This is a genomic window from Enterobacter sichuanensis (genome assembly GCF_009036245.1).
GTDB classification, from domain to species: domain Bacteria; phylum Pseudomonadota; class Gammaproteobacteria; order Enterobacterales; family Enterobacteriaceae; genus Enterobacter; species Enterobacter sichuanensis.
Window position 1 is genome coordinate 1260644 of record NZ_CP027986.1, and the last position, 230686, is coordinate 1491329.

Consider the following 230686-nt stretch of genomic DNA (forward strand, 5'->3'; position numbering starts at 1 on the left):
GGCGTCCTGGGCGGTAAAGGTACGGTATTGCGACATTGCCTGCTCCTCACTGATTTTGCGAATAAAGACATGTAGACGTCTATACATCTGGATTTCATCCTGACACAATGTGCTACAACAACGCAACAGGGAATTAACGACATGCAGACAATACAGACGACCAGCCTGCGGGTGACGGATAATCAGCTCTTTATTCTCGACCAGCAGGCGCTTCCGCAGGAGAAACGCTGGCTGGACGCGACAGCGGTAGAGGCGCTGGTGGGGCATATTCATGCCCTTCGCGTGCGCGGCGCGCCGCTGATTGGTCTCTCTGCAAGCCTGCTGCTGGCGCTGTTGGCCGAAAACGGCAAAAGCCGTGATGAACTGGCGCTGGCGCTGGAAACGCTGCGCGCCTCCCGGCCGACGGCGGTTAACCTGATGAACAACCTCGACCGCATGAAGCTGGCGCTCTGGCAGGAAGATTTTGTGCCGGCGCTGACGGCGGAAGCGTTGCGTCTGATTGATGAGGATAAACAGCTCTGCGACGCCATCGCGCGTGCGGGCAGTGCGCTGGTGAAGCCCGGTAGCCGTCTGCTGACCCACTGCAACACTGGCGGTCTCGCAACCGCGGGCGTGGGAACCGCGCTCGGCGTTATTGCCCGTGCGCATCAGGAAGGCAACGTCAGCAACGTCTGGGTGGATGAAACCCGGCCGCTGCTGCAGGGCGGCAGGCTGACCGCATGGGAGCTTGGCGAGCTGGGTGTGCCGTATCAGCTTATCACCGATTCCATGGCCGCCAGCCTGATGGCGAAAGGGCAGGTCGACGCCGTGTGGGTAGGGGCCGACCGCATTGCCGCCAACGGTGATGTGGCGAATAAAATTGGCACCTACTCTCTGGCGGTGCTGGCGAAATTCCACGGTATTCCGTTCTACGTTGCTGCGCCGCAGACCACGCTCGACCCAGACTGCCCGAACGGGGACGCGATTCCCATCGAGCAGCGTGCCGCCAGCGAAGTGACGGGCGTGGCGGGAAGCTTTGGCGCGGTGCAGTGGGCGCCGGAAAATGCACGGGTCTATAACCCGGCCTTTGACGTTACGCCTGCCTCGTTGATTAGCGGCTGGGTACTGGATACGGGCGTGGTCACGCCGGAAGCGGTGGCAAACGGGAAATTCGCCTGACTCCGGCTATCCTTTAAGGGGTTCCCCTGAGAGGACAACATCGTGACGCTCGACCCTGAGACAGATTTAAAACTGGAGCGCGTGGTGGATGCACCGCGCGACCTGCTATGGCTGTGCTGGACTACGCCCGAGCACATCAAAAACTTCTTCATTCCTGCACCCCATAAGGTGACCGAATGCGATCTCGATCTCCGCGTGGGCGGGCGGTTCAACACCGTGTTTGAGGTGGACGGTCAGCGGATGGATAACCGCGGCGTCTTTCTGGAAATCGATCCTGGCAAAAAGCTGGTCTTTACCGACGGTTATACCGAGGGCTGGAAACCGGCCGAAAAGCCGTTTATGACGGCGATCCTGTTGCTGGAAGATGTCGGGGAGGGCAAAACCCGCTACACGGCCATTGCGCGTCATCCAACGAAGGCGATCCGCGAGCAGCATGAGCAGATGGGCTTCCACGAAGGGTGGGGGATTGTGCTGGATCAACTGGTGGGGTATGTGAAGGGGCTTAACGCGTAGGGTGCGCTGGTGCCCTCACCCCGGCCCTCTCCCACAGGGAGAGGGAGCAAACACTAAAAACGGCAGCTATAGCTGCCGTTTTGCTTTCACCTATGCCAGACGAGGATACGCATCCGCAATCGCATCCCCGGTAAACTGCGCCACCCAGCCTTCCGGGTTGTCGAAAATACGGATCGCGGTAAAGTTCGGCTCTGAACCCATATCAAACCAGTGCGGCGTGCCCGCCGGCACGGAAATCAGGTCGTTTTTCTCGCACAGCACCTGATACACCTCATCACCAATGTGCAGGCAGAACAGCCCGGCACCTTCTACAAAGAAGCGCACTTCATCTTCGCCGTGGGTGTGCTCGTTCAGGAACTTCGCGCGCAGCGCCTCTTTCTGCGGGTTGTCGGCGCGCAGGCTGATCACATCCCAGCTCTGGTAACCCTTCTCCGCCACCAGCTTATCGATCGCATGCTGATAAGCTTCGATCACGGCTTCAGGCGCGGGGTCCTGTCCTAAATCCCGATCGGCCGCCCAGCGTTCAAAGCGCACGCCTTTGGCGTTGAGCTGTTGGGCAATTTCGTCCGCGTTGGTGCTGTGCCACTGATGCTTACTGGCGTCTTTATCAGAGTAAATCGTTAATGCGCTCATGAAGGGATCTGCTCCGGGTTAATCTCGTCAAACTGGTGAACCTGATGATGGTGGCTTGCGCCGTCATCATCACCGCGAATCAGCTGCAGGGTGCGAAAACCTGCCTGTTCAGCCGCGTCCAGCTCCTGATGAATATCTGACAGGAACAGGATCTGCGATGGCGAGACGCCCGTTTGCGCCGCAATGTTCTGATAAGACTGCACTTCACGCTTGGCGCCGATATGGGTATCAAAATAGCCGCTGAACAGATGAGTAATATCACCTTCGTCGCTGTAGCCAAATAACAGTTTTTGCGCTGCGACGGAGCCAGAGGAATAAACATAGAGATCAATCCCTTGCGCTTTCCATTTTTCCAGCGCAGGGAGCACGTCCGGGTAGAGATGGCCGGTAAAGTCGCCATTGACGTATCCGTCGTGCCAGATAATCCCCTGCAGTGCCTTCAGCGCCGTCGATTTGCGGTCTTCATCCATAAAGGTAAACAGGGTGTCGATAAGCGTGCTGACGCTGGCGTGCGGCGCGTCAATTTCATCGCGCAGGTTGTCCAGAATGGATTTGACCGGCTCGGCGTACTGCTGAGCGGTGACGAAGGCCGCCAGACGCTCACGCGCGTAGGGGAACAAAACATCATGGACAAAACGGATATCGCTGGTGGTGCCTTCAATATCCGTCACAATTGCGCGAATCATACCTTCTCCAGTTGTCGTGAACGCATTTCGCATTCAAATAAGAATTCTAACCCTTCAAGATGACGGCGGGCCTCGGCCACATCGCGTCCCCAGCAGGTTAAGCCATGACCGCGCAGAAGAAAACCATAATTAAGCGGGCGTTCCTGTGCGTAATGGGCGATTCGCGAGGCGAGGGCGTCGATATCCTGATCGTTGTCAAACACCGGAATGGCCACCGTATCCAGATGGCTGGTTTGCCCGGTGAGGGATTTTTGCATCTCGAAGCCGCTGATGTTGAGCTCAGCTTCTTTCACCAGACGCGACAACACCGTGGCGTTAACCGTGTGAACGTGCAGCACGGCGTTGGCTTCCGGGAACAGACGATAGATCAGGGTGTGCAGCCCGGTCTCCGCCGAGGGCTTGCGGCCAGATGGCGCGCGGTTGGTGGCGATCTCCACCTGCAAAAAATCCTCTGTTGTGAGGCTGCCTTTGTCTTTTCCGGATTCGCTGAGCCAGCACAGATGTTCGTCCTGACGCACCGACATATTGCCGCCGGTGGCAGGCGCCCAGCCTTTGGCCCCGATCCAGCGGCAGGCGTCGACCAGAGAGGTGAGTTGCGGGTTGTCTGTCATTGCCTTGTATCCTCCCGGACAGGAATATGAATAGCATATAGACGTCTAAGCGTCTTGATTGCCAAAGACTAACATCGTGTTATAGTGGCGGCAACATAAGTATTACAAGCAGGCACAACACAATGAGCACTAACGCATTGATTCCGCAGAGTAAGCTTCCTCAACTGGGGACAACCATCTTTACGCAGATGAGCGCCCTGGCGCAGCAGCACAATGCGATTAACCTTTCGCAGGGGTTCCCGGATTTTGACGGACCGTCATATTTGCAGTCGCGCCTGGCGTACCACGTCGCACAGGGGGCGAATCAGTACGCGCCGATGACCGGCGTGCAGGCGCTGCGGGAGGCCATTGCGGACAAAACGGCTGAGCTATATGGCCATAAGCCTGATGCAAATACTGACATCACGGTGACGGCAGGGGCTACCGAAGCGCTGTATGCGGCGATCACGGCGCTGGTCCGCACCGGCGATGAGGTGATCTGCTTTGACCCAAGCTACGACAGCTACGCGCCGGCGGTTGAACTCTCTGGCGGCGTGGTAAAACGGGTGGCGTTACAGCCACCGCATTTCCGTCCTGACTGGCAGGCGTTCGCTGCGCTGTTGAGTGACAAAACCCGCCTGGTGATCCTGAATACGCCGCATAATCCCTCGGCGACCGTGTGGCAGAAGGCCGATTTCGCCGCGCTGTGGCAGGCTATCGCCGAACGCGAGATTTATGTTCTGAGCGATGAAGTGTACGAGCACATCTGCTTTGCAGAGGAAGGGCACGCCAGCGTGCTGGCCCATCCGCAGCTTCGCGAGCGGGCTATCGCCGTGTCGTCATTCGGTAAAACCTATCATATGACCGGCTGGAAAGTGGGCTACTGCATCGCGCCGGCCGCCATTAGCGCGGAGCTGCGCAAAGTGCACCAGTACCTGACGTTTGCCGTGAATACGCCAGCCCAGCTGGCGCTGGCCGATATGCTGCGCGCTGAACCTGGACATTATCGCGAATTACCGCATTTTTACCGCGAACGTCGGGATCTGTTTGTCTCTGCGCTCGGTAAAAGCCGTCTGGAGATTTTGCCTTCGGAAGGGACTTATTTCCTGCTGGCTGACTACAGCGAGGTTTCCGATCTGGATGACGTCAGCTTCTGCCAGTGGCTGACCAAAGAGGTGGGCGTGGCGGCGATCCCGTTATCGGTATTTTGCGCCGATCCCTTCCCGCATAAGCTGATCCGTCTCTGCTTTGCGAAACAGGAATCGACGCTGCTGGCGGCGGCAGAACGTCTAAACGCGCTCTGATTATTTTACCGTCCAGGCTTCGGAGTATCGACGGTCTGCAAAGAGTTCCAGCAGGCCGTTGATTTGCCTGAGGCGCAGGACCTCGTCGTTGTCCATCCCCAGTTCCTGACTGATTTTCTCGTCATCCCAGCCAAGCTGGGCCAGCTCGCGGACGATGTCGGACATCGCATTAATCTGGTGACGACCCCGGGCACGATTATGGCGAATGGTGGCCGCCATCCGGTCGAACTTTTTCTGCCGTTCTTTACGCAGAAAGGTGACGGGCAGGTAGCCTTTAAGCTGGCGCTTTAACACCGCCCGGTTCGAACCAATTTCGTGACGGTGAAAGCCGTCGACGATTTCATAATGTTGAGTATCGCTTTCCGTTACCACAATGGGCTGGGTGAAACCATCCAGCTCGAGTGATTTGCAGAGCAGTCGTTTTTCCGGCGGCGCGACGTTATTGGGGTTGTAATCGTTCGCGGTGATATCGTCCTGTTTAATCCACAGCACACAGTCGACAGGCTGCTCTCGGAAAGGGCTATTTTCATGAATGGCCTGACGAAAGGCGTTGATGGCTTCAATGCGTTGGTCTTCGGGAAGTGACTGAAGATAACGTTTAATTTCCTGAATCAATCGTTGCTGCATAGTATTCCCCACTCCTTGCGTTTTGACTTTATCCGTTCGCTGTAACGCTGATAATGCTTTGGTTTATTGGGACTGAATGAAAGCGCCCGACACCAGTAGTCATTGTTGAGTAATACCTTGCACACGCGTCGCCAGGACGGAATATCTTTCGCCCCGATATCGCCTTCCTGCGTGTCGGGAATATCGGCCATGCCTCTCTTCTGATACCAGTGTAAATAAACCGCGATTTTATTGCGGTAATGTTCCGCCGTCATTTGCGGCATGCTGTCGAGCAGCAGCATGGCGTATTCCCGCCAGCTGAGCGCGTCGGGTTTCAGAATTTTGCGGTGGCCATAAAAATGATTGTTCTGCCCGGCATAGATGCCACCGCAGTGAACGCCCGCCACCCGCTCGCACATGGCCGCCCAGCGCTCGGGCTCCACGACGTGATAGAGCCACAACCCCTGGCGCTGCTCGGGGCCAAAGGGTTCACAGATGCGCATATAGCGCGGGGGGACGCCCGCCTGGAACATCAGGTCGTAAAGCGGGTTATAGCATTCGCCCGTTTTGGCAAACCATGTCCAGATATCGGCGGTTTTCCAGTCATAAAGCGGATAGATATACCAGGCGTGGCCGCCAGGGGCGACGGTGGTCCAGGGTTTGTCATCGGCAAAACGCTGCTTTCGCGCATTGGCGATGGTCAAAAAACGGTTGTAGGATTCATCGGCGCGAATACCGACCATCATTGCCGCCGGGCGTCGTTGGGCATACCAGTCGGAAAAGGTGCGGACAAAGGCTTCAAACGTCATGCCAGGCTGGTAGAAATCGAAGTAAGCCGGATCGGTAATCGCCTCCGCAGGCGGCTGGCGCACCCACTGTTTCCCTGGCTCCCAGCATTGCCATTCTGGCTCGAATTGTGTCAGGGCATTTTGCGTGGTGAGGGGGAGCGCAACCCACCAGTATTGTTCAATCACGTCGGCGTATTGCGCGAGCATATTATTTACATGCTGAATGGTATAGGTAAACTGCGCTTCCCAGTCGATAAAAAGCAGATGAATTTTTCTCCCCATTTTGCGGGCCTGGCGGGCCGTTAAATGCAGCATAATGGTGGAATCTTTCCCACCTGAAAATGAAACACAAACCCTGGGTAGATTCTCAAGCGTCCATGTAATGCGGTCTTGCGCAGCCTCCAGGACATTTTGATTGAGCGGATACTTATACATTGACATAACCAATCTTCTCCCTGGATATAAATACCGGATGGGTGTCAATTAAGGTGTGAGGATAATAGTAGTGAAAAACAGGAGCAGGTAAATGAAAAAGAGAAAAGTTTTTATTATCTATAAATGAGGATTATCTGTTTATAAAAGAAAAGGGCTGTGTTAACCCCAGCCCGAGGTGTTTAAATTTCCGCAACTTGTTCAATAAAGGTCGAGAAAACCGAGCTGTTTAGGGCAGAGCGGTTATAAATCATGAACACCTCCAGAGGGGGAAGGGTGAAGGGGGTGTCCAGTTTTTTGAGCCGCATCACCTCTTTGTATTTTTCATATAAGGCTTCGGGTATATTGCCGATGAGATGTGAGGCGCTGATCATGGCGAGGATCGTGTATACGGAATCGCAACGGAAACCAATGTTTTTCTCAGCGTGCAACTTATCAATTTGTGACTGGTAGTGCTTCATGCCGGGTTCATCGCTCAGGAATACCGTAAATTTTTCTTCCTGAAGCGCTTCCATCGTGACAACGTCTTTCAGCCGCGGGTGATCCTGACTGCAGGCCATAATGACTGGATAGCTTGCATAAGGGACGCATACCATTGAACGGTTGTTAACCGGCGCCATAGAAAAAATAAGATCCGCTTTACGGTACGCCAGCAGGTCTTCTGCGGAATCAGCAGTCAGCAGCATATCGTGAAGCTCTATCTCGTAATTATGATGTCTCATCAAGAGCTTAAGCGGGGTAATCAGGTTTTCCGTCGTCAGGATTTGCGGACTGTAGACGATAAAATTCTTTTTAAGTGCAGACGCATTCATAATGTTGATTGTCTGCTCAAGCTGATTGAGGTTTTGCTCAAGATGATGGTGAAGATTGACACCCACCGTGGTGGGCGTAATTCCTTTCCCCGAACGGATAAACAGAGGATCGTTGAGCTGGTTACGCAGACGCTGCAGCGATTGACTGACTGCTGACGGAGTTATGTACAGCGTTTCTGCTGCCTTGCTGATGCTCAGGTGCTGGTAGATACATTCGAAAATGACCAGCAGGTTGAGATCGAATTTTTTAAGGTCGTAAAGGTTTGCCATGTTTCATCCTGAGTGAGCTGCGTTGCGTTATCACATCACTGATAACTATAGAACTAAGTTAACTATTTACCATCCGTGATAGTTAACTAACTTAATTGTTATTGAATGCGAACTTAATATATCACGAACGTAGATTAATGAAATAGAGCTTCAATTATGATGAAGATATTTTTATCTTTAAAAACGCAGATAAAATTGAATAAAAATGGTGTCGTTTATATATCGACAAGTAAATATCACTCATTTCTATTTTTCACGCCGGATAAGCGGGGGCGTGCGTGAAGAGGACAGTTTGGTAAAACCTATCACAGCCATAGATACGATTACCCCTTTCGCACATTGCTCTGGATCAGTACGGGTGCTGTAATCAGGAGGCTGTTACGATCCTGATATAAAGGTAAGTAGAGCGCAACGCAACGCCAGTGTTACTGGCACTGAAAGTTCCTGTGGAAAGTTCAGGTATCAGGGCCGCCCACCAGGGCGGCCTTTTTACTTTCGGGCTTTAGTTTATTCAGTTCTTAACGTTGTCTTGATTGGGTTGTTAGGTTTGGCTGATTGATTTGATAAAGCATACGCATTAGCCCCGATGGATAAAGTTGGTTACCTTACATCTCAACGAAAACACGGAGGAAGTACAGATGTCTTTGATTAATACCAAAATTAAACCTTTCAAAAACCAGGCGTTCAAAAACGGTGAGTTCATTGAAGTCACTGAGAAAGATACCGAAGGCCGCTGGAGCGTGTTCTTCTTCTATCCTGCTGACTTCACCTTCGTTTGCCCGACTGAACTGGGTGACGTGGCAGATCACTACGACGAACTGCAGAAGCTGGGCGTAGACGTTTACTCTGTGTCTACCGACACCCACTTCACCCACAAAGCATGGCACAGCAGCTCTGAAACCATCGCCAAAATCAAATACGCGATGATCGGTGACCCGACTGGCGCCCTGACCCGTAACTTCGACAACATGCGTGAAGATGAAGGCCTGGCTGACCGCGCGACCTTCGTTGTTGACCCGCAGGGCATTATCCAGGCTATCGAAGTTACCGCTGAAGGTATCGGCCGTGATGCTTCTGACCTGCTGCGTAAAGTGAAAGCGGCTCAGTATGTTGCTTCTCACCCAGGCGAAGTTTGCCCGGCGAAATGGAAAGAAGGCGAAGCGACTCTGGCGCCCTCTCTGGACCTGGTCGGTAAGATCTAAGTCTGTAAAGCCTGGCGGCGCTGCGCTTGCACAGGCCTGCAGTATCGTAGGCCGGGTAAACGAAGTGCCACCCGGCAATCAATGGGCGCACCCGCGCCCATTTCATTCCAGCACCATGATGCAAGTTGCATTCAGGCCGCCCGCAGAAAGGCTGCTTGCATGATGACGTTTTAAGAGAGGGAAGAATAATGCTCGACACTACGATGAAAACCCAGCTCAAGGCCTACCTTGAGAAACTGACCAAACCTGTTGAGCTGATTGCCACGCTGGACGACAGCGCGAAATCGGCAGAAATCAAGGAACTGCTGGCAGAGATCGCTGAACTGTCGCCAAAAGTGACGTTCAAAGAAGACAATACCCTGGCAGTCCGTAAGCCTTCTTTCCTGATAACCAACCCAGGCTCTGATCGGGGGCCGCGCTTTGCCGGTTCTCCGCTGGGGCATGAATTTACCTCGCTGGTGCTGGCCCTGCTGTGGACCGGCGGCCATCCGTCGAAAGAAGCACAGGCGCTGCTGGAGCAGATCCGCGATATCGACGGCGATTTTGAGTTTGAGACCTATTACTCACTCTCCTGCCACAACTGCCCGGACGTGGTGCAGGCGCTGAACCTGATGTCGGTTCTGAACCCGCGCATCAAACACACGGCTATTGACGGGGGTACTTTCCAAAACGAAATCACCGATCGCAACGTGATGGGCGTTCCGGCAGTGTTCCTGAATGGGCAGGAGTTTGGCCAGGGCCGTATGACCCTGACGGAAATTGTTGCCAAAGTGGATACCGGTGCCGAAAAACGGGCTGCCGAAGAGCTGAACACGCGTGATGCGTATGATGTCCTGATTGTCGGTTCTGGCCCGGCGGGCGCGGCGGCGGCGGTGTACTCCGCACGTAAAGGGATCCGTACCGGCCTGATGGGCGAACGTTTTGGTGGTCAGGTACTGGATACCGTGGACATTGAAAACTATATCTCTGTACCGAAAACCGAAGGTCAGAAACTGGCCGGGGCACTGAAGGCGCACGTCAGTGATTACGCCGTGGATGTGATCGACAGCCAGAGCGCCAGCAAGCTGGTTCCGGCCGCGGTTGAAGGTGGCTTGCATCAGATTGAAACCGCCTCCGGCGCTGTGCTGAAAGCGCGCAGCATTATCATTGCTACCGGCGCGAAATGGCGCAACATGAACGTCCCGGGCGAAGATCAGTATCGCACTAAGGGCGTGACCTACTGCCCGCACTGCGATGGTCCGCTGTTCAAAGGGAAACGCGTGGCGGTGATCGGCGGCGGTAACTCCGGCGTGGAAGCGGCTATCGACCTGGCGGGTATTGTGGAACACGTTACCCTGCTGGAGTTTGCCCCAGAGATGAAAGCCGACCAGGTTCTGCAGGACAAAGTACGCAGCCTGAAAAACGTCGACATCATCCTGAACGCGCAGACCACGGAAGTGAAGGGCGACGGCAGCAAGGTGACCGGTCTGGAATACCGCGACCGCGTGAGTGGCGATGTCCACAGCGTAGCGCTTTCGGGGATCTTCGTGCAGATTGGCCTGCTGCCAAACACCACCTGGCTGGAAGGGGCGATTGAGCGCAACCGTATGGGCGAAATCATCATTGATGCGAAGTGTGAGACCAGCGTGAAGGGCGTATTTGCGGCCGGCGACTGCACCACCGTGCCTTACAAACAGATCATCATCGCCACTGGCGAAGGTGCGAAGGCGTCCCTGAGTTCATTCGACTACCTGATTCGCACCAAAACCGCATAAAAAAAAGTAAGACGACACCTGCAATAGCAAGAGGCCACCGGAAGGTGGCCTCTTTTTTTATCTGACGACCATCACCGGAATGTGCGTGTGGCGGATCACGCTGGAGGCGTTCGACCCGAGCAGATGCGTGGTGATGGACGGGTTACGCGAACCGATGACCACCACGTCAGCTTTTAGTTCGTTTGCCAGTTCGTTTACCGCATCACGCACGCTGCCAAACCGGACGTGCGTTTTGATGCGTGAAGGGTCGATGCTGAAATGGCCAACCATGGTTTGCAGGCGAGTTTCCGCCTCGTGCTGCAAGTGCTCCTCGAAGCGACGCACATCGGCGGCGAAGCGGTGAAGGCTCAGGCTGGCGGAGCCTGGCAGCACGTGCAACAGATGGATGACACCGTCCTGCTGCGCCAGGAACTCGGCATGGCGTACGGCCTTGTCGCTCAGCTCCATCTCAAAAACATCAACCGGCATAATGATTCTCTGATACATACCCGTTTCTCCTTGTTTATAAACGCTGAACTCATTCAACCACAAAATAGACATGGTTTCTGTAAGCGCCCCGGCAGTTTTCTCATCTCGCCAGGATAAATCTCAAAAGGCCCGTATTCCCGGGCAGACCTTCAGGGGTAGCTACCCTTATACACTTACCTGGAACCTTTCGGAGGTCGCATGAAAGCACTTACGTATCACGGTCCGCACCATGTTCGCGTCGAGAATGTCCCTGACCCCATCATTGAACAGCCCGACGATATCATTCTGCGCGTTACGGCCACGGCGATCTGCGGCTCCGATTTGCATCTCTACCGCGGAAAAATCCCGAAGGTGCAGCACGGCGATATTTTTGGTCACGAATTCATGGGCGAAATTGTTGAGTGCGGCTCAGAGGTGAAGCAGCTGCAGAAGGGCGATCGCGTGGTCATCCCTTTTGTTATCGCCTGCGGGGACTGTTTCTTTTGTCGTCTGCAGCAGTACGCGGCCTGTGAGAATACCAATGCCGGACAGGGTGCGGCCCTGAACAAAAAGCAAATCCCCGCGCCGGCGGCGCTGTTTGGCTATAGCCATCTCTACGGCGGCGTGCCGGGGGGACAGGCGGAATACGTGCGCGTGCCGAAAGGTAACGTCGGGCCGTTTAAAGTCCCGCAGCTTCTTTCTGATGATAAGGCGCTGTTCCTGTCGGATATTTTGCCCACGGCCTGGCAGGCGGCAAAAAATGCGCAGATTGAAAAAGGCTCAAGCGTGGCGGTTTACGGTGCCGGGCCGGTGGGGCTACTGACCATTGCCTGCGCGCGGCTGTTAGGGGCCGAGCAGATCTTTGTTATCGATCACCACCCGTATCGGTTGCGATTTGCCGAGGCGCGTTACGGTGCCATCCCAATCAACTTTGATGAAGATAATGACGCCGCGGAAAAAATCATCGAGCAGACCGCCGGCCAGCGTGGGGTTGATGCCGTGATTGATGCGGTAGGATTCGAAGCGAAAGGCAGCACCACGGAAACGATCCTCAGCAATCTTAAAATTGAAGGCAGCAGCGGGAAAGCGTTGCGTCAGTGTATTGCGGCCGTTCGCCGTGGCGGGGTGGTCAGCGTACCCGGCGTGTACGCCGGGTTTATTCATGGCTTCCTGTTTGGTGACGCCTTCGATAAGGGGCTGACGTTTAAGATGGGCCAGACGCACGTTCACGCCTGGCTGGGCGAACTGTTACCGCTGATCGAAAAAGGGCTGCTTACGCCGGAAGAGATTGTCACCCATTATCTCCCCCTTGCGGATGCGGAACGCGCCTATAAGATTTTCGAAAAACGGGAGGAGGAGTGCCGGAAGGTGATCCTGGTTCCTGGCGCCGAAACGCCCGAGGCGGCGGAACAGCAGGTTAAAGGGCTGGTAAATGCCTTTCCGGGTGGGGTGGTGTGAGGTGGCTCATCTACCAGTGGCGCTCCAGATAAAGCACCGCCGTGACAATAATCGCCACAAAAATGAGAAAAATAAGCGTGATAACCCCTATCTCACTCATGACCGTCCCCGCGGCACCAAAACAGATTAAGCGTGGATTAAGGCCATTTTGCGCGATATAGGAAATTAGGGTGAATTGGCGGAAAGAGGATGCGACAGCATCCTCTGTGCAACGCGGGGCGCGCTTGTTCAGAAGGGGTTAACGCAGATAATCGCCCGCCGCTTCTGGCTGGTAGAGTAACGCAAGGACTTCCAGATGGGTTGAGGCGCCGCCCGGTAATTCCCAGTGGATGGTATCCCCCGCGCGCAGCCCCAGCAGAGCAGCCCCTACAGGTGCAAGGACAGAAAGCTGAGTGCTGCTGTCCGTCATCTGCGCCGGGTAAACCAGCGTGCGGGTCAGCTCTTCACCGGTGGTCAGGTTGCGGAATTTTACCTGGCTGTTCATGGTGACCACGTCATGGGGCATTGACTCAGGCGTGCACATTTGTGCCCGGTCGAGCTCCTCATTCAGGGCGTCTGCCACCGGCAGTGAGGCAAATTCTGCTTTTTCCAGCAGTCTGTCGATACGTTCTGCGTCGAGCTCGTTAATGATAATGGTTGGTCTGGACATTTTTACTCCATGTCGTTAATGCTGCGTGTTACGCAGAAACTGATCCAAAAGAAAACCCTCGCCGTCTGGCAGCGAGGGTTTAACTCTCCCGATGATACTGGCTGAGCGCGTAAGTTTGAAGTGATGAAGGTCACATTCATGGTCCATATGAATTTTCGTTGAAATTTATTCAGTCTTCCTTTCCGCTGGATTGCGTTACGCTGAGCGTTCTGAACCGGGGTCTGGTGCGAAGCGCCATGCCCACCAACGAGAGAGCACTATGTACTTCTATCAACCGTCTCAGGGGCACGGCCTGCCGCATGACCCTCTGAATGCCATTATTGGCCCACGTCCGATCGGCTGGATCTCCTCATGCGATAAGGCCGGTCAGTTGAACCTCGCACCGTACAGCTTCTTTAACTGCTTTAACTATCGTCCGCCCATCATTGGTTTTTCCAGCAACGGCTGGAAGGACAGCGTGCGTAATATTACCGAAACGGGGGAGTTTGTCTGGAACCTGGCAACGCGCGATCTGGCTGAAGCGATGAACCAAACGTCCGCGATGCTTCCGCACGATAGGGATGAGTTTACCTTTTCCGGATTGACGCCGGCGGCGAGCCAGCTTGTTAAGGCGCCGCGCGTGGCGGAGAGCCCGGTGAACTTTGAGTGCCGCCTGTCGCAGTGCATTCAGCTGACCGGCGCCGACGGTACGCCGGTTGATACCTGGCTGGTGCTGGGGGAAGTGGTCGGTATCCATATTGCCGAATCGCTGCTGGAAGAGGGGATCTACCAGACGGCGAAAGCGCAGCCCATCCTGCGTGCGGGTGGGCCGACGGCGTACTATGGCATCAGTGATGAAAACCGGTTTGATATGGTTCGCCCGGGTGCGGGTCAGTAACCGGCCTTATCTACCACGAATTGTTTACCGCAGTTACCCGGATGTGGCTGCGGGGCAAATGACGTCGCAGACAGCGGGTTATTGATGGTGTCTGCCTTGAGTGAAATCTGCATTTCGGTCAGATACGCCGGATTGCCATTGCAGGTGAGCTTGAACGCTTTGACGTTTTCCTTGCCCCAGCTTTTGGCAACGGCGCGGTCAAAGTCGCTACGGTTGACGGTTTTCCCGTAGTTATCGGCGAGGAATTGACCGACAGCACTGCTTTTTACTTCCTGATTCATCCGCACCATCGTGCCGAAATAGGCATCGGGATCAAAACCAAAGCAGACGCCATGTTTGGCATACTCGTAACGCTCCAGGCAGGAATTACCGCCCGCGCCCGGCATCACGCTGTTAAGCTTTGCGGCACCGGACAGCGACAGTCCGGTTTCGGCGGCGGCACATTTGCGGCTGGCCTTCGCTTCCGGCAGGTTCGGGATCGGGCGCGTGGCGCAGCCAAAGCGCATCCACCGACGTTCATCCACGCCGCGGGCGGCAATCGATTTCGGCAGGCCTGGCCAGAGTCCGTGAACGGTCAGAAAATCGACTTTATTGTCGGTCTCTTTTTGCAGGCGACACTCGTCTGGTTCATTACGGTTGCGCTCGACCATGCTCTGACAAAACCCGGTTTGCCAGGACAGCGCCAGCACATAGCGATCGAAATCGCCATACTGCGTTGCCTTGAGCGGTTCGGCCTGTGCGGAGAAAACACAAAGAGCAAGCGCGATTGCGCCAGACGGGATAACGATATCCTTCCTGAACATATGATTTCCTGATCGAATGAGCACAATAAATTTCTGGAAGTTATTAAAGCACAAAAAGCGCCCGCAGGCGCTTTCTGGATAGCCGTAATTTAGCTTAGGCCGCGCCGGGAACCAGCACTTCGGTGGCGATAATCACAATAATCAGCCCAACAATCACGGGCACTGAGGTGCGTTTAACCACTTCGAATGGCGAAATTTTTGCCATCCCGGCTACGGCGACGACCACGCCCGACACCGGAGAGATAGTACGGCCCAGGTTTGACGCTTGCAGCATGGGAATGGAGAGATACGCCGGGTTAATACCGGAGGAGTGAGCCAGTTTGGGGATCATCTCCACAAAAGCGTAGAAGGGCGCGTTACCGGAGCCGGTGGTCATGGCCGCCAGCATGGTGAGCACCACCAGAACCAGCATCAGGATAATACTGGCCGAGCCGAACGAGGTGGCAATGGAGATCAGGCTCTGGATAAAGCCAATGGTACTCAGGCCCTGGGCAAAGACGCCTGCCGCAACCAGCAGCATCACCACCCCGGCAAAGGCATCCGCCATACCGCGATACGCCACTTCCAGACCGGAGAAGACGTTTTGCGTGTTAAAACCGCGCACAAATTCCAGCATGGCGGCCAGCAGCATACAGATCACCAGAATGGTGATGATGTGCAGCTGCGGACCCCATTTGCCGTCAAAAATCAGTACCCCGATAATCGGCGTGAAGGGCAGAATGGCATAAAACGCGGGTGCGGTGGTGGTGATTTCACTCACATCCATCATTTCGTGGCTGATGTTCTCTTTCTTATCCAGATAGCGCTGCCAGAAGAAATGCGCGATACCCATTCCCACAATGGCGACAATAGAGATCGGCAACGTGGTTTTAAAAGCGAAGTCGATGAGTGACATTTCCGCTGCCTTTGCTGCCAGCACAACATCACCTGAAGTCGGGGAGAGAATTATCGCTGCCGGTGACGCGCAAATTGCCGCTGCCGCGCCACGGCTGATACCGACGTTGACCATGACCGGGAACAGTGTGGCCATGAGCAGTACGCCAAGTCCGGTAGCTGACGACACGGCCAGCGACATCAGGCAGGCGAGGAAATAGGCGGCGACCATCAGCAGATAGGGCGAGTTGATATACTGCAGGGGTTTTGAGGCAAGTTTAACGACCATGTCGTTGGCACCGATATGGGTCATGTAGGAGGCAAAGCCGCACAGCATCATGATCATCATACCCAGGTCGCCGCCGCGGCTCATGAGTAATATCTTAATGTATTCAACAATATCAGTGGCGGTGTAACCCGTACTGGTTGCACTGGCTGGTAATACCTGATGCCCCATTATGGCGCTGATAATCAGCAGTGTTAAACCGCCAACAAATAATACGCCCGTGGCCGAGTAGCCTTTAATGATGTAGCGTGCGACACCGACAATGACGACGACCCCAATAAGGAGTTCGATAAACGTAAGCATGATTTCCCCTGTATCTTTGCTGCACTGGAGCACAAAAAATCAATAAAATAAGAAGGATGAAAATGTGCCGAATAAATGGCCCGTTCTTGCTGATTAAAATCAATAAACAGACGACTAGAGAACGGAACAACCGCATTTTTGCCATGGCCCATACATTTATGTCATGAGAGGCTTGACCGTCAGACATCGCGCAGGATGTCTTTATAATGATAACAAAATGTTAATAATCTGTGTAGTTTAGTATGTTATTGATTAAGAAGTTAAAGAGGTAAAAAGCCTACGTAATATGGGCTTATTCGAACGTCCCGACAGGTTTAATTAAGAATATTCCCGAAAAAAGGCCGGATAATTAGGAATAACAGCGATGCCGTTAAGTTCTTGTTCAACTATTTTATGGTAAACTTTGCCTCGAATACTAAGAATGGTAATTGCATTGTGATCGTACGTAATACTTTTTTCTCTATTTTGTTGTTTATTTTTGGGCAGTTAACGTTTTCTTCTGTTGCACAGGCAGCGGACAACGCGACGGATAAAGGCTGGTTCTCAACCTTTACAGATAATGTTTCCCAGACATGGTCGGCACCAGAACATTATGATCTCTATGTTCCGGCAATAACGTGGCATGCGCGCTTTGCTTATGACAAAGAGAAAACCGATAAATACAACGAGCGTCCCTGGGGGGCGGGTTTTGGTCAGTCGCGCTGGGATGAAAAGGGCAACTGGCACGGCATCTACCTGATGGCCTTTAAGGACTCGTTTAATAAATGGGAACCGATTGGCGGTTATGGCTGGGAGAAAACCTGGCGCCCGTTAGCAGACGAGAACTTCCACGTCGGTTTGGGCTATACCGCCGGGGTCACTGCGCGTGACAACTGGAACTACATTCCGATCCCGGTGCTGCTGCCTCTGGCCTCTATTGGCTATGGGCCGGCAACGTTCCAGATGACCTACATTCCCGGTACGTACAACAACGGTAACGTTTACTTCGCCTGGATGCGTTTTCAGTTTTAACTGAAAAAACTTTACATGTTGGTGAAAAAACGCGCAGGCGTTGATTCATAAACGATAAAAATCTGCCAGTGAAAATTAACGCGACTTTAGTCACTTTTTATCAAAGATCCGCTGGACAAAAGGTCCCACAATTGATGTACTGGTAACCGACACAGCATTTGTGTCGTTTTTTAATGTAAAGGTAATTTTGATGTCTAAGATTAAAGGTAACGTTAAGTGGTTTAATGAGTCCAAAGGATTCGGTTTCATTACTCCTGAAGATGGCAGCAAAGACGTGTTCGTACACTTCTCTGCAATCCAGTCTAATGGTTTCAAAACTCTGGCTGAAGGTCAGCGTGTAGAGTTCGAAATCACTAACGGTGCCAAAGGCCCTTCTGCTGCTAACGTAATCGCTCTGTAATTCAGACGCGTCAGCAAGAATTTCAAAACCCGCTCACTGAGCGGGTTTTTTTCGTTTTGAATCAGCCAAGCAGATACATTTTCAGGAAGCTGGCCACGATCAGCACGCTCAACAACACCATTCCTGCGCTCATCAGACTCTGTTTCATTCTGTCACCCTCGTTCAGTATTGCACTCAGAGTGACAGAGAAAAATTAAGCCAACATTAACGCGCTGACTGTTAGTGCTGACTTGCAGTGGAAAATAGCCAAAATGCGATCCCCGTCATCGCAAAGGAGCCCAGCATGTTAATGGCGATATTCACCAGCGCCCAGCCGATACGACCTTCCTGAAAGAGAAACACCACTTCTGCAGAGAAGGTGGAGAAGGTGGTTAAGCCGCCGCAGAAACCTGTCGTAATCAATACCTTCCACATTGGGTCGATGTGCGTCATGCGGTTAAACCAGGCCAGTCCCATGCCTATGATAAAGGCGCCAATCAGGTTCGCGGCAAGCGTCCCCATAGGAATCGCCTGATGCAGCGGGTTAAACCGCATACTCAGAAACCATCGCGCAACGCTACCCGTTCCCCCACCAATAAAAACGGCTAAAAGTAGTTGTAACACGCTTAATACCTGCTATTTGATGTGTAAGAGAAGCGAGTTTAACGCCGTTTATGATGAGGGGACAAATATGTATGTTGCGGTAGGACAATTTGCGGTCACGCCTGACTGGCAGGCGAACGCGAAAAAATGCGTCGACCTGATGTTGCAGGCCCAACAGAAAGGCGCGTCGCTGCTGGTGCTTCCTGAGGCGCTGCTGGCCAGGGATGATAATGACCCGGATTTATCCGTGAAGTCCGCGCAGCCGCTGGACGGTGAATTCTTACAGCAATTGCTCGCTCAGAGCGTGGGCAATACGATGACGACGATCTTAACAATCCATGTTCCCTCTATGCCGGGTCGGGCGGTGAATACGCTGGTGGCGATTCGCGGCGGAGCCATTGTCGCACGTTACGCCAAGCTGCATCTCTATGATGCCTTCAGCGTTCAGGAGTCCCGGCGGGTTGACCCGGGAGACCGTATTCCCCCGCTGCTGGAGATTGACGGAGTAAAGATTGGGTTGATGACCTGCTACGACCTGCGTTTTCCGGAGCTGGCGCTCCATCTGGCGTTACAGGGCGCGGACGTTCTGGTATTGCCTGCCGCGTGGGTCAAAGGGCCGTTGAAGGAGCATCACTGGGCGACGCTGCTTGCGGCGCGCGCGCTGGATACGACCTGCTATGTGGTTGCAGCAGGCGAATGCGGCACGAAAAATATCGGGCAAAGCAGGGTGGTGGATCCGCTTGGGGTGACGATCGCCGCCGCCGCTGAAACCCCCGAGTTGCTGGTGGCGGAGATAAACGTAGACAGAATCGCGCTTGCACGTCAGCAATTACCTGTTCTTCGCAATCGTCGGTTTGCGCCACCGCAATTATTGTGATGTTTTTTTCAACAACGCTTGATTCACCTTGTTACAGATTGCTATTGTGTGCACGCGCTAAATGACCGTTAATAGATTCAGGTTTTGGCGCTGTATGCAGCCTGTTTTAAGTAAAGAAGGTATCTATGGGTGAGATTAGTATTACCAAACTGCTGGTGGTTGCCGCACTGGTCGTCCTGCTGTTTGGTACCAAGAAGTTACGCACGCTGGGTGGTGACCTGGGGGCTGCCATCAAAGGCTTTAAGAAAGCGATGAACGACGATGACGCGGCTGCGAAGAAAAGCGCCGAGGACGACATCCCGGCAGACAAGCTTTCTCACAAAGAGTGACAGCCATGCCTGAGGGCATGCGAAAAAAAACCGGCTCATGAGGCCGGTTTTTTTGTATTACTGTAAATGAATATTACAGCATTATTTTACTTCTTCGCCTTTCGCCTGCATGTCCGCATGGTAAGAGGAGCGAACAAACGGGCCGCACGCCGCGTGGGTAAAGCCCATCGCCATCGCTTCGGCTTTCATCTCATCAAACTCGTCCGGGCTGACGTAGCGCTGTACCGGCAGGTGGTGACGGCTTGGCTGCAGATACTGGCCCAGGGTGAGCATGGTTACACCGTGGCGGCGAAGATCGCGCATTACCTCGATGATTTCCTCATTGGTTTCACCCAGACCTACCATCAGACCTGATTTGGTCGGAATGTGCGGATGCGCTTCTTTGAAACGCTCCAGCAGCTTCAGGGACCAGTTATAATCCGCACCCGGACGAACCTGGCGGTAAAGACGCGGCACGTTCTCCAGGTTGTGGTTAAACACGTCTGGCGGCGTGGCGGTCAGAATATCCAGCGCACGATCCATACGGCCGCGGAAGTCAGGCACCAGCGTCTCGATTTTGATGTTCGGGCTTTTCTCGCGAATGGCCGTAATACAATCAGCGAAGTGCTGTGCACCACCATCGCGCAGATCGTCACGGTCTACGGAAGTGATGACCACATAACGCAGCGCCATGTCAGCGATGGTCTGCGCCAGTTTTTGGGGTTCGTTAGCATCAGGTGCAACTGGACGGCCATGTGCTACGTCGCAGAACGGGCAGCGGCGGGTACAGATAGCACCCAGAATCATAAACGTCGCGGTACCGTGATTGAAACATTCAGCAAGGTTCGGGCAAGAGGCTTCTTCACAGACGGAGTGAAGGCCATTTTTGCGCATCGCCGCTTTGATCCCCTGGATACGCGAAGAGTCGGCCGGAAGTTTGATTTTCATCCATTCCGGTTTTCTTAACAGCGCCTCGCGCTCTGTAGCCACGTTTTTAACCGGGATAAGGGCCATTTTATCGGCATCGCGGTATTTAACACCGCGTTCCATCACAATGGGTTTACTCATAGCGTGCGTGTTCCAGTTGCGAATATCGAAGGAAAGCGTTTCAATTCAAGGGAATGTTGTATTTATCAACTATTTTTGAACGAACGACAGGCAGTATATCATTGAAAGGGGCGTTAAAGCAGCCTGCCAGGTCGCCAATTTGTAAAATAGTTGTTGTTTTGTGCCTTTTGCCCTGCCTGCAGCAGGGACTTGTGCTGTATGAAGCGGTCAGAAGGCCTGACGGATAATGCGGATAACGTTTTCCAGGACCGGATCGCGCAAACTCAGTTTGTTGTAATGCAGTGAAATCTCGACAGATTCCGCATTAAGCTGGCTGAGTGGGATACTTTCCAGCGGCCAGCATTTGCGCAGCAGGTTGTACAGACGTGCCGGCATAATGCATAGCATATCGCTGCTGCCGATCAGGGATGCGGTAGTGAACATATTGTAACTGCTGAAACTGATCTGGCGTTCCGGGAAAATTTCATCAATACGCTGGCGCAGAGCATGATTCGCCTGTCCTTCGGTCATGAAAGACGAGTGGTCATAGTTGCGCAGGTTTTCAAGGGTCAGCGGTTCGCTGAGCGCGGGATGCTGCTGGCGACACACCAGAACCAGATTATCCGCATAAAGCACATTTTGCCCCAGCGCTCTGGCACTGAAACTGCCGCTTTCAATAATCAGGTCCGTCTGGAACTGGGCAAGCTGAATATCAGGCTCACTAAGAGGCACATTGCGCAGCAGAAGCTGCGGAGCATGCTCTTTCACGGCCTGATAAATTGCAGGCATCACCAGAACGCCCACGGAAGGGGAACAGCCGATGGTAATGGTGCGCTGCTTATCGTAGCTGCCGGTTAAATCCAGCGCGCCCAGAATGGATTCCAGCCCCTGGCTGATGAACTCATGGAGGTGCGTGGCGTAGGCCGTCGGCGTTACCCCCTGGCCCTTACGGATAAATAACGGGTCGGGAAATATAGCGCGCAGCTTTTGAATGGACTGGCTTATTGCTGATGGCGTGAGATTAAGAATTTTCGCAGCGTTAACGATACCCTTATGGACATATACTGCCTCAAAAATAGTCAGTAAATTGAGATCAATATTACGTAAAGTCCGAAAAATTTGCGGCTTGTCTTCGCCACCAGGGTCATTCAGGCGTTTGGCTGGTAAATTATTATACTCCACGCTTTTACTCCGTATACATTCACAATATGAATGATAGTTGAATTTATTTATTATGCTTGTAGAGATTCGTAAAGTGTTGGTTTTGTTTCACTTCTTTATCAAAAATCAAACAGTTGTGTGATTATCACTCACGTTACTTAGACCCTGTTTGTCACGTTTGAGGGAAGCTAAATAATATGTAACGGCAATATTCGGGCGCTTCGAAAATATAGAATCTGTGGTTTATTGTAAAGCGCAAAAGCGGTAAATAAACAGTGGCCCGTCAAATTAGCGAGCCATGTTGTATGATATATTAAGCAGGGATATATTCGTGCGGGGGATTGTTAAGTAGTGCTAACACGTTCTTCAAAAGCACAGGACGAATAGTGTCTGGCGTAGCGGTATCGATCCACTGGCGCATTTGCGTCATCTCCATGCCGGCGTAGCCGCAGGGGTTTATGCGCTGGAAAGGGGTGAGATCCATATTAATATTCAATGCCAGGCCGTGGAAGGAGCAGCCTTTACGAATTCGCAGCCCCAGAGAGCAGATCTTCATTTCCCCGACGTAAACGCCTGGTGCATCGGCGCGTGGATGCGCATCGATACCATATTCCGCCAGCGTATTGACGACAGTTTGTTCCAGTAGAGTAACCAGTTCACGCACGCCCAGTTTTCTGCGCTTCAGATTAAGCAGGACGTACATTACCTGCTGTCCGGGTCCGTGGTAAGTGACCTGCCCGCCGCGATCGCTCTGAATTACCGGGATGTCTCCCGTCATCAATAAATGTTCCGCTTTTCCCGCCTGACCCTGCGTAAAGACTGGCAGGTGTTCGACCAGCCAGATCTCGTCCGGGGTGCTCTCATCGCGTGAATCGGTGAAGTCATGCATAGCCTGGGAGACAGGCTCATAAGGTTGCAGCCCGAGGTGTCGGACCAGAATTTTATCCTGATACAAAACAGCGTCTCCGAAGACGAGGGACAAAAGATGCGGGGGAGTATATCACAGCGGGGAGAGGGGTTACCCGGCAAACCGGGTAACCGCAAAGGGACTACAGCACCATACGAACAATTTCGATATTGCCGAGCTCTTCGTACAGCGTCTCAACCTGCTCAATGTGTGTAGCGGTGATGGTAATAGAAACCGAGTGGTAGTTGCCCTTGCTGCTTGGTTTTACTGACGGAGAGTAGTCACCCGGCGCATGGCGCTGTACCACTTCAACCACCTGATCAACCAGCTCAGGCTTCGCCAGACCCATTACTTTGTAGGTAAATGGGGTAGGGAATTCAAGCAGTTCGTTAAGTTTGGTTTTCATGTCAGCTCCGGCGTAACGTCAAAAAGAATAACTCCCACGTCAGGTGGGAGTTATCAGGATACTTAGTATATGGGGATCAAAATCACACTTTCAAGTGTTCAATTTTTAACCAAACCAGTGATGGAACATCAATTTAATGTAATCAATGATTTTGCCGAAGAAATTACCTTCAGGAATTTCTTGCAGGACAACCAGCGGACGCTGATCGATCGTCTTGCCATCCAGCTGGAAGTTGATGGTGCCTACAACCTGGTTTTTCTGCAGTGGCGCATGCAGCTCGGTGCTGTTCAGGACGTAGCTGGCTTTGAGATCCTTCATACGACCGCGTGGAATGGTCAGGTACAGATCTTTATCCACGCCAAGGGAGGCACGGTCGTTGTCGCCGAACCAGACGGGTTCGGAAGCAAACTCTTTACCTGCTTTCAGCGGGTTCACGGTTTCGAAGAAACGGAAGCCCCAGGTCAGCAGTTTCTTGCTTTCTGTTTCACGACCTTTAAAGGTACGGCCGCCCATCACGGCTGAGATCAGGCGCATCTGACCTTCAGTGGCAGAGGCCACCAGGTTGTAACCCGCTTTGTCAGTATGGCCCGTTTTGATGCCATCAACGTTCAGGCTGTTATCCCACAGCAGGCCGTTACGGTTGGTCTGACGAATACCGTTGAAGGTGAACTCTTTCTCTTTATAGATGGCATATTCGTTAGGTACGTCGCGGATCAGCGCCTGACCAATGAGCGCCATATCACGCGCGGAGCTGTACTGACCGTCGGCGTCCAGACCGTGTACGGTCTGGAAATGGCTGTTTTTCAGACCCAGCGCGTTCACGTAGCTGTTCATCAGGCCCACGAAGGCGTCCTGGCTACCGGCAGCAAAATCGGCCATCGCCACACAGGCATCGTTACCCGATTGCAGGTTAATCCCGCGAATGAGCTGAGAAACGGGAACCTGCATACCCGGTTTCAGGAACATCAGAGACGACCCTTTGAACACCGGGTTTCCGGTTGCCCACGCATCGTTACCGATGGTGACCAGGTCAGTTTCCTTGAATTTCCCGGCTTTCATCGCCTGGCCGATAACATAGCTGGTCATCATTTTGGTCAGGCTGGCCGGGTCGCGGCGGGCATCAGCATTCTGTTCTGCCAGCACTTTGCCAGAGTTGTAATCGATCAGGATGTAGGATTCCGCGTCGATTTGCGGAACGCCAGGGATCATGGTCTTGATATTCAGGTCATCGGCGTGAGCTGCAGAAAGTGCAGCAGCGCAAAGGGCCGTGGTCAGCGCCATGCGCTGCACAAAACGAGCAGAAAAAGTGGTCTTCATGGTCAGAACTACGACATCCGTGATGGAATTAAAAAAAGTGCCTTACTATAGCAAATGCTATTCAGGCAGGCATCCGACTTTAAGCATGAGTTTGTGAATGTGTTTTACACAAACTGACATTTCGGACACCGCCGATTAATTACTTTGCAACAGCGATAAATGACTGAAGCTGAGCTTCATTTTGCAAACGTTGCTGCAGGGACGCTGCCTGCGATTTGCTGGCAAACGGCCCCATCTGAATACGCCAGACCGCACCGTTTTGCTCAACGCGTCCCGGGACGCCAAACTGCTGGCTCAGACGCTGTTGATACTGCTGGGCACGAGCCTGATCGCTCACTGCGCCTACCTGCACCACATAGCTGCCGCTGGCCGCTGCCGGAGCTGCCATCGCCGTACTTTGCGTGGCCGCTGGCGCCGTTACGGGCGCCGGTTGAGCTGCTGGCGCACTCACAGGTGCAGGGGCGGGTGTCGGCTCACTGCCTTCAAGTACGCCCGGGGCTAAGGTCGTTGGTGCACCAAGAAAGCCGCTACTCTTTACCGGTGCGCCCGTTGAATCATCACTTTGTAGCGTGTCATTGCTGATTGGACGGATTTCTCCCCCCGGCTGAGCCGGTTCGGCCGGAGAAGAGACGCTACCCATTCCGCCGTCAAGATTTGGACGGTCGGGCAGGGCATAGGTCTGTTTCGCTACTGTCGTACAGGCGGTACCCGGTCCGGAGAGCGAACCATCCTGCGCCACGATAATCGGGTCGATACGGACTTTGGTGTTATTCGACGTGTTCAGGCGATCGGCGGACGCGCGAGACAGGGAGATCACCCGGTCATTGCCGTACGGGCCGCGGTCGTTGATGCGCACAACGATCATACGGCCGTTCGCCAGGTTGGTGATACGGGCATAGCTCGGGATCGGCAGCGTCGGGTGTGCTGCTGTCAGCTGCATTGGGTCGAAGGCCTCCCCGGACGCCGTCAGGTTACTGCCGGGTTCGGCATCATAAATGGCGGCAAAGCCAGCCTGGCTGAAGCGGGAAGGATCCTGAACAATTTTGTAGCTTTTGCCGTCGCGCTCGTAATCCTGATTCGCACTGGCATTCAGCGGTTCATAAACGGGATCGGCACCGCTGATTTCAACGATCGGGCCATTACACACCGCAGGCTGCGGCGGCGCGACGGTTGCCTGTTGCTGACCATCATCACTTGTACAGGCCGCAAGTAAACTTGCCGCAATGCAGATCCCCAGCCACTGCTTACGCATTCCGATCCCCTTATTTTTATACGCTTTTTGACAACATTTTTCTGTGGGTATGGATCGACATCACGATACCAAACCCGGCCATCAACACAATCAGTGCCGAGCCTCCGTAACTCACCAGCGGTAGCGGTACGCCAACCACCGGCAGAATACCACTCACCATACCAATATTTACGAAGACATAAACGAATAAAATCAGCATCAACCCGCCAGCCATAACGCGACCAAAGGTGGTTTGCGCGCGTGCTGCAATCCACAATCCGCGCATGATCAGCAGGACGTATAGCGCCAGCAAAATTAAGATGCCCACCAGCCCCAGCTCTTCAGCCAGTACGGCGAAAATAAAGTCGGTGTGGCGTTCCGGTAAAAACTCCAGCTGCGACTGTGTACCGTGCAGCCAGCCTTTACCGCGCAGGCCACCGGAGCCAATCGCAATTTTTGACTGAATAATATGATAGCCCGCGCCCAGCGGATCGGTTTCCGGATCGAGCAGCATCATGACGCGCTGGCGCTGGTAATCATGCATCAGGAAGAACCAGAGAATCGGAATAAACGCGGCAACCAGCACCACCGAGATGCCAATCAGACGCCAGCTCAGGCCCGACAGGAAAAGAACGAACAGGCCGGAGAGGGCGATGAGGATTGAGGTTCCCAGGTCAGGCTGCGCCGCGACCAGCAGCGTTGGCAGGAAAATCAGCACCAGCGCGATGGCGGTATTTTTCAGAGACGGCGGACAGACGTCGCGGTTGATAAAGCGTGCCACCATCAGGGGTACGGCGATTTTGGCGATTTCCGAGGGCTGGAAGCGGACAACACCCAGATCCAGCCAGCGCTGCGCCCCTTTTGAGATGGCGCCAAACGCGTCTACCGCAACCAGCAAAATAATACAGAAGATGTAAAGATAGGGCGCCCAGCCTTCATAGACGCGCGGTGGGATCTGCGCCATCACCACCATAATGACCAGACCCATCGCGATCTGGCCAATTTTACGCTCCATCATGCCGATGTCCTGGCCGCTGGCGCTCCAGATAACCAGGGCACTGTAAACCAGCAGAGCCAGCAGGATCAGCAGCATGGCTGGGTCGATGTGGATTTTATCCCACAGCGATTTTTTATTTGGATTATCCGTCATGATTATTGGTCCTCCGCCGCAGCGGCGGCCGGGTTTTCAGCCGGCAGTTCGGTGTTGTTATCACCCAGCATAATGTGGTCAAGGATCTGGCGCATGATGGTCCCGACCGCGGGGCCAGCACCGCCGTTTTCCAGAATCATCGCCACCGCGACCTGCGGGTTATCATAAGGGGCAAACGCCGTCATCAGCTTATGGTCACGCAGACGTTCGGCAATGCGGTGGGCGTTATAGGTTTCGTTGGCTTTCAGACCAAATACCTGCGCCGTACCGGATTTCGCGGCCACTTTATAAGGCGTACCGGCGAAATACTTATGCGCGGTACCGTTCGGACGGTTTGCCACGCCGTACATCCCGTCTTTCGCGATTTCCCAGAAGCCAGAATGGATGTCACCCACAGGCGCTTCGTGCGGCTGGTTCCAGGGCACTTTTTTGCCGTCTTCAACGGTACTTTGCAGCAGATGAGGGACTTTCACCACGCCGTCATTGATGAGGATCATCATGGCTTTGTTCATCTGAAGCGGCGTAGCCGTCCAGTAGCCCTGACCGATACCCACCGGAATAGTGTCACCCTGATACCATGGTTTCTTAAAGCGCTTCAGTTTCCACTCACGGGTTGGCATGTTGCCAGAGCGTTCCTCGGCAAGGTCAACACCGGTGTAATGTCCGTAGCCAAACTTACTCATCCACTCTGACAGACGGTCGATACCCATATCGTACGCCACCTGGTAGAAGAAGGTATCCGCGGACTCTTCCAGCGATTTCGTCACGTTCAGATGGCCGTGGCCCCATTTTTTCCAGTCGCGATAGCGTTTTTCAGAACCCGGCAGTTGCCACCAGCCGGGGTCAAACAGGCTGGTATTACGGTTGATGACACCAGCACTCAGGGCAGAGACCGCCACGTAAGGTTTAACCGTTGACGCTGGCGGGTAAACCCCTTGCGTAGCGCGGTTCACCAGCGGTGTGTTCGGGTCATTCAGCAGGCCGGAATAGTCTTTACTGGAGATGCCGTCAACAAAGAGGTTCGGGTCATAGCTTGGCATTGACACCATCGCCAGGATGCCACCGGTACGAGGATCGGTGACCACCACGGCCGCACGGCTGCCCGCCAGTAAGGTTTCAATATACTGCTGCAGTTTAAGGTCGAGGGTCAGATATACGTCATGTCCCGCCTGAGGCGGCACCTCTTTCAGCTGACGAATGACGCGGCCGCGGTTGTTCACCTCAACCTCTTCATAGCCGGTCTGCCCATGCAGAACATCTTCGTAGTAGCGTTCAATGCCCAGCTTGCCGATATCGTGCGTTGCTGCGTAGTTCGCCAGCTTGCCGTCTTTATCGAGGCGCTCGACGTCTTTATCGTTAATCTTGGAGACGTAGCCAATGACATGCGTCAGCGCGGAGCCATAAGGGTAGTAGCGACGCTTGTAACCTTTCACTTCCACGCCGGGGAAACGGTACTGATTCACCGCAAAGCGGGCTACCTGGACTTCCGTCAGATTGGTTTTAACCGGAATGGAGGTGAAACGGTGGGAACGGGCGCGCTCTTTTTTGAAGGCCGCGATATCGTCATCGTTAAGATCGACCACGCTTCGCAATGCTTCCAGCGTGTCCTGAACGTTATCGACCTTTTCCGGCATCATCTCGATTTGATAGATGGTGCGGTTTAACGCCAGCGGGGTGCCGTTACGATCGTAAATAATGCCGCGGCTGGGCGCGATGGGCACCAGCTTGATCCGGTTTTCGTTTGAACGCGTCTGGTAATCGGTAAAGCGGACAATTTGCAGATTATAAAGGTTGGCGATCAGCACGCCGGTAAGCAGCAAAATCCCGGTAAAGGCGACCAGCGCCCGGCGCACAAACAGCGCGGACTCAGCCGTATAGTCGCGAAAAGAATTCTGTAGTTTCATCCGCTGCTTAATCTACCCTGGTCAGTCATTACTCGCGGTGATAGGGGTGGTTGGTAGTAATGCTCCACGCGCGATACAGGCTTTCTGCCACCAGTACCCGAACGAGCGGGTGGGGAAGCGTCAGCGCGGAGAGAGACCAACTTTGTTCTGCTGCCGCTTTGCAGGCAGGGGACAACCCTTCAGGCCCGCCAATCAACAGACTGACGTCACGACCATCCTGCTTCCAGCGCTCCAGTTCGTGCGCCAGCTGCGGCGTATCCCAGGGCTTCCCTGGAATATCGAGAGTGACGATGCGGTTTTTGCCTGCGGCTGCCAGCATCAGTTCACCCTCTTTATCGAGAATACGTTTGATATCGGCGTTCTTGCCGCGTTTTCCGGCGGGGATCTCCACCAGTTCGAACGGCATGTCTTTTGGAAAACGACGCAGATATTCAGTAAAACCGGTTTGTACCCAGTCCGGCATTTTGGTGCCGACGGCGACCAGCTGCAACTTCACGCATTAACCCCAGAGTTTTTCCAGCTCATACAGGCGACGGCTCTCTTCCTGCATGACGTGGACAATCACATCGCCGAGATCGACAACCACCCAGTCAGCGGTCGCTTCACCTTCAACGCCGAGGGGCAACAGCCCTGCAGCACGCGATTCCTGCACCACGTGATCGGCAATTGAAACAACATGACGCGTAGAGGTACCGGTGCAGATGATCATGCAGTCGGTAATACTGGATTTACCCTTAACGTCGATAGCGATGATGTCCTGACCTTTCAGGTCATCAATTTTGTCAATAACAAAATCCTGGAGTGCTTTACCCTGCAAGTTTTCCCCCTGGGGTGAATGAGATTGTATAACGTTGAATTCGTAGCCAGACAGTATACCTGAACTCAGGCCTGTAACGGGACAAATGTCTCCTGCCCGGCTTTTGAAGGCGGGTATCATCCCACCCTCCGCCTGAGATTGCATCGCCATTTTTGTAAAACAATTTCTGTAAAGCAATGATCGGCGGGAAAGTCTGGCAGCGGAGGATAACAGTATGGCTTACCCTGTCAAGGCAGGAAAAACAATAAGCCACTTAATTATGCCCTTCGGCTATTCATCTGCGCTTTTCTGATACAAACCGTGCGTATGGATATACGCCAGCACCGGGGCCGGTAGCAAATCGTCACAGGCTAAACCGTGCTGTAAACGCTCGCGAATGAGGGTCGCAGAGATATCGAACCACGGCGTCTCCGCCAGATAAATCTTCCCGGCCGGCTGTGTGTGAAGATCTTCTATATAGTCGGTGAGATGATCTTCCAGCCACTGCTGATACTGTGCTTCGCGCATGGTCAGCGGATAGCCCGGACGACGGCAGACGAGCAGGTGGCTGTTCTCCAGAATGGTTTCGTACTGATGCCAGGTGGGGAGATTCAGCAGAGAGTCCTGACCGATGATAAAGGCCAGCGGCTGGTCTGGCCCGTGTTCAGTGCGCCACTCCTGCAGCGTTTGCGACGTCCAGGAGGGCGTGTCGCGGCGCAACTCGCGCTCATCAAGGCTGAAAAGCGGTTTATCCGCGATGGCCAGGGCGAGCATCGCTTTTCGCTGCTCGCTGGTTGCTTCGGGCTGCGGACGATGAGGCGGGACATTATTGGGCATAATGATAACGCGCTGAAGACCAATCAGATTCGCCAGAATCTCAACCGGCTTCAGATGCCCGTAATGTACCGGGTCGAAGGTGCCACCATACAGGGCCTGGAGAGAGTGCATACTATCCATCAATAAAAACGTCAGCCAGCGCCTTGTGGCAAAGCAGCAGAGAAAGACTTTCCAGCTCCGCCCAGACCGACTGACCGTAATCTTGTTTTAACGTGAGCTCAGCGCGCATCAGAAGCTGTACTGCCTGACGCAGCTGTTCATGGCTCAGGCGGTTGACGGCCTCGGTGGTTAACGCCCTGCGATTTTGCCACACCCGATGTTTATCAAACAGCGCGCGCAAGGGCGTATGGGCAGACTGTCGCTTGAGCGCGATCAGCAACAGCAGTTCGCGCTGGAGCGTGCGCAGCAAAATGACCGGCTCGCTGCCTTCAAGGCGCAGCTGCTGCAGAATATGCAGGGCGCGTTTGCTCTTCGCCGACAGCAAGGCATCAACCCAGTGGAACGGCGTGAAGTGCGCCGCGTCGTTAACGGCCTGCTCGACGCGCGGCAGGGTCAGCTTGCCATCCGGCCAGAGCAGGGCGAGCCGGTCCAGCGCCTGCGCGAGGGCCAGCAGGTTGCCTTCGTAGCAGTAGCAGAGCAGTTGATTTGCCGCGTCATCCAGCTGAAGGTTGTTCTGCTTCGCGCGCGCGGCCACCCATTTTGGCAGATGCGCCTGCTCAGGCGTCTGACAGGTGACCTGCACCGCATGGGTCGCGAGTTGGGTAAACCACGCCGCGTTTTCCTGCGCTTTCGTCAGCTTATTGCCACGCACGATCAATAGCAGATCGCTGTGTAACAGACTGACCAGCGTGGCCAGTTGTTCATTAATGGCCGCGTTCGGACCATTCTCTGGCAGCAGGATCTGGATCGTCTGACGCGAGGCAAACAGGCTCATCGCCTGGCAAAGTGAGAAGAGGGCATTCCAGTCGGTATTGTTATCCAGCTGGACGGTGTGGTGTTCATCGAAGCCCTGAGCGGCCGCCGCGTGTCGCACGGCATCCAGGCTTTCCTGTAGTAATAGCGGATCGTTACCGAGGAGCAGATACGCCGCGCGCAGCCCTTCATTGAGCTGCGCGCGGAGTTGTTCAGGATACAGCCTGATCATCAGTTACCCATTGAGGTAGAAACAGGAGACGCGTCGGCATCCGGTTTTTCAACAATGTCAGATCCTTGTTTTTTTGACGCTGCAATAGCTGGCAGTTTACGGATCAGCTGTTCCGCTGCCTTGTCGTACATTTCGTTGATGATAATCTGCTGTTCGGCATCTTTTGCCAGCGCCGTCTGCGGGTTATCGAAGAACGAACGGTACACTTTCGTGCTGATCGGGTAGATGTCTTTACCCGGGATCAGAACTGCCGCGTTAACCGCCATGACCATCTGATACTCTGCGGTATGGCCGTCCTGGAAGATAGAGGCCGTATCTTTGCTGAGCGTCATCCCCAGCACACGCAGAGACGGTACATCCTGGCGCAGGGTGCCTTTTTCGATCAGCTCAACGCCGTTCAGACGCAACTGATTACGAATTGCGCGGCTGAGTGGACCGTTAGGATCCGATGAGTCGAAAATCATCGTTTTCATCTCAGCAGGCACCGCCGTAGTATTGCGCAGGTGCCAGCCACAGCCAGCGGTGACAAGCACCGCCAGAGATAAGAGTATTGTTGCCAGTTGTCGCACGTTTCCTCCCGCGCTTAGCCAACGACCAGATTCAGCAATTTACCTGGTACGTAGATCACTTTACGTACGGTAACGCCCTCAAGATATTTTGCGACCAGCGGTTCCTGGCCCGCACGCTCGCGAACCTGTTCTTCGGTTGCGTCGACCGCCACGGTAATTTTACCGCGGACTTTACCGTTTACCTGGACTACAACCAGCGTGGTGTTTTCCACCATCGCGGCTTCGTCAGCCTCTGGCCACGGCGCGTTGTCGATATCGCCTTCGCCTTTCAGCTCCTGCCACAGGGTGAAGCTGACGTGAGGCGTGAACGGGTTCAGCATGCGAACGACGGCCAGCAGTGCTTCACGCATTAAGGCACGATCCTGCTCGCCCTCTTGCGGCGCCTTCGCCAGTTTGTTCATCAGTTCCATAATAGCCGCAATTGCGGTATTGAAGGTCTGACGACGACCAATATCATCGGTCACTTTCGCAATCGTTTTATGAACATCACGGCGCAGCGCCTGCTGATCTTCCGTCAGGGCGGTGGCGTTCAGGGCCGGAGCATCGCCCAGAGAGGTATGTTCGTAAACCAGTTTCCAGACGCGCTTCAGGAAGCGGTTCGCCCCTTCAACGCCTGACTCCTGCCATTCCAGGGTCATGTCTGCCGGAGAGGCAAACATCATAAACAGACGCACGGTATCCGCACCGTAACGCTCAACCATTACCTGCGGGTCGATGCCGTTGTTTTTAGACTTGGACATCTTGCTCATGCCGGTATAAACCAGCTCATGACCTTCGGCGTCTTTGGCCTTCACAATACGGCCTTTCTCGTCGCGCTCAACGATCGCATCTACCGGAGAAACCCAGTTACGCTCGCCGTTTGCACCCACGTAGTAGAACGCATCTGCCAGCACCATGCCCTGGCACAGCAGCTGTTTAGCAGGCTCGTCAGAGTTCACCATGCCCGCGTCGCGCATCAGCTTATGGAAGAAGCGGAAGTAGAGCAGGTGCATGATGGCGTGTTCAATACCGCCGATGTAAATATCAACCGGCAGCCAGTAGTTTGCCGCGTTGGAGTCCAGCATGCCGTCCTGATACTGCGGGCAGGTGTAACGCGCGTAATACCAGGATGATTCCATAAAGGTGTCGAAGGTATCGGTTTCACGCAGCGCAGGCTGGCCGTTGACGGTGGTTTTTGCCCACTCGGGATCGGCTTTGATCGGGCTGGTGATACCGTCCATGACCACGTCTTCCGGCAGGATCACCGGGAGCTGATCGTCTGGTGTTGGCATCACGGTGCCATCTTCCAGAGTCACCATTGGGATTGGCGCACCCCAGTAACGCTGACGGGAGACGCCCCAGTCGCGCAGACGGTAGTTCACCTTACGCTCACCTACACCCAGAGAAGCCAGTTTGTCGGCAATGGCGTTAAAACCCTCTTCGAAGCTCAGGCCGCTGAACTCGCCGGAGTTGAACAGGGTGCCTTTTTCGGTCAGTGCTTGTTCGGACAGGTCTGGTTCAGAACCGTCAGCCGCCAGGATAACAGGCTTGATGGTCAGGCCGTATTTGGTGGCAAATTCGTAGTCGCGCTGGTCGTGACCCGGAACGGCCATTACGGCACCCGTGCCGTATTCCATCAGCACGAAGTTGGCGGCCCAGACAGGGATGGCTTCGCCGGTCAGTGGATGAATGGCTTTGAAGCCAGTATCCACGCCTTTTTTCTCCATCGTTGCCATATCGGCTTCAGCCACTTTGGTGTTGCGGCATTCGTCGATGAAGGTGGCCAGTTCCGGATTATTTTCTGCCGCTTTCTGCGCCAGCGGGTGACCTGCGGCCACGGCCAGGTAGGTCGCGCCCATGAAGGTGTCCGGACGGGTGGTGTAGACGGTCAGGGTCTGGTCGTAGTTCTCAACGTTGAAGGTAATTTCCACGCCTTCAGAACGGCCGATCCAGTTACGCTGCATGGTCTTAACGGTATCTGGCCAGTGGTCCAGATTATCCAGATCGTTCAGCAGTTCGTCAGCGTAAGCGGTGATTTTGATAAACCACTGCGGGATCTCTTTACGCTCAACTTTGGTGTCACAGCGCCAGCAACAGCCGTCGATAACCTGTTCGTTAGCAAGAACGGTCTGGTCATTCGGACACCAGTTAACGGCAGACGTCTTCTTGTACACCAGGCCTTTTTTGTACAGCTCGGTGAAGAACTTCTGTTCCCAGCGATAGTATTCAGGAGTACAGGTTGCCAGCTCGCGGCTCCAGTCATAGCCAAAGCCCAGCATTTTGAGCTGGTTTTTCATGTACGCGATATTGTCGTACGTCCACGGGGCTGGCGCCGTATTGTTTTTTACCGCTGCGCCTTCCGCAGGCAGGCCGAACGCATCCCAGCCGATTGGCTGCAGAACGTTCTTGCCCAGCATGCGCTGGTAGCGTGCAATCACATCACCAATGGTGTAGTTACGCACGTGGCCCATGTGTAGTCGACCAGAAGGATAGGGAAGCATCGACAGGCAGTAATACTTCTCTTTGCTCTCGTCTTCGGTTACTTCAAAGGTGCGCTTCTCGTCCCAGTGTTGCTGGACTTTTGATTCTATCTCTTCCGGGCGGTATTGCTCTTGCATGGCAGCCAGTGGTCCTGTTTTCAATACAGCTACAAATGTAGCCAATGGATGTGGTAATTCAGATCCGCATAGCATAGCCCAAACGCCCGCGTCAAAACAGCCTTTCGCACAAATGCGCTTTGCAGGAATTTACCGGGTCTGTGCTTCACCTGACAAAGCGGCGATGAAATAAGGTCTATTATTAGAAATAGTTACTTACCCGGGAGGCAAAATGATGAACAAGGTTGCTCAATTTTACCGCGAACTGGTGGCGACACTGACGGAACGGCTGCGTAACGGCGAGCGCGATATTGACGCGCTGGTGGAGCAGGCCCGTGCCCGGGTGACGCAAACGGGTGAGTTAACGCGAACCGAAGTGGAAGAGGTGACCCGCGCCGTGCGCCGTGACCTGGAAGAGTTTGCGCGCAGCTACGAGGAGAGCCAGGACGAGATCGCCGACAGCGTCTTTATGCGGGTGATTAAAGAGAGTCTGTGGCAGGAACTGGCCGATATTACTGATAAAACGCAGCTGGAGTGGCGCGAGGTGTTTCAGGATTTGAACCACCACGGTGTGTACCAGAGTGGGGAAGTGGTTGGGCTGGGAAATCTGGTGTGCGAGAAATGCCATCACCATATTGCGGTGTATACGCCGGATGTGCTGCCACTGTGTCCGAAATGCGGGCACGACCAGTTCCAGCGTCGGCCGTTTGAGCCCTAGGTAAACGCAAAACGGCAACTATGTTGCCGTTTTTAGTGTCTGCGCCCCTCTCCCGTGGGAGAGGGTTGGGGTGAGGGCATCAGGGCTCACTGTAGTAAGCCAGCCTCTCCGCCAGCAAATCCACAAACGCCTGTCTGTCAATATCCACCATCACCGTTGTATTCGGTTTATTCCCCGTCAGCGAGTAGTAGTCCACCACCGTCATGCCCTGGGTATATTTCCCCTGTGTCTCAACACCTACCCATCGGTCCACCGTGGTAAATATCTCCGGCTTTAACAGCCAGGCGATCGTGCAGGGGTCATGCAGCGGTGCGCCGTGGAATCCCCACTTCTCGGCTTTGTGATACTCCATAAAGAAGTCGAGCAGCTCAGCCACGGTTGTGGCGACCGGGTTACCCACGGAACGGAAGCGTTCAATATCGTCGGCCATAATCTGCGCGCGGTGGGTAACGTCCAGCCCTGCCATCACAATCGGTAAACCGGACTGGAAGACGATCTCCGCCGCTTCCGGGTCGACAAAAATGTTGAACTCAGCGGACGGCGTCCAGTTACCGAGCCCCATCGCCCCGCCCATGATGACGATACGGGCAATTTTGCCGTGCAGTTCCGGATGGCTGTTCAACAGCAGCGCGACGTTAGTTTGCGGTCCCGTTGCCACCAGGGTGACGGGTTCCGCGCTCTCACGCAGCACCTTTGCCATCAGCTCTACGGCGGTACAGTTTTGCGGCGTGAAGCCCGGCTCCGGCAGCGCCGGACCGTCCAGGCCACTTTCACCGTGCACGTTATCCGCAATAATTAATTCACGCATCAGGGGCTTGAGGGCGCCGCCAGCGACAGGAATATCCGTGCGGTTAAGCAGCGTCAGCATGCGCAAAACGTTACGCAGGGTTTTATCCGGCGTCTGGTTTCCGGCAGAAGAGGTGACGGCTTTGACGTCGAGCTCAGGGGAGGCAAGTGCAAGGACGAGCGCGATCGCGTCATCATGACCCGGGTCGCAATCGAAAATAATAGGTTGTGCCATAGCGTTCTCCATTCATAGCGTTATTTTGTGACAAGGTTAACGCTGCAATGGGACACACGACGAGAAGAAGTGAGCGAAAGCGTGAGGCAGTGCGCAATCCGCAGATTGCGCACTGAGAAGATTAATGCAGGATTTTCGCGAGGAAATCTTTCGCACGTTCTGATTTGGGGTTAGCGAAGAACTCCTCTTTCGGTGAGTCTTCCACGATCTTCCCTTCGTCCATAAAGATCACGCGGTTGGCCACTTTACGGGCGAAGCCCATCTCATGGGTTACCACCATCATGGTCATCCCTTCATGCGCCAGCTCAACCATCACGTCCAGCACTTCGTTGATCATCTCCGGATCGAGGGCCGACGTGGGTTCGTCAAACAGCATCGCCACAGGATCCATGCACAGCGCGCGGGCAATCGCCACACGCTGCTGCTGGCCGCCAGAAAGCTGTGCCGGGAACTTATCGGCATGGGCCGCGAGCCCAACGCGTTCCAGCAGTTTCAGGCCTTTCTCGCGCGATGCTTTTTTATCACGCTTAAGCACTTTCACCTGCGCCAGGGTCAGGTTCTCAATAATGGAGAGGTGAGGGAACAGCTCAAAATGCTGGAACACCATCCCAACGTGAGAGCGAAGCTGGGCGAGGTTGGTTTTCTTGTCGTTAACTTTGGTGCCGTTGACCACGATCTCACCCTGCTGCACCGGCTCCAGTCCGTTGACGGTTTTGATCAGCGTCGATTTACCGGAACCGGACGGTCCGCACACCACCACCACGTCGCCTTTTTTCACTTCGGTGGAGCAGTCGGTCAGCACCTGAAAGTGCCCATACCATTTAGAAACATTTTTCAGGGAAATCATTGTACCGTCCTTTTCTTCAGCCAGCTGACCAACAGCGACGCGCTTAAACTAATCACAAAATAGACCGCTCCCGCGAAGAGCACCATCTCGACCTGCGTACCATCACGTTCACCGATGGTGGACGCGGTACGGAAGAAGTCTGCCAGACTCAGCACGTAGACCAGGGAGGTATCCTGGAACAGTACGATACCCTGGGTCAGCAGGAGTGGAACCATGGCGCGAAACGCCTGCGGCAGAATAATGAGCTGCATGGACTGCCAGTGCGTCATCCCCAGTGCCAGCGCGGCGCTGGACTGTCCACGGGAGATACTCTGAATGCCCGCACGGATAATCTCTGAATAGTAGGCGGCCTCAAACATCGAAAACGCCACCATCGCGGAGATCAGGCGGATATCGGTTTTCGGTGACAGCCCCAGCACGTTTTGCAGGAAGCCGGGCACAATCAGATAAAACCACAGCAGCACCATCACCAGCGGGATGGAACGGAAAACGTTGACGTAGGCGGTTGCAAACCAGGCGAGCGGCTTAAAGCTCGACAGGCGCATGACGGCCAGCAGGGTACCCCAGACAATACCGACGATGATGGCAATAAGCGTGATTTTTAAGGTAATCACCAGGCCATCAAGCAGGTATGGCATAGAGGGAACGATAGAACTCCAGTCAAATTCGTACATTATTTGCCCCCCATATTGCCCGGCAGGCGAATTTTGCGTTCAACCAGGTTCATCACCAGCATGATGAAAGCGTTAATCAGAACATACGCGAGCGTGATTGCGGTGAAGGATTCCCACGCGTGCGCCGAGTAATCCAGCAGCTTGCCCGCCTGAGCCGCCATATCGACCAGACCGATGGTTGAGGCGATGGCCGAGTTTTTCACCAGGTTCATCATCTCAGAGGTCATCGGTGGGACGATCACGCGGTAAGCGTTAGGCAGCAGCACGTAGCGGTAGGTTTGCGGCAGGGTCAACCCCATCGCCAGACCCGCATTTTTTTGTCCACGGGGTAATGACTGAATGGCGGCACGCACCTGCTCGCAAACGCGCGCAGCGGTAAACAGCCCCAGACACATCATCGAGGAGACAAAGAACTGTACATTCGGATCCAGTTCCGATTTGAACCACATACCAATATTTTCAGGCAGCAGTTCCGGGATAACCAGATACCAGGTAAAGAATTGCACGATGAGCGGAACGTTACGGAACAGTTCCACGTACAGGGTGCCCAGTGTTGAAAGGAAACGGTTAGGGACGGTACGCAGAATACCGAACAGCGAACCGACAAGAAACGCGATAATCCACGCTGTTATCGATAATGCCACGGTAACCTGAAATCCGCTCCACAGCCAGCCAAGATAGGTGGTGTTGCCGAACGGGGCTTGTTGCAGGAATATGCCCCAGTTCCAGTCGATTGACATAATAAACTCCAGAAAAAAAAGGGTAGCAGCGCTACCCTCGAAGATTGGTGAGAAGCTCATTTTCGTGCTGAGTGGGGAACGACCACTCAACGTATAGTCTGTCCGTGCTTCCCGACAATCGAGAGGGCAGGAGATCCCGCCCCTGTTGTTCTAATTAGTTAAGAGCTTTGTCATTGGGTGATTTGAACAGGGCCTTCATGTCGTCGGACAGTTCAAAGTTCATGTTCAGGTTTTTTGGTGGAATCGGGTTCTTGAACCATTTGTCGAACCATTTTTCCGCTTCGCCGGAGGTTTGCACCTGGGCGATGGTGTCATCGATCAGCTTTTTGAACTGCGGATCGTCTTTACGCAGCATACAGCCGTAGGCTTCTTTCGACTGCGCGGTACCGACGATATCCCAGTTGTCCGGTTTCTTCGCTTTCGCACGCTCGCCCGCCAGCAGGGCGTCGTCCATCATAAACGCGACGGCACGACCACTTTCCAGGGTACGGAAGGAGTCGCCATGGTCTTTGGCGCTGATGATGCGCATATCCATTTTCTTCTCGTCATTCAGCTTGTGCAGCAGCACTTCTGAAGTGGTACCGGAGGTGACCACGACCGCTTTCCCTTTCAGGTCAGCGAAGTCTTTGATCTCACCGCCTTTCTTCGTCAGCAGGCGGGTGCCCACAACAAAGATGGTGTCCGAGAAGGCTGCCTGTTTCTGACGCTCGAGATTGTTGGTGGTGGAACCACACTCAAAATCAAAGGTGCCGTTTTGCAGCAGTGGAATACGGTTCTGTGAAGTGATTGGGATCAGCTTCACCTGCAGGTCAGGTTTGTTCAGCTTTTTCTTCACAGCTTCAACGATGGCGTTGGAGTAATCCTGTGAATAGCCTACGACTTTTTGCGTGTTGTCGTAGTAAGAGAACGGGACAGAAGATTCACGGTGGCCGACCACGATCACGCCGTTTTTGGCAATCTTGTCGAGGGTGCTGCCGGCTGCCGGCGCATCTTCAGCGTGGACCACGCCAGCAGACATTCCCATCACCAGCATTGCTGTGGCCAGTTTACGTAATTGCATACCCAACTCCTTCTTATCAGCGCCAGTGACGCATTGATACCCATTGTGATGTTGTTATATCTCGCGCGATGCGAGTGCAGTGTTATGCAAGCTTGTTAACATTTAGTCTGGCTTAATGTAAAGATTTTGCTGCGTTATTGTTTATTTTTGCGAAGCGCGCCGCACCATTCAGAGGCAAATATCTCCCGTTGCACCGTTTCGGTGCTACCGGTGATCTACGCTGGTGCGACAAAGTTGCACATTAAGCCAAACTGCGTTTACCTGAATAAACAAAGCAATAGGCGTGCCAGAAATGAATTCGGAGAGGATTGTCGGGTGGCGGCTACGCCTTACCCGACCTACGGGAGCAAAAATGTAGGCCGGGTAAGCATCAGCGCCACCCGGCAACAGAAGGTAAGGTTATTTACGACGCTGACTCAGACTCATCAACACGGCGCCAAAGCCAAACAGCGCGGTCAGGATCCACAGTGGCCAGTTGCCGGTACGCGCATATGGCGTTAACCCGGTCGTTGGCGTGACTGTCGTGGTCAGCACTTCACGGGTGAACTGAGGGATCATGGCCTGAATTTCACCCTGCGGTCCAATAACGGCGGTAATGCCGTTATTGGTGCTGCGCAGCAGTGGACGCGCCAGCTCCAGGGAGCGCATGCGCGCCATCTGGAAGTGCTGCCACGGGCCAATCGACTTACCGAACCACGCATCGTTAGAGATGGTCAGCAGGAAGTCCGTGTCCGGACGGAAGTTATCCCGCACCTGTTCGCCGAGAATGATTTCGTAGCAAATGGCCGCCGTCAGAGCAAAGCCGTGCGCGTGCAGCTGGGGCTGAACGTATGGCCCGCGGCTGAAAGAGGACATCGGCAGGTCAAAGAAGGGGGCCAGCGGACGCAGAATCGACTCCAGCGGAACAAACTCACCAAACGGTACCAGGTGATTCTTGTTATACCGGTCAGTCGAGTGGTAACTGTATTCGCTGTCTTTACCGAGCGTAATGATGGTGTTGTAGGTGTCGTAGCGGTTCTGCTGGTTCAGACGCGCATCCACAATGCCGGTAATCAACGTGCTGCCGCGCGCGAGTAGCAGATCGTTCATCATGTTCAGAAACGGCTGCTGGTTGAGCTCCAGATCGGGGATCGCCGACTCCGGCCAGATAATCAGCTGTGATTTTCCCATCACCTCTTCGGTGGCGTTGGCGTAAATCTTCAGCGTATTCAGCAGCTCTTTCTCGTCCCACTTCATGGACTGCGGGATATTTCCCTGCACCATAGAAACCTGCATGGCACGCCCGGGCTCCGGCGTGAACCACTGGATATAGCGCAGCGGGAAAGGCAGGGCGAACAATACGAGCGCCACCACCAGCGGTTTCCAGCAGCGCGTGACCAGCGCCAGTACCAGCAGGCCGCTGACCACCATCAGCAGGAAGTTGATGGCTTCAACGCCCATCACCGGCGCCAGACCTTTTAGCGGGCCGTCAATTTGACTGTAGCCGAACTGCAGCCACGGGAAGCCCGTCAGTACCCAACCGCGCAGGAACTCGGTGAGTTGCCAGACCACGGGCGCGGCAATGGCGACGCGTAGCCAGCTGGTTTTGGGCCACAGGCGAGAAAGGATGCCTGCGAATAAACCGGTATACAGCGAGAGGTACGCGGCGAGCAGTACCACCAGGAAGACGTTAACCGGGCCGGGCATACCGCCAAACTGGGCGATGCTGACATAGACCCAGTTGATGCCTGAGCCAAACAGCCCCAGCCCCCAGAAGTAGCCGATGGCGGCAGCCTGGACGGGACGACGATTCAGGGTTAAACCCTGTAGTCCCATCAGGGAGAGGATGGCCGCAGGCCAGATATCGTAAGGAGAAAAAGCCAGCGTACCGCTGGCTCCGAGTAACAGCGCCAGCAGCAAACGGACGCGCTGGCGTTCAAACAGTGGGGCAAATGCCATTTACATTACTCTTCCAGTTTTGGCACCGGTGAATCGTCCGGCGTTCTGACGTGAACCTGTATAATACGTCGGCTATCGGCCATGGCCACTTTGAACTGGTAACCGTCGATGTCAACGGTCTCACCGCGCGCCGGAAGATGACCAAAGGCCTGCATCACCAGCCCGCCAATGGTATCCACCTCTTCATCGCTGAAGTGGGTCCCGAAGGCGTCGTTGAAGTCCTCGATGGAGGCCAGCGCACGCACGGTCCAGGTATGGCGGCTGAGCTGACGGAAGTCGATATCTTCCTCTTCGTCATACTCATCTTCGATTTCGCCAACAATCAGCTCAAGAATATCTTCGATCGTGACCAGACCGGAAACGCCACCGAATTCATCAATAACAATCGCCATGTGGTAACGCTGAGAGCGGAACTCTTTCAGCATCCGATCCACACGTTTACTTTCCGGCACAACCACGGCCTGGCGTAACACTTTTTCCATGCTGAAGGCTTCGGCATCGCTGCGCATAAACGGCAGCAGATCTTTCGCCATCAAAATCCCTTCGATGTGATCTTTGTCTTCGCTGATGACCGGGAAACGTGAGTGGGCGGATTCGATGATCACATCGAGGCACTCGTCCAGCGTCTGGTTGCGTTTCAGGGTGATCATCTGTGACCGGGGGATCATGATATCGCGAACACGCTGGTCGGCGATGTCCATAACCCCTTCGAGCATTTCGCGCGTATCTTCGTCGATAAGGTCGTTCTGCCCGGAATCACGAATCAGCTCCAGCAGTTCATCACGGTTTTTCGGTTCGCCGTGGAAAAGCTGGTTCAGAATGAGGGAGAAAAATCCCTTTTTACTGGTTGTCGTGTCGCTACTGTGTGAATTGTCGTCGCTCATGGCGTTTGTTAAGGGTTCTCTTGTTAGTTCAACGTTTACCGCCACGCAATCTCCTTTCGTGGCGGCATGTTAGTCAGTCAGGTGACGGACTATTCTTTCTCGGCAATGTACGGATCCTCATAGCCCAGAGCAAGCATTATCTCTGTCTCAAGGGACTCCATCTCTTCCGCTTCGTCGTCTTCAATATGATCGTAGCCGAGCAGATGCAGGCTGCCATGGACCACCATATGCGCCCAGTGGGCTTCCAGCGGCTTTTGTTGCTCTTTGGCTTCCTGTTCAACCACCTGACGGCAGATGATCAGATCGCCCAACAGCGGCATCTCGATACCCGGCGGAGCTTCGAACGGGAAAGAGAGCACGTTGGTTGGCTTATCTTTCCCGCGGTAGGTCAGGTTAAGCTCGTGGCTTTCTGCTTCATCCACCAGACGAATCGTGACTTCTGATTCTTCCTGAAACTGGGGGATAACGGCATCCAGCCATTTCTGAAACTGTGCCTCATCTGGCATGCCGGAATTATCTTCACAGGCCAGCTGTAAATCGAGGATCACCTGACTCATTTCTGTTCTTGCTCCTGCGCTTCGCGCTTACGTTCTGCGGCCAGTTCGGCCTTACGCTTCTGATCTGCCTCTTCCCAGGCTTCATAGGCGTTAACGATACGCGCGACCACCGGGTGGCGTACCACGTCTTCACTGTGGAAGAAGTTAAAGCTAATTTCGTCGACCTCGGCCAGCACTTCGATGGCGTGGCGCAGACCCGATTTGGTGCTGCGCGGCAGGTCGATCTGCGTCACGTCACCGGTAATGACTGCCTTCGAGTTGAAGCCGATACGCGTCAGGAACATCTTCATCTGTTCGATGGTGGTGTTCTGGCTCTCATCAAGAATGATGAACGCGTCGTTGAGCGTACGGCCACGCATGTAGGCGAGCGGGGCCACTTCGATTACGTTACGCTCAATGAGCTTCTCGACTTTCTCAAAGCCCAGCATCTCGAACAGCGCGTCGTACAGCGGGCGCAGGTAAGGATCAACCTTCTGGCTCAGATCGCCGGGCAGGAAGCCCAGTTTCTCACCCGCTTCCACAGCCGGACGGGTCAGCAGAATACGGCGAATCTCCTGGCGCTCCAGCGCATCAACCGCGGCGGCAACGGCAAGATAGGTTTTCCCTGTACCTGCCGGACCGACGCCGAAGGTGATGTCATGGTCAAGAATGTTGGCGATGTACTGCGCCTGGTTTGGCGTCCGCGGCTTGATGACGCCACGTTTGGTCTTAATGTTAATGGCCTTGCCGTAGTCCGGTACACTTTCCGCGCTCTGCTCAAGCACGCGCGCCTCTTTAATGGCGAGGTGGATTTGTTCCGGTTCGATATCCTGAATTTCGCCGCGCATCGGGGCGGTATCGACATACAGGCTACGCAGAATGTCCGCGGCGGCGTTGACGCAGATAGGGCGTCCGGTAAGTTTGAAATGATTATCGCGACGATTGATTTCGATACCCAGACGTCGCTCCAGTTGTTTGATGTTGTCATCAAACGGCCCGCACAGGCTCAGCAGGCGAGCGTTGTCTGCGGGCGTCAGGCTAATTTCACGCGTATCTATGTTCAAACTGTTCCTCATTGATTGGTTAACTGATCCGTTGCGACAGGACGTAATAAAACGGTCATTACCGAAATTATTCACGCCACAGAATAAAGGCGCAAGCGTTGCGGATGATATTGGGGACGATGAGAGGAAATACAAGGCCTGCCGAAGAGGCAGGCCTGAAGGATTAAGGCTGGTAAATTCCCACGCCAGAATCATTTTCTTTGCGGGTACGGGAAATTACAGATTCTGGTGACTCTGCAATACGCAGGCCCATCTCATCTTCGGTACGTACCACTTTCGCACGCAGCGAGTTGGTCAACACTTCAACAATCTCGACGTCCACAAATTTACCGATCATGTCCGGGGTACCTTCAAAGTTGACCACGCGGTTGTTCTCGGTACGTCCGGAGAGTTCCATGATGCTCTTGCGCGAGGTGCCTTCCACCAGAATACGCTGGACGGTGCCGAGCATGCGGCGGCTCCAGGCGTTGGCCTGCTGGTTAATGCGCTCCTGCAGAATGTACAGACGCTGTTTTTTCTCTTCTTCCGGTACATCGTCAACCATATCGGCCGCAGGGGTGCCAGGACGCGGTGAGAAGATGAAGCTGTAGCTGACGTCAAAATTCACTTCGCCGATGAGCTTCATGGTGCGTTCGAAGTCATCAGCGGTTTCGCCAGGGAAGCCGACAATAAAGTCAGAGCTTATCTGGATATCCGGGCGGGCTTCACGCAGCTTACGGATGATGGATTTGTACTCCAGCACCGTATGCGGACGGCCCATCAGGTTCAGCACGCGATCGGAACCGCACTGAATCGGCAGGTGCAGGAAACTCACCAGTTCCGGCGTATCGCGGTAAACGTCAATGATGTCGTCGGTAAATTCCATCGGATGGCTGGTGGTAAAGCGAATACGGTCGATGCCGTCAATCGCGGCCACCAGACGCAGCAGTTCGGCAAAGCTGCCGGTGGTGCCGTCGTAGTTCTCACCGCGCCAGGCGTTAACGTTCTGACCCAGCAGGTTGACTTCGCGAACGCCCTGGGCGGCAAGCTGTGCAATTTCAAACAGGATGTCATCTGCCGGGCGGCTGACCTCTTCACCACGGGTATACGGCACCACGCAATAAGTACAGTATTTGTTGCAGCCTTCCATGATAGAGACGAACGCGGTCGGGCCATCGGCGCGCGGCTCTGGCAGACGGTCAAATTTTTCGATCTCCGGGAAGCTGACGTCAACGACCGGGCTACGATCGCCGCGCACCTTGTTGATCATTTCAGGCAGGCGGTGCAGGGTCTGAGGGCCAAAGACAATATCCACATACGGGGCTCTCTGGCGGATCAGCTTACCTTCCTGCGACGCAACGCAGCCACCCACGCCGATGATCAGGTCCGGATTTTTTCGTTTAAGAAGTTTCCAGCGGCCTAACACGTGAAAGACTTTTTCCTGCGCTTTTTCGCGAATTGAACAGGTATTTAGCAGCAGCACATCGGCTTCTTTCGCATTTTCAGTCAGCTGGTATCCGTGGGTGGTGTCCAGCAGATCGGCCATCTTGGATGAATCGTATTCATTCATCTGACAGCCCCAGGTTTTTATATGGAGTTTTTTAGTCATCGACTTGCTCAGCTCAGGATTGCAAGCCGCGTATTGTAATGCTTTGGTGGGGTTGTGACCAGTATGAAGGTTATGTGTCTCATGACCGAAAAAATCCGGTAAACTTAAGGGATTCTGCAATAAGGAAAATTGACCATGACACTCCTACACACCGAAGTTGCCGTTGTCGGCGGCGGTATGGTCGGCGGCGCGCTGGCGCTGGGGCTGGCGCAGCAGGGATTTGAGGTAACGGTAATTGAACAGGCAGCGCCTGGGCAATACGATCCGGCGGCCAAACCGGATGTACGCATCTCCGCGATCAGCGCAGCGTCCGTTGATCTGCTGCGCGGGCTGGGCGTCTGGGAGTCGGTGCTGGCGATGCGCGCCCATCCTTACAGCCGTCTTGAAACCTGGGAGTGGGAAAATGCCCACGTCGCGTTTGATGCCGCTGAGCTGAAGTTACCGCGCCTGGGTTATATGGTGGAAAATAACGTGCTCCAGCGGGCACTCTGGCAGGCGCTGGAGGCGCACCCGAAGGTGACGTTGCGTGTGCCTGCGTCGCTGAAGGCGCTGCATCCTCACGAGAGTGGCTATGTGCTGACGCTCGACAGCGGCGATGAACTGGCCGTGAAGCTGGTCGTCGGGGCCGATGGTGCTAACTCGCAGGTCAGGCAAATGGCGGGTATCGGGGTGCATGCCTGGCAGTACGAGCAGTCCTGTATGTTGATCACCGTTCAGTGTGAGAATGCGCCGGGAGAGAGCACCTGGCAGCACTTTACCCCGAATGGTCCGCACGCCTTCTTACCGCTGTTCGATAACTGGGCGTCGCTGGTGTGGTACGACAAACCGGCGCGCATTCGCCAGCTGCAGGGGCTTTCAATGGAGCAATTGCAGCGGGAAATTCATCTGAACTTCCCGAGCCGTCTGGGCAATGTTATACCGGTTGCCGCAGGGGCGTTCCCGCTCACGCGGCGTCACGCACTGCAGTATGCCAGAGAAGGGCTGGCGCTGGTGGGCGATGCGGCACATACCATTCATCCGCTGGCCGGGCAGGGGGTGAATCTGGGGTATCGCGACGTCGATGCGTTACTGGATGTGCTGGGCAGCGCTCGCGGGCATGCGGAGAACTGGTCCAGTCATCAGGTCCTGAAGCGTTATCAGACGCGCCGTATGGCGGATAACTTTATCATGCAGTCGGGAATGGATCTGTTCTATGCCGGGTTCAGCAATGACATAGCGCCGGTGCGTATCTTGCGTAACATCGGTTTGATGGCGGCGGAACGCGCCGGCGGCTTGAAAAGACAGGCCCTGAAATACGCCCTAGGACTCTAATCTTTGCTCCGTCTATTCCCTCTCCCCGTTGGGGAGAGGGTTAGGGTGAGGGGGCATCAGGCCGCACTATTCTGAGCAACAAAAACAAAAAAGCCCGCAGAGCGGGCTTTTTTGTGACTAAGTGGCTGGGGTGCAGGGATTCGAACCCCGGAATGCTGGTATCAGAAACCAGAGCCTTACCGCTTGGCGACACCCCAATTGCGTTAAACAGACTGCTTAACGACTTTTTAAATTGGCTGGGGTACGAGGATTCGAACCTCGGAATGCCGGAATCAGAATCCGGTGCCTTACCGCTTGGCGATACCCCAACAATTTTTTTTCATTACCGAAATCAATCGATAATCTAAATTTGGTGGCTACGACGGGATTCGAACCTGTGACCCCATCATTATGAGTGATGTGCTCTAACCAACTGAGCTACGTAGCCAGTACTGCAATCTTCGATGGCTGGGGTACCTGGATTCGAACCAGGGAATGCCGGTATCAAAAACCGGTGCCTTACCGCTTGGCGATACCCCAATACCGCGGAGAACCGCAAAATCGAAGAAATATGGCTGGGGTACCTGGATTCGAACCAGGGAATGCCGGTATCAAAAACCGGTGCCTTACCGCTTGGCGATACCCCATCCGTGCAACGCTTACCCGGGAATGGTGCGGGAGGCGAGACTTGAACTCGCACACCTTGCGGCGCCAGAACCTAAATCTGGTGCGTCTACCAATTTCGCCACTCCCGCAAAAAAAGATGGTGGCTACGACGGGATTCGAACCTGTGACCCCATCATTATGAGTGATGTGCTCTAACCAACTGAGCTACGTAGCCATCTTTTTTTCGCGTTACCTTATCGGCGTTGCGGGGCGCATTATGCGTATAGACCCTTGCAGCGTCAACACCTTTTTCAACGAAAATGGCGGGAATGTGACTGTTTGGTTAGGTTGCGAACAGCGTGGCCGAATATTCGGCAATTATTGGTTATTAATCGGTTTTAGAGGAGGAAAAGTGGGGCAAAAAAAATCAGGCCCCGCAGGACCTGATAAAGAAATGATTGATTATTTATAGGCAGACTGGTGAACGCCTACCGCGCGGCCTGATGGATCGTTCATTGCTTTGAAAGATTCATCCCATTCAATGGCTTTCGCGGAAGAGCAGGCGACGGACGGCCCCCCTGGCACACACTCTGCAGCACTCGGTACCGGGAACAGTTCTTCGAAGATCTCACGGTACAGATACGCTTCTTTAGAGCCCGGCGTGTTGTACGGGAAGCGGAAGCTCGCGGTTTCCAGTTGTTGGTCTGAAACCTGTTTCGCCGCCACCTCTTTCAGGGTGTCGATCCAGCTGTAGCCTACGCCATCAGAGAACTGCTCTTTCTGACGCCATGCCACACTTGCCGGCAGGTAGGATTCAAAACATTCGCGCAGGATATGTTTTTCCATTTTGCCGTTGCCGCACATTTTATCCTGCGGGTTGATGCGCATCGCCACGTCGAGGAATTTTTTATCCAGGAACGGAACGCGTGCTTCTACGCCCCAGGCGGACATCGCTTTGTTAGCTCGTGCGCAGTCAAACATGTGCAGCGCCTGCAGTTTACGCACCGTCTCTTCGTGTAACTCTTTGGCGTTTGGCGCTTTGTGGAAGTACAGGTAGCCGCCAAACACTTCGTCAGAGCCTTCACCGGAGAGCACCATCTTAATGCCCATCGCCTTGATCTTGCGCGACATGAGGTACATTGGCGTGGAGGCGCGAATGGTAGTCACATCATAGGTTTCAATGTGATAGATCACATCGCGGATCGCATCCAGACCTTCCTGCACGGTGAAGTGAATTTCATGGTGCACCGTCCCCAGGTGGTTTGCCACTTCCTGCGCGGCTTTTAGGTCAGGCGCGCCTTCCAGACCCACGGCAAAGGAGTGCAGCTGTGGCCACCAGGCTTCAGAGCGCTCCTGATCTTCCACACGACGGGCGGCAAATTTCTTGGTGATCGCCGAGATCACGGATGAATCCAGACCGCCGGAGAGCAGCACGCCGTAGGGCACGTCAGACATCAGGTGGCTTTTCACGGAATCTTCCAGCGCCTGGCGCAGCTCGGCTTTGTCCGTGACGTTGTCTTTTACGGCATCATAATCGAACCAGTCGCGCTGATAATACTGACGGATTTCGCCATCTTTGCTCCACAGGTAGCTGCCCGCCGGGAACTCTTTAATGGTGCGGCAAACCGGCACCAGGGCTTTCATCTCAGACGCGACATAGAAGTTGCCGTGTTCATCGTGGCCCATGTACAGCGGGATAATACCGATATGGTCACGGCCAATCAGGTAGGCGTCTTTTTCACTGTCGTACAGGGCAAATGCAAACATACCCTGAAGGTCGTCCAGGAACTCGGGTCCTTTCTCCTGATACAGCGCCAGGATGACTTCACAGTCAGAGCCGGTCTGGAACGCGTAGCGGTCACCGTACTCGGCGCGCAGCGCCTGGTGGTTGTAAATCTCACCGTTAACCGCTAGCGCGTGCGTTTTTTTCTCGTTATACAGCGGCTGTGCACCGGCATTGACGTCGACGATTGACAGACGTTCGTGTGCCAGAATGGCTTTGTCACTGGCGTAAACGCCGGACCAGTCCGGGCCGCGATGGCGCATCAGGCGGGACAGTTCGAGTGCTTTTTTACGCAGTTCGCCCGCGTCAGTTTTAATATCCAGTACGCCAAAAATAGAACACATAACCTTCTCCGTTAACCCTGTTGCATTGTGATGTTGCTTGCTTATGAAAATGCCGCAAAGGGGCAGGGCGCGCAAGCGTTTTACGGGTGAAAACGGAAATAGTGCAATGGCGGTTGCGGATCAGTGAAAAACGCGTATGTGATGAGCGCATTTATTGATGATTATTCAACAAAAGCACCTTTTTGTTAGATGGGGTTGTGTTTTGCATACATAAAAATAAAGAACCACGCCCTGAGGCGTGGTTCGGTATCAGATAATGTCAATTTCGTCGACGGAGGGGTAAATCCAGCTTGGCCGGAACGGCATTGAATCGATGTCATCAAGCTGAGAGACGCCGGAGAGCACCAGAATCGTCTCCAGACCAGCCTGGAAACCGGCCAGAATATCGGTGCGCAGGTTGTCGCCGACAATCACGGTCTCTTCAGAGTGGGCCTGCATCTTGTTGAGCGCGGCGCGAATGATCCACGGGCTTGGCTTGCCGACATAGAACGGCTTGCGCCCGGAGATTTTCTCGATACCGGCGCACAGCGCGCCGCAGGCCGGATAAAAGCCGCGGCCATGGGTATCCGGGTTGGTGGCAATAAAGCGCGCGCCGTTAGCCACAAAGAAAGAGGCTTTATGCATCATCTCCCAGTTGTAGGAGCGCGTTTCACCTACGATCACAAAGTCCGGGTTGACATCGGTGATGGTAAAGCCCGCTTTGTACAGCTCGTGGATCAGCGCCCCTTCACCAACCACGTAGGCTTTTTTCCCTTCCTGACGCTTCAGAAAATCCGCCGTGGCCATCGCTGAGGTATAAAACACGCTGTCCGGGACGTTGACACCCGCCGTCGCAAAGCGGTTTGCCAGATCCTGACCGGTCTGAGAAGGGTAGTTCGTGAGAAGAACCAGAGGCATTCCTTTGTCGATGATGCGGTGAAGAAACTCCGCAGCACCCGGCACGGCAACGTTGTCGTGCATCAGCACGCCGTCGATATCACAAATTACATTCTTAATGGTCATGGACATTCCGACATCAAAAAAAGAAGGCGTTACTATAAGGTCCGATTAACTTTCCAGCAAATGCTGCAGCAGAATTCCGTTGAGCATTGCCCGTTTGACCAGCGCGAACGCGCCAATCGCCGAGCGATGGTCAAGCTTTGAACGAACCACCGGGAGGTTCTGGCGGAATGCTTTCAGCGCCTGGGTGTTAATACAGCCTTCAATGGCGGGGAGCAGGACCTTTTCCGCCTCCACAATTTCACCTGCGATCACCACTTTTTGCGGGTTAAACAGGTTAATGGCGATGGCGATGGTTTTCCCCAGATGGCGTCCCACCTGTTCGATCACTTCACAGGCCAGCGCGTCGCCTTTATTGGCGGCTTTACAGATGGTGCCTATCTTACAATCGTCCAGCGTCACGCGGCTTTGGTAACCCTGTTCCAGCAGATGGCGGACGCGCTGCTCGATGGCGGTGTTGGCGGCAATGGTTTCAAGGCAACCGAAGTTTCCGCAGTGGCAGCGCTCCCCGAGTGGTTCAACCTGAATGTGGCCAATCTCACCGACGTTACCGTTGCGACCAATAAAAATACGGCCGTTAGAGATAATGCCGGCGCCCGTACCGCGGTGAACGCGCACCAGAATAGAGTCTTCGCAGTCCTGACTCGCACCAAAGTAGTGCTCAGCAAGCGCCAGAGAGCGAATGTCATGGCCCACAAAGCAGGTCACTTTAAAACGCTTTTCCAGCGCGTCGACCAGCCCCCAGTTTTCAACCTGAATGTGCGGCATATAACGGATCACGCCGCTTTCCGGGTCGACCAGACCGGGAAGAATCACCGAGATGGCGATGAGTTCGCGGATCTTGCGCTGACAGCTTTCAATAAACAGCGCGATGGTGTTCAGCAGCGCATGCTCCAGTGTTTCCTGGGTGCGCTCCGGAAGAGGGTAGTGCTCTTCCGCAATGGCTTTGCTGCTCAGATCGTAGAGCGTGAGCGTGGTGTCATGACGACCCAACCGGACGCCGATCGCCTGAAAATTACGGGTTTCGGTAACAATGGAGATCGCGCGGCGGCCCCCGGTAGAGGCCTGCTGATCGACTTCTTTGATCAGACCGCGCTCGATGAGCTGGCGGGTAATTTTTGTCACGCTGGCGGGAGCAAGCTGGCTTTGTTCGGCTATCTGGATACGGGAGATTGGACCATGTTGGTCAATCAGGCGATATACCGCCGCACTGTTAAGTTGTTTAACGAGATCGACATTACCGATTTGAGCTTGTCCGCCAGGTGTCATACTTTTACTTACTCAGTGACGACCTCGTTACCATTAACGATGGTCTTAATAATTTTATAATCGTGTGTGAATGCCGTCAGGTTTGCAACCATACCTGGTGCAATTCCGCCAAGCTGTTTATCCACGCCCATTGCACGAGCCGGATAGAGGGTGGCCATACGCAGGGCTTCATCAAGCGCAATCCCGCAATGTTCCACCAGGTTACGCACCCCTTCAATCATGGTCAAAGAGGAACCACTCAGCGTACCGTTTTCATCCACACACAGTCCATTGCGGTAGTATATTGTTTTACCGGCAAAAATGAACTGCTCAATATTTGCACCTGCCGGTGCGGTGGCATCCGTGACCAGACAAAGCTTGTCACCTTTCAGCCGCTTGGCATTGCGAATGTTGGTGTAATCGACGTGTAAACCGTCGGCGATAATGCCGCAGTATACGTCTGGCTCATCCAGAATCGCACCGACCAGACCCGGTTCACGCCCTGTAATATACGGCATGGCGTTATAAAGGTGCGTCGCAAAGGTAATGCCTGCGCGGAAACCGGCTTTCGCCTCTTTCAGCGTGGCGTTAGAGTGGCCTGCTGAAACCACAATCCCGGCGGCGGCCAGTTTGCTGATGACGTCAGTGCCGGTCATTTCAGGTGCCAGCGTGACTTTGGTGATCACATCAGCGTTCGTACACATGTAATCCACCAGCTCCGCATCCGGTTTGCGCACATAATCCGGGTTATGGGTCCCTTTCTTGACCATATTGAGCCATGGTCCTTCAAGGTGCAGACCCAGCGCCTGATTGGGGTGTTTGGCCAGGTATTCACGCATCACGCGGATACCCTGTTTCATAAGATCATCACTGCTGGTGATGAGCGTTGGCAGATAGCTGGTGCAGCCAGATTTCTCGTTGGCTTTCTGCATGATCTCCAGCGTTTCGACCGTCACCGCGTCGGCGGAGTCATTAAATTGCACACCGCCGCAGCCGTTCAGCTGTACGTCGATGAAACCGGGGGAGATTACTGCTCCATTGAGTGAGCGCTGTTCAATCTCCGGCGGCAGCTCTGCCAGCGGGCAAACACGTTCAATCAGGCCATTGGCGATAACAATCGCATGGTCATCCAGAATATCATGGCCGGTATAAATCCGACCGTGGGTTAAAGCGTACATAACGACCCCCGGTTAAAAAAAGCGGCCGCCTCTTGTTGAAGAGGCGGTTATTCAATTACAGACCTTTGATGTTCTCAGCTTCTAACTCGTTGAAGTATTTCAACGTTTTTACCTTCAGCTCCATCGTGGATGGCTCGTCGCAGACGATGACTGATTTTGGATGCAGCTGCAGGCAGCTGATGGTCCACATATGGTTAACGTTGCCTTCAACGGCTGCCTGGAGCGCCTGCGCCTTCACGCTGCCCAGCACCAGAATCATCACTTCTTCGGCATCCAGCAGGGTGCCTACGCCTACGGTCAGGGCGTATTTTGGAACCTGGTTCACATCGCCATCAAAGAAGCGGGAGTTTGCCACGCGCGTGTCATGGGTCAGCGTTTTAATACGGGTACGGGACGCCAGAGATGATGCCGGCTCGTTAAATGCGATGTGACCATCATTACCCACACCGCCCATAAACAGGTGGATTTTACCGTAAGAACGGATTTTTTCTTCATACTGACGGCATTCTGCGTCAATATCAGGCGCGTTTCCATTCAGCAGGTTAATATTTTCAGCTGGAATATCAACGTGATCAAAGAAATTGCGGTGCATAAAGCTATGGTAGCTTTCCGGATGATCTTTCGGTAAGCCGACGTATTCGTCCATATTGAAGGTCACAACATGTTTGAAGCTAACCTGGCCTGCTTTGTGCATCTCAACCAGGGCCTTATACGCAGTCAGCGGTGTGCCGCCCGTCGGGAGGCCAAGTACGAAAGGACGATCGGCGGTCGGTTTGAACGCGTTGATGCGGTTAACGATATGGCGAGCGGCCCATTTACCGACTTGTTCAGCAGTTGCCAGGGGAATCAGTCTCATTGTTCACCTCAAGAGTTAAAGTAGAAGAGTGGGCGGATGGCTATCGGGACCTGATACGTAAGCGTAACCTGGAACCTTTCAGGCCGGATCAATCCGTCTTGATTTTTCGAATGATAAAATAAGTTTTCGTTGTTAGCCAGTGAAAGGGAGGGTGAGAAACGATATTTGGTGACAAAAATCACAAAAAGCAGGTGTTTAATTTGCGATACGAATTAATTTTTCACACACTCACAATGCCAGTGAATCATCAACTGTATCTATAGTTTGTGACACAATAAAAAACAGAGCTGAGAACACGCCTTAAACGGGGTCTCATAGGGGGAAGAAAGTGAGTATTCTAGGTTATTTACAAAAGGTTGGTCGCGCACTGATGGTGCCGGTCGCCACGCTGCCTGCCGCAGCCATCCTGATGGGTGTCGGCTACTGGATCGACCCCAACGGCTGGGGTAGCACCAGCGCGCTGGCGGCGTTCTTTATCAAGTCAGGCTCCGCCATTATCGACAACATGTCCGTGTTGTTTGCGATTGGTGTAGCTTATGGTATGTCCAAAGACAAAGACGGTGCCGCTGCGCTGACCGGTTTTGTCGGTTTCCTCGTCTTAACCACGCTCTGCTCACCAGCAGCAGTGGCGATGATCCAAAAAATTCCGGCGGACCAGGTGCCGGCGGCATTCGGTAAGATCAGCAACCAGTTTGTCGGTATCCTTGTAGGTATCATCTCCGCCGAACTGTATAACCGCTTCAGTAGCGTTGAACTGCCAAAAGCGCTCTCCTTCTTTAGCGGCCGTCGTCTGGTGCCAATCCTGACCTCGTTCGTGATGATCGTTGTTGCGTTCATCATGATGTACATCTGGCCGATGATCTTCGACGGTCTGGTTAACTTCGGTGAGCACATTCAGAAACTGGGCTCCATCGGGGCGGGCGTGTACGCGTTCTTCAACCGTCTGCTGATCCCGGTTGGTCTGCACCACGCGCTGAACTCCGTGTTCTGGTTCGACGTTGCGGGTATTAACGATATCCCTAACTTCCTGGGTGGCGCACAGTCCATCGAAGCCGGTAAAGCGGTTGTCGGTATCACCGGTCGCTACCAGGCTGGCTTCTTCCCAATCATGATGTTTGGTCTGCCGGGTGCTGCGCTGGCTATCTACCACTGCGCGCGTCCAGAGAACAAAGCGAAAGTGCTGGGTATTATGATGGCGGGGGCGTTTGCGGCCTTCTTCACCGGTATCACCGAACCGCTGGAATTCTCCTTCATGTTCGTGGCACCTGTACTGTATGTGATCCACGCTGTGCTGACCGGTATCTCCGTGTTTATCGCTGCCAGCATGCACTGGATTGCGGGCTTTGGCTTCAGTGCGGGTCTGGTGGATATGGTGCTTTCTTCCCGTAACCCGCTGGCGACCCACTGGTGGATGTTGATTCCACAAGGTCTGGTGTTCTTCGCGATCTACTACGTGGTGTTCCGTTTCACTATCACCAAATTCAACCTGATGACTCCGGGTCGTGAGCTGGCTGTGGCCGGTAGCGAAGCGGATGGTCAGGACGTGAACGTGAGCGGTGCGCAGGATCAGGATGTTTCTGGTCTGGCGCGTCAGTACATCGCCGCTGTCGGGGGTTCTGACAACCTGACCGGCATTGATGCCTGTATCACCCGTCTGCGTCTGAACGTGAAAGATTCCTCTCTGGTGAATGAAGCGCTGGCAAAACGTCTGGGCGCGTCCGGCGTTATCCGCCTGAACAAAACCAGCGTGCAGATTATTGTTGGCTTCGTTGCGGAAAAAATTGCCAACGCCATGAAAACAACCGGCCCGGTCGCCGCCGCTGAAGCAGGCGCTGCTCCCGCTGCCGCACCTGCAGCTGCAAAACCGCAGGCTGTACCAAACGCCAAAACCGTTGCCGCGCTGGTTTCTCCTGTCACCGGTGAAGTCGTGGCGATTGAGCAGGTGCCTGATGAAGCATTCGCCAGCAAAGCGGTGGGGGACGGTGTCGCGGTGAAACCAACGGACAAAACCGTTGTGTCTCCTGCTGCCGGTACCATCGTGAAAATCTTCAACACTAACCACGCGTTCTGCCTCGAAACCGAAAATGGCGCGGAGATCGTTGTCCACATGGGTATCGATACCGTAGCGCTGAACGGTCAGGGCTTTACTCGCCTGGTGGAAGAGGGCGCTGAAGTGGTCGCCGGGCAGCCGATTCTGGAAATGGATCTGGACTTCCTGAACGCCAACGCGCGCTCCATGATAAGCCCGGTGGTGTGCAGCAACATCGACGACTTCAGTGGCCTGGTCATTCAGGCGAAAGGTCAGGTTGTTGCGGGCCAAACACCGTTGTATGAGATTAAAGGCAAGTAATCGCTCCTGAGTAGAGTCATGCCTTAAGCGGCGGGGGATCTCCTCCGCCGCTTTTTTTTGCAGCAAATGCCCCCATTATTTTCTTCAGAGCCGTTTTAAGGGTTGTCACTACGTCCGGCTTATAAGATCATATGCCGTTATACGTTGTTTACGCTTTGAGGAATCCACGATGAGTGAGGCAGAAGCCCGCCCGAGTAACTTTATTCGTCAGATCATCGATGAAGATCTGGCCAGTGGTAAGCACACCACGATCCATACCCGTTTCCCGCCGGAGCCGAACGGCTATCTGCATATTGGTCATGCAAAATCAATTTGCCTGAACTTTGGCATTGCCCAGGACTATAACGGGCAGTGCAACCTGCGTTTCGATGACACCAACCCAGTAAAAGAAGACATCGAATACGTTGAGTCGATCAAGAACGACGTGCAATGGCTGGGCTTCAACTGGTCTGGCGATATCTGCTACTCCTCTGACTATTTTGATCAGCTGTACGCCTATGCGGTTGAGCTGATCAACAAAGGTCTGGCGTATGTCGACGAGCTGTCTGCGGATGAAATACGTGAATATCGCGGTACGCTGACCGCACCGGGTAAAAACAGCCCGTACCGCGATCGCAGCGTAGAAGAGAACCTGGCGCTGTTTGAAAAAATGCGTGCGGGTGGCTTCGAAGAAGGCAAAGCGTGTCTGCGTGCCAAAATCGATATGGCGTCTCCGTTCATCGTAATGCGCGATCCGGTGCTGTACCGTATCAAGTTCGCTGAACACCACCAGACCGGTAACAAGTGGTGCATCTACCCGATGTACGACTTCACCCACTGCATCAGCGATGCGCTGGAAGGTATCACCCATTCGCTGTGTACGCTGGAGTTCCAGGACAACCGTCGTCTGTACGACTGGGTACTGGATAACATCACCATTCCTGTGCATCCGCGTCAGTACGAGTTCTCTCGTCTGAATCTGGAATACACCGTGATGTCCAAGCGTAAGCTGAACCTGCTGGTCACCGACAAGCACGTTGAGGGTTGGGATGACCCGCGTATGCCGACCATCTCTGGTCTGCGTCGTCGTGGTTATACTGCCGCGTCTATTCGTGAGTTCTGCAAACGCATTGGCGTGACCAAGCAGGACAACACCATTGAAATGGCGTCTCTGGAATCCTGCATTCGCGAAGACCTCAACGAAAACGCACCGCGTGCGATGGCAGTTATCGACCCGGTGAAACTGGTTATCGAGAACTATCCGCAGGGTGAAAGCGAGCTGGTCTCGATGCCTAACCATCCGAACAAACCGGAAATGGGAAGCCGTGACGTGCCGTTCAGCGGTGAAATCTGGATCGATCGTGCTGACTTCCGCGAAGAAGCTAACAAGCAGTACAAGCGTCTGGTGTTGGGTAAAGAGGTGCGTCTGCGTAATGCTTACGTCATCAAAGCCGAGCGCGTAGAGAAAGATGCGGAAGGTAACATCACCACCATCTTCTGCTCTTACGACGCAGAGACCCTGAGCAAAGATCCGGCGGACGGACGCAAGGTAAAAGGCGTTATTCACTGGGTCAGTGCGCCCCATGCGCTGCCGGTCGAAATTCGCCTCTACGATCGTCTGTTCAGCGTGCCTAACCCGGGTGCGGCTGAAGACTTCCTGGCGACCATTAACCCGGAATCACTGGTTATCAAACAGGGCTATGCGGAGCCATCACTGAAAGCGGCTGAAGCGGGCAAGGCGTTCCAGTTCGAACGTGAAGGTTACTTCTGCCTCGACAGCCGTCACAGCACGGCGGAAAAACCGGTATTTAACCGTACCGTGGGTCTGCGTGATACCTGGACCAAGATCGGCGAATAATAACGCTGTATTGGTCAATGAGAGACAAACGCCGCGTATTGCGGCGTTTTTTTTATTTATGATCATATCGTTAAAGCCGGGCTGTAAACCTTTCAATAAAAATATCAGGTCAATGAGGTGCTACTTATTTTCCTGAAAAAAGTTTGTTTGTTTCCATAAATACAGAATGAGGAAAACGTTACAGAGTTTAACGATCTTAACTACTGAAATTTAATGTCTTAGCCCGCCAAATCTCGTCCTCCGGTAAATGTTACAAAGCACTACCAATTATGTGCACTTCGTCATAATCCTGACTTTTGCCCGCTGAAAAGCATTGATAATTCGCGTCGCGAAAAATAACCTAAAGACGGTAGTTAATTCGAGGGTATTTATAACTACCCCTGACCATTGGGTCTTTTTATTTTCGCCGTTTCAGGCGTTTTAATTCGTCAAAGAGGAATAATCTATGCGTACGTTCAGTGGCAAACGTAGTGCGCTGGCGCTGGCTATTGCCGGTGTGACAGCTATGTCGGGCCTGGTCGTTACCCCAGAGGCAAAAGCGGCGGGTTTCATCGAAGATTCTACCCTCACGGGCGGTATTTATTACTGGCAGCGTGAGCGTGACCGTAAAGACGTTACCGAAGACAAATACAAAACCAACCTTTCTCACTCCACCTGGAACGCCAACCTGGACTTCCAGTCAGGCTACGCCGCGGATATGTTCGGTCTGGATATTGCTGCGTTCACCGCGATCGAAATGGCGGAAAACGGCGACAGCGCCCATCCTAACGAAATTGCCTTCTCCTCCAGCAACAAAGCCTATAAAGAAGACTGGTCCGGAGATAAGAGCGGTATCAGCCTTTACAAGGCCGCAGCGAAATTTAAATACGGCCCGGTATGGGCGCGCGGGGGCTATATTCAGCCAACCGGCCAGACGCTGTTAGCGCCGCACTGGAGCTTTATGCCGGGCACTTATCAGGGGGCCGAAGCCGGGGCGAACTTCGACTATGGTGATGCGGGTGCGTTGAGCTTCTCTTACATGTGGACCAACGAGTACAAAGCTCCATGGCACATCGAAATGGACAAGTTCTACCAGAACGATAAAAAAACCAAAGTCGATTACCTGCACTCGCTGGGCGCGAAATACGACTTCAAAAACGATCTTGTTCTTGAAGCGGCATTTGGTCAGGCAGAAGGTTATATCGATCAGTACTTTGCCAAAGCCAGCTACAAATTTGATATCGCCGGTAGCCCGCTGAGCACCAGCTATCAATTCTACGGCACGCGCGATAAAGTCAGTGATGGTGGCGTCAACGACATCTATGACGGTACCGCATGGTTACAGGCTTTGACCTTCGGCTACAAGGTAGGCCAGGTTGATTTACGTCTGGAAGGGACGTGGGTGAAGGCGGAAGGGCAGCAGGGTTACTTCCTGCAGCGTATGACCCCGACCTATGCATCGTCCAATGGCCGTCTTGATATCTGGTGGGATAACCGTTCAGACTTCAACGCCGACGGTGAGAAAGCGGTCTTCTTCGGTGCGATGTATGACCTGAAAAACTGGAATCTGCCTGGCTGGGCGGTGGGGGCTTCCTACGCTTACGCCTGGGATGCAAAACCTGCCGATATGGCCACACCAGACGCTTACTACGATCCAAACTATCGCCTGAAAGAGTCCTCCTACAGCCTGGATGCGATCTATACCCTGCAGGATGGTCGCGCAAAAGGCACGATGTTCAAATTGCACTTCACCCAGTATGACAACCACTCCGATATCCCGAGCTATGCGGGCGGTTACGGCAACATCTTCCAGGATGAACGTGACGTGAAATTCATGGTTATCGCACCGTTCACCATCTTCTGATGAATCGTCCGGCGGGCAGTGCCTGCCGGACAGGAGACTGCACATGATGAAAAAAATCGTAATTGTCGCGCTGCTGGCGTCGGGACTGGTGGCGTGTGCTCAGACTCAGGCACCGAAAGAAGATTCCCGGCTGAAAGAGGCCTATAGCGCATGTATCAATACCGCGGAAGGTTCGCCGGAGAAAATTGAAGCCTGTCAGAGCGTGTTAAATGTGCTGAAGAAAGAGAAAGCGCATGAGCAGTTCGCGACGCAGGAGACGGTGCGCGTGATGGATTACCAGGCCTGTATCCAGGCGCGTAAAACCGGTAACGATCAGGAAGTGGCGAAGCGTTGCGACCAGATCTGGAAAGAGATTCGTAGCAATAACAGTAACTGATTCGCTATTACCATGCCCGGTGGCGCTGCGCTTGCCGGGTTTTTTTATGCCTGAAAACAGGCCCAAAAAAAAGCCAACCTCGCGGCTGGCTCAGAGCATGAACACAAATTATTTTGCGTCGTGCGCGTGATCATCTTCACGGCAATCGCCTTCTGCACAGTGACCATACAGGTACAGGCTGTGGTTGGTCAGGCGGATGCCATGACGCGCGGCGATTTCACGCTGGCGTGATTCGATGGAATCATCGCTGAATTCAATGACCTTGCCGCAATCGAGGCAGATCAGGTGATCGTGGTGCTGCTGCTGGGTCAGTTCGAAAACAGATTTACCGCCTTCGAAATTATGACGGGTAACAATGCCCGCGTCATCAAACTGGTTCAGCACGCGATAAACAGTAGCCAGCCCAATCTCTTCACCCATGTCGATAAGACGTTTATAAAGGTCTTCCGCACTGACATGGTGATTGTCTGGACCCTGAAGCACTTCGAGGATTTTTAACCGAGGAAGCGTAACTTTCAGGCCAGCCTTCTTTAATGCGGTATTGTTGTCAGTCATGCGGAATCTGTCCTGTTGCTAAACGATTCACTTCTTAGGAAGTGACAGAAAATGCACCTGGGATAATGCGTCTCATTATAGAACTGCCATGGCTAAATGAAAACTGCAAGTCTCAGGCAAAATATGCTTATAAAAACGTGGTATCACCAACAAACTTGCGTAATGGAAAACCACGTTTTATCAGGGAGACATTGTACAGGTCTGGACGAAAAAGTTAAAAGATTGTAGCGATTAATTTAATCGGTTTGACCTGGAACACGGGCGCAACCGCCGTTGCGCCGTGATAAAACTCAGGCGTTGAGAATATCGTCCAGGTGCAGCTCTTCGCGGATCTGCTTCACCCACTTCTCAACACGCTCTGCGGTCAGTTCTGGCTGACGGTCTTCGTCGATGGCCAGACCCACGAAATGGTCGTCATCCGCCAGGCCTTTAGACGCTTCGAAGTGGTAACCGGCAGTCGGCCAGTGGCCAACAATCACGGCGCCATTTGGCTCGATGATGTCGCGGATAGTGCCCAGCGCGTCACAGAAATACTCGGCGTAGTCTTCCTGATCGCCACAGCCAAACAGGGCAACCAGTTTACCGTTGAAGTCCACTTCTTCCAGCGTCGGGAAGAAATCATCCCAGTCGCACTGGGCTTCGCCGTAGTACCAGGTCGGAATGCCCAGCAGCAGGATGTCATAGCCTTCGAGGTCTTCTTTGCTGCTCTTGGCGATGTCATGCACATCAGCAACGTCTTTACCGAGCTGTTTTTGAATGTTTTTTGCGATGTTTTCGGTATTGCCGGTATCACTGCCGAAGAAAATGCCGATGATTGCCATGAGTAAAATAACCTCTTGAAACTTAATAGTATGGTGGCGCAATTTGGCCACGGATAAGGGCAATAATAGCAGAACTGGCAACCCTGCGGAAACAGCTATCACGCAGGACTGCACTCTGTGCTACATGAAAAGGGTCATTAAGGGGATTTTCAGACTTATGCCTGGCTGCGCAACGTCTCAAGCTGGGCGATCAACATCTCTTCAATGAGTTCGCTGCGGCTGATATTGCGCGCGTCAGCCAGCTCATTCAGCGCATCGACGGCGTCGGCGTTAAGCTTCAGTTCGACACGCTTAAGCCCACGATTTTTATCGCGTTTAAGCTGATTGCGTTTATTGATACGCAGCTGTTCATCGCGCGAAAGCGGATTCGTCTTGGGTCGTCCCGGGCGACGCTCATTCGCGAACAGATCTAGTGTCGTACGGTCCGTTTGTTCTTTGGCCATGATTCTGAGACTTCGGGGGAAACACGCCGCCCTGCTAATGCCCGGGCGATAAGCGCGCCATCATACATCACCAAAAACGGCGCGCCAACGACTGGAAGCCCGCAGCCTTCCAGTCGCTCTCTTTTTAATCAATTTGCCGTATCAGAGAGATAGCGACGAATGGCGCGCAACACGGCGTCAGGTTTTTCGGCATGAACCCAGTGTCCGGCACCGGCAATGACGTGGGCTCGCGCCTGAGGGAATTGCGCCAGTATAGCGTCGCGGTACGCGTCGGTAACATAAGGAGAGTTACCGCCACGAATGAAGAGGGTAGGGTGTGGCCAGGCAGGTACCGTTTCCCAGCCCACGATGTTGTTGTACTGCGCCCAGAGCACCGGCACGTTAAAACGCCATTGTCCGTCCACAAACGATTTCAGCAGGAACTGCACAACGCCTTCTTCGTCCAGATGGTCACGCATGACGGCCGCCGCCTGTTGGCGGGTCGCGACACCCGCTTCGGTGACCGCATTGATGGCGGCAAAAATGTCGTCATGACGGCGAACGTCGTAATCGACAGGCGCGACATCAATCACCACCAGGCCGTTAATACGCTCCGGCGCACGCGCTGTGAGGGCCATCACCGCTTTGCCGCCCATTGAATGCCCGATGAGGGTTACCTTCTGCAGGCCGTTGGCGTCCAGCGTATCCAGCAGATCCTGCGCCATCGCGGCATAGGTCATCTCGTCTGAACGCCCGGAAAGACCGTGATTGCGCATATCGACCTGCAAAATATCGTGGTCAGTAACCAGATCGCGCGCCAGCACGCCCAGGTTATCCAGACTGCCAAAAAGCCCGTGAACCAGTACGATGGGAGAATTATTGTTCGGCGATTGTGCAGTTTGCGCTCGGGTATTCAATTTCATGGCAAAGTTCTTTTTTTACGTATGTCAGGTTAGGGTATCATGTTGACCATTCTGCCGCCCGGCTGCAAGGTTCCAGTTTAATCTGACTTTTGTGGCCAACCTGGTTTGACGCTATCCGCTGTTGGGATTTGACCTTATAATCCCAATGACTTGTATTCAGATAAGATATCGCACTGGATTAAGATGAAAACAATCGAAGTTGATGACGAACTCTATCAGTATATTGCCAGCCAGACGCGGCATATCGGGGAGAGCGCGTCCGACATTTTACGGCGCATGCTTAAAATTTCCGCCGCTTCACAGCCTGCTACCCCAGTCACCAAAGATGTCGTGTCTCAGCCGAGCGTTGTCGCACAAGCAAAACCTGCCGTGACACCGGCAAAAGATAAAGTGCGCGCGATGCGCGAGCTGCTCCTGTCCGATGAATATGCGGAGCAGAAAAAGGCGGTTAACCGCTTTATGCTGGTGCTGTCTACACTTTATTCACTGGATAACAATGCGTTTGCTGAAGCGACCGAGTCGCTTCACGGTCGTACTCGCGTCTATTTCGCGGGTGATGAGCAGACGCTGCTGCAAAATGGCAACCAAACCAAACCCAAACATGTCCCTGGCACTCCGTACTGGGTGATCACCAATACCAATACGGGCCGCAAGTGCAGCATGATTGAACACATCATGCAGTCCATGCAGTTCCCGGCGGAATTGACTGAAAAGGTTTGCGGTACAATTTAACCCTTGCATCAGAAGGACCCGGTAATGGCAAATCACAGCCGTGCAGGCCAACCTGCACAACAAAGCGATTTGATTAACGTCGCTCAGCTGACCGCGCAGTATTACGTGCTGAAACCGGTCGTGGGCAACGCAGAACACGCAGTGAAGTTTGGTACATCTGGCCACCGCGGTAGCGCGGCGCGCCACAGCTTTAACGAACCGCACATTCTGGCCATTGCTCAGGCCATTGCGGAAGAGCGCGCTAAAAACGGCGTTACCGGTCCGTGCTACGTGGGGAAAGATACCCATGCCCTGTCTGAACCGGCGTTCATCTCTGTTGTGGAAGTGCTGGCTGCAAACGGCGTCGATGTGATTGTTCAGGAGAACAATGGCTTCACCCCAACGCCTGCGGTCTCTAACGCTATCCTTGTGCACAATAAAAAAGGTGGCGCGCTGGCGGACGGTATCGTTATCACGCCATCCCACAACCCGCCGGAAGACGGCGGCATCAAATACAACCCGCCTAACGGTGGTCCGGCTGACACCAACGTCACCAAAGTGGTGGAAGATCGCGCCAACGCCTTGCTGGCAGATGGCCTGAAAGGCGTGAAACGTATTTCTCTGGATGCCGCCATGGCGTCGGGTCACGTGAAAGAACAGGATCTGGTTCAGCCGTTCGTGGAAGGGCTGGCGGATATCGTCGATATGGCGGCGATTCAGAAAGCCGGGCTGAAGCTGGGCGTGGATCCGCTGGGCGGCTCCGGTATTGAATACTGGAAACGTATCGCAGAGCATTACAAGCTGGACCTGACCATCGTGAACGATCACGTCGATCAGACTTTCCGCTTTATGCACCTCGATAAAGATGGCGCGATCCGTATGGACTGTTCATCAGAGTGTGCCATGGCGGGCCTGCTGGCGCTGCGCGATAAATTCGACCTGGCGTTTGCTAACGACCCGGATTATGACCGCCACGGTATTGTCACCCCGGCCGGGCTGATGAACCCGAACCACTATCTGGCGGTTGCGATTAACTACCTGTTCCAGCACCGTCCGCAGTGGGGCAAAGAGGTGGCTGTCGGTAAGACGCTGGTCTCTTCAGCCATGATCGACCGCGTGGTTGATGCGCTGGGCCGCAAGCTGGTGGAAGTACCGGTTGGCTTCAAATGGTTTGTTGACGGTCTGCACGACGGCAGCTTCGGCTTCGGTGGTGAAGAGAGCGCGGGGGCATCTTTCCTGCGCTTCGACGGCACGCCGTGGTCAACCGATAAAGACGGCATCATCATGTGCCTGCTGGCGGCGGAAATCACCGCGGTCACTGGTAAAAACCCGCAGGAACATTATAACGACCTGGCGGCACGCTTTGGTGCGCCGAGCTATAACCGTATTCAGGCCAGCGCGACGTCTGCCCAGAAAGCGGCGCTGTCGAAACTCTCTCCTGAGATGGTCAGCGCAAGCACCCTGGCGGGCGACCCGATCACTGCCCGTCTGACGGCGGCACCGGGTAACGGCGCATCCATTGGCGGACTGAAAGTGATGACCGACAACGGCTGGTTCGCGGCACGTCCATCCGGTACGGAAGATGCGTATAAAATCTATTGCGAAAGTTTCCTTGGCGCTGAGCACCGTCAGCAGATTGAGAAAGAAGCGGTAGAGATTGTCAGCGAAGTGCTGAAAAACGCGTAAGCGCGGTTCTGGTGCGGGCTGATACCCTCACCCCGGCCCTCTCCCACGGGGAGAGGGAGAAAACATTAAAAACGGCAACCCTCGGGTTGCCGTTTTGCTTTTACCTAGCTGTGCTTATTCTTTAATTCAAATCTTGGCGACACCAGACCGTACAGCGTCCAGCCCATAAAGGTCACCATCGCGCCATACAGCATCGCCTCCTGCCCGGATGAGTAGAGCGCATAGAAGCTGTAAATTGCCCCAATCAACGCCACGATATTCGCCGCGCGCGCTTTGCGTGGCTCCACTTTCGCGACCTTCTGAATAATCACCAGCGCCGCCATCGACAGAATATATGGAATGATATTCGTCACGACCGCCAGGTTGACCAGCACGTTGAACTGGCTGTTCAGCGACGGGCTGATGGTCATCAGCGACAATCCGCTCTGGAAGATGACAATCGCTAACATGCCTTGCACCGGCGCATCGGCTTTGGTCACGCGGGAGAAGATTTTCGGGAAGTAGCCTTCATCAGCCGAAGATTTAAATACCTGAGCGATAGTAAACTGCCAGCCGAGAAGTGACCCGCAGCAGGACATCACCATCAGACCCATGATCACTTTCCCGACGCCTGGAGTGAACATCTGCGCAAAAGCCAGCCCGAACGGCGCCGTGGAGTTTGCCAGGTCCATGTTCGGCACGATGCCTGCAATCACGTTCGTCGAGACGATATAGATCACCGCCGCGCCGAGCGTGCCACCAAGAACGGCAATCGGAACGTTCTTTTCCGGATTCTCCACCACTTCCGCATTCGCGCAGGCGGATTCCAGGCCGAGGAAGGCCCACAGTGTCATGGCGATAGAAGAGCCCACTGCGGTAAAGAACGGTACATGGTGCGGGTTCCATGAGTTAGCGTACAGGGTCGGGCTGAACCAGAACCAGCCGATGATGCACAGGCCGACAACCGGAATAATTACGCCCCAGACGGTGATGCTGCTGAGCTGGCCGGTGATGCGCGCGCCGCCAAAGTTGGCCACGGTGCAGATCCACAGTACGCCGATGGTGGCTAAACCAATCTGTACCGGGCTAAGCGTCGCGCCAAACAGCTCTGTGCCGTAACCGACGGCGGAAATAGCAATGGCCACGTTAGCGATCAGCAGTGACACCCCGTAGGTATAGTTGGCCATAAAGTTGCCGGACTTACCAAAGGCATATTCGGCATAGCCCCCCATACCGCCTGACTTGCGGCTGAACATTCCGCACTTGGCAAACGCCCATGCCAGCGCCATTGAACCTAAGGCGGTCACCAGCCAGGAGATAATCGAAATGGTCCCCACTTCTGCAAGCTTGGTGGGCAGCATGATGATCCCCGATCCCATCATATTCACCATAGTGAGGATGGTGAGCTGCATTACGCCCATCTTATTGGACTTACTCATAATGTCTCTCCTTTCAGCAGCGCGGGCTGAGCGGCGGGTTGTTTGATGACATTGCAGCGAACCTGTTTGCGACCCTCGCACTCTTCGACGTAGACCCCCTGCAGCTCGGGCGCAAAGCCCGGTAACAGGTTGATGCCTTCTTCCAGCGCGGCAAAGTAGCGCAGCACGGAACCGCCCCAGACTTCCCCCGGAACAACGCACAGCACTCCTGGCGGATAAGGAAGGGCGCCTTCGGCGGCGATGCGGCCTTCCGCGTCGCGCAGGGATACCAGTTCGACCTCGCCGCGCAGATAGGCGTAGTTCGCGTCCTGCGGGTTCATCATCACGCGTGGGAAGTGAGATTTGCGGAACATCTCTTTCTGTAGCTGTTTCACGTTGTGGCGGGCGTACAGGTCATGCATCTCCTGGCAGATCTGGCGCAGAGTGTAATTCGCGTAGCGATCCGGATGTTGTCTGCAGATGGAAGGCAGCACCTCTTTTAGCGGGGCATCACTCTCGAGCAGTTTTTCGAAGCGGACCAGTTGCGCCACCAGCTGCTGCAGTTTGCCCATATCTTCCGCAGGCGTGAGCAGGAACAGGATCGAGTTGAGATCGCATTTCTCCGGCACAATGCCATTTTCACGCAGGAAGTTGGCGAGGATAGTGGCAGGCACGCCAAAGTCGTCATACTCGCCGGTGCGGGCGTTAATGCCCGGCGTGGTCAGCAAGAGCTTGCACGGGTCGATAAAATACTGGTGCTCAGCGTAGCCTTCAAAAGCGTGCCAGTGTTCACCCGGCACGAAATGGAAGAAACGCAGGTCGGTCGCAATTTCCGCTGTGGCCCAGCTTTCCCAGGGACGACCATCTACCGTTTCGGGTACGAACGGACGCAGGTAGTGGCAGTTCTCCAGAATTAATTTTCGCGCTTCGATACCGTTCACCACGCAATCCATCCACATGTTGCGGCCGCTCTGGCCTTCATGCATCCGGGCGTTGATGTCCAGCGCGGCAAACAGCGGATAGAACGGGCTGGTGGAGGCGTGCATCATAAAGGCGTTATTCAGCCGCTTATGCGGGACATAGCGCTGTTGACCTTTGATGTGGCTGTCTTTCTTGTGGATTTGCGAGGTCTGCGAGAAGCCCGCCTGCTGTTTGTGCACAGACTGGGTCACAAGGATCCCCGGATCGTTTTCGTTCAGCTCCAGCAGCAGCGGAGAGCAGTCGGCCATCATCGGAATAAACTGCTCGTAACCCACCCAGGCCGAGTCAAACAGGATGTAATCACACAGATGACCAATCTTATCCACCACCTGACGGGCGTTATAGATGGTGCCATCGTAGGTACCCAACTGGATCACCGCCAGGCGGAACGGACGCGCATCGCGTGCACGGCCAGGCGCCACCTCTGCCACAAGCTCGCGCAGATAACGTTCATCAAAGCAGAGGGCGTCAATACCACCGATAAAACCGTACGGGTTGCGCGCGGTTTCCAGATAGACCGGCGTAGCGCCTGCCTGAAGGAGGGCACCGTGATGGTTCGATTTATGGTTGTTACGGTCGAACAAGACCAGGTCACCCGGCGTGAGCAGGGCGTTAAGCACCACTTTGTTAGATGATGAAGTGCCATTCAGCACGAAGTAAGTCTTATCGGCATTAAAGACTTTTGCCGCATGCTGCTGGGCGATGCACGGCGCGCCTTCGTGGATCAGCAGGTCGCCCATCGCCACGTCGGCGTTGCACAGATCGGCACGGAAAAGCGTCTCACCAAAGAAGTCGACAAACTGGTTCCCGGCAGGGTGACGGCGGAAGAATTGCCCGCCCTGATGCCCCGGGCAGTCAAACGCGCTGTTGCCCTGTTTCACATAATCGACCAGGGCGCGGAAAAACGGCGGGCGCAGCTGGGTTTCATACTTCTGCGCTGCCGCTTCAAGTTGACGTCCATAAAAATCGTTGCTGGTGTCTGAATACTCAAATACACCATGAATGCGTGATAAATAGTCTGCCGGGATGATCTCTTCTTTGTGCGTCGCGACAAAAACAGGAATACCAAATCCGGTGGCTTCTATTTCGTCCAGTATACCGTCGGTAATATCGCTGACTGCCAGAACAATAGCGGCAACATCAATATAATCCGAGGTCCGGACATCCACCAGTTCTCGCTGGGTGGTAAAGCAATCCGGACAGGCACGGCTGGATGCAATTTTTAAACTGTTCATCTTTCTCTCTTTATTTTAGGTAATAAAAGTCCCTCGATTTCTTGCAAAAAAGAAATCGATAATTTTCCGGAAAAAAAGCAAAAAGTGGCCGCTGATTAAAAATCAGTGAATTGCTTTTTTATGATTGAAATTCAGTCCGCCCGGTGCGGATGAGTCTGAATCATGATAAATGAGCGCACGAGGTTACAGGCAATAGCCTGTAAAATAGGGAGTTTCAGGATAACCTGTAAGCGAGTGCGCCAGAAGTCGAAGGACTACCGGGCATTAAAGAGATGAAAGTCAAAGCAGTTTCGGTGGGCAAACATCATGATATGTGTTGTCCGCCTTATATGGGGCATTAAACGATTGTTGTTTTCCATGTTTCATTTTCCTTTCAGTAATTGAAAGCATGGTCATTTTATCCAGGAAAAGGCGATTAACTGTGAAACAGATCACCCTTAACCGATCAAATCAGAAATAAATATTCGTTTTTGATGAATATCGCAGATCAAAATGCTGATTTGTTGAAAGTCTGTTAATTGATTGTGTTATTAATGTCTTAAATGAGCGAAAATAACCCGATAAAATAACTGTGGGTTATTTTTTTTGACTATTCTTCCGGTTGGGTTTGTTTTTATTTAAAATAAAATGAATAGTTATTCAGAGCATAAACCGATAACCGATACCGGTTTCAGTTAATAAATGGCGAGGACGAGCGGGATCGATTTCGAGTTTCTGACGAAGGTGACCCATATATATGCGTAAATAGTGACTATGCTCAACGGCATTGGGTCCCCATACCTGACTTAACAGCTGACGTTGGGTGAGCACCTTGCCGTGGTTGTTGAGCAGCACGGCGAGCAGGCGAAACTCGATTGGCGTGAGATGGATCTCTTCTTCACCGCGCACAATGCGTCGTGCAGCAAGGTCAACCCGGATATCACCAAACGCGTAAGTGGGGTCGGCAGGCGTAGAGGCACTGTGACGACGCAGCGCCACGCGAAGGCGCGCCTGCAGTTCGCCGATACCAAAGGGTTTAATCAGGTAGTCATCCGCCCCGGCATCCAGCGCGGCAATTTTATCCGTCTCTTCAGTGCGGGCGGAGAGCACCAGAATCGGCATCTGGCTCCACTGACGGACTTCCCGAATGAAATCGATGCCATCACCGTCCGGTAAACCAAGATCGAGGATCACCAGGTCCGGTTTGCGGGTGGCGGCTTCAATTAAACCCCGCTGCAGCGTACCCGCATCATGCACGCGCAGGCCGTCTCCTTCCAGCGCAGCGCGCAGAAACCGGCTAATGGCGATCTCATCTTCAACAATCAGAACGTTGATCACAAATCCTCTGGTAATTCATTAAGTTCTGGCGGGGTTTCCAGAGGAAGTGTAACACAAAAACGCGCACCGCCTTCCGGACGATTCTCTGCGGAAATGGACCCGCCGTGAACGTCAATGATCGCCTGGCAAATGGCCAGCCCCAGCCCAACGCCCGGAATGGCCGACTCCTTATTGCCGCGCGCGAATTTTTCAAAAATAGCCAGCTCTTGCCCGGCAGGAATGCCCGGACCAGTATCCCAGACGTCAAGATGCAGCGTTCCTTCTTCCACCGTCGCATCCACGCCAATCCGTGCGCTGGCGCCGGCATATTTGCCAGCATTTTCCAGCAGGTTGATCAGCACGCGTTCAAACAGCGGGCCATCAACGTGAATCAGGGTGAGTGGCTCGGGCATGTTGAGCGCGATATGCCGCCCACCGAGGCCTGGCTCGAGCATTTTCAGGGCGCTGCCTACCACCTCTTCAAGTGTGAGCCACTCTTTTTTGAGGTTAAAACCGCCGGACTGAATACGCGCCATATCAAGCAGGTTATTCACCAGGCGCGTGGTATTCAGCACGTGCTGGCGGATCTCGCTGGCCTGAAGGGCGTGCTTAGAGCCTTCCGCCGCCAGGTCCAGCGTCAGGATCTCTGACTGACCAAACAGGACGGTGAGCGGGGTTCGAAGGTCATGAGACAGCGCCGCCAGCAGCGAGTTACGAATACTTTCACGTTCGCTTGCCAGCCGGGCCTGCTCTTCGCTGGCGGTGAGGGCCAGCCGCTCCAGCGCGCTGGCAACCAGCAGAGTGAAGGTTTCCAGCAGCCGCTGCTGTTCAGGGATCATCAACTGGCGCAGGTTGGAGGGCTCAACGATGACCAGCCCCTGATTTTTATCGGCACTGCGCAGGGGCAGAATTTGATAGGGCACGCCGGGAAGGGTGTCGGTCCCTGCGCCCGCAGGCAGCCCTTTATCAAAGCTCCAGCGCGCGATGGCTTCGTCCCAGGGCGTCATGCCTGAGGCCGACGTCAGCGGGCGCAGCTTGCCGTGTTCGTCCGGGAGTAAAATCAGGTTGCTGGCATGAAACGTCGAGCGGATAAACTGCTCGCTGGTCTGCACAATATCCAGCGGGGTACGACCCACCGCCAGCGATTTCGACATCTCATAGAGATGGCGGGTGCGCTGTTCGCGGTAGCGGGCGATACGCGCCTGATAGCGCACCCCCGCCGTCAGATTCCCGATCACCAGCCCGACGGTGAGCATTACCGCAAAGGTGAGTATGTACTGCACATCCGACACGGCGAGCGTTCCGCGGGGGGCAATAAAGAACAGATCGAAGCTGATGACGTTGATAACCGTCGCCAGTACCGACGGCCAGCGCCCGTAAAAGAGCGCCACCACCACCACGCCAAGAAGGTAAATCATCACCAGGTTGGCGGCATCAAACGCTATCAGCCACTGGCTGGCAATGACGGTGATCAGGGCACAGAGCACCACGGCCACAAGACAGCCGCGGAGCTGAATGCGCCACTTATCGCTGAAGGTGCGGCTGTCCGGTGCGCGGTTGGGTAACGGCGTGGGTTTGTCATCCAGCGCCACGATCACCAGATCCAGATCCGGCGCGCGGTGGGCCAGTTTGTCGGCAAAGGATTCGCGGCTAAACCAGCGGCGATGCTGGCGACGGCCAATCACGATTTTCCCCAGGTTATGCTCACGCGCGTAGCGCAGAATGGCTTTATCTTCCTGAGGATCGGAAAGGGTGGCGGTTTCCGCGCCCAGCTCCTGCGCCAGGCGCAGCGAACTGAGAATAGCGCGACGCTGGTTTTCAGGCAGCGCGTGCAGCTGTGGCGTTTCGACATACACCGCGTGCCAGACGCTGCCAAATTTGGCCGCCAGGCGAGCGGCGGTGCGGACAAGTTTTTCATTGCCGCTGCCGTGCCCCACGCACAGCAGGATGGCGTCCCGCGTATGCCAGACGCGCTCCTGTCCCTGAAGATCTCGCCAGGCACGCATCTGGTCGTCCACCCGATCGGCGGTACGGCGCAGAGCCAGTTCGCGCAGGGCAATCAGGTTGCCTTTACGGAAGAAATGTTCGATGGCGCGTTCGGCCTGACCGGCGATATAGACTTTGCCTTCATGCAGGCGCTGGCGCAAATCATCGGGGGGAAGATCAACCAGCACCACTTCGTCCGCGGAATCAAAGAAGGGGTCGGGCACCGTCTCACGGACCTGAATGCCGGTCACGCCGCTCACCACGTCGTTCAGGCTTTCGAGATGCTGAACGTTAACCGTCGTGAATACATCGATGCCGGCTTCCAGTAACTCTTCCACGTCCTGCCAGCGTTTTGGATGGCGTGAGCCTGGCGCATTGCTGTGCGCCAGTTCGTCCATCAGGATAAGGGCGGGACGGCGGGCGAGGGCGGCATCGAGATCGAATTCGGTGACTAACCGACCACGATGACTGATGCGTCGGGGCGGCTGAGTGGCCAGCCCCTTCAGCAGCGATGCGGTCTCTTTGCGGCCGTGGGTTTCAACCACGCCGATCAGAATATCGAGCCCCTGTGCCCGAAGCCGCTGGGCTTCTGTCAGCATGGCGAAGGTTTTCCCGACGCCTGCGCAGGCGCCAAAGAAAATTTTCAGTTTGCCGCGATGGGCTTCAGCTGTTTGTTCGAGCAGCCGGTCCGGATCCGGGCGCATGGGCTCGTCGGTCATTTAGTTTTTCCTTAGCGCGTCCAGCGCCAGATTCAGCTCAACAATATTTACCACGGGCATGCCGATAAAGCTGACCAGCGGCTTTTGCGTGTGCTCGGCAACCAGCTGGCTAACCTGCTCAACGGTCAACTGACGGGCAGCGGCGACGCGCGGGATCTGCCATGCCACCGCTGCCGGCGTCAGGCTATAGTCCAGCCCGCTGGCCGAGGCGGTTACCAGCTCCACGGGAACATGCTGACTGGCCTGTGGATTAGCGGCGCGAAGAGCGGCCACGCGCTCAGTGACGGCTTTGTCCAGCTCAGGGTTGCTGCCCGCCAGGTTACTGCCGCCGGATGCCATCGGATTATACGGGCTTTCGGCAGTGGCGGAAGGGCGTCCCTGGAAGTAGCGGGCATCCGTAAAGTTCTGACCAATCAGGCGCGAACCGCGGTTTTCGCCATTTTGCATAATCAGCGAGCCGTTGGCTCGATCCTTAAACCACCACTGGCCCAGCGCGGTGGTCACCAGCGGGTACAACCCGCCGGTAATAAGAGACAGCAGAATAAACAGAAGTATAGCGGGGCGTAACATCGTCATTTGATTCACCTTTTAAACCAGGCCGAACAGCGTCAACAGCAGGTCAATAACCTTGATACCGATGAAGGGCACCACCAGCCCGCCCAGGCCGTAAATCCACAGGTTACGGCGCAGCATGGCGGCGGCGGTGAGCGGCTTATAGCTCACGCCTTTCAGCGCCAGCGGGATCAGGAAGACAATAATCAGGGCGTTAAAAATCACTGCGCTCAGAATGGCCGAGGCCGGGGAGTGCAGATGCATCACATTCAGCGCGTTTAACTGCGGATAAGTCGCAGCAAACGCGGCCGGAATGATGGCGAAATACTTCGCCACGTCGTTGGCGATGCTGAACGTGGTCAGCGAACCGCGTGTCATCAGCATTTGCTTGCCGATGTGCACCACTTCAATCAGCTTGGTCGGGTTGGAGTCCAGGTCGACCATGTTGCCCGCCTCTTTTGCGGCCTGGGTACCGGAGTTCATCGCTACCGCCACGTCAGCCTGTGCGAGGGCAGGGGCATCGTTGGTCCCGTCACCGGTCATCGCCACCAGACGGCCTTCCGCCTGATATTGACGAATCAATGCCAGTTTGGCTTCCGGGGTGGCTTCGGAAAGAAAATCATCCACGCCCGCTTCGGCGGCAATCGCCGCGGCAGTCAGCCGGTTATCCCCGGTGATCATCACCGTTTTGATCCCCATCTTGCGCAGCTGGGCAAAGCGCTCTTTGATGCCGCCTTTGACGATGTCCTTCAGGGCAATGACCCCGAGCACGCGCGCCCCTTCGGCCACCACCAGCGGCGTCGCCCCCTGACGGGCCACGCTCTCGACCAGGCTGTCCACTTCCGGTGGGAAATGACCGTTGTTGGCCTCAATGTGGCGACGGATGGCGTCAACGGAACCTTTACGGATCATGCGATCCTGGATGTTGATGCCGCTCATGCGGGTTTGCGCCGTGAAGGGCACGAAAGTGGCATGCAGGCTCTGCACGTCGCGCTGGCGCAGGTTGAAGCGCTGTTTGGCGAGGATCACAATGCTGCGGCCTTCCGGGGTTTCATCGGCAAGGGAAGAGAGCTGGGCGGCATCCGCCAGCGTTTTTTCATCCACGCCCGGGGCGGGAAAGAAGTCTGACGCCTGGCGGTTACCCAGGGTGATGGTCCCGGTTTTATCCAGCAGCAAGACATCCACGTCACCGGCGGCTTCCACCGCCCGCCCGCTGGTGGCGATGACGTTGGCACCGAGCATACGGCTCATACCGGCCACGCCGATGGCCGACAGCAGACCACCAATGGTGGTGGGGATCAGACAGACCAGCAGTGCCACCAGAACAGTGACGGTGACCGCGGTGCCGCCATAGGCGGAGAACGGCCAGAGCGTTGCCGTTGCCAGCAGGAAGACAATGGTTAAGGCCACCAGCAGGATGGTCAGCGCAATTTCGTTAGGGGTTTTCCGACGCTGCGCGCCTTCCACCATGGCGATCATCCTGTCGAGGAAGGTCTCACCCGGGTTAACGCTGCACTGGATCACCAGCCAGTCGGAGAGAATGCGCGTCCCGCCCGTCACGGAGGCGAAATCGCCGCCGGATTCACGGATCACCGGCGCAGATTCCCCGGTGATGGCGCTTTCGTCCACCGATGCGCCCCCCTCAATAACTTCCCCGTCGCAGGGGATGATGTCGCCCGCTTCCACCAGCACCACATCGCCTTTACGCAGTTCATCCGCCGGGACGTGGTCCATCTGCGCACCGTATTTTGGTTCACGTAGCTTGCGCGCGAAGGCGGTTTTTTTCACCCCTTTCAGGCTGTTGGCCTGGGCTTTACTCCGGCCTTCCGCCAGCGCCTCTGCGAAGTTGGCGAACAGCACGGTAAACCACAGCCACAGGCTGATGGCACTGGTAAACATCGCGTTTCCCGGCATGTGGCCCGTTCCCATGGCAATCGCCAGGGCGGTGGTCAGGACGCTTCCCGCCCAGACAATAAACATCACCGGGTTGTGCCACTGCACGCGCGGGCTGAGTTTTTTCACCGCATCCATGAGCGCCTGGCGAACTAATGACGGTTCGAACAGGGCCAGTTGTTTACGACTCATGACAATTTCTCCGCAAAATCAGCGTAAAGAGAGGTATTCCGCGACCGGGCCTAACGCGAGGGCGGGGATAAAGGTCAGGGCGCCGACCAGCAACACGGTGCCCGTCAGCAGGCCGATAAACAGCGCGCCGTGGGTCGGCAATGTGCCGGTAGTGGTCGGTTGAATTTTTTTATTCACCAGCGATCCGGCAATCGCCATAACCGGCACAATGATCCCGAAGCGACCCACAAACATGCAGAACGCCAGCAGACAGTTCCAGAACGGTGAGTTGGCGCTTAAGCCTGCAAAGGCGCTGCCGTTGTTGTTGGCGGCAGAGGAGACGGCATAGAGCACTTCGCTAAAGCCGTGGATCCCGGGGTTAAAAATGCCGCTGCGTCCGGCCTCGGTCATCAGGGCCAGTGCGGTGCCGAGCAGTACAAGCGCCGGGGTGACCAGAATCGCCAGTGCGGTTAATTTCATCTCGCGAACGTCGATTTTTTTCCCCAGGTATTCCGGTGTGCGGCCAATCATCAGACCGGCAATAAACACCGCCAGCAGTACGAACAGCAGCATGCCGTAAAGACCGGAGCCCACACCGCCAAACACCACTTCGCCAATCTGCATCAGCCACATCGGGATCATGCCACCCAGTGCGGTAAACGAGTCATGCATGGCGTTAACCGCCCCGCAAGAGGCTGCCGTGGTAACCACCGCATACAGACTGCTGGCGAGAATGCCAAAGCGGCTCTCTTTCCCTTCCATGTTGATCGCGCTATCGGCACCCAGTGAAAGGAAGTGCGGATTACCCTGCCATTCGGCCCACATCACCAGCGCTACGCAGACCGCAAAGATAAGCGACATGGTCCAGAGCAGGGTGCGCCCCTGACGGCGATCGTTGACCACGTCGCCAAAGGCGAAGCAGAGCGCGGCGGGGATCAGGAAGATCGCCAGCATCTGCACAAAATTGGTCAGTGCGGTGGGGTTTTCAAACGGATGCGACGAGTTGGCGTTAAAGAAACCACCCCCGTTCGTCCCCAGCATCTTGATGGCCTCCTGTGACGCCACTGGCCCCATCGGCAGGAGCTGTTTTGCGCCTTCAAGGGAGGTATATGGCGTGTAAGGCAGCAAGTTTTGCAGGGAGCCTTGCTGAATAAAGAACAGCGCGATCAGCAGCGCAATCGGCAGCAGGATCCACAGGGTAATGCGTGTCAGATCGACCCAGGCATTTCCCAGGGTACTGATTTTTTGACGCGCAAACGCACGCGTCAGGGCGAAGATCACCGCGATACCGCTGGCAGCAGAGAGGAAGTTCTGCACGGTTAACCCGGCCATCTGGCTGAAGTAGCTGAGCGTGGTTTCACCGGCATAGGACTGCCAGTTGGTGTTGGTGACAAAGCTGACCGCCGTGTTCAGCGCAAGATGCCAGGACAAACCCGGTAAGTGTTGCGGATTCAGCGGCAGGCTGCCCTGCAGCATCAGCATGGCAAAAAGCGCAATGAGCCCCGCGATATTGAGCAGCAGAATGGCGAACAGGTATTCACGCCAGTTCATCTCCCGATCGTCGATTCCCAGTACACGCCAGATCCCTTTTTCAACGCTTCCCGTGCCGGGCAAGGGGACGTTGTTAATCAGCCGTGCCAGTACCGATCCCAGCGGCCTTGCCAGAATGAACAATACCGCTAAGAAGCTGGCAATAAGCAAAAACGCCTGAGCAGCCATCAGAATGCCTCCGCGTTAATCAGGGCATAAACCAGATAACCCAATAACAGGAACACCAGCACGATGCCGGTAATAAGACCTGCACTCACAATCCACCTCCGGGTGACTTTTGTTGTTGCTCTAACGGTAGGATTTCCGGCGCAAAGATTTCGCAAAAATGAGAAGGGCGGGTGTAAAAAAAGTATAAAAATGGCAAAAGCCACAATTTAACTATTGATAAGTAAATCGTTAACTTTTTTGTAACTTAATTACGGCGTGAAGGTAAATTTCCACTAAACAGACGAAAATAAGTGGTCGGATGAGTAGTAAAATTACAAACAAAGCGATATTATTTTAGCCAGGTCACAGATTTTGAATTTTCCGGATGACGTTTCCGGCCAACTATAGGGGAGAAAATATGGATCTTTATAAAGAGTATCCGGCTCATATCGTGTTCATGCGTCGCACTTTCGCCGTAGTGGCTGGTGTACTGGCACTGCCGGTGATGCTGTTCTGGAAAGATCGTGCACGTTTTTACAGCTATCTGCACCGCGTCTGGGCGAAAACCAGCGAGAAGCCAGTGTGGATGGATCAGGCCGAGAAAGCGACCTGCGATTTCTACTGATACGAAGACGACACACAGCAATAAAAAAACCGCCAACAGCAATGTGGCGGTTTTTTTGTCCCTCGGGATTCGCGGTCCGTTGGGTGATTTTTCAGGCTCTCACACAGAGGTTTTCAAGCATACTTCTGCAAGCTGAAGATTCAAACGCTTGGATCCTAAATATATTCTTAAAAACAATTGAAATGGATTACGCTTCGTTCGTGCGGAGATTACTATGCAGCGTCCCTTTCCGCCATCTCGCAAATGGGCACCGGTCACGGGAGAGGTATTTCCACAACCGTGAGTCAGGCTCCACACAGAGCTTGTGTCCACCGATTTATCACCGGTGGTGAACGGTGGAGCGGTTAGCTGCAGGGACCGCATAGTGAAACGCTATATATGCATTGCGTTCATTGTCGCCAGCGTACTTGTGGTAAAGCGTGATGAACCGATTTCGTTCATTGCTTTCACCTCGATAGCGCAGGACAAGTAGCGTTAAGGCCGCCTCGGGCGGCCTTTTTAATGGCCTTTGAACACCGTCATGACTTATAAAAAAACCGCCAACAACAATGTGGCGGTTTTTTTGTCCCTCGGGATTCGCGGTCCGTTGGGTAGTCTTGCAAGCTCTCACCAGAGGTTGAGGATCTTACTGTTTCTTAATCAATAATCAAACGCTGCTTCTTTAAATATAATCTTAAAAGTTTGCTCAGACGATTCCGGCCAGTATGAAAGCCGACTACCATGCAGCGTCCCTTTCCGCCATCTCGCACATGGGCACCGGTCCCGGGAAAGGTGTTACCACAACCGTAAGACAGGCTCTCGCCAGAGCTTGTGTCCACCGATTTATCACCGGTGGTGAACGGTGGAGCGGTTAGCTGCAGGGACCGCATAGTGAAACGCTATATATGCATTGCGTTCATTGTCGCCAGCGTACTTGTGGTAAAGCATGATGAACCGATTACGTTCATTGCTTTCACCTCGATAGCGCAGGACAAGTAGCGTTAAGGCCGCCTCGGGCGGCCTTTTTTATTTCATCCCGTCTACACTTCATGGCAAAGTACAGTAAAAGCTCGCCGCTTTTTCCTTTGGTGGCGTGCCCTTACGGACATAATGGATATTTGCCTGGAGTTTTATGCCCACCCATCTGGTTTGGTTTCGCGCGGACCTGCGCGTACATGACAACATCGCTCTCGCGGCAGCCTGCCGCTCTCAGGATGCCAGGGTGCTGGCGCTGTTTATTGCTACGCCTGGCCAGTGGCAGCAGCATGATATGGCGCCGCGACAGGCGGCTTTTCTCAGCGCACATCTGAACGACTTGCAACGCTCGCTTGCCGAAAAAGGCATTCCATTGATTTATAAAGAGGTCAGTGACTTCGCTGCGCAGCTTCTGACGATACAGGAAGTCTGCCAGCAGAACGATGTCACGCATCTTTTTTATAACTACCAGTACGAACTGAACGAGCGTCAGCGGGATCGCCAGCTGGAGACGTTACTGAGCGAGGTTCAGTGCCAGGGATTTGATGACAGCGTGATGCTGGCGCCGGGCAGCGTCATGACCGGCAGCCATGAAATGTACAAGGTGTTTACGCCCTTTAAAAATGCCTTTGTGAAACGCCTTAAAGAGGCGCTGCCGGAGTGCATACCCGCGCCCTCCACCAGAGGGGACGCCATAACCGATCTGCCTGAATTAACGTTTAACTATCCCCAACAGGCATTCGATGCGCTTCTGTTTCCCGCAAACGAGAAGGCCGCTATCGCGAAGCTGCGCCAGTTTTGCAAACAGGGCGCAGGAGACTATGACGCGCGCAGGGATTTCCCGGCAATTGAAGGAACCAGCCGTTTATCCGCGAGCCTGGCGTTGGGCGTCCTTTCTCCTCGCCAGTGTTTACATCGTCTTCTGGCGGAGCAGCCTCAGGCGCTGGATGGTGGCTCAGGCTCGGTGTGGCTGAACGAACTTATCTGGCGCGAGTTTTATCGCCATCTGATGACGTATCACCCTGATTTATGTAAGCATCGTCCATTCATTCCCTGGACCGATAACGTAAAATGGCAGCACGATGTAGCGCTTTTAGAGGCCTGGCAGAAGGGTGAGACAGGCTATCCGATTGTGGATGCCGCGATGCGCCAGCTGAATGAAACCGGGTGGATGCACAACCGCCTGCGGATGATTACCGCCAGCTTTTTGGTAAAAGATCTGCTTATCGACTGGCGTGTCGGGGAGCGCTATTTTATTTCCCGGCTGATCGATGGCGATCTGGCGGCGAATAACGGCGGCTGGCAGTGGGCGGCCTCAACCGGTACCGATGCGGCCCCTTATTTCCGCATTTTTAATCCCACGACCCAGGGGCAAAAATTTGATGCCAACGGCGACTTTATTCGCCACTGGTTACCCGCGCTCAGGAATGTTCCTGCTAAAGCGATCCACGACCCGTGGACATGGGCGGATAAACAGGGCGTGAAGCTCGATTATCCGCGTCCGATTGTCGACCATAAACAGGCGCGCGTCGCCACGCTGGCGGCCTATGAAGCCGCCCGCAAAGCTTGAGAGAGTGATGATGAAAAACAGCGAACTGGAAAGCCTGATTAACGAAAAACTGAATACCGTCTCCTTTAGCGACTACGGCCCGAATGGGCTGCAGGTGGAAGGACGCGAAACGGTGCAGAAAATTATCACCGGCGTGACGGCAAGCCAGGCGCTGCTGGACGAGGCGGTTCGTCAGGAAGCCGACGCGGTGATTGTTCATCACGGCTACTTCTGGAAAAACGAATCGCCGATTATCCGCGGTATGAAGCGCAACCGTCTGAAAACGCTGCTGGCGAATGACATCAACCTGTACGGTTACCATCTGCCGCTGGATGCGCATCCGGAGCTGGGGAATAACGTCCAGCTGGCGCGATTATTAGGCATAACCGTGATGGGCGAAATTGAGCCGCTGGTGCCGTGGGGCGAGTTAGCGATGCCGGTGCCGGGTCTGGAACTGGCCTCATGGATAGAAGCGCGTCTCGGGCGTCGTCCCCTGTGGTGCGGCGATACCGGGCCCGATCTCGTGAAGCGTGTCGCCTGGTGTACCGGGGGCGGGCAAGGCTTTATCGATAGCGCCGCGCGCTTCGGTGTCGATGCGTTTATTACCGGTGAAGTTTCTGAGCAGACGGTTCACTCCGCCCGGGAGCAGGGGCTCCATTTCTACGCGGCAGGCCACCATGCGACGGAGCGTGGCGGCATTCGCGCCCTCAGCGAGTGGCTGACGGAAAATACCGATCTGGATGTGACCTTTATTGATATCCCTAATCCGGCCTGATGAGAGGTAGTTAAGTGCAGCGAGCGCGTTGTTATCTTCTGGGTGAAACCGCAGTGGTACTGGAGCTGGAGCCGCCTGTTACGCTGGCGACGCAAAAGCGAATCTGGCGGTTGACCCAGCGTCTGGCCGACATGCCAGAGGTGGTTGAGGCCATTCCAGGTATGAATAACATTACCGTCGTGCTGCGTAGCCCGCACACGCTGGCTCTGGATGCTATCGAACGTTTACAGCGCTGGTGGGAAGAGAGTGAAGCGCTGGAGCCTGACTCCAGAACGATTGAGATCCCGGTGGTGTACGGTGGCGCGGGGGGACCCGATCTCCCGGTTGTCGCGGAACACTGCGGGTTAACGGAAAAGCAGGTCGTCGAGCTGCACGCTTCGGTTGATTACGTTGTCTGGTTCCTGGGGTTTCAGCCGGGCTTCCCGTACCTTGGCGGGCTCTCCCCGCGGCTGCATACGCCGCGTCGCGCGGAGCCTCGCCTGAGTGTACCGGCTGGCACCGTCGCAATAGGCGGCGAGCAGACCGGTATTTATCCCCTGGCTTCGCCTGGCGGCTGGCAGCTTATCGGACATACGTCCATGCCCTTATTTGAACCCGGACAGGCATCGCCGGTTCTGTTGCGTGCCGGTGATACCCTCCGCTTTATTCCGCAGAAGGAGGGGGTATGTTAACGCTTATTCGCGCCGGGCTTTACACTTCCGTTCAGGATGCGGGCCGCTTTGGCATGCGCCAGTCTGGCGTGAGCTATTGCGGCGCGCTGGACAGGCCCGCGCTGGAGATTGCTAACGTGCTGGTGGGCAACCCCGGCAATACGGCTGCGCTCGAAATTACGCTCGGGCAGTGTGTCATTGAGTTTGGTCAGGAGACCTGGTTTGCCTTAACCGGCGCCGGGTGCGATGCCACGCTGGATGGCAAAGCGGTCTGGACCGGCTGGCGGCTGCGGGCGAAAGCCGGACAGCGTTTAACGCTTAAGCGTCCTCTGCACGGGGTGCGCAGCTATCTTGCGGTCGCGGGCGGGATTGACGTGCCGGAGGTGCTGGGGTCAGCCAGTACCGATCAGAAAGCTGGCATTGGCGGTCACGAAGGACGGTTGCTACGCGATGGGGACCGTCTGGCGATTCACCCCTCTGCGCGCCACTTCTCGACGGCTCAGGGGGTGAAGCAACTGCTCTGGGGCAACCAGATCCGCGCCTTACCGGGGCCGGAATATCATGAGTTCGACGAGGCCTCTAAAGAGTCCTTCTGGCGCTCGCCGTGGAAGCTCAGCCCACAAAGTAACCGCATGGGCTACCGTTTGCAGGGGCAGCCGCTGACCCGTACGACAGACCGTGAATTGCTTTCCCACGGCTTATTGCCCGGCGTCATCCAGGTGCCGGGGAACGGTCAACCGATAGTGTTGATGAATGACGCGCAAACAACGGGCGGTTACCCGCGTATTGCCTGCATTATTGAAGCCGATCGCTACCATCTGGCGCAAATCCCCCTGGGGCAGCCGATTCATTTCGTGCAATGTTCTCTGGAGGAAGCGCTCAAGGCGCGTCAGGATCAGCAGCGTTATCTGGAACAACTGGCGTGGAGGCTCGATGGTAAAGATTGATTTAAACGCCGATCTGGGCGAGGGCGGTAGTGCTGACGCTGAACTGATGACGCTGGTTTCGTCGGTCAACATTGCCTGCGGTTTTCACGCGGGCGATGCCCAAACGATGCTTGAGAGCGTGCGAAACGCCATCAAATACGGCGTGGCGGTGGGGGCTCACCCGAGCTTTCCGGATCGGGAGAATTTTGGCCGTACCGCGATGGATCTCCCGCCGGAGACGGTTTACGCCCAGACGCTCTATCAGACAGGCGCACTGGAGGCGATTGTTCGCGCCGAGAACGGTGTGCTGCGTCACGTTAAGCCGCACGGCATGCTCTACAATCAGGCGGCAAAAGATCCCGTTCTGGCTGACGCCATCGCCCGCGCGGTACGGGACTGCAACCCGCAGCTGATACTGGTTGGTCTGGCGGGGAGCGAGCTTATTCGTGCGGGGCAGCGTCTGGGGTTAACCACGCGTCAGGAAGTCTTTGCCGACAGAGGGTATTTGCCTGATGGCAGCCTGGTCCCCCGGTCCCAGCCCGGCGCGTTAATCACCGATGCGTCTCAGGCGCTGGCGCAGACCCTTCAGATGGTGCGTGAGGGGACCGTCAACGCGACGGATGGCTCAACGGCCAGCGTACAGGCGGAAACGGTTTGTTTACACGGCGATGGCGAACATGCGCTGCAGTTTGCGCGCCGCTTACGGGCGGCTTTTGCAGAGCAAGGTATTCTCGTTAGCGCCTGATCATCATAAGGACAGAAAAATGCCAGAAGGCCCGGAGATCCGTCGCGCGGCGGATAGCCTCGAGGCGGCGATAAAAGGCAAACCGCTGACGGATGTCTGGTTTGCTTTCCCTCAACTGAAACCGTTTGAAGCCCCGCTGGTGGGGCAAACGGTGACGCATATTGAAACGCGCGGAAAAGCGTTGCTTACGCACTTTTCCCATAACCTGACGTTATATAGCCACAACCAGCTTTACGGCGTGTGGCGCGTGGTTAACGCGGATGAACAGCCGCAAACCACCCGCGTGCTGCGCGTCAGGCTGCAAACGGCAGAGAAAGCGATCCTGCTGTACAGCGCATCTGATATCGAAATGTTAACGCCTGAGCAACTGCTTACGCACCCGTTCTTACAGCGGGTCGGGCCCGACGTGCTGGATATGCGCCTGACGGCGAGTGATGTCAAAGCCCGCTTGTTGTCCCCCAAATTCCGCAACCGGCAATTTTCCGGATTATTCCTCGATCAGGCGTTTCTGGCCGGACTTGGCAACTACCTGCGGGTGGAAATCCTCTGGGAAGTCGGGCTGGCACCGCAGCACAAAGCTTCTCAGCTGAGCGATGAACAGCTGGAGGCGCTGTCCCACGCGCTGCTGGACATTCCGCGGCTGTCATACAACACGCGCGGGGTGGTGGACGAGAATAAGCATCACGGCGCGCTTTTCCGGTTCAAGGTGTTTCATCGGGCGGGGAAAAAGTGCGAGCGGTGCGGCGGGATTATAGAGAGGACAATGCTCTCCTCAAGACCGTTTTACTGGTGTCCACATTGTCAAAAATAAAAAAGCCGGGTAGCGGCTACGCCTTACCCGGCCTACGTTTCGCATTTGTAGGCCCGGTAAGCGGTAGCGCCACCGGGCTTGTCTTTTAGCGCTTCAGATCAGACTTAAAATCACGCTGCTCGTAGCCGGTGTACAGCTGACGAGGACGGGCGATTTTCATGCCTTCGCTGTGCATTTCGTTCCAGTGCGCAATCCAGCCAACGGTACGGGCCATGGCGAAGATCACGGTGAACATGGAGGACGGAATACCCATCGCTTTCAGAATAATGCCAGAGTAGAAATCGACGTTCGGATAGAGTTTCTTCTCGATGAAATACGGGTCGTTCAGCGCGATGTGTTCCAGCTCCATCGCCACTTCCAGCAGATCATCTTTAGTGCCCAGCTCTTTCAGCACTTCGTGGCAGGTCTCGCGCATTACGGTTGCGCGTGGGTCGTAGTTTTTGTAAACACGGTGACCGAAGCCCATCAGGCGGAAGGAGTCATTCTTATCTTTCGCACGACGCACGAATTCAGGAATGTGCTCAACGGTGCTGATCTCTTCCAGCATCTTCAGTGCTGCTTCGTTCGCGCCGCCGTGCGCCGGTCCCCACAGGGAGGCGATGCCCGCAGCGATACAGGCGAACGGATTAGCGCCTGAAGAGCCTGCGGTACGGACGGTAGAGGTCGATGCGTTCTGTTCGTGGTCAGCGTGCAGGATCAGAATACGGTCCATTGCGCGTTCCAGCACCGGGTTCACTTCGTACTCTTCGCACGGCGTGGAGAACATCATGCGCAGGAAGTTACCCGCGTAGGAGAGGTCATTGCGTGGGTACACAAACGGCTGGCCGATGGAGTATTTGTAACACATCGCCGCCATGGTAGGCATTTTGGACAGCAGACGGTAAGCGGCGATTTCACGGTGACGCGGGTTATTCACGTCCAGAGAGTCGTGGTAAAACGCCGCCAGCGCACCGGTAATCCCGCACATCACCGCCATCGGGTGAGAGTCACGACGGAACGCATGGAACAGACGGGTGATCTGCTCATGGATCATGGTGTGACGGGTCACGGTGGTTTTAAATTCATCGAACTGAGCCTGTGTCGGTTTTTCGCCGTTCAGCAGGATGTAGCACACTTCCAGATAGTTGGATTCGGTGGCTAACTGATCGATAGGGAAGCCGCGATGGAGCAGGATACCTTCGTCACCGTCAATGAAGGTGATTTTGGATTCGCAAGATGCGGTAGAAGTAAATCCAGGGTCAAAGGTAAACATCCCTTTGGAACCCAGCGTACGGATATCAATAACATCCTGACCGAGCGTGCCTTTTAGCACATCCAGTTCAATAGCATCATCACCATTTAGGGTGAGTTTTGCCTTAGTATCAGCCATTTACGGTCTCCTTAGCGCCTTATGCTTAAGACTGCGCTTTACCGGATTTGCCTTCAGCTGTTAATCATCGTTACCAGATTGTTATTTGGCTTACCGCTCAGCTCACGAGGACAAACCAGGGTACAGAGCTATGGCGCCTTGCAGGTAAACGAATGAAATATCAGTGAAACCACAGCAAATCAGCGTTTTTGCAGTCCGAATTATTCAAACCTGTATATCACTAATAACTGTCCTGATAACTTCGGTCAATACCATCACACTGTTACATAACTATTTGTCAGGTGAAAGTGAGACCTCATAACTTTTGCGCATTATATGCCTTTTCTGATGACGTTTGTAACAATATTGTTTAACATTTGTCAAATCAGATGATTAAAAATTAAAAAGATGTTGTTATCGTGACCCTGATCACTGTTCCAGAGAAAACCCAACAAACTGTATGTAGGTTAATTGTAATGATTTTGTGAACGGCCTATACTGCCGCCAGGTCTCCGGAACACCCTGCAATCCCGAGCCACCCAGCGTTGTAACGTGTCGTTTTAGCATCTGGAAGCAATGTTTTGCATGACGCGCAGTTATAGAAAAGGAACGCTGCTTGACCCGCATCGCAGTCCGGAGGAAGGAAACAATAAGAACAGCATGTGGGCGTTATTCATGATAAGAAATGTGAAAAAACAAAGACCTGTCAATCTGGATCTGAAAACGATCCGGTTCCCTGTAACAGCAATAGCGTCCATTCTGCACCGTGTTTCAGGTGTGATTACGTTTGTGGCGGTCGGCATTCTGCTGTGGTTACTGGGTACCAGCCTCTCTTCCCCTGAAGGATTCCTCCAGGCCTCGGCCATCATGAACAGCTTCTTCGTGAAATTCATCATGTGGGGCATTCTGACCGCACTGGCGTACCACGTTGTGGTGGGTGTTCGCCATATGCTGATGGACTTTGGCTATCTCGAAGAGACCTTCGAAGCCGGGAAACGCTCCGCTAACATTTCATTTGTGATTACAGTCGTGCTTTCACTTCTCGCAGGAGTTCTCGTATGGTAAGCAACGCCTCCGCATTAGGACGCAACGGCGTACATGACTTCATTCTGGTCCGTGCTACCGCCATCGTTCTCACCCTTTACATCATCTATATGATCGGTTTCTTCGCCACCAGCGGGGAGCTTACGTGGGAAATCTGGAGTGGGTTCTTCGGATCGGCCTTCACCAAAGTGTTCACCTTGCTGGCGCTGTTCTCCATCCTTATTCATGCCTGGATTGGTATGTGGCAGGTGCTGACCGATTACGTTAAACCTCTGGCGATTCGCCTCCCTCTGCAGCTGGCCATTGTTGTTGCTCTGGTGGTTTACGTTATTTATGGATTTGTTGTGGTGTGGGGTGTGTAATGAAACTGCCAGTCAGAGAATTTGATGCTGTCGTCATTGGTGCGGGTGGCGCAGGTATGCGTGCCGCACTGCAAATTTCCCAGAGCGGCCAGAGCTGTGCGCTGCTCTCTAAAGTCTTCCCAACCCGTTCCCATACTGTGTCTGCGCAGGGCGGTATTACCGTTGCGCTGGGTAACTCCCATGAAGATAACTGGGAATGGCACATGTACGATACGGTAAAAGGTTCCGATTACATCGGTGACCAGGATGCCATCGAATATATGTGTAAGACCGGCCCGGAAGCGATTCTGGAGCTGGACCACATGGGTCTGCCGTTCTCCCGTCTGGAAAATGGCACCATCTATCAGCGTCCGTTTGGCGGCCAGTCGAAAAACTTCGGCGGCGAGCAGGCGGCACGTACCGCGGCGGCGGCTGACCGTACCGGTCACGCACTGCTGCACACCCTGTATCAGCAGAACCTGAAAAATCACACCACCATCTTCTCCGAGTGGTACGCGCTGGATCTGGTGAAAAACGCCGATGGCGCAATCGTCGGTTGTACCGCACTGTGCATCGAAACCGGTGAAGTCGTTTACTTCAAAGCCCGCGCAACCGTGCTGGCGACCGGTGGTGCAGGCCGTATTTACCAGTCCACCACCAATGCTCACATCAACACCGGTGACGGGGTCGGTATGGCTATCCGCGCGGGCGTGCCGGTGCAGGATATGGAGATGTGGCAGTTCCACCCAACCGGTATCGCCGGTGCGGGCGTGCTGGTAACGGAAGGTTGCCGCGGTGAAGGGGGTTACCTGCTGAACAAACACGGCGAGCGCTTTATGGAGCGTTATGCCCCGAATGCGAAAGACCTGGCGGGTCGTGACGTGGTGGCGCGTTCCATCATGATCGAAATCCGTGAAGGCCGCGGCTGTGATGGCCCATGGGGTCCTCACGCGAAGCTGAAACTCGACCACCTGGGTAAAGAGGTGCTGGAATCCCGTCTGCCGGGCATCCTGGAACTGTCGCGCACCTTCGCGCACGTCGACCCGGTGAAAGAGCCGATCCCTGTCATCCCAACCTGCCACTACATGATGGGCGGTATTCCGACCAAAGTGACCGGGCAGGCGCTGACCGTAAACGAGCAGGGCGAAGATGTGGTTATCCCTGGCCTGTTCGCAGTGGGCGAAATCGCCTGCGTATCGGTACACGGTGCTAACCGTCTGGGCGGCAACTCCCTGCTGGACCTGGTGGTGTTTGGTCGTGCGGTGGGTCTGCATCTGCAGGAATCCATTGCCGAGCAGGGTGCGCTGCGTGATGCGACCGACGACGAAATTGATGCTTCTCTTGAACGCCTCAACCGCTGGAACGGCAACCGTAACGGCGAAGATCCGGTGGAAATCCGTAAAGCGCTGCAGGAGTGCATGCAGCACAACTTCTCGGTATTCCGCGAAGGCGACGCGATGGCCAAAGGTCTTGAGCAGCTGAAAGCGATCCGCGAGCGTCTCAAAAACGCCCGTCTGGATGACACCTCCAGCGAGTTCAACACCCAGCGCGTAGAGTGTCTGGAGCTGGATAACCTGATGGAAACCGCGTTCGCGACCGCGATGGCGGCAAACTTCCGTACCGAAAGCCGTGGCGCCCATAGCCGCTTCGACTTCCCGGAGCGTGACGATGAAAACTGGCTGTGCCATTCCCTGTATCTGCCAGAGTCGGAATCCATGACGCGTCGTAGCGTCAATATGGAACCGAAACTGCGTCCGGCGTTCCCGCCGAAGATTCGTACTTACTAATGCGGAGACAGGATAATGAAACTCGAATTCTCAGTTTATCGTTATAACCCGGATGTTGATGATGCTCCGCGTATGCAGGACTACACCCTGGAAGCGGAAGAAGGTCGTGACATGATGCTGCTGGATGCCTTAATCCAGCTGAAAGAGAAAGATCCGACCCTGTCGTTCCGTCGCTCCTGCCGTGAAGGGGTCTGTGGCTCTGACGGTGTGAACATGAACGGCAAAAATGGCCTGGCCTGCATCACGCCAATTTCAGCGCTGCAGCGTCCGGGTCAGAAAATTGTTATCCGTCCTCTGCCAGGTCTGCCGGTCGTGCGTGATTTGGTGGTAGACATGGGGCAATTCTATGCACAATATGAGAAGATTAAGCCTTACTTATTGAATAATGGGCAAAATCCACCCGCTCGTGAGCACTTACAGTCTCCTGAGCAGCGTGAAAAACTCGATGGGTTGTACGAGTGTATTCTTTGTGCATGTTGTTCAACGTCCTGCCCGTCGTTCTGGTGGAACCCGGACAAGTTTATCGGCCCGGCCGGTCTGCTGGCTGCCTATCGCTTCCTGATCGATAGCCGCGACACCGAAACCGAAAGCCGTCTGGAAGGACTGAGTGACGCTTTCAGCGTATTCCGCTGCCATAGCATCATGAACTGCGTCAGTGTGTGTCCGAAGGGGCTGAACCCGACGCGCGCCATCGGCCATATTAAGTCGATGCTGCTGCAGCGCAGTGCGTAAGTAAATTTGCCGGACAGCGCTGCGCTTATCCGGCCTACGAGTCTGTAGGCCCGGTAAGCGTAGCGCCACCGGGCAAAATGCAGAAACCTTTAAAAACTGCCCTGACGTTTAGACAGTTTCTAAAGGTTCCTTCGCGGGCCAAATGAAAAGAGCTCGCAGGTGAACCCCGGCACGTACACGGTGTGTACGTGGTAGTTTCTACGGCGAAAGTAAGCATAAAAATGCTTAAGGGATCACGATGCAGAACGGCGCAATGAAAGCCTGGCTGGACTCTTCTTACCTCTCTGGTGCCAACCAGAGCTGGATAGAACAGCTCTATGAAGACTTCTTAACCGATCCTGACTCAGTGGACGCAAACTGGCGTTCCATGTTCCAGCAGTTGCCTGGCACGGGAGTCAAACCGGATCAATTCCATTCCAAAACACGTGATTATTTCCGTCGTCTGGCGAAGGATGCCTCACGTTACTCTTCTGCGATTTCCGACCCTGACACCAATGCGAAGCAGGTTAAAGTCCTGCAGCTTATCAACGCTTATCGCTTCCGTGGTCACCAGCATGCGAATCTCGATCCGCTGGGACTGTGGAAACAAGACCGTGTGGCCGATCTCGATCCGGCGTATCACGATCTGACCGAGGCCGATTTCCAGGAAAGCTTTAACGTAGGTTCCTTTGCCATCGGCAAAGACACGATGAAGCTGGGCGATCTGATTGACGCGCTCAAGCAAACCTACTGCGGCTCCATCGGCGCGGAATACATGCACATTACCTCTACCGAAGAGAAACGCTGGATCCAGCAGCGCATCGAATCCGTAGCAGGCCACGCGACCTTCTCGGCTGACGAGAAAAAACGCTTCCTCAATGAACTGACGGCAGCGGAAGGGCTTGAGCGCTATCTGGGCGCGAAATTCCCGGGCGCAAAACGCTTCTCGCTGGAAGGCGGCGATGCGCTGGTGCCGATGCTGAAAGAGCTGATTCGTCACGCAGGCAAGAGCGGCACCCGTGAAGTGGTGCTGGGCATGGCGCACCGTGGTCGTCTGAACGTACTGGTCAACGTGCTGGGTAAAAAACCGCAGGACCTGTTCGACGAATTCGCGGGCAAACATAAAGAACATCTCGGCACCGGCGACGTGAAGTACCACATGGGCTTCTCGTCTGATATCGAAACCGAAGGCGGTCTGGTTCACCTGGCGCTGGCGTTTAACCCGTCACACCTGGAGATCGTCAGCCCGGTCGTTATCGGTTCCGTTCGTGCGCGTCTGGATCGTCTGGATGAGCCAAGCAGCAATAAAGTGCTGCCAATTACCATCCACGGTGACGCCGCGGTCACCGGGCAGGGCGTGGTTCAGGAGACCCTGAACATGTCAAAAGCGCGTGGTTATGAAGTGGGCGGTACCGTGCGTATCGTCATCAATAACCAGGTGGGCTTCACCACCTCTAACCCGCTGGATGCGCGTTCTACTCCATACTGCACCGACATCGGTAAGATGGTTCAGGCGCCGATCTTCCACGTTAACGCGGACGATCCGGAAGCGGTCGCCTTCGTGACCCGTCTGGCGCTGGACTTCCGTAACACCTTCAAACGTGATGTGTTCATCGACCTGTTCTGCTACCGCCGCCATGGCCATAACGAAGCCGACGAGCCGAGTGCAACCCAGCCGTTGATGTACCAGAAAATCAAAAAACACCCGACCCCGCGCAAAATCTACGCTGACAAGCTGGAAAGCGAAAAAGTGGCGACGCTGGAAGATGCGACCGAGATGGTTAACCTCTACCGCGACGCGCTGGATGCAGGTGAATGCGTGGTCAAAGAGCTGCGTCCGATGAACATGCACTCCTTTACCTGGTCGCCGTACCTCAACCACGAGTGGGATGAGAGCTACCCGAACAAGGTCGAGATGAAGCGCCTGCAGGAGCTGGCTAAACGCATCAGCACCGTACCAGACGCTATTGAGATGCAGTCTCGCGTGGCAAAAATTTATGCTGATCGTCAGGCTATGGCGGCAGGCGAGAAGCTGTTCGACTGGGGCGGCGCGGAAACGCTGGCTTACGCGACGCTGGTTGACGAAGGTATTCCTGTTCGTCTGTCCGGTGAAGATGCGGGCCGTGGCACCTTCTTCCACCGTCACGCGGTCGTGCATAACCAGTCCAACGGTTCAACGTACACCCCGCTGCAGCACGTGCACAACGGTCAGGGCCAGTTCAAGGTCTGGGACTCCGTGCTGTCTGAAGAAGCGGTGCTGGCCTTCGAATACGGTTACGCCACGGCTGAACCGCGTACCCTGACTATCTGGGAAGCGCAGTTCGGTGACTTCGCCAACGGTGCGCAGGTGGTTATCGACCAGTTTATCTCTTCCGGCGAGCAGAAATGGGGCCGTATGTGTGGCCTGGTGATGCTGCTTCCGCACGGTTATGAAGGTCAGGGCCCGGAACACTCCTCCGCGCGTCTGGAACGTTATCTGCAGCTCTGCGCTGAGCAGAACATGCAGGTTTGCGTACCGTCAACCCCGGCTCAGGTTTACCACATGCTGCGTCGTCAGGCGCTGCGCGGTATGCGCCGTCCGCTGGTGGTGATGTCGCCTAAATCCCTGCTGCGTCATCCGCTGGCGGTCTCCAGCCTGGATGAACTGGCCAACGGCACCTTCCTGCCGGCTATCGGTGAAATTGATGAGCTGGATCCGCAGGCTGTGAAGCGCGTGGTGATGTGTTCTGGTAAGGTTTATTACGACCTGCTGGAACAGCGCCGTAAGAACGATCAGAAAGATGTCGCCATCGTGCGTATCGAACAGCTTTATCCGTTCCCGCACCAGGCGGTGCAGGAAGCGCTGAAACCGTACGCTCACGTACATGATTTTGTCTGGTGCCAGGAAGAGCCGCTCAACCAGGGCGCATGGTACTGCAGCCAGCATCATTTCCGTGAAGTGATTCCATTTGGGTCAGCCCTGCGCTATGCAGGTCGCCCGGCCTCCGCCTCTCCGGCGGTAGGGTATATGTCCGTTCACCAGAAGCAGCAACAAGATCTGGTCAATGACGCGCTGAACGTCGATTAATTAAAGGATACATAATGAGTAGCGTAGATATTCTTGTTCCCGACCTGCCTGAATCTGTAGCAGATGCGACCGTCGCTACCTGGCACAAAAAACCAGGCGATGCCGTTAAGCGTGATGAAGTGCTGGTAGAAATCGAAACTGACAAAGTGGTACTGGAAGTACCGGCTTCGGCGGATGGCGTTCTGGACGCAGTGCTGGAAGATGAAGGTACCACCGTCACCTCTCGTCAGATCCTGGGTCGCCTGCGTGAAGGCAACAGCGCGGGCAAAGAGTCCAGCGCGAAATCTGAAGAGAAAGCCTCTACGCCGGCTCAGCGCCAGCAGGCTTCTCTGGAAGAACAGTCTAACGACGCGCTCAGCCCGGCGATCCGTCGCCTGCTGGCTGAACACAGCCTTGACCCGGCAGCCATTAAAGGTACCGGTGTGGGCGGTCGTCTGACCCGCGAAGACATCGACAAACACCTGGCGAAAGCGCCTGCTCAGGCAGAAGCGAAAGCGCCAGCGGCAGCCCCTGCAGCCCAGCCTGCTCTGGGCGCGCGCAGCGAAAAACGTGTCCCTATGACTCGCCTGCGTAAGCGTGTGGCTGAGCGTCTGCTGGAAGCGAAAAATTCCACGGCGATGCTGACCACCTTCAACGAAGTGAACATGAAGCCAATCATGGATCTGCGTAAGCAGTACGGTGACGCCTTCGAAAAACGTCACGGTATCCGTCTGGGCTTTATGTCCTTCTACGTCAAAGCGGTGGTTGAAGCGCTGAAACGCTACCCGGAAGTGAATGCGTCCATCGATGGCGATGACGTGGTTTACCACAACTACTTCGACGTCAGCATGGCGGTTTCGACCCCACGTGGCCTGGTGACTCCGGTCCTGCGTGATGTTGATACCCTGGGTATGGCTGACATTGAGAAAAATATCAAAGAGCTGGCTGTGAAAGGCCGCGACGGCAAGCTGACCGTAGAAGACCTGACCGGCGGTAACTTCACCATTACCAACGGCGGTGTATTCGGTTCACTGATGTCTACCCCAATCATCAACCCGCCGCAGAGCGCGATCCTGGGTATGCATGCCATTAAAGATCGTCCTATGGCGGTAGACGGTAAAGTGGAGATCCTGCCAATGATGTACCTGGCGCTCTCTTACGACCACCGCCTGATCGACGGCCGCGAATCCGTGGGCTTCCTGGTCGCCATTAAAGAGCTGCTGGAAGATCCAACGCGTCTGCTGCTGGACGTCTAGTAACCATTTAGCATCACCTGCCCTGTAGGCCGGATAAGCGTAGCGCCATCCGGCACACAGACCGCGCCGGTCTACAGGTTTGAAGATAACGATTACCCTGAAGGATGGATAGAACACATGAACTTACATGAATATCAGGCCAAACAGCTGTTTGCCCGGTATGGCTTACCGGCTCCGGTGGGTTATGCCTGTACTACCCCGCGTGAAGCAGAAGAAGCCGCATCTAAAATCGGTTCCGGCCCGTGGGTAGTTAAGTGTCAGGTTCACGCTGGTGGCCGTGGTAAAGCGGGCGGTGTGAAGGTTGTTAAGAGCAAAGAAGAGATTCGTGCGTTTGCTGAACATTGGCTCGGCAAGCGTCTGGTGACCTACCAGACAGACGCGAACGGCCAGCCGGTTAACCAGATCCTGGTTGAAGCGGCGACTGATATCGCGAAAGAGCTGTACCTGGGCGCGGTGGTTGACCGTAGCTCCCGTCGCGTGGTGTTCATGGCGTCTACTGAAGGCGGCGTGGAAATCGAAAAAGTGGCGGAAGAGACCCCACATCTGATCCACAAAGTGGCTATCGATCCGCTGGCAGGTCCAATGCCTTACCAGGGTCGCGAGCTGGCGTTCAAACTGGGTCTGGAAGGCAAGCTGGTTCAGCAGTTCACCAAGATCTTCATGGGCCTGGCGACGATCTTCCTGGAGCGTGACCTGGCGCTGATCGAGATCAACCCGCTGGTGATCACCACTCAGGGCGATCTGATCTGCCTCGACGGCAAACTTGGCGCTGACGGTAACGCCCTGTTCCGCCAGCCGGATCTGCGTGAAATGCGCGACCAGTCTCAGGAAGATCCACGTGAAGCGCAAGCTGCACAGTGGGAGCTGAACTACGTGGCGCTGGATGGCAACATCGGCTGCATGGTTAACGGTGCGGGCCTGGCAATGGGCACCATGGACATCGTTAAGCTGCACGGCGGCGAGCCAGCAAACTTCCTCGACGTAGGCGGTGGCGCAACCAAAGAGCGCGTAACCGAAGCGTTCAAAATCATTCTCTCCGACGACAATGTGAAGGCCGTTCTGGTTAACATCTTCGGCGGCATCGTACGTTGCGACCTGATCGCTGACGGTATCATCGGTGCGGTAGAAGAAGTGGGTGTTAACGTTCCGGTTGTTGTACGTCTGGAAGGTAACAACGCTGAACTCGGCGCGAAAAAACTGGCTGACAGCGGCCTGAATATTATTGCAGCGAAAAGTCTGACGGATGCAGCTCAGCAGGTTGTTGCCGCAGTGGAGGGGAAATAATGTCAGTTTTAATTAATAAAGATACCAAGGTTATCTGCCAGGGCTTCACCGGTAGCCAGGGGACTTTCCACTCTGAACAGGCGATTGCCTACGGTACGCAGATGGTTGGCGGCGTAACGCCAGGTAAAGGCGGCACCACGCACCTGGGTCTGCCGGTGTTCAACACCGTGCGTGAAGCTGTAGAAGCGACGGGCGCCACCGCGACCGTGATCTACGTTCCGGCTCCGTTCTGCAAAGACTCTATTCTGGAAGCCATCGATGCAGGCATTAAGCTTATTATCACCATTACTGAAGGCATCCCGACGCTGGATATGCTGACCGTGAAAGTGAAGCTGGACGAAGCGGGCGTGCGCATGATCGGCCCGAACTGCCCAGGCGTTATCACCCCGGGCGAATGCAAAATCGGCATCATGCCGGGCCACATTCATAAGCCGGGCAAAGTGGGTATCGTTTCCCGTTCCGGTACCCTGACCTATGAAGCGGTTAAGCAGACGACCGATTACGGCTTCGGCCAGTCCACCTGTGTGGGCATCGGCGGTGACCCAATCCCGGGCTCTAACTTCATCGACATCCTGAAGCTGTTCCAGGAAGATCCACAGACCGAAGCGATCGTCATGATCGGTGAGATCGGTGGTAGCGCAGAAGAAGAAGCGGCTGCTTACATCAAAGAACACGTGACCAAGCCTGTTGTCGGCTACATCGCGGGCGTGACTGCACCGAAAGGTAAACGTATGGGTCACGCAGGCGCAATCATCGCCGGTGGTAAAGGTACGGCTGATGAGAAATTTGCCGCGCTGGAAGCCGCAGGCGTGAAAACCGTTCGCAGCCTGGCGGATATCGGCGAAGCACTGAAATCCATCATTAAGTAAGTCCTCTCTGCTCCCCGGAAGGGGGGCGTTGCAGTATAAAAAATGTCCGTTTCGACATGGTTGGCCGCTGTAAAGCGGCCTTTTTTATTGCCTGCCGGGCGTCATGCAATAGTCACAACTGGGTGTTAATTAGAGAGGATGTAAAAGTAAAATAATTGTTATTTATTTGCCTTAAGAGAGCAGATGGAAAAAAACAAAAAACGTACTAAAATTTATGTCCTGAATAAATCAGTCATTAAGCATTACTAAGTTAATAAAAATCACTTCTGTTTATATTCATCCGTTGATTTGATAACCTTAATTGTATTTCATATACATATCTTTAACATGGTTTTTACCATGTTCACCACATCAAAACACAATTAACACATAGAATTGTTTTTGATTTAAATCAATGTTTAATCCTTGGAAAAAGGCGTCGAAAAGCGCTAAATTGTTCCCGATCAAAATGGCCGAAAAGTGGTAATTTTGCTATAAATTGATCGCCGTCGAAAAACGTAAATATGATTCAATAAAAACCTGTTTATTGTAAGGGTTTTGCAGCGTATTATATTTACGGGATCAATTTGAGTTTTTTATTAACGTATTCGTAACCTCACGTCATCGTTTTTATCCTCCCTCAGGGTAATAACGACGACAAGGATGCGAATAATTTGTATTGGGGCATGCGTGTGGGTCTCGTTCTGACGGGGTTCACTCTCGGAGTCTTCATGCGATGAGCAAGGAGTCATGATGTTAGATATAGTCGAACTGTCGCGCTTACAGTTTGCCTTGACCGCGATGTACCACTTCCTGTTTGTGCCACTGACGCTCGGTATGGCGTTCCTGCTGGCCATCATGGAAACGGTATACGTTCTCTCCGGCAAACAGATTTATAAAGATATGACCAAGTTCTGGGGCAAGTTGTTTGGTATCAACTTTGCGCTGGGCGTGGCAACCGGTCTGACCATGGAGTTCCAGTTCGGGACTAACTGGTCTTACTATTCTCACTATGTAGGGGATATCTTCGGTGCGCCGCTGGCCATTGAAGGTCTGATGGCCTTCTTCCTTGAATCCACCTTTGTAGGTCTGTTCTTCTTCGGTTGGGACCGTCTGGGTAAAGTCCAGCATATGGCGGTAACCTGGCTGGTGGCATTAGGTTCGAACCTGTCCGCGCTGTGGATCCTGGTCGCGAACGGCTGGATGCAGAACCCTATCGCGTCTGATTTCAACTTCGAAACCATGCGTATGGAGATGGTCAGCTTTGCCGAGCTGGTCCTGAACCCGGTAGCACAGGTTAAATTCGTCCACACCGTGGCTTCTGGCTATGTGTGCGGCGCGATGTTTGTGCTGGGCATCAGCTCTTATTACATGCTGCGTGGTCGTGACTTCGCCTTTGCTAAGCGCTCCTTTGCTATCGCTGCAAGCTTCGGTATGGCTGCCATCCTCTCTGTTATCGTTCTGGGTGATGAATCCGGTTACGAAATGGGTGACGTGCAGAAAACCAAACTGGCCGCAATTGAAGCCGAATGGGAAACGCAACCGGCACCTGCTGCCTTTACGCTGTTCGGTATCCCCGATCAGGATGCGCAGGAAAACCGCTTCGCGATTCAGATCCCTTACGCGCTGGGTATCATCGCAACCCGTTCTGTTGATAAGCAGGTGACGGGTCTGAAAGAGCTGATGGTTCAGCATGAAGAGCGTATCCGTAATGGTATGAAAGCCTACTCGCTGCTGGAACAGCTGCGTGCCGGCTCGACAGACCAGGCTGTTCGTGACCAGTTCAATTCCGTGAAGAAAGATCTCGGTTACGGTCTGCTCCTGAAACGTTATACCCCGAACGTTTCCGATGCGACGGAAGCGCAGATCCAGATGGCAACCAAAGACTCCATTCCGCGTGTTGCACCGCTGTACTTTGCGTTCCGTATCATGGTGGGCTGCGGCGTCATCATGCTGCTGATCATTGCGGCGTCCTTCTGGTCCGTGATTCGTAACCGCATCGGCGAGAAAAAATGGCTGCTGCGTACCGCGCTGTACGGTATTCCACTGCCGTGGATCGCGATTGAATCTGGCTGGTTTGTTGCGGAGTATGGCCGTCAGCCATGGGCGATTGGTGAGGTACTGCCAACGGCAGTGGCGAACTCTTCCCTGACAGCGGGCGACCTGATCTTCTCCATGCTGCTGATTTGTGGTCTGTACACCCTGTTCCTGGTGGCTGAACTGTTCCTGATGTTCAAGTTCGCGCGCCTTGGCCCGAGCAGCCTGAAAACCGGTCGCTATCACTACGAGCAGTCCACTGCGACTACTCAGCCGGCACGCTAAGACAGGAGTCATCAAATGATCGATTATGAAGTATTACGTTTTATCTGGTGGCTGTTGGTCGGCGTTCTGCTGATCGGTTTTGCCGTCACGGATGGTTTCGACATGGGGGTGGGGATGCTCACCCGTTTCCTCGGTCGTAATGACACCGAGCGTCGAATCATGATCAACTCCATCGCCCCGCACTGGGACGGTAACCAGGTGTGGCTGATCACCGCTGGCGGCGCGCTGTTCGCTGCCTGGCCGATGGTCTACGCGGCTGCATTCTCCGGTTTCTATGTGGCGATGATTCTGGTGCTGGCCTCTTTATTCTTCCGTCCGGTCGGTTTCGACTACCGTTCCAAGATTGAAGATACCCGCTGGCGTAACCTGTGGGACTGGGGCATCTTTATCGGTAGCTTCGTTCCGCCGCTGGTGATTGGCGTGGCCTTTGGTAACCTGCTGCAGGGCGTACCGTTCCACATGGACGAGTACATGCGTCTTTACTACACCGGTAACTTCTTCCAGCTGCTGAATCCGTTTGGTCTGCTGGCAGGTATCGTGAGCGTGGCGATGATCATCACTCAGGGCGCAACCTACCTGCAGATGCGTACCGTGGGTGAACTGCACCTGCGTTCTCGCGCGACAGCTCAGGTTGCCGCGCTGGTTACGCTGGTCTGCTTCGCGCTGGCCGGTGTGTGGGTGGTGTACGGCATTGATGGCTACGTGGTGACGTCCGCTATCAACCACGCAGCGCCGTCTAACCCGCTGACTAAAGAAGTCGCGCGTCAGGCAGGTGCATGGCTGGTGAACTTCAACAATACGCCTGTTCTGTGGGTTATCCCTGCACTGGGTGTGTTGCTGCCGCTGCTGACCGTGCTGACGTCTCGCCTGGAGAAAGGCGCCCTGGCGTTCGTGTTCTCTTCACTGACGCTGGCGTGCATCATCCTGACTGCGGGTATTGCCATGTTCCCATTCGTCATGCCATCCAGCACCATGCTGAATGCTAGCCTGACCATGTGGGATGCAACCTCCAGCCATATGACGCTGAACCTGATGACCTATGTTGCTTGCGTGTTCGTTCCGATTGTTCTGGCCTACACCATCTGGTGTTACTGGAAAATGTTCGGACGTATCACTAAAGAGCATATCGAAAGCAACACCCACTCTATGTACTAAGTAAGGAGCTGAATATGTGGTACTTCGCATGGATTTTAGGGACGCTTCTTGCCTGTGCTTTTGGTGTCATCACTGCCCTGGCGCTTGAGCACGTTGAAGCGACCAAAGCAGGTGAAGAAAAACACTGATGAATATTATCGCGACACTTTACGCGGTAATGGATAAGCGCCCGTTACGGGCGCTTTCTTTAGTGATGGCATTACTGCTGGCAGGTTGTATCTTCTGGGACCCTTCGCGCTTTGCAGCGAAAACCAGCGAGCTGGAAATCTGGCACGGCTTTCTCATTATGTGGGCGGTGTGCGCAGGTGTGATCCACGGCGTGGGCTTTCGCCCGAAAGCCATTCACTGGCAGGGGATTTTTTGCCCCCTCATTGCCGATCTGGTGCTTCTCGCAGGTTTGATTTTCTTCTTCTTCTGAATAAGAAATGTCCGTTAACGTTATGGGCTTACCCGAGCCCATAAAAATTTACTCTCCGTTTACTTTCTCCCATTCCAAACCATCTTTCCCGCGCGTATAGTAGCGAAGTTTAAAAGCTCTAACTTTTGTTGCATTACTGGGATGTAAAGTGAATACAACGCTGTTTCGATGGCCGGTTCGTGTCTATTACGAAGATACCGATGCCGGTGGTGTGGTTTACCACGCCAGCTACGTTGCTTTTTATGAACGGGCACGCACAGAGATGCTGCGCCATCATCACTTTAGTCAACAGGTGCTGTTGGCTGAGCGAGTTGCCTTCGTGGTACGCAAGATGACGCTTGAGTATTTTGCGCCTGCCAGACTCGACGATATGCTCGAAGTCCAAACTGAAATTACATCAATGCGCGGGACCTCACTGGTTTTCACGCAGCGGATAGTCAACGCAGAGAACACCGTACTGAACTCAGCTGAAGTACTGATTGTTTGTGTTGATCCAACCATAATGAAGCCTCGTGCGCTTCCTAAGTCTATTGTCGCGGAGTTTAAGCAGTGACTGACATGAATATCCTTGATTTGTTCCTGAAGGCAAGCCTTCTGGTTAAACTTATCATGTTGATTTTGATTGGTTTTTCAATCGCATCCTGGGCCATCATCATCCAGAGAACGCGTATCCTCAATGCTGCTGGCCGTGAAGCAGAAGCGTTTGAAGATAAGTTCTGGTCGGGCATTGAGCTTTCTCGTCTGTATCAGGAAAGCCAGGGACGCCGTGAAAACCTGACCGGCTCCGAGCAAATTTTTTATAGCGGCTTCAAAGAGTTCGCCCGTCTGCACCGCGCAAATAATCATGCGCCGGAAGCGGTCGTGGAAGGGGCCTCGCGTGCCATGCGTATCTCAATGAACCGTGAGCTGGAAAACCTTGAAACCCACATTCCTTTCCTTGGTACTGTCGGTTCCATCAGCCCGTATATCGGCCTGTTTGGTACGGTGTGGGGCATCATGCACGCCTTTATCGCGCTGGGCGCGGTGAAGCAGGCGACGCTGCAGATGGTTGCCCCGGGTATTGCAGAAGCACTGATTGCGACCGCTATCGGTCTGTTTGCGGCAATCCCGGCGGTTATGGCTTACAACCGTCTGAACCAGCGCGTGAACAAACTGGAATTGAACTACGACAACTTTATGGAAGAGTTCACTGCGATTCTGCACCGTCAGGCGTTTACCAGCACCGAGAGCAACAAGGGGTAAACCATGGCCAGATCGCGTGGACGAGGTCGTCGCGAGCTCAAGTCCGAAATCAATATCGTTCCACTGCTGGACGTTCTGTTGGTACTGCTGCTGATCTTCATGGCGACAGCGCCAATCATTACCCAGAGCGTGGAAGTGGATCTGCCGGATGCGACAGAATCACAGGCGGTAAGCACCAATGACGATCCTCCGGTTATCATTGAGGTTTCCGGCGTAGGGCAATATAGCGTCGTGGTTGAAAAAGATCGTATGGATCAGCTTCCACCTGAACAGGTCATTGCTGAAGCGCAGCGTCGCCTGGAGTCAAATCCGAAAACGGTCTTCTTAATCGGTGGCGCGAAAGACGTACCCTACGATGAAATTATTAAAGCGCTGAACTTGCTACATAGTGCGGGTGTTAAGTCAGTTGGCTTAATGACTCAGCCTATTTGATCATCCGCGTAGTTTTTGGGAACCGATAGTGTCAAAGGCAACCGAACAGAACGACAAGCTTAAGCGAGCGATAATCGTCTCCGCAGTGCTGCATGTGATTCTCTTTGCAGGGCTGATCTGGAGTTCGTTCGACGAGCATATTGATGCATCAGCCGGCGGCGGTGGAGGATCTTCCATTGACGCCGTGATGGTGGATCCCGGTGCGGTAGTACAGAACTATAATCGCCAACAACAGCAGAAGGCGAGTGCAAAACGGGCTGAAGAGCAGCGTGAAAAACAGGCGCAACAGCAAGCGGAGGAGCTGCGTGAAAAGCAGGCCGCTGAGCAGGAGCGTCTGAAGCAGCTTGAGAAAGAACGTTTGCAGGCGCAGGAAGCGGCGAAAGAGCAGGCACAGCAGCAGAAGCAAGCTGAAGAGGCCGCGAAGAAAGCACAGGAACAGCAAAAGCAGGCGGAAGAGGCGGCAGCGAAAGCCGCAGCGGATGCAAAAGCACAGGCTGATGCCCAGGCGAAATTAGCGGCAGAAGCGGCGAAGAAAGCTGCTGCCGACGCCCAGAAGAAAGCCGAAGCAGAAGCCGCGAAGAAAGCCGCTGCTGATGCCCAGAAGAAAGCTGAAGCGGAAGCCGCGAAAAAAGCCGCTGCTGATGCCCAGAAGAAAGCAGAAGCAGAAGCCGCGAAAAAAGCCGCTCAGGAAGCAGAGAAGAAAGCTGCTGCCGAAGCCGCGAAGAAAGCGGCTGCAGCCGAGAAAGCAGCAGCAGAAAAAGCTGCCGCTGCTGAAAAAGCGGCTGCGGAGAAGAAAGCGGCCGCAGAGAAGGCCGCGGCCGACAAAAAAGCTGCAGCTGAGAAGGCCGCTGCCGATAAGAAAGCGGCAGCTGAAAAAGCGGCTGCGAAAAAGGCTGCCGCCGCTGAAAAAGCCGCTGCTGCCGCAGGGGTTGACGATCTGCTGGGCGATTTGAGCTCCGGTAAGAATGCGCCGAAAACGGGCGGTGGGGCGAAAGGAAGTAATGCTGCTCCTGCGGGAAGTGGTAACACTAAGAACAACGGTGCTTCTGGCGCTGAAATCAATGACTATAAGAACCAGATTGCTGCGGCTATAGCCAGCAGGCTTAACGATAAATCATTGTATACCGGGAAAACGTGCAGACTGCATATTAAACTGGCTACTGATGGTATGGTGCTGAGCGTTGAGTCAGAAGGTGGAGATGAAGCATTGTGCCAGGCTGCGCTTGTTGCGGTTAACCAGGCAAAATTGCCTAAACCACCGAGCCAGGCTGTGTATGAGGTATTCAAAGACGCCTCGCTGAACTTTAAGCCATGAGCAGAATGGCAGCGGTTTATGTTGGCGAGTTCTGATAGTTTTGTGTAAATGAGTTTGTTAACCTTCTGCTAAATTATCCAGGGCGAATTGTTCGGATAAGGGAGATATGATGAAGCAGGCATTACGATTAGCGTTTGGTTTTTTAGTACTGTTGACTGCAACAGTACATGCAACAGTCAGCATTGACATTACAGACTGGAACGACTCGGCACGCCCAATCGGTGTTGTTCCGTTCCAGTGGGCCGGTTCTGGCGCTGCACCTGAAGATGCCGGTGGCATCGTGGCGGCTGACCTGCGTAACAGCGGTAAATTCAACCCGTTAGATCGTTCTCGTCTGCCTCAGCAGCCGGGTAGCGCGCAGGAAGTTCAGCCTGCGGCATGGTCTGCACTCGGAATTGATGCCGTAGTTGTGGGTCAGGTTACCCCTAACCCGGACGGCTCTTACAACGTGGCCTGGCAGCTGGTGGATACCGGCGGTGCGCCAGGTACCGTTCTGGCACAGAACTCTTACAAGGTCACTAAACAGTACCTGCGCTATGCGGCACACGCAGCCAGCGATGCGGTATTCGAAAAACTGACCGGCATTAAAGGTGCGTTCCGTACCCGTATTGCTTACGTGGTACAGACCAACGGTGGTCAGTTCCCGTATGAGCTGCGCGTATCTGACTACGATGGTTACAACCAGTTCCTGGTGAAGCGTTCTTCCCAGCCTCTGATGTCTCCAGCCTGGTCTCCGGACGGCTCTAAACTGGCCTATGTCACCTTCGAAAGCGGCCGTTCTGCGCTGGTTATCCAGACGCTGGCTAACGGTGCAGTTCGTCAGGTGGCGTCGTTCCCTCGCCACAACGGTGCGCCGTCGTTCTCTCCGGATGGGTCTAAACTGGCGTTTGCGCTGTCTAAAACCGGTAGCCTGAACCTGTACGTAATGGACATTGGCTCTGGCCAGATCCGTCAGGTCACCGACGGTCGCAGCAACAACACTGAACCTTCGTGGTTCCCGGACAGTCAAAACCTGGCGTTTACCTCTGACCAGGCTGGCCGTCCACAAATCTACAAAGTAAACATCAACGGCGGTGCTCCGCAGCGTATTACCTGGGAAGGTTCTCAGAACCAGAACTCAGACGTGAGCAGCGACGGTAAATTTATGGTAATGGTAAGCTCCAACGGCGGGCAGCAGCACATTGCCAAACAAGATCTGGTAGCGGGTGGCGTGCAAGTTCTGTCGTCAACGTTCCTGGATGAAACGCCAAGTCTGGCACCTAACGGCACTATGGTAATCTACAGCTCTTCTCAGGGGATGGGATCTGTGCTGAATCTGGTTTCTACAGATGGGCGTTTCAAAGCGCGTATTCCGGCAACTGATGGACAGGTAAAATCACCTGCCTGGTCGCCGTATCTGTAAATAATAATTAATTGATTACTAAAGGAATCATAGAAATGCAACTGAACAAAGTGCTGAAGGGGCTGATGATCGCTCTGCCTGTAATGGCAATCGCAGCGTGTTCTTCTAACAAGAACGCCAGCAATGACCAGAGCGGCGAAGGCATGATGGGTGCCGGCACCGGTATGGACGCGAACGGCAATGGCAACATGTCTTCTGAAGAGCAAGCGCGTCTTCAGATGCAGCAGCTGCAGCAGAACAACATCGTTTACTTCGATCTGGATAAATACGACATCCGTTCTGACTTCGCTGCGATGCTGGATGCTCACGCTAACTTCCTGCGTAGCAACCCATCTTACAAAGTCACCGTAGAAGGTCACGCGGACGAACGTGGTACTCCAGAGTACAACATCTCCCTGGGTGAACGTCGTGCTAACGCTGTTAAAATGTACCTGCAGGGTAAAGGCGTTTCTGCTGACCAGATCTCCATCGTTTCTTACGGTAAAGAAAAACCTGCAGTACTGGGTCACGACGAAGCGGCTTACTCCAAAAACCGTCGTGCCGTACTGGTTTACTAAGAGAATTGCATGAGCAGTAACTTCAGACATCAACTGTTGAGTCTGTCGTTACTGGTTGGAATAGCGGCCCCCTGGGCCGCTTTTGCTCAGGCACCAATCAGTAGTGTCGGCTCAGGCTCGGTAGAAGACCGGGTCACTCAACTCGAGCGTATTTCAAACGCTCACAGCCAGCTTTTAACCCAACTCCAGCAACAACTTTCCGATAACCAAAACGATATTGACTCTCTCCGCGGACAGATTCAGGAAAGCCAGTATCAGCTTAATCAGGTTGTGGAACGTCAGAAGCAAATCTTGTTGCAAATAGATAGCCTGAGCAGCGGTGGTGCAGCGCAAGCACAGCCAGCCGCGGGCGATCAGAGCGGGGCGGCAACCTCTGCGCCAGCAGCGGATGCATCTGCTTCAACAGGCGCGCCTGTACAGAGCGGTGATGCGAATACCGATTACAACGCGGCCATTGCCCTGGTGCAGGATCAATCTCGTCAGGATGACGCGCTTGTTGCGTTTCAGAACTTCGTTAAGAAATACCCTGATTCCACTTATCAGCCGAATGCGAATTACTGGCTTGGTCAGTTGAATTACAACAAGGGTAAAAAGGACGATGCGGCGTTTTATTTTGCCTCAGTGGTGAAAAACTATCCGAAATCGCCAAAAGCGCCTGATGCGATGTACAAAGTGGGCGTTATCATGCAGGACAAAGGCGACACTGCGAAGGCCAAAGCGGTTTATCAGCAGGTGGTTGCAAAATTCCCGGGCACCGAAGGTGCTAAGCAGGCGCAAAAACGTCTGAATTCGATGGGATGATTACCGCATGACCAGAAATCGCGTTATTTCTGGTCGTGCCGCATGATTACTAAGCAGTTAAGTGATCTTCATCGAAATTTTTGTTGCGCTGAATTCTTAAATCAGTAATATATGCCGCCGTTGCCACGGGATATCAAACAACGTGAAAACAGCGTAAAAGTGGGTCGTTAGCTCAGTTGGTAGAGCAGTTGACTTTTAATCAATTGGTCGCAGGTTCGAATCCTGCACGACCCACCACTAAGTCAGGTGGAAGTAGTAGTAAAACGTGAAGGATAACGTTGCGTCAGCAACGGCCCGTAGGGCGAGGCGAAGCCGAGTCATCCTGCACGACCCACCACTTAACGCATTATCAGCAGTACAGAGTGGGTGATTAGCTCAGTTGGTAGAGCATCTCCTTTACACGGAGGGGGTCGGCGGTTCGAGCCCGTCATCACCCACCACTCGGGTCGTTAGCTCAGTTGGTAGAGCAGTTGACTTTTAATCAATTGGTCGCAGGTTCGAATCCTGCACGACCCACCACTTCAAAGTGGAACCGAGTAAAATCTTCGAAGTCAGCACCCGAATGGGTCGTTAGCTCAGTTGGTAGAGCAGTTGACTTTTAATCAATTGGTCGCAGGTTCGAATCCTGCACGACCCACCACTTCGAAGAAAAAATCCCGCAAGGGGTCGTTAGCTCAGTTGGTAGAGCAGTTGACTTTTAATCAATTGGTCGCAGGTTCGAATCCTGCACGACCCACCAATGTTAAAAAGCGCCCTAAAGGCGCTTTTTTGCTATCTGCGATGCAACAAATGCTCCGCATATCTATTCCCGGTGACTTTTCACTCCAGATTCGCTATCTTGTTTAGTATACAAAACACAATTGCCATGCGTTTTGCTATGTCAGGCAAAAGAAAGGCAATATTGTTAAGCCAGTAAAACGAGAAGCCATAATGAGCGTGATGTTTGATCCTGAAGCCGCAATCTATCCGTTTCCGCCAAAGCCTGTCCCGCTAAGCGTGGATGAAAAGCAGTTCTACCGAGAGAAAATCAAGCGTCTTCTCAAAGAGCGAGATGCGGTGATGGTGGCGCATTACTATACCGATCCGGAAATCCAGCAACTGGCGGAAGAGACAGGAGGCTGTATTTCTGACTCACTGGAGATGGCGCGCTTCGGTGCACGGCATCCAGCCTCCACGCTGCTGGTCGCAGGGGTGCGTTTTATGGGCGAAACGGCAAAGATCCTCAGCCCTGAAAAAACCATTCTGATGCCTACGCTTAATGCGGAGTGTTCACTGGACCTCGGCTGCCCGATTGATGAATTTAGCGCTTTCTGTGACGCCCACCCTGACCGTACGGTTGTGGTGTACGCCAACACTTCCGCGGCGGTAAAAGCGCGCGCTGACTGGGTGGTCACATCGAGTATCGCCGTTGAACTGATCGAACACCTGGATAGCCTGGGTGAGAAAATTATCTGGGCACCTGACCGCCATCTCGGTAATTATGTCCAGAAGCAGACGGGGGCAGACGTCCTCTGCTGGCAGGGCGCATGCATTGTGCACGACGAGTTCAAGACCCAGGCGCTGGCGCGCATGAAGGCGCTTTATCCTGACGCGGCCATTCTGGTTCACCCTGAATCACCACAGTCAATTGTCGACATGGCGGACGCCGTGGGCTCCACCAGCCAGCTTATCAACGCGGCCAGGACGTTGCCTCACAAGCAGCTTATTGTGGCGACCGATCGCGGTATCTTTTATAAGATGCAGCAGGCCGTGCCGGAAAAAGAGCTTCTTGAAGCACCCACGGCAGGTGAGGGGGCAACGTGCCGCAGCTGTGCGCACTGTCCGTGGATGGCGATGAACGGTCTGAAAGCCATTGCCGAAGGGTTAGAAACCGGCGGTGCGGCGCATGAAATCCATGTGGATGCTGCCCTGCGTGAAGGCGCGTTAGTTCCACTTAACCGCATGCTGGATTTTGCGGCTACACTTCGTACTTAATTCAAAACGCTCTGGGGAAAAGATGGATTTTTTTAGCACACAGAACATTCTGGTTCATATACCGATTGGTGCAGGTGGCTATGACCTGTCATGGATTGAGGCGGTTGGTACGCTGGCAGGATTATTGTGTATCTGGCTGGCAAGCCTGGAGAAGATCAGTAATTACGCGTTTGGGCTCATTAACGTTACGCTGTTTGCGATTATCTTCTTCCAGATCCAGCTGTACGCCAGCCTGCTTTTGCAGCTGTTCTTCTTTGCGGCAAATATCTACGGGTGGTACGCGTGGTCGCGGCAGAACAGTCAGCAGGAGGCGGAGTTGCAGATCCGCTGGCTGCCCTTACCGAAAGCCATCGCCTGGTTTGTCGCGTGCGTGGTTGCCATTGGTTTAATGACGTTCTATATCAATCCGGTATTTGCATTCCTGACCCAAATTGCCGTGGCGGTCATGTCCGGTATCGGTTTGCATGTGACGATGCCGGAACTGCAGCCGGACGCCTTCCCGTTCTGGGATTCCTGCATGATGGTGCTGTCGATTGCGGCGATGATCCTCATGACCCGTAAATACGTTGAGAACTGGCTGCTGTGGGTCATCATTAACGTCATCAGCGTGGTGATTTTTGCTCTGCAGGGTGTGTATGCCATGTCGCTGGAATATCTGCTGCTGACCTTCATCGCGCTGAATGGTAGTCGTATGTGGATTAACAGCGCGCGTGAGCGAGGCTCTCACGCGCTTTCCCGTTAAGAGTGATGATGATGTGAATGGCCGGACTGCGCCTCGTTAAGGTGGCAGTCTGGCCCGTTACAGGGCTGATACTCCATCTGGACGGTGGCGTGGCCAATATCGTAGTGATGTTCAAGAAAATGCTGGATGCGGTCAAGGAGCGCATCATGGTCGTGAGGCGGGATCACCTGGACGTGCATCGTCATGACCGGTTTTTCCCCTACCAGCCAGACGTGCACATGATGAACGTTGCGTACTTCCGGAACAGAGCGGCGCAGGTTGCGCTTCAGCTCGTCGATATCCATGGATGCCGGTGCCCCTTCAAGCAGTTCATTAACGCTCTCCTTCAGCAGACGCCAGGCGCTGCGCAAGACCAGACACGACACCAGTACGGACAGAATCGGATCGACGGGCGTCCAGCCGGTATAGAGGATCACCAGTGCGGCCACAATCGCCCCGACTGAGCCGAGCAAATCCCCCAGCACATGCAGGGCTGCCGCGCGCACATTGAGGTTCTTCTCCCCACTCCCACGGTGCAAAATCCAGAAAGCCAGGATATTCGCCAGCAGTCCGGCCACGGCAATCACCATCATTGTTGTCCCGGCGATCGGCTGAGGGTGTCTGAAGCGCTGTACCGCTTCCCAGACGATAAGCACGGTAATGACCACCAGCGCAATGGCGTTAACAAACGCGGCAAGGGTTGTCAGCCTCAGCCAACCGAAGGTATGGCGCGCGTTCGGAGGACGACGAGCAAACTGCACGGCCAGCAGGGCGAAGAGCAGCGCGGCTGCGTCGGTCAGCATATGTCCGGCATCAGCCAGAAGCGCCAGAGAGCCGGAAACCAGCCCGCCAATGACCTCGATCACCATAAAGGTTGCCGTGACGCCAAAGGCCAGCATCAGTCGTTTAGCGTTGTCGTTGCCGGGAGTGTGTGAGTGCGAATGGGTGTGCGCCATGTGTGCTTTCCTGGTGTGTTATTGTTTTTAGTGTAGCGTTTTTAATGGGTTACTCCAAAAAGAAAGGAGAGCCTGAGCTCTCCTGTTTCTTCCCGATCACAACAGATTACTGGGTCGTGCCATCGGTTTTGGTATTGGCGTCATTACCCACTTTGTCGTTGGGATCCGGGCATTTGCCGTCTTTACACATCGAGTTCTTATGGACTTCGTCCGAACTCATGTTGTCATGATTCATGGTACCGGAACCACTACCGTTCGGGTGCAACATGGTGCCTCCGGTGTTGGTGTTGCCGGTATTAATCTGGTTGTTATCGACATTATTCGGGGCGATATTCTGTTTTGCATCAGGGGCAACCTGGCCTGCTGATGCTGCCGCATTGGCATCACCGTTGTTGTCTGAGGTGCCCGTTTCAGCGGCAAGGACGCTGCCGCTTGCCAGAGTGAGTGTGGCAGTCAGGAAGAGGGTTGCCAGTTTCGTCATTTTCATCATGGTGCTCCTGTTCTTGTCGTTACGCTGGATAACATTCTCCAACAGTGCATCTTTTTCTAAGGCGAAAGATCCCGCCTTACCGACTTACGTCAGTACGGAATCGCGTTTAAGCATTTAAAAATGGTTGTTACAGTTAAAAAGCTTAGGTTAGATCTCGTTTTTCGCTATTTTGTGGCGATTTTTAGGCGAATTCCAGGAATTATCTGCGCGAAGTGTAAAACCGTGTTTACACTTCCTGGTCGACAAGATAGATTGAAAGGATTGCTTTCATTACTAAAGATATGGCAGAGCTGGAAAGAAAATGAATTATCAGAACGACGATTTACGCATTAAAGAGATCAATGAGTTATTACCTCCTGTAGCACTCCTTGAGAAATTCCCCGCCACTGAAAATGCCGCAAACACGGTTTCTCATGCTCGTAAAGCGATCCACAAGATCCTGAAAGGTAATGACGATCGTCTTCTGGTGGTGATTGGTCCATGCTCCATTCACGACCCTGCAGCCGCGAAAGAGTACGCTGCCCGTCTGCTCACCCTGCGTGAAGAGCTGAAAGGCGAGCTGGAGATCGTGATGCGCGTTTACTTTGAAAAACCGCGTACCACGGTGGGCTGGAAAGGGCTGATTAACGATCCACATATGGACAATAGCTTCCAGATCAACGACGGCCTGCGTATTGCCCGTAAGCTGCTGCTCGAAATCAACGACAGTGGCCTGCCTGCAGCCGGTGAGTTCCTGGATATGATTACGCCACAGTATCTGGCTGACCTCATGAGCTGGGGGGCGATTGGTGCGCGCACCACGGAGTCTCAGGTTCACCGTGAGCTGGCGTCCGGCCTCTCTTGCCCGGTAGGTTTTAAAAACGGTACCGACGGCACAATCAAGGTCGCGATTGATGCCATCAATGCCGCAGGTGCGCCGCACTGCTTCCTGTCCGTGACCAAATGGGGACACTCTGCCATCGTTAACACCAGCGGTAACGGTGACTGCCATATCATTCTGCGCGGCGGTAAAGAGCCGAACTACAGCGCAAAACATGTGGCAGAAGTCAAAGTTGGGCTGGAGAAAGCAGGGCTGCCACCGCAGGTGATGATTGACTTCAGCCACGCGAACTCCAGCAAGCAGTTTAAAAAACAGATGGAAGTGGGCGCAGATGTCTGTCAGCAGATTGCCGGTGGCGAGAAAGCGGTGATTGGGGTGATGATCGAAAGTCATCTGGTTGAAGGTAACCAGAACCTGGAAGGCAGCGAGCCGCTGGTTTATGGTAAAAGCGTCACCGATGCCTGCATCGGCTGGGACGACACCGACACGATCCTCCGTCAGCTGGCGAATGCGGTAAAAGCGCGTCGCGGTTAATCCGGTTGGGGAAATAAAAAAGCGCGGAAGGTTCCGCGCTTTTTTTATGGCTGGCGAAAATTACTTCGCTTTACCCTGGTTCGCAACAGCCGCTGCTTTCGCCGCGATCTCATCTGCGTTACCCAGATAGTAGTGTTTGATTGGTTTGAAGTTCTCGTCGAACTCATACACCAGCGGTACGCCGGTTGGGATGTTCAGTTCGAGAATTTCATCTTCGCCCATGTTGTCCAGGTATTTCACCAGCGCACGCAGGGAGTTACCGTGAGCGGCGATGATCACGCGCTCACCGCTTTTCAGGCGTGGCAGAATGGTTTCGTTCCAGTAAGGCACAACGCGGTCGATGGTCAGGGCCAGGCTCTCGGTGGTTGGCAGCTCAGCGTCAGTCAGTTTTGCGTAGCGTGGGTCGTGGCCCGGGTAACGCTCGTCATCTTTGGTCAGCTCTGGTGGGGTAACCGCGAAGCCGCGACGCCACTGTTTAACCTGCTCATCACCGTATTTCTCAGCGGTTTCGGCTTTGTTCAGACCCTGCAGCGCACCGTAATGACGCTCGTTCAGTTTCCAGGATTTCTCAACCGGCAGCCAGGCCTGATCCAGTTCGTCCAGCACGTTCCACAGGGTGTGGATGGCACGTTTCAGCACAGAGGTGTAAGCAAAATCAAAGCTGAAGCCTTCTTCCTTCAGCAGTTTACCCGCTGCTTTTGCTTCGCTTACGCCTTTTTCAGACAGATCAACGTCGTACCAACCGGTAAAGCGGTTTTCGTTGTTCCACTGGCTTTCGCCGTGACGTACCAGGACCAGCTTAGTAATAGCCATCTCTTACTCCTCAAGCATTTTTAGAATGATAACAATTCTCATTATATTGCCGTGGCCGTGCCAGCAGCAACGCTTAACCCTAACCATAGCGAAAATAGTCTCTGAGTGTAAGATGCTTGTGAATCCAGGGTTATGATTTTGTCTGCGATCGGCGCTATTTTCAGCAAAGCGTGCAGAAAAAAGCCCTCTGATGGGAGGGCTGAAAATCAATGCGGAATAAAATGGTATTCCGTCACGCTCACGTACTCTTCACCCGGGCGTAGCACACAGTCTGGCTGCGGCCATTCCGGATGATTCGGGCTGTCCGGCAGGAACTCGCTCTCCAGCGCCAGTCCTTGCCAGTCACTGTACTCAACGTGTTCGCGCGCCGTCGTGCCGCCAAGGAAGTTACCAGAGTAGAATTGCAGAGCAGGCGCGGTGGTGTAAACTGTCATCTGCAGCTTCTCATCGCTGGACCAGACCTGCGCGGCAGGCTGCTTCACATCGCCTTTTGCCAGCAGCATGAACGCATGGTCGTAACCTTTCACCTTGCGCTGATCGTCATCGCTCAGGAAATCCTGGGCGATCGTTTTCGCGCAGCGGAAATCAAAGCTGGTGCCGTTCACGGATTTCAGGCCCTGATACGGAATGCCCATCTCGTCAACCGGCAAATAATCATCGGCAAGGAGTTGCAGCTTGTGGTTACGTACGTCGCACTGGTTACCGTCCAGATTAAAGTACGCGTGGTTGGTCAGGTTGACCGGACACGGCTTGTCGACCGTTGCACGGTATTCAATGGCGATACGGTTGTCTTCGGTCAACGTAAAGCGCGCGAAAGCGGTAAGATTACCCGGGAAGCCCTGATCGCCATCATGGGAATCCAGCGAGAACAGAACTTCGCCATCGTTTTGCCGGACAATTTTCCAGCGGCGTTTATCAAAGCCTTCTGGCCCGCCGTGGAGCTGGTTTTCACCCTGGCTTGGACGCAGGGTGTACTGCACGCCGTCGAGTTCAAAACGGCTTTTCGCGATGCGGTTAGCATAGCGTCCGACTGACGCGCCCAGATAGGCGGACTGATTAATATACTGCTCAGGCGAGGCGCAGCCGAGAAGGGTTTCGCGTACGCTGCCATCCGGCATGGGGACGCGGGCAGAGAGCAGCGTGGCTCCCCAGTCCATCAGCGTAACCACCATCCCTGCGCTGTTGCGCAGGGTTAACAGGCGATACGGCAGACCATCCGGTGCGAGGGTGGGTGTTTCGTTTAGCACTGTCCGGCTCCTTGTGATGCTTTACACACGTAGAAAGTTTCTTTAATACCTGTTTTTGCTTCGTACTGTTTCTCCACTGTCTGCTGCACGGCAGGAACAAGTTCTTCCGGCACCAGGGCAACAATACAGCCCCCGAAGCCACCGCCGGTCATACGCACGCCGCCTTTATCGCCAATTGCTGCTTTCACGATCTCAACCAGCGTATCAATCTGCGGCACGGTGATTTCAAAATCATCACGCATGGAGGCATGCGATTCCGCCATCAGCTCACCCATACGTTTCAAATCGCCTTTCGCCAGCGCGGACGCCGCTTCAACGGTACGGGCGTTTTCTGTCAGTACGTGACGAACGCGTTTGGCGACAATAGGATCCAGCTCGTGTGCCACTTTATTGAATTCATTAAGCGTAACGTCGCGCAGGGCAGATTGCTGGAAGAAGCGAGCGCCCGTTTCACATTGTTCGCGGCGCGTGTTGTATTCGCTGCCCACCAGCGTGCGTTTAAAGTTACTGTTGATAATCACGACTGCCGCGCCTTTTGGCAGAGGAACGGCTTTGGTGCCTAGCGTCCGGCAGTCGATCAGCAGCGCGTGTTCTTTTTTGCCCAGCGCAGAGATCAGCTGGTCCATGATGCCGCAATTACAGCCCACGAACTGGTTTTCCGCTTCCTGACCGTTGAGCGCAATTTGCGCGCCATCCAGCGGCAGATGATAAAGCTGCTGGAAGACGGTGCCAACGGCGACTTCCAGAGACGCAGAGGAGCTTAAGCCCGCACCTTGCGGCACGTTGCCGCTGATGACGAGATCCGCACCACCAAAATTCTTATTACGTTTTTGCAGATGTTTCACTACGCCGCGCACGTAGTTAGACCACTGCTGGCTGTCGTGCGTCACAATCGGAGCATCGAGGGAAAATTCGTCCGTCTCATTACCGTAATCTGCGGCAATCACGCGGACTTTACGATCGTCGCGTTTTGCACAGCTGATGACCGTCTGGTAGTCAATGGCGCAGGGCAGAACAAAACCGTCGTTGTAGTCGGTGTGTTCACCAATCAGGTTAACGCGGCCAGGTGCCTGGATAACGTGGGTGGCAGGGTAGCCAAATTTTTCAGCAAACAGGGATTGTGTTTTATCTTTCAGACTCATTTTTAGACTCCTGATTCGCGATAGTGGACGTCGCTAACGGCACGCAGACGTTCTGCCGCCTGTTCCGCCGTCAGGTCACGCTGGGTTTCCGCCAGCATTTCATAGCCCACCATAAATTTACGCACCGTCGCAGAGCGCAGCAGCGGCGGATAAAAATGGGCATGCAACTGCCAGTGTTGATTCTCTTCCCCGTTAAACGGTGCGCCGTGCCAGCCCATTGAGTACGGGAAGGAGCACTGGAACAGGTTGTCGTAACGGCTGGTCAGTTTTTTCAGCGCCAGAGCAAGGTCGTCGCGCTGCGCGTCGCTGAGATCGGTGATGCGCTGAACGTGTGCTTTCGGCAGCAGCAGCGTTTCAAACGGCCAGGCTGCCCAGTAAGGCACAACGGCCAGCCAGTGTTCAGTTTCCACCACGGTCCGGCTGCCGTCGGCCCGTTCGCGCTGCGTATAATCCACCAGCATTGGCGAGCCATTTTCGGCGTAATAGTCTTTCTGCAGACGGTCCTCACGCTCGGCTTCATTGGGCAGGAAACTGTTCGCCCAGATCTGACCATGCGGGTGCGGGTTAGAGCAGCCCATGGCCGCGCCTTTATTTTCAAATACCTGTACCCATGGGTAAGTCTGGCCCAGCTCCGCGGTTTGTGCCTGCCAGGTACTGACCACCTCTTGCAGTGCCTCAATGCTCAGCTCCGGCAGCGTTTTGCTGTGATCGGGCGAGAAGCAGATCACACGGCTGGTCCCGCGGGCGCTTTCACAGCGCATCAGCGGATCGTGGCTCGCAGGCGCGTCCGGCGTGTCGGTCATCAGGGCGGCAAAATCATTGGTAAAAACGAAGGTGCCTTTATAGTCCGGGTTTTTATCTCCCGTTACGCGCGTGTTGCCCGGACACAGGAAGCAGTCCGGGTCGTGCTGTGGCAGCGTTTGTTTCGCAGGCGTCTCTTGCGCCCCCTGCCAGGGGCGCTTGGCGCGATGCGGAGAAACCAAAATCCATTGCCCGCTTAGCGGGTTAAAACGACGATGCGGATGATCGACGGGATTAAACGAAGTCATGACGGATCCTTAGTCCGGATACCCCTGAGGATGGCGCGACTGCCAGTGCCAGGTATCCTGTGCCATTTCATCAAGCGTGCGGGTGACACGCCAGTTAAGCTCTTTATCGGCTTTGGAGGCATCGGCCCAGTACGCCGGGAGATCGCCTTCGCGACGCGGAGCGAAGTGGTAGTTCACCGGCTTGCCGCAGGCTTTGCTGAAGGCGTTCACCACATCCAGCACGCTGCTGCCAATACCGGCGCCGAGGTTGTAAATATGTACGCCCGGTTTGTCGGCCAGCTGCTGCATCGCCGCCACGTGGCCGTCAGCCAGATCCATCACGTGAATATAGTCACGCACACCGGTGCCATCTTCAGTCGGATAATCATTGCCGAAAATAGCCAGTGACTCACGACGACCCACCGCCACCTGGGCGATATACGGCATCAGGTTATTCGGAATGCCCTGCGGATCTTCACCCATATCGCCAGACGGATGGGCGCCCACCGGGTTGAAGTAGCGCAGCAACGCGATGCTCCACTCAGGCTGTGCTTTTTGCAGATCGGTCAGGATCTGCTCCACCATCAGTTTGCTCTTGCCATACGGGCTTTGTGGTGTACCGGTTGGGAAGCTTTCAACGTAAGGAATTTTAGGCTGATCGCCATAGACGGTCGCGGAAGAGCTGAAGATAAAGTTCTTCACGTTTGCGGCGCGCATCGCAGAGATTAAACGCAGCGTACCGTTGACGTTATTGTCGTAATACTCGAGCGGCTTTGCGACCGACTCCCCGACGGCTTTCAGGCCGGCGAAGTGGATCACCGTTTCAATAGCATGGTCGTGAAGGATCTCGGTCATCAGCGCTTCATTGCGGATGTCGCCTTCGACGAATGTTGGCTGTTTCCCGCCAAGACGTTCAATCACAGGCAGCACGCTGCGCTTACTGTTGCACAGGTTATCGAGGATGATGACATCATGACCGTTTTGCAGCAGCTGCACGCAGGTATGACTACCTATGTAACCGCTACCACCTGTTACCAGAACTCGCATAATTCGCTCCATTGGGCTTATGGTATGTAATAACCATAGCATAACAGAGACGCGAAAAGTGTGACATGGGATAAAATAGTGGAATCGTTTACACTGTTTTTAAAATCCGATTTTCAGCAGCCATGAGGCATTGTAGATCAATGGGATAGAGATGTCTTAGTGCAGGTTATCTGAAAAACGGAGGGCCTGGCCCTCCGAAGGTTAATCGATTTTGCTGAGCTGATAATGATACTGTTCCCCGTCCGGAACAAATTCAAGACGATGCGTGATGCAGGCGGGGGCATCCTCGGCATGGTGTGAAACGAACAGCAGCTGCGTTTCACCTTCGCTAATCAGCACATCCACAAAGCGACGGATAAGTTGTCGATTGAGCGGATCCAGCCCCTGAAGGGGTTCATCCAGAATGAGCAGCGTAGGATGTTTCACCAGTGCGCGCACGATCAGCGCCAGGCGCTGCTGTCCCCATGACAGGCTATGAAACGGCGCGTCAGCGACCCGGTTATCCATGCCCAGAATGTCCAGCCACTGCTGAGCCAGCTTTTGCTGTTTATCCGATACCGCCTGATAAATGCCGATGGAGTCAAAATAGCCAGAGAGGATCACGTTGCGTACCGTGGTGCTGACCCGGTAATCCAGATGCAGGCTGCTGCTGACGTAGCCAATATGTTTTTTGATATCCCAGATAGTTTCACCGCTGCCGCGACGCCGGCCAAACAGCGTCAGATCGTTGCTATAACCCTGCGGGTGATCGCCGGTGATCAGACTCAGCAGCGTCGATTTTCCCGCGCCGTTGGGGCCGACAATTTGCCAGTGCTCCCCAGGATTAACCGTCCAGCTCAGGTGATTAAGGATTGGGCGATCGTCATACGAGACTACGCCATCACGCAGCACGATGCGCGGCTGGTGGGGATCAAGCGCGTGGCGAGCCGAAGGGGCGTCGGGTTCCGGAAGGGTCATTCCGTCAAGCCGTTCGCTGTGTGCGAGCTGGGCGATGAGCGCCTGCTTAAGCAGCGCCGATTTTTCCCCTGTCTCGGCCAGATTACAATCGGCCAGTACGCCTGCATGCTGGATAAAATCCGGGATCTCATCAAAGCGGTTAAGCACCAGCACGAGGGTATATCCCTGCTGATTCAGCGACGCCAGCAGGGCTGCCAGCTGCGCACGGGACTGCACGTCAAGGCCGTCGAATGGTTCGTCGAGGATCAGCAACTCAGGCTCGCTCATCAGGGCCTGACAAAGCAGCGTTTTCCGCGTCTCACCGGTGGAGAGGTATTTGAAGCGTCGGGTCAGCAGGGCGGAAATGCCAAACTGTTCTGCCAGGCGCTGACAGCGGGCAGGATCCTTCACCTCATCCTGAATGATTTCCGCCGTCGTGCGGCCGGTATCGTCTTCGCCCGGGCTGAGTAAATCGGTGTTGTTGCGCTGCCACTCGTCGCTCACCAGCTTTTGCAGTTGTTCAAATGAGAGGCGCGTCAGGCGGGTAAACTCGCTCTGGTTTTCACCTTTAAGGAGGGGAAGCTCTCCGGCCAGCGCGCGGGCCAGCGCAGATTTACCGCTGCCGTTGGTGCCGACAAACGCCCAGCTTTCACCTGCGCGTATTGTCAAATCAGCAATCGTCAGCGTTCGGGTATCGCCAAGACGAAACGTGCCTTGCGAAATATGCAATGATGACATGGTTTATCCCTGTTTTTGCAGCAATAGCTATCAGGGATACGCACTGTCGGTACGATTGTCAATGTGCTTAGCACAAAGTGGCGATAATCACCCGGTCTGCGTTGAACCAGGCGGTGACGACAGCACCTTCTTCTAAATCGTCCGCCTCGCTGAGCGGTACCGTCGCGCACAGCATTTGCCCGTCTGCCAGGGTCATCAGTACTTCGCACTGCGCTTCGCCGCGTTCGATACGGCTGATGGTGCCCTGAAGCTGGTTATCTGCTGCCTTTGCCGTATCGGGATTGCGTGTGAGGTTGACCCACGGCGCTTTCAGCAGCACCAGCACCTCTTTTCCTTCATCGAGTCCAAGACGTTCTGCGCTCTGCGCCGTGATGGCGGCTTTCAGACGGGTGGTACCATCGGCAAGCAGGATCTCAATATGCTGCTGTATCTGCAGATTATCGCGCGCCGTCACTGTGCCAAACCACTGGTTGCGGGCGCTGGTTTGTAATGAGAAGCGGGAAATAGCGGCCAGCAAACTGTCCAGCGGCACGTTATCGTCGTCACTCAGCACATCAAACGCTTTTTGCTGGATCCGGGCCAGCAGATCGTAAAGCTGAATAAGGCGCTGGCCGTAACGTGTCACGATTGCGCCACCTCCGCCTTTGCCGCCCGTGGCCCTGTCTACTAGCGGATGTTCGCTCAGGGTGTTCATCTCATTGATGGCATCCCAGGCGCTTTTATAGCTGATCCCGGCATTTTTCGCCCCCTGGCTAATTGAGCCCGTTTGTTCTATCTGTTTAAGCAGGGTGATACGTCGCGGATCGGCAAAAAGCTTTTGCTGAAGTCTGAGAGTAAGGAGAATTTCGGCCTGCATAACAGTATCCTGGCAAAAAGGGTATTGTGACCCAAATGGTGCAGGGCGCAAAGGGTACCGCACAAAAGGGGATGTTTTTCTCACCTGAAAGGGTAGAATAAGCCATTCACAATATCTGGAGAAAACCATGTTAGAGTTGTTGAAAAGTCTGGTATTCGCCGTGATCATGGTACCAGTAGTGATGGCCATCATCCTCGGTGCCATCTACGGCCTGGGTGAAGTGTTCAACGTCTTTTCGAACATTGGTCACAGAGACCGCGCTAAAAAACAGCATTGATTCCCCACAAAACGCCCGGCCAGTCCGGGCGTTTTGCTCTCAAGTTTTTCTTCTTTTCACCGATATTCTTTTACAGATGACACCGGTTTACCCCTTGAGCGGTACGAATAAACGCTGGGATCTCCCTGACGTTACCGTTATATTAATGCGTATATAACGCTACTGACAGGAGTGACAAATGGCACGTTCATGGGTACGCCTTTTCGCAGGGGCTGCGCTGACGCTTTCGCTTACCGGACACGCGCTGGCGGACGACGGCAAAATTACGGTCTTTGCGGCGGCGTCGCTGACCAATGCGCTGCAGGATATCGCGGTGGCGTATAAAAAAGAGAACAACGTCGAGGTGGTCTCCTCGTTTGCCTCTTCCTCTACGCTGGCGCGCCAGATAGAAGCGGGCGCACCGGCGGATCTGTTCATTTCGGCGGACCAGAAGTGGATGGATTACGCAGCGGAGAAAAAAGCGATTGATGCGTCAACCCGCGAAACGCTGTTGGGTAATAGCCTGGTTGTCGTGGCGCCGAAAGCCAGTGCCCAGGCTGACATCACCATCAACAAAGCAACAGACTGGACCCGGCTTCTGAACGGGGGACGTCTGGCGGTGGGTGACCCGGATCATGTTCCGGCCGGCATTTACGCCAAAGAAGCGCTGCAAAAACTGGGCGCGTGGGAGACGCTGTCGCCGAAACTGGCGCCGGCAGAAGATGTTCGCGGCGCACTGGCGCTGGTGGAACGCAACGAAGCCCCGCTGGGCATTGTCTACGGCTCTGATGCCGTGGCCAGCAAGGGGGTGAAAGTGGTCGCAACGTTCCCTGAAGACTCCCACAAGAAAGTGGAATACCCTGTTGCGATTGTTGATGGACATAAAAATGCGACCGTAACGGCTTTCCGCGATTATCTGAAGGGGCCGCACGCGTCCGCAATCTTTAAACGTTATGGATTTACGACTCACTGATGATATTGACCGATCCTGAATGGCAGGCTGTTCTGCTGAGCCTGAAAGTTTCTTCCCTGGCGGTTGCGCTGAGTTTGCCCTTTGGGATCTTCTTTGCCTGGTTACTGGTTCGCTGTCAGTTTCCCGGCAAAGCACTGCTCGACAGCGTGCTGCATCTTCCGCTCGTGTTGCCGCCCGTGGTGGTGGGTTATCTGCTGCTGATTTCGATGGGGCGACGCGGTTTTATTGGCGAAAAACTTTATGACTGGTTTGGGCTGACGTTTGCGTTTAGCTGGCGCGGGGCGGTCCTGGCGGCAGCGGTGATGTCATTCCCGCTGATGGTGAGAGCAATCCGCCTTGCGCTGGAAGGTGTGGACATGAAACTCGAACAGGCAGCCCGCACGCTGGGCGCCGGGCGCTGGCGCGTCTTTTTCACCATCACGCTTCCGCTCACGCTGCCGGGTATTATTGTCGGCACGGTGCTGGCCTTCGCCCGGTCGCTCGGCGAGTTTGGCGCCACGATCACCTTTGTGTCGAACATTCCCGGCGAGACGCGAACCCTTCCTTCGGCCATGTATACCCTGATCCAGACGCCGGGGGGAGAGGGGGCCGCAGCGCGGCTGTGCATCATCTCCATTGTGTTAGCCCTGGTATCGCTGCTGGTGTCGGAATGGCTGGCGAGAGTCAGTCGTGAGCGGATGGGGAAATAGACATGCTTGAGCTTTATTTCACCCAGACGCTGGGAAACCATACCCTGACGCTTAACGAGACGCTGCCTGCAAGCGGTATCACCGCCATTTTTGGCGTCTCAGGGGCGGGCAAAACGTCATTGATCAATGCGATAAGCGGCCTGACCCGTCCGCAGTCAGGACGGATTGTATTGAATAACCGCGTCTTAAATGACGTGGAAAATAAGGTATATCTGTCGCCTGATAAACGTCGTATTGGCTATGTTTTCCAGGATGCACGCTTATTCCCGCACTACAGCGTGCGCGGCAACCTGCGTTACGGTATGGCGAAAAGCATGGCTCCGCAGTTTGATAAACTGGTCACGCTGTTAGGTATTGAACCGCTGCTCGACAGACTGCCTTCTTCGCTTTCCGGCGGAGAGAAACAGCGCGTGGCGATTGGCCGCGCGTTGCTGACCGCACCCGAATTGCTGCTGCTTGACGAACCGCTGGCCTCGCTGGATATTCCGCGTAAACGTGAGCTCCTGCCTTATCTGCAGCGCCTGACGCGTGAAATCAACATCCCGATGCTCTACGTCAGCCATTCGCTGGATGAGATCCTGCATCTGGCCGATAACGTGCTGGTGCTGGAAGAGGGCAGCGTGAAGGCCTTCGGCAAACTGGAAGAGGTCTGGGGCAGCAGCGTAATGCATCCCTGGCTACCCAAAGAGCAGCAGAGCAGCATTCTGAAAGTGAGCGTTCTGGAACACCATCCGCACTACGCGATGACGGCGCTGGCATTGGGCGATCAGCATCTGTGGGTTAACCGGATCGATAAACCGCTGCAGTCAGTCCTGCGGATCCGCATTCAGGCCTCGGATGTCTCGCTGGTTTTACAACCCCCGCTGCAGACCAGTATTCGAAATATTCTGCGTGCCAAAGTGGCAGAGTGTTTTGATGACAACGGCCAGGTGGAAGTGAAGCTGGAGGTGGGGAGCAGAACGCTCTGGGCGCGCATCAGCCCCTGGGCCAGGGATGAGTTAGGGATCAAACCCGGCCTGTGGCTTTACGCGCAAATCAAGAGCGTCTCAATCACTACCTGATTACAGCAGGTGGGTATAAATGTACTGCGCGATGCTGTCGGAGGTGTTATCACCAATCACCACGTTGGCACGCGCCTTCACGGCATCATCGGCATTGCCCATCGCCACGCCCGTACCGGCGGCTTCCAGCATGCTGATGTCGTTGTAGTTATCGCCAAAGGCAATCACGTCCTGCATCGACCCGCCCTGGGACTCCACGTACTGCGTCAGACGCTTGCCTTTGCTGTTGCCCTTGCGGGCTATATCCACCTGATCGTGCCAGGACCATTCGCACTCCAGACCCAGCGTCTGTTCCACGTGTTTCGCGAAGCTATTTAGTTTGGTGGTATCTTCATCCGTCAGGGCGAATTTCCAGATCGCCTCAACATCCTGAGCGGCCTGACGCAGGGAGGAAACCTGAGTAAAGACCGGACGCTGGGCTTCAGGCAGAGACAACGCCCAGTTGCTGGTGCGCACCACATGGCCGGTTGGACGCTCATAGACCATTGCGCTGTCCACATACATCAGGCCGTGAACGTCATGCTCATCAAGCAGATCAATCAACTGCAGCGCCTGGGATACCGGCAGCGGGTCGGATGCTAAAACCTTTTTTGCCTGATAATCATACAAATAAGTGCCATTACAGCAAATTGCAGGTGTATCTAACGCCAGTGCCTGATAAAAAGGGTGAATGGCAACGTGATGTCGACCCGTTACGATAAGGAGTTGATATCCCGCTTCCTGCGCGCGTTTAAGCGCTTCCAGAGAAGAGGGGAGAAGGGTTTTTTGCGGCGTCAGTAAGGTACCGTCTAAATCCAGAGCAATCACACGCGAGGTCATCTGTTTTCCCGGGTTAATATTGAATTTACGTTTTGATGGGATGGTACACCGAGAGGCGAAGGCTTCAAAATTCCTGTCGACAATTCAGCATTCACCGTCAAAAGTTAACTACTTTCATGCGCAGTGAGGAGTGAATATTCATGAAACAAACCGTTTATACCGCCAGTCCTGAAAGCCAGCAGATCCACGTCTGGCGCTTAAATACCGAAGGGACACTCACGCTGGTTCAGGTTGTTGATGTGCCAGGCCAGGTACAGCCGATGGTCATCAGCCCGGATAAACGTTTCTTGTACGTGGGTGTGCGCCCGGAGTTTCGCGTGCTGGCCTATCGCATTTCTCCGGACGACGGCGCGCTGACTTACACTGCCGAAGCGCCATTGCCGGGCAGCCCAACCCACATTTCTACCGATCGTAAAGGCAACTTTGTCTTCAGCGGCTCGTATAACGCCGGCTGTGTTAGCGTAACGCGTCTGGAAGAGGGCATCCCGGTTGAAACCGTGGATGTGGTGGAAGGGCTGGAAGGTTGCCACTCGGCGAATATCTCTCCGGATAACCGCACGCTGTGGGTGCCTGCGCTCAAGCAGGATCGTATCTGTCTGTTCACCCTCAGCGACGATGGTCACCTGGTGGCGCAGAATCCGGCGGAAGTCACTACCGTTGAAGGCGCGGGCCCGCGTCATATGGTCTTCCATCCGAACCAGCAGTATGCCTACGTGGTGAACGAGCTGAACAGCTCTGTGGACGTATGGGAACTAAAAGATCCTAACGGCCAGATTGAGTGTGTGCAGACGCTGGATATGATGCCGTCTGACTTCTCCGACACCCGCTGGGCGGCGGATATTCACATCACGCCAGATGGTCGTCATCTGTACGCCTGTGACCGTACCTCCAGCCTGATTACCGTTTTCAGCGTCTCCGAGGACGGCAGCGTGCTGGCCATTGAAGGGTTCCAGCCAACGGAAACCCAGCCGCGCGGCTTTAATATCGATCACAGCGGTAAGTTCCTGATTGCGGCGGGGCAGAAATCCCACCACATCGCGCTGTACGAAATTAAAGGCGAGCAGGGCCTGCTGGAAGAGAAAGGGCGCTATGCCGTCGGCCAGGGGCCGATGTGGGTGGTGGTAAACGCTCATTAAGCGGCTTAAAACAAAAAACCTCGCGAATGCGAGGTTTTTTTATGCCCGGTGGTTGCCGGGTGAGCACATCAAAACGTAACCAACGCGACCATCATAATATTGGCTTAGCATGATGTAAATTCATCATCAACGAATAAAAGGAATTATGAAGTGATGCTCACTATTTATCTTCAATAGAATCAGTTTGTTATATGATTTCTCTTTATAAATTCCTAAACTTCTCACAACTGTTTTTATGTACAGTTATGGTCTGATATCATTCTGTCCGTTGGTTTGATGTGTTGCAGTTCCGCACTTCAGGGTCCTTTTTAAGTCCTGGCTGTCGGGTGGTGCCGACAGTGCCTAAACTGCTGAGCACATCAAAACATAACCAACACACTTCTGGTGACAGGCAGCGGAAAGGTAAACCAGAGGAGAAGTGCTCTATACCCTAAATAATTCGAGTTGCAGGAAGGCGGCAAAGGAGTGAATCCCCAGGAGCGTACATAAGTACGTGACTGGGGTGAACGAGTGTAGCCAACGCACCTGCAACTTGAAGTATGACGGGTAATACCAAAGGAGTGGCGTATGAGCGGTGTGGAATGGACAATTCTGTTCCTGCAACTCATGGTTGCGATTATGCAACTATTGGATGCGTATCTTAAGTTTGGAGCCTGACGCATTCAGTCGCAGTAAAAAGGGGGATTGAACTCCCCCTTTTACTCTCATCTTATTACTGCTTCGGCTCAGCCACCACGTTGCTACCCAGACCGCGGTTGTTGTATTCCCACATGCGGTTGAAGTTAGCGTCGTTCAGGTTACGCTGCACGTTCCCTTTATCATCCACCGTACCGGTATTGCCGGAGAACGGACGTTTGGAAATCGCGGCATCGGCCCATGGCTTCGCCATATTGAAGCCTTCGTTGATCACGCTGTCGCGGATCACCACCTGGCCGTTGGTCGCAGAGTCCACATCCAGGGAGCGACCCAGTTGCGCCACGCCGTCACCGGCAGCGTTAAAGCGGCTGTTCACAGCAAGGAAACCGTAGAACAGGTTAGACTGGGTGGCTGGCGCAAACACATAGCCTTCCTGCTGGGTACGCGAGTTCACCACGCGGAAGTCCGTGTTATCAAACACCACTGCACCACGACCGGAAACCAGATCCACGTCACCTTCAACGTAGCTGTTGGTCACCAGCGTACGGGTCAGTCGGTTATTCTGCAGGGTGTTCTGCACGCCGCTGTTGGTCACGAAGAAGGTGTTCTGACGGCCGAGAATGTTGACGTTGTTGATCTGGACTTTATCGCCATCGCTACGCAGCGCAACGGCCTGGTGGGTACCGGCATCAACACTGTCACCCAGGGTATTCTGAATGGTCAGGTTTTGCAGTTGCAGACCGTTATTCTGAGACCAGAATACCGCTGAGCACATCACGCCAACGGTGGCGGAACGCTTGCTCTGGCAGTTATCAAACATATACCACGCCGGTTTGCCCGGCATATATTTGCCAGCCGGGTTGACCAGATGACGCCAGGCGTTGCTGTCGATTTCGGAATCAATCGCCAGGCCAATTTTAACATCGTTCGCTTTTTCGCCCAGACCGTACAGGGTAATGCTGCCTGGCGCCGCCGGAACATAGACGGTGCCTTCGTATTCACCTGGCAGGATAGCAATGTACTGGCGAGACGCGCTGTGTTTAGTGATGGCAGCATCCACCGCAGCCTGAATAGAGGTATGCGTTACGCCCTGCGCACCTGCCGGGCCAACCACGAAATCTGGCTGTTTCGGCAGGTTAATAGAAGACGGGGTCCACGGCGCAGCGTTAGGATCCATCGCCGAGAAGTAGTGCGCACGATCGAAGTTCTTCGCTTCATCCGCGGACAAAATCGGGCGGGATGCGGTGCCGGGGGCGACCTGCTCAGACGGTCGCTGGTCCGGTGGTGTTGAACTGCATGCGGATAAGGTCACGCCAAAGGCGAGTGCTAACGCCAGACGGGAAATCCTGGAAATGTTCAAGGTGAAGCTCCTGGGTATGCAAGTCTTTACGGGATAGACGAAATAGCCTGCTTTTTTATACTAAGTTGAGCGAAACGGGAAGATAAAAAGGGTAAAAGTTGCATTTTTCGCCCGCAGGGGGCGGGAAAGTCGTCACAAATAAATAACATTTTCCCTTATTACGGTTGACAGCAGACGGCAGATGAAAATAAATGTCTATACAACCCATGACAAGTGGAATGCCCATGCAGCAGATCCTTCCTGACGATGTAATATGGCGAAATGCGCGACTGGCGACAATGGCGCCGGATATTGCCGCGCCATATGGACTGAAAGAGCAACACGCCCTGGTCGTGCGCGGCCACACCATCCTTGCCGTGATTCCTGAATCTGACATTCCTTATGGACACGGTCACTGCGTCGATCTTCAGGGGCGTCTGGTGACGCCAGGCCTGATTGACTGCCATACCCACATGGTGTTTGGCGGCGATCGCGCGGCGGAGTGGGAGCAGCGGCTGAATGGCGTCTCTTATCAAACCATCAGCGCGCAGGGCGGCGGAATTAACGCTACCGTGACGGCGACGCGCAACAGCTCACCCGAAACGCTGCTTAAGCTGGCGCAGCAGCGGCTTCAGCGTCTGATGAACGAAGGTGTCACCACCCTTGAAATCAAGTCCGGATATGGCCTAAACGCCGATGCCGAAGAGAAGATGCTGCAGGTGGCACGCCAGCTGAGCCTGAATAACCCGATTGATATCAGCCCAACGCTGCTGGCCGCGCATGCGGTTCCGACGGAATACAAACACGATCCGGATGCATACCTTGCGCTGGTCTGCGAGCAGATCATGCCCGCGCTGTGGCAAAAAGAGCTGTTTGAAGCGGTGGACGTGTTTTGTGAAAACGTCGGCTTTACGCCGTCGCAAACCGAGCGCCTCTTCCAGGCGGCGACTGCGCTCGGTATCTCGGTAAAAGGGCATGTGGAACAGCTTTCAAACCTGGGCGGTGCGGCGCTGGTTAGTCGATTTAACGGGCTGTCGGCCGATCATATCGAATACCTGGATGATGCAGGCGTTCAGGCGATGGCGCAAAGCGGTACGGTGGCGGTTCTGCTGCCCGGCGCATTCTATTTTCTTCAGGAGCGCCAGCGTCCGCCGGTGGAACAGCTCAGAAAACAGGGTGTGCCGATGGCTGTCGCCACCGACTATAACCCTGGGACGAGCCCGTTTGCCAGCCTGCACCTGGCGATGAACATGGCCTGCGTACAGTTTGGCCTGACGCCTGAAGAAGCCTGGGCTGGCGTGACGCGCCACGCCGCGCAGGCGCTGGGCCGCGGTAAAACCCACGGACAGCTACGGGCAGGTTTTGTCGCTGATTTTATCGTCTGGGATGCTCATCATCCGGTAGAGATGGTCTACGAGCCGGGACGCAATCCGCTGTATCAACGTATTTTCCGTGGGGAGGCAGTATGAGGTTATGGCGGCCCGTTGCAGAATCGGTCTGGCAGGGGCGTGACGACAGCGCCGAGGCCAGCAATGCAACGCGTATTTTTCAGACCATACAACAGCAGGCAACGTTTACCCCATTGCCAGAGGGCATTGCGCTGATAGGCTTTGAATGTGATGAGGGGGTGAAACGCAATCAGGGCCGGCCCGGCGCCGGACAGGCACCGGATATCCTGCGTAAGGCGCTGGCGAATATGGCGAGCCATCAGGGACACGAGCGGCTGGCGGATATGGGCTCGGTCTGTGTGGAAGGAGACGAGCTGGAAGCGGCGCAGCAGGCGTTAAGCGATGCCGTCACCGCCTGCCAGCAGTCCGGAATGCGAACGCTGGTCTTTGGCGGCGGGCACGAGACCGCCTGGGCGCATGGCCGGGGCATTCTGGATGCTTTCCCAGACGAGCGCGTGGCGGTTATAAATCTTGACGCCCACCTTGACCTGCGCAAGGCCGACCGTGCGACGTCCGGCACGCCGTTTCGCCAGCTGGCGCGCTATTGCGATGAACGCGGGCGGAAATTTCGCTACGCCTGTTTAGGCGTAAGCCGGGCGGCGAACACGCAGGCGCTGTGGGATGAGGCTGAACGTCTGAACGTCACGCTGGTGGAAGATCTGCATTTCAGACGCGATGCGTTATCTGCCCTGGAAAAGCTGCTGGCGCAGGCCGATCGTATCTACCTGACAATCGATTTGGATGTCCTGCCCGCAGGCGAAATGCCTGCCGTTTCCGCACCGGCTGCGTTAGGCATACCGGCTCTGGATCTCCTGCCTGTTATCGAACATATCTGCCGTAGCGGTAAGCTTCAGGCCGCCGATCTGGTAGAGTTTAACCCGCACTACGATCGGGACGGACAGGGGGCAAAGCTTGCCGCCCGTCTGGCCTGGCAAATTGCTCACTGGTGGGCATAACAGCATTTAAGGAGTCATGATGTTTTCACGCTCACCGCTGCCGCAGTCGAGCCCTCCCGCACCTTTCTACGAAAAGGTAAAGCAGGCGATTAGCGAGAAAATCGCCACCGGCGTCTGGCGGCCGCACGATCGCATTCCGTCGGAGGCCGATCTGGTAGCACAGTTTGGTTTTAGCCGGATGACCATCAACCGGGCGTTGCGCGAACTGACCGACGAAGGGCTTCTGGTGCGTCTGCAGGGGGTCGGGACGTTTGTGGCGGAACCGAAAGGACAATCTGCCCTGTTTGAAATCCGCAGTATTGCGGACGAGATTGCCGCGCGTAATCATCAGCACCGCTGTGAAGTGCTGGTGCTGGAAGAGACGCAGGCCAGCGCCGAGCAGGCCGCAGAGCTTAACGTCAGGGAGGGAAGCCGCATCTTCCACTCCGTGATGGTGCATTTTGAAAACGACATTCCGGTGCAGATTGAAGATCGCTGCGTCAACGCCGAACGGATACCGGAGTATCTGGACCAGGATTACACCCAAACCACGCCGCACGCCTATCTTTCGCTGGTCGCCCCGCTGACGGAAGGGGAGCACATTGTGGAAGCCGTGCGCGCCACGCCGCAGGAGTGCGAACGTCTGCGTATTAAAGAACACGATCCGTGCCTGCTGATCCGCCGCCGAACCTGGTCATCGTCACATATTGTGTCGCATGCCCGGCTGCTATTCCCGGGGAATCGCTACCGGCTGCAGGGTCACTTTATGTCATAAGTTTTAAAAGCGTGATAGCTAACGCAATATAACAAAATTGTATCTTTTTTGTTAAAACCGACCTTGTGTGTGCTTGTCTATACAAGTATATCTAAATGCATCATCTGTCCCGTATGAGGAGCACACAATGTCGTCAGGTAAATACCGCCAGCAGGATGTCCGCGCCGCGCGCGGCACCACCCTTACCGCCAAAAGCTGGCTCACCGAAGCCCCGCTGCGCATGTTGATGAATAACCTTGATCCTGAGGTGGCGGAAAACCCCCACGAGCTGGTGGTCTACGGCGGCATTGGCCGCGCCGCGCGCAACTGGGAATGCTATGACGCAATTGTAAAGTCCCTGACTGAACTCGAACATGACGAAACCCTGCTGGTGCAATCCGGCAAGCCGGTGGGGGTGTTCAAAACCCACAAAAACGCGCCGCGCGTACTGATCGCCAACTCCAACCTCGTGCCGCACTGGGCCACCTGGGAACATTTCAACGAACTCGACGCCAAAGGGCTGGCGATGTATGGCCAGATGACCGCGGGAAGCTGGATCTACATCGGCAGTCAGGGGATTGTGCAGGGCACCTACGAAACCTTCGTGGAAGCCGGTCGCCAGCACTACAACGGCTCGCTGAAAGGCCGCTGGGTACTGACCGCGGGTCTCGGCGGCATGGGCGGCGCGCAGCCGCTGGCCGCCACGCTTGCCGGTGCCTGCTCGCTGAACATTGAGTGCCAGCAGAGCCGCATTGATTTCCGTCTTCGTACCCGTTACGTCGACGAGCAGGCGACCAGCCTGGACGATGCGCTGGCGCGTATCAAAAAATACACCGCCGAAGGTAAAGCAGTCTCGATTGCCCTGTGCGGCAACGCGGCGGAGATCCTTCCTGAACTCGTCGCCCGCGGCGTGCGCCCGGATCTCGTGACCGACCAGACCAGCGCCCACGATCCTTTGCACGGTTACCTGCCAAAAGGCTGGACGTGGGAAGCCTATCAGCAAAAAGCGGAAACCGACCCGGAAGGCACGGTACTGGCCGCGAAACGTTCCATGGCAGAACACGTCTCCGCCATGCTGGCCTTCAGCCAGATGGGCATTCCAACCTTCGATTACGGCAACAACATCCGCCAGATGGCGAAAGAGATGGGCGTGAATAACGCCTTTGACTTCCCGGGCTTTGTCCCTGCGTATATCCGCCCGCTGTTCTGCCGCGGTATCGGTCCGTTCCGCTGGGTTGCCCTGTCCGGCGATCCGGAAGATATCTACAAGACCGATGCCAAAGTGAAGGAGATCGTCGCTGATGACGAACACCTGCACCACTGGCTGGATATGGCCCGCGAGCGCATTAACTTCCAGGGCTTACCGGCGCGTATCTGCTGGGTAGGGCTGGCGTGGCGGCAAAAGCTGGGGCTGGCCTTTAACGAAATGGTACGCAGCGGCGAAGTCTCCGCACCGATTGTTATCGGCCGCGACCATCTGGACTCCGGCTCTGTCGCCAGCCCGAACCGTGAAACCGAAGCCATGCGCGACGGCTCTGACGCGGTTTCCGACTGGCCACTGCTGAACGCCCTGTTGAACACCGCCAGCGGCGCGACCTGGGTTTCGCTGCACCACGGTGGTGGCGTGGGGATGGGCTTCTCCCAGCATTCCGGGATGGTCATCGTCTGTGACGGAACCGATGAAGCCGCCGCGCGTATCGCTCGCGTGCTGCACAACGACCCGGCAACCGGCGTGATGCGTCATGCCGATGCGGGTTACGACATTGCGATTGACTGTGCCAAAGAGCAGGGACTCAACCTGCCGATGATCCCTGCCACACAAGGAAAGCATTAATGAACGCGTTAACACTCACACCCGGCTCACTGACCCTCAAGCAGCTGCGTAGCGTCTGGCGTCAACCGGTCACCCTTTCGCTGGATGAAAGCGCCCATGCCGCCATCAACGACAGCGTCGCCTGCGTCGAAGCCATTGTGGCCGAAGGGCGCACCGCCTACGGGATTAACACCGGCTTTGGGCTGCTGGCGCAGACCCGCATCGCGACACACGATCTGGAAAACTTACAGCGCTCGCTGGTGCTGTCTCATGCGGCGGGCGTTGGCCAGCCGCTGGATGATGAGATTGTCCGTCTGATGATGGTGCTCAAAATCAACAGCCTGGCGCGCGGCTTCTCCGGCATTCGACTGAGCGTGATCCAGGCGCTGATGGCGCTGGTCAATGCCGAGGTCTACCCGTGGATCCCGGCGAAAGGTTCCGTTGGTGCATCCGGTGACCTCGCGCCGCTGGCGCACATGTCGCTGCTGCTGCTGGGTGAAGGCCAGGCGCGCTGGCAGGGCAAGTGGCTCCCGGCGAAAGAGGCGCTGAAAAAAGCGGGACTCACCCCGATTACGCTCGCGGCCAAAGAGGGGCTGGCGCTGCTGAACGGCACGCAGGCATCGACGGCATTCGCGCTGCGCGGCCTGTTTGAAGCGGAAGATCTCTTTGCCTCAGCCGTTGTGTGCGGCGCGCTGACCACCGAAGCTGTGCTGGGCTCGCGTCGTCCGTTCGACGCGCGCATCCATGACGTACGCGGTCAGCGCGGGCAGATTGACGCGGCCAGCCTGTACCGTCACCTGCTTACCGACACCAGTGAGATTGCGGATTCGCACCACAACTGTGAAAAAGTGCAGGATCCGTATTCACTGCGCTGTCAGCCGCAGGTGATGGGGGCCTGCCTGACGCAGCTGCGTCAGGCCGCAGAGGTGCTGCTGGTGGAAGCCAACGCGGTGTCCGATAACCCGCTGGTATTCGCCCAGGAAAACGAGGTGGTCTCCGGCGGTAACTTCCACGCTGAGCCGGTAGCGATGGCGGCGGATAATATCGCGCTGGCGATTGCCGAAGTCGGCGCGTTGTCCGAGCGCCGCATTGCGCTGATGATGGATAAACACATGTCCCAGCTGCCACCGTTCCTGGTGCGTAACGGCGGCGTCAACTCGGGCTTTATGATTGCCCAGGTGACCGCCGCGGCGCTGGCAAGCGAGAACAAAGCCCTGTCTCACCCGCACAGCGTGGACAGTCTGCCTACCTCCGCAAACCAGGAAGACCATGTCTCCATGGCCCCTGCAGCCGGACGTCGTCTGTGGGAGATGGCGTCCAACACCCGTGGCGTGCTGGCGGTGGAATGGCTGGCGGCATGTCAGGGTATCGACCTGCGTGAAGGCCTGAAATCCAGCCCGCTGCTGGAGCAGGCGCGCCAGACGTTGCGCGAGCACGTATCCCATTACGATGATGACCGCTTCTTTGCGCCGGATATTGATAAGGCGATGCAGCTTCTGGAGGAAGGGCGTCTGGTAGGGTTGTTGCCGCCGGTGCTGTGATTTTTTTGCCCGGTGGCGCTGCGCTTACCGGGCCTACGGGTACGAAATCCAGGCCGGGTAAGGCGTAGCCGCCACCCGGCTTTTTTTACGAATACATCGCCGTAATCGACGCGCTCCCCAGCGTATGGAAATGCACGTTAAACCCTACCATTGCGCCGCTCGCCCCTTCATCCACGTCTATCTTCTCCACATCCAGCGCGTGTACCGTAAAGATATAGCGGTGGGTTTCCCCTTTTGGTGGCGCCGCGCCGCCGTAACCTGCTTTGCCAAAATCGGTGCGGGTCTGAATGGCGCCTTCAGGCAGCGCAACCAGGTCAGAGCCGGAACCCTGCGGCAGGACCCGCGTATCGGCAGGCAGGTTCGCCACAATCCAGTGCCACCAGCCCGAGCCGGTGGGGGCATCCGGATCGTAACAGGTGACGACAAAACTTTTGGTGCCCGCCGGAACATCATCCCACGCCAGGTGCGGGGAGATATTGTCTCCCTGATACCCCATGCCGTTGAATACGTGACGCTCCGGCAGCTTTTCACCGTCGCGCAGATCTTTACTGATGATTTTCATACGGTTTACCCTCGTGATTCACTCGTTCAGAAAGTGTAACGCATGGGGTTAAATCGTGAAATGCGCGGGATTGTTAACGGCTGTAACGACCGCGGCAGTTAATTTACGCAACTGCTCCTGCGTAATGATATACGGCGGCATCAGGTAGATAAGTTTGCCGAAGGGGCGCACCCAAACGCCCTGATCCACGAAGAAGCGCTGCAGCGCCGCCATGTTCACCGGATGGGTAGTCTCAATCACCCCGATGGCCCCCAGCACGCGCACGTCCGCTACGAAATTCGCTCCCGAGGCGGCGCTCAGCTCTTCTTTCAGCTGCGCTTCGATCGCCGCCACCTGCGTTTGCCACTCACCGCTCTCCAGAATCGCCAGGCTTTCACTCGCTACCGCGCAGGCCAGCGGGTTGCCCATAAACGTCGGGCCATGCATAAAGCAGCCCGCGTCGCCGTCGCTGATGGTGTCGGCGACCTGGCGGGTCGTGAGCGTGGCGGAGAGCGTCATCGTGCCGCCGGTGAGCGCTTTACCCAGACACAGAATATCCGGGGTGATACCCGCATGTTCGCAGGCAAACAGCTTGCCCGTGCGGCCAAAACCGGTGGCGATCTCATCGGCAATCAGCAAAATGCCCTCGCGGTCGCACATCCTGCGAATACGCTTCAGCCATTCCGGGTGGTACATCCGCATTCCACCTGCACCCTGGACAACGGGCTCCAGAATAACGGCGGCAATCTCCTGGCGGTGGGCGGCCATCAGCCGCGCAAAGCCGACCATGTCCATCTCGTTCCACTCGCCGTCAAAACGGCTCTGCGGGGCCGGGGCAAACAGGTTTTCCGGCAGATACCCTTTCCACAGGCTGTGCATGGAGTTATCCGGATCGCAGACCGACATCGCCCCGAAGGTATCCCCGTGATAGCCGTTGCGGAAGGTGAGGAACCGCTGACGGGACTCCCCTCTGGCATGCCAGTACTGCAGCGCCATTTTCATCGCCACTTCCACGGCCACGGAGCCGGAATCAGCAAGGAACACGCACTCCAGCGCGTCAGGCGTCATCGCCACCAGCCGACGACATAAATCCACCGCAGGCTGATGGGTGATCCCGCCAAACATCACGTGCGACATCTGGTCAATCTGCGCTTTCATCGCCGCATTCAGGCGCGGGTGGTTATACCCATGAATGGCCGCCCACCAGGAGGACATTCCGTCAATCAGCTGCTCGCCGCTGGCGAGATGCAGCTTGCAGCCGTGGGCAGAGGCGACCGGATAGACGGGTAGCGGGCGGGTCATCGAGGTGTAAGGGTGCCAGATATGCTGCGTGTCGAAGGTGAGATCGTCCTGGGTCATAATCGACTTGTAAACCATTTTGAAAAGTTTTAGGTTTACGAGTATAAACCGAACCGAAAATTAACAAAACCCTTTGGAGAAGCCCCATGGCTCACCACGCACGCTGGACGATGTCGCAAGTCACTGAATTATTCAACAAACCTTTCCTTGAGCTAATGTTCGAAGCCCAACAGGTGCATCGTCAGCACTTCGATCCGCGCCATGTTCAGGTCAGCACGCTGCTGTCCATCAAGACCGGCGCCTGCCCGGAAGACTGCAAATATTGCCCGCAGAGCGCACGCTATAAAACGGGCCTTGAATCCGAACGGCTGATGGAGGTCGAGCAGGTGCTCGACTCCGCCCGTAAGGCGAAAAACGCCGGGTCGACCCGTTTCTGCATGGGCGCGGCGTGGAAGAACCCGCACGACCGCGACATGCCGTATCTGGAGCAGATGGTGAAGGGCGTGAAAGAGATGGGTCTCGAAGCCTGTATGACGCTGGGCACGCTGAACGAAGAGCAGGCGCAGCGCCTCTCGGCGGCCGGGCTGGACTACTACAACCACAACCTCGACACCTCGCCGGAGTTTTACGGCAATATCATCACCACCCGTACCTATCAGGAGCGTCTGGACACGCTCGATAAAGTGCGTGAAGCGGGGATCAAAGTGTGCTCGGGCGGTATCGTGGGTCTGGGTGAGACGGTGAAAGATCGCGCCGGTCTGCTGCTGCAGCTGGCGAATCTGCCGACGCCACCGGAAAGCGTGCCGATCAACATGCTGGTGAAGGTGAAAGGCACGCCGCTGGCGGATAACGAGGATGTGGATGCGTTTGATTTTATCCGCACCATCGCGGTAGCGCGCATCATGATGCCGACCTCTTATGTGCGCCTCTCTGCCGGTCGTGAGCAGATGAACGAGCAGACCCAGGCAATGTGCTTTATGGCCGGGGCCAACTCCATCTTCTACGGCTGCAAGCTGCTGACCACGCCGAACCCGGAAGAGGACAAAGACGTTCAGCTGTTCCGCAAGCTGGGGCTGAACCCGCACCAGACCGAGGTGCTGGCAGGGGATAACGAGCAACAGCAGCAGCTGGAGCAGCAGATTTTTAATGCCGACACCGATCAGTTCTACAACGCGGCAGCGGTATGACCTGGGAGGCACGTATCCATTCTGCGCTAGACGAGCGGCGGGCGGCAGATGCGTTTCGCGTACGCAGGGTTGTCGAAAACGGCGCAGGCCGTTTTCTGACCCGTGAGAACCGGCAGTTTTGTAACTTCTCCAGCAACGATTATCTTGGGCTGAGCCAGCATCCGGCTATCATCCGCGCCTGGCAGCAGGGCGCGGCGCAGTATGGCGTAGGCAGCGGCGGGTCCGGACACGTCAGCGGATACACCACCGCGCACCAGGCGCTGGAGGAGACGCTTGCCGACTGGCTGGGCTACCCGCGCGCGCTGCTGTTTATCTCGGGTTTCGCGGCCAATCAGGCGGTCATTACCGCGCTGATGGGGAAAAATGACCGCATTGTCGCCGACCGCTTAAGCCATGCCTCCCTGCTGGAGGCGGCGAATTTAAGCCCGGCGCAACTGCGCCGCTTTGCGCATAACGACGCGGGACAACTCGCTGCGCTGCTGGATAAACCCTGTGACGGGCAACAGCTGGTGGTCACGGAAGGGGTGTTCAGCATGGATGGCGACAGCGCGCCGCTTGCCGCGCTGCATGACGCGGCAAAACGGCAAAACGCCTGGCTGCTGGTGGATGATGCCCACGGCATTGGCGTGATGGGCGACGAGGGTCACGGTAGCGCGCATCAGCAGCAGGTGAAGCCGGAACTGCTGATTGTCACCTTCGGCAAAGGTTTTGGCGTGAGCGGGGCGGCTGTGCTGTGCAGCGAGTCCGTCGCGGACTATCTGCTGCAGTTTGCGCGGCATCTGATCTACAGCACCAGTATGCCCCCCGCGCAGGCGGTGGCGCTGTCTGCGTCTGTGCGGGTGATTCGTAGCGCCGAAGGCCGTGAACGTCGGGCTCGTCTGGCGGAACACATCCGGCGTTTTCGACAGGGTCTGGATCGGCTTCCCTTCCGGAGTACCGATTCGCAGAGCGCAATCCAGCCGGTAATCGTCGGTGAAAACAGCCTGGCACTCACGCTGGCGCATACGCTGCGCGAGCGGGGGATGTGGGTCACGGCCATCCGTCCGCCCACCGTGCCGCCGGGTACCGCCCGACTACGCCTCACGCTGACCGCGGCACACGAAGCCGACGATATTGATGCCCTTCTGGAGGCGTTGCATGTCGCCAGTCAATAAACAGGCCATTGCGGCGGCCTTTGGCCGGGCCGCGCGCAGCTACTCACAGCACGATGAACTTCAGCGTCAGAGCGCAGAGGGGCTGCTGGCGTTGCTCGGCGAAACGTGCTTTAGCCAGGTGCTGGACGCCGGGTGCGGTCCCGGCGGAAATAGCCGCTACTGGCGCGAAACAGGAAGCCTGGTGACGGCCATCGACCTCTCTCCTGACATGCTTGCAGAAGCAAGGCAGCAGCAGGCCGCGCATCACTATCTGGTGGCGGATATCGAAGCGATCCCGCTGGCAGACGCGCAATTCGACCTGGTCTGGAGCCATCTGGCCGTGCAATGGTGCAGCAGCCTGCCGCAGGCCTTAAGCGAGCTTTACCGCGTGGCGCGTCCGGGCGGGAGAGTCGCGTTTACCACGCTGCTGGAAAGCTCGTTACCGGAGCTCAACCAGGCCTGGCAGGCGGTAGATGAACAGCCGCACGCTAACCGGTTTTTAGCGCACGAACAGGTCACGCAGGCGCTGGCTGGCTGGCGCTATCAGGGTCAGGTGCAGACCATCACCCTCCATTTCAGCGACGCGCTCAGTGCCATGCGCTCGCTAAAAGGGATTGGCGCCACGCATCTGCATACCGGACGCGAGAAAAAACTGCTCACCCGGGGTCAGCTGCAGCGCCTGGAGCTGGCCTGGCCGAAGGAGCGGGGAGATTTCCCGCTCTCTTATCAACTTTTTCATGGGATTATAGAACGTGACTGAACGCTACTTTGTCACCGGAACGGATACGGAAGTGGGGAAAACGGTGGCCAGCGCTGCGTTGCTGCAGGCGGCGAGACGGCTGGGAAAAAACACCGCCGGTTATAAGCCGGTCGCTTCCGGCAGCGAGATGACCGCAGAAGGTCTGCGCAATACCGACGCGCTGGCGCTCCAGCGGAACAGCACCCTTGAGCTCGCCTATTCCGCGGTGAATCCGTATACCTTTGCCGAGCCGACGTCGCCGCACATCATCAGCGTCGATGAAGGCCGTCCGATTGATTTTGACGTGCTTTCAGCCGGATTACGGTCGCTGGAACGCCAGGCGGACTGGGTGCTGGTGGAGGGGGCCGGCGGCTGGTTTACGCCACTCTCGCAGGACCAGACGTTTGCTGACTGGGTGCAGCGCGAGCAGCTCCCGGTCATCCTGGTGGTGGGGGTGAAGCTCGGCTGTATTAACCATGCGATGTTGACCGCGCAGGCCGTTTCGCAGGCGGGGCTGCGTCTGGCTGGCTGGATCGCCAACGACGTGGTTGCCCCGGGCAAGCGGCATCAGGAGTATCTGGCGACGCTTAAGCGCGTTTTGCCTGCCCCTTTCCTCGGGGAGATCCCGTGGCTTGCGGACGAGGCCGAACGGGCCGAAACCGGGCGCTATCTTGACCTCAGCGCCTTGCTTCCAGCGACATCCAGTGCGCGATAAGCTCATCGTCCAGTTCGTTAACGTGGCCCTGGGCCACGTTACGCCCGCGATATAGCATACAAAAACGTTCCGCGACCCGGCGAATAAACGACAGCCGTTGTTCAGCCAGCAGCACCGTCATGCCCAGTTCGCGGTTCAGGCGTACCAGCAGCTGTGCCAGCCTGTGCGCAAAACCGTGACCGGCGCCATGCATCGGCTCATCGAGAATCAGCATCCGCGGACGGTTTACCAGCGCATTGGCCAGAGCCAGCTGGTACTGGTCGTCTGGCGAAAGGGCGTTGGCCCGGGTCTGACGTAACGGGTAGAGTTCGGGTAACAGATCGTACACCTCGCTTTTCGCTTGCGGATCGGGCTTCCCCATCGCCCGCATAGCGATATGCAGATTCTCCTCAATCGTTAACTGGGAGAAGATGCGCCTGTCCTGCGGGACATAGCCAATTCCCGGCCCTGAACGCTGTTCTGGCGCCGGGCTCAGCAAATCACGCGGCGGCGCGCCCGCTTCATGCCAGATGATGGTGCCGCTTTCCACGGGCACTTTCCCGGCGATGCAATTCATCAGGGTGGTTTTCCCCATTCCGGGCAGACCTACGACGCCCGTACACACCCCTTGCGGAAAATCTAAATCCACGTTCCATAGCGTATGTTGGCTTCCATAAAACTGGTTCACTGCACGCAGACTCAACATCTTTCTCTCCTTAAAAATGTGTGTAGGTGAGGCTCGATGTTGATTGTGCAAAACCCCTGCCAGAAAGCGGAAAGTGTTTAAAAAAGCGCCTTTTTTAGGACTATGTCACAGGAGGGAGGTTAAAAAAGCGAGGGAGTGCACATCAACGGTGCCGGCGGTGGTGAGTTGTGGTGCAGGAACAAGAATGATGAAATTGTGAGCTATATCTCATCGATTGGTTATGAAAGAGACAACTGTTAATCATCAAAAAATAGCTATAAAAATTTTTTCCTGCCGTCTCGTGGGAAAATCCGGGAATTTGCCGAGCGCCAGTCTGTATGGGCTGGAAGCAGTTATCCACTATTCCTGTGGATAACCATGTGCATTAGAGTTAGAAAACACGCGATAAGCGAGAGAAGACGCGGCTTTCGCCCAAATTGACGCGAAACGCGGCTTTAGAAAATATCGTTTATAATTTAATTGCTTAGATAAAAGCAATTCCCGTCACGAAAGTGTCACCCGTTGCCATAAAACTATCATTACCTGGCTTGACAAATGTTAAAAAAGAAAAAGTTCTGGGGATAACCTCACCTGACTGGTGTTTTATATTGTCACAGTCCAAATTTTGGCCGCTATCGCGCTAATCATTCAGGCGCTATGCTAAATATCCTGACATGCCACTGGTTTTTCATCCAGTGTTTTTTACTGGCAATCCTGGCAACAACGAGTAAAATTACTCACCTGCCGCTTATAACGTCATCAGGTTGTCGCCCATGAGTAAACCGTTCAAATTGAATTCTGCTTTCCGTCCATCTGGCGATCAGCCTGAGGCGATCCGCCGTCTGGAAGAGGGGCTGGAAGACGGGCTGGCACACCAGACGCTGCTGGGGGTAACCGGCTCCGGCAAAACGTTCACTATCGCCAACGTGATTGCCGATCTGCAGCGCCCCACGATGGTGCTGGCACCCAATAAAACCCTCGCCGCACAGCTTTACGGCGAAATGAAAGAGTTCTTCCCGGATAATGCCGTGGAGTATTTCGTCTCCTACTACGATTACTACCAGCCTGAGGCCTACGTCCCGAGCTCTGACACGTTCATTGAGAAAGATGCCTCGGTAAACGAACACATTGAGCAGATGCGTCTGTCGGCGACGAAGGCGCTGCTGGAGCGTCGCGATGTGGTGGTCGTGGCGTCGGTATCGGCTATCTACGGTCTGGGCGATCCGGACCTCTACCTGAAAATGATGCTGCACCTGACCCAGGGGATGATCATCGATCAGCGCGCGATTTTGCGCCGTCTGGCGGAGCTGCAGTACACCCGTAATGACCAGGCGTTCCAGCGCGGAACGTTCCGCGTTCGCGGTGAAGTGATTGATATCTTCCCGGCAGAATCTGACGATATTGCGCTGCGCGTAGAGTTGTTTGACGAAGAGGTCGAGCGCCTCTCGCTGTTCGACCCGCTGACCGGCCACATCGAGTCAGTCATTCAGCGCTATACCATCTACCCGAAAACGCACTATGTGACGCCACGCGAGCGTATTGTGCAGGCGATGGAAGAGATCAAATTCGAGCTGGCAGAACGCCGTAAAGTGCTTCTGGCGAACAATAAGCTGCTGGAGGAGCAACGCCTGACCCAGCGTACCCAGTTTGATCTGGAGATGATGAACGAGCTGGGCTACTGCTCCGGGATCGAAAACTACTCCCGTTTCCTCTCCGGTCGCGGGCCGGGTGAGCCACCGCCAACACTGTTTGACTATCTTCCGGCCGACGGTCTGCTGGTGATCGACGAATCCCACGTCACCATCCCGCAGATTGGCGGGATGTATCGCGGTGACCGGGCGCGCAAAGAGACGCTGGTGGAGTACGGATTCCGCCTGCCGTCCGCGCTGGATAACCGTCCAATGAAGTTTGAAGAGTTTGAGGCGCTGGCCCCGCAGACCATCTACGTCTCGGCAACCCCGGGCAACTATGAGCTGGAGAAATCCGGCGATGAGGTGGTTGACCAGGTTGTGCGTCCGACGGGGCTGCTGGACCCGGTTATCGAGGTGCGTCCCGTGGCGACGCAGGTGGACGATCTGCTCTCCGAGATCCGTGCCCGTTCCGCCATCAACGAGCGTGTGCTGGTGACCACGCTCACCAAACGTATGGCGGAAGATCTGACCGAGTATCTCGAAGAGCACGGCGAGAAGGTGCGTTATCTGCACTCGGATATCGATACCGTGGAGCGCATGGAGATTATTCGCGACCTGCGCCTGGGCGAGTTTGACGTGCTGGTGGGGATTAACCTGTTGAGGGAAGGTCTGGATATGCCTGAAGTCTCACTGGTGGCGATTCTGGATGCCGATAAAGAGGGCTTCCTGCGTTCTGAACGCTCTCTGATCCAGACCATTGGCCGCGCCGCGCGTAACGTCAACGGCAAAGCGATTCTGTACGGGGATAAAATCACCCCGTCGATGGCGAAAGCGATCGGTGAAACGGAGCGCCGTCGCGAGAAACAGCAGCGCTACAACGAAGAACACGGCATTACGCCGCAGGGGCTGAACAAGAAGGTGGTGGATATTCTGGCGCTGGGTCAGAACATTGCCAAAACCAAAGCGAAAGGCCGCGGCAAGGCGCGTTCAGTGGTGGAAGAAGATACCGTCGCGCTGACGCCGAAAGCGCTGCAGCAGAAAATCCACGAGCTGGAAGCGCAGATGATGCAGCACGCGCAGAACCTTGAGTTTGAAGAGGCGGCGCAGATCCGCGACCAGCTTCATCAGCTGCGGGATCTTTTCATCGCCGCATCTTAGTTAAAGCGGCGTGTTTTCTCCCTCTCCCTGTGGGAGAGGACCGGGGTGAGGGCATCAGGCCGCACAAAATGCGCCTAGCCCAGCGCCTGAATCGCTTTCTCCAGCGCTTCGCGCAGCAAGTGCCTGTCATGACGATATTTGATATCGCTGGCCTCCAGCGGCTCCTGTATCACCAGGCGATCGCCAATCCCTGACACATCAACTTTCGGTCCCACTACCACGCCGTCGATAATTTTCTTCCCGACGTACTGCTCCATCAGCTCCAGCTTGTCCGCCAGCGACAGGCTGGCCGCGGCCGGGCTCAGTTCACGGCCCAGGTTACCGATGTAGACCATCGGAGCAGGGGTTCTGCGCAGCGCCTGTGCCAGCTCTTTCACCAGCAGAATCGGCATCAGGCTGGTGTAAAAACTGCCGGGGCCGATCAGGATCACATCCGCCTCGGCGATGGCCTCAACCGCTTCGCGCGTGGCGGGGACGGCGGGGTAGGTCATCAGCTCTTTTGGCGGCAGGGTTAGCTGGTCGATATTCACTTCGCCGTACACTTCATGGCCATCCACGTCGATGGCCATCAAATCGACCGGCTGTTCAGACATCGGGATCAGGAACGCATCCACTTTAAGCAGATTACGTATCAGATTGATGGCTTCCAGCGGGCGCACGCTCAGGTGATCGAGAGCCTTAAGCATTAAATTTCCGAGGTTATGCCCGGAAAGTTCCCCATTCCCGCCGAAACGGTACTCAAACATCGCCGAGGCGACGCTCGGTTCGGTAATCAGCTGGTTCAGGCAGTTGCGCATATCGCCCCAGGCGATACCCCCTTCCGCACGTCGGATGCGCCCCGTAGAGCCACCGTTATCCGTGGTTGTCACTATCCCTGTCAGTCTGGAGCCGAGTGAAGACAATGAGGACATCACTCGCCCGAGACCGTGGCCTCCGCCGAGTGCGACCACACGGTCAAGATCCGCAAAAGTGCGATTGCGCATACCTGTTCCTTATCACGTTTGATCTGCGTAACACTACCTTAACTACCCCTAAAAGACGATGCCCTACCGGACGCAAAATGACACATATCAATGCGAAGAGGCTGTTTTTGAGTATTCTGTAGCGAAAATACACGATTATGTCGTTATGTAGTTATTTATATAGCGTTAAGCGAGAATAGCGGTGAGAGGATTTACGCGCTACTATCGCCATAACCACGTTTTCAAATTTGAAAACATACACTCTAGCCTTTGTGCCTGTGTCGAAAGATATGGCGCTCTGGCCGTGGCGAATTTGCCACCAGGGTACAGAAAGAAATGACTGTGCCTCCCGTATCTGGAAAGGTGTACATGGCTTCACAACTTACTGATGCTTTCGCGCGTAAGTTTTATTACTTACGTCTGTCGATTACCGATGTGTGCAACTTCCGTTGCACTTACTGTCTGCCCGACGGCTACAAACCGGGCAGCGTCACCAATAACGGCTTTCTCTCCGTGGATGAAGTGCGCCGCGTCACGCGCGCCTTCTCTGAGCTTGGCACCGAAAAAGTGCGTCTGACCGGCGGTGAACCCTCGCTGCGTCGCGACTTCCCTGAGATCATTGCCGCCGTGCGTGAAAACGAGCGCATCCGCCAGATTGCGGTCACCACCAACGGTTACCGTATGGCCCGCGATGTGGCCATCTGGCGTGATGCCGGCTTAACCGCCATCAACGTCAGCGTGGACAGCCTTGATGCCCGCCAGTTCCACGCCATTACCGGCCAGGATAAATTCCAGCAGGTTATGGACGGCATCGACGCGGCATTTGCGGCTGGCTTCGAAAAGGTCAAAGTCAACACCGTACTGATGCGTGACGTGAACCATCATCAGCTGGACACCTTCCTGGCGTGGATCAAATCCCGTCCCATTCAGTTGCGTTTTATCGAGCTGATGGAAACCGGTGAGGGCAGCGAGCTGTTCCGCCGCCATCACATCTCCGGCATGGTGCTGCGCGACGAGCTCCTGAAACGCGGTTGGATCCACCAGATTCGCCAGCGCAGCGATGGCCCGGCGCAGGTCTTCTGCCACCCGGATTACGAAGGTGAGATAGGGCTTATCATGCCCTATGAGAAAGACTTCTGCGCCAGCTGTAACCGTCTGCGCGTCTCCTCCGTGGGCAAACTGCACTTATGTCTGTTTGGCGACGGTGGCGTTGAGCTACGCGATCTGCTGGCAGATGATACCCAGCAGAGTGCGCTTGAAGCGCGGATCTCTGAGGCCCTGACGCATAAAAAACAGACCCACTTCCTGCATCAGGGCAATACCGGCATCACTCAGAACCTGTCCTACATCGGCGGGTAATCAGGCTTAAGAGGGAATCAAAAAATGAGTCAGGTAAGCGCAGAATTTATCCCGACACGCATTGCTATCCTTACCGTTTCCGATCGCCGTGGCGAAGAGGATGATACCTCCGGCCACTGGCTGCGCGAGGCGGCCCATGACGCAGGACATAAGATCGTCGATAAAGCGATCGTCAAAGAGAACCGCTACGCCATTCGCGCGCAGGTCTCTCAGTGGATCGCCAGTGATGAGGTGCAGGTGGTGCTGATCACCGGCGGCACCGGCTTTACCACGGGCGATCAGGTACCTGAAGCGCTGATCCCGCTGTTCGACCGCGAAGTGGAAGGCTTCGGCGAGGTGTTCCGCATGCTCTCCTTTGAAGAGATTGGTACTTCCACGCTGCAGTCGCGTGCCGTTGCCGGGGTGGCTAACAAAACCCTGATTTTCGCCATGCCGGGTTCGACCAAAGCCTGCCGCACCGCGTGGGAAAACATCATCGCCCCGCAGCTGGATGCCCGTACCCGTCCGTGTAATTTCCATCCCCATTTAAAGAAATAAGCTATGTCACAACTGACCCACATTAACGCCGCTGGCGAAGCGCATATGGTGGACGTCTCCGCCAAAGCCGAAACGGTGCGCGAGGCGCGCGCGGAAGCGTTCGTCACTATGCTGCCAGAAACCCTGGCGATGATTATCGACGGCAGTCATCACAAGGGTGACGTATTTGCCACGGCCCGTATTGCGGGTATTCAGGCCGCGAAACGCACCTGGGACTTAATCCCGCTTTGCCACCCGCTGATGCTGAGCAAAGTGGAAGTGAACCTGCAGGCGCAGCCGGAGCACAGCCGCGTGCGCATTGAATCGTTGTGCCGTTTAACCGGGAAAACCGGCGTGGAGATGGAGGCGCTGACGGCGGCCTCCGTCGCCGCGCTGACCATCTACGACATGTGCAAAGCGGTACAGAAAGATATGGTGATTGGCCCGGTTCGCCTGCTGGCAAAAAGCGGCGGCAAGTCCGGTGATTTTAAGGTGGACAGCGATGATTAAGGTGCTCTTTTTTGCCCAGGTGCGTGAACTGGTGAATACCGACAGCCTGACGCTGGATGCCTCTTTTGAAAACGTTGCGGCTCTGCGTGCGCATCTGGCGGCACAAAGCGACCGCTGGGCGCTGGCGCTGGACGAAGGCAAGCTGCTGGCCGCCGTGAATCAGACGCTGGTGGAATTCACCCATCCGCTGAAGGCAGGGGATGAAGTGGCTTTCTTCCCGCCGGTGACAGGGGGCTAAGATGGCGGAAACCCGAATTCTGGTAGGTCCTGAGCGCTTCAGTGTTGGTACAGAATACAGCTGGCTGGCGGAGCGCGATGAAGACGGCGCCGTTGTTACCTTCACCGGCAAGGTGCGCAACCACAACCTCGGCGACAGCGTGAAGGCGCTGACGCTGGAACACTATCCCGGCATGACGGAGAAATCGCTGGCGGAGATTGTGGACCAGGCGCGAAGCCGCTGGCCGCTTGGGCGCGTCACGGTGATTCACCGCATCGGTGAGATGTGGCCTGGCGAGGAGATTGTCTTCGTCGGGGCGACCAGCGCACACCGCGGCAGCGCGTTTGCCGCCGGGGAGTTCATTATGGATTACCTTAAAACCAGAGCGCCGTTCTGGAAGCGCGAGGCCACGCCGGAAGGCGAACGGTGGGTCGAGTCCCGCGACAGCGATAAACAGGCCGCCAGCCGTTGGTAGTCGGTTTACGTGGATGTGTTACTCTTAACGTGTGTGTCTACTTAATCTTAATCAGGAGTGAATCATGGACCGATTTCCGCGTTCCGATTCAATAGTACAGCAGACCCGTAGCGGGCTGCAGACGTATATGGCTCAGGTGTATGGCTGGATGACGGTCGGCTTACTGCTTACCGCGTTTATCGCGTGGTATGCAGCGAACACCCCTGAGCTGATGATGTTTATCTTCTCCAGCAAAATCACCTTCTTTGGGCTGATTATCGCGCAGCTGGCGCTGGTGTTTGTGCTCTCAGGCCTGGTGCAAAAGCTGAGTGCCGGCATGGCAACGACCCTGTTTATGCTCTATTCGGCGTTAACGGGGCTGACGCTTTCCAGCATTTTCATCGTTTACACCTACTCTTCCATCGCCAGCACCTTCGTGGTAACCGGCGGGATGTTTGGTGCGATGAGCCTCTACGGTTACACCACCAAACGCGATCTGAGCGGCTTCGGTAGCATGCTGTTCATGGGGCTGATCGGTATCGTGCTGGCGTCGCTGGTAAACTTGTGGCTGAAGAGCGAAGCGCTGATGTGGGCGGTGACCTACATTGGGGTGGTGGTCTTCGTGGGGCTGACGGCGTATGACACCCAGAAGCTGAAAAACATTGGCGAACAGATCGACGTGCGCGACAGCTCTAACCTGCGCAAATACTCGATTCTGGGCGCGCTGACGCTCTATCTGGACTTCATCAACCTGTTCCTGATGCTGCTGCGCATTTTCGGCAACCGTCGCTAAGGTTGTTTTGCCGGGTGGCGGTGCGGTCTGGTGCCCTCACCCTGACCCTCTCCCACGGGAGAGGGAACAAACACTAAAAACGGCAACAAGGTTGCCGTTTTGCTTTTATTTGGCCATCGCCTTCTCGTTCTTCGCCCGTAACTTCTTCGCCCGACTCTCCAGCACCAGATAACAGACCGTTGCCAGCGCCAGCGGCAGGAAGTAATAGAGCATGCGGTAGGCGAGCAGGGCCGCAATGATGGTGCCCTGAGAGACATGTTCTCCGGCCAGCAGAGCGATGAAGACCGCCTCCAGCACGCCGATCCCCGCCGGAATATGCACGATCACCCCGGCAATACTGCTCACCAGCAGCACGCCCAGCACGAAGAAGTAATTCACGTCTTCACCCATCAACAGCCAGATGATGGCTCCCATCGCCATCCAGTTAGCGCTGGACACGGCCATCTGCAGCACCGCGAACTTCCACGAAGGCAATACCAGTTTTTGCCCTTTGATCGTCATATGACGACGTTTCGCAAACGCACAGGCCCAGAGATAAACGGCGATAATCAACAGCAGCACGATGCCCAGTATGCGCAGGGTGGTTTCGTCGATATACCAGTGCGCGGGCAGCTGTACCACGCCGACAGTAAATATCACCCCGCCAAGCAGAATATAGCCCAGCCAGTTGGTGGTGATGCTCAGGGAAAAAATGCGCGTAATTGTCCCGCCTGGCAGGCCCAGGCGTGAGTACAGGCGATAGCGCATGCCAATCCCCCCGACCCAGGTGCTCAGCGTCAGGTTAAAGGCGTAGCAGATAAACGACACCAGCATGACCTGACGTTTGGCCAGCTTGTGGCCGCAGTAAGCCCGGCCCAGCAGGTCATAGCAGCCATACATCAGGTAGCTCACGATAACCAGCCCAAGCGCCCCCAGCAGCACCATCCGGTTATAGTTGCGGATAACTTTCCACACCTCTTCCCAGTCAACTTTCTGCGCATAAACCACCAGCAGAACCGCGACGGCGATGAAAAACAGCCAGGTCAGGATCTTTTTTGCCAGCCGCCAGCGCGGATGTGATTTCGACATCAGGGTTTGCCTCCGTCTTCCGCTTCAATACGGTCCTGGGTTTCCATTTCCGGTTGTACCGGCGGGTCCACCTGCGCCAGTTTCGGCGTATGCGCCGGCAGCCAGCCGACCATCGCCGGGAAATGGCGCAGGAAGTGGAACACCACCACGCTGATGCCCAGGTTCCACCAGGTGCGTTTGGGGACCATGGATTCATCCACCCGCACGCAGTCGTTGACGATCAGCGCCTGCAGGTTATCCCGCAGGGTCTGGTTAAACTGGCGATCGTGAATGATCAGGTTGGCTTCCAGATTGAGCGACAGGCTAAGGGGATCAAGGTTACTGGAACCGACGGTTGCCCAGTGGTCGTCCATCAGCGCGACTTTGCCGTGCAGCGGCCGACGGCGATATTCGTAGATTTGTACGCCGCCTTTCACCAGATAGTTATACAGCAGTCGCGCTCCGACTTTGACGATGGGCATATCCGGCTCGCCTTGCACAATCAGCTTCACCCGCACCCCGCGTCGGGCCGCATTGCGCATGGCATGCAGCAGGCGATAGCCCGGGAAAAAGTAGGCGTTGGCGATGATCACTTCGCGCTTCGCGTTGGCCAGCATCTTAAGATAGTGACGTTCAATATCATCCCGGTGCTCACCGTTATCCCGCCAGACGAAAAGCGCCTGCGCTTCGCCGGGTTTGCGGTTCTCTTCCGGGCGATGATGGCGTCGCCACCAGCGGCGAACGGCCTCTTTCCCCGGCAGGTTTTCCAGCTCAAACAGTAAAATGTCCTGTACCACCGGGCCTTCAATGCGGATTGCGTAGTCCTGCTTCGCTTCCGGGCCATAGTCGGACATGTGTTCCGCGGAGTAGTTAATGCCGCCAACAAACGCTACCGTCTCATCCACCACCACAATTTTGCGGTGCATCCGGCGGAAAAGGTTGGTCCGCATGCCGAACAGGCGAGGGCCGGGATCGTAGTAGCGGAACACCACGCCCGCGGCGGTCAGTTCATTAACGAACGCGTCGCTGAGGTCCGGCGAGCCATAGCCATCCAGCAGCACCTCAATTTTGACGCCGCGTCGGGCGGCGCGCAGCAGCACGCTGTGCAACTGCTTGCCAACGTTATCTTCGAACCAGATAAAGGTTTCGAGGATCACCTTCTGCTGAGCGTTATCAATGGCCTTAAACACGGCCGGGTAATACTCGTCCCCGTTGACCAGCAGCGTGATCCGGTTGCCTTCCTGCCAGGAACATTTCATAAGTGGATCTCCGCGCTGAGCGGGGCATGGTCGGAAAGATGCCGCCAGTTGAGGAGCGCCAGCGCGGTAGGGCTGCTGGCATGGGCATTTTTCACGTAAATGCGATCAAGGCGCAGCAGCGGAAACCGCACCGGAAACGTGCGCGCAGGCCTGCCGTTCGCCCGGGTGAAAATCTCCTCCAGCCCGGCATCCACTTTCAACGGATGGTTTGCCCGCTGTCGCCAGTCATTGAAATCGCCAGCCACGACAACAGGTTCACCGTCAGGCAGCGCGTTGGCCCATTCGGCCAGCATTTTCAGCTGCGCCTGACGATGGGCTTCGCGAAGTCCCAGGTGAACGCAGCCGACATGGATCGGCAGATCAAGATTGGGCGGTGTAATGCGGCAGTAAAGCAGCCCGCGTTTTTCACTCTCCCCGACGGAAACGTCGCGGTTTTCGTAATGTTCTATGGGATAACGCGACAGCACCGCGTTGCCGTGATGCCCTTCAGGATAGACCGCATTGCGGCCATAAGCGTAATCACTCCACATGGTGTCGGCCAGAAATTCGTAGTGCGGCGTGTCGGGCCAGTTTTCAAAGTGGAGCGGATGCACTTCGTGGGCGCCCATCACTTCCTGCAGGCAGACAATATCCGCGCTGACGGTGCGCACCGCGTCGCGCAGCTCCGGTAAAATGAAGCGGCGGTTAAATGCTGTGAAGCCTTTATGAATGTTTATCGTCAGCACTTTAAGCGAGAAATGCTGCATTTTTTTCGTCATAAGCTCCTTCCTGAGTGACTATCCCGATGAAAATAAAGTGTAGTCGTCGTCACAAAAAGATGCGGCGTTACGGAATTTTCCGTAAAGTGCGGTAGTCTGATTAAGCAGAGAAAAATCCTTCAGGAGAGAAGCCATGAAGTGGCAACAACGTGTTCGTGTCGCAACTGGCCTGAGTTGCTGGCAGATAATGTTGCATTTACTGGTCGTGGCCGTACTGGTGATGGGCTGGATGAGCGGCACGCTGGTGCGTGTTGGCCTGGGACTATGCGTCCTTTATGGCGTCACCGTACTGTCGATGCTGTTTTTACAGCGCCACCATGAAGCGCGCTGGCGCGAGGTGGGTGACGTGCTCGAAGAGCTCACCACCACCTGGTATTTTGGTGCAGCGATGATTGTGCTTTGGCTATTGTCTCGCGTGCTGCAAAACAACCTGCTGCTGGCCCTGGCCGGTCTGGCTATTCTTGCCGGGCCTGCGGTGGTCTCGTTGCTGACGAAAGAGAAAAAGCTACGCGATGTTGCGTCTAAACATCGCGTACGCCACTGAGCCCGTCGTGGCCGCGATGACCAGTAGCGGCCACAAACTTCCCCAGACAATATCCAGACTCGCATTCTTCAGATAAATTTGCTTGGTGATATCCGTAAAGTGACGAATCGGGTTTATCCACGTCAGATCCTGTAGCCACACAGGCATATTCTCAACTGGCGAGACATACCCCGAGAGCAGGATCGCGGGCATCATAAAGACGAACACTCCGATAAACGCCTGCTGCTGCGTCGAACAGAGCGCGGAAATCAGCAGTCCAAACCCCACCAGCGACAGCCCGTAAATCACCATGGTGAAGTAAAACAGCGCCAGCGAGCCGGCGAACGGGATCTGGTAGGCCCAGATACCCACCCCCAGCACGATGGTGGCCTGGAAAGTGGCGACAATCAGCGCCGGCACCGCTTTGCCGACAAAGATTTGCCAGGTGGCGAGCGGGGAAACCAGCAGCTGATCCAGCGTGCCCTGTTCGCGTTCGCGGGCGACGGAGAGAGAGGTCACAATCATCACCCCGATGGTGGTGATCATGGCGATCAGCGACGGCACCACAAACCATTTGTAGTCCAGGTTCGGGTTGTACCAGTTACGCACCACCAGTTCACTGTTGTTGGGTTTCGGTTTTCCCTCCATCAGCTCCTGCTGGTAATCCTTCACTATCTGCTGCAGATAGTTGGCCGCGATCTGGGCGCTGTTAGAGTTACGCCCGTCGAGGATCAGCTGAATCGGCGCGGTCTGGAAGGTGTCCAGGTTGCGGGAAAAATCCGCCGGGAAACGCACCAGCAGCAGCGCTTTTTGGGTGTCGATAGTGGGCTTAATCTCCTGCGGGCTTTTCAGCAGCAGGACATGGGTAAAGGCTTTCGCACGGGCAAAGCGCTGGGTCAGCTCGACGGCATGTTTGCCGTTGTCTTCGTTGTAGATGGCGATGGTGGCGTTGGTCACCTCAAGGGTGGCGGCAAACGGAAACAGTAATACCTGAATCAGCACCGGCAGCACCAGAATGGCGCGGGTTTGCGGCTCGCGCAGCAGGGATTGCAGCTCTTTGCGTATTAACGTCCATAAACGGTGAAACATGTTCGCTCCTTAATCCAGTCGCCGTTTGGTTTTCATCCACGTCAAACCAATAAACATCACCGCTGAGGCCATTAAAAACAGCGTGTTGATAATCAGCACCACCGGAATATTCCCCGCCAGAAACAGGCTTTGCAGGGTACTCACGAAGTAGCGCGCCGGAATCACGTAGGTCACGGCGCGGATCACGGCAGGCATACTGTCTATCTGGAAGATAAACCCTGAGAGCATTATCGAGGGCAGGAAAGCGGCGTTCAGCGCCACCTGCGCGGCATTAAACTGGTTGCGGGTAATGGTGGAGATGAGCAGCCCCATGCCCAGCGTGCTGAGTAAAAACAGGCTGGTGATAAAGAACAGCACGATGAGTGAACCGCGATACGGGACGCCGAGGATAAAAACGGACACCAGCATGCAGAGCAGCATCGCCAGCATGCCGAGAAAGTAGTAAGGGATAAGCTTACACAGCAGCAGCTCGACGCGCGTCACTTCGGTTGAAAGCAGGGCCTCCATGGTGCCGCGTTCCCACTCGCGGGCGATCACCAGCGAGGTCAGTATCGCGCCGATCACCGTCATGATAATGGTCACCGCGCCCGGAATAATAAAGTGCTGGCTGATGGCGGCAGGGTTAAACCAGTAGCGCGTCTGCACGTCGATTAGCGGTTTAAATTCTTCGCCCCGATCCTCGGCGCGCTGCATTTGCCATAGCTGCCAGATACCTTCCACGTAGCCCTGAACGAAGTTCGCGGTATTCGGCTCGCTGCCGTCGGTAATGACCTGGATCGGCGCATCGGTATTCGCACGCGCCATGTTGGCGGCAAAATCCACAGGAATAACGATCAGACCGCGAATTTTCCCGGCCTGCATTTTCTGGATTAATTCCTGCCGGTTATCGCTGATGGTGGCATCAATGTAGGGCGAGCCGGTCATGGCGTGGGTGAAGTCCAGCGCCTCTTCGCTCTGCTGTTCCAGCAATATCCCAACCCGCAGCTTGCTGGAGTCCAGATTAATACCGTAGCCAAAGATAAACAGCAGCAGCAGGGGGATCACCACCGCAATCAGCCAGCTACTCGGGTCACGCACGATCTGCCGCGTCTCTTTAACGCACAGCGCGCGGACCCTGCGCCAGGAAATGGCATTACTGCGCATGGGCATTCTCCTTATCCCATTCGTGGATGAGGGTGATAAACGCCTGCTCCATGGTCGGGTCCGGAACCTCATCGTCGGCGGCCTGCGCCTTCAGGTCGTCGGGGGTGCCGTGAGCAATCAGCTTGCCGCGATACACCAGCCCGATGCGGTCGCAATACTCTGCCTCGTCCATAAAGTGGGTGGTGACCATGACGGTCACCCCTTTTTCCACCATGCTGTTGATATGCAGCCAAAACTCGCGGCGGGTGAGGGGATCAACGCCGGAGGTTGGCTCATCCAGAAACAGAATATCGGGCTCGTGCATCAGCGAACAGGCCAGCGCCAGCCGCTGCTTAAAACCGAGCGGCAGTTCGTCGGTGGCGTGAGAGGCGATGCTGGTTAACCCGAAGGCCTCGCTCATGCGGCGAATTTTCTCATTCTGCGCCCGCCCACGCAGGCCATACACCCCGGAGAAAAAGCGCAGGTTTTGCTCTACGGTCAGGTTGCCATACAGGGAGAACTTCTGCGCCATATAGCCCAGATGCTGGCGCGCTTTACCGGAGCTGACCTTAAGATCCATATCCAGCACCAGCGCTTTACCAGACGTCGGGACCAGCAGACCACACATCATCTTAAAGGTGGTGGACTTCCCCGCGCCGTTCGGCCCGAGCAGGCCAAAAATTTCCCCGCGCTTCACCGCGAAGTTGACGTTGTCGGTGGCGGCGAAATCACCAAACTTTTTGGTCAGGGATTTGGCTTCAATCACCGTTTCCCCGGGTGTCCCTTCCACCGTGTGCAGGATTGCGCCGAGGGGGGACTCCGATGTGCCGGCACCTCCCAGCAGGTCGATAAACGCATCTTCAAAACGCGGCGCGGTTTCTTCCATCTCGAGCTCAGGCATGCCCTGCGCACGGCGAATATCGTCAACGGTGGCCTCTTTTTTGAGGATCACCCGCACAGAACGTCCCTGAATCATCCCGTCGCTGATCTGCGGCAGTTTCAGTACCCGCTGAAGCAGCTTGCGGTTGGATTCCTGCGGACTGTGCAGCAGGAAACTGCGCCCGGCCATGCTCTGCGTCAGCGTCGTCGGCTCGCCCTGGTAGAGCAGTTCGCCTTCGTTCATCAGCAGCACGTCCCGGCACTGTTCGGCTTCGTCGAGGTAGGAGGTACTCCAGAGGATCAGCATCCCGTCGCCTGCCAGCTCGTGCACCATCTGCCACAGCTCGCGGCGCGAAATCGGGTCAACGCCCACGCCGGGCTCATCCAGCAACAGGACCTTCGGCTCGCCCACCAGCGTGCAGGCCAGGCCCAGCTTCTGCTTCATCCCGCCGGAGAGCTTGCCCGCCAGCCGGTCCGTGAAGGGACTGAGGGAGGTGAACGCCAGCAGGCGGGCGAAGGTTTTCTGCCGCGTTTCGCCGGTAACGCTGCGCAGATCGGCATACAGGTTCAGGTTTTCCATCACCGTCAGATCTTCATACAGGCCAAACTTCTGCGGCATATAGCCAAGCATGGCGTGCAGCGCACCGTCGTCCTTAATCGGGTCAAGCCCCAGCACGCTGGCTGAGCCTTCATCCGGCTTCAGCAGGCCGGCCAGCATCCGCATCAGGGTGGTTTTGCCTGCGCCGTCCGGGCCCACCAGCCCGGTGACATAGCCTTTCTGGATGGTGCAGTTCAGCGGGGCAACCGCGGGTTTATCCATTCCCTTAAAGCGTTTAACCAGATTGTTGAGCTGAATAACCGCGTCATTCATGTCGTTCCCCGTTGTTCACTTTTACGGTAACAGGCATGCCCTGACGCAGCGCGTCGTCCGCATCGGTCACAATGATGCGCAGGCGATAGACCAGGTCGGTGCGCAGGTCTGGGGTTTCAACGGTTTTCGGTGTGAATTCGGCGGTAGGGGAGACAAAGCCCACTTTGCCGTGATACGGCTTGTCCGGGCGGCCATCCGTATAGAGCAGCAGCTCGCGGCCCGGCTGCATCTGGCCGAGATTCGGCTCGTCGATGTAAGCGCGTACCCAGACCGGGCGGGTCAGGGAGAGGGTTAAGACGGTGCTGCCCGCACTGAGCATGCTGCCCGGCTCCACGGCGCGGGTCATCAGCGTGCCGTCTGACGGTGCCACCAGCGTGGTGTCGTGCAGATCCAGTTCCGCCTGGGCCAGCTGCGCCTGCGCCTGTTCAAGGCTGGCTTTGGCCTGCGCAATGTCCTGCGGACGGTTACCGGTGCGGTACTGGCTCAGCTTGTCCTGGGCGGATTTCAGCGTCGCCTGGGCCTGATCGCGTGATGACCGGGCATTTTCCAGATCGTTAGCGGAAATCGTACGGCTTTTCCATAGCCCCTGCTGGCGGGCATAGAAGTTCTGCGCGTAGTCATAGGCCGCCTGCGCCTGTTTGACGGCCGCCGCGGCCTGGGCAATCTCTTCATCGCGGTAGCCGGCCAGCATCAGATCATACTGCGCCTGGGCAACGGACACGCCGGCTTTGGCCTGCAGCAGCGCATTTTCAAAAGGCGCTTTGTCGAGCATACCCAGCGTCTGGCCCGCCTTAATGGCATCGCCTTCGTCAACGTTCAGCGAGGCGAGACGTCCGCCGACCCGGAAACTCATATTCACCGTGCGAATATCAACATTACCGTACAGCGTCAGGCCCCGGTCCTGATGGCTCTGATACCACAGCCAGCCCCCGACTCCCGCAGCAAGCAAAACAACAACCACCAGAAGGATGGCGACAGGTTTTTTCATGACTTCAGGCTCCTTTGCGTTAAGCCTTGCAGGATCAGATCGAGATGACAGGCGATGACCTGGCTAATCTGCGCGGCTTTATCCTCATCAAATTGTGTCCAGCCGGTGCGTAACAGGATGGTCTCCCGGCCCAGACGGAAGGCCAGGATTTCACCCAGCAGGGCGTGGGTATGCAAAATTGTCCCGGTATCGTCGGCATCCCGTCCGGTATAGGCGGCAATGAGCCGGGTCAGGTGGGTATGCATCGGGGCAATCACCCGATCGTGTACCCGCTGGTAGGCGGCAGTGGGGGAGAGCTGCTCGCGGGAGATAAACTTGCTCAGGTTGAGCGTATCGTCGTGCGTCAGCAGGCGGATCATGTTGTGACAGGCATTAAGAATCAGCTGGCGGATGGCCTCGCGATCGGGCGCAGGCTGGCTGAGCAGCGCGGTGGCTTCCTCGACGTGCGGGTGAAATTGCGTGCCGATAAAATCAGCGATCCAGTCGGCGCAGGCGAGGTATAAATCCTCTTTTGAGCCAAAATAGTAGGGAATGGCAGCGATGTTCTGTCCGGCCAGCGCCGCGATATCCCGGGTAGTCGCGTGCAGCCCGTACTCGCCAAACTGCGCCAGCGCGGCGGCAATAAGCTGATTTTTGGCCTGTTCACCTTTTGATGTCGTCGGGGTTGTATTCATGGTGGCATTAAAAATTAATCAATCGATTGATTAAGACTATGCCTGATTCCCCTTCTCGTCGAGGGAACTGAGGGATATTTTATGCGCCACGTCACAAAAGCTGCTACACTCCGCCCCTTCGCGACATTGTGGTTTTTGTCCTCCTAATTGTTATATCTCCCTGAAAACTACACCTGTGATGGTCGGGGCGGTTCGGAGTTTTTATGTCTTTTGATTCCCTTGGCCTGAACCCGGAAATTCTGCGCGCGATCGCAGAGCAGGGCTACGTTGAGCCAACCCCAATCCAGCAGCAGGCGATCCCCGCCGTCCTGCAGGGCCGCGACCTGATGGCCAGCGCCCAGACCGGGACCGGTAAAACCGCGGGCTTTACCCTGCCGCTGTTAGAGCTGCTGGTAAAAAATCAGCCGCACGCCAAGGGCCGTCGCCCGGTCCGCGCGCTGATCCTCACCCCAACCCGTGAGCTGGCCGCCCAGATTGGTGAGAACGTGCGTGACTATAGCCGCTATCTCAACATTCGCTCGCTGGTCGTTTTCGGTGGTGTCAGCATTAACCCGCAGATGATGAAGCTGCGCGGCGGTGTGGACGTGCTGGTGGCCACGCCGGGCCGTCTGCTGGACCTGGAACACCAGAACGCGGTGAAGCTGGATAACGTTGAAATTCTGGTGCTGGACGAAGCCGACCGCATGCTCGACATGGGCTTTATTCACGACATTCGCCGCGTGCTGGCTAAACTGCCGCCGCGTCGTCAGAACCTGCTCTTCTCCGCGACCTTCTCCGACGAAATCAAGGCGCTGGCGGAAAAACTGCTGCATAACCCGCTGGAAGTGGAAGTGGCGCGCCGCAACACCGCCTCCGAACAGGTGACACAGCACGTTCACTTTGTGGATAAAAAGCGTAAGCGGGAACTGCTCTCGCAGATGATCGGCCAGGGCAACTGGCAGCAGGTGCTGGTCTTTACCCGCACCAAGCACGGCGCGAACCATCTGGCGGAACAGCTTAACAAAGACGGCATTCGCAGTGCGGCGATCCACGGCAACAAGAGCCAGGGCGCGCGTACCCGTGCGCTGGCGGACTTCAAGTCTGGCGATATCCGCGTGCTGGTGGCGACCGACATCGCCGCCCGTGGCCTCGACATTGAAGAGCTGCCGCACGTGGTGAACTACGAGCTGCCAAATGTGCCGGAAGACTACGTGCACCGTATTGGCCGTACCGGTCGCGCGGCGGCAACCGGTGAAGCGCTCTCGCTGGTGTGCGTGGATGAGCACAAACTGCTGCGCGATATCGAACGCCTGCTGAAGAAAGAGATCCCGCGTATCGAAACCCCGGGCTATGAAGTGGACCCGTCAATCAAAGCCGAGCCGATTCAGAATGGTCGTCAGGGTGGTCGCGGTCAGGGCGGCGGCGGTCGTGGCCAGCAGCCACGTCGTGGTGAAGGCGGTGCGCCGAAATCATCGGGCAAACCTCCGCGTCGTAACAACGAGGCCAAACCCGCCGGTGAAAATCCGTGGCGCAGTGGTGAAGGCAAGCCTGCAGGGGAAGGGCAGCGCCGACGCCGCCCGCGCAAACCTGCTAACCCGCAGTAATCTGGAAGCCCGGTCGTAAAGCCGGGCTTTTCTTTTTGCGGCAGAGAAGAGAAAGTGCCACAATAGTGGCTGTTTATACAGTGTTTCAGGTTTTCCGATGGCTTTAACCGCTGCGCTCAAGGCGCAAATTGGCGCATGGTATAAGGCGCTACAGCAGCAGATCCCCGATTTTATCCCCCGAGCGCCGCAGCGGCAGATGATTGCTGATGTGGCAAAAACGCTCGCCGGGGACGACGGGCGACATCTGGCGATTGAAGCCCCGACCGGCGTCGGGAAAACCCTGTCGTATCTCATTCCCGGCATCGCCATCGCGCGGGAGGAGGACAAAACGCTGGTGGTCAGCACCGCCAACGTGGCCTTGCAGGACCAGATCTTTAGTAAAGATTTACCGCTGCTGCGCAAAATCATCCCCGACCTGCGGTTTACGGCCGCCTTCGGCCGCGGGCGCTACGTCTGCCCGCGTAATCTGGCAGGGCTTGCCAGCAACGAGGCGTCGCAACAGGATTTGTTGGCGTTCCTCGACGACGATCTCACGCCAAACAACAAAGCCGAGCAGGAGCTCTGCGCAACGCTTAAAGGCGATCTTGATGGCTATAAGTGGGACGGCCTGCGCGATCACACCGATAAAGCCATCAGCGACGATCTGTGGCGCAGGCTCAGCACCGACAAAGCCAGCTGTCTGAACCGCAACTGTCACTACTACCGCGAATGCCCGTTCTTCGTCGCGCGGCGCGAAATTCAGGAAGCCGAAGTGGTGGTGGCTAACCACGCCCTGGTGATGGCGGCGCTGGAGAGCGAAGCGGTGCTGCCGGAGCCGAAAAACCTGCTGCTGGTGCTCGACGAAGGACACCATCTGCCCGACGTGGCGCGCGACGCGCTGGAGATGAGCGCGGAAATTACCGCGCCCTGGTTCCGCCTGCAGCTGGATCTCTTCTGCAAGCTTGTCGCCACCTGCATGGAGCAGTTCCGCCCGAAAACCACGCCCCCGCTGGCGGTGCCCGAGCGGCTGAGCGACCATTGCGAAGAGGTCTACGGCCTGATTGCCTCGCTCAACAACATTTTGAATCTTTATCTTCCGGCAGCCCAGGAGGCCGAGCACCGCTTCGCCATGGGAGAGCTGCCGGAAGAGGTGATGGAGATTTGCCAGCAGCTGGCGAAGCATCTGGAAAAGCTGCGCGGTCTGGCAGAGTTGTTCTTAAACGATCTCAGCGAGAAAACGGGCACCCACGACGTCGTGCGCCTGCACCGCATTCTGCTGCAGATGAACCGCGCGCTGGGGATGTTCGAAGCGCAGAGCAAGCTCTGGCGGCTGGCCTCAATGGCGCAGGCCTCCGGCGCGCCGGTTACCAAATGGGCCACCCGCGAAGTGCGCGACGGGCAGGTGCATCTCTTTTTCCACTGCGTGGGCATCCGCGTGGCCGACCAGCTGGAAAAGCTGATCTGGCGCAGCGTACCGCACGTGGTGGTGACCTCTGCGACTCTGCGCTCCCTTAACAGTTTCTCGCGTCTGCAGGAGATGAGCGGCCTGAAAGAAAAAGCGGGCGACCGCTTTGTGGCGCTGGACTCGCCGTTTAACCACTGCGAACAGGGCAAGCTGGTTATTCCCCGCATGAAATACGAGCCGCTGATTGACAACGAAGAGCAGCACATCGCGGAGATGGCGGCCTACTTCCGCGAGCAGGTCGAGAGCAAAAAATACCCCGGGATGCTGGTGCTGTTTGCCAGTGGGCGCGCCATGCAACGGTTCCTTGAGCACGTCACCGACCTGCGTTTACTCCTGCTGGTGCAGGGCGACCAGCCGCGCTACCGGCTGGTGGAAACGCACCGCAAGCGCATCGATGGCGGTGAGCGCAGCGTGCTGGTGGGGCTGCAGTCGTTCGCTGAAGGTCTGGATCTAAAAGGGGATTACCTGACACAGGTGCATATCCATAAAATCGCCTTCCCGCCGATCGACAGCCCGGTGGTGATCACCGAAGGAGAGTGGCTCAAAAGCCTGAACCGCTATCCGTTTGAGGTGCAAAGCTTACCGGCAGCGTCGTTTAACCTGATCCAGCAGGTGGGACGCCTCATCCGAAGCCACGGCTGCTGGGGGGAGGTCGTTATCTATGACAAACGTCTGCTCACCAAAAACTACGGCCAGCGGCTGCTGAATGCCTTACCGGTGTTCCCGATAGAACAGCCTCAAGTACCGGAAATAAAAAAACGCCCGGCAAAACAGACTGCCGGGCGTCGGAAAAGCATCCGTGCTAAGGGGCGCGGTCCTACTGGTAAGTAAAGGTGGCCTGAACAACGCTACTGAAGGTGCCAGCCGTTACCGGCATCGATGTTGCGTAATAGCGTGCGGCCATCGGAAAAGCAGCAGTATGGGTTGAGCCGTTAATCATCGTGTTGAAACTGGCTTGTGGGGCGAGGGTGATAAAATCTATCCGGTCTGCCAGTTCAAGGGCGAGGCCACCTGCTGTTCCCGTGTTGGCGTACTTGTTGGGATGCTTTGCGTCCGGCTGGCCATTGACCGTGATGGTGGCGACCATCAGGCTGGCAGGACAATTTGTCAGGAGAAGGTCAAAGTCTTTCCATTTCCCCGTATCACCGACGGATTTAAAATTGCTGGAAAGCGTCTGACCCAGATCGACCACCATGTTCTGGCTGCTGCTGTCCACCTGGCAGGTGGTATCGTAAATATTCCCTGCAATATTGACGGTGACGTCGGTTGCGGCCACCGGGAGAGTCGCCAGCCAAAGACAGTACAAAAACGGTTTCATCGGTTCATCCTTACTGATATTCAAGATCGATGGTGGCAACGGTATTGGCTGTTCCGGCCGTTACGGTGGCATCGGTCTGGTAATACTGAACGGAAAAGGGGATGACGTCGGGCACGTTGGGCTCGGTACTTCCGCCCACCGGAATAGGGTAGTTGTAGCGAAGATCGACGCCGTCAAGCAGCATTCTCACGCCGATACCCGTGGCGCTACCGCCGCCAGGCGTCAGGTTCAGGACATCAGGATACTGGCTGTTATAGCCATTCGCGCTGGTGACCGACGCGGTAAGATTCACCGTTTCTGTACAGGTTGCGGTGATATTGAATGATTTCCATGCCGTATAACTGCCCACATGGGTAAATTGTGAGACCGGGAAGTCCCCTAGCGTGACCGTCAGATTGAGCGGGTCAATGGAGCAGGTGGCCGTTCTCTCCGAAATCGTGGTGGAATAGTGGCTGGTATTGCGGGCGCCAGAAATACCGACAGAGTTATATACCCCGAATCCAAACGGATCCTGCGCACTGGAAACCGTCCCCGCGCCAATGCGTGAGGCGGTTTTAATTAACCGTTCGGTATAGGTGAAAGAGAATGTTTGCCCGCTGTCGCTGCTGACACTGCCTACCGGCGTAGCGCTTGAGTCACAGGTATACCCCGTTCCGCGAACGACCTGCCCGCTGCTGTTCAGAAGCTCAATGCCAATGCCGTCAATATTGGTGGCATAAACGCCTGGCATGCCCGGCACTTCAGCTCCCGTCCCGTAATAACAGGCAATAAGGGTATGATTTGCAAGCGTTCCGGTGCAGCTGCCGCTGACGGTGTGCGTCTTTGCAGATCCCGGAATGACGCTGCCCGTGTCGAGGGTTGTTGGAACGGACAGCGTGCCGACATTAATGTTATAGGGCAGATCGGCACTGTCGCAGGTTGTCGCCGCATGGGCGTGCGGCATGAGACATACGCTGATGAGGAGCACCAGCAGCGCAAAGGCATATTTAAACATGTTCATTTTTCCCCGGAAAAGTCATACGCATTGCGCCGTGATGTTAAGAACAGCACCGTCGTCTTTCGCCGGCAGGTGATACGCCGCGGAACAATGGCTGTCGGCGGTTTTTCCCCAGCTGACCTTCACCGTGCCTTGCTCATGCATACCGGTCAGGTAGACCTGACCGCCGTCACCGACAATAAATTCACCGTCCTGATGGACCTGCGAGGCCGTTGCCCCAAACGGAATCGGCCGACCATCCGCGCGTGTTAAGGTCATCAACACCCGGCTGCCAACGTGGGTTTCATAATGCGCGCGCACAATCGCGCCGCGCGTTGGTGTCACCGTTTTCGCGGCCTGGTCAATATCCGCATTGCCCGGCAGGGTCTCGGTATTCAGCGCGAGGGTGTTATGTCGATATGGCGTGACGTACGGCACAATGGCGTAGCCGCGGAAATCAGTATTCACGCCTGTCTGATTGGTGATGTTCGTGTCGTCTGCGCCCGGCGCTTCCACCAGAGCCGCGGTCTCACCCATTGGTTGACCGAGGGTGATGCCGTGAGCATGGGCAATCACACTGCCCTGAAGACCGATGTTGAGCTGTTGCTGCTGGTTATCCTGCGAATAGCTGGCGCTCACTTCACCATAGGTGCCTTTGTAATCGCCATTCAGGCTGGAGCTGTCGCCGCTGCTCTGGCTGTGGCCCTGCTGCACGGCCCAGCTGAGATTATTGCCCGCCAGCGCGGTGCCGTTCAGGCCTACGCTTTGGGTTGTGTCGTGTCTGGTGCTGTTCAGGTTGTAGTTCACCCAGGTGTTGCTGAGCCAGCGATCGAGGGGAACAGAGACGTTGAACGCGAGGGTCTGTTCGCTGGTTTTCTCATTATTATCGTCACTGCCGTCACGCGTGTTTTTATCCAGCCCGTAACTCAGACCGTAGCTGATCCCGTGCCAGGCGTTGTTGTAGCCGAGGCTCAGGGAGGTCATCCCCTGGCTTGCGTTCCAGTAGTTCTCTTTCACCAGGCTTAACGTCAGCGAACCAAACGTGCCGCCGAGCGACTGGTCGACAGTGGCCTCTTCACGGCTGCGCCGGGTATCCGGGGTTTCCCAGTCATCATTGCGGGTATGGGAATCCAGGGTGTCCTGCAGGGTGTAGAACCCCTTGCTGTTATAGCGATAGCCAGCAATGGAAAAATGGGTGCCAGTGGTGGCGAAATCTTTGCTGTAGCGGATGCGCCAGGAGCGACCGTGGGTGGCATCCTGGTCCTGCATCTCCGATCTGGCACCGGTGACATCCACTGAAAACGCGCCGAGCTCGCCGATGTTCTTCCCGAACCCCAGCGCCAGCGCATCGTAATACTGGCTTGCCTGCACGCCGCTGTAGGCCGTAAAGCCATAAGGCAAACCGTAGATTGCGGTCCCCTGGATGAACGGCGTTTTCTCGACGTCGCTGTCGTAGCTGCGATAGCGCCCCGCGGTAAGGCTGTATTTAAAGTGGCCTTCACGCTGCAATACCGGCACCGACGCGTAGGGCACGACAAAATGTTGTTCGCTGCCGTCCGTCTCTTTCACGGTGACGTTCAAATCTCCACTCCCGCCGGTGGGGTAGAGGTCGTTAATCTCAAACGCGCCGGGAGCGACATAATTCTGGTAAATGACGTAACCGTTCTGGCGGACAATCACCTGAGCGTTACTGTGCGCGGTACCGCGGATCACCGGCGCAAACCCTTTCATGCTGTCCGGCAGCATATCGTCGTCCGAAGCGATCTGCGCCCCGGTGAAAGAGATGCTGTCAAACACGTCCGCAGGGGAAGAGCTTTGCCCGAATTTGACGTTACCGCCAAGCGGCACGATATCGCGCTGGGCATAGGTATAGACGGAGGAAAACGCACTCTCCGCGTCACCGTCACTGCTGGTTTTGCTCCAGGTGGAGTAGTTCCGTAAACGCCACGCCCCGAGGTTAAGACCCGGACGCAGGTTAAGAAATTCACTGTGCTGATCGGTACTGTTTTCACCTTTGCCGCGGTTGTTCCCGGCGCTGAAGCTGTAATTCAGCAGCAGGGCGTTAATCCCCTCATCGTATTCCTGCGGGTCGACGTAATCACGCGGGACCTGGGTAATCGCGGTCTGCGGAATGCTTAACAGCAATTGCTGGGGATTAACATGAAACGTTGCGCTGGCGGAGGGGATGAGGCTCAGATCAATACATTGGGCCTTATCGTCCTGCACGTATTTATCGATATTAATGCCGAAGCTTTTTAACTGAGCCGCGCTCAGGCACGGCTGCAGCGTTGATTTTCCGCTGGCGTCTTTTTTTAGCGTGAATTCAATCTCTTTGGCTGCAACTTTATTGTTGTTAACGAACACGTCGACGTGGTATTTACCCGGCGCCTGGCCTGGGCCAATCTCAAAGATACTCAGGTCAGTCTTTCCCTGGCTCGGGTTGTCAATATCCAGCAGCGCCGGGTTGAAATAATCATCGGCCAGAACTTTTTGCACACAAACACCCAACAGGGTACAACCCAATGCAATCAGCATTGAGCGCCCGTGTTGTTTGGGTGGTTCGGTGGAATATTCCCAGCTCATAATGATGTTTAGCGAATCCAGCGGTTATTTAATTTGCGCAGAATATGACTGGCTAATACCGCCGTAGTCATTGATGATTTTCCAGCTCACGGTATGTGCAGTTATATTTCTAGGGGTGGTGAAAACCGTTTCACTTTTCGGTGCGGCATAGGTGGCTTTGTCAACTTTTTTACCGTCGAGTTTTATTTCCTGGAAATTCATATAAAACGGCGTGGGGTTTTCGATAATCAGCTGATTTCCCCGCGTGTGCCAGGATAATTGCGTGGTCATATCTTCCGGATTACCGGTAATACTCGCCGGGCGATACAGCAATTTAATTCGGGTTTTAATCGCGATCTGCAGCGTGTTGATGTTTGCATTGCGCTCAGAAGAGGGAATGGATTTAATATTCAACCAGAACAGCGATTCGCGATCGGCGGGTAAATCCCCCCCGGTTCTGATGATACGCAGCACGTTTTCCTGCTTTCCGTCAAGGCGGAACAGGGGCGGCGTGATCAGGAACGGGGCTTTCTCGCGTGCGTTATCTTCCGTTTCCACCCATGACTGGACAAGGTAGTTGAGGTTGTCCGGGTTGGTGATTCCAATGGAAGACTCTTTTTTATTTTCTGGATAGATCACGCGCGTACCGCCGATGGTAATTCCGGCATGGGCGACAGAGGCAATAAATAAAAAGGAGGAAGCCAGAAGATATTTTCGCATAGTGAAACCGTCATCAAGAAATAACAGATATTAGCCACTGGGGTAGCTAATATCTGTTTTATTAGTTGTAAACGATGGTGAAGGTGGATGCAGCATTCGCCACGCCGGCGGAAACGGTTCCTCCGGTCTGGATATAGCGTGCACCAAACTCCAGATCGTTCGTTGTAGTACCTGACGTGAGGGTATACGCAGCGGAAGACGTATATAAACTCAGTGGGGTTTGCGTTTTATCCAGCAACTGGACACCCACTCCTGACGCGGTACCGGTTCCTGACGTCACAGCAAGGATATCCTTATTGTTACCATCAGGTGTCCCGCCGAATGTTACCGAGGCGCTGGTAACAGTATCGGGACAATTTTTAAGTTGAATACTAAAGCGGGTAGTCGACGTCGTCGAACCACTTCCGGTAAATGCCGATTTCGCAACCTTACCTAATGATACGGTAAGTGGATTGCTTAAACCGTTTACAACCGTACATGCCGAGTCAATAACTTCACCGGTGAAATTAATTTGACCCTCACCACTGGATGCAAAAGCAGAAACGGAAGCACACGCCATCCCGGCAGCGATCCCCGCAATAATTAATTTTTTCATTTAAATCCTCTGAATGAAAATAGGGCACTTCGGGTATTAATCATCACGTGGCTGATTAATTCGGCAGGAACTATCGCTGAGAACTATTTTTCGTTCAATTTATCTTCAGACCATTTTTACCCTCGAAGCGCCTTCGGCGGCACGGGGAGAGGAAAATGATTACCCGCCAGGCATTTATCAGGGCTATAGTATCTGCAAAGAGCCGCAAGGAGAGATGTCGTGGATTATCGTAAAATTATCAAAGAGGTAGGGCGAGGAAAAAACCATGCCCGCGACCTGGATCAGGAAACGGCCCGTGCCCTGTACACCCATATGCTCAACGGCGATGTTCCCGATCTGGAGATGGGCGGTATCCTGATTGCGCTCCGTATTAAAGGCGAAGGTGAAGCGGAGATGCGCGGCTTCTATGAAGCGATGCAGGCGCAAACGCTGCGTTTAACCCCCCCGGTGGCAAAACCGATGCCGATTGTCATCCCCACCTATAACGGCGCGCGCAAGCAGGCGAATCTCACCCCTCTGCTGGCGATTCTGCTGCACAAGCTGGGTTTTCCGGTGGTGGTCCATGGCGTCAGCGAAGATCCCACGCGCGTGCTGACGGAAACCATCTTTGGCATGTTAGGTATTGAACCGACGCTGCACGCCGGCCAGGCGCAGGCGAAGCTGGATGGCCATCAGCCAGTCTATATTCCGGTGAAGGCACTCTGCCCGCCGCTGGAAAAGCAGCTGGATATGCGCTGGCGCATGGGCGTGCGCAACAGCGCACACACGCTGGCGAAACTCGCCACACCCTTTGGCGAAGCGGATGCCCTGCGCCTCTCCAGCGTGTCGCATCCGGAGTACGTGACGCGCGTAGGCACCTTCTTTGAGGAGATTGGCGGAAGGGCACTGCTGATGCACGGCACAGAAGGGGAGGTTTACGCCAACCCGCAGCGCTGTCCGCAGCTGGTCTTAATCGATCCCGCAGGCACGCGGCCCGTACTGGAACGTCAGGAAGAGAATGTCGGCGTGATAGTGCCTGAGGCAAAAGATCCGCATACCACCGCGCACTGGATTGAGCAGTGTCTGGCCGGAAATGTGCCTGTTCCGCATTCGATCAAACTTCAGATGGCCTGCTGTCTGCTGGCGACCGGAGAGGTGGAGTCAGTCGAGGCCGGGCTTGCACGCGTGGCGCAGGCGTTTTAGACAAAAAAAAAGCCCGTCCAGTGGCGGACGGGCAAGCAAGGGTAACAAACAACAGGGTCAATGAGGGTTGGAGCAGCTCACCAGAGGGTATGGCGAGGGGACAGCATTCATTCAGTCGATTATTTGTAGATAACCGCAGTACCGCTCAGCTTGTTATTGGTGTTCGCGGAAGTGATGCTGTATCCGCTTGCACCGGCAGCTGCCGCTTTCTCAGCCAGTTTGGCTTCCAGACCGTCCAGCGTGGTCGCGCCTTCTGCACTCACCACACCGATTTTATTCATGTTTTGCGCCTGAGCTGGAGAAACCGGTTCTGCAGCGAATGCACCAAAAGACAGAGCAGACAGGGCAACAGCAGCAACAGCATATTTGATGGTTTTCATAATTAATCTCTCGCAGGTTATTCTGTTAAGGGGACGATGTTCCGTCGATGTGATAAGTATCACGCTTTTTTCCGACAGATAAAATCGAAGAGAATTGACGTGGTTGCTCAAAAAAATTGAATGACAAATAACTTATTGAATATTAATAAATTCAGAAGAGAGATTTACATTTCTTGTCGCTGCGCTTTACAGAGGCGTGATGAAGGGCACATTTTGCTACGCGGCGGGCAAAAAATCGTGAGCGTAAAGGAACGCATTTTCGGGGTTTACTTAGGTAAAGGAAAGTCAACGTAACTGGCTGTCTTTCGATCCTCTGCGATTATATCCCGAATGAGATTTGTTTTTCGAATCTTTATTCTGCTGGCACTGGATGCATAACCGCACACCGGGAATGGCTTTACGCCGCGCCTCCGGGATGGGCTCTCCACATTCTTCACATTCCGTTAAGCTCTCACCGCGCGGAATTTCGCCGCGAGCGCGGGCAACGGCATCTTCAATTGTACTGTTGATCTGTTCGTTAACGGCGTCGTCATTCGCCCATCCGGAAGCCATGGCATTCTCCTCACGCGGGGGATATCTGAGTCATATGGGGTCAAAAAATGTGCAATCAAGACAGGGGGTGAGAACTGCACCTGTCGGCCAGATGCAGTGATTCTCAGAAGGGGAGACTATTTATAGATGGTTGCTGTGCCATACATGTGGTTATCGCCACCGGCGGAATTCACCACGAAGCCTTTCGCACCTTCCTCGCGGGCTTTTTCAGCCAGTTTATTTTGCAGATCGTCAAGGTTGCTGGCACGGCTTACCGACACGGTGCCCGCAGGGCGGAGCTGGCTGGTATCGGTACTTTGGGTCAGTGACTGAACGGCCATGGCAGAAAATGACGCGGTGGCCAGAACACCGGCAACAACGACAAGGGTCAGATATTTTTTCATAATCACATCCTCAGGGGAAACAACAGGTGATTCCCTTTAAGTTTAGAAGCCGGACGAGTGTGATTAGGCGCAAATATTTGATGATGATCTGCTTATTTTTTGAACGATGTTAATTGACAATTCGCTGACAGATCATAGACATAAAGGTGTTTGATTTATGGCGTTTTTTTAAGCGCAGAAGAGAAAGATTTACCGTTGGGCCAGCAAAGGGTATCTTACGCCGCTGTTTAAAGGAGAATGCCATGACTTCCCAAAAGCCGGGATTGCACCCGCGAAATCGCCATCGCAGCCGCTACGACATGAAGGCCTTATGCCTGAGCTGCCCGCCGCTGCAGGATTACCTTGTTCAGACCCCAGCAGGTGAACCGTCGGTTAACTTTGCTGACCCGCAGGCGGTTAAAATGCTGAACAAAGCCCTGCTGGCGCATTTTTACGGTGTGGCGCACTGGGATATTCCGGAAGGCTTTCTCTGCCCGCCTGTACCAGGCCGCGCAGATTATGTGCACCATCTTGCCGATCTCCTCGCAGACGATCGTGACGGCGTGGTACCCCAGAACGCTTCCATGCTCGATATCGGTACCGGGGCGAACCTGATTTATCCGCTGATCGGCGCGCATGAGTATCACTGGCGCTTCACCGGAAGCGAAATCGGTGCTGAGGCCTTCGCCAGCGCCCAGGCCATTATCAGCGCTAACCCGGGATTAAGCCGTGCTATTCGCCTGCGTCGTCAGAAAGACGCCGCCTCTATCTTCAACGGCATTATCCATAAAAATGAAAGCTACGACGCGACGATGTGCAATCCGCCGTTTCATGATTCAGCCGCCGCCGCCCGCGCGGGCAGCGAGCGCAAGCGCCGCAATCTCGGTCAGGCGGAAGACGCTGCGCTGAACTTTGGCGGCCAGCAGCAGGAGCTGTGGTGTGAAGGGGGCGAAGTCGCATTCATTCTGCGCATGATCGCAGAAAGCAAGCAGTTTTCCCGTCAGGTGAAGTGGTTCACAACGCTGGTTTCCCGGGGAGATAACCTGCCGCCACTGTACCGCGCGCTGACCGAAGCCGGTGCCGTCAAAGTGGTGAAAAAAGAGATGGCGCAAGGCCAGAAACAGAGCCGTTTTATCGCCTGGTCGTTTATGGACGATAACAAACGTCGCAAATAACACGCCGTCGTAGGCCGGGTAAGGCGAAGCCGCCACCCGGCTCGGTCACAGCGTCGGCTCCTGCGGAGGGAGCGGTGAGGCGGGCGGTGACAAGACCTGATATGTCTGCACCGGCATCCTTACATTTGCCAGATCAAAGTGTTTTTTCACCATGCTGTCGAGGGCAAAGCGCACCGTCCACTGCTTCAGCGGCTGGGTGGTGAAGGAGACGCGAAGGGTAAATGCCGTATTCGTCAGCCCGACAATGCCGGCAAATGATGGCTCGCCAATCACCAGCCCGCGAATATCCTCCATCTGCATCAGCTCTTCTACCGCATCTTTCAGCGCCTGCTTCGCTTTGTCTGCATCCTCATGACGATCCACATCGTAGTTCGCCACGACGGAACCAATCCCGCGCACAAAGTTGGCGAAGGTAGTGATCGAAGACCAGGGAATAATATGGTACGCCCCGGTGTCCTGACGCACGCCGACAGATCGGATGGACATGCGCTCCACCGTGCCGGTGAGCGGCCCAATCGTCACCAGATCGCCGGTATTCATCCCGTTCTCAAACTGGATAAAGATGCCGGTAATAATATCCTTCACCAGCGTCTGTGACCCGAAGGAGATCGCCAGCCCCAACGCACCGGCACCGGCCAGCAGCGGGGCGATATTCACGCCAATCTCGGACAGCACAATCATGATGGTGATGGTACTGATAATTACCGCCAGCGCATTGCGGAACAGCGTCAGCAACGTGCGGGCACGCGCGCTGGGCAGCGGCCTGCCGTGAATGTCGGAGACCAGACGGTTCTCTATCAGGCTTGCCAGCAGCGTCCAGCCGACGGCAGAGAAGAACAGGATCAGCGCGATACGAATTAAAATATCGACGGTCTTTTCCCCGGCGCCGTTATGCAGCCAGTTCCAGAAATCGAACAGCCCCCAGGCGTTGAGCAGCAGCATAATCGCCACGCAGACGGTCAGGATGCGCGCGACCTTGAGCGAGACTGACATCCAGCCGTTCACCCGTTTTTGCAGTTCCGGGTAATTGCGCTGCACCTGCGGTGAGAGGGTGATGGTTTTTGATATCCAGCGGGATAACAGGCCCGACACAAACGCCGCGATGCCGATAATGGCCAGGCTTTTGAATGTGGCACCCATCATAAATTTCAGGCTATTACCCGGGTCGAACAGCGAAAAGAAGCACAGCACAATGAAATAGGCGCTGGCCAGCCAGTGCCACACGAGGGCGAAGGCGCGAATAAAGAGGCTAAAGAACGAGAGGGAGCGATCGGCCAGATACAGCAGACTCTCGGTGATGGTCTTTTTATTATGGAAGATGAGGTACAGCGACCAGACGGTAATGCACAGCATGATCACCACGTTTGCCAGCGCGCCAAACTGGACGTTCACCTGGTTCGAGATGATCGGCACCGCCACCAGCAGACCATAGCCAATTAACCCGCTGAGCACGCTCAGACGCAGCGCCCAGTATTTCGCGCTCTCATCCCGTATGGAAAAAGGACGCAGTTCCGGCACGTGGGGGCAAAACAGTAGCCGCAGCAGTGCCTTGAAGAACTCAATCAGGGCAAACGCATTGAGGAACAGCGATTGCTGGAAGGCGATGGTTTTGTTGCCCGCATTCAGCCTGTCGGCCAGCATCTGGCCTAAAAACAGCGTCAGCGCCAGCAGCAGTAAATCGATGATAAACGCTGACGCGATCATCAACGGCAGGTGGAGCCAGCTGCTTCTCTGCTGATTCTTCCTGCGACCCCATTGCCCCATTTTGCGGTACAGCGGCCACGCGCTCAGGCGCACCAGCCAGTAAAAAAGAAATACTGCGCCCGCCAGCATCAGGAACTGCGTGGCGGCGACGGTAAACGTTTGTGGGTTAAAGGGCTTATGCGGTGAGCCAATCAGATTACGATAGAGCTGGGCAAAGCGTGAGGAGAGGGCTTCGCCATAGTGGCGGCTGACGTCGGTGACGTTTTCCAGCACCGTTTTTTGCTCCTCCACCTGCGGAGGGATGATGTCAGGGACCGGCTCCTGCGACGGCGTGGCGGCGACTTTTCGCAGCTGGCTGATAAGCTCCTGGCGAGAAGCATCGTTCTCAAGGACGTCGGCAAGGGCGCTGTAGGCGGCTTTTTTCTGTTCGACATCGGGCTCAGGTGGCGGCGTATTTTCCTTCGTCGCGGTCGTTCCGGTGGTGACGCCGGGGATCGCAACGGCGAACGATGGCGCACTAAACAGGCTTATCAACAGCAACAGGATCCACGGCACGGCGTCCTCCGGTGAAAATGTCGAACAAAATGATAAGTATAGAAGTCGGGAAGCAGAGGAGGATTTTTGAGAACAATCTGGCGTAAAAAAGCCGGGCATGCCCGGCTCAGCGTAACGCGGTGGATCAGGAGACGTGCTGCAGGAACTCCTGCAAACGCGGGCTCGGCGGATTCGCGATTAATTCCTGCGGGTTACCGTCTTCCGCGATACGGCCTTTATCAATAAAGATCAGACGGGAAGCCACTTTCTCCGCAAAGCCGATTTCATGGGTCACGATAACCATCGTCATCCCTTCTTCGGCCAGATCCTGCATGACCTTCAGCACTTCATGACGCAGTTCCGGGTCAAGCGCTGAGGTTGGCTCATCAAACAGCATCATTTTCGGTTTAACCGCCAGCGCGCGGGCAATCGCCACACGCTGCTGTTGGCCGCCGGAGAGCTCAGAAGGGTAGTGGTGGGCACGCTCTGCCAGACCCACTTTCGCCAGCAGATCTTTTGCCAGCGCTTCGGCCGCCGCTTTGTTGGCGCCGCGCACGCGCAGCGGGCCAAACATCACGTTTTCCAGCGCCGTCAGGTGCGGGAAGAGGTAGAACTGCTGGAACACCATGCCCGCTTCCTGACGAATCAGACGGTCATCCACTTTCGGGTCATTCACCTTCAGACCATCGACGATCAGATCGCCGCTGGTGATCTCTTCCAGCTTGTTGATGCAGCGCAGCAGGGTCGATTTACCGGAGCCGGACGGCCCGATAATCACCACCACTTCACCCTGTTTGATGCTCAGATCGATATTGTGCAGCACCTGGGTTGGGCCAAAGTGCTTGGAAACGTTTTTAAATTCAATCACAGGATTTTCATCCTTCTTTCAAGACGACGCAGAACGAAGCTCAGAACCAGAGTAATGATCAGGTAGACAACGGCTACCGCACTCCAGATTTCCAGCGCACGGAAGTTGCCAGCGATGATCTCCTGGCCCTGACGGGTCAGCTCAGCCACGCCGATAACAATGAACAGCGACGTATCTTTAATGCTGATGATCCACTGGTTACCGAGCGGCGGCAGCATGCGGCGCAGCGCCAGCGGCAGAATAACGTGACGGATCGTTTCGCGACGAGAAAGACCTAACGCCAGACCGGCTTCACTGAAACCTTTATGAATCGACAGCACCGCACCGCGGGTGATTTCCGCAATGTAGGCGCCTGAGTTGATCATAATGGTGACGACGGCGGCGCTGAACGGGTCGATGCGCAGGTCGGTGAACGCCATGGGCAGGGCGAAGTAAATGAACATGACCTGCACGACAATGGGCGTGCCGCGGATCACTTCGATGAATACCAGTGCGATGTGGTTTGCAATCCAGCCGCCGTAGGTGCGGGCGAAACCGGCGACAAGACCGATAATCAACCCACCAACCAGACCCAGGACCGAAATCCACAGGGTCATTTTAGCGCCTTCAAGCAAGAGTGGAATGGCAGGCCAGATGGCGCTCCAGTCAAACTGCATGATAATTTCCTGTTACTGTTACCGTGTTTCAAAAATATCAGGGGCGAAAGGTCGCCCCCGAGTGAACGTCATTTTTTACGTCTTATTATTTAGGCTCGGTACCGAACCATTTTTTGTAGATTTCGTTATAAGTGCCGTTCTCTTTCAGCGTTTTCAGCGCGCCGTTAACTTTGGTGCGCAGCTCGTCGCTGCCTTTCGGGAAGGCGATACCGTACTGCTGTGCTTCCAGAGACTCACCCACCGCTTTGAACTTGCCGTTGCCCGCCGTTTTGATGAAGTACAGGATGTTAGGCGTGTCGTGCAGAACCGCGTCAGCGCGGTTGGTGCCGAGTTCCATGTAGGCGTTATCGATATTCGGGAACTGACGCAGGTCTTTGGTTTTGATATTCGCTTTGGCGTAATCAACAGAACCGGTGCCGCTCTTCACTGCAACCACTTTGCCGTCGAGATCTTTCACACTTTTTACGTCGTTATTATCGGCTTTGACCATCACCAGCAGGCCGCTTTTGTAGTAGCCGTCAGAGAAGTCGATCGCTTTTTTACGCTCATCAGTGATGGTGATACCCGCCAGCGCCAGATCTACGTTTTTGGTTTGCAGTGCCGGGATAATGCCGCTGAAGTCCATTGGCTTCAGGGTGTAATCCAGCTTGAGTTCTTTTGCGACAGCGGCCCACAGATCCACATCAAAACCAACGTATTTATCACCCTGTTTGAATTCAAACGGAACGAACGCCGTGTCGGTCGCCACAACCAGTTTGTCGGCAGCCTGAGAGGACACCGCAAAAGCCAGGGTAAGTGCAGCCAGTGAAACTTTTAATACAGACTTCATAGCATTTCCTTTTATATCCACGGGGCGATCCCCTGCGAGAACACGTGGCACAATGAAAAAATCGTGCCAACTTTACAAGCTATTGTTTTGTAAAGGGGATGATGTCATGCATTGCACAATAAACGTGGCAATGGCGTTCTGTTGCACCAATGTGGAGCACTGTTTTGGTGCGTCTGGTTTGGTGCAACTGACGGGGAGACATTTAGCGGAAATTCTGACGAAAAAACAATCTTTCGTTAACGGTTGTGTGAGGTGATTATTACAATTTCTTCACTTTTGCACGGTCTCAGGCAAAAAGTGTGCACCATAGATGTGCAAAACCCTCGCCAGTGGGCGAGGGCTTAATAGATAATTCGTATGAATTATTCGATGTTAGATTCGATAAACCACAAGAATTGATCCAGGTCGCGGGAGGCAGCAGTGAAGATGTCTGCGGTATCTTCGTCTTTCGCCTGGCTGATGGCTTTACGCACATCGTTTGCCACGATGGCATAACGGTCCGCCAGTTCTTTCAGGTGCTCCTGAACGGTATGGATATCCAGCGGATAGCTTTTCAGTGGCGTCTTGCTGTTGATCACCTGCGTGGTACCCAGCGCCACACCGCCCAGTTGCACAGCACGTTCGGCCATGGTATCGAGGTGGGTCACCAGTGCTGTGCGGAAGCCATCCAGCATTTCATGAACGGCAATAAAGTTTGCACCGCGCATATTCCAGTGGGCCTGTTTGGTGATCAGCGAAAGATCGATGAACTGGATCACCTGGCGATTGAGCAACTCAATCGTTGCTTTTTTGTCGCTGTCCGATACATCGTTACGGGTATAAAGCAGATTAGACGCTTTCGTTTTCACCAGTTTAGCGGTACTCATAATCTCATATCCTCTTGATGTTTATGTCCCAGGTAATTACGGAACTAAGTATAGCACCGGATTTTTTCCCTGCGGTCTGGCTGTGCCTATTGGTTTAATAGCAAGAAGTGCGTTGTATTTTTAACTCACTGATAGACAAGGAGGATTCTGGAATTGATGCAGATCAATCTTAATTCTGCTTACCGCTTTGGGTACGAGGAGAATATGTCTTCTTTGTGACAAAGCATGTCAGCAAATATAAGGGTTTTCTCCCTGGCATTTATTCTGCATGACAATGAAGCCATGCAGGATATACGTCATTAGCTAAGGTCTACTTTCTGAACTTTTGACTCGGGACGCATGGTGAGCGTCGAGCCCATAGACGCTGCAATAATGGAGCACAGTGCCAGCGTCTGGGTAAAGGTCAGGGTTTCACCGAGGAAGATCATCCCGGAGATAGCGGCAAGCGCGGGCTCCATGCTCATCAGCGTACCAAAGATGCGCGTGGGCAGGCGGGTAAGGGCAATCATCTCCAGCGAATAGGGCAGCGCAGTCGAGAGGACGGCGACAGCGAGCCCAACCGGCATCACTGACCATTGCCAGATGGACTCCGTGGCCTGCGCCATGCCGAGCGGCACAAAGATGATGGCCGCTATTAATGACCCCAGCGCGACGGTCGCCGGCCCATGCTCTTCCCCGGCACGTTGACCCGTAAGGATATAGACCGCCCAGCAGGCACCCGCCCCCAGAGCCAGCGCGGCCCCCGTCAGGTCGATCTCGGAGACGTTCTGGCCCAGCGGTAACAGGAACCATAATCCCAGAACGGCTAATATCACCCAGATAAAGTCAACAGGCCGACGGGACGCGAAAAGCGCCACTGCCAGCGGGCCGGTAAATTCCAGCGCGACGGCAATGCCCAGAGGAATGGTCTGGATAGAGAGATAGAACATATAGTTCATAGCCCCCAGCGCCAGCCCGTAGAAAAGCAGCGGAAGTCGCTGTGCTTTCTGGACGCGCAGCCGCCAGGGTTTAAAGATGACCACGAGGATCAGGGTGCCTAATGCGATACGCAGCGCCGTCACGCCCGGCGCGCCCACCAGCGGGAAGAGTGATTTCGCGAGTGATGCGCCGCTCTGAATGGACAACATCGCAATCAGTATTACAGCTACCGGCATCCAGACCGACGACCTGCGGGATAACCCTGGCATCCTTTCTCCTGTCATGTTTTGTCAAAAAGGGTAAAAGCCGCAGTGTAATGGAAATATGGCGCAACGGTTGAGCTACTGTTGAAAAAAAACCAGGGAAAATCCGTAAAATAGATAAGCACTGCTGGTTTTATCGCCTGTCAGATTAGGAATAATCTGGATGAATGTAACGGCATTGACGCGCACTATTGGCGTTTTGCAGCAGAAAACCTTCGTGATTTGAATAAGATAACTGTCGATGGAAACGTTCTGTTACAGGAAAGGCTTCGTTAGACATCACGAATCACAAAGAGTTTCGCAAATTTTTTTGATATATTTAAAACTTACGGACTTACTTGAAGCACATTTGAGGTGGTTATGAAAAAAATTGCATGTCTTTCAGCACTGGCCGCTGTACTGGCTGTTTCCGCAGGTACCGCTGTAGCTGCTACTTCTACTGTAACTGGTGGTTACGCTCAGAGCGATATGCAGGGCGTGATGAACAAAGCTAACGGTTTCAACCTGAAGTATCGTTACGAGCAGGATAACAACCCACTGGGCGTGATCGGTTCTTTCACCTACACCGAGAAAGATCGTTCTGAAAACGGCGCATACAACAAAGGTCAATACTACGGTATCACCGCAGGTCCAGCTTACCGTCTGAACGACTGGGCAAGCATCTACGGTGTTGTTGGTGTTGGCTACGGTAAATTCCAGCAGACCGAAAACGAAGGTCTGAACCGCACTGCAAGCAACAGCGACTATGGCTTCTCCTATGGCGCAGGCCTGCAGTTCAACCCAATCCAGGACGTAGCTCTGGACTTCTCCTATGAGCAGAGCCGTATCCGCAACGTTGACGTTGGCACCTGGATCGCGGGCGTAGGTTACCGCTTCTAATCACTTCGGTGATTAAATAAAAAATCCGCCCACTGTGGCGGATTTTTTTTTGCAAGGTAAAAGCAAAACGGCAACCCTGGGTTGCCGTTTTTAATGTTTTTTCCCTCTCCCCGTGGGAGAGGGCCAGGGTGAGGGCATCAGGCCGCACGAAACGGCACAGCTTACTTACTCTTAATATCAAAAATATCCGTACCCAGATGGTTGTAGTCAACTTTCTGTAACTTGAAGTTGGTAACGTACACTGGGGGCGCTTTCTTGTTTGAGACAAACGGGTAAACATTTTTTATCTGTCCGGCAGTAATCCCCGTCCACTGCGAGAAGAACTGCAGGAAGTCATTTGCCGAACGACGCGCTTTAATGATGCGGTGCGTTTTATCATCACTCGACAGCACCATAAACGGTACCTGGAAGTTCTGCTGGAACTTGTCATCGTGCGCCAGATACTGCACCTCTTTGCCGCGCTCTTTAAACGCCAGCCCGTGATCCGAGAAATAGACCATGGAGAAGCTGTCGCCTGTATTGCGTAACTGCTCGTACAGCTTGCTGAGCAGGTCGTCGGTTTGCGTCATGGTGTAGAGATAGCACGAGGTCTCTTTGGACTGCACAAACTCCGCGTACTTCCCGCCAGTACGGTCGCACGCCTGCGGGTGTGACCCCATCAGGTGCAGGACAATCAGCTGAGGCTGCGTGCGCTGGGTGGCAAAGACCTGCGCCGTCATCTTAAGCAAAGCTTCGTCTTTGGTGTTTTTATCGGCTTCAAAATCACCGTTTTTCAGGAACTGCACTTCATCAGCCCGTTTGGCGATGCTGGCGATGGCGGTATCGTATTCGCCAATTTGCCCCTGATTGGAGAACCACCACGTCTGAAAACCTGCGCGGTTTGCCAGAGTGACGAAATTATCCTGATACTGGGGTTTGCCATCCACCACCCGGTTAAGAGTCAGGCCGAGCGATTTCTGCGTCGAGCCGCTGGCCGCGACATAATCGGTAAACAGGGTCCCCTTGACCGAATCAGCAAACGGGGTGTTATTCCAGTGCCCGCCAAACGCCCCCATGGCATCGCGACGCGCGCTTTCACCAATCACCACCACATAAGTGTGATATTTCGGCTTCACCGCCAGCACGTTCCAGGTGTCTTTCATATTGGAAAGCTCAGCCATACGCGCCTGTTCGTCGAGCACCTCTTTATTGTTCACCACCACATCTTTCACGAAGCGGAAAACCGGATAGCCGATATTGGTGAGCCTTAGCTTGCCGTCCCAGGGAATATTCTGGATGGGGGCGACAAACGCCACGGCAACGCTGAACACCAGACAGAGTACTTCGATCTTACCCCAGGATTTTTTCTCGTCAGACTGACGACGTATGGCGATAACGCCCAACGCGAAGATAAAGAGCCCGACCACGTAGCTGTACCACGGGAAGATCGTCAGGATCTCCGTCGACTCTTCCATGTTGGTCGAGTGCAGCGCCAGCAGGGTATTAAAGTTTGGCGAGCCGTACGCCTGACCAAACGGAAAATAGAGCGCAGCAACCAGCGAACAAATGCCGATTAACGCTTTTTGCGCACGTGGCGCGGTTCGCCACAGCAGGTGCAGAATGCAGGTAAAAGCCACTGCGTAGAGGAGGCTAAAGGGATAACCGAGTGCAAAGTTAATCAGTAATGACTGCAAAAAGTAAAATCCCGTCCACGGGCTTAAGGCCCGACTGCGGGTCACAACGGTATCTATCAGGGTTAAATTCATAGGTCACTATCATGGATGAAAACGCCATGTGCTCACCCTGGCGTCAAGGGTCATAACCTGCCTGACAGTGCGTGGAGAGGGAATGAGGGTCCGCTTCAGCGAGCCGCAAATTGTGCAGGGCTGCAAGAAGATAGTGCGAGCGCTAAATAATATCAACAGTTGCTAAGCAGATGTTTTGCGAAGGGGATTGCAAATCCGTAAAAAAGATCGGGAATAGGGCGGCTAAAAGCCAGTTTACAGCGAGAGTGTGACGGGAAAATGACGCGGCGTACCGCAACGCCGCTTAGTGGGAAGGTTTGTCGTCCTGATGCGGTTTGTTGTTAAACATATCGCACAGCATGTTCAACAGCATTAAGCGCACTTTAAAAGGAGAGTGGGTAAACACGGTCATACACCTCTTGAATTCGTTCATAAGACCTCCTGATTTTTGATCCCTTCGATCCGTGAAGGGTGACTGCATTACATACAGATATAGCACAGGCTATATTGTATAGCTATGGCTATTTCGTTAATTTTTTGTGCTTGCAGAGCTATGGTTTACAATGTGCGCTCTCGATACCGGGCGCTGGAAGCGTCACCCCACTGAGGAAGTACAATGAACCGTCGCGCAGGTAAGCCAGCAATGAGGAAAACGACGCAACTGGTGAATGTTGAAGAACATGTCGAAGGTTTTCGCCAGGTCCGTGAAGCGCACCGGCGTGAACTGATTGATGATTATGTTGAACTCATTTCCGATCTGATCCGTGAGGTTGGGGAAGCGCGCCAGGTCGATATGGCCGCCAGGCTGGGAGTGTCGCAACCAACCGTTGCGAAGATGTTAAAACGGCTTGCTTCTGTGGGGTTGATCGAAATGATCCCCTGGCGCGGGGTTTTCCTGACGCCAGAAGGGGAGAAACTCGCGCAGGAGAGCCGCGAGCGCCATCAGCTTGTCGAGAATTTTTTACTGGTGCTGGGCGTCAGCCCGGAGATTGCCCGCCGGGATGCGGAAGGTATGGAACACCACGTCAGCGAAGAGACGCTGGTGAAGTTTCGCGAATTTACCCTTAAATATGGTCCCTCCGCTGAATGAAAATCCCTGGACTGCAGGCCCTGGCACGCGATCGCTTCTTTCATCTGTTATTGATCACTGGCGCAGGGTTAAGCCTCTTTGTGCCGTTTGCGCCGCACGCCTGGCCTGCTGCGATTGACTGGCGCACCATTATTACCCTGAGCGGCTTAATGATGCTCACCAAAGGGGTCGAGCTGAGCGGCTATTTTGACGTGCTGGGACGTAAAATGGTGCGCCGCTTTGCCACCGAGCGCAGGCTGTCCCTGTTTATGGTCTTCTCCGCCGCGGTACTGTCGACGTTTCTGACCAACGACGTGGCGCTGTTTATTATCGTGCCCCTCACGCTCACCCTGCGTAAGCTGTGCGAGATCCCGGTTAGCCGGCTGATCATCTTTGAAGCGCTGGCGGTCAACGCGGGTTCGCTGTTAACGCCTGTCGGCAACCCACAGAACATCCTTCTCTGGGGACGTTCCGGGCTGTCGTTCGCCGCATTCACCTGGCAGATGGCGCCGCTGGCGCTGGTGATGATGGCGTCGCTGCTGGCGGTCTGCTGGTTTGCGTTTCCGGATAAAAAGCTGCAATACCACAGCGGTACAACCGGCCCGCAGTGGCAGCCTCGTCTGGTCTGGAGTTGCCTTGGGCTATACATCGTCTTCCTGTTCGCGCTGGAGCTGAAGTATGAGCTGGCGGGCGTGCTGCTCGTGGCGGCGGGGTTTGTCGTGCTGGCGCGTCGCGTGCTGGTGAGCGTGGACTGGACGCTGCTGCTGGTCTTTATGGTGATGTTTATTGATGTGCATCTGCTCATCCAGCTTCCGGTGCTGCAAAACGTGCTGCACAGCGTCAGTACGCTGTCTCAGCCGGGACTGTGGCTGACGGCGATTGGCCTGTCGCAGGTTATCAGCAACGTGCCTTCCACCATTCTGCTGCTCAACTACGTTCCGCCGGACACGCTGCTGGCCTGGGCCGTTAACATTGGCGGGTTTGGGCTACTGCCTGGATCGCTTGCCAACCTGATTGCCCTGCGGATGGCGAACGATCGCCGTATCTGGTGGCGCTTCCATCTCTGGTCGATCCCGATGCTGTTATGGGCCGCGACGATCGGTTTCGGAATATTCCTTCTCATATAGTGCGCAATTTGTCAGTTTTTCCTGGCAAACGTATAGCAACGTCCTAGCTTTAGTGAACGGCATAGTGTGATGCCGCTCACTGACAGGACTGTTGCTGACCTATGGCTGAAGATCAAAATCCGCCTGCTGACGAGCAGGACAAAAACAATAATGAGCGTAAGCGTCCGGGCAAAAAACCGTTAATCATCCTCGGCATTGTCGTGGTGATCATGGTCGTTGTGGCGCTGGTCTGGTGGTTTTTAACCCGTAACGAAGAGACAACCGACGACGCCTTCACCGACGGCGACGTGGTGACGATTGCCCCCAAAACGGCAGGCTATGTCACCGAGCTGCGCGTGCGCGATAACCAGCGCGTGAAAAAGGGTGATCTGCTGGTGGTCATCGATCCGCGGGATACCACCGCACAGCGCGATCAGGCTCAGGCCCAGCTTGGGCTGGCTATCGCGCAGCTGCATCAGGCCCAGGCGCAGCTGGCGCTCTCCAGAGTGCAGTATCCCGCCCAGCGTGATGAGGCCAGAGCGCAGATGCTGAAAGCGCAGGCCGATCTGGCGAACGCGCAGGCAGAGTATCGCCGCCAGCGCGGCGTCGACCCGCGTGCGACCACCCAGCAAAGTATTGATTCCGCGAATGCGCAGCTGCGCAGCGCCCAGGCGGGTCTGGCCAGCGCCCAGGCGCAGCTGGAAGTGGCAGAGCAGGTACAGCTGCAAATCCGTCAGCAGGAAACCAACGTTGAAGCGCGCGAGCGTCAGGTCGAGCAGGCTAAAGCGCAGCTGGAAACGGCAAACCTGAACCTCTCCTATACCGAAGTCCGCGCCCCGTTCGACGGCGTTGTCACCAAACGCAACGTGCAGCCCGGTACGCTGGTGCAGGCGGGAACGGCGCTGTTCTCGCTGGTTTCCCCCAATGTGTGGGTCGTAGCGAACTTCAAAGAGTCGCAGCTTGAGCGGATGAAGCCGGGTGATAAGGTCACCGTCTCCGTGGATGCATGGCCGGATATGGAACTTGAGGGACATGTCGACAGTATCCAGCAGGGGAGCGGCTCGCGTTTCTCCGCCTTCCCGGCTGAAAATGCCACCGGTAACTTTGTCAAAATTGTGCAGCGCGTGCCGGTGAAAATCGTGATTGATAAGGGGCTCGATCCGAACAAACCGCTGCCGCTGGGGCTGTCGGTGGCACCGAAGGTGACGGTGGAATGACGGATCACAGCCACGACAAATGGAAACCCGCCAGTAATCCATGGGCGGTGGCGATTGTCGTCACGCTGGCGGTGTTTATGGAGATCCTCGACACCACCATCGTCAACGTGGCGCTGCCCCACGTGGCGGGGTCGCTCTCCTCCAGCTACGACGAATCCACCTGGGTGTTAACCAGCTATCTGGTCGCGAACGGCATTGTGCTGCCCATCTCGGCGTTTCTGAGCCGCGTGTTCGGCCGCAAGCAGTTCTTCTTGATCTGCATCGTGATGTTTACGGTCTGTTCGTTCCTGTGCGGGATTGCCACCGAGCTGTGGCAGATCATTCTGTTTCGCGTGATGCAGGGCTTCTTTGGCGGCGGCCTGCAGCCTACCCAGCAGTCGGTACTGCTCGACTACTTCAAGCCCGAGGACCGGGGCAAAGCGTTTGGGCTCTCGTCCATTGCGATTATCGTTGCCCCGGTACTCGGCCCGACGCTGGGGGGCTGGATCACGGATAACTACTCCTGGCGCTGGGTCTTCTTTATCAATATCCCGGTGGGGATTGTTACGGTGCTGGCGATCTACCAGCTGTTGGAAGATCCGCCCTGGGAGAGTAAATCGAAAGAGAAGCTGACCATCGACTGGACGGGGATCGGCCTGATCGCGCTCGGCCTCGGCTGCCTGCAGGTGATGCTCGACAGGGGCGAAGACGAGGACTGGTTCTACTCGCACTTTATTCGCACCTTCGCGGTGTTAACCCTGATCGGCATTATCGGCGCCATTTACTGGCTGATGTATGCCAAAAAACCGGTGGTGGATCTGCACTGCATGAAGGACCGCAACTTTGCCGTCTCAAGCCTGCTGATGGCGGGGATGGCGATGATCCTCTACGGCAGCTCGGTGGTCATCCCGCAACTGGCGCAGCAGGATTTGGGCTATACCGCCACCTGGTCCGGGCTGGTGCTGTCCCCTGGCGCGGTGTTGATTGTGTTGACCATCCCGCTGGTGCTGAAGCTAATGCCGGTGGTGCAGACGCGCTGGATTATTGCCTTTGGCTTTACCTGTCTGGCGGTGTCGTTCTTCTGGTCGCGCACGCTCACTCCGGATATCGACTTCGAAACGCTGGTGCTGTTTCGCAGCGCCCAGTCGCTGGGGCTGGGGTTCCTGTTTGTTCCGCTGACCACCATTGCCTTTATTTCGATCCCGCGACGGCTGAACGCCGATGCGGCGGCGCTGTTTACCATGTTCCGTAACGTTGCGGGCTCGGTTGGGATCTCGCTGTCGACGGCGGCGATTACCGAGCGCTCGCAGGCGCACAGCGCGCATCTGGCGTACCACGCCTCGCCGTTTAACGAGCAGTTCCAGCAGGCGATACGCGAGAGCGCCCAGGCGATCCAGAATTTCACCACCCAGGTGGGGGATCCCACCGGGATAGCCACCGGACGCCTGTACCAGACCATGATTGAGCAGTCGCGCTTCCTGGCCTACATCGACGTCTTCACCCTTCTGAGCGCGGTGGCCTTGTTACTGATTCCGTTTTGTTTGTTGCTCTCGCCGGTTAAGAGCGAGGGGAGTGCAGGAGCACACTGATGATACACAGACGTTTACACCCCCTGATGATAATGATGCTGCTGGCCGGCTGCGCCGTCGGGCCGGATTATCAGCCGCCCGCGCCGCCTGCCGTGACGCACTGGAACGATAAAGGCGACAGCGGGGTGAAATCGCAAACCACCTCCGCCGCGACCAACCCGCGCTGGTGGAAAACCTTCGGCTCGCCGCAGCTCGACAGCCTGGTTGAACGCGCCATCGCCGGAAACCTGACGCTGCAGCAAACGGTGCTGCGTATCGCGGGAGCGCGTGAACAGATTAACCAGGCGGGCGGGGCGTTTTACCCGTCGGTGAACGGTAATCTGCAGGCGACTCGCCAGCAGCTCGGGCTGGAAGGGGAGCTGAAATCCCACGGGGTGTATGACCAGCTGGATAATGTCGATCCTGAGCTGCGGGGCGCGTTAGGACCGCTGACGCAGCCGATCAACCTCTATCAGGGCAGCTTCGACGCCCAGTGGGAAATCGACCTGTGGGGCAAGGTGCGCAGGCAGGTCGAGGCGGCACAAGCGCAGCAGAAAGCGGCTATTGAACAGCGTAACGATGCGCTGGTGTCGCTGGAAGCGGAAGTGGCCCGCGCCTGGCTCCAGCTGCGCGGGGCGCAGAGCATTATCGCCACCCTGAACACGCAGATTAAAAGCGCGCAACAGACGCTGGATCTCACCGAAAGCCGCCAGCGCGGCGGGCTGTCACCGCAGATGGATGTCGAAAACGCCCGGGCGCAGCTGGGCAATCTTGAAGCACAGCTGCCGCAGTATCAGGCTCAGGAGCGCCAGGCGATGAACGGTCTGGCGATCCTGCTTGGTAAGCCGCCGGGCGCGCTGGATGCGGAACTGCAACGCGCACAGCCGATGCCGGCCCTGCCGGATATCGTACAAACGGGCATTCCGTCGACGCTGGCGCGACGCCGCCCGGACGTGCGTGAAGCGGAAGCGAATCTTCATGCCGCCACGGCGCAAATCGGCGTCTCGGTGGCCCAGCTGTTCCCGAGCTTTACCCTTTCCGGGCAGTTTGGCCTGCGAAACAGCGAAACCAACTGGCTGACCGACTGGAGCAGCCATTTCTACAGTTTTGGTCCGCAGGTGTCGATTCCCATCTTCCAGGGCGGACGGCTGGTCTCCAGCGTGAAACTGGCGCGCGCGCAGCAGGGGGCGGCGGTGCTGGACTATCGCCAGACGGTGCTGACCGCGCTCGGGGATGTTGAGAATGCGCTGGTGAGCTACCGTACCGATCAGCAGCGTGAAGCGGGCCTGGCGAAAACCATCGACGCGCTGCAAAACGCCTTTGACCTGGCGAGCGACAGCTACCGGCAGGGGATCGCCAGCTTTATCGACGTGCTGGACGCCCAGCGACAGCTGGCGCAGGCCCAGCAGCAGCGCGCCCAGGCGCAGGTGCAAAGCGCCCTTGACCTGGTGGCGCTCTACAAGGCGCTCGGTGGCGGCTGGGAGCCGTATCAGCAGGTGCAATTACCGGACTACACCGTCTTTGGCGATGCCCCGCGCGGATAAATTTTCAGAGGATTGGGCAAGAAACGGACAGGAACGCCACATTCGCGATGGCTGAGAGGCGGGTATAACTATCGGGTACCCAATCGACATGCGAGGAATGACATATGCGTTATCAAAAACTGGGCAACACCGGTCTGTTTGTTTCTGAACTCTGCCTCGGCACCATGACGTTTGGCGGTGAAGGCGGCATGTGGGGCAAGATTGGCCAGCTGCAGCAAAATGAGGCCGAGCAGCTGGTGGGCCGCGCGCTGGATGCCGGGATCAACTTTATCGACACCGCGGACGTCTATTCGGAAGGGCGCTCGGAGGCGATTACCGGTCAGGCGCTGAAAAACCTGAAAATCCCGCGCGAAAACGTGGTGGTGGCTACCAAAGTATTCGGCGAAACGGGGACGGCAGGGGTGAACTCACGCGGCAGCTCGCGCTACCACATTATTAGCAGCGTGAAGGAGAGCCTGCGCCGTCTGCAGCTCGATCATATCGATCTCTACCAGCTTCACGGTTTCGACCCGGCCACGCCGATTGAAGAGACGCTGTACGCGCTGGATAATCTGGTGCAGCACGGCCATGTGCGCTACATCGGCGTCTCGAACTGGGCAGCATGGCAGATTGCCAAAGCGCTCGGTATTTCTGAACGTCTCGGCCTTGCGCGTTTCGCATCGCTCCAGGCGTATTACACCATCGCCGGACGCGATCTGGAGCGCGAGCTGGTGCCGATGATGCAGAGCGAAGGTGTCGGGCTGATGGTCTGGAGCCCGCTGGCGGGTGGCCTGTTGAGCGGGAAATATGGCCGCGACGGGCAGAGTGAAGCCGGTGGTCGTCGTCTGGAGTTCGACTTCCCGCCGGTGAATAAAGATCGCGCCTTCGACTGCGTGGACGTGATGCGCACTATCGCCGAAAGCAAGGGTATCTCCGTCGCGCAAATCGCACTGGCGTGGCTGCTGCACCAAAAAGCCGTCACCAGTGTGATCATTGGTGCCAAACGCGTCGAACAGCTGGATGACAACATTGCCGCCACCGGGATCCGCTTAAGCGAAGACGAGCTTAAACAGCTTGATGCGGTCAGCGCGCTGCCGCGCGAATATCCCGGCTGGATGCTGGAGCGGCAGGGGGAATATCGGCGTAATCAGCTCGCACAACAATAACCTTCCTTTCCCCGGCAGGCGCTTCGCTTACCGGGGCTTTTTTCCCGCCTTGCTCACAAAAAACGATCCTCCTCTTTGATCGCTTTTACCTCTTCGTCTATATGACTAGTCATGAAATTTAAATGACTAGTCATATAGGGAGAGACCATGAACAATCAGCTACCAGCCAACTTTTTATGGGGCAACTCGGTATCCAGCATGCAGACGGAAGGGGCATGGAATGAGGGCGGAAAGGGGATGTCGGTCTACGATATTCGCGAAGCCGGAGAGAACATCTCTGACTGGAAGGTGGCGACCGACTCCTACCACCGCTATCGGGAAGATTTCGACCTGATGCAGGATCTGGGGATGAACTGCTACCGCTTCCAGATCTCCTGGAGCCGGGTCTGCCCGCAGGGGGACGGTGCGTTCAACGACGAGGGCATCGCGTTTTATGACCGCTTTATTAACGACCTGATCGCTCGCGGTATTGAGCCGATGATCTGCCTCTACCACTTCGATATGCCGCTGGCGCTGGCACAGGAGTACAACGGCTTCAATGACCGCCGGGTAATGGACGCCTTTATTCGCTACGGCAAAAAGATGATCGACTGCTTCGGCGACCGGGTGAAGTACTGGCTGACGTTCAACGAGCAGAACATCTTCCATATGCCGGAAGCGTTTCGCATTTCCGGCTACATGAAAGGGGAGAAAACCCTGCGCGAGCTGTACGAACTGCAGCACCATACGATGGTGGCGCACATGGCGCTGACCGAGTATCTGCACCAGACCCGCCCGGGCCAGCTGATGGGCGGCATGCTGGCGCATCAGCTGATCTACCCGGCCACCTGCAAACCGCGCGATATCTTCTGCGCCCAGCAGTACGACGAATTCCTCAACCAGAACCTGCTGCGTGTTTTTGCCGGTCAGGGCTACAGCCCGGCGGTCATGGCGGTGGTGGAGCAGGAAGGATTTGGCGATCTCTACCGCGCCGAGGATTTAGCGCTACTGGCGCGCACCAAAAACGACTTTATGGCCTTCAGCTATTACGCCAGTAAAACGCTGGACAGCGATGCGATCCCGGAGGGCACGCCGGTCAACTATTACCTGCTGCACGGCGAGAAAAATAACCCGTACCTGAAAGCCACCGAGTGGAACTGGCAGATCGACCCGCTCGGTTTTCGCACCATCATTACCCGCTACGCCAACGACTGGCGCATGCCGGTATTCCCGATTGAAAACGGCATTGGCGTGATTGAGTCCTGGGATGGCGTCAACCCCATCGAGGATACCTACCGCATCGACTACCACCGGGCGCATATTGAGGCGATGAAAGCCGCGATATTTGAGGATGGTGCAGAGGTGATGGGCTACCTCGGCTGGGGGTTGATCGACATTCTCAGCTCCCAGGGCGATATGCGTAAGCGCTACGGGGTGGTCTATGTCAACCGTGAAAACCACGACCTGAAAGACCTGAAACGCGTGCCGAAAAAGAGCTACGCGTGGTTAAAACAGGTAATCCATACCAACGGACGCGAGATGTAAGCCGTACGCTGCCGGGCCGTTTTTGTGACTGATTGATGGGAACTATCCGCTATGTCTGAAACAAAAATCACACCGCATATGCAGTCCTTTGTCGACAAATTTGTCGAGTTCTCGGCGCGCCTGGCAAACCAGGTGCACCTGCGCTCCCTGCGCGACGCCTTCGCCACGGTGATGCCGATTTTCATCCTCGCCGGACTGGCGGTGCTGGTGAACAACGTGGTGTTTCCGTGGATCCTGGAAGGCGACACGCTTACCCACTTTAAGGTGTGGGGCGAGGCGATCATTAACGGCACGCTGAACATCGCCGCGCTGCTGCTGGCGCCGATGATTGCCTGGTCGCTGGCGCGCAACAAAGATTTCGACAATCCGGTCTCGGCAGTGGTTATCGCCGTCAGCAGCTTTATCATCATGATGCCGATGCGCTTACAGATCACGCCCGTCGGCAGTGAGACCACGGTAAACGTCACGCAGGTGCTGACCTTCGCCAATATCGGCTCGACCGGGATTTTCGCCGGCGTGTTGATTGGTCTGCTGTCGACGGAGCTGTTTATCGCTATCTCGCGGCTGAAGGCGCTGCACATTTCGCTCGGGGAAAACGTGCCGCCGGCGGTGAGCAAATCCTTTACCGCGCTGATCCCGACCATCCTGACGCTCTCGCTGTTTGCTATCCTGGCAGCGCTGTTGGCAAACGTGCTGCACACGGATCTGATCCATCTCATTACGACCTTTATCCAGCAGCCGCTGCGGCTCATCAACACCAGCCTGCCGGGAACGATTTTCATCTATAGCTTCGGCAACTTCCTGTTCACGCTCGGTATTCATCAGTCGGTGGTCAACAGCGTGGTGCTGGAACCGTTCCTGCTGATCAACACCAACGAGAACATGCTGGCCTTCGCCAATGGTCAGCCGATCCCGCACATCATCAACAACATCTTCGTGCCGACGTTTGGCATGGTGGGCGGAACCGGCAGCACGATCTCGCTGCTGATCGCCATCTTTATCTTCTCGCGGCAACAGTCGGCGAAGCAGGTGGCGCGTCTGTCGCTGGCGCCGGGTCTGTTCAATATCAACGAGCCGGTGATTTTTGGGCTGCCGATTGTCTTTAACCTGCCGCTGATGATCCCGTTTGTGCTGTTACCCGCCATCGGCATCTATTTTGCCTGGCTCTGTACGACCCTGGGGTTGATGTCGCGCTGCGTGGTGATGATCCCCTGGACGACACCGCCGATCCTGAGCGCCTGGCTGGCGACGGCGGGGGACTGGCGGGCGGTGGTGGTGCAGTTGGCAATCATTGTATTTGGTGTATTCTTCTACCTGCCTTTCCTCAAAATTGCCGAGAGAGTGGCGTTAAAAAACAGCGGGATAGAAACTAACTGAAAGGAAGGACGATGGCGGCGAAGTACATCACCATAGCGCGGGAAATTAAGAAACGCATCATCAGCCAGCAGTACGCCGCCAATGAACCGCTGCCGGACCAGTTTGCGCTGGCCGCGGAGTTCAATACCAGCCGGATGACCATTCAGCAGGCCATGCGTCAGCTGATTGTCGAAGGGCTGGTGTATACCCGCCAGGGGCAGGGGACGTTCATCCGCAAGAATTTTCTTCAGCTGTCGCAGTGGGATCTCTCCGGCAGCGACTACTTTGGCGCGACCAAAACCTGGGAGCATCTGGGTACGGTGACCAGCCAGGTGGTGCATTTTGAACTGCGTTTTCCGAACGAGAAAGAGCAGGCTTCGCTGATGATCAACGCCGATACGCCCGTCTATGATTTCATCCGCCTGCGTCTGCTCAACGGTGAGCCGATGTCGCTGGACGCCACGGTGATGCCGCTCAATCTGGTGGCCGGCCTGAATAAAAGCCATCTTGAAAGCTCGGTGTTTCGCTATATCCAGGAGACGCTGGGGCTCAAGATTATGGGGTCGTACCGGGTAGTGCGGGCATTAAAGCCGAATGCGCTGGACATGCAGCATCTGGTCTGCGAGGAGAGCGACCCGGTGCTGGAGGTGGAGCAGGTGATCTATCTGGAAGATGGCACGCCGCTGGAGTATGCCCACTGCCACTACCGGTACGACCACGGCGGGATTGTGATCGTCAATAACGGCTAAAAAAAAGCGGGCATCGAAGCCCGCTTTTTCTTTTTGGCGATTAGTTCAAACGCACCGGCATACCGGAGCGGTTCTGCACCGCCTGGTCAACAATCGTCGTCTCGACGTCAGGCTGAGAGGTCACCGCCTGCACCGCGCTGTTCAGCGTAATCGGTACGATTTCGTTATTGTTGATCTGATCTTCGCTGGTGGACAGCGGGTTGTGCACTTCGATGTAACGGCTACCGTCTGGCTCAGACGTGGCTTTCACCGGTTCGTTAATGAACTGGACTCGCGTCCCGACAGGTACGTTTTCGAACAGGAATTTAATGTCGTCGTTACGCAGACGTACGCAGCCGTGGCTGACGCGCAGGCCGATACCGAAGTTGGCATTAGTACCGTGAATAGCATACAGACGGCCAATGTACAGCGCGTACAGACCCATCGGGTTATCCGGGCCTGCCGGGACCACGGCTGGCAGCGGCTCGCCTGCTGCGATGTATTCCGCGTGCATTTTCGCCGTTGGGGTCCAGGTTGGGCCTGCTTTCTTACGCTCAACTTTGGTGGTCCAGTTCAGCGGGGTGTCTTTGCCCAACTGGCCGATACCGATTGGCAGCACGATCACGGTGTTGGTGCCTTTCGGGTAGTAATACAGACGCATTTCCGCGCTGTTGATGACGATACCTTCATGAACGGTATCCGGCAGGATCAGCTGCTGAGGAATGTTAAGCACGGTCCCGGCTTTTGGCAGATACGGGTCAACGCCCGGGTTCGCTTCCAGCATGTTAGACAGGCCCAGCTGGTACTGCGCCGCAAAATACTCCAGCGGCTGAGTGTTACCCTCAGGCACCGTCACTACCTGGTTTTGACCCACCAGACGGCTACCGTCTGTCGGCAGCGGATAAGTCACCGCAGAAGCGGTTTTGCAAAAACCTACTACGGCTAACGCCGCCGCAAAAAGCGTTGTTAATTTCATGTTCATGTTGTGCGAGGTATCTAAGCCATTCAGGCGTGAGTTGATAAGTCTGAATCTGTGATGGGAGCGCATTATATGTGCATTCCCGCTAACAGGGAATTCAGATGTGTACGAAATCACATTTTTTTCGATTTTGTTAAAGTTTAGCGGAGCGTCGCAACACGGGATCTCAATTCGGAATTGTGGCATAATGCCGTGTTTATCACACTTTTCGCAGGAATCTCCCCGTGTTAGTTACCAGCAACGTCACTATGCAGTTTGGCAGTAAGCCGCTGTTCGAAAACATTTCCGTCAAATTTGGCGGCGGCAACCGTTACGGCCTGATTGGTGCCAACGGTAGCGGTAAATCCACCTTTATGAAGATCCTCGGCGGTGACCTGGAGCCGACCCTCGGCAACGTTTCGCTCGACCCTAACGAGCGTATCGGTAAGCTGCGTCAGGATCAGTTCGCCTTTGAAGAATTCACCGTGCTCGACACGGTGATCATGGGGCACGCGGAGCTGTGGGAAGTGAAGCAGGAGCGCGATCGTATCTATGCGCTGGCCGAGATGAGCGAAGAAGACGGTTATAAAGTGGCCGATCTGGAAACGCAGTACGGCGAAATGGACGGTTACTCCGCGGAAGCCCGTGCGGGCGAGCTGCTGCTGGGCGTGGGTATTCCGGTAGAACAACACTATGGCCCGATGAGCGAAGTTGCGCCAGGCTGGAAGCTGCGCGTGCTGCTGGCGCAGGCGCTGTTCTCAAACCCGGACATTCTGCTGCTCGACGAACCAACGAACAACCTGGACATCGACACCATTCGCTGGCTGGAGCAGACGCTGAACGATCGCGACAGCACGATGATCATCATCTCGCACGACCGTCACTTCCTGAACATGGTCTGTACGCACATGGCGGATCTGGACTACGGCGAGCTGCGCGTGTATCCGGGCAACTACGACGAATACATGACGGCGGCCACCCAGGCGCGTGAACGTCTGCTGGCGGACAACGCCAAGAAAAAAGCGCAGATTGCAGACCTGCAGTCCTTCGTTAGCCGCTTCAGTGCCAACGCTTCTAAATCGCGTCAGGCCACCTCGCGCGCGCGTCAGATTGACAAAATCAAGCTGGAAGAGGTTAAAGCCTCCAGCCGTCAGAACCCGTTCATCCGCTTCGAGCAGGACAAGAAACTGTTCCGTAACGCGCTGGAAGTGGAAGCCCTTACCAAAGGCTTCGATGAAGGTCCGCTGTTCAAAAACTTCAACCTGCTGCTGGAAGTGGGCGAGAAGATTGCCATTCTGGGGGCGAACGGCGTGGGTAAATCCACCATGCTGAAAACCCTGGTGGGCGAACTGCAGCCGGACAACGGCACCGTCAAGTGGTCTGAAAACGCGCAAATCGGCTACTACGCGCAGGATCATGAGTATGAGTTCGAAAACGATCTGACCGTCTTTGACTGGATGAGCCAGTGGAAGCAGGAAGGCGACGACGAGCAGGCTGTGCGTAGCATTCTCGGTCGTCTGCTGTTCAGCCAGGACGACATCAAGAAGCCGGCTAAAGTGCTCTCCGGTGGCGAGAAGGGCCGCATGCTGTTCGGCAAGCTGATGATGGAAAAACCCAACATTCTGGTGATGGACGAACCGACCAACCACCTGGATATGGAATCGATCGAGTCGCTGAACATGGCGCTGGAGATGTATCAGGGCACCCTGATCTTCGTCTCTCACGACCGCGAGTTCGTCAGCTCGCTGGCGACCCGCGTGATCGAAATTACGCCAGAACGCGTGGTGGACTTCACCGGTAACTACGAAGATTATCTGCGCAGCAAAGGTATCGAGAGTTAAAAAAAACCGGGTGGCGGCTTCGCCTTACCCGGCCTACGGTCTATTCCCTCTCCCTGTGGGAGAGGGTTAGGGTGAGGGTTACACCACCCACTCGCCCCCTTCAACCCCATTCACCCGCAGTTTGCGTTTCTCCCCCGCCGGTAACGACACCTTCAGGGCTTTCCACGCCGGACGGTAATCGCCGCGCGCGTTAACCTTCAGGTCGATGGTTGCCCCGTCGCACACCATTTCCCATTCCACCCACAGCGCATTGCCATTCTGGTAGCCCCAGCTTTCACCGTCATCTTCAAACAGCAGGCCAGCGCTGGCGCCGACACCTTTCACCGGGAACAGCTTCAGTTCGCGGGCATCGTCCTTTTCAGCAGACACATGCCTAATACGTTCGCTGAGCGGCAGACCGGCACCGGCGCGCACCAGCAGCGGCAGTTTTTCCAGCGGCGCGTCGAGGACGATCCACTGCCCGCCCGCATACCACTCATGGGTATAAAAATCGTACCAGCCGGTTTCATTATCCGGCAGCCAGAGACGGCGCGCACGCTGACCGGCTTCGACGACGCTTGCGACCAGCACATCGCGGCCCAGCAGGAAGTCATCACACTCTTCGAAGGTCTGCGCGTCGTGCTCGTGGTCGAGGAAAGTCGGGCGCAGCATCGGTTCGTCGTCGGCGTGTGCCTGCCAGAGCAGGGTGTAGAGATACGGCAGCAGGCGATAGCGCAGTTCAATGGCCGCGCGAATGGCAGGGGTGACGCCCGGGTACATCCACGGCTCGTTTACCGTGTGGTCATCGTTCCACGAGTGAATGGTGAAGCGCGGGTGCATCACCCCGTTCTGCACCCAGCGAACAAACAGCTCGGCGTCCGGTTTGTCGCCGGAGAAACCGCCCACGTCATGGCCAACGTTAAACAGCCCGGACAGGCTCATCCCCAGCCCCATACGGATGTTATAGCGCAGGGTCTCCCAGCTGGTGCGGTTATCCCCGCTCCAGGTCTGAACGTAGCGCTGCATCCCGGCACAGCCGGAGCGGGAGATCAGATAAGGACGCTTTTCCGGGGCAAAGCGCTGCTGCGCTTCCAGCGAGGCGCGCATCATCAGCAGCGGCATCACCGGGCGAATATGCTTGATGGCGATCTCCTTGCCAAAGCCGTGGCAGCGGGCTTCGCCATCCCACACTTCATATTCATTGTTGTCGTTCCAGGTGGAATCAATGCCCATCTCCAGCAGCTGCGTGGTGACACCGTTCTGCCACCACTGCACCGTCTGCGGATTGGTAAAATCGAGATGCGATCCTTCGTCATCCCAGAAGCTGGAGCGTTCGGGGGCATCGGTTTCTGAATCGCGGATGAACAGGCCGCTCTCTGCCACTTCGCTATAGCGCGGATGGTCCTGCAGCAGGCACGGCTTGATGTTTGCCGCAAGTTTCAGCCCTGCGTCGTGGAACGCCTGGGTCATCACCTTCGGCTGCGGCACTTTGTCATGGTTCCAGTTAAAGACGTAGCGCTTGCCGTTGATCGAGGTATAGCCCGAGGAGAGCTGGAACGAGTCGCACGGGATGGCGTGCTCTTCGCACAGGCGAATAAAGTTCATCAGCTGATTCTGCGCGTCCGGCGCGTCGGTGTAGTGCATGGTTGAGCCGCTGTAGCCCAGGCTCCATTTCGGACCGAATAACGTTTTCCCGGTCAGGCGCACGAAGGCTTTGGTGACGTCCAGCACCCGTTTGCCGGTAAAGAGGTAGTAATCAATATCGCCCGCTTCCGCCTGCCAGCGGCGATAGGCTGTGTGGTAGTTGTCGATCTCGTTTCCCAGGTCCAGCCAGCAGCTGCTCAGGTTGTCATAGAACAGGCCGTAGCTCACGTCGTCACGGTGGGTGAGGGTGAACGGAATATGCTTGTACAGCGGGTCGGTGCTGGCGGCGTTGTAGCCCATCGCATCGAGGTTACGCATCTCATAGCGCTTACCGTTACGCTGCAGATCGCCCGCTTTCTCACCCAGACCGTAAAAACGCTCGTCCTTGCGGCGGCTCAGGTAGTGCGCCACCCCGTCGCCGTGGGCATTCAGCAGGTAGGCACTGGTCGGACGGTCGTTGACCAACGGCTGCCACTCGCCCTCGTCATTGCGGTAGTGCCACTCCAGCCACAGCGGCTGGTGGACGGTCACGCGCAGCTGTTCGGTTGCCACGGTTAACGTGTCATCCTGCTGCGTCAGCGTCCAGGCCGGGCAGGTGAAACCGCTGAGATCGTCGCGATGGCGGCCTTCCCACGGTACGTCTTTCTCCGGGGCGATGCTCCAGGTGCGGTCGAGCGACAGTTCGCCTTTACGCTTAATCAGCACGCGGAACAGGTTCTCTTCCAGCACATACAGGCACAGGCGGTGCTGGTTATCCACCAGCAGTTCCAGATGGTTTGCCGACTGCTTATCGACGGTCCAGTTTTTCAGGGTTTTCATATGCAATACATCCACTATCAGGCGCGCTTGGCGCGACGTTCAGCAATAAATGCTACCAGGAAGAGAGCGCCAATCAGGTCAAAGAAGCCCATGGCAATAAAGAGCGGGTTAAAGCCGATTTTGTCGGCGGTCACCCCAATTAACAGCGAGAACAGGAAGCTGGCGATCCACGCCGCCGAGCCGCGCATGCCGTTTACGGTCGCCATCTGACCTTTATCAAACGACTCCACGACCAGGGCGCTCAGCATGCAGGAGATGATCTGGTGCCCGAAGCCGCCGATGGAGATCAGCACGATGGTGATATACGGGTCGCGGGTAATGGCCACGATGGCCAGAGAGATCATCAGGAACGCGCCGGTCACGGAGCTTGCCACGACCGAGTTCACGCGGGAGCAGCCGAACAGACGGGTGTACAGGCGGGTGAGGTAGCCGCTCGCCACGCTGCCAAGGTCAGCGGCGAGAAACGGCAGCCAGGCAAACATCGCGATCTGTTTCAGATCCATGCCGTGCTCTTTGGCGAGATACAGCGGCACCCAGAAGCTCAGCACCGCCCAGGCCGGCTCTGCCATAAAGGCCGGGATGGCGATACCGTAAAAACGTTTGTTCTTCGAGACGGTTTTCAGCGCGGTCAGGAACGGCAGCTTCACCGCAGGCGGTTCATTATCCTGTTTGATAAACGCCAGCTCGTCTTTGCTCAGGTTCGGGTGCTGCTCCGGGTTGTGGTAGAACGCCCACCACAGGATCACCCACAGCAGCGCCAGCACGCCGGTGAACATAAACGCTCCCTGCCAGCCGAACGAGGCGTGGGCAAAGTAGATGATAGGCGGAGCCAGCATCGCACCGATGGAGAAGCCCACCCCCGCCCAACCGGCGGCGACAGGACGCTCTGATTTCGGGAACCATTCGCCAATCGTTTTGGCGTTCGCCGGCGTGGCGGCCGCTTCAGAGGCCCCCATAAAGAAGCGCAGAATAGCGAGATGCAGCCAGCTTCCGGCCCCCGCGTGGAAAATACACATCAGCGCCCAGATCCCGGCACAGACCATAAAACCAATCTTCAGGCCGATGACGTCAATCAGCCAGCCGCACAGGGGCTGGAAAATGGTGTAGGCGATCTGGAAGGCCCCGACGATCCAGGAGTACTGCTCGGTGGTGATCCCGAGGCTCTCTTTCAGCTCCGGCGCGAGAATACCTAACGAATTTCGGGTGATGTAGTTAACGGTGACGCCCAGTAAGAACAGCACCAGTACGTACCAGCGCAGGTTTTTAATGACGCGACGGGTTTTGCTTGCCGCAACGGTGTTATTGATGTCCTGACTCATTTTACTCTCCACAAGACGGACGCTAAGGGGACGGAGGTTCAGGTGTCACACAGTTTTTTATGCCTTTGATTTCTATCCGTTTAGAATGCTTAAGTTGCTATACAACTAGTATGGAAGTTGTGTGACAAGTTCACCTTAAGGGAGAAAATGAGTGGGCAGTAGTGGATTTTGTGCAAAAATTCTCATAACTGAGCTTAATCATTTGGCATGATGGTTTACGCATCAGTAATGACCTGACAGACACGCTATGAAAATTTTGTCATTTCGCAAATGGAGCCAGATCACAAAATGGACAAAAGGCTAAAAATCACCGAAATTGCCACCCGGACTCAGCTCTCGATCAGCACCGTTTCGCGGGTGCTGGCGGGGAAGGCCAATACCAGCGAAAAAGCGCGGGCGAAGGTGCTGGAGTGTGCCCGCGAGCTGGGGGTGCTGGACGGGATGGCGGCGGGGCGTTTGCTGCTGAACAGCCTGGTGGTGTTCGCCCCGCAGCGGGCATTTGACGAGCGGTCTGACATTTTTTACTACCGCGTGATCCAGAGCGTGAGCAAAGGCCTTGCTTCCCACGATGTACGCCTGCGCTACTGTGCACTGGAGGAGAACGACAGCGACGCCCAGCTTTTTCTGGCACGTATGAACGAACCGGACACCCAGGCCGCCATCCTTCTCGGGATTGACGATCCGCATATCCACGATCTGGCGGTGGATGTCGGTAAACCCTGCATGCTGATTAACTGTCGCGATCGCCATATGCGCCTGCCGGCCGTGGCGCCGGATCATCGGGCGATTGGCGAGCGGGCGGCGGAGTATCTGTTTGAGATGGGGCACCGCGAAGTGATGAACGTGCTCTGCCTGCGTCGCTACACCATGGAACTGCGCCTCTCCGGCATCCGCGATGCGTGGCAATCCCACAACCTGACGTTCAACGACAAACGCGATCTGCTGGTGGTACCGAGTTTCAGCGCGCGCGAAACGGAACAGATGGTCAGCGACTGGCTGAGCCAGATGCAGGGCAACGATCTGCCGACGGCGTTTCTGGTCGGTGGCGACTTTATGGCGGCGGGCACCATCAGTGCGCTGCAAAAACAAGGGTTGCGCGTGCCGCAGGACATCTCGGTGATGAGCATTGACGGCTTTAATCTGGCAGCCATTCAGGATGTACCGTTAACGGCGGTGCATGTTCCGCGCGACGAGCTGGGAACGGAAGCGGTGCATATGCTCCAGCAGCGGCTGATGCGCCCGGACGCGCCGGTGGGCACCTTGCTGCTGAACGGCACCCTGACCGTACGGGAATCAGTCCGGCGGATACGTCAGGGGAAACGACGCACCGCCGTGGAGCGGGAAGGGTTGTACGACAGTTAAACCATGCCCAGCGCGCGCTTGCCGTGGATATTCAGGTCGGCCACGGTAAAACGGCCCTGCCAGGTCTTTTCATAATCTTCACGCGGGAAGTCACCCGGCGACGCGCCGGTTTCCAGCGCTTCCCGGACCTTTTTCGCATAGGCGAGGTTCTTCTCGCACATCGGCGCGGCAGGGATGTACATCACGTTACCCCAGCCCTGCTGGTTCTCAACCGGTGCAACCGAGTGGATCACATCGCAATGCCACCACACGGAATCACCCGCCTCCAGTGCCGGAATGCTGCTTAACGCCTCGATAAGCAGCGGGTGCCACTTCTCCGAGACCGGCAACACGCGCCCCGGTGCGACGCCGCAGAGCTCGTCCTCCGGTACGTCGTCCAGCAGCGGGCGCAGCAGAATGTACGCCATGGCCTCCGGGATGGGCACCACGTGCAGCAGCCCCTGACCTGGGATCATATCCGACAGCGCCGTCCAGCCCTGGAAGGTGCGGAACACCGAGCATTTGGTGGTGTTATCCACGGTGTACTCCTCCACTTCGGTGCGGTGCGCGGCGTTCCACGGGTCGTATTTATCGACGTTGCCGTCAAACACGCGGGCAAAGACCTGCTGATAGGCCGGCAGCAGCCAGCGCTCCAGCGCGCCGGAGTCGGTATGCGCCCCCAGCCCTTTCGAGGTGGTTCCCGGCGGACGGCGGCGAATACGATCCGGATAAATCACGCTCACATCCGGGTCGAACCACTGCTTGCCGTTGCTCTCGAATGTCCATAAACGGTTCAGGAACGACTGCACCTGCGCCATCTCTTCACTCTGGCGCGCCTGCATTTGCGCCTGCGACCAGTAGATCGGGTATATCTCCGGGCGGGAGGCCGTTAGGGTGCCGAAGAAGTTATCGCCCGGGCCTTTATACACCTCGTCAAACTGGTTGAGATCGAGGTAGTCGAGCATCGACTGATCCCACGCCAGGGCCTGTTCGCGCGGGAAGTGACCTTTAATCACCGCGCAGCCCCGGCGTTTGATGGCGTCGCGCTGCGCGGGCGTGATGGTGCCATTTTTCACATCCGAAAACGGGATCACCGGCCAGACCGATTCACCTTTGTTTTTCAGGGCGTTGATTTCCGCCACGCGGGTGGCGATTTTATCACTGAGCTTGTCGAACACCGCCTGCACGTCGCCAATCTGCGCGCGTAACTCACGTTTCAACTGACGGATTGCCGCTTTGTGATCCGCCGGTAAGGTTTCACTGGTAAAGGTCATAACTGCCTCGCATCTTTCATTCGAAAGTAAAAATATCTACAAGTGATACTTTAAGTTAAAAATAAGTTAATGCAAGTTTAAAAACTTGACGCGTGCCACAGGATGGTAAAGAAGGAGAGTGCCGGAGCGAGGCTCCGGCGGGGAAGGATTAGGCGTCGAACGGGGAATGGGCATCGAGCACGGCCTGAATTACGTTCAGCGCGCCCTGGTGGTTATTGTCGTCGGTACTGTAGCGGCAGATGTCTTTGATACTGTCGGCCGCGTTGCCCATTGCAAACGAGTATTTCACCAGCTTCAGCATTTCCGCGTCGTTGCCGCTGTCGCCGATACCCACACATTCTTGCGGGGAGATAGCCCAGCGCTTCAGCAGTCGGCTGATGCCGTTGGCTTTGTGCAGGCCAGGGATAATCAAATCCACAAAACCAAAGCCGCTGGTGACCGGTTTCATGATGCCGTCCAGCGACACGTGCAGTTTGTCGATAAGATTCGGGATATCGCTGTCCGGCAGGTTCAGGGAGAACTTGAACAGCACGTCGTCAATGTCATGGTAATCGCTGACGCGCTTTAAGCGGTGATAGTGCTTTGACATCAGCGCCACGAACGCCTCCGGCGCTTTATCGCTGACGTACGCACTTTCGAGACCGCAGGCCACAAAGTTCAGCCCTTTGTCTTTCAGCAACTCGCCAGTGACGATCTGCGACTCATGGCGCGTCAGCTCGCCGTGGAAAATCTGCTCGCCGTGATCGAAGACCAGCGCGCCGTTTTCCGCCACGAAGGAGATCTGCTCTTTCAGCTCCGGGAAGAAGGAGATGAGCTGGTAATACTGGTTGCCGCTGGCGACAACGAATTCAATATTGCGGGCTTTAAGCTGCTCAAACTGTGCCTGAAAGCGGTCCCGATCGTACTGCTTGGCATCATCAAGGAAAGTTCCGTCCATATCGGTGACGATAACTTTAACGGTCATACATTGCGCTCCTGGGTCACTGCGTTTTGAAACATTCTAATAACAAGGTGACGAGGAGCACAAATTTAATTTCATTCGAAAGTAAAAGCAAAACGGCAACCGAGGTTGCCGTTTTTAGTGTTTTCTCCCTCTCCCGTGGGAGAGGGCCGGGGTGAGGGCATCAGCGCGCGTATTTCTCCCTCACCCTAACCCTCTCCCTCAAGGGAGAGGGGATAGCTCGGTTACAGCGTATGCTCCGTACGCGCAATAATATCGTCCTGCGCATCCGGCGACAGGGCGGTGAAGAACGCCGAGTAGCCCGCCACGCGCACCACCAGGTCACGATACTGGTCAGGGTGTTTTTTCGCTTCCAGCAGCGTTTCGCGGGAAACAATGTTGTACTGAATATGCCAGCCCTTATGCACCTCGAAGAAGGTGCGCAGCAGCACCATCAGCTTCTGGCGGTCGCTGTCGTTTTCCAGCGTTGACGGGTTCAGCTTCTGGTTTAGCAGCACGCCGCCGAGAATCGCTTCGGTCGGCAATTTGCCCACGGAGCCAATGACCGCCGTTGGACCAAGGTGATCGGTACCGGATGCCGGGCTGGCGCCTTCCGCCAGCGGGGTATGGGCTTTTCGTCCGTCCGGGGTGGCCATCGTCGCCGCGCCAAACGGCACGTTAGCGGAAATAGAAGAGGTGCCTGCGTAATAGTTTCCGCCAATCGGGCCGCGGCCGTAACGCGGGTTGTGGTACTGCTTCAGCTCTTCAATGTAGGTCTGGTAGGCACGCGTCAGCAGCATATCCACGCTGTCGTCGTCGTTACCGTATTTCGGCGCACCGTTGATCAGACGCTGACGCAGTTGCTCGTGGGTCAGCCCGTCGAAGTCATCCGCCAGCGCGACCGCCAGCTGCTGCTGACCAATGACGCCCTGCTCGAATACCATCTTCTTCACCGCCGCCAGGCTGTTGCCGAGGTTGGCGATCCCCACCTGCAGGCCGGAGACCCAGTCATACTTCGCGCCACCCTGCTTGATGCTCTTCGCCCGTTCGATACAGTCGTCCACCAGCGCGGAGCAGAGAATATCGTGGACGTTCTCTTCGAGCATGGTGTCCACCACATATTCAATCTCGATGGATTTGCGGGTGTAGTAGCGGATCTGGGTGTCCCACGCCGCCATCACCTCTTCGAAGTTATCGAAGTTACCGGCAGAGAGCGCTTTCTCCTGCGGCAGGAACACTTTCCCGCTGGTGGCATCCCGGCCGCCTTCCAGCGCCGCCAGCATCACGCGGGCGAAGTTGATAAAACTCATGCCGGTGCAGCGATAGCCCCATTTGCCGCCGACGGCGGTTTCGATGCAGCCAATCGCCGCGTAGTCGTAAGCATCATCGCGCTCAACGCCGAGCTTGATGAATTCCGGGATCACGATTTCATCGTTATTGAATGCCGGCATCCCGAAGCCGCAGCGGATCACCTGCACGCAGGCGTCGAGGAAGTCGTTGCTCATGCCCGCGTGGTAGCGCACGCTCAGGTTCGGCTGGGTGGAGCGCAGACGGCCGCAGGACTCCAGAATTGCGTAAGAGAGCGGGTTGACCGCGTCCATCGGCTCACCGTTGACCAGCGTCTGGCCGCCGATGGTGACGTTCTGGTACAGCGGGCTACCGGCAGAGGCTTTCGAGTGCGAGCCGGAACGGATTTTGTTTACTTCCAGCAGCTTCAGCCAGCAGCTGTGCAGCAGCTCGATGGCGTGCTCGCGGTCGAGACTCTGGTTCAGCTCCACGTCGCGGCGGTAGAACGGATAGAGATACTGGTCCATCCGCGCGAAGGAGACGGAGTGTCCGTTGGACTCAATCTGCAGGATCAGCTGAATGAAGTAGCACAGCTGCAGCGCCTGCCAGAAGGTTTTTGGCGGTTCGTGAGCAATCACGTCGCAGTTTTCCGCCATCGCCAGCAGTTCGTCGCGGCGGCTTTCGCGGGTTTCGCTGGCGGCCATGTCACGCGCCAGGTCGGCAAAGCGTTTGATGTGCTGGCTCACCGCCTCCAGCACGATATCAATTGCTTTCAGGAACTGGTCGCCGTGCAGGTCTTCCAGCACCGTCAGGTTAATGCGCGAGCGGCGCTCGGCCACTTTGGCGCGCAGGCCGTCGAGACCTTTCTCCAGCACCAGCGGGAAGTTAACGGCCAGGTGCGCATCGCCGGAGGTCATGTTGCCTTCGGCTTTGATGATGCCGGTTTCCAGCAGGCCTTTCTGCTCGTCGGTGAACATGCCGTAGCAGCGATCCTGGACCGTCTGGCCGCGCCACCACGGGCAGATCGCATGCAGAACGCGCTTGTTCTCTTCGCTCACCGCAAAGCCCGCGCCCGGGCGATCAGCCAGGTCGTCAATCTCTTTCTCAATCCAGGAGACGGTATATTCCGGGAAAATCGGCGCGGCGCGCACTTCGCTTGCCTGGTTACCGATGATGAGTTCATCGTGTTTGATCCAGATGGTACGCCGGGCCAGGTGGTGCGCCAGCGCCAGGGCGCGACGCACCGGGATCGGTTTGTCCATATGCTGCTGATACATTTCGGTGTAGTGCTGCGCGCGTTCGGTACAGACCGGCGGCTTGACGATATGTACGAGGGCCGTTTTGTGCGCCTTAATGCGCTCGCTGAGGGTGTTGAGATTCAGGGTGGTCATAAGTTTATCCTCGTAAGGTCGCGGTTAACCCTTTCTGGCAGGCGTACTGCTGCGCGAAGTCCAGCAGGGCAGGGTTATTCAGCGGTTTGTCAGGGGCAGAGTAGGGTTGGCCGAGCAGCGTGTATTTGTTCATGCCCAGCGTGTGGTACGGCAGAAAATGAATATCGTTGACGCCGAGCTCGTCGGCGGCGAAATTGGTAATGGCGGTAACAGACGCTTCATCGGCGTTAAAGCCCGGGATCAGCGGCACGCGGAGGGTGATTTTTTTCCCGGCAGCGGCAAGGCGTTTCAGGTTATCCAAAATTCGTTTTGCCGAGCCGTCCGTCCACTGCTTGAAAACGTCAGCGTCGACATGCTTCAGGTCGGCGAGAAACAGATCGACGTACGGTAAAGAGGGCTCGATATAGTGCCACGGTACGTGAAGACAGGTTTCGACGGCGGTGTGGATACCCTGTTCGTGGCTGGCTTTAAACAGCGCAAGTGCCAGCTCGGGGTTCATAAACGGCTCACCGCCGGAAAGCGTAATTCCGCCGCCGCTGCGGTCGTAGAAGGGTTTGTCGCGCAGGACGGTCGCCATGATCTCCCCGACCTGCTGCTCTTCACCGCAGACGGTCAGCGCCTGCGTCGGGCAGCAGTCGGTGAGGGTATTGAGCGCCTCGTCGTTAAGCTTCTCGCGATGAATGACCAGCCCGTTCAGCGCACGTTCGATGCAGCCCGGCGCCGCCTGCTGGCACAGGTCGCAGCCGTCCAGACACAGGCGCGCATCAAACAGCACGTCCCGGCTGCGGGAGCGGCTTTCCGGGTTCTGGCACCAGCGACAGCCCAGCGAGCAGCCTTTCAGGAACACCACGGTACGAATACCGGGGCCATCGTGGGTAGAGTAACGCTGAATATTGAAGATCATGTTTTTGCCTCTCATCTTGCATATGAAGATTAAATTACTTTCGAATGAAAGTTATCTTGATGCAGGTCAACTCCTGAGCAGGTTTTGTCGTGATAGGGTAAGTGCAGGCTAATTTTGAGGGTGACATCATGGAACTTTATCTCGACACATCTGACGTTGCGGCGGTGAAAAAGCTGGCGCGTATCTTCCCGCTGGCAGGTGTGACCACTAACCCAAGCATCGTTGCGGCCGGGAAAACGCCGCTGGAGGAGCTGTTGCCAGCCCTGCACGACGCCCTGGGCGGCAAAGGCCGTCTGTTTGCCCAGGTGATGGCGACCACCGCGGAAGGGATGGTGGAAGACGCGCGTAAGCTGCGCGCCATCATTAACGACCTGGTGGTGAAAGTACCGGTAACCGCAGAAGGGCTGGCAGCCATCAAAATGCTGAAAGCAGAAGGGATCCCGACGCTGGGCACGGCGGTATACGGCGCTGCACAAGGGATGTTGTCCGCGCTGGCGGGGGCTGAGTATGTCGCGCCATACGTTAACCGCGTGGACGCGCAGGGCGGGGACGGGATCCAGACGGTGGTGGAATTACAGCAGCTGCTGACCCTGCATGCCCCGCAGTCAAAGGTGCTGGCCGCGAGCTTTAAAACCCCGCGTCAGGCGCTGGATTGCCTGCTGGCAGGCTGCGAGTCCATCACGCTGCCGCTGGACGTGGCGCAGCAGTTTATTACCTCTCCGGCCGTGGACGCGGCGATTGTGAAGTTTGAGCAGGACTGGCAGGGGGCGTTTGGACGGACGTCGATCTGACGCTGTTGCCGGGTGGCGGCTTCGCCTTACCCGGCCTACGATTTTCTCCCTCTCCCTGTGGGAGAGGGCCGGGGTGAGGGCATCAGGCCGCAGTAGGGTTTAACCTCCGCAAATCTCACATCCCGGATTACGCATCAGCTTCATCTCGCGGAACTGGCAGGTCATTGCGTCGTACATCACGATTTTCCCCGCCGCCGGCGTACCGTAATGCGCCAGCACTTTGATCGCTTCCATCGCCTGCAATGACCCAATCACACCGACCAGCGGCGCCATCACGCCGGCTTCGACACAGGTAAGCGCGTTCTCGCCAAACAGGCGGCTCAGGCAGCGGTAGCAGGGTTCACCGTCCGCGTATGTGAAGACGCTGATTTGCCCCTCCATGCGGATCGCCGCGCCGGAGACCAGCGGAGTTTTGTGGGCAAAACAGCCCGCGTTTAGCTGATTACGGACGGCGACGTTATCGGTGCAGTCGAGCACCAGATCGTGCCGGGCAATTTGCGCGGAGAGCGCGTCATCATCCAGCATCGCGTCAAGCAGAGTGAACTGAACGTTGGGGTTAATGCGGGCCAGCGCCGCGCGGGCAGAATCTACTTTCGGCTGGCCAACCGTTGCGTCGCTGTGCAGCGTCTGGCGCTGCAGGTTAGACACCGACACGGTATCAAAGTCCAGCAGTGTCATCCTGCCCACACCCGCCGCGGCGAGGTACTGGGCGGCGGCACAGCCCAGACCGCCAAGTCCGACGACCAGCACGCTGGCCGCCTTGAGCGCTTCCTGACCCTCGAAATCAAACCCGCGCAGCACAATCTGGCGGTTGTAGCGCATCATCTCCTGGTCGCTCAGCTCCACCGTCATGTCAGCCCCCGAACAACTGGTTAAAGCGCTCCACCTCAACCCATTCGCCCGCTTCCACGTTGCCGCGCTCGCGCTCGAGGACGATAAAGCAGTTGCCCTGGCTGAAGGAGCTGAAAATGTGCGAGCCCTGGTGCCCGGTGGTGCTCACTTCGAGCTCACCGTCCGCGTTGCGCGTCAGGATCCCACGCTGGAAATCGAGACGGCCCGGTGATTTTTTCAGGCGCGTCGCGGCACGCACGCGCAGGCGTTCCGGCAGCGGGCGGGCCCGGTTACCGGAGAGCTTCGCCAGCAGCGGGATCACCAGCTGGTAGAAGGTGAGTGCCGCCGAGACCGGGTTACCCGGCAGGCCGCAGAACCAGCTGTGCTGCAGTTTACCAAAGGCGAACGGTTTGCCCGGTTTGATCGCCAGCTTCCAGAAAGCGATTTCACCCAACTCTTCAAGGATGGTTTTGGTGTAATCCGCCTCGCCCACGGAGACGCCGCCGGAGCTGATGACCACGTCGGCGGTGTTGTCCGCCTCAATAAACGCAGCGCGCAGTTTTTCCGGATCGTCAGGAATAATGCCGAGGTTAATCACCTCGCAGCCCAGCTGCTCCAGCATCAGGTGTACCGCCAGACGGTTGGTGTCGTAAATCTGTCCGTCCTGCAGCGGCTGGCCCGGAAGCTGCAGTTCGTCGCCCGTCGAGAATACGGCGACGCGCACTTTACGGATAACCTCGATTTCCGCGATGCCGAGGGAGGCCAGCACCGGCAGTTCACCCGCCGTCAGCTTCTGTCCGGCGGCAAAGACCGTCGCGCCAAGGGCAATATCCTCGCCGGTGCGGCGAATGTTCTGGCCCGCTTTGACGTTGGCGGTAAACCGGATGCCGTCATCCGTTTGCTCGGTCTCTTCCTGCATCACCACGGCGTCGCAGCCTGCCGGAACCGGCGCACCGGTCATGATGCGCACGCAGGTGCCCGCAGGCCATTCACCGTTAAATGGCTGTCCGGCAAACGCTTTACCCGCCACCGGCAGCGCCTGACCGGCCCGGAGATCCGCCAGGCGTACCGCATAACCGTCCATCGCGGAATTATCGAACCCTGGCACGTTAAGCGGGGAGACAATATCGCGCGCGGCAATACGACCAAAACAGCGCACCAGAGGCAGCGTTTCAACGTCATGCAGCGGGGAAACTCGGTCAAGCATCTGCGTGAGTGCCGTCTCAAGCGACATCAGTCCGGCGGTAAAATCCATGGTGGGCTCCTGCACAGTAACAACGAAAGCGGCCATTATGGCAGAAAAGTGCCACTAACAGTATGACCCGGAGGTGTACGCTTTACATCACAGTTGCGTCTTTCTATATTCAAAAATCATCTGAAGTTTCATTGACGATAATGATATTTATAGAAAAAGCCGCAAATCAGGCTAACGGGTGATGTGAATGGGTAATGCGGTAATCGCAATTCATGGCGGCGCCGGGGCTATCACCCGTGCACAGCTCAGTCCCGAGGATGAAAAGCGCTACATTGACGCGCTGTACGCCATTGTGGAAACGGGCCAGAAAATGCTGGAAGCGGGCGAAAGCGCGCTGGACGTGGTCACCGAGGCGGTACGCTTGCTGGAGGAGTGTCCGTTATTTAATGCCGGGATCGGCTCGGTCTTTACCCGGGACGAAACCCACGAGCTGGATGCCTGCGTGATGGACGGCATCACCCTGAAAGCGGGGGCCGTGGCGGGCGTCAGTCGCCTGCGTAATCCGGTGCTGGCGGCGCGTCTGGTGATGGAAGAGAGCCCCCATGTGCTGTTGACCGGTGCCGGGGCGGAGGCGTTTGCCTTCGGGCACGGGATGGAACAGGTATCGCCCGATCTCTTTTCTACCGAGGCGCGCTACCAGCAGCTGCTTGAAGCGCGTTCGGCGGGCATGACGCAGCTTGACCATGCTGCGCCGCTGGATGAAACCACCAAAATGGGCACGGTCGGCGCGGTGGCGCTCGATAAGGCCGGAAACCTCGCGGCGGCGACGTCAACGGGAGGGATGACCAACAAGCTGCCTGGACGCGTCGGCGACAGCCCGCTGCCCGGTGCCGGCTGCTATGCCAATAACGCCACGGCGGCGGTGTCCTGTACCGGCACCGGGGAAGTCTTTATTCGTGCCCTCGCGGCCTATGACATCACCGCGCTGATGGATTATGGCGGGCTAAGCCTGAGCGAGGCCTGCGAGCGCGTGGTGATGGAAAAGTTGCCCGCGCTGGGCGGCATCGGCGGGCTGATTGCCGTGGATCGTGAGGGCAACGTGGCCCTGCCGTTCAACAGCGAAGGGATGTACCGCGCCTGGGGTTATGCCGGTGATGAACCGAGCACGGGGATCTATCGTGAATAAGGGGGCAACGCGTGCCGCACAGTGAAGAGCTGGACAACCGCGAAGTGCTGGCTGTCCATCAGCTGAATATTGCGTTTCAGGAAGAGCGGCAGTTCATCCCCGCAGTACAGAATTTATCCTTCTCGCTCAAACGCGGTGAGACGCTGGCGATTGTTGGCGAGTCCGGCTCCGGTAAATCGGTCACCGCGCTGGCGCTGATGCGTCTGCTGGAGCAGACGGGCGGGCAAATCAGCAGCGAGAAAATGCTCCTGCGCCGCCGTAACCGTCAGGTCATTGATATAAACGATCTGAGCAGCGCGCAGATGCAGGGCGTGCGCGGGGCGGATATTGCCATGATTTTCCAGGAGCCGATGACCTCGCTCAATCCGGTGTTCCCGGTGGGGGAACAAATTGCCGAGTCCATCCGCCTGCATCAGGGGCTCGGCGGCGATGAGGCGCTCAGTGAAGCCAGACGAATGCTGGAGTTGGTGCGCATTCCGGAAGCGCAGGCTATTCTTGGCCGCTACCCGCATCAGCTCTCTGGCGGCATGCGCCAGCGGGTGATGATTGCCATGGCGCTCTCCTGCCGTCCTGCGGTGCTGATCGCCGATGAGCCGACGACGGCGCTGGACGTGACGATTCAGGCGCAGATCCTGCAGCTCATCAAAGTGCTGCAGCAGGAGATGGAGATGGGGGTGATATTCATTACCCACGATATGGGCGTGGTCGCCGATATCGCCGATCGCGTGCTGGTGATGCACAAGGGCAGCGGGGTAGAAACGGGCACAGTTGAGCAGATTTTTCACGCGCCCGTTCATCCCTATACCAAAGCGTTGCTGGCGGCGGTCCCGCGTCTCGGTGCCATGAACGGCCGCGATTTGCCGCGCCGCTTCCCGCTGATTTCGCTCGATGCGACAGGGCCGGAGGAGGAGGAACGCGAGCAGGATACCGTGGTGCCGGGTAAGCCCATTCTGGAGGTGCGTAATCTGGTCACCCGTTTCCCGCTGCGCAGCGGCGTGTTGAATCGCGTGAGGCGCGAAGTGCACGCGGTGGAAAACGTCAGTTTTGATCTCTGGCCGGGCGAAACGCTGGCGCTGGTGGGGGAGTCCGGCTGCGGTAAATCTACCACCGGGCGCGCGTTGCTCCGTCTGGTGGAATCGCAGGAAGGGAGCATTACCTTTAACGGCGAGCGCATTGATACCCTGCCGGACAGCAGGCTGCAGGCGGTGCGGCGGGATATTCAGTTTATTTTCCAGGATCCGTATGCCTCTCTCGACCCGCGCCACACGGTGGGGTACTCGATCATGGAGCCGCTGCGGGTACATAACCTGCTGGACGGCGACGCGGCACAGCGTCGCGTGGCCTGGCTGCTGGAGCGCGTTGGCCTGAAGCCGGAACACGCCTGGCGTTATCCGCATGAGTTTTCCGGCGGGCAGCGCCAGCGGATCTGCATTGCCCGCGCGCTGGCGCTGAACCCGAAAGTGGTGATTGCCGATGAGTCCGTTTCGGCGCTGGATGTCTCTATTCGGGCGCAGATCATTAACCTGCTGCTCGATTTACAGCGGGATATGGGCATCGCTTTTCTGTTTATTTCGCACGATATGGCGGTGGTTGAGCGCATCAGCCATCGCGTGGCGGTGATGTTTATGGGGCAGATCGTCGAGATCGGCCCGCGACGAGCGGTGTTTGAAAACCCGCAGCATCCGTATACCCGCAAGCTTATTGCGGCGGTCCCGGTCGCCGATCCGGCGCATCGTCACGGCCAGCGCGTGCTGCTGCAGGATGAAATGCCGAGCAATATTCGTAAACGCGGCGAGGTCGTGGAGCGTGTCACGCTGCGCGAAGTGGGTCCGGGTCATTTCGTCGCTCCCCCGCGTCAGGCAAATGCTTTCTCGCGGTTATAACTTACAACAGGCAGGAGAACACAATGGTTACATTTGTAGCGCGTAAATGGTTGTTAGCCGCGAGCGTGACGGCAGCCCTGGCCGCTGCCCCCGCGTTCGCTGCCAAAGATGTGGTGGTTGCCGTCGGCTCTAATTTCACCACGCTGGATCCGTATGACGCCAACGACACGCTGTCGCAGGCGGTGGCGAAATCGTTTTATCAGGGACTCTTTGGCCTGGATAAAGAGATGAAGCTGAAAAATGTGCTGGCGGAGGGCTACACGGTCTCCGATGACGGGCTGGTGTATACCATCAGACTCAGAACCGGGGTCAAGTTCCAGGACGGTACCGATTTCAACGCAGAGGCGGTGAAGGTTAACCTCGACCGCGCCAGCAACCCGGAAAATAGCCTCAAGCGCTATAACCTCTATAAAAACATCGCCAAAACCGAGGTGGTTGACCCGGCGACGGTAAAAATCACCCTGAAAGAGCCGTTCTCCGCGTTTATCAACATTCTGGCACATCCGGCAACGGCAATGATCTCGCCCGCCGCGCTGAAAAAATACGGGAAAGAGATCGGTTTCCATCCGGTGGGTACCGGCCCGTATGAACTGGTGACCTGGAACCAGACCGACTTTGTGAAGGTGAAAAAATTTAGCGGCTACTGGCAGCAGGGGCTGCCGAAGCTGGACACCATCACCTGGCGTCCGGTAGTGGACAACAACACCCGCGCGGCGATGCTGCAAACCGGTGAAGCGCAGTTTGCCTTCCCGATCCCCTATGAGCAGGCCGCGATTTTGCAGAAAAACAGCAAGCTGGAGCTGGTCGCCAGTCCGTCGATCATGCAGCGCTACATCAGCATGAACGTGACGCAAAAGCCGTTTGATAACCCGAAGGTGCGTGAGGCCATCAACTACGCCATTAATCGCCAGGCGCTGGTTAAGGTCGCTTTTGCCGGCTATGCCACCCCGGCCACCGGCGTGCTGCCGCCAGCGATTGCCTATGCCCAGAGCTATCAGCCGTGGCCGTACGATCCGGCTAAAGCGCGCGAGCTGCTGAAAGAGGCGGGCTTCCCGAACGGGTTCAGCACCACGCTGTGGTCGTCGCATAACCACAGCACCGCGCAGAAAGTGCTGCAGTTCACCCAGCAGCAGCTGGCGCAGGTGGGGATTAAGGCGCAGGTCACCGCCATGGATGCCGGACAGCGTGCGGCTGAAGTGGAGGGCAAAGGGCAGAAAGAGAGCGGCGTGCGGATGTTCTACACCGGCTGGTCGGCCTCGACCGGTGAAGCTGACTGGGCGCTGTCGCCGTTGTTTGCCTCGCAGAACTGGCCGCCAACCCTGTTCAATACCGCGTTCTACAGTAACCCGCAGGTCGACAAAGACCTTGCCGATGCGCTGAAAACCACCAAACCGGAAGAGAAAGCGCGCCTCTACAAAGACGCGCAGGATATCATCTGGAAAGAGTCACCGTGGGTGCCGCTGGTGGTGGAGAAACTGGTGTCAGCCCATAACAAAGCGTTGACCGGGTTCTACATCATGCCGGACACCGGCTTTAGCTTTGACGATGCGGATTTAAAATAAACCTCATGCTGAATTATGTTTGTAAACGCCTGCTGGGGCTTATTCCGACGCTGCTGATCGTGGCGGTACTGGTGTTTTTGTTTGTTCATCTGCTGCCGGGCGATCCGGCGCGCCTGATTGCCGGGCCCGAAGCGGACGCGACGGTGATAGAGCTGGTGCGTAAGCAGCTGGGCCTCGACCAGCCGCTGTATATGCAGTTTCTGCACTACATTGGCAACGTGTTGCAGGGCGACTTTGGCATCTCGATGGTGTCGCGACGTCCGGTGTCGGAGGAGATAGCCAGCCGCTTTATGCCGACGTTCTGGTTGACGATTGCCAGTATGAGCTGGGCGGTGGTGTTTGGCCTCTGCGCCGGGATTGTCGCAGCCGTCTGGCGAAACCGTTGGCCGGACAAGCTCGGGATGGCGCTGGCGGTGACCGGTATCTCCTTCCCGGCGTTCGCGCTGGGGATGCTGCTGATGCAGATCTTCTCGGTTGAGTTAGGCTGGCTGCCGACGGTCGGGGCCGACACCTGGCAGCATTACATTCTGCCCTCCATGACGCTGGGGGCTGCCGTGTCGGCGGTGATGGCCCGCTTTACCCGCGCCTCGTTCGTTGACGTGCTGAGCGAAGATTATATTCGTACCGCCCGGGCGAAAGGGGTCAGCGAGAAGTGGGTCATTCTCAAGCACGGGTTCCGCAATGCGATGATCCCGGTGGTGACGATGATGGGGTTACAGTTTGGCTTCCTGCTGGGCGGCTCTATTGTGGTGGAAAAGGTCTTCAACTGGCCGGGGCTGGGACGCCTGCTGGTCGATTCCGTTGAGATGCGCGACTATCCGGTTATACAGGCGGAAGTCCTGCTGTTCTCGCTGGAGTTTATTCTTATCAACTTAGTGGTGGATGTGCTCTACGCTGCCATTAACCCGGCCATCAGGTATAAGTAAGATGCGATTGTTGAACTGGCGACGCCAGGCCGTTTTAAACGCTATGCCGGGGCTTAAACCGGAGCATATCCGCACGCCGTGGTCTGAATTCTGGCGGCGTTTTCGCCGTCAGCCGGTCGCGATGGCGGCGGGGCTGTTTGTGTTGCTGCTGATTGCGGTGGCGATCGTTGCGCCGTGGGTGGCGCCGTTTGATGCGGAAAACTATTTTGACTACGACCGCCTGAACGACGGCCCCTCCCTGATGCACTGGTTTGGCGTGGACTCCCTCGGGCGCGATATCTTTAGCCGCGTGCTGGTCGGAGCGCAGATCTCCCTTGCCGCCGGGGTTTTCGCGGTGCTGATTGGCGCGGCCATCGGTACCGTGCTGGGGCTCGTCGCCGGGTATTATGAAGGCTGGTGGGACCGCATCATCATGCGCATCTGCGACGTGCTGTTTGCCTTCCCCGGCATCCTGCTGGCGATTGCCGTGGTGGCGATCATGGGCAGCGGAATGGCCAACGTGATTATTGCGGTGGCGGTGTTTTCGATTCCGGCGTTTGCGCGCCTGGTGCGCGGCAACACGCTGGTACTGAAACAGCAGACCTTTATCGAATCCGCCCGCAGTATGGGGGCCAGCGATGCTACCATCCTCTTCAGCCATATTTTGCCGGGGACGGTGTCGTCCATCGTGGTCTATTTCACCATGCGTATCGGCGTGTCGATTATCTCGGCGGCCAGCCTGTCGTTTCTGGGATTAGGTGCGCAGCCGCCGACCCCGGAGTGGGGGGCGATGCTCAACGAGGCGAGGGCGGATATGGTGATTGCGCCGCACGTGGCGATCTTCCCGAGCCTGGCGATTTTTCTGACCGTGCTGGCGTTTAACCTGTTAGGGGACGGGCTGCGCGACGCGCTGGATCCGAGGATTAAGGGATAGGGCAGTAGAATGTGCCGGGTGGCGGCGACGCCTTACCCGGCCTACAAAAAAGGCGCTGGGTGTTTAAACCCGGCTACCCCACAGATCATACTCATCCGCGTTTTCAACCTTCACGCGAATAATATCACCCGGCTTAACGTTGGTTTCGCCATTGAGGTACACTGCGCCGTCGATTTCAGGGGCGTCCGCCATGCTGCGGCCAATCGCGCCTTCTTCGTCCACTTCATCGATAATGACCAGAATTTCGCGACCCACTTTCTCCTGCAGGCGTTCAGCAGAGATCTGCTGTTGCAGCTGCATGAAGCGGTTCCAGCGCTCCTCTTTTACCTCTTCCGGCACCTGGTCCGCCAGCTCGTTGGCGGTTGCACCTTCTACCGGGCTGTATTTGAAGCAGCCGACGCGGTCCAGACGCGCTTCTTTCAGGAAGTCGAGCAGCATCTGGAAATCTTCTTCGGTTTCACCCGGGAAGCCGACAATGAAGGTGGAGCGCAGGGTCAGATCCGGGCAGATCTCACGCCACTGCTTGATGCGCGCCAGCTGACGGTCAACGGAGCCAGGACGTTTCATCAGCTTCAGAATACGCGGGCTGGCGTGCTGCAGCGGGATGTCCAGATACGGCAGAATTTTACCTTCCGCCATCAGCGGGATCACATCGTCAACGTGAGGGTACGGGTAAACGTAGTGCAGACGCGTCCAGATACCGAGTTTAGACAGCTGCTCGCACAGGCCCACCATGCTGGTTTTCACCGGCTCGCCGTTGTGGAAGCCGGAGCGGTGTTTGACGTCCACGCCGTAAGCCGAGGTATCCTGGGAGATGACCAGCAGCTCCTTCACGCCCGCGTCGGCCAGACGTTTCGCTTCCGCCAGCACTTCGCCAATCGGACGGCTCACCAGATCGCCACGCATGGACGGGATGATGCAGAAGGTGCAGCGGTGGTTACAGCCTTCGGAAATTTTCAGGTACGCGTAGTGGCGCGGCGTCAGCTTCACGCCCTGTTCCGGCACCAGGCTCAGGAACGGGTTGTGCTTGGGTTTTGGCACGTAGTGATGAACATGTTGCAGCACCTGCTCGTAGCTGTGCGGGCCGGTGATCTCCAGCACCTTTGGGTGCACTTCGCGGATCTGGTCTTCTTTCGCGCCCAGACAGCCGGTCACGATCACTTTGCCGTTTTCGGTCAGGGCTTCACCGATGGCTTCCAGTGACTCCTGAACCGCGCTATCGATAAACCCGCAGGTGTTAACGATCACCATATCGGCGTTGTCGTAGCTTGGCACCACGTCATAGCCCTCGGTGCGCAGTTCGGTCAGGATGCGTTCTGAATCCACCAGGTTTTTCGGGCAGCCCAGGGAGACGAAGCCGATTTTCGGCTGGTGCGTAACATTGCTCATAGGTTAAAAATTGTTCGATTTTTGGAATGGTCAGGGCAGGGATTCTACAGAGGTTGGGGGGAAAATTGTACTGAAGAATTGCAGTTAGCGCGGCTTTTCGATATTACCTGATTTTTCTTGTTTTGAAACGGTGTTTTACTTAAAAGTAATACTTATTGATAGTATGGTTATTGCATGTAAAATGACCTGTCGGATTATTTTATAATAAGTAGAAGGACTTATGGCAAAAGGATACATTTTGCATATGTATGACCCCACCACTTGTGGTGGTCGTGTGCTGGAAGGAACACCAAACAGAAGAACCAACGGCATATCTGTTGCCCGAATGGGTGACCGGGTAACATGTGGTAAAGATGGCAATACTTACCGCATCGTCGGGGGTATTGGATGGATTAAAACGGATGGTCGCCTTGTTGCAGGCACTCTGGACAGTTTCAGCAGTTGTCCCTGTAATGCAAAAATCATCCCGCAGATAACCGTTCAAACCTATGAATCACGCAGCGAATCCAGAACGTCGGCACCGATAACGACAACCACACCGCCGACAATTTTTTCCTCAAATTCATCACCAGCGGCTGGCCCTGCTGTACTGCGGCCTGTCCCTGTCTTCGCTAAATCCCGCGAGCGTGGCTCAGGGAATACAGATGCAGGGGAACAACAAGAACCTCATACTAATTTTGCAGAAATGGGCCTGTTCCGGGCAGCACCTGCTGTTGACGCCGTAACAGATTCAGATGCCCCACAGCACGCACAGACGACAAAGAAAAAGCCACAAGCTCCGGAAGATATACCTAAACCGAAGAAGCGTAGCGCCCTGTATAAGTGGTTCAACGGCAATCACGAAGAGATGCAATACCAGGCCGCAGTTGCAGCCGCTGCCAGCGCGACCAGAGCACAGACCGCTACCGCTGGGGTTAACGTTCTTGAACAGATTGGCGGGCGCTTTGCTACCTATGGCACATGGGCGGTACGCGGGGCTGAAATCGCAACGGCTGGTGCAGGCGCATCCGTTGCCGGGTTTTTAATCGGCATGATGCCCGGACGACTGAACGACGGTGAACAGGATTTCATCGATCGTATACGGCTTGCACAGATGAGTGAAGCGCCTACTCGTGTGCGCTATACATGGGAGAATGACAGCAACGGAAATCCCGTTCCGCATGGCTGGCACACCCCACCGGGTAAAGATATGGTGAGAGTCCGTAAAATGCAGTGGGACAGCACCCGACAGGCTTACACCTTCACCACCGAGGAGGAAAGCCCGGTAACCATCATCTGGACCCCGGATCATTCAGGTGTACACACTCCGTCAAACACGGGCAATCAGACTCCGCCGAGGCTACCGGGAACAATCCTTGTCAACCCGTTACCCGATGGCACTCACATCACCAGTACGACAACCCCGGCACCGGATGAGAAAAATTTCGCGGATTACATTCTGATCCTTCCTGTATCGGATATCCCACCGATATATATCTACATTCGCAACAATCCGGGGCAAGTCACAGGCAAGGGCCAAAAGGTTACTGGTACCTGGTTAGCTGATGCGGGTCAGGGTAACGGCTCGCCTATCCCGTCTCAGATAGCTGATAAACTGCGTGGGCGTACATTCTCCAATTTTGACAGATTCAGGGAAGCATTCTGGGAAGAAGTGAGCAAAGATCCTGAACTATCAGAGAAATTTATCCCCAGCAATTTAGCCCGAATGAAGTATGGTATGTCTCCACGAACAATATTTATAGAGACTGTTGGGAAAAGGCGTTCTTTTGAAATTCACCACATCAAGCCAGTAAGCCAAGGCGGTGATATGTACAATGTGGATAATATGGGTATCACCACCCCCAAACGCCACATTGATATCCATAGAGGGGCATAACTTGAAAAGTATAAGCGAATTGTCAAGAAACGAGTTCATCGAGTTAATCGCAGAAATTATTAGCGCTGAAGGGGGCGAAAGACATCAAGACGAACTTTTGGAACAGTTCATTGAGTTGTCAGAGCATCCCTCAGGTTCTGATTTAATCTACTATCCTGAACCAAGGGAACAAGCAACACCTGAAGCTATTGCAGATAAAGTTCAGAAATGGCGCAAAGCCAACGGTAAACCCGGCTTTCGTGAAGAATGAATTTGCTGTAGAAAGCATTAAATGTTGATTCAAAGCGCCGGGTTTTTATCCCGGCTTTTTTTTCGCCTAAGCCAGTCATGCAGGGGATTTGCGGGGGATTTATACACTCTTTGCAAGGCGGATGCGCCGGGGAGAGGTTGTAACATTGTAAATAATGTTAATCAGTTAATAAAAATTGATCCCAGGCATTAAACTGTACAAAAAATGAACTTATCCTGACTATGCACAATGGCTGACAGAGGAGGAAAGAGCATGACCGTTGACAGACTAAAACGCGATCTGCTGAATAAGCTGATCAACGCCCGAATCGACCTGGCCGCGTACCTGCAGTTGAGGAAGGCAAAAGGGTATATGTCAGTCAGCGAAAGCGAACATCTGCGTGATAACCTGTTTGAACTTTGCAATTTCATGCGTGAAAAAGCACCGACCCTGAAGGCGAATTACGGCGAAAGCGAGCTTATCGCACTGCGCCGCGCCGCCGAGGTGCTCTCCATTGCAGGGGTGTGTCTGATGAACGGACGCCACGACTGCCCGAATTTTATCGCCGTAAACGCGGAGAAGCTTGAAAACTGCCTGACAACGCTCTCTCTATGCATTATGTGCCTGAACAAGCACGAACAGCTTGAACAGCACTGATCCAGGGGGAGGCAACTCCCCCTTCTGATTAAGCTTTTGTAAAAGTGATAACGCGGCCGGACGCAGTGGCTAACCTTTATGCCATATGCCGATAAAGGAGCGCGTTATGCCTCGATCCCCGCTGATTTTCCTGCCTGCGTTGTTTATTCCCTTTTCGCTGCTTGCTGCGCCAGAGCCGGTCAGGGTTGAGGTGCTGCAAAACAGACTCGATCATCCCTGGTCTCTGGCGTTTCTGCCGGACAATAACGGGCTGCTGGTAACCCTGAAGGGCGGCCAGCTTAAACACTGGCAGGCCGGGAAAGGGCTTTCCGATCCGATCGTCGGTGTACCAAAGGTTTGGGCAAACGGGCAGGGCGGATTGCTGGATGTCGTCCTCGCCCCGGATTTTAAACAATCACGCCGCATCTGGCTCAGCTACGCCGAAGCGGGACAGGACGGCAAAGCCGGAACGGCAGTAGGCTATGGCCGGTTAAGTGACGATCTGACGCGCATTGAGGCTTTCCAGGTGGTGTTCCGCCAGACGCCGAAACTCTCTACCGGTAACCATTTTGGTGGCCGACTGGTGTTCGACGGCAAAGGCTATCTCTTTATCGGACTCGGCGAGAACAACCAGCGCCCGACGGCGCAGGATCTGGACAAGCTACAGGGTAAAGTCGTGCGTCTGACGGAGGACGGAAACGTGCCGCCGGATAACCCGTTTGTGCGTACGCCCGGCGCGAGGCCGGAAATCTGGTCTTACGGCATTCGTAATCCGCAGGGAATGGCGATGAACCCCTGGAGCGATACGCTGTGGCTGAACGAGCACGGTCCGCGCGGCGGGGACGAGATCAACATTCCAGAGAAAGGCAAAAACTATGGCTGGCCGTTGGCGACGCACGGTATCAACTACAGCGGGCTGAAAATTCCGGAAGCCAAAGGCGAGCACGTTGAGGGGACCGAAAAACCTCTGTTTGTCTGGAAAGTTTCACCGGCGGTAAGCGGCATGGCGTTTTATAACAGCGACGTTTTCCCGCAGTGGAAAAACAAGCTGTTTATCGGCGCGCTGAAGGAGAAAGATGTAATCGTGCTCAGCGTGAAGGGGAACAAGGTCACGGAGGACGGACGCATTCTGGGCGACCGGGATCAACGTATTCGTGATGTGCGGGTGGGGCCGGATGGATATCTGTATGTCCTGACCGATGAGACGGACGGGCAACTGTTAAAAGTCAGCCCGTCCGGGACGTGATCAGGTGACCGGGATCATCACGACGTTACGGTACGCCGGGCGATCGCTCAGCTGTTTAAGCCAGCGCTCCAGGTGCGGGCGCGGCGTCCACTTCAGACCCATGTTGGTCAGGTTCCAGACGAACGGCGCCACGGCGATATCGCCTGTGCCGAACGCATCACCGGAGAACCACGGGTGCTTCGCCAGTTCGTCATCCATCATCGCAAACAGATTTTCGCAGGCATCCTGCGCGGCATGAATGGCGGGATAGTCGCGTTCAGCTTCCGGGGTGCGGATAAGCCCCATCAGGATCACCCGGTGGGTTGGTGAAAGCGTCTGGTTCGCCCAGTCCATCCACTTTTCCCCTTGCGCGCGGCGGGCCGGGTTTTCGACCCACAGACGACCCTGTCCGTACTGGGCAGCCAGGTAACGCACAATGGTGTTAGATTCCCACAGCGTGGCGTCTGTTTCGTCATCGCGCAGCAGCGGCACCAGGCCATTCGGGTTCATGGCCAGGTAGTCGGCCTCTTTATTCACGCCAAACGACATCCCGGCCATGATTTGATTGAACGGTAAATCCAGCTCTTCCAGCGTCCAGAGCACTTTCTTAACGTTGGTCGAAGTATTTCTGCCCCACAGCGTAATCATATTTACTCCCGATGAGATGTGAATCCGAATCAGCTTTTGGTCATGGTGAGATAAACCTAACAATTACGCAACAGAAGAGAAAAAAATCGCCTGAATCAAAGCGTATCTGAATGTTATTGCATAAACTTTAATAACTTTACCCTCGTTGGGTTTCTTTAACGGTTTTAGTGCGCTATTACTCATCGCTTCTTGCGACACGGTGATGTGACGTAATTTTTGAATGGACACTCGGGTGGCATTTATGACGCGAAAAATGACTTCTCTGCGCAGCCTGGCGGCAGGCTCTGCGCTCCTTTTCCTGTTTGCACCAACGCTCTACGCAGCCGAACAGTCTGCGCCCGAAGCGCCGCCAGTGGATGCGCGCGCCTGGATCCTGATGGACTATGCCAGCGGTAAAGTGCTGGCGGAAGGCAATGCGGATGAGAAACTCGATCCGGCAAGCCTGACTAAAATCATGACCAGCTATGTGGTCGGCCAGGCGTTAAAAGCGGGCAAGATCAAGCTGGACGATATGGTCACCATCGGGAAGGACGCCTGGGCGACCGGCAACCCGGCGCTGCGCGGATCGTCGGTAATGTTCCTGAAGCCGGGCGATCAGGTTTCCGTATCGGATTTGAATAAAGGGGTGATTATCCAGTCCGGTAACGACGCCTGTATCGCGCTGGCGGACTACGTTGCGGGCAGCCAGGACTCGTTTATCGGTCTCATGAACGGTTACGCGCAAAAGCTGGGCCTGACCAACACCACTTTTAAAACCGTTCACGGCCTGGATGCGCCGGGCCAGTTCAGCACCGCCCGCGACATGGCGCTGCTGGGGAAAGCGCTGATCCACGACGTGCCGGATGAATATGCCATCCATAAAGAGAAAGAGTTCACCTTCAACAAAATCCGTCAGCCGAACCGCAACCGCCTGCTGTGGAGCAGCAACGTCAATGTCGACGGGATGAAAACCGGCACCACGGCCGGGGCGGGTTACAACCTGGTGGCCTCCGCGACCCAGGGCGATATGCGCCTAATCTCGGTTGTTCTGGGGACCAAAACCGACCGTATCCGCTTTAACGAATCCGAAAAATTGCTGACCTGGGGCTTCCGCTTCTATGAAACCGTGACGCCGATAAAACCGGATGCCACGTTCGTCAGCCAGCGTGTCTGGTTTGGTGACAAGAGCGAAGTGAACCTGGGCGCGGGTGAAGCGGGTTCAGTGACCATTCCGCGCGGTCAGCTGAAAAACCTGAAGGCCAGCTACACCCTCACCGACCCGCAGCTCACGGCTCCGCTGAAAAAGGGCCAGGTGGTCGGGACGATTGATTTCCAGCTCAACGGGAAGTCGATTGAACAGCGTCCGCTGATTGTGATGGAAGCGGTAGAAGAGGGCGGCTTCTTCAGCCGGATGTGGGATTTCGTGATGATGAAATTCCATAGCTGGTTTGGTAGCTGGTTCAGCTAATTTTTTGCCGGGTGGCGCTGCGCTTACCCGGCCTACGTTTTTCTCTCTCTCCCTGTGGGTGAGGGCATCAGACCGCACCCCACTTAATACATCAACTTCACCTGCTGCGCCTTCGCGTGGGCCACTATCTCGTCATCCGGACGGCAGTCGCTGACGATGGCATCAAATTGCGCCAGTTCGCCCATTCTTGCCGAACGCACCTTGCCAAATTTACTGTGATCGACCACCAGTACGTGATACTGCGCTGCGCTCAGCGCCCAGTGCTTCACCGGTAACTCTTCCAGATTAAAGCAGGTTGCGCCCTGGCGGACACTGACGCCAGCGGCGGAATAAAACGCGATATCCGGGCATAAATTGCTGAGCGTGTCCTGCAGGTTAAGCGGCTTAAAAATCGCGTTGCTGGCGTGAAACTCACCGCCGCAAAGGATCACCCGGCACTCGGGCTTCTCCTGCAGCGCCAGAAAGGTGTTCAGGGAGTAGCACACGGCAGTGAACGGAATTGTGCTGTCGATGGCTTCGATAATCCACGGCGTGGTGGTACCGCAGTCAAAAAACAGCGTCTGGTGCGGCTGTACCAGGGAAGCCGCGAGCCGTGCAGCTTTGCGTTTCTCTTCAACCAGACGCGTCTTCTGGTCGCTGATCAGATAATGGCTGGCACTACGCGGCTCAAGCACAATATACCCGCCCAGCAGCACAACCGGCGCGCTCTCGCTGTTCAGATCCCGACGAATGGTCATCTCTGAGACGCCGAGGAGGGTGGCGGCTTCCTTAAGATGCAGCTTATCACTGCGCTTCAGCGCCTGTAGCAGCTGAGCAATGCGGTCATCGCGTCGTGTTTCCATAGTTCCTCGGCATAAAAAAGTGAACCCCCGCAGGGCGGGGGCTCAAGTGTAACCTGTCAGGTCGGGGTTAGTCACGTATCCAGCCTTTGCGGATCGGGATGGCGAAAACGGCCCGATAGAGTGAAGAGAGCCCGCGGTAGAGCGCTTCCCCGATAAGATTCCACAGGATCGCCGCGCTGACGCAGCCAATCAGCCCCACCAGGAAACCGCCGACCATATCCAGCGGCCAGTGGACGCCCAGGTAAACGCGAGACCAGGCGATGGCCACGGCCACCGCCATCAGCACCGCACCCGACCACAGGCGATGCCAGAACAGGAAGGCCAGCGCGAAAGTGAAGATCACCGTACCGTGATCGCTCGGGAACGAGTCATCTGGCGCATGGTGCAGGAAGGTATAGCCGACGTGATCGACGAAAGGACGATCGTGGGGAAACGCGTGGCCGAGAATATAGCTCACCAGCACGCTTACGCCGAGCGCCATCGCCACTTTGATCACCAGCTGGCGCTGCGCTTTTACCTGACTGCGGGGACCCCACAGCCAGAGGATGGCGGCCAGCGCAGGCACGATACTGATCAGATCTTTTGCCAGGAAGGTGGCGAAATCGATCATCCACTCTGGCGAGGCCGGCGTGGCGTTGATCAGATAAAACAGCTGGTAATTCAGACTCTCTAACATAATATCGTCACTCTTTAGCAAACCAGGTGGAAACAAGGCCATAGACCACCACCTGGGAAAACCAGACCCACCACCCGGCCCACAGGTTGTGAGAGAAAAAATGTGCTCCGCGCATGACCTGACCGAACCCCATCGCCAGACCCAGCACCACGCCGAGGATCACAAAGCTCCAGGCGAGGCGCGGACGCTCGCGCCAGAAGGCAAAAAACAGCCCCATCACCATAAAGCCGCTGGAGGCATGACCGCCGGGGAAACAGCGACCCGGACCGCTGTCTGCCGGGACGGCGCTGAACAGGGGATAAGACACGGCTTTACCGCCATACTCCACCAGATCCCATGGACAGCTGTGATGGCTGATGCTTTTCAACGCCCCCACCACCAGCGCGCCGAGCCCCATCAGCAGCGCCGCCGTAACCAGCCTTGCGTTACGCTTGTAAGCACCGAATAACAGCGCCACGACCCCTAAGGCGATGGCGATGTACTTCGCCAGGCGATGATTCAGCAGATCCAGCAGGTGGTCTTTCTGCAGCGGGAAGCTTTGCGTCGCCGCGTCATACCAAAAACCACTTATCCATCTGTCCAGCGCTTCATTGCGAGATAGCCACGTGAACACCACGGCAAGAGTAATCAGCACGAAAAGCTGATAACCATAAAAGCGGGTCGGTAAGCGGTAAAGGCGTTTTGTCTTATTTGTCTGTAAGTTAGATAATTCTGAGCGGCTGGACGTGAGTGACATAATTTGGGATCGTTGACGAGTCATCGGGCTATCATAAATCTGTCAACTTAAGGAAACCTTAAACGAAGACGATATGTGCTTTATTTCTGTTTATCCTCGATAAATCACTATCTCGGGCTGCGGCATTTCATTACACTCGTCGCGATTTTGTCATTATAAAGAGATTGCATGTTAAACCGTTCTTCTTCAGGTTCACGTCTGGGTCGTCAGGCGCTGCTTTTCCCTCTGTGTCTGGTGCTCTACGAATTTTCGACCTATATCGGCAACGATATGATCCAGCCCGGTATGCTGGCCGTTGTGGCGCAGTACAACGCGGGGATCGAATGGGTGCCGACCTCGATGACCGCCTATCTGGCAGGTGGCATGTTTTTGCAGTGGCTGTTAGGCCCGCTGTCGGATCGTATCGGCCGTCGTCCGGTGATGCTGACCGGCGTGGTGTGGTTCATCGTGACCTGCCTCGCCACGCTGCTGGCACAAAACATTGAACAGTTTACCCTGCTGCGTTTCCTGCAGGGGGTGAGCCTGTGCTTTATCGGTGCTGTAGGGTATGCCGCCATTCAGGAGTCGTTTGAAGAGGCGGTGTGTATCAAAATTACCGCGCTGATGGCGAACGTGGCGCTGATCGCCCCGTTACTCGGGCCGCTGGTGGGGGCCGCGTGGGTGCACGTTGCGCCCTGGGAAGGGATGTTTGTCCTCTTTGCGGTTCTCGCCGCCATCGCCTTCTTTGGCCTGCACCGCGCCATGCCGGAAACGGCGACCCGCATTGGCGAGAAACTCTCGTTAAAAGAGCTGGGTCGGGATTACAAAGCCGTGCTGAAGAATGGCCGCTTTGTGGCCGGTGCGCTGGCGACAGGGTTTGTCAGCCTGCCGCTGCTGGCGTGGATTGCGCAATCACCGGTCATTATCATCAGCGGTGAAAAGCTCAGCAGCTACGAGTACGGTCTGTTGCAGGTGCCGATTTTTGGCGCGTTGATTATCGGTAACCTGGTGCTGGCGCGTCTGACGTCACGCCGCACCGTGCGTTCGCTGATTATCATGGGCGGCTGGCCGGTTGCCGCGGGGCTGATTCTGGCGGCGGTGGCGACCGTGATGTCCTCCCACGCTTATTTGTGGATGACGGCGGGGCTCAGCCTCTATGCCTTTGGAATTGGCGTGGCGAACGCCGGTCTGGTGCGCCTGACGTTATTCGCCAGCGAGATGAGTAAAGGGACGGTCTCCGCGGCGATGGGAATGCTGCAGATGCTGATTTTTACCGTCGGTATCGAGGTGAGCAAGCATGCCTACGCGATGGGCGGCAACGGGCTGTTCAGCCTGTTTAACCTCGCCAACGGCGTGCTGTGGGTTGGCCTGATGGTGGTGTTCCTGAAAGACAAACGCGTCGGAAACGCCCTGCAACCTTGATCTGTTTATCCCCTCTCCCCGTGGGCGAGGTCGGGACAGTCCCCTCTCCCTGTGGGAGAGGGTTAGGGTGAGGGCACCAGACCGCACGGTATCAATTAAACGGCGCCTCCCCGTTCAACACCTTCTCAATCACGTTTAAAACGCCTTCCTCGTTATTGTGCGGTGCCTCAAAGCGAGCCACCGCCTTAATATGCGGTCTGGCATTCGCCATCGCAAAGCTGAAGCCCGACTGACGCAGCATCTCCACGTCGTTGCCGCTGTCCCCGAAGGCCACCACCTCGCTGTTATCTATCCCCCAGCGCTGTTGCAGGATCCGCAGACCGTTGGCTTTATGCACGCCCGGGATAATCAGGTCGATACTGCCGTGACCGGTGGTGACGGGCACCATGATGTCGCTCAGCTTTTCATGCAGCAGCGCCTGAATACGCGGAATTTCATCGTCAGAGACGTTAAGCCCGAACTTGAAGAAAATATCGTTCAGATTGTCGAAATTGCTGACCATTTCGAGTCGGTGATAGTACTTCGCCGCAATAGCCTTGAAGCTCTCGTCATAGCACTTCAGCGTGTAGGCGCTGCTCTTCCCGCAGGCGATGATCTCAATGCCCGGGACGTCGTTCAGCACGTTTGCGACGGTCTCAAAATGGGCTTTCGACAGTTCACCGTTAAAGACGTCTTCACCTTCACTCACAACCCAACCGCCGTTTTCCGCGACGAACGCAATTTCATGCGCAATTTCCGGGAAGAACGAGATCAGCTGGTAGTACTGGTTGCCGCTGGCGACCACAAAACGTATGCCCTGCGCCTTCATGCGGGCGTACTGGGCCAGAAAACGTTCGCGATTATAGGTTTTGGCATCGCTCAGAAAAGTACCATCCATGTCGACGGCGATCAGTTTAACGTTCATATCCCTTCTCCAGTGTCGTTTGTTTCGTTTCCGGCCTGGCCACCGCGCGTGCCACCAGCGCCGCGATGATGACCAGCCCTAATACCACCAGCATGGCGCTGCGCAGTCCGTAATGCTCACCCAGGAAGCCGAGCAGCGGCGGCCCGACCAGGAAGGCGAGATAGCCGGTGGTTGCTACTACGCTGACGCGTGTCGGGGCATCCGGGCCGGTGTCGCTGGCGGCTGAAATGGTCAGCGGGAAGCCAAGTGAGGCTCCCAGACCCCAGAGGATCACCGAGACGCCGGCAATCCAGCCCACATCCACAAAGATGATCATCGCGATACCCAGGCCGCCGAGCAGAGCGCTGGCGCGCACCACCGCCACGCGGCTGTAGCGGTCGATAAACCAACCGCCGGTGAAGCGTCCGACGGTCATTCCCAGCGTAAACCCGGCGTAAATGAGCGAGCCGGAGGTCGGGCTGAAGCCGTGACCGTCCACCATCAGCAGCGGCAGCCAGTCGTTGGCGGAACCTTCCGCGAATGCCATCGCCAGCACTACCACGCCAATCAGCATCAGCTGATAATCGCGGTAGAAGGGCAGCCCCTTTTCGGCCGAGTGCTGTTCGTCCGCGGCGTTCTTGCCGTTACCGTTCGGGATGGCACGGATGCCGATCAGAATCGGAATGATGCACACCAGCGCCGCCAGCAGGATATGCAGATTCGCGCTTACGCCGGTGGCCGTCAGCGCCATGCCCACGCCCGCACCGGCCAGCGTGCCGAGGCTATAGAAGCCGTGCATCATGGGCAGCACGGTTTTGTTCATCTCGCGCTCAACCGCTGCCCCTTCAACGTTTATCGCCACTTCCGCCGAGCCTAAGCTGCCGCCAAATACCATCAGCCCCAGAGCAAACAGCACCGGTGAGGCAAACCAGAGCGCCGCGCTCAGCACAATCATCCCAATCACCCCGCAGCACATGGTCGTGCGGATCACCGCCCGCGTACCGAAGCGCTTCACCAGCCACGCGGAGCAGAGGATGCCGCTCATCGAACCTATCGACAGGCCGAACAGCACGATGCCCATCTCAGCGGTAGAGACGGACAAAATATCGCGAATGGCGGGGGTACGAGTGGCCCAGGAGGCCATCAGCAGGCCCGGAATAAAGAAGAACATAAACAGCGCCCACAGGCGGAGCTGCAGGGCTTTACGGGGAGAGGTTTGCGTCATCGGGGTAGCACCAGAAGTACATCAATAGCGACAACACTAGCAAGTTTGTGTACATTTGTACACAAACCACGTGAGGAATTTATGAGCAGACCACCGAACGATCCGCATCGCCGGGAGAAGATCCTGCAGGCAACGCTCGATACCATTGCCGAGCACGGGATCCACGCCGTCACGCACCGTAAAATCGCCACCTGTGCGGGCGTGCCGCTGGGGTCGATGACCTACTATTTCGACGGTATGGAGCCGCTGCTGGAGGAGGCCTTCACGTGGTTTACCCGCCAGATGTCGCAGCAGTACCGGGATTTCTTTGCCGGCGTCACCGGCCCGGAGATGGCGTGCGAATCCATCACTACCCTGATCCACAGCTCGCAGGTGACCACGCCGCACAACATGGCGCTGATGTACCAGCTCTACGCCTTTATGCACCGCAGCGCGGCGCTCAAAACGGTGATGCAGGACTGGATGAAAATGAGCCAGACCACGCTGGAGCAGTGGTTCGACCCGGTCACCACCCGCGCGCTGGATGCTTTTATCGAAGGGATGACGCTGCACTACGTGACTGACCGGACACCGTTAACGCGCGAGGAGATTCGGGCGATGGTGGGAAGAATCGCGGGTGAGGGAAGCCGTTAACCCGCGGTTGCCACTTATTTTCGAGTGATTTTTTTCCCACTGGCGTCCACGACGGCTTCGCCATCCTCTTTGGCAAACGCGCCTTTTTGCGCATCCGGCAGAATGTCGAGGACGACTTCAGAGGGGCGACACAGGCGGGTGCCCAGCGGTGTGACCACAATCGGACGGTTTATCAGGATTGGGTGCTGCAGCATAAAATCGATAAGCTGGTCGTCGCTGAATTTATCTTCGGCCAGGCCGAGTTGTTCATAGGGCTCCACGTTTTTACGCAGCAGATCCCGCACTGAAATGCCCATCTCAGCAATTAGTGTGGCCAGCTTATCGCGCGACGGCGGGGTCTCCAGATAGAGGATAATCTCTGGCTCCGTGCCGCTGTTGCGGATCATTTCCAGCGTATTGCGCGAGGTGCCGCAGGCGGGGTTGTGATAAATAGTGATGTGGCTCATATCAGTGGCTCATTACAGTGTGAAGGAGAGACGTAGCGCCAGCGCGGCGAGCGTCACAAACAGGACCGGCAGCGTCATGATGATGCCCGTCCGGAAATAGTCGCCCCAGGTAATCGTCATGTTTTTCTGCGCCAGCACGTGGAGCCAGAGCAGGGTGGCGAGGCTACCGATGGGCGTGATTTTCGGCCCCAGATCGCAGCCAATCACGTTGGCGTAAATCATCGCATCCTTAATTAATCCTGTTGCCGTGCTGCCATCAATGGAGAGTGCGCCAATCAGCACCGTGGGCATGTTGTTCATTATGGATGACAGAAACGCGGTGATGAACCCGGTACCCAACGTGGTGGCCCACAATCCATGTCCGGCCAGGCTATTCAGAACGCCTGTGAGCGAATCTGTCAGCCCCGCATTGCGCAGGCCATACACCACCAGATACATCCCCAGCGAGAAGATAACAATCTGCCATGGCGCGCCACGCAGCACTTTTCCGGTGTTTATCGCATGTCCGCGTTTTGCAACGGCAAACAAAATCAGCGCGCCTGCAGTCGCAATGGCGCTGACCGGAATACCGAGCGGTTCGAGCACGAAGAAGCCGACCAGAAGCAGCAGCAGGACAATCCAGCCCGTTCTGAACGTCGGGAGATCGTGAATGGCCCGAGCGGGTTCGCGGAGTTTTGCCAGGTCATATGCCGGGGGAATGTCTTTGCGAAAGAACAGATGCAGCATCACCAGCGTTGCGGCAATCGCGGCAATATCGACCGGGATCATCACCGAGGCGTATTCGCTGAACCCCAGCGAAAAGAAGTCTGCCGAGACAATATTGACCAGGTTCGACACAATCAGCGGCAGGCTGGCGGTATCGGCGATAAAACCTGCCGCCATGACAAACGCCAGCGTGGCCTGCTTGCTGAACCCCAGCGCCAGCAGCATGGCGATAACGATAGGGGTCAGGATCAGCGCCGCGCCGTCATTGGCAAACAGCGCCGCCACGGCTGCGCCCAGCAGGACTATCCAGGTAAACAGCAATCTTCCGCGACCGTTCCCCCAGCGGGCGACGTGCAGCGCTGCCCACTCGAAAAAGCCGGACTCATCCAGCAGCAGGCTAATAATGATGACGGCAATAAACGTTGCCGTGGCGTTCCAGACAATATTCCAGACCACCGGGATATCGCTTATGTGGATCACGCCGCTGGCGAGCGCCAGCCCGGCGCCAAGGGTGGCACTCCAGCCGATACTCAACCCTTTGGGCTGCCAGATGACCAGTACCAGCGTAAACAGAAAAATAGCCCCTGCCAGAAACATCTTCTACTCCGTTATATCTGTTTTTGTGAATGTATTTTGCTTAGCACGAGCCCGAAAGTCGGTTTTTCAGCTTCAGGCGCGTCTCTTCCCGCAGGCAGTTCCAGCTGGTGTCGATGACGGTAGCTGCCCATGCAGGCATGTTGGGGGAGAGACGGTAATGGACCCACTTACCCTCGCGGCGGTCGATCACCAGCCCGGACTCGCGCAGCAGGGCCATATGGCGCGAGACCTTCGGTTGCGGCTCGTTGGTGGCGGAGCAGAGATCGCAGACGCACAGCTCGCCGGCTTCGCGGAGCAGCATGACGATGGCGAGCCGCGTTTCGTCGGCGAGGGTTTTGAACAGCTGGAGCGGGTGGTGCATGGGAGTTCCTGCTGGCGCGATTATCGTATATGTTTAATCATATATGTTTTGTTGGCAGGTGAGAAGGTGAGATTAGAGGCAGGGGAATTTCAGACAACAAAAAACCCATCAACCTTGAACCAAAACGGCGGGGTTGATGGGCTCCACAAATTGGGGACATCAAAGAAAAGCAGTGGCACTAGTTATGACTGCCCCCTGATTAAAAAGTTCTGCGCGTAACAAAAATTTTTTCGTTATGCGCAAATGTCAGCGTTATCCGAGTCCCGGCCAGATGATGATGATCAGCGTACCCGCCAGCGTCAGCAGTACGTTAGCGATAGCATACGTGCCCGCATAGCCCAGCGCCGGGATGTTGCTGCGCGCGGTATCACTGATGATTTCCATGGCCGGCGCACAGGTACGCGCCCCCATCATTGCCCCGAAGAGCAGGGCACGGTTCATGCGCAGTACGTAGGCGCCGAACAGGAAGCAGATAACCACTGGCACCAGGCTGACGATAAGTCCGGAAACCAACATCTGCCAGCCGACAGCGCCCAGGCTGTGGCCAATACCGCTGCCGGCGCTTAAGCCAACGCCCGCCATAAAGACCATCAGACCGAACTCTTTCACCATGTTCAGCGCGCCCTGCGGAATGTAACCGAAGGTCGGGTGGTTCGCGCGCAGGAAGCCCAGCATGATCCCGGCGAACAGCAGCCCGGCGGCGTTACCGATGCCGAAGCTAAAGTTGCTGAACTGGAAGGTGATCATCCCAATCATCAGGCCAACGATAAAGAAAGCGCAGAAGGCCAGCAGGTCGGTGACCTGGCTGTGAATGGAGATAAAGCCAATGCGGTCGGCCACGGTTTTCACGCGGCGGGCGTCGCCGCTCACCTGCAGCACGTCACCTTTATTCAGGACAACGTTGTCGTCGATGGGCATCTCAATCTGGCTGCGGATCACGCGGTTGAGGAAGCAGCCATGGTCGGTCAGCTTCAGCTGCGCCAGACGGCGGCCCACGGCGTTATGGTTTTTCACCACGATCTCTTCGGTGACGATGCGCATGTCGAGCAGATCGCGGTCGAACACCTCTTTGCCGTTACGGAAGCTCGGGTCGAGTCGCGCGTGGGCATCCGGGTAGCCCACCAGTGCAATGTCGTCGCCCATCTGCAGCACCGCATCGCCGTCCGGGTTCGCCAGAATGCCGTTGCGGCGGATACGTTCGATGTAGCAGCCCGTCTGACGGTAAATGCCCAGTTCGCGGAGGTTTTTGCCGTCCGCCCAGGCCACCAGCTCCGGCCCGACGCGGTAGGCGCGGATCACCGGGAGATAAACTTTACGTTTGGAGTCGGTATCCAGACCGCGCTCGCGGGCGATTTGCTGGGCGCTGGTCTGCAGATCCTGATGCTGCAGTTTTGGCAGATAGCGTGCGCCCACAATCAGGCTCACCAGACCAATCAAATAGGTCAGGGCATAGCCCAGGCTCAGGTGGTCGAGGGCGGTGGAGAGCTGTTCCCCGGCCATACCGGAATGGCGCAGGGTATCACCGGCACCCACCAGCACGGGGGTGGAGGTCATGGAGCCTGCCAGCATACCGGCCGTTAACCCGATATCCCAGCCAAACAGTTTGCCCAGCCCTAAGGCGATCAGCAGCGCGCTGCCGACCATCACCAGTGCCAGCATCAGATAATTTTTGCCGTCACGGAAGAAAATTGAAAAAAAGTTAGGACCCGCTTCCACGCCAACACAAAAAATAAACAGCATAAAACCTAAGTTGAGCGCGTCCGTGTTAATGCTGAAATGCTGCTGGCCTAATAATAAGGAGACGACTAAAACGCCAATGGAATTACCCAGTTGAACTGAACCGAGACGCAATTTACCCAGGCAAAGACCCAGCGCCAGTACCACAAATAATAACAGGATGTAATTCCCGTTTAACAAGTCTGCGACGTTTATATTCACGGAGGCTAACTTCTTGTTTACCAGTAAGTTGTTGAAAGAAAGGACTATTTGGGCTACTGTTTTCTGGGTCAGGGAACGCGTACAACACTCCCTGTTTCCTAATTTATTCCCTAAAACATTAGCTGGCCGATAGTTTAATCGTATTAGCTACTGACAGCTACCTATTATCGCATAACCCTGTGCGGGCTTTGGCAAGGATTGCCACATTGCTTTATCTGACTGGGCGTCCACTGGACGAAGCTGTATTTGATAGAGATGAAGTCAGGAGGATAGTTTGAACATTACACGGAACTGGGCGGGGGTGATCAGCTGCTTTTTGCTGTTTATCGTCGTATGCATGGCGCTCGCTTTTAATGTGAAAGGGGCGTTCAGGGCTGCCGGTCACCCGGAGCTCGGGCTGCTCTTTTTTACCCTGCCGGGAGCGGCAGCCAGTTTCCTCTCCCGTAAAGGGGAGGTGGTTAAGCCACTTATTGGCGCCATGCTGGCCGCACCGCTCTGTTTGCTGCTGATGCGGTTACTGTATGTCCCGACGAGAAGTTTCTGGCAAGAGCTGGCGTGGTTACTGAGCGCCGTATTCTGGTGCGCGCTGGGGGCGCTGTGCTATTTGTTTGTGTGCAGTCTGCTTAAGCACTGGCGACACCACAAATAAAAACGCCCTCCAGGTGAGGGCGTCTTAGTGTTACTGGGCGGCAAACAGACCCAGATGCTCTTTAGCATAAGCTTCAAAGTCGGTGCAGCCACCAATGTGTTTCTGATCGAGGAAAATCTGCGGTACGGTTTCTACCGGTTTACCCACGGTTTTTTCCAGATCGGCTTTGGTGATGCCTTCTGCGTGGATATCCACATAGCGGAAGTT

At 55.7% G+C, this 230686-nt stretch carries 217 protein-coding genes, 12 tRNA genes, 1 pseudogene and 1 riboswitch (2 of these 231 cut by a window edge); of the genes and pseudogenes, 107 read left to right on the forward strand and 123 right to left on the reverse strand.

All coding sequences use genetic code 11. From position 1 onward, the window contains the following. Positions 1-36, reverse strand: the 5' end (the start) of a protein-coding gene (gene mtnK, locus C1N69_RS05885; RefSeq protein WP_095452208.1) for an S-methyl-5-thioribose kinase. Its footprint begins 1164 nt before the window's first position; the window shows 36 of its 1200 coding nt (coding positions 1-36); it begins with the start codon at positions 34-36; its stop codon lies off the left edge, out of view. 105 nt (positions 37-141) lie between these two features. Here mtnK and mtnA point away from each other — a divergent pair, with 105 nt between their 5' ends. Next, positions 142-1158 (forward strand): S-methyl-5-thioribose-1-phosphate isomerase, encoded by a 1017-nt coding sequence (gene mtnA, locus C1N69_RS05890; RefSeq protein ID WP_095452209.1) that lies wholly within the window; start codon positions 142-144, stop codon positions 1156-1158. A gap of 42 nt (positions 1159-1200) precedes the next feature. After that, positions 1201-1671, forward strand: coding sequence for an SRPBCC family protein (locus C1N69_RS05895; RefSeq protein WP_045286208.1), 471 nt, complete (start codon positions 1201-1203; stop codon positions 1669-1671). A gap of 90 nt (positions 1672-1761) precedes the next feature. On the opposite strand, the gene C1N69_RS05900 is transcribed toward C1N69_RS05895, so the two are convergent. Genes C1N69_RS05900 through C1N69_RS05910 form a run of 3 tightly spaced genes read right to left on the reverse strand, consistent with a single transcriptional unit; the run spans position 1762 to position 3601 of the window. Further along, the gene (locus tag C1N69_RS05900; protein WP_155030842.1) at positions 1762-2304 is read right to left on the reverse strand and encodes a 1,2-dihydroxy-3-keto-5-methylthiopentene dioxygenase; all 543 of its coding nucleotides are present in this window, start codon (positions 2302-2304) and stop codon (positions 1762-1764) included. Then, complete coding sequence (gene mtnC / locus C1N69_RS05905; RefSeq protein WP_025756315.1) at positions 2301-2990, reverse strand: acireductone synthase; 690 nt, start codon at positions 2988-2990, stop codon at positions 2301-2303. Before mtnC ends, C1N69_RS05900 begins: the two co-directional genes overlap by 4 nt. Next, complete coding sequence (locus tag C1N69_RS05910; protein WP_155030843.1) at positions 2987-3601, reverse strand: methylthioribulose 1-phosphate dehydratase; 615 nt, start codon at positions 3599-3601, stop codon at positions 2987-2989. Before C1N69_RS05910 ends, mtnC begins: the two co-directional genes overlap by 4 nt. Before the next feature lie 122 nt (positions 3602-3723). Here C1N69_RS05910 and C1N69_RS05915 point away from each other — a divergent pair, with 122 nt between their 5' ends. Beyond that, on the forward strand, positions 3724-4884 hold the full coding sequence (locus C1N69_RS05915; protein WP_155030844.1) for a pyridoxal phosphate-dependent aminotransferase: 1161 nt from the start codon (positions 3724-3726) through the stop codon (positions 4882-4884). Here the strand turns inward: C1N69_RS05915 and C1N69_RS05920 are convergent, their stop codons facing one another. From C1N69_RS05920 to citR, 3 genes are all read right to left on the reverse strand, one after another. After that, entirely contained in the window at positions 4885-5511 is a 627-nt protein-coding gene (locus C1N69_RS05920; RefSeq protein ID WP_094919540.1) for an IbrB-like domain-containing protein, read from the reverse strand. Beyond that, positions 5496-6719: a phosphoadenosine phosphosulfate reductase gene (locus tag C1N69_RS05925; RefSeq protein WP_155030845.1), complete on the reverse strand. Its 1224-nt coding sequence runs from the start codon at positions 6717-6719 to the stop codon at positions 5496-5498. Before C1N69_RS05925 ends, C1N69_RS05920 begins: the two co-directional genes overlap by 16 nt. A 173-nt stretch (positions 6720-6892) precedes the next feature. Beyond that, on the reverse strand, positions 6893-7792 hold the full coding sequence (citR, locus tag C1N69_RS05930) for a DNA-binding transcriptional repressor CitR (RefSeq protein WP_095441816.1): 900 nt from the start codon (positions 7790-7792) through the stop codon (positions 6893-6895). A gap of 638 nt (positions 7793-8430) precedes the next feature. Here citR and ahpC point away from each other — a divergent pair. Together ahpC and ahpF are read left to right on the forward strand one after the other, a co-directional pair. After that, entirely contained in the window at positions 8431-8994 is a 564-nt protein-coding gene (ahpC, locus tag C1N69_RS05935; protein WP_008501015.1) for an alkyl hydroperoxide reductase subunit C, read from the forward strand. Positions 8995-9182: 188 nt separating this feature from the next. Further along, entirely contained in the window at positions 9183-10748 is a 1566-nt protein-coding gene (gene ahpF / locus C1N69_RS05940; protein WP_104556687.1) for an alkyl hydroperoxide reductase subunit F, read from the forward strand. A gap of 57 nt (positions 10749-10805) precedes the next feature. Here the strand turns inward: ahpF and uspG are convergent, their stop codons facing one another. Beyond that, positions 10806-11234, reverse strand: coding sequence for a universal stress protein UspG (uspG, locus tag C1N69_RS05945; protein ID WP_025756322.1), 429 nt, complete (start codon positions 11232-11234; stop codon positions 10806-10808). A 180-nt stretch (positions 11235-11414) separates the two neighbouring features. On the opposite strand from uspG, the gene C1N69_RS05950 reads away from it, so the two are divergent. Beyond that, positions 11415-12653 carry a zinc-dependent alcohol dehydrogenase gene (locus C1N69_RS05950; RefSeq protein ID WP_025756323.1) on the forward strand — a complete coding sequence of 413 codons (1239 nt, stop codon included), beginning with the start codon at positions 11415-11417 and terminating at the stop codon, positions 12651-12653. Positions 12654-12663: 10 nt separating this feature from the next. On the opposite strand, the gene yldA is transcribed toward C1N69_RS05950, so the two are convergent. Continuing rightward, positions 12664-12753, reverse strand: coding sequence for a small membrane protein YldA (gene yldA / locus C1N69_RS23065; protein ID WP_008501020.1), 90 nt, complete (start codon positions 12751-12753; stop codon positions 12664-12666). 138 nt (positions 12754-12891) lie between these two features. Further along, positions 12892-13302: a nucleoside diphosphate kinase regulator gene (rnk, locus tag C1N69_RS05955; protein WP_059386034.1), complete on the reverse strand. Its 411-nt coding sequence runs from the start codon at positions 13300-13302 to the stop codon at positions 12892-12894. A 259-nt stretch (positions 13303-13561) separates the two neighbouring features. Between rnk and C1N69_RS05960 the strand changes: the two genes are divergently transcribed. Continuing rightward, a complete protein-coding gene (locus C1N69_RS05960; RefSeq protein WP_094919536.1) occupies positions 13562-14179 on the forward strand; it encodes a flavin reductase family protein in 618 nt (205 codons plus the stop codon). On the opposite strand, the gene rna is transcribed toward C1N69_RS05960, so the two are convergent. Then, complete coding sequence (gene rna / locus C1N69_RS05965) at positions 14173-14982, reverse strand: ribonuclease I (protein ID WP_059386035.1); 810 nt, start codon at positions 14980-14982, stop codon at positions 14173-14175. The genes C1N69_RS05960 and rna overlap by 7 nt on opposite strands. A 94-nt stretch (positions 14983-15076) precedes the next feature. Further along, positions 15077-16444 carry an anaerobic C4-dicarboxylate transporter DcuC gene (gene dcuC / locus C1N69_RS05970; protein WP_155030846.1) on the reverse strand — a complete coding sequence of 456 codons (1368 nt, stop codon included), beginning with the start codon at positions 16442-16444 and terminating at the stop codon, positions 15077-15079. Between the two features lie 393 nt (positions 16445-16837). On the opposite strand from dcuC, the gene pagP reads away from it, so the two are divergent. Together pagP and cspE are read left to right on the forward strand one after the other, a co-directional pair. Beyond that, a complete protein-coding gene (gene pagP, locus C1N69_RS05975; protein WP_047958016.1) occupies positions 16838-17455 on the forward strand; it encodes a lipid IV(A) palmitoyltransferase PagP in 618 nt (205 codons plus the stop codon). A 190-nt stretch (positions 17456-17645) separates the two neighbouring features. Further along, the gene (cspE, locus tag C1N69_RS05980; RefSeq protein WP_002439184.1) at positions 17646-17855 is read left to right on the forward strand and encodes a transcription antiterminator/RNA stability regulator CspE; all 210 of its coding nucleotides are present in this window, start codon (positions 17646-17648) and stop codon (positions 17853-17855) included. A gap of 219 nt (positions 17856-18074) precedes the next feature. On the opposite strand, the gene crcB is transcribed toward cspE, so the two are convergent. Beyond that, complete coding sequence (gene crcB / locus C1N69_RS05985) at positions 18075-18458, reverse strand: fluoride efflux transporter CrcB (RefSeq protein ID WP_025756329.1); 384 nt, start codon at positions 18456-18458, stop codon at positions 18075-18077. Between the two features lie 67 nt (positions 18459-18525). Here crcB and C1N69_RS05990 point away from each other — a divergent pair, with 67 nt between their 5' ends. Further along, positions 18526-19314 (forward strand): deaminated glutathione amidase, encoded by a 789-nt coding sequence (locus C1N69_RS05990; protein ID WP_047958018.1) that lies wholly within the window; start codon positions 18526-18528, stop codon positions 19312-19314. Positions 19315-19439: 125 nt separating this feature from the next. Next, a complete protein-coding gene (tatE, locus tag C1N69_RS05995; protein ID WP_025756331.1) occupies positions 19440-19643 on the forward strand; it encodes a twin-arginine translocase subunit TatE in 204 nt (67 codons plus the stop codon). Between the two features lie 81 nt (positions 19644-19724). On the opposite strand, the gene lipA is transcribed toward tatE, so the two are convergent. The 14 genes from lipA to leuS form a co-directional block, all read right to left on the reverse strand. After that, positions 19725-20690, reverse strand: coding sequence for a lipoyl synthase (gene lipA / locus C1N69_RS06000; protein ID WP_024907012.1), 966 nt, complete (start codon positions 20688-20690; stop codon positions 19725-19727). A gap of 207 nt (positions 20691-20897) precedes the next feature. Next, a complete protein-coding gene (locus C1N69_RS06005; RefSeq protein WP_045286197.1) occupies positions 20898-21851 on the reverse strand; it encodes a YbeF family transcriptional regulator in 954 nt (317 codons plus the stop codon). A 292-nt stretch (positions 21852-22143) separates the two neighbouring features. Continuing rightward, positions 22144-22785, reverse strand: a complete 642-nt coding sequence (gene lipB / locus C1N69_RS06010) for a lipoyl(octanoyl) transferase LipB (RefSeq protein ID WP_155030847.1) — start codon at positions 22783-22785, stop codon at positions 22144-22146. A gap of 94 nt (positions 22786-22879) precedes the next feature. Beyond that, a complete protein-coding gene (gene ybeD, locus C1N69_RS06015; protein WP_003858718.1) occupies positions 22880-23143 on the reverse strand; it encodes a DUF493 family protein YbeD in 264 nt (87 codons plus the stop codon). 105 nt (positions 23144-23248) lie between these two features. After that, positions 23249-24460, reverse strand: coding sequence for a D-alanyl-D-alanine carboxypeptidase DacA (dacA, locus tag C1N69_RS06020; RefSeq protein ID WP_025756334.1), 1212 nt, complete (start codon positions 24458-24460; stop codon positions 23249-23251). A 139-nt stretch (positions 24461-24599) separates the two neighbouring features. Continuing rightward, positions 24600-25712 carry an endolytic peptidoglycan transglycosylase RlpA gene (gene rlpA / locus C1N69_RS06025; protein ID WP_155030848.1) on the reverse strand — a complete coding sequence of 371 codons (1113 nt, stop codon included), beginning with the start codon at positions 25710-25712 and terminating at the stop codon, positions 24600-24602. A 16-nt stretch (positions 25713-25728) separates the two neighbouring features. After that, the gene (gene mrdB, locus C1N69_RS06030; RefSeq protein ID WP_155030849.1) at positions 25729-26841 is read right to left on the reverse strand and encodes a peptidoglycan glycosyltransferase MrdB; all 1113 of its coding nucleotides are present in this window, start codon (positions 26839-26841) and stop codon (positions 25729-25731) included. Between the two features lie 2 nt (positions 26842-26843). Next, positions 26844-28745, reverse strand: coding sequence for a peptidoglycan DD-transpeptidase MrdA (gene mrdA, locus C1N69_RS06035; RefSeq protein ID WP_025756336.1), 1902 nt, complete (start codon positions 28743-28745; stop codon positions 26844-26846). A gap of 28 nt (positions 28746-28773) precedes the next feature. After that, on the reverse strand, positions 28774-29241 hold the full coding sequence (gene rlmH, locus C1N69_RS06040) for a 23S rRNA (pseudouridine(1915)-N(3))-methyltransferase RlmH (protein ID WP_003858701.1): 468 nt from the start codon (positions 29239-29241) through the stop codon (positions 28774-28776). A 3-nt stretch (positions 29242-29244) separates the two neighbouring features. After that, positions 29245-29562 (reverse strand): ribosome silencing factor, encoded by a 318-nt coding sequence (gene rsfS, locus C1N69_RS06045; RefSeq protein ID WP_003858696.1) that lies wholly within the window; start codon positions 29560-29562, stop codon positions 29245-29247. A gap of 270 nt (positions 29563-29832) precedes the next feature. Next, positions 29833-30498, reverse strand: a complete 666-nt coding sequence (gene nadD / locus C1N69_RS06050; RefSeq protein ID WP_155030850.1) for a nicotinate-nucleotide adenylyltransferase — start codon at positions 30496-30498, stop codon at positions 29833-29835. Continuing rightward, positions 30491-31522, reverse strand: coding sequence for a DNA polymerase III subunit delta (gene holA / locus C1N69_RS06055; RefSeq protein WP_126801600.1), 1032 nt, complete (start codon positions 31520-31522; stop codon positions 30491-30493). Before holA ends, nadD begins: the two co-directional genes overlap by 8 nt. Continuing rightward, positions 31522-32091, reverse strand: coding sequence for an LPS assembly lipoprotein LptE (lptE, locus tag C1N69_RS06060; RefSeq protein WP_025756339.1), 570 nt, complete (start codon positions 32089-32091; stop codon positions 31522-31524). Before lptE ends, holA begins: the two co-directional genes overlap by 1 nt. A 14-nt stretch (positions 32092-32105) precedes the next feature. Continuing rightward, positions 32106-34688, reverse strand: coding sequence for a leucine--tRNA ligase (gene leuS, locus C1N69_RS06065; RefSeq protein ID WP_155030851.1), 2583 nt, complete (start codon positions 34686-34688; stop codon positions 32106-32108). A gap of 214 nt (positions 34689-34902) precedes the next feature. Between leuS and C1N69_RS06070 the strand changes: the two genes are divergently transcribed. After that, positions 34903-35385: a zinc ribbon-containing protein gene (locus tag C1N69_RS06070; RefSeq protein WP_025756340.1), complete on the forward strand. Its 483-nt coding sequence runs from the start codon at positions 34903-34905 to the stop codon at positions 35383-35385. A 79-nt stretch (positions 35386-35464) separates the two neighbouring features. On the opposite strand, the gene rihA is transcribed toward C1N69_RS06070, so the two are convergent. The 10 genes from rihA to miaB all read right to left on the reverse strand — a co-directional run bounded on the left by rihA (position 35465) and on the right by miaB (position 45737). Continuing rightward, positions 35465-36406: a pyrimidine-specific ribonucleoside hydrolase RihA gene (rihA, locus tag C1N69_RS06075; protein ID WP_104556681.1), complete on the reverse strand. Its 942-nt coding sequence runs from the start codon at positions 36404-36406 to the stop codon at positions 35465-35467. A 121-nt stretch (positions 36407-36527) separates the two neighbouring features. After that, complete coding sequence (locus C1N69_RS06080; RefSeq protein WP_008501046.1) at positions 36528-37253, reverse strand: amino acid ABC transporter ATP-binding protein; 726 nt, start codon at positions 37251-37253, stop codon at positions 36528-36530. Further along, positions 37250-37927 (reverse strand): glutamate/aspartate ABC transporter permease GltK, encoded by a 678-nt coding sequence (gene gltK / locus C1N69_RS06085; protein WP_025756342.1) that lies wholly within the window; start codon positions 37925-37927, stop codon positions 37250-37252. The genes C1N69_RS06080 and gltK overlap by 4 nt, the downstream gene beginning before the upstream one ends. Further along, positions 37927-38667 (reverse strand): glutamate/aspartate ABC transporter permease GltJ, encoded by a 741-nt coding sequence (gltJ, locus tag C1N69_RS06090; protein WP_008501048.1) that lies wholly within the window; start codon positions 38665-38667, stop codon positions 37927-37929. The genes gltK and gltJ overlap by 1 nt, the downstream gene beginning before the upstream one ends. A gap of 154 nt (positions 38668-38821) precedes the next feature. After that, on the reverse strand, positions 38822-39727 hold the full coding sequence (locus tag C1N69_RS06095) for an amino acid ABC transporter substrate-binding protein (RefSeq protein ID WP_008501049.1): 906 nt from the start codon (positions 39725-39727) through the stop codon (positions 38822-38824). 399 nt (positions 39728-40126) lie between these two features. Then, positions 40127-41665 carry an apolipoprotein N-acyltransferase gene (lnt, locus tag C1N69_RS06105; protein ID WP_155030852.1) on the reverse strand — a complete coding sequence of 513 codons (1539 nt, stop codon included), beginning with the start codon at positions 41663-41665 and terminating at the stop codon, positions 40127-40129. Between the two features lie 5 nt (positions 41666-41670). Continuing rightward, on the reverse strand, positions 41671-42549 hold the full coding sequence (gene corC / locus C1N69_RS06110; protein WP_025756344.1) for a CNNM family magnesium/cobalt transport protein CorC: 879 nt from the start codon (positions 42547-42549) through the stop codon (positions 41671-41673). Between the two features lie 89 nt (positions 42550-42638). Further along, positions 42639-43106: an rRNA maturation RNase YbeY gene (ybeY, locus tag C1N69_RS06115; RefSeq protein ID WP_008501052.1), complete on the reverse strand. Its 468-nt coding sequence runs from the start codon at positions 43104-43106 to the stop codon at positions 42639-42641. After that, the gene (locus C1N69_RS06120; protein ID WP_025756345.1) at positions 43103-44149 is read right to left on the reverse strand and encodes a PhoH family protein; all 1047 of its coding nucleotides are present in this window, start codon (positions 44147-44149) and stop codon (positions 43103-43105) included. The genes ybeY and C1N69_RS06120 overlap by 4 nt, the downstream gene beginning before the upstream one ends. A 163-nt stretch (positions 44150-44312) precedes the next feature. Beyond that, on the reverse strand, positions 44313-45737 hold the full coding sequence (gene miaB, locus C1N69_RS06125) for a tRNA (N6-isopentenyl adenosine(37)-C2)-methylthiotransferase MiaB (protein WP_025756346.1): 1425 nt from the start codon (positions 45735-45737) through the stop codon (positions 44313-44315). Positions 45738-45872: 135 nt separating this feature from the next. Between miaB and ubiF the strand changes: the two genes are divergently transcribed. After that, positions 45873-47048 carry a 3-demethoxyubiquinol 3-hydroxylase gene (gene ubiF / locus C1N69_RS06130; RefSeq protein WP_155030853.1) on the forward strand — a complete coding sequence of 392 codons (1176 nt, stop codon included), beginning with the start codon at positions 45873-45875 and terminating at the stop codon, positions 47046-47048. 122 nt (positions 47049-47170) lie between these two features. Here ubiF and C1N69_RS06135 read toward each other — a convergent pair. From C1N69_RS06135 to C1N69_RS06165, 7 genes are all read right to left on the reverse strand, one after another. Next, positions 47171-47245 (reverse strand) — tRNA-Gln (locus tag C1N69_RS06135). Positions 47246-47281: 36 nt separating this feature from the next. Next, positions 47282-47356: transfer RNA gene (locus tag C1N69_RS06140), tRNA-Gln, on the reverse strand. A 42-nt stretch (positions 47357-47398) separates the two neighbouring features. Further along, positions 47399-47475, reverse strand: a tRNA-Met gene (locus C1N69_RS06145). Between the two features lie 17 nt (positions 47476-47492). Further along, positions 47493-47567, reverse strand: a tRNA-Gln gene (locus C1N69_RS06150). 32 nt (positions 47568-47599) lie between these two features. After that, positions 47600-47674, reverse strand: a tRNA-Gln gene (locus C1N69_RS06155). Positions 47675-47697: 23 nt separating this feature from the next. After that, positions 47698-47782: transfer RNA gene (locus C1N69_RS06160), tRNA-Leu, on the reverse strand. A 9-nt stretch (positions 47783-47791) separates the two neighbouring features. Beyond that, positions 47792-47868 (reverse strand) — tRNA-Met (locus tag C1N69_RS06165). Between the two features lie 42 nt (positions 47869-47910). Here C1N69_RS06165 and C1N69_RS22775 point away from each other — a divergent pair. Then, on the forward strand, positions 47911-48105 hold the full coding sequence (locus tag C1N69_RS22775) for a hypothetical protein (RefSeq protein WP_167514952.1): 195 nt from the start codon (positions 47911-47913) through the stop codon (positions 48103-48105). Here C1N69_RS22775 and asnB read toward each other — a convergent pair. The 5 genes from asnB to nagB form a co-directional block, all read right to left on the reverse strand. After that, a complete protein-coding gene (asnB, locus tag C1N69_RS06170) occupies positions 48096-49760 on the reverse strand; it encodes an asparagine synthase B (protein WP_025756349.1) in 1665 nt (554 codons plus the stop codon). The genes C1N69_RS22775 and asnB overlap by 10 nt on opposite strands. Positions 49761-50009: 249 nt before the next feature. Then, complete coding sequence (nagD, locus tag C1N69_RS06175; RefSeq protein ID WP_025756350.1) at positions 50010-50762, reverse strand: ribonucleotide monophosphatase NagD; 753 nt, start codon at positions 50760-50762, stop codon at positions 50010-50012. A 45-nt stretch (positions 50763-50807) separates the two neighbouring features. Next, positions 50808-52028, reverse strand: coding sequence for a DNA-binding transcriptional regulator NagC (gene nagC, locus C1N69_RS06180; RefSeq protein WP_025756351.1), 1221 nt, complete (start codon positions 52026-52028; stop codon positions 50808-50810). Positions 52029-52036: 8 nt separating this feature from the next. Further along, positions 52037-53185: an N-acetylglucosamine-6-phosphate deacetylase gene (gene nagA / locus C1N69_RS06185; protein WP_155030854.1), complete on the reverse strand. Its 1149-nt coding sequence runs from the start codon at positions 53183-53185 to the stop codon at positions 52037-52039. A gap of 55 nt (positions 53186-53240) precedes the next feature. After that, positions 53241-54041, reverse strand: coding sequence for a glucosamine-6-phosphate deaminase (nagB, locus tag C1N69_RS06190; RefSeq protein WP_013097568.1), 801 nt, complete (start codon positions 54039-54041; stop codon positions 53241-53243). A 328-nt stretch (positions 54042-54369) separates the two neighbouring features. Between nagB and nagE the strand changes: the two genes are divergently transcribed. The 4 genes from nagE to chiQ all read left to right on the forward strand — a co-directional run bounded on the left by nagE (position 54370) and on the right by chiQ (position 60447). Then, positions 54370-56391: an N-acetylglucosamine-specific PTS transporter subunit IIBC gene (gene nagE / locus C1N69_RS06195; RefSeq protein WP_025756353.1), complete on the forward strand. Its 2022-nt coding sequence runs from the start codon at positions 54370-54372 to the stop codon at positions 56389-56391. Between the two features lie 169 nt (positions 56392-56560). Then, entirely contained in the window at positions 56561-58228 is a 1668-nt protein-coding gene (gene glnS, locus C1N69_RS06200) for a glutamine--tRNA ligase (protein ID WP_025756354.1), read from the forward strand. A 445-nt stretch (positions 58229-58673) separates the two neighbouring features. Next, a complete protein-coding gene (chiP, locus tag C1N69_RS06205; RefSeq protein ID WP_155030855.1) occupies positions 58674-60071 on the forward strand; it encodes a chitoporin ChiP in 1398 nt (465 codons plus the stop codon). A gap of 46 nt (positions 60072-60117) precedes the next feature. Then, the gene (chiQ, locus tag C1N69_RS06210) at positions 60118-60447 is read left to right on the forward strand and encodes a ChiQ/YbfN family lipoprotein (RefSeq protein WP_045286162.1); all 330 of its coding nucleotides are present in this window, start codon (positions 60118-60120) and stop codon (positions 60445-60447) included. Positions 60448-60555: 108 nt separating this feature from the next. Here chiQ and fur read toward each other — a convergent pair whose 3' ends face one another. The 4 genes from fur to ybfF all read right to left on the reverse strand — a co-directional run bounded on the left by fur (position 60556) and on the right by ybfF (position 63168). Continuing rightward, entirely contained in the window at positions 60556-61002 is a 447-nt protein-coding gene (fur, locus tag C1N69_RS06215) for a ferric iron uptake transcriptional regulator (RefSeq protein ID WP_023310771.1), read from the reverse strand. Positions 61003-61292: 290 nt separating this feature from the next. After that, the gene (fldA, locus tag C1N69_RS06220; RefSeq protein WP_008501067.1) at positions 61293-61823 is read right to left on the reverse strand and encodes a flavodoxin FldA; all 531 of its coding nucleotides are present in this window, start codon (positions 61821-61823) and stop codon (positions 61293-61295) included. Between the two features lie 155 nt (positions 61824-61978). Beyond that, on the reverse strand, positions 61979-62266 hold the full coding sequence (ybfE, locus tag C1N69_RS06225) for a LexA regulated protein (RefSeq protein WP_023334913.1): 288 nt from the start codon (positions 62264-62266) through the stop codon (positions 61979-61981). A 128-nt stretch (positions 62267-62394) separates the two neighbouring features. After that, the gene (ybfF, locus tag C1N69_RS06230; RefSeq protein ID WP_047958029.1) at positions 62395-63168 is read right to left on the reverse strand and encodes an esterase; all 774 of its coding nucleotides are present in this window, start codon (positions 63166-63168) and stop codon (positions 62395-62397) included. A gap of 183 nt (positions 63169-63351) precedes the next feature. On the opposite strand from ybfF, the gene seqA reads away from it, so the two are divergent. Both seqA and pgm read left to right on the forward strand, forming a co-directional pair. Continuing rightward, complete coding sequence (gene seqA, locus C1N69_RS06235) at positions 63352-63900, forward strand: replication initiation negative regulator SeqA (protein ID WP_059386048.1); 549 nt, start codon at positions 63352-63354, stop codon at positions 63898-63900. Positions 63901-63924: 24 nt separating this feature from the next. Continuing rightward, complete coding sequence (pgm, locus tag C1N69_RS06240) at positions 63925-65565, forward strand: phosphoglucomutase (alpha-D-glucose-1,6-bisphosphate-dependent) (RefSeq protein WP_094919168.1); 1641 nt, start codon at positions 63925-63927, stop codon at positions 65563-65565. Positions 65566-65669: 104 nt separating this feature from the next. Here pgm and potE read toward each other — a convergent pair whose 3' ends face one another. The 9 genes from potE to kdpF form a co-directional block, all read right to left on the reverse strand. Continuing rightward, positions 65670-66983 carry a putrescine-ornithine antiporter gene (potE, locus tag C1N69_RS06245; RefSeq protein ID WP_059386050.1) on the reverse strand — a complete coding sequence of 438 codons (1314 nt, stop codon included), beginning with the start codon at positions 66981-66983 and terminating at the stop codon, positions 65670-65672. Next, positions 66980-69178, reverse strand: coding sequence for an ornithine decarboxylase SpeF (gene speF / locus C1N69_RS06250; protein ID WP_155030856.1), 2199 nt, complete (start codon positions 69176-69178; stop codon positions 66980-66982). Before speF ends, potE begins: the two co-directional genes overlap by 4 nt. A 254-nt stretch (positions 69179-69432) precedes the next feature. Then, positions 69433-69537 carry a leader peptide SpeFL gene (gene speFL, locus C1N69_RS06255; protein ID WP_003858645.1) on the reverse strand — a complete coding sequence of 35 codons (105 nt, stop codon included), beginning with the start codon at positions 69535-69537 and terminating at the stop codon, positions 69433-69435. A 280-nt stretch (positions 69538-69817) separates the two neighbouring features. Beyond that, complete coding sequence (gene kdpE, locus C1N69_RS06260) at positions 69818-70495, reverse strand: two-component system response regulator KdpE (RefSeq protein WP_094919170.1); 678 nt, start codon at positions 70493-70495, stop codon at positions 69818-69820. Further along, complete coding sequence (kdpD, locus tag C1N69_RS06265) at positions 70492-73179, reverse strand: two-component system sensor histidine kinase KdpD (RefSeq protein WP_045286152.1); 2688 nt, start codon at positions 73177-73179, stop codon at positions 70492-70494. The genes kdpE and kdpD overlap by 4 nt, the downstream gene beginning before the upstream one ends. Then, entirely contained in the window at positions 73180-73755 is a 576-nt protein-coding gene (gene kdpC / locus C1N69_RS06270) for a potassium-transporting ATPase subunit KdpC (RefSeq protein WP_025756364.1), read from the reverse strand. It lies immediately after the preceding gene. A 12-nt stretch (positions 73756-73767) separates the two neighbouring features. Then, a complete protein-coding gene (kdpB, locus tag C1N69_RS06275) occupies positions 73768-75816 on the reverse strand; it encodes a potassium-transporting ATPase subunit KdpB (protein WP_155030857.1) in 2049 nt (682 codons plus the stop codon). An 18-nt stretch (positions 75817-75834) separates the two neighbouring features. Next, positions 75835-77514, reverse strand: a complete 1680-nt coding sequence (gene kdpA / locus C1N69_RS06280) for a potassium-transporting ATPase subunit KdpA (protein ID WP_155030858.1) — start codon at positions 77512-77514, stop codon at positions 75835-75837. Further along, the gene (kdpF, locus tag C1N69_RS06285; RefSeq protein ID WP_015386886.1) at positions 77514-77603 is read right to left on the reverse strand and encodes a K(+)-transporting ATPase subunit F; all 90 of its coding nucleotides are present in this window, start codon (positions 77601-77603) and stop codon (positions 77514-77516) included. The genes kdpA and kdpF overlap by 1 nt, the downstream gene beginning before the upstream one ends. 308 nt (positions 77604-77911) lie before the next feature. Between kdpF and C1N69_RS06290 the strand changes: the two genes are divergently transcribed. From C1N69_RS06290 to nei, 7 genes are all read left to right on the forward strand, one after another. Further along, positions 77912-78118 (forward strand): YbfA family protein, encoded by a 207-nt coding sequence (locus C1N69_RS06290; RefSeq protein ID WP_014069366.1) that lies wholly within the window; start codon positions 77912-77914, stop codon positions 78116-78118. Between the two features lie 1111 nt (positions 78119-79229). Continuing rightward, entirely contained in the window at positions 79230-80642 is a 1413-nt protein-coding gene (gene phrB / locus C1N69_RS06295; RefSeq protein WP_155030859.1) for a deoxyribodipyrimidine photo-lyase, read from the forward strand. A gap of 10 nt (positions 80643-80652) precedes the next feature. Continuing rightward, complete coding sequence (locus C1N69_RS06300; protein ID WP_025756368.1) at positions 80653-81396, forward strand: type 2 GTP cyclohydrolase I; 744 nt, start codon at positions 80653-80655, stop codon at positions 81394-81396. Positions 81397-81410: 14 nt separating this feature from the next. Next, positions 81411-82067: a 5-oxoprolinase subunit PxpB gene (gene pxpB, locus C1N69_RS06305; protein WP_025756369.1), complete on the forward strand. Its 657-nt coding sequence runs from the start codon at positions 81411-81413 to the stop codon at positions 82065-82067. Then, positions 82061-82993: a 5-oxoprolinase subunit PxpC gene (gene pxpC, locus C1N69_RS06310; RefSeq protein WP_047958037.1), complete on the forward strand. Its 933-nt coding sequence runs from the start codon at positions 82061-82063 to the stop codon at positions 82991-82993. Before pxpB ends, pxpC begins: the two co-directional genes overlap by 7 nt. Continuing rightward, positions 82980-83717: a 5-oxoprolinase subunit PxpA gene (pxpA, locus tag C1N69_RS06315; RefSeq protein WP_155030860.1), complete on the forward strand. Its 738-nt coding sequence runs from the start codon at positions 82980-82982 to the stop codon at positions 83715-83717. Before pxpC ends, pxpA begins: the two co-directional genes overlap by 14 nt. A gap of 19 nt (positions 83718-83736) precedes the next feature. Further along, complete coding sequence (nei, locus tag C1N69_RS06320) at positions 83737-84528, forward strand: endonuclease VIII (RefSeq protein ID WP_025756372.1); 792 nt, start codon at positions 83737-83739, stop codon at positions 84526-84528. 85 nt (positions 84529-84613) lie between these two features. Here the strand turns inward: nei and C1N69_RS06325 are convergent, their stop codons facing one another. Continuing rightward, positions 84614-85897, reverse strand: coding sequence for a citrate synthase (locus C1N69_RS06325; RefSeq protein ID WP_025756373.1), 1284 nt, complete (start codon positions 85895-85897; stop codon positions 84614-84616). 639 nt (positions 85898-86536) lie between these two features. Here C1N69_RS06325 and sdhC point away from each other — a divergent pair. The 26 genes from sdhC (at position 86537) to pnuC (ending at position 108553) form a co-directional block, all read left to right on the forward strand. Further along, on the forward strand, positions 86537-86941 hold the full coding sequence (sdhC, locus tag C1N69_RS06330; RefSeq protein WP_020684965.1) for a succinate dehydrogenase cytochrome b556 subunit: 405 nt from the start codon (positions 86537-86539) through the stop codon (positions 86939-86941). Next, the gene (gene sdhD / locus C1N69_RS06335) at positions 86935-87282 is read left to right on the forward strand and encodes a succinate dehydrogenase membrane anchor subunit (RefSeq protein WP_012016623.1); all 348 of its coding nucleotides are present in this window, start codon (positions 86935-86937) and stop codon (positions 87280-87282) included. The genes sdhC and sdhD overlap by 7 nt, the downstream gene beginning before the upstream one ends. Further along, complete coding sequence (gene sdhA / locus C1N69_RS06340; protein WP_025756374.1) at positions 87282-89048, forward strand: succinate dehydrogenase flavoprotein subunit; 1767 nt, start codon at positions 87282-87284, stop codon at positions 89046-89048. Before sdhD ends, sdhA begins: the two co-directional genes overlap by 1 nt. A gap of 15 nt (positions 89049-89063) precedes the next feature. Beyond that, on the forward strand, positions 89064-89780 hold the full coding sequence (sdhB, locus tag C1N69_RS06345; RefSeq protein WP_014883037.1) for a succinate dehydrogenase iron-sulfur subunit SdhB: 717 nt from the start codon (positions 89064-89066) through the stop codon (positions 89778-89780). Positions 89781-90018: 238 nt separating this feature from the next. Then, positions 90019-92826 carry a 2-oxoglutarate dehydrogenase E1 component gene (gene sucA / locus C1N69_RS06350; protein WP_045286158.1) on the forward strand — a complete coding sequence of 936 codons (2808 nt, stop codon included), beginning with the start codon at positions 90019-90021 and terminating at the stop codon, positions 92824-92826. A gap of 14 nt (positions 92827-92840) precedes the next feature. After that, the gene (gene odhB, locus C1N69_RS06355; RefSeq protein ID WP_047958039.1) at positions 92841-94061 is read left to right on the forward strand and encodes a 2-oxoglutarate dehydrogenase complex dihydrolipoyllysine-residue succinyltransferase; all 1221 of its coding nucleotides are present in this window, start codon (positions 92841-92843) and stop codon (positions 94059-94061) included. A 117-nt stretch (positions 94062-94178) separates the two neighbouring features. Continuing rightward, positions 94179-95345, forward strand: coding sequence for an ADP-forming succinate--CoA ligase subunit beta (sucC, locus tag C1N69_RS06360; protein WP_006809579.1), 1167 nt, complete (start codon positions 94179-94181; stop codon positions 95343-95345). Next, on the forward strand, positions 95345-96214 hold the full coding sequence (sucD, locus tag C1N69_RS06365) for a succinate--CoA ligase subunit alpha (RefSeq protein WP_008501094.1): 870 nt from the start codon (positions 95345-95347) through the stop codon (positions 96212-96214). Before sucC ends, sucD begins: the two co-directional genes overlap by 1 nt. Positions 96215-96946: 732 nt before the next feature. Continuing rightward, the gene (cydA, locus tag C1N69_RS06370) at positions 96947-98515 is read left to right on the forward strand and encodes a cytochrome ubiquinol oxidase subunit I (RefSeq protein ID WP_047958040.1); all 1569 of its coding nucleotides are present in this window, start codon (positions 96947-96949) and stop codon (positions 98513-98515) included. 15 nt (positions 98516-98530) lie between these two features. Further along, positions 98531-99670 (forward strand): cytochrome d ubiquinol oxidase subunit II, encoded by a 1140-nt coding sequence (gene cydB / locus C1N69_RS06375; RefSeq protein WP_045286160.1) that lies wholly within the window; start codon positions 98531-98533, stop codon positions 99668-99670. Between the two features lie 14 nt (positions 99671-99684). After that, on the forward strand, positions 99685-99798 hold the full coding sequence (cydX, locus tag C1N69_RS06380; protein WP_003858598.1) for a cytochrome bd-I oxidase subunit CydX: 114 nt from the start codon (positions 99685-99687) through the stop codon (positions 99796-99798). After that, positions 99798-100088 (forward strand): cyd operon protein YbgE, encoded by a 291-nt coding sequence (gene ybgE / locus C1N69_RS06385; RefSeq protein ID WP_014831116.1) that lies wholly within the window; start codon positions 99798-99800, stop codon positions 100086-100088. The genes cydX and ybgE overlap by 1 nt, the downstream gene beginning before the upstream one ends. A gap of 148 nt (positions 100089-100236) precedes the next feature. Then, complete coding sequence (ybgC, locus tag C1N69_RS06390) at positions 100237-100641, forward strand: tol-pal system-associated acyl-CoA thioesterase (protein WP_003858593.1); 405 nt, start codon at positions 100237-100239, stop codon at positions 100639-100641. Next, a complete protein-coding gene (gene tolQ / locus C1N69_RS06395) occupies positions 100638-101330 on the forward strand; it encodes a Tol-Pal system protein TolQ (RefSeq protein WP_008501101.1) in 693 nt (230 codons plus the stop codon). Before ybgC ends, tolQ begins: the two co-directional genes overlap by 4 nt. Before the next feature lie 3 nt (positions 101331-101333). Next, positions 101334-101762: a colicin uptake protein TolR gene (tolR, locus tag C1N69_RS06400; protein WP_003858589.1), complete on the forward strand. Its 429-nt coding sequence runs from the start codon at positions 101334-101336 to the stop codon at positions 101760-101762. A gap of 28 nt (positions 101763-101790) precedes the next feature. After that, positions 101791-103077 carry a cell envelope integrity protein TolA gene (gene tolA, locus C1N69_RS06405; protein ID WP_095441833.1) on the forward strand — a complete coding sequence of 429 codons (1287 nt, stop codon included), beginning with the start codon at positions 101791-101793 and terminating at the stop codon, positions 103075-103077. A gap of 109 nt (positions 103078-103186) precedes the next feature. After that, positions 103187-104479: a Tol-Pal system beta propeller repeat protein TolB gene (gene tolB / locus C1N69_RS06410; RefSeq protein WP_025757211.1), complete on the forward strand. Its 1293-nt coding sequence runs from the start codon at positions 103187-103189 to the stop codon at positions 104477-104479. 35 nt (positions 104480-104514) lie between these two features. Next, entirely contained in the window at positions 104515-105036 is a 522-nt protein-coding gene (pal, locus tag C1N69_RS06415; RefSeq protein WP_003858578.1) for a peptidoglycan-associated lipoprotein Pal, read from the forward strand. A 9-nt stretch (positions 105037-105045) separates the two neighbouring features. Further along, complete coding sequence (cpoB, locus tag C1N69_RS06420; protein WP_025757212.1) at positions 105046-105837, forward strand: cell division protein CpoB; 792 nt, start codon at positions 105046-105048, stop codon at positions 105835-105837. Positions 105838-105998: 161 nt separating this feature from the next. Continuing rightward, positions 105999-106074 (forward strand) — tRNA-Lys (locus C1N69_RS06425). Between the two features lie 127 nt (positions 106075-106201). Continuing rightward, positions 106202-106277, forward strand: a tRNA-Val gene (locus C1N69_RS06430). Between the two features lie 3 nt (positions 106278-106280). Continuing rightward, positions 106281-106356 (forward strand) — tRNA-Lys (locus C1N69_RS06435). A 45-nt stretch (positions 106357-106401) separates the two neighbouring features. Further along, positions 106402-106477, forward strand: a tRNA-Lys gene (locus C1N69_RS06440). 23 nt (positions 106478-106500) lie between these two features. Next, positions 106501-106576 (forward strand) — tRNA-Lys (locus C1N69_RS06445). Positions 106577-106767: 191 nt separating this feature from the next. After that, on the forward strand, positions 106768-107811 hold the full coding sequence (nadA, locus tag C1N69_RS06450) for a quinolinate synthase NadA (protein ID WP_025757213.1): 1044 nt from the start codon (positions 106768-106770) through the stop codon (positions 107809-107811). A gap of 22 nt (positions 107812-107833) precedes the next feature. Further along, positions 107834-108553: a nicotinamide riboside transporter PnuC gene (gene pnuC / locus C1N69_RS06455; RefSeq protein WP_155030861.1), complete on the forward strand. Its 720-nt coding sequence runs from the start codon at positions 107834-107836 to the stop codon at positions 108551-108553. Here the strand turns inward: pnuC and zitB are convergent. Further along, positions 108550-109488, reverse strand: coding sequence for a CDF family zinc transporter ZitB (zitB, locus tag C1N69_RS06460; protein ID WP_059386064.1), 939 nt, complete (start codon positions 109486-109488; stop codon positions 108550-108552). The genes pnuC and zitB overlap by 4 nt on opposite strands. 106 nt (positions 109489-109594) lie before the next feature. Further along, positions 109595-109975, reverse strand: coding sequence for a protein YbgS (locus C1N69_RS06465; RefSeq protein ID WP_025757216.1), 381 nt, complete (start codon positions 109973-109975; stop codon positions 109595-109597). A 304-nt stretch (positions 109976-110279) separates the two neighbouring features. Here C1N69_RS06465 and aroG point away from each other — a divergent pair, with 304 nt between their 5' ends. Then, a complete protein-coding gene (gene aroG / locus C1N69_RS06470) occupies positions 110280-111332 on the forward strand; it encodes a 3-deoxy-7-phosphoheptulonate synthase AroG (protein WP_025757217.1) in 1053 nt (350 codons plus the stop codon). A gap of 60 nt (positions 111333-111392) precedes the next feature. On the opposite strand, the gene gpmA is transcribed toward aroG, so the two are convergent. The 7 genes from gpmA to modE all read right to left on the reverse strand — a co-directional run bounded on the left by gpmA (position 111393) and on the right by modE (position 119139). Continuing rightward, positions 111393-112145 carry a 2,3-diphosphoglycerate-dependent phosphoglycerate mutase gene (gene gpmA, locus C1N69_RS06475; protein ID WP_008501111.1) on the reverse strand — a complete coding sequence of 251 codons (753 nt, stop codon included), beginning with the start codon at positions 112143-112145 and terminating at the stop codon, positions 111393-111395. Between the two features lie 206 nt (positions 112146-112351). After that, positions 112352-113392 carry a galactose-1-epimerase gene (gene galM / locus C1N69_RS06480; RefSeq protein WP_155030862.1) on the reverse strand — a complete coding sequence of 347 codons (1041 nt, stop codon included), beginning with the start codon at positions 113390-113392 and terminating at the stop codon, positions 112352-112354. Next, positions 113386-114534, reverse strand: a complete 1149-nt coding sequence (gene galK, locus C1N69_RS06485) for a galactokinase (RefSeq protein ID WP_155030863.1) — start codon at positions 114532-114534, stop codon at positions 113386-113388. The genes galM and galK overlap by 7 nt, the downstream gene beginning before the upstream one ends. Before the next feature lie 2 nt (positions 114535-114536). Next, the gene (galT, locus tag C1N69_RS06490) at positions 114537-115583 is read right to left on the reverse strand and encodes a galactose-1-phosphate uridylyltransferase (RefSeq protein WP_155030864.1); all 1047 of its coding nucleotides are present in this window, start codon (positions 115581-115583) and stop codon (positions 114537-114539) included. Positions 115584-115592: 9 nt separating this feature from the next. Further along, entirely contained in the window at positions 115593-116609 is a 1017-nt protein-coding gene (gene galE, locus C1N69_RS06495) for a UDP-glucose 4-epimerase GalE (protein ID WP_020884951.1), read from the reverse strand. A gap of 201 nt (positions 116610-116810) precedes the next feature. Beyond that, complete coding sequence (gene modF, locus C1N69_RS06500; protein WP_045285429.1) at positions 116811-118283, reverse strand: molybdate ABC transporter ATP-binding protein ModF; 1473 nt, start codon at positions 118281-118283, stop codon at positions 116811-116813. Positions 118284-118350: 67 nt separating this feature from the next. Further along, positions 118351-119139: a molybdenum-dependent transcriptional regulator gene (gene modE, locus C1N69_RS06505; protein WP_025757223.1), complete on the reverse strand. Its 789-nt coding sequence runs from the start codon at positions 119137-119139 to the stop codon at positions 118351-118353. Between the two features lie 127 nt (positions 119140-119266). On the opposite strand from modE, the gene C1N69_RS06510 reads away from it, so the two are divergent. From C1N69_RS06510 to modC, 4 genes are all read left to right on the forward strand, one after another. Further along, positions 119267-119416, forward strand: coding sequence for an AcrZ family multidrug efflux pump-associated protein (locus tag C1N69_RS06510; protein ID WP_013097516.1), 150 nt, complete (start codon positions 119267-119269; stop codon positions 119414-119416). A gap of 178 nt (positions 119417-119594) precedes the next feature. After that, the gene (modA, locus tag C1N69_RS06515) at positions 119595-120368 is read left to right on the forward strand and encodes a molybdate ABC transporter substrate-binding protein (RefSeq protein WP_155030865.1); all 774 of its coding nucleotides are present in this window, start codon (positions 119595-119597) and stop codon (positions 120366-120368) included. Further along, on the forward strand, positions 120368-121057 hold the full coding sequence (gene modB, locus C1N69_RS06520) for a molybdate ABC transporter permease subunit (protein WP_025757225.1): 690 nt from the start codon (positions 120368-120370) through the stop codon (positions 121055-121057). The genes modA and modB overlap by 1 nt, the downstream gene beginning before the upstream one ends. Before the next feature lie 2 nt (positions 121058-121059). Continuing rightward, complete coding sequence (gene modC, locus C1N69_RS06525) at positions 121060-122118, forward strand: molybdenum ABC transporter ATP-binding protein ModC (RefSeq protein WP_155030866.1); 1059 nt, start codon at positions 121060-121062, stop codon at positions 122116-122118. Here modC and C1N69_RS06530 read toward each other — a convergent pair whose 3' ends face one another. Further along, entirely contained in the window at positions 122119-122937 is an 819-nt protein-coding gene (locus C1N69_RS06530) for a pyridoxal phosphatase (protein WP_155030867.1), read from the reverse strand. 140 nt (positions 122938-123077) lie between these two features. Here C1N69_RS06530 and pgl point away from each other — a divergent pair, with 140 nt between their 5' ends. Both pgl and tisB read left to right on the forward strand, forming a co-directional pair. After that, positions 123078-124073 (forward strand): 6-phosphogluconolactonase, encoded by a 996-nt coding sequence (gene pgl, locus C1N69_RS06535; protein ID WP_047958053.1) that lies wholly within the window; start codon positions 123078-123080, stop codon positions 124071-124073. A gap of 567 nt (positions 124074-124640) precedes the next feature. Beyond that, the gene (gene tisB / locus C1N69_RS06540; protein WP_095441843.1) at positions 124641-124730 is read left to right on the forward strand and encodes a type I toxin-antitoxin system toxin TisB; all 90 of its coding nucleotides are present in this window, start codon (positions 124641-124643) and stop codon (positions 124728-124730) included. Positions 124731-124785: 55 nt separating this feature from the next. Here the strand turns inward: tisB and C1N69_RS06545 are convergent, their stop codons facing one another. After that, on the reverse strand, positions 124786-126069 hold the full coding sequence (locus C1N69_RS06545; protein WP_155030868.1) for a putative acyl-CoA thioester hydrolase: 1284 nt from the start codon (positions 126067-126069) through the stop codon (positions 124786-124788). A gap of 224 nt (positions 126070-126293) precedes the next feature. Between C1N69_RS06545 and hutI the strand changes: the two genes are divergently transcribed. The 5 genes from hutI to hutH all read left to right on the forward strand — a co-directional run bounded on the left by hutI (position 126294) and on the right by hutH (position 132539). Further along, positions 126294-127517 carry an imidazolonepropionase gene (hutI, locus tag C1N69_RS06550; RefSeq protein ID WP_155030869.1) on the forward strand — a complete coding sequence of 408 codons (1224 nt, stop codon included), beginning with the start codon at positions 126294-126296 and terminating at the stop codon, positions 127515-127517. Beyond that, positions 127514-128452, forward strand: a complete 939-nt coding sequence (gene hutG / locus C1N69_RS06555) for a formimidoylglutamase (RefSeq protein WP_155030870.1) — start codon at positions 127514-127516, stop codon at positions 128450-128452. Before hutI ends, hutG begins: the two co-directional genes overlap by 4 nt. A 19-nt stretch (positions 128453-128471) precedes the next feature. Then, positions 128472-129206, forward strand: coding sequence for a histidine utilization repressor (locus tag C1N69_RS06560; RefSeq protein WP_047958057.1), 735 nt, complete (start codon positions 128472-128474; stop codon positions 129204-129206). A gap of 127 nt (positions 129207-129333) precedes the next feature. After that, complete coding sequence (gene hutU, locus C1N69_RS06565) at positions 129334-131019, forward strand: urocanate hydratase (protein ID WP_059386073.1); 1686 nt, start codon at positions 129334-129336, stop codon at positions 131017-131019. Further along, entirely contained in the window at positions 131019-132539 is a 1521-nt protein-coding gene (hutH, locus tag C1N69_RS06570; protein ID WP_155030871.1) for a histidine ammonia-lyase, read from the forward strand. Before hutU ends, hutH begins: the two co-directional genes overlap by 1 nt. An 85-nt stretch (positions 132540-132624) precedes the next feature. Here the strand turns inward: hutH and C1N69_RS06575 are convergent, their stop codons facing one another. Both C1N69_RS06575 and bioA read right to left on the reverse strand, forming a co-directional pair. Further along, a complete protein-coding gene (locus C1N69_RS06575; RefSeq protein ID WP_047958060.1) occupies positions 132625-133101 on the reverse strand; it encodes a kinase inhibitor in 477 nt (158 codons plus the stop codon). A gap of 48 nt (positions 133102-133149) precedes the next feature. Beyond that, positions 133150-134457, reverse strand: a complete 1308-nt coding sequence (bioA, locus tag C1N69_RS06580; RefSeq protein ID WP_155030872.1) for an adenosylmethionine--8-amino-7-oxononanoate transaminase — start codon at positions 134455-134457, stop codon at positions 133150-133152. Positions 134458-134525: 68 nt separating this feature from the next. Here bioA and bioB point away from each other — a divergent pair, with 68 nt between their 5' ends. Genes bioB through bioD form a run of 4 tightly spaced genes read left to right on the forward strand, consistent with a single transcriptional unit; the run spans position 134526 to position 138153 of the window. After that, positions 134526-135566, forward strand: coding sequence for a biotin synthase BioB (bioB, locus tag C1N69_RS06585; RefSeq protein ID WP_045285438.1), 1041 nt, complete (start codon positions 134526-134528; stop codon positions 135564-135566). Next, positions 135563-136720: an 8-amino-7-oxononanoate synthase gene (gene bioF / locus C1N69_RS06590; RefSeq protein WP_155030873.1), complete on the forward strand. Its 1158-nt coding sequence runs from the start codon at positions 135563-135565 to the stop codon at positions 136718-136720. Before bioB ends, bioF begins: the two co-directional genes overlap by 4 nt. Next, on the forward strand, positions 136704-137459 hold the full coding sequence (bioC, locus tag C1N69_RS06595) for a malonyl-ACP O-methyltransferase BioC (RefSeq protein ID WP_155030874.1): 756 nt from the start codon (positions 136704-136706) through the stop codon (positions 137457-137459). Before bioF ends, bioC begins: the two co-directional genes overlap by 17 nt. Next, on the forward strand, positions 137452-138153 hold the full coding sequence (gene bioD / locus C1N69_RS06600) for a dethiobiotin synthase (RefSeq protein ID WP_155030875.1): 702 nt from the start codon (positions 137452-137454) through the stop codon (positions 138151-138153). The genes bioC and bioD overlap by 8 nt, the downstream gene beginning before the upstream one ends. On the opposite strand, the gene C1N69_RS06605 is transcribed toward bioD, so the two are convergent. Continuing rightward, entirely contained in the window at positions 138116-138838 is a 723-nt protein-coding gene (locus tag C1N69_RS06605) for an ABC transporter ATP-binding protein (protein ID WP_155030876.1), read from the reverse strand. The two genes, bioD and C1N69_RS06605, sit on opposite strands and share 38 nt — an antisense overlap. Positions 138839-139590: 752 nt before the next feature. Here C1N69_RS06605 and uvrB point away from each other — a divergent pair. After that, positions 139591-141606 (forward strand): excinuclease ABC subunit UvrB, encoded by a 2016-nt coding sequence (gene uvrB / locus C1N69_RS06610; RefSeq protein WP_155030877.1) that lies wholly within the window; start codon positions 139591-139593, stop codon positions 141604-141606. 74 nt (positions 141607-141680) lie between these two features. Here uvrB and yvcK read toward each other — a convergent pair whose 3' ends face one another. Beyond that, a complete protein-coding gene (yvcK, locus tag C1N69_RS06615) occupies positions 141681-142589 on the reverse strand; it encodes a uridine diphosphate-N-acetylglucosamine-binding protein YvcK (RefSeq protein WP_025757243.1) in 909 nt (302 codons plus the stop codon). Positions 142590-142815: 226 nt separating this feature from the next. After that, a riboswitch (molybdenum cofactor riboswitch) is annotated at positions 142816-142950 on the forward strand. On the opposite strand from yvcK, the gene moaA reads away from it, so the two are divergent. The 6 genes from moaA (at position 142938) to C1N69_RS06650 (ending at position 146417) form a co-directional block, all read left to right on the forward strand. Then, on the forward strand, positions 142938-143927 hold the full coding sequence (gene moaA / locus C1N69_RS06625) for a GTP 3',8-cyclase MoaA (protein WP_155030878.1): 990 nt from the start codon (positions 142938-142940) through the stop codon (positions 143925-143927). Its footprint overlaps the riboswitch before it by 13 nt. A gap of 24 nt (positions 143928-143951) precedes the next feature. Continuing rightward, positions 143952-144464: a molybdenum cofactor biosynthesis protein B gene (moaB, locus tag C1N69_RS06630; protein WP_059386079.1), complete on the forward strand. Its 513-nt coding sequence runs from the start codon at positions 143952-143954 to the stop codon at positions 144462-144464. A 3-nt stretch (positions 144465-144467) separates the two neighbouring features. Then, positions 144468-144953 carry a cyclic pyranopterin monophosphate synthase MoaC gene (gene moaC, locus C1N69_RS06635; RefSeq protein ID WP_059386080.1) on the forward strand — a complete coding sequence of 162 codons (486 nt, stop codon included), beginning with the start codon at positions 144468-144470 and terminating at the stop codon, positions 144951-144953. After that, positions 144946-145191, forward strand: coding sequence for a molybdopterin synthase sulfur carrier subunit (gene moaD / locus C1N69_RS06640; RefSeq protein WP_025757247.1), 246 nt, complete (start codon positions 144946-144948; stop codon positions 145189-145191). The genes moaC and moaD overlap by 8 nt, the downstream gene beginning before the upstream one ends. A 1-nt stretch (position 145192) precedes the next feature. Continuing rightward, complete coding sequence (gene moaE, locus C1N69_RS06645; RefSeq protein WP_047958069.1) at positions 145193-145645, forward strand: molybdopterin synthase catalytic subunit MoaE; 453 nt, start codon at positions 145193-145195, stop codon at positions 145643-145645. A gap of 64 nt (positions 145646-145709) precedes the next feature. Beyond that, positions 145710-146417, forward strand: coding sequence for a Bax inhibitor-1/YccA family protein (locus tag C1N69_RS06650; protein WP_014883084.1), 708 nt, complete (start codon positions 145710-145712; stop codon positions 146415-146417). 105 nt (positions 146418-146522) lie between these two features. Here C1N69_RS06650 and C1N69_RS06655 read toward each other — a convergent pair whose 3' ends face one another. From C1N69_RS06655 to C1N69_RS06665, 3 genes are read right to left on the reverse strand one after another with little or no spacing between them, the layout of a single operon-like run. Beyond that, positions 146523-147485, reverse strand: coding sequence for a lysylphosphatidylglycerol synthase transmembrane domain-containing protein (locus tag C1N69_RS06655; RefSeq protein ID WP_047958070.1), 963 nt, complete (start codon positions 147483-147485; stop codon positions 146523-146525). Beyond that, positions 147485-148723: a cardiolipin synthase ClsB gene (gene clsB / locus C1N69_RS06660; RefSeq protein WP_025757251.1), complete on the reverse strand. Its 1239-nt coding sequence runs from the start codon at positions 148721-148723 to the stop codon at positions 147485-147487. The genes C1N69_RS06655 and clsB overlap by 1 nt, the downstream gene beginning before the upstream one ends. Further along, the gene (locus tag C1N69_RS06665) at positions 148720-149481 is read right to left on the reverse strand and encodes an endonuclease/exonuclease/phosphatase family protein (protein ID WP_025757252.1); all 762 of its coding nucleotides are present in this window, start codon (positions 149479-149481) and stop codon (positions 148720-148722) included. Before C1N69_RS06665 ends, clsB begins: the two co-directional genes overlap by 4 nt. A gap of 133 nt (positions 149482-149614) precedes the next feature. Between C1N69_RS06665 and C1N69_RS06670 the strand changes: the two genes are divergently transcribed. Then, positions 149615-150025, forward strand: coding sequence for a YbhQ family protein (locus C1N69_RS06670; RefSeq protein WP_023334980.1), 411 nt, complete (start codon positions 149615-149617; stop codon positions 150023-150025). On the opposite strand, the gene C1N69_RS06675 is transcribed toward C1N69_RS06670, so the two are convergent. The 5 genes from C1N69_RS06675 to cecR are packed head-to-tail and all read right to left on the reverse strand — an operon-like array spanning position 149987 to position 155627. Continuing rightward, positions 149987-151093 (reverse strand): ABC transporter permease, encoded by a 1107-nt coding sequence (locus C1N69_RS06675; protein WP_155030879.1) that lies wholly within the window; start codon positions 151091-151093, stop codon positions 149987-149989. The genes C1N69_RS06670 and C1N69_RS06675 overlap by 39 nt on opposite strands. Before the next feature lie 9 nt (positions 151094-151102). Continuing rightward, a complete protein-coding gene (locus tag C1N69_RS06680; protein ID WP_059386082.1) occupies positions 151103-152236 on the reverse strand; it encodes an ABC transporter permease in 1134 nt (377 codons plus the stop codon). Then, positions 152226-153965, reverse strand: coding sequence for an ATP-binding cassette domain-containing protein (locus C1N69_RS06685; RefSeq protein WP_155030880.1), 1740 nt, complete (start codon positions 153963-153965; stop codon positions 152226-152228). Before C1N69_RS06685 ends, C1N69_RS06680 begins: the two co-directional genes overlap by 11 nt. Beyond that, a complete protein-coding gene (gene hlyD / locus C1N69_RS06690; protein WP_025757256.1) occupies positions 153958-154953 on the reverse strand; it encodes a secretion protein HlyD in 996 nt (331 codons plus the stop codon). The genes C1N69_RS06685 and hlyD overlap by 8 nt, the downstream gene beginning before the upstream one ends. Further along, entirely contained in the window at positions 154950-155627 is a 678-nt protein-coding gene (cecR, locus tag C1N69_RS06695; RefSeq protein ID WP_025757257.1) for a transcriptional regulator CecR, read from the reverse strand. The genes hlyD and cecR overlap by 4 nt, the downstream gene beginning before the upstream one ends. A 203-nt stretch (positions 155628-155830) precedes the next feature. Here cecR and rhlE point away from each other — a divergent pair, with 203 nt between their 5' ends. Then, on the forward strand, positions 155831-157210 hold the full coding sequence (gene rhlE, locus C1N69_RS06700) for an ATP-dependent RNA helicase RhlE (RefSeq protein ID WP_025757258.1): 1380 nt from the start codon (positions 155831-155833) through the stop codon (positions 157208-157210). A gap of 97 nt (positions 157211-157307) precedes the next feature. After that, the gene (gene dinG / locus C1N69_RS06705; protein ID WP_155030881.1) at positions 157308-159485 is read left to right on the forward strand and encodes an ATP-dependent DNA helicase DinG; all 2178 of its coding nucleotides are present in this window, start codon (positions 157308-157310) and stop codon (positions 159483-159485) included. Here dinG and C1N69_RS06710 read toward each other — a convergent pair. The 5 genes from C1N69_RS06710 to C1N69_RS06730 all read right to left on the reverse strand — a co-directional run bounded on the left by C1N69_RS06710 (position 159472) and on the right by C1N69_RS06730 (position 164825). Continuing rightward, a complete protein-coding gene (locus C1N69_RS06710) occupies positions 159472-159972 on the reverse strand; it encodes a fimbrial protein (protein ID WP_155030882.1) in 501 nt (166 codons plus the stop codon). The genes dinG and C1N69_RS06710 overlap by 14 nt on opposite strands. 10 nt (positions 159973-159982) lie before the next feature. Further along, positions 159983-160972 carry a fimbrial protein gene (locus C1N69_RS06715; protein WP_244956319.1) on the reverse strand — a complete coding sequence of 330 codons (990 nt, stop codon included), beginning with the start codon at positions 160970-160972 and terminating at the stop codon, positions 159983-159985. A gap of 15 nt (positions 160973-160987) precedes the next feature. Beyond that, entirely contained in the window at positions 160988-163483 is a 2496-nt protein-coding gene (locus C1N69_RS06720) for a fimbria/pilus outer membrane usher protein (protein ID WP_244956320.1), read from the reverse strand. Positions 163484-163555: 72 nt separating this feature from the next. After that, a complete protein-coding gene (locus tag C1N69_RS06725; protein WP_155030884.1) occupies positions 163556-164230 on the reverse strand; it encodes a fimbrial biogenesis chaperone in 675 nt (224 codons plus the stop codon). A gap of 61 nt (positions 164231-164291) precedes the next feature. Continuing rightward, on the reverse strand, positions 164292-164825 hold the full coding sequence (locus C1N69_RS06730) for a fimbrial protein (RefSeq protein WP_025757263.1): 534 nt from the start codon (positions 164823-164825) through the stop codon (positions 164292-164294). Positions 164826-165044: 219 nt separating this feature from the next. Between C1N69_RS06730 and ybiB the strand changes: the two genes are divergently transcribed. Then, positions 165045-166007 carry a DNA-binding protein YbiB gene (gene ybiB, locus C1N69_RS06735; protein WP_047958080.1) on the forward strand — a complete coding sequence of 321 codons (963 nt, stop codon included), beginning with the start codon at positions 165045-165047 and terminating at the stop codon, positions 166005-166007. Positions 166008-166126: 119 nt separating this feature from the next. Here ybiB and ybiJ read toward each other — a convergent pair whose 3' ends face one another. The 3 genes from ybiJ to mcbA all read right to left on the reverse strand — a co-directional run bounded on the left by ybiJ (position 166127) and on the right by mcbA (position 167322). Next, positions 166127-166387 carry a DUF1471 family protein YbiJ gene (ybiJ, locus tag C1N69_RS06740; protein WP_025757265.1) on the reverse strand — a complete coding sequence of 87 codons (261 nt, stop codon included), beginning with the start codon at positions 166385-166387 and terminating at the stop codon, positions 166127-166129. A gap of 285 nt (positions 166388-166672) precedes the next feature. Further along, positions 166673-166939, reverse strand: coding sequence for a DksA/TraR family C4-type zinc finger protein (locus C1N69_RS06745; protein WP_047958081.1), 267 nt, complete (start codon positions 166937-166939; stop codon positions 166673-166675). Between the two features lie 116 nt (positions 166940-167055). Next, positions 167056-167322 carry a DUF1471 family periplasmic protein McbA gene (mcbA, locus tag C1N69_RS06750; RefSeq protein WP_025757267.1) on the reverse strand — a complete coding sequence of 89 codons (267 nt, stop codon included), beginning with the start codon at positions 167320-167322 and terminating at the stop codon, positions 167056-167058. Positions 167323-167564: 242 nt separating this feature from the next. On the opposite strand from mcbA, the gene rlmF reads away from it, so the two are divergent. Beyond that, positions 167565-168476 (forward strand): 23S rRNA (adenine(1618)-N(6))-methyltransferase RlmF, encoded by a 912-nt coding sequence (rlmF, locus tag C1N69_RS06755; protein ID WP_161599384.1) that lies wholly within the window; start codon positions 167565-167567, stop codon positions 168474-168476. A 45-nt stretch (positions 168477-168521) separates the two neighbouring features. On the opposite strand, the gene ybiO is transcribed toward rlmF, so the two are convergent. The 6 genes from ybiO to rhtA form a co-directional block, all read right to left on the reverse strand. Next, positions 168522-170735, reverse strand: a complete 2214-nt coding sequence (gene ybiO / locus C1N69_RS06760) for a mechanosensitive channel protein (protein ID WP_155030886.1) — start codon at positions 170733-170735, stop codon at positions 168522-168524. 124 nt (positions 170736-170859) lie between these two features. Next, entirely contained in the window at positions 170860-171582 is a 723-nt protein-coding gene (gene glnQ / locus C1N69_RS06765; protein WP_025757270.1) for a glutamine ABC transporter ATP-binding protein GlnQ, read from the reverse strand. Further along, the gene (gene glnP / locus C1N69_RS06770; RefSeq protein ID WP_003858462.1) at positions 171579-172238 is read right to left on the reverse strand and encodes a glutamine ABC transporter permease GlnP; all 660 of its coding nucleotides are present in this window, start codon (positions 172236-172238) and stop codon (positions 171579-171581) included. The genes glnQ and glnP overlap by 4 nt, the downstream gene beginning before the upstream one ends. A gap of 85 nt (positions 172239-172323) precedes the next feature. Further along, on the reverse strand, positions 172324-173067 hold the full coding sequence (gene glnH, locus C1N69_RS06775; RefSeq protein ID WP_025757271.1) for a glutamine ABC transporter substrate-binding protein GlnH: 744 nt from the start codon (positions 173065-173067) through the stop codon (positions 172324-172326). 362 nt (positions 173068-173429) lie between these two features. Further along, positions 173430-173933 (reverse strand): DNA starvation/stationary phase protection protein Dps, encoded by a 504-nt coding sequence (gene dps, locus C1N69_RS06785; RefSeq protein ID WP_025757272.1) that lies wholly within the window; start codon positions 173931-173933, stop codon positions 173430-173432. Between the two features lie 299 nt (positions 173934-174232). Beyond that, entirely contained in the window at positions 174233-175120 is an 888-nt protein-coding gene (gene rhtA, locus C1N69_RS06790) for a threonine/homoserine exporter RhtA (protein ID WP_025757273.1), read from the reverse strand. Between the two features lie 354 nt (positions 175121-175474). Here rhtA and ompX point away from each other — a divergent pair, with 354 nt between their 5' ends. Further along, on the forward strand, positions 175475-175993 hold the full coding sequence (gene ompX / locus C1N69_RS06800; protein WP_025757274.1) for an outer membrane protein OmpX: 519 nt from the start codon (positions 175475-175477) through the stop codon (positions 175991-175993). 161 nt (positions 175994-176154) lie between these two features. Here the strand turns inward: ompX and C1N69_RS06805 are convergent, their stop codons facing one another. Both C1N69_RS06805 and mntS read right to left on the reverse strand, forming a co-directional pair. Beyond that, positions 176155-177738, reverse strand: a complete 1584-nt coding sequence (locus C1N69_RS06805) for a phosphoethanolamine transferase (protein ID WP_155030887.1) — start codon at positions 177736-177738, stop codon at positions 176155-176157. 283 nt (positions 177739-178021) lie between these two features. Beyond that, the gene (gene mntS, locus C1N69_RS06810) at positions 178022-178150 is read right to left on the reverse strand and encodes a manganase accumulation protein MntS (RefSeq protein WP_014831181.1); all 129 of its coding nucleotides are present in this window, start codon (positions 178148-178150) and stop codon (positions 178022-178024) included. A 183-nt stretch (positions 178151-178333) separates the two neighbouring features. Between mntS and mntR the strand changes: the two genes are divergently transcribed. The 9 genes from mntR to C1N69_RS06855 all read left to right on the forward strand — a co-directional run bounded on the left by mntR (position 178334) and on the right by C1N69_RS06855 (position 188974). Further along, positions 178334-178807 carry a manganese-binding transcriptional regulator MntR gene (gene mntR / locus C1N69_RS06815; protein ID WP_025757276.1) on the forward strand — a complete coding sequence of 158 codons (474 nt, stop codon included), beginning with the start codon at positions 178334-178336 and terminating at the stop codon, positions 178805-178807. After that, on the forward strand, positions 178804-179913 hold the full coding sequence (locus C1N69_RS06820; protein WP_094918017.1) for an anion transporter: 1110 nt from the start codon (positions 178804-178806) through the stop codon (positions 179911-179913). The genes mntR and C1N69_RS06820 overlap by 4 nt, the downstream gene beginning before the upstream one ends. A gap of 101 nt (positions 179914-180014) precedes the next feature. Beyond that, the gene (locus tag C1N69_RS06825) at positions 180015-181109 is read left to right on the forward strand and encodes an HlyD family secretion protein (protein WP_104556942.1); all 1095 of its coding nucleotides are present in this window, start codon (positions 180015-180017) and stop codon (positions 181107-181109) included. Further along, complete coding sequence (locus C1N69_RS06830; RefSeq protein ID WP_104556941.1) at positions 181106-182677, forward strand: DHA2 family efflux MFS transporter permease subunit; 1572 nt, start codon at positions 181106-181108, stop codon at positions 182675-182677. Before C1N69_RS06825 ends, C1N69_RS06830 begins: the two co-directional genes overlap by 4 nt. Beyond that, complete coding sequence (locus C1N69_RS06835; RefSeq protein WP_094918020.1) at positions 182677-184200, forward strand: efflux transporter outer membrane subunit; 1524 nt, start codon at positions 182677-182679, stop codon at positions 184198-184200. Before C1N69_RS06830 ends, C1N69_RS06835 begins: the two co-directional genes overlap by 1 nt. A gap of 104 nt (positions 184201-184304) precedes the next feature. Then, positions 184305-185345: an aldo/keto reductase gene (locus C1N69_RS06840; RefSeq protein ID WP_155030888.1), complete on the forward strand. Its 1041-nt coding sequence runs from the start codon at positions 184305-184307 to the stop codon at positions 185343-185345. A gap of 147 nt (positions 185346-185492) precedes the next feature. Continuing rightward, on the forward strand, positions 185493-186869 hold the full coding sequence (locus C1N69_RS06845; protein ID WP_155030889.1) for a glycoside hydrolase family 1 protein: 1377 nt from the start codon (positions 185493-185495) through the stop codon (positions 186867-186869). Between the two features lie 51 nt (positions 186870-186920). After that, positions 186921-188246: a PTS sugar transporter subunit IIC gene (locus C1N69_RS06850; RefSeq protein WP_126801467.1), complete on the forward strand. Its 1326-nt coding sequence runs from the start codon at positions 186921-186923 to the stop codon at positions 188244-188246. Positions 188247-188257: 11 nt separating this feature from the next. After that, positions 188258-188974, forward strand: a complete 717-nt coding sequence (locus tag C1N69_RS06855) for a GntR family transcriptional regulator (protein WP_155030890.1) — start codon at positions 188258-188260, stop codon at positions 188972-188974. 40 nt (positions 188975-189014) lie between these two features. Here C1N69_RS06855 and ldtB read toward each other — a convergent pair whose 3' ends face one another. Continuing rightward, complete coding sequence (gene ldtB, locus C1N69_RS06860) at positions 189015-189935, reverse strand: L,D-transpeptidase (protein ID WP_025757284.1); 921 nt, start codon at positions 189933-189935, stop codon at positions 189015-189017. A gap of 221 nt (positions 189936-190156) precedes the next feature. Between ldtB and C1N69_RS06865 the strand changes: the two genes are divergently transcribed. Then, positions 190157-191752 carry an ABC-F family ATPase gene (locus tag C1N69_RS06865; protein WP_047958092.1) on the forward strand — a complete coding sequence of 532 codons (1596 nt, stop codon included), beginning with the start codon at positions 190157-190159 and terminating at the stop codon, positions 191750-191752. 78 nt (positions 191753-191830) lie between these two features. Here C1N69_RS06865 and C1N69_RS06870 read toward each other — a convergent pair whose 3' ends face one another. Next, positions 191831-194194 carry a glycoside hydrolase family 31 protein gene (locus tag C1N69_RS06870; RefSeq protein ID WP_155030891.1) on the reverse strand — a complete coding sequence of 788 codons (2364 nt, stop codon included), beginning with the start codon at positions 194192-194194 and terminating at the stop codon, positions 191831-191833. A gap of 17 nt (positions 194195-194211) precedes the next feature. After that, on the reverse strand, positions 194212-195513 hold the full coding sequence (locus C1N69_RS06875; RefSeq protein ID WP_025757287.1) for an MFS transporter: 1302 nt from the start codon (positions 195511-195513) through the stop codon (positions 194212-194214). Between the two features lie 288 nt (positions 195514-195801). On the opposite strand from C1N69_RS06875, the gene C1N69_RS06880 reads away from it, so the two are divergent. Further along, positions 195802-196875 carry a LacI family DNA-binding transcriptional regulator gene (locus tag C1N69_RS06880; protein ID WP_025757288.1) on the forward strand — a complete coding sequence of 358 codons (1074 nt, stop codon included), beginning with the start codon at positions 195802-195804 and terminating at the stop codon, positions 196873-196875. Here the strand turns inward: C1N69_RS06880 and C1N69_RS06885 are convergent. The 4 genes from C1N69_RS06885 to C1N69_RS06900 form a co-directional block, all read right to left on the reverse strand. Beyond that, positions 196872-198128 (reverse strand): DUF1479 domain-containing protein, encoded by a 1257-nt coding sequence (locus C1N69_RS06885; RefSeq protein WP_095440888.1) that lies wholly within the window; start codon positions 198126-198128, stop codon positions 196872-196874. The genes C1N69_RS06880 and C1N69_RS06885 overlap by 4 nt on opposite strands. 148 nt (positions 198129-198276) lie before the next feature. Continuing rightward, entirely contained in the window at positions 198277-199092 is an 816-nt protein-coding gene (locus tag C1N69_RS06890; RefSeq protein WP_095440889.1) for a Cof-type HAD-IIB family hydrolase, read from the reverse strand. 221 nt (positions 199093-199313) lie between these two features. After that, positions 199314-201746 carry a formate C-acetyltransferase/glycerol dehydratase family glycyl radical enzyme gene (locus tag C1N69_RS06895; protein ID WP_155030892.1) on the reverse strand — a complete coding sequence of 811 codons (2433 nt, stop codon included), beginning with the start codon at positions 201744-201746 and terminating at the stop codon, positions 199314-199316. A 4-nt stretch (positions 201747-201750) separates the two neighbouring features. Beyond that, positions 201751-202650, reverse strand: a complete 900-nt coding sequence (locus C1N69_RS06900) for a glycyl-radical enzyme activating protein (protein ID WP_155030893.1) — start codon at positions 202648-202650, stop codon at positions 201751-201753. A gap of 128 nt (positions 202651-202778) precedes the next feature. Between C1N69_RS06900 and fsa the strand changes: the two genes are divergently transcribed. Next, positions 202779-203441, forward strand: coding sequence for a fructose-6-phosphate aldolase (gene fsa / locus C1N69_RS06905; protein ID WP_023303353.1), 663 nt, complete (start codon positions 202779-202781; stop codon positions 203439-203441). 99 nt (positions 203442-203540) lie between these two features. On the opposite strand, the gene moeB is transcribed toward fsa, so the two are convergent. Then, positions 203541-204293, reverse strand: coding sequence for a molybdopterin-synthase adenylyltransferase MoeB (gene moeB, locus C1N69_RS06910; protein WP_155030894.1), 753 nt, complete (start codon positions 204291-204293; stop codon positions 203541-203543). 1 nt (position 204294) lies between these two features. After that, the gene (gene moeA / locus C1N69_RS06915) at positions 204295-205527 is read right to left on the reverse strand and encodes a molybdopterin molybdotransferase MoeA (protein ID WP_155030895.1); all 1233 of its coding nucleotides are present in this window, start codon (positions 205525-205527) and stop codon (positions 204295-204297) included. Positions 205528-205714: 187 nt separating this feature from the next. Here moeA and iaaA point away from each other — a divergent pair. From iaaA to gsiD, 5 genes and pseudogenes are all read left to right on the forward strand, one after another. Further along, a pseudogene (gene iaaA, locus C1N69_RS06920) lies at positions 205715-206678 on the forward strand (beta-aspartyl-peptidase). Then, entirely contained in the window at positions 206665-208536 is a 1872-nt protein-coding gene (gene gsiA, locus C1N69_RS06925; RefSeq protein ID WP_155030896.1) for a glutathione ABC transporter ATP-binding protein GsiA, read from the forward strand. The pseudogene iaaA and the gene gsiA overlap by 14 nt, the downstream one beginning before the upstream one ends. Before the next feature lie 23 nt (positions 208537-208559). Then, complete coding sequence (gene gsiB / locus C1N69_RS06930; RefSeq protein WP_025756101.1) at positions 208560-210098, forward strand: glutathione ABC transporter substrate-binding protein GsiB; 1539 nt, start codon at positions 208560-208562, stop codon at positions 210096-210098. A 5-nt stretch (positions 210099-210103) separates the two neighbouring features. Further along, complete coding sequence (gene gsiC / locus C1N69_RS06935; protein ID WP_025756100.1) at positions 210104-211024, forward strand: glutathione ABC transporter permease GsiC; 921 nt, start codon at positions 210104-210106, stop codon at positions 211022-211024. Between the two features lies 1 nt (position 211025). Next, positions 211026-211937 (forward strand): glutathione ABC transporter permease GsiD, encoded by a 912-nt coding sequence (gsiD, locus tag C1N69_RS06940; protein WP_155030897.1) that lies wholly within the window; start codon positions 211026-211028, stop codon positions 211935-211937. A gap of 63 nt (positions 211938-212000) precedes the next feature. Here gsiD and rimO read toward each other — a convergent pair whose 3' ends face one another. Then, a complete protein-coding gene (gene rimO / locus C1N69_RS06945; protein WP_047958103.1) occupies positions 212001-213326 on the reverse strand; it encodes a 30S ribosomal protein S12 methylthiotransferase RimO in 1326 nt (441 codons plus the stop codon). Positions 213327-213546: 220 nt separating this feature from the next. Here rimO and C1N69_RS06950 point away from each other — a divergent pair, with 220 nt between their 5' ends. From C1N69_RS06950 to C1N69_RS06965, 4 genes are all read left to right on the forward strand, one after another. Next, a complete protein-coding gene (locus tag C1N69_RS06950) occupies positions 213547-215202 on the forward strand; it encodes an S-type pyocin domain-containing protein (protein ID WP_167514958.1) in 1656 nt (551 codons plus the stop codon). 1 nt (position 215203) lies between these two features. Next, positions 215204-215452 carry a bacteriocin immunity protein gene (locus C1N69_RS06955; RefSeq protein WP_241658141.1) on the forward strand — a complete coding sequence of 83 codons (249 nt, stop codon included), beginning with the start codon at positions 215204-215206 and terminating at the stop codon, positions 215450-215452. A gap of 252 nt (positions 215453-215704) precedes the next feature. Then, complete coding sequence (bssR, locus tag C1N69_RS06960) at positions 215705-216088, forward strand: biofilm formation regulator BssR (RefSeq protein WP_025756097.1); 384 nt, start codon at positions 215705-215707, stop codon at positions 216086-216088. A gap of 106 nt (positions 216089-216194) precedes the next feature. After that, positions 216195-217313, forward strand: coding sequence for a PQQ-dependent sugar dehydrogenase (locus C1N69_RS06965; protein ID WP_155030899.1), 1119 nt, complete (start codon positions 216195-216197; stop codon positions 217311-217313). Here the strand turns inward: C1N69_RS06965 and C1N69_RS06970 are convergent, their stop codons facing one another. Then, complete coding sequence (locus C1N69_RS06970; RefSeq protein ID WP_155030900.1) at positions 217314-217940, reverse strand: glutathione S-transferase family protein; 627 nt, start codon at positions 217938-217940, stop codon at positions 217314-217316. It abuts the gene before it with no gap. A 241-nt stretch (positions 217941-218181) separates the two neighbouring features. On the opposite strand from C1N69_RS06970, the gene dacC reads away from it, so the two are divergent. Further along, positions 218182-219387 (forward strand): serine-type D-Ala-D-Ala carboxypeptidase, encoded by a 1206-nt coding sequence (gene dacC, locus C1N69_RS06975; protein WP_032672410.1) that lies wholly within the window; start codon positions 218182-218184, stop codon positions 219385-219387. Positions 219388-219470: 83 nt separating this feature from the next. Here dacC and deoR read toward each other — a convergent pair whose 3' ends face one another. The 3 genes from deoR to C1N69_RS06990 form a co-directional block, all read right to left on the reverse strand. Beyond that, entirely contained in the window at positions 219471-220229 is a 759-nt protein-coding gene (gene deoR, locus C1N69_RS06980; protein ID WP_025756093.1) for a DNA-binding transcriptional repressor DeoR, read from the reverse strand. Positions 220230-220296: 67 nt separating this feature from the next. Next, positions 220297-220905 carry an undecaprenyl-diphosphate phosphatase gene (gene ybjG, locus C1N69_RS06985; RefSeq protein WP_059386110.1) on the reverse strand — a complete coding sequence of 203 codons (609 nt, stop codon included), beginning with the start codon at positions 220903-220905 and terminating at the stop codon, positions 220297-220299. A 7-nt stretch (positions 220906-220912) separates the two neighbouring features. Continuing rightward, entirely contained in the window at positions 220913-221641 is a 729-nt protein-coding gene (locus C1N69_RS06990) for a phosphatase PAP2 family protein (RefSeq protein WP_059386111.1), read from the reverse strand. Between the two features lie 168 nt (positions 221642-221809). On the opposite strand from C1N69_RS06990, the gene C1N69_RS06995 reads away from it, so the two are divergent. Further along, the gene (locus tag C1N69_RS06995; protein WP_155030901.1) at positions 221810-223042 is read left to right on the forward strand and encodes an MFS transporter; all 1233 of its coding nucleotides are present in this window, start codon (positions 221810-221812) and stop codon (positions 223040-223042) included. A 91-nt stretch (positions 223043-223133) separates the two neighbouring features. On the opposite strand, the gene C1N69_RS07000 is transcribed toward C1N69_RS06995, so the two are convergent. Continuing rightward, positions 223134-223946, reverse strand: a complete 813-nt coding sequence (locus C1N69_RS07000; protein ID WP_155030902.1) for a Cof-type HAD-IIB family hydrolase — start codon at positions 223944-223946, stop codon at positions 223134-223136. Continuing rightward, on the reverse strand, positions 223936-225150 hold the full coding sequence (locus C1N69_RS07005; protein WP_095451609.1) for an MFS transporter: 1215 nt from the start codon (positions 225148-225150) through the stop codon (positions 223936-223938). Before C1N69_RS07005 ends, C1N69_RS07000 begins: the two co-directional genes overlap by 11 nt. A gap of 81 nt (positions 225151-225231) precedes the next feature. Here C1N69_RS07005 and C1N69_RS07010 point away from each other — a divergent pair, with 81 nt between their 5' ends. Beyond that, positions 225232-225783 (forward strand): TetR/AcrR family transcriptional regulator, encoded by a 552-nt coding sequence (locus C1N69_RS07010; protein WP_059385901.1) that lies wholly within the window; start codon positions 225232-225234, stop codon positions 225781-225783. 14 nt (positions 225784-225797) lie between these two features. Here the strand turns inward: C1N69_RS07010 and arsC are convergent, their stop codons facing one another. The 4 genes from arsC to C1N69_RS07030 form a co-directional block, all read right to left on the reverse strand. Continuing rightward, positions 225798-226229, reverse strand: coding sequence for a glutaredoxin-dependent arsenate reductase (arsC, locus tag C1N69_RS07015; protein ID WP_059385902.1), 432 nt, complete (start codon positions 226227-226229; stop codon positions 225798-225800). Positions 226230-226241: 12 nt separating this feature from the next. Beyond that, a complete protein-coding gene (locus C1N69_RS07020) occupies positions 226242-227531 on the reverse strand; it encodes an arsenic transporter (RefSeq protein ID WP_095440900.1) in 1290 nt (429 codons plus the stop codon). Between the two features lie 40 nt (positions 227532-227571). Next, positions 227572-227892, reverse strand: coding sequence for a metalloregulator ArsR/SmtB family transcription factor (locus C1N69_RS07025; RefSeq protein ID WP_059385904.1), 321 nt, complete (start codon positions 227890-227892; stop codon positions 227572-227574). A gap of 252 nt (positions 227893-228144) precedes the next feature. Next, a complete protein-coding gene (locus C1N69_RS07030) occupies positions 228145-229830 on the reverse strand; it encodes an aspartate:alanine antiporter (RefSeq protein ID WP_008503440.1) in 1686 nt (561 codons plus the stop codon). Between the two features lie 274 nt (positions 229831-230104). Between C1N69_RS07030 and C1N69_RS07035 the strand changes: the two genes are divergently transcribed. Continuing rightward, on the forward strand, positions 230105-230479 hold the full coding sequence (locus C1N69_RS07035) for an inner membrane protein YbjM (protein WP_045284541.1): 375 nt from the start codon (positions 230105-230107) through the stop codon (positions 230477-230479). 30 nt (positions 230480-230509) lie between these two features. On the opposite strand, the gene C1N69_RS07040 is transcribed toward C1N69_RS07035, so the two are convergent. Further along, positions 230510-230686, reverse strand: the 3' portion of a protein-coding gene (locus C1N69_RS07040) for a GrxA family glutaredoxin (protein ID WP_006809455.1). It continues 93 nt past the right edge of the window; the window shows 177 of its 270 coding nt (coding positions 94-270); the start codon falls outside the window, past its right edge; its stop codon occupies positions 230510-230512.

Coding starts and splice junctions, on each gene's coding strand:
- mtnA (WP_095452209.1), top strand. CDS start 142: ATGCAGACAATACAGACGACCAGCCTGCGGGTGACGGATAATCAGCTC.
- C1N69_RS05900 (WP_155030842.1), bottom strand. CDS start 2,304: ATGAGCGCATTAACGATTTACTCTGATAAAGACGCCAGTAAGCATCAG.
- mtnC (WP_025756315.1), bottom strand. CDS start 2,990: ATGATTCGCGCAATTGTGACGGATATTGAAGGCACCACCAGCGATATC.
- C1N69_RS05910 (WP_155030843.1), bottom strand. CDS start 3,601: ATGACAGACAACCCGCAACTCACCTCTCTGGTCGACGCCTGCCGCTGG.
- C1N69_RS05915 (WP_155030844.1), top strand. CDS start 3,724: ATGAGCACTAACGCATTGATTCCGCAGAGTAAGCTTCCTCAACTGGGG.
- C1N69_RS05920 (WP_094919540.1), bottom strand. CDS start 5,511: ATGCAGCAACGATTGATTCAGGAAATTAAACGTTATCTTCAGTCACTT.
- C1N69_RS05925 (WP_155030845.1), bottom strand. CDS start 6,719: ATGTCAATGTATAAGTATCCGCTCAATCAAAATGTCCTGGAGGCTGCG.
- citR (WP_095441816.1), bottom strand. CDS start 7,792: ATGGCAAACCTTTACGACCTTAAAAAATTCGATCTCAACCTGCTGGTC.
- ahpC (WP_008501015.1), top strand. CDS start 8,431: ATGTCTTTGATTAATACCAAAATTAAACCTTTCAAAAACCAGGCGTTC.
- ahpF (WP_104556687.1), top strand. CDS start 9,183: ATGCTCGACACTACGATGAAAACCCAGCTCAAGGCCTACCTTGAGAAA.
- uspG (WP_025756322.1), bottom strand. CDS start 11,234: ATGTATCAGAGAATCATTATGCCGGTTGATGTTTTTGAGATGGAGCTG.
- C1N69_RS05950 (WP_025756323.1), top strand. CDS start 11,415: ATGAAAGCACTTACGTATCACGGTCCGCACCATGTTCGCGTCGAGAAT.
- yldA (WP_008501020.1), bottom strand. CDS start 12,753: ATGAGTGAGATAGGGGTTATCACGCTTATTTTTCTCATTTTTGTGGCG.
- rnk (WP_059386034.1), bottom strand. CDS start 13,302: ATGTCCAGACCAACCATTATCATTAACGAGCTCGACGCAGAACGTATC.
- C1N69_RS05960 (WP_094919536.1), top strand. CDS start 13,562: ATGTACTTCTATCAACCGTCTCAGGGGCACGGCCTGCCGCATGACCCT.
- rna (WP_059386035.1), bottom strand. CDS start 14,982: ATGTTCAGGAAGGATATCGTTATCCCGTCTGGCGCAATCGCGCTTGCT.
- dcuC (WP_155030846.1), bottom strand. CDS start 16,444: ATGCTTACGTTTATCGAACTCCTTATTGGGGTCGTCGTCATTGTCGGT.
- pagP (WP_047958016.1), top strand. CDS start 16,838: ATGGTAAACTTTGCCTCGAATACTAAGAATGGTAATTGCATTGTGATC.
- cspE (WP_002439184.1), top strand. CDS start 17,646: ATGTCTAAGATTAAAGGTAACGTTAAGTGGTTTAATGAGTCCAAAGGA.
- C1N69_RS05990 (WP_047958018.1), top strand. CDS start 18,526: ATGTATGTTGCGGTAGGACAATTTGCGGTCACGCCTGACTGGCAGGCG.
- tatE (WP_025756331.1), top strand. CDS start 19,440: ATGGGTGAGATTAGTATTACCAAACTGCTGGTGGTTGCCGCACTGGTC.
- lipA (WP_024907012.1), bottom strand. CDS start 20,690: ATGAGTAAACCCATTGTGATGGAACGCGGTGTTAAATACCGCGATGCC.
- ybeD (WP_003858718.1), bottom strand. CDS start 23,143: ATGAAAACCAAACTTAACGAACTGCTTGAATTCCCTACCCCATTTACC.
- dacA (WP_025756334.1), bottom strand. CDS start 24,460: ATGAAGACCACTTTTTCTGCTCGTTTTGTGCAGCGCATGGCGCTGACC.
- rlpA (WP_155030848.1), bottom strand. CDS start 25,712: ATGCGTAAGCAGTGGCTGGGGATCTGCATTGCGGCAAGTTTACTTGCG.
- mrdB (WP_155030849.1), bottom strand. CDS start 26,841: ATGACGGATAATCCAAATAAAAAATCGCTGTGGGATAAAATCCACATC.
- mrdA (WP_025756336.1), bottom strand. CDS start 28,745: ATGAAACTACAGAATTCTTTTCGCGACTATACGGCTGAGTCCGCGCTG.
- nadD (WP_155030850.1), bottom strand. CDS start 30,498: ATGGATAGTATGCACTCTCTCCAGGCCCTGTATGGTGGCACCTTCGAC.
- holA (WP_126801600.1), bottom strand. CDS start 31,522: ATGATCAGGCTGTATCCTGAACAACTCCGCGCGCAGCTCAATGAAGGG.
- leuS (WP_155030851.1), bottom strand. CDS start 34,688: ATGCAAGAGCAATACCGCCCGGAAGAGATAGAATCAAAAGTCCAGCAA.
- C1N69_RS06070 (WP_025756340.1), top strand. CDS start 34,903: ATGAACAAGGTTGCTCAATTTTACCGCGAACTGGTGGCGACACTGACG.
- rihA (WP_104556681.1), bottom strand. CDS start 36,406: ATGGCACAACCTATTATTTTCGATTGCGACCCGGGTCATGATGACGCG.
- C1N69_RS06080 (WP_008501046.1), bottom strand. CDS start 37,253: ATGATTTCCCTGAAAAATGTTTCTAAATGGTATGGGCACTTTCAGGTG.
- gltK (WP_025756342.1), bottom strand. CDS start 37,927: ATGTACGAATTTGACTGGAGTTCTATCGTTCCCTCTATGCCATACCTG.
- gltJ (WP_008501048.1), bottom strand. CDS start 38,667: ATGTCAATCGACTGGAACTGGGGCATATTCCTGCAACAAGCCCCGTTC.
- C1N69_RS06095 (WP_008501049.1), bottom strand. CDS start 39,727: ATGCAATTACGTAAACTGGCCACAGCAATGCTGGTGATGGGAATGTCT.
- lnt (WP_155030852.1), bottom strand. CDS start 41,665: ATGGCATTTGCCCCACTGTTTGAACGCCAGCGCGTCCGTTTGCTGCTG.
- corC (WP_025756344.1), bottom strand. CDS start 42,549: ATGAGCGACGACAATTCACACAGTAGCGACACGACAACCAGTAAAAAG.
- ybeY (WP_008501052.1), bottom strand. CDS start 43,106: ATGAGTCAGGTGATCCTCGATTTACAGCTGGCCTGTGAAGATAATTCC.
- miaB (WP_025756346.1), bottom strand. CDS start 45,737: ATGACTAAAAAACTCCATATAAAAACCTGGGGCTGTCAGATGAATGAA.
- ubiF (WP_155030853.1), top strand. CDS start 45,873: ATGACACTCCTACACACCGAAGTTGCCGTTGTCGGCGGCGGTATGGTC.
- C1N69_RS22775 (WP_167514952.1), top strand. CDS start 47,911: ATGCGTATAGACCCTTGCAGCGTCAACACCTTTTTCAACGAAAATGGC.
- asnB (WP_025756349.1), bottom strand. CDS start 49,760: ATGTGTTCTATTTTTGGCGTACTGGATATTAAAACTGACGCGGGCGAA.
- nagD (WP_025756350.1), bottom strand. CDS start 50,762: ATGACCATTAAGAATGTAATTTGTGATATCGACGGCGTGCTGATGCAC.
- nagC (WP_025756351.1), bottom strand. CDS start 52,028: ATGACACCTGGCGGACAAGCTCAAATCGGTAATGTCGATCTCGTTAAA.
- nagA (WP_155030854.1), bottom strand. CDS start 53,185: ATGTACGCTTTAACCCACGGTCGGATTTATACCGGCCATGATATTCTG.
- nagB (WP_013097568.1), bottom strand. CDS start 54,041: ATGAGACTGATTCCCCTGGCAACTGCTGAACAAGTCGGTAAATGGGCC.
- glnS (WP_025756354.1), top strand. CDS start 56,561: ATGAGTGAGGCAGAAGCCCGCCCGAGTAACTTTATTCGTCAGATCATC.
- chiP (WP_155030855.1), top strand. CDS start 58,674: ATGCGTACGTTCAGTGGCAAACGTAGTGCGCTGGCGCTGGCTATTGCC.
- chiQ (WP_045286162.1), top strand. CDS start 60,118: ATGAAAAAAATCGTAATTGTCGCGCTGCTGGCGTCGGGACTGGTGGCG.
- fur (WP_023310771.1), bottom strand. CDS start 61,002: ATGACTGACAACAATACCGCATTAAAGAAGGCTGGCCTGAAAGTTACG.
- fldA (WP_008501067.1), bottom strand. CDS start 61,823: ATGGCAATCATCGGCATTTTCTTCGGCAGTGATACCGGCAATACCGAA.
- ybfE (WP_023334913.1), bottom strand. CDS start 62,266: ATGGCCAAAGAACAAACGGACCGTACGACACTAGATCTGTTCGCGAAT.
- ybfF (WP_047958029.1), bottom strand. CDS start 63,168: ATGAAATTGAATACCCGAGCGCAAACTGCACAATCGCCGAACAATAAT.
- seqA (WP_059386048.1), top strand. CDS start 63,352: ATGAAAACAATCGAAGTTGATGACGAACTCTATCAGTATATTGCCAGC.
- pgm (WP_094919168.1), top strand. CDS start 63,925: ATGGCAAATCACAGCCGTGCAGGCCAACCTGCACAACAAAGCGATTTG.
- potE (WP_059386050.1), bottom strand. CDS start 66,983: ATGAGTAAGTCCAATAAGATGGGCGTAATGCAGCTCACCATCCTCACT.
- speF (WP_155030856.1), bottom strand. CDS start 69,178: ATGAACAGTTTAAAAATTGCATCCAGCCGTGCCTGTCCGGATTGCTTT.
- speFL (WP_003858645.1), bottom strand. CDS start 69,537: ATGGAAAACAACAATCGTTTAATGCCCCATATAAGGCGGACAACACAT.
- kdpD (WP_045286152.1), bottom strand. CDS start 73,179: ATGACCGACGAGCCCATGCGCCCGGATCCGGACCGGCTGCTCGAACAA.
- kdpC (WP_025756364.1), bottom strand. CDS start 73,755: ATGACGATGTTACGCCCCGCTATACTTCTGTTTATTCTGCTGTCTCTT.
- kdpB (WP_155030857.1), bottom strand. CDS start 75,816: ATGAGTCGTAAACAACTGGCCCTGTTCGAACCGTCATTAGTTCGCCAG.
- kdpA (WP_155030858.1), bottom strand. CDS start 77,514: ATGGCTGCTCAGGCGTTTTTGCTTATTGCCAGCTTCTTAGCGGTATTG.
- C1N69_RS06290 (WP_014069366.1), top strand. CDS start 77,912: ATGGATCTTTATAAAGAGTATCCGGCTCATATCGTGTTCATGCGTCGC.
- phrB (WP_155030859.1), top strand. CDS start 79,230: ATGCCCACCCATCTGGTTTGGTTTCGCGCGGACCTGCGCGTACATGAC.
- C1N69_RS06300 (WP_025756368.1), top strand. CDS start 80,653: ATGAAAAACAGCGAACTGGAAAGCCTGATTAACGAAAAACTGAATACC.
- pxpC (WP_047958037.1), top strand. CDS start 82,061: ATGTTAACGCTTATTCGCGCCGGGCTTTACACTTCCGTTCAGGATGCG.
- pxpA (WP_155030860.1), top strand. CDS start 82,980: ATGGTAAAGATTGATTTAAACGCCGATCTGGGCGAGGGCGGTAGTGCT.
- nei (WP_025756372.1), top strand. CDS start 83,737: ATGCCAGAAGGCCCGGAGATCCGTCGCGCGGCGGATAGCCTCGAGGCG.
- C1N69_RS06325 (WP_025756373.1), bottom strand. CDS start 85,897: ATGGCTGATACTAAGGCAAAACTCACCCTAAATGGTGATGATGCTATT.
- sdhC (WP_020684965.1), top strand. CDS start 86,537: ATGTGGGCGTTATTCATGATAAGAAATGTGAAAAAACAAAGACCTGTC.
- sdhD (WP_012016623.1), top strand. CDS start 86,935: ATGGTAAGCAACGCCTCCGCATTAGGACGCAACGGCGTACATGACTTC.
- sdhA (WP_025756374.1), top strand. CDS start 87,282: ATGAAACTGCCAGTCAGAGAATTTGATGCTGTCGTCATTGGTGCGGGT.
- sdhB (WP_014883037.1), top strand. CDS start 89,064: ATGAAACTCGAATTCTCAGTTTATCGTTATAACCCGGATGTTGATGAT.
- sucA (WP_045286158.1), top strand. CDS start 90,019: ATGCAGAACGGCGCAATGAAAGCCTGGCTGGACTCTTCTTACCTCTCT.
- odhB (WP_047958039.1), top strand. CDS start 92,841: ATGAGTAGCGTAGATATTCTTGTTCCCGACCTGCCTGAATCTGTAGCA.
- sucC (WP_006809579.1), top strand. CDS start 94,179: ATGAACTTACATGAATATCAGGCCAAACAGCTGTTTGCCCGGTATGGC.
- sucD (WP_008501094.1), top strand. CDS start 95,345: ATGTCAGTTTTAATTAATAAAGATACCAAGGTTATCTGCCAGGGCTTC.
- cydA (WP_047958040.1), top strand. CDS start 96,947: ATGTTAGATATAGTCGAACTGTCGCGCTTACAGTTTGCCTTGACCGCG.
- cydB (WP_045286160.1), top strand. CDS start 98,531: ATGATCGATTATGAAGTATTACGTTTTATCTGGTGGCTGTTGGTCGGC.
- cydX (WP_003858598.1), top strand. CDS start 99,685: ATGTGGTACTTCGCATGGATTTTAGGGACGCTTCTTGCCTGTGCTTTT.
- ybgE (WP_014831116.1), top strand. CDS start 99,798: ATGAATATTATCGCGACACTTTACGCGGTAATGGATAAGCGCCCGTTA.
- tolR (WP_003858589.1), top strand. CDS start 101,334: ATGGCCAGATCGCGTGGACGAGGTCGTCGCGAGCTCAAGTCCGAAATC.
- tolB (WP_025757211.1), top strand. CDS start 103,187: ATGAAGCAGGCATTACGATTAGCGTTTGGTTTTTTAGTACTGTTGACT.
- pal (WP_003858578.1), top strand. CDS start 104,515: ATGCAACTGAACAAAGTGCTGAAGGGGCTGATGATCGCTCTGCCTGTA.
- cpoB (WP_025757212.1), top strand. CDS start 105,046: ATGAGCAGTAACTTCAGACATCAACTGTTGAGTCTGTCGTTACTGGTT.
- nadA (WP_025757213.1), top strand. CDS start 106,768: ATGAGCGTGATGTTTGATCCTGAAGCCGCAATCTATCCGTTTCCGCCA.
- pnuC (WP_155030861.1), top strand. CDS start 107,834: ATGGATTTTTTTAGCACACAGAACATTCTGGTTCATATACCGATTGGT.
- zitB (WP_059386064.1), bottom strand. CDS start 109,488: ATGGCGCACACCCATTCGCACTCACACACTCCCGGCAACGACAACGCT.
- C1N69_RS06465 (WP_025757216.1), bottom strand. CDS start 109,975: ATGAAAATGACGAAACTGGCAACCCTCTTCCTGACTGCCACACTCACT.
- aroG (WP_025757217.1), top strand. CDS start 110,280: ATGAATTATCAGAACGACGATTTACGCATTAAAGAGATCAATGAGTTA.
- gpmA (WP_008501111.1), bottom strand. CDS start 112,145: ATGGCTATTACTAAGCTGGTCCTGGTACGTCACGGCGAAAGCCAGTGG.
- galK (WP_155030863.1), bottom strand. CDS start 114,534: ATGAGTCTGAAAGATAAAACACAATCCCTGTTTGCTGAAAAATTTGGC.
- galT (WP_155030864.1), bottom strand. CDS start 115,583: ATGACTTCGTTTAATCCCGTCGATCATCCGCATCGTCGTTTTAACCCG.
- galE (WP_020884951.1), bottom strand. CDS start 116,609: ATGCGAGTTCTGGTAACAGGTGGTAGCGGTTACATAGGTAGTCATACC.
- modF (WP_045285429.1), bottom strand. CDS start 118,283: ATGTCATCATTGCATATTTCGCAAGGCACGTTTCGTCTTGGCGATACC.
- modE (WP_025757223.1), bottom strand. CDS start 119,139: ATGCAGGCCGAAATTCTCCTTACTCTCAGACTTCAGCAAAAGCTTTTT.
- C1N69_RS06510 (WP_013097516.1), top strand. CDS start 119,267: ATGTTAGAGTTGTTGAAAAGTCTGGTATTCGCCGTGATCATGGTACCA.
- modA (WP_155030865.1), top strand. CDS start 119,595: ATGGCACGTTCATGGGTACGCCTTTTCGCAGGGGCTGCGCTGACGCTT.
- modB (WP_025757225.1), top strand. CDS start 120,368: ATGATATTGACCGATCCTGAATGGCAGGCTGTTCTGCTGAGCCTGAAA.
- modC (WP_155030866.1), top strand. CDS start 121,060: ATGCTTGAGCTTTATTTCACCCAGACGCTGGGAAACCATACCCTGACG.
- C1N69_RS06530 (WP_155030867.1), bottom strand. CDS start 122,937: ATGACCTCGCGTGTGATTGCTCTGGATTTAGACGGTACCTTACTGACG.
- pgl (WP_047958053.1), top strand. CDS start 123,078: ATGAAACAAACCGTTTATACCGCCAGTCCTGAAAGCCAGCAGATCCAC.
- tisB (WP_095441843.1), top strand. CDS start 124,641: ATGAGCGGTGTGGAATGGACAATTCTGTTCCTGCAACTCATGGTTGCG.
- hutI (WP_155030869.1), top strand. CDS start 126,294: ATGCAGCAGATCCTTCCTGACGATGTAATATGGCGAAATGCGCGACTG.
- hutG (WP_155030870.1), top strand. CDS start 127,514: ATGAGGTTATGGCGGCCCGTTGCAGAATCGGTCTGGCAGGGGCGTGAC.
- C1N69_RS06560 (WP_047958057.1), top strand. CDS start 128,472: ATGTTTTCACGCTCACCGCTGCCGCAGTCGAGCCCTCCCGCACCTTTC.
- hutU (WP_059386073.1), top strand. CDS start 129,334: ATGTCGTCAGGTAAATACCGCCAGCAGGATGTCCGCGCCGCGCGCGGC.
- hutH (WP_155030871.1), top strand. CDS start 131,019: ATGAACGCGTTAACACTCACACCCGGCTCACTGACCCTCAAGCAGCTG.
- C1N69_RS06575 (WP_047958060.1), bottom strand. CDS start 133,101: ATGAAAATCATCAGTAAAGATCTGCGCGACGGTGAAAAGCTGCCGGAG.
- bioA (WP_155030872.1), bottom strand. CDS start 134,457: ATGGTTTACAAGTCGATTATGACCCAGGACGATCTCACCTTCGACACG.
- bioB (WP_045285438.1), top strand. CDS start 134,526: ATGGCTCACCACGCACGCTGGACGATGTCGCAAGTCACTGAATTATTC.
- bioF (WP_155030873.1), top strand. CDS start 135,563: ATGACCTGGGAGGCACGTATCCATTCTGCGCTAGACGAGCGGCGGGCG.
- bioC (WP_155030874.1), top strand. CDS start 136,704: ATGTCGCCAGTCAATAAACAGGCCATTGCGGCGGCCTTTGGCCGGGCC.
- C1N69_RS06605 (WP_155030876.1), bottom strand. CDS start 138,838: ATGTTGAGTCTGCGTGCAGTGAACCAGTTTTATGGAAGCCAACATACG.
- uvrB (WP_155030877.1), top strand. CDS start 139,591: ATGAGTAAACCGTTCAAATTGAATTCTGCTTTCCGTCCATCTGGCGAT.
- yvcK (WP_025757243.1), bottom strand. CDS start 142,589: ATGCGCAATCGCACTTTTGCGGATCTTGACCGTGTGGTCGCACTCGGC.
- moaA (WP_155030878.1), top strand. CDS start 142,938: ATGGCTTCACAACTTACTGATGCTTTCGCGCGTAAGTTTTATTACTTA.
- moaB (WP_059386079.1), top strand. CDS start 143,952: ATGAGTCAGGTAAGCGCAGAATTTATCCCGACACGCATTGCTATCCTT.
- moaC (WP_059386080.1), top strand. CDS start 144,468: ATGTCACAACTGACCCACATTAACGCCGCTGGCGAAGCGCATATGGTG.
- moaD (WP_025757247.1), top strand. CDS start 144,946: ATGATTAAGGTGCTCTTTTTTGCCCAGGTGCGTGAACTGGTGAATACC.
- moaE (WP_047958069.1), top strand. CDS start 145,193: ATGGCGGAAACCCGAATTCTGGTAGGTCCTGAGCGCTTCAGTGTTGGT.
- C1N69_RS06650 (WP_014883084.1), top strand. CDS start 145,710: ATGGACCGATTTCCGCGTTCCGATTCAATAGTACAGCAGACCCGTAGC.
- C1N69_RS06655 (WP_047958070.1), bottom strand. CDS start 147,485: ATGTCGAAATCACATCCGCGCTGGCGGCTGGCAAAAAAGATCCTGACC.
- clsB (WP_025757251.1), bottom strand. CDS start 148,723: ATGAAATGTTCCTGGCAGGAAGGCAACCGGATCACGCTGCTGGTCAAC.
- C1N69_RS06665 (WP_025757252.1), bottom strand. CDS start 149,481: ATGACGAAAAAAATGCAGCATTTCTCGCTTAAAGTGCTGACGATAAAC.
- C1N69_RS06670 (WP_023334980.1), top strand. CDS start 149,615: ATGAAGTGGCAACAACGTGTTCGTGTCGCAACTGGCCTGAGTTGCTGG.
- C1N69_RS06675 (WP_155030879.1), bottom strand. CDS start 151,093: ATGTTTCACCGTTTATGGACGTTAATACGCAAAGAGCTGCAATCCCTG.
- C1N69_RS06680 (WP_059386082.1), bottom strand. CDS start 152,236: ATGCGCAGTAATGCCATTTCCTGGCGCAGGGTCCGCGCGCTGTGCGTT.
- C1N69_RS06685 (WP_155030880.1), bottom strand. CDS start 153,965: ATGAATGACGCGGTTATTCAGCTCAACAATCTGGTTAAACGCTTTAAG.
- hlyD (WP_025757256.1), bottom strand. CDS start 154,953: ATGAAAAAACCTGTCGCCATCCTTCTGGTGGTTGTTGTTTTGCTTGCT.
- cecR (WP_025757257.1), bottom strand. CDS start 155,627: ATGAATACAACCCCGACGACATCAAAAGGTGAACAGGCCAAAAATCAG.
- rhlE (WP_025757258.1), top strand. CDS start 155,831: ATGTCTTTTGATTCCCTTGGCCTGAACCCGGAAATTCTGCGCGCGATC.
- dinG (WP_155030881.1), top strand. CDS start 157,308: ATGGCTTTAACCGCTGCGCTCAAGGCGCAAATTGGCGCATGGTATAAG.
- C1N69_RS06710 (WP_155030882.1), bottom strand. CDS start 159,972: ATGAAACCGTTTTTGTACTGTCTTTGGCTGGCGACTCTCCCGGTGGCC.
- C1N69_RS06715 (WP_244956319.1), bottom strand. CDS start 160,972: ATGAACATGTTTAAATATGCCTTTGCGCTGCTGGTGCTCCTCATCAGC.
- C1N69_RS06720 (WP_244956320.1), bottom strand. CDS start 163,483: ATGCTGATTGCATTGGGTTGTACCCTGTTGGGTGTTTGTGTGCAAAAA.
- C1N69_RS06725 (WP_155030884.1), bottom strand. CDS start 164,230: ATGCGAAAATATCTTCTGGCTTCCTCCTTTTTATTTATTGCCTCTGTC.
- C1N69_RS06730 (WP_025757263.1), bottom strand. CDS start 164,825: ATGAAAAAATTAATTATTGCGGGGATCGCTGCCGGGATGGCGTGTGCT.
- ybiJ (WP_025757265.1), bottom strand. CDS start 166,387: ATGAAAACCATCAAATATGCTGTTGCTGCTGTTGCCCTGTCTGCTCTG.
- C1N69_RS06745 (WP_047958081.1), bottom strand. CDS start 166,939: ATGGCTTCCGGATGGGCGAATGACGACGCCGTTAACGAACAGATCAAC.
- mcbA (WP_025757267.1), bottom strand. CDS start 167,322: ATGAAAAAATATCTGACCCTTGTCGTTGTTGCCGGTGTTCTGGCCACC.
- rlmF (WP_161599384.1), top strand. CDS start 167,565: ATGACTTCCCAAAAGCCGGGATTGCACCCGCGAAATCGCCATCGCAGC.
- glnP (WP_003858462.1), bottom strand. CDS start 172,238: ATGCAGTTTGACTGGAGCGCCATCTGGCCTGCCATTCCACTCTTGCTT.
- glnH (WP_025757271.1), bottom strand. CDS start 173,067: ATGAAGTCTGTATTAAAAGTTTCACTGGCTGCACTTACCCTGGCTTTT.
- dps (WP_025757272.1), bottom strand. CDS start 173,933: ATGAGTACCGCTAAACTGGTGAAAACGAAAGCGTCTAATCTGCTTTAT.
- rhtA (WP_025757273.1), bottom strand. CDS start 175,120: ATGCCAGGGTTATCCCGCAGGTCGTCGGTCTGGATGCCGGTAGCTGTA.
- ompX (WP_025757274.1), top strand. CDS start 175,475: ATGAAAAAAATTGCATGTCTTTCAGCACTGGCCGCTGTACTGGCTGTT.
- C1N69_RS06805 (WP_155030887.1), bottom strand. CDS start 177,738: ATGAATTTAACCCTGATAGATACCGTTGTGACCCGCAGTCGGGCCTTA.
- mntS (WP_014831181.1), bottom strand. CDS start 178,150: ATGAACGAATTCAAGAGGTGTATGACCGTGTTTACCCACTCTCCTTTT.
- mntR (WP_025757276.1), top strand. CDS start 178,334: ATGAACCGTCGCGCAGGTAAGCCAGCAATGAGGAAAACGACGCAACTG.
- C1N69_RS06820 (WP_094918017.1), top strand. CDS start 178,804: ATGAAAATCCCTGGACTGCAGGCCCTGGCACGCGATCGCTTCTTTCAT.
- C1N69_RS06825 (WP_104556942.1), top strand. CDS start 180,015: ATGGCTGAAGATCAAAATCCGCCTGCTGACGAGCAGGACAAAAACAAT.
- C1N69_RS06830 (WP_104556941.1), top strand. CDS start 181,106: ATGACGGATCACAGCCACGACAAATGGAAACCCGCCAGTAATCCATGG.
- C1N69_RS06835 (WP_094918020.1), top strand. CDS start 182,677: ATGATACACAGACGTTTACACCCCCTGATGATAATGATGCTGCTGGCC.
- C1N69_RS06840 (WP_155030888.1), top strand. CDS start 184,305: ATGCGTTATCAAAAACTGGGCAACACCGGTCTGTTTGTTTCTGAACTC.
- C1N69_RS06845 (WP_155030889.1), top strand. CDS start 185,493: ATGAACAATCAGCTACCAGCCAACTTTTTATGGGGCAACTCGGTATCC.
- C1N69_RS06850 (WP_126801467.1), top strand. CDS start 186,921: ATGTCTGAAACAAAAATCACACCGCATATGCAGTCCTTTGTCGACAAA.
- C1N69_RS06855 (WP_155030890.1), top strand. CDS start 188,258: ATGGCGGCGAAGTACATCACCATAGCGCGGGAAATTAAGAAACGCATC.
- ldtB (WP_025757284.1), bottom strand. CDS start 189,935: ATGAACATGAAATTAACAACGCTTTTTGCGGCGGCGTTAGCCGTAGTA.
- C1N69_RS06870 (WP_155030891.1), bottom strand. CDS start 194,194: ATGAAAACCCTGAAAAACTGGACCGTCGATAAGCAGTCGGCAAACCAT.
- C1N69_RS06875 (WP_025757287.1), bottom strand. CDS start 195,513: ATGAGTCAGGACATCAATAACACCGTTGCGGCAAGCAAAACCCGTCGC.
- C1N69_RS06880 (WP_025757288.1), top strand. CDS start 195,802: ATGGACAAAAGGCTAAAAATCACCGAAATTGCCACCCGGACTCAGCTC.
- C1N69_RS06885 (WP_095440888.1), bottom strand. CDS start 198,128: ATGACCTTTACCAGTGAAACCTTACCGGCGGATCACAAAGCGGCAATC.
- C1N69_RS06890 (WP_095440889.1), bottom strand. CDS start 199,092: ATGACCGTTAAAGTTATCGTCACCGATATGGACGGAACTTTCCTTGAT.
- C1N69_RS06895 (WP_155030892.1), bottom strand. CDS start 201,746: ATGACCACCCTGAATCTCAACACCCTCAGCGAGCGCATTAAGGCGCAC.
- C1N69_RS06900 (WP_155030893.1), bottom strand. CDS start 202,650: ATGATCTTCAATATTCAGCGTTACTCTACCCACGATGGCCCCGGTATT.
- fsa (WP_023303353.1), top strand. CDS start 202,779: ATGGAACTTTATCTCGACACATCTGACGTTGCGGCGGTGAAAAAGCTG.
- moeB (WP_155030894.1), bottom strand. CDS start 204,293: ATGACGGTGGAGCTGAGCGACCAGGAGATGATGCGCTACAACCGCCAG.
- moeA (WP_155030895.1), bottom strand. CDS start 205,527: ATGGATTTTACCGCCGGACTGATGTCGCTTGAGACGGCACTCACGCAG.
- gsiB (WP_025756101.1), top strand. CDS start 208,560: ATGGTTACATTTGTAGCGCGTAAATGGTTGTTAGCCGCGAGCGTGACG.
- gsiC (WP_025756100.1), top strand. CDS start 210,104: ATGCTGAATTATGTTTGTAAACGCCTGCTGGGGCTTATTCCGACGCTG.
- gsiD (WP_155030897.1), top strand. CDS start 211,026: ATGCGATTGTTGAACTGGCGACGCCAGGCCGTTTTAAACGCTATGCCG.
- rimO (WP_047958103.1), bottom strand. CDS start 213,326: ATGAGCAATGTTACGCACCAGCCGAAAATCGGCTTCGTCTCCCTGGGC.
- C1N69_RS06950 (WP_167514958.1), top strand. CDS start 213,547: ATGGCAAAAGGATACATTTTGCATATGTATGACCCCACCACTTGTGGT.
- bssR (WP_025756097.1), top strand. CDS start 215,705: ATGACCGTTGACAGACTAAAACGCGATCTGCTGAATAAGCTGATCAAC.
- C1N69_RS06965 (WP_155030899.1), top strand. CDS start 216,195: ATGCCTCGATCCCCGCTGATTTTCCTGCCTGCGTTGTTTATTCCCTTT.
- C1N69_RS06970 (WP_155030900.1), bottom strand. CDS start 217,940: ATGATTACGCTGTGGGGCAGAAATACTTCGACCAACGTTAAGAAAGTG.
- dacC (WP_032672410.1), top strand. CDS start 218,182: ATGACGCGAAAAATGACTTCTCTGCGCAGCCTGGCGGCAGGCTCTGCG.
- deoR (WP_025756093.1), bottom strand. CDS start 220,229: ATGGAAACACGACGCGATGACCGCATTGCTCAGCTGCTACAGGCGCTG.
- ybjG (WP_059386110.1), bottom strand. CDS start 220,905: ATGTTAGAGAGTCTGAATTACCAGCTGTTTTATCTGATCAACGCCACG.
- C1N69_RS06990 (WP_059386111.1), bottom strand. CDS start 221,641: ATGTCACTCACGTCCAGCCGCTCAGAATTATCTAACTTACAGACAAAT.
- C1N69_RS06995 (WP_155030901.1), top strand. CDS start 221,810: ATGTTAAACCGTTCTTCTTCAGGTTCACGTCTGGGTCGTCAGGCGCTG.
- C1N69_RS07000 (WP_155030902.1), bottom strand. CDS start 223,946: ATGAACGTTAAACTGATCGCCGTCGACATGGATGGTACTTTTCTGAGC.
- C1N69_RS07005 (WP_095451609.1), bottom strand. CDS start 225,150: ATGACGCAAACCTCTCCCCGTAAAGCCCTGCAGCTCCGCCTGTGGGCG.
- C1N69_RS07010 (WP_059385901.1), top strand. CDS start 225,232: ATGAGCAGACCACCGAACGATCCGCATCGCCGGGAGAAGATCCTGCAG.
- arsC (WP_059385902.1), bottom strand. CDS start 226,229: ATGAGCCACATCACTATTTATCACAACCCCGCCTGCGGCACCTCGCGC.
- C1N69_RS07020 (WP_095440900.1), bottom strand. CDS start 227,531: ATGTTTCTGGCAGGGGCTATTTTTCTGTTTACGCTGGTACTGGTCATC.
- C1N69_RS07025 (WP_059385904.1), bottom strand. CDS start 227,892: ATGCACCACCCGCTCCAGCTGTTCAAAACCCTCGCCGACGAAACGCGG.